The 223,208-nt window shown below is 68.2% G+C and carries 208 protein-coding genes and 2 tRNA genes (2 of these 210 cut by a window edge); 126 read left to right on the top strand and 84 right to left on the bottom strand.

The window, feature by feature from the left end:
- The 4 genes from AC1HFW_RS17975 to AC1HFW_RS17960 form a co-directional block, all read left to right on the top strand.
- Positions 1-1,000 carry the end of an MdtB/MuxB family multidrug efflux RND transporter permease subunit gene (locus tag AC1HFW_RS17975; protein WP_006392689.1) on the top strand. The gene continues 2,099 nt to the left of window position 1, outside the view, so the window shows 1,000 of its 3,099 coding nt (coding positions 2,100-3,099); the start codon falls outside the window, past its left edge; it ends in the stop codon at positions 998-1,000.
- On the top strand, positions 997-4,107 hold the full coding sequence (locus AC1HFW_RS17970; RefSeq protein WP_479284672.1) for a multidrug efflux RND transporter permease subunit: 3,111 nt from the start codon (positions 997-999) through the stop codon (positions 4,105-4,107). The genes AC1HFW_RS17975 and AC1HFW_RS17970 overlap by 4 nt, the downstream gene beginning before the upstream one ends.
- Positions 4,104-5,675, top strand: a complete 1,572-nt coding sequence (locus AC1HFW_RS17965; RefSeq protein WP_479284670.1) for an efflux transporter outer membrane subunit — start codon at positions 4,104-4,106, stop codon at positions 5,673-5,675. Before AC1HFW_RS17970 ends, AC1HFW_RS17965 begins: the two co-directional genes overlap by 4 nt.
- Positions 5,676-5,879: 204 nt before the next feature.
- Positions 5,880-6,878 carry a Bug family tripartite tricarboxylate transporter substrate binding protein gene (locus AC1HFW_RS17960; RefSeq protein ID WP_479284669.1) on the top strand — a complete coding sequence of 333 codons (999 nt, stop codon included), beginning with the start codon at positions 5,880-5,882 and terminating at the stop codon, positions 6,876-6,878.
- Positions 6,879-6,938: 60 nt separating this feature from the next.
- Here AC1HFW_RS17960 and AC1HFW_RS17955 read toward each other — a convergent pair whose 3' ends face one another.
- The 8 genes from AC1HFW_RS17955 to AC1HFW_RS17920 all read right to left on the bottom strand — a co-directional run bounded on the left by AC1HFW_RS17955 (position 6,939) and on the right by AC1HFW_RS17920 (position 15,869).
- A complete protein-coding gene (locus tag AC1HFW_RS17955) occupies positions 6,939-8,192 on the bottom strand; it encodes a D-amino acid dehydrogenase (protein WP_479284667.1) in 1,254 nt (417 codons plus the stop codon).
- 53 nt (positions 8,193-8,245) lie between these two features.
- Positions 8,246-9,745: an N-acyl-D-amino-acid deacylase family protein gene (locus AC1HFW_RS17950; protein WP_479284665.1), complete on the bottom strand. Its 1,500-nt coding sequence runs from the start codon at positions 9,743-9,745 to the stop codon at positions 8,246-8,248.
- A 9-nt stretch (positions 9,746-9,754) separates the two neighbouring features.
- Positions 9,755-10,420: a TetR/AcrR family transcriptional regulator gene (locus AC1HFW_RS17945; protein WP_006392695.1), complete on the bottom strand. Its 666-nt coding sequence runs from the start codon at positions 10,418-10,420 to the stop codon at positions 9,755-9,757.
- A 332-nt stretch (positions 10,421-10,752) separates the two neighbouring features.
- Positions 10,753-11,715, bottom strand: a complete 963-nt coding sequence (locus AC1HFW_RS17940) for a Nudix family hydrolase (RefSeq protein WP_479284663.1) — start codon at positions 11,713-11,715, stop codon at positions 10,753-10,755.
- On the bottom strand, positions 11,708-12,574 hold the full coding sequence (locus AC1HFW_RS17935; protein WP_006392697.1) for an ATP-binding protein: 867 nt from the start codon (positions 12,572-12,574) through the stop codon (positions 11,708-11,710). Before AC1HFW_RS17935 ends, AC1HFW_RS17940 begins: the two co-directional genes overlap by 8 nt.
- A gap of 294 nt (positions 12,575-12,868) precedes the next feature.
- Positions 12,869-14,095: a bifunctional glutamate N-acetyltransferase/amino-acid acetyltransferase ArgJ gene (gene argJ, locus AC1HFW_RS17930; RefSeq protein WP_241068107.1), complete on the bottom strand. Its 1,227-nt coding sequence runs from the start codon at positions 14,093-14,095 to the stop codon at positions 12,869-12,871.
- A 121-nt stretch (positions 14,096-14,216) separates the two neighbouring features.
- Positions 14,217-15,257 carry a hypothetical protein gene (locus tag AC1HFW_RS17925; RefSeq protein WP_238891179.1) on the bottom strand — a complete coding sequence of 347 codons (1,041 nt, stop codon included), beginning with the start codon at positions 15,255-15,257 and terminating at the stop codon, positions 14,217-14,219.
- Positions 15,258-15,374: 117 nt separating this feature from the next.
- The gene (locus AC1HFW_RS17920) at positions 15,375-15,869 is read right to left on the bottom strand and encodes a MarR family winged helix-turn-helix transcriptional regulator (protein WP_006392700.1); all 495 of its coding nucleotides are present in this window, start codon (positions 15,867-15,869) and stop codon (positions 15,375-15,377) included.
- A 310-nt stretch (positions 15,870-16,179) separates the two neighbouring features.
- Here AC1HFW_RS17920 and AC1HFW_RS17915 point away from each other — a divergent pair, with 310 nt between their 5' ends.
- The 17 genes from AC1HFW_RS17915 to AC1HFW_RS17835 all read left to right on the top strand — a co-directional run bounded on the left by AC1HFW_RS17915 (position 16,180) and on the right by AC1HFW_RS17835 (position 36,675).
- Entirely contained in the window at positions 16,180-17,343 is a 1,164-nt protein-coding gene (locus tag AC1HFW_RS17915; protein WP_006392701.1) for an ABC transporter substrate-binding protein, read from the top strand.
- Positions 17,344-17,494: 151 nt separating this feature from the next.
- Complete coding sequence (locus AC1HFW_RS17910; RefSeq protein ID WP_006392702.1) at positions 17,495-18,415, top strand: branched-chain amino acid ABC transporter permease; 921 nt, start codon at positions 17,495-17,497, stop codon at positions 18,413-18,415.
- 2 nt (positions 18,416-18,417) lie between these two features.
- Positions 18,418-19,386: a branched-chain amino acid ABC transporter permease gene (locus AC1HFW_RS17905; RefSeq protein ID WP_479284658.1), complete on the top strand. Its 969-nt coding sequence runs from the start codon at positions 18,418-18,420 to the stop codon at positions 19,384-19,386.
- A complete protein-coding gene (locus AC1HFW_RS17900) occupies positions 19,383-20,183 on the top strand; it encodes an ABC transporter ATP-binding protein (RefSeq protein ID WP_479284657.1) in 801 nt (266 codons plus the stop codon). The genes AC1HFW_RS17905 and AC1HFW_RS17900 overlap by 4 nt, the downstream gene beginning before the upstream one ends.
- Complete coding sequence (locus AC1HFW_RS17895) at positions 20,183-20,887, top strand: ABC transporter ATP-binding protein (protein WP_006392705.1); 705 nt, start codon at positions 20,183-20,185, stop codon at positions 20,885-20,887. The genes AC1HFW_RS17900 and AC1HFW_RS17895 overlap by 1 nt, the downstream gene beginning before the upstream one ends.
- A gap of 217 nt (positions 20,888-21,104) precedes the next feature.
- Entirely contained in the window at positions 21,105-23,090 is a 1,986-nt protein-coding gene (gene siaA / locus AC1HFW_RS17890; protein WP_209440271.1) for a biofilm regulation protein phosphatase SiaA, read from the top strand.
- Positions 23,091-23,113: 23 nt separating this feature from the next.
- On the top strand, positions 23,114-23,653 hold the full coding sequence (gene siaB, locus AC1HFW_RS17885) for a biofilm regulation protein kinase SiaB (RefSeq protein ID WP_241075554.1): 540 nt from the start codon (positions 23,114-23,116) through the stop codon (positions 23,651-23,653).
- Positions 23,654-23,692: 39 nt separating this feature from the next.
- A complete protein-coding gene (gene siaC, locus AC1HFW_RS17880) occupies positions 23,693-24,070 on the top strand; it encodes a biofilm regulation phosphoprotein SiaC (RefSeq protein WP_006392708.1) in 378 nt (125 codons plus the stop codon).
- Positions 24,067-24,864, top strand: a complete 798-nt coding sequence (gene siaD / locus AC1HFW_RS17875; protein WP_006392709.1) for a biofilm regulation diguanylate cyclase SiaD — start codon at positions 24,067-24,069, stop codon at positions 24,862-24,864. The genes siaC and siaD overlap by 4 nt, the downstream gene beginning before the upstream one ends.
- Before the next feature lie 41 nt (positions 24,865-24,905).
- Positions 24,906-27,482: a sensor domain-containing protein gene (locus tag AC1HFW_RS17870; protein ID WP_479284654.1), complete on the top strand. Its 2,577-nt coding sequence runs from the start codon at positions 24,906-24,908 to the stop codon at positions 27,480-27,482.
- A gap of 1,381 nt (positions 27,483-28,863) precedes the next feature.
- Positions 28,864-31,215 (top strand): bifunctional salicylyl-CoA 5-hydroxylase/oxidoreductase, encoded by a 2,352-nt coding sequence (locus tag AC1HFW_RS17865; protein WP_479284652.1) that lies wholly within the window; start codon positions 28,864-28,866, stop codon positions 31,213-31,215.
- On the top strand, positions 31,212-32,003 hold the full coding sequence (locus tag AC1HFW_RS17860; RefSeq protein WP_479284651.1) for an SDR family NAD(P)-dependent oxidoreductase: 792 nt from the start codon (positions 31,212-31,214) through the stop codon (positions 32,001-32,003). The genes AC1HFW_RS17865 and AC1HFW_RS17860 overlap by 4 nt, the downstream gene beginning before the upstream one ends.
- Positions 32,004-32,039: 36 nt before the next feature.
- Entirely contained in the window at positions 32,040-32,897 is an 858-nt protein-coding gene (locus AC1HFW_RS17855; protein ID WP_479284649.1) for an enoyl-CoA hydratase family protein, read from the top strand.
- A gap of 2 nt (positions 32,898-32,899) precedes the next feature.
- Positions 32,900-34,069: an acyl-CoA dehydrogenase family protein gene (locus tag AC1HFW_RS17850; RefSeq protein ID WP_479286522.1), complete on the top strand. Its 1,170-nt coding sequence runs from the start codon at positions 32,900-32,902 to the stop codon at positions 34,067-34,069.
- Between the two features lie 62 nt (positions 34,070-34,131).
- A complete protein-coding gene (locus AC1HFW_RS17845; protein WP_061072535.1) occupies positions 34,132-35,772 on the top strand; it encodes an AMP-binding protein in 1,641 nt (546 codons plus the stop codon).
- Positions 35,773-35,792: 20 nt separating this feature from the next.
- Entirely contained in the window at positions 35,793-36,218 is a 426-nt protein-coding gene (locus AC1HFW_RS17840; RefSeq protein WP_006392716.1) for an acyl-CoA thioesterase, read from the top strand.
- Positions 36,219-36,270: 52 nt separating this feature from the next.
- Positions 36,271-36,675 (top strand): RidA family protein, encoded by a 405-nt coding sequence (locus tag AC1HFW_RS17835; RefSeq protein WP_006388562.1) that lies wholly within the window; start codon positions 36,271-36,273, stop codon positions 36,673-36,675.
- A 482-nt stretch (positions 36,676-37,157) separates the two neighbouring features.
- Here AC1HFW_RS17835 and AC1HFW_RS17830 read toward each other — a convergent pair whose 3' ends face one another.
- On the bottom strand, positions 37,158-38,144 hold the full coding sequence (locus AC1HFW_RS17830; RefSeq protein ID WP_006392717.1) for an AraC family transcriptional regulator: 987 nt from the start codon (positions 38,142-38,144) through the stop codon (positions 37,158-37,160).
- Positions 38,145-38,407: 263 nt separating this feature from the next.
- On the opposite strand from AC1HFW_RS17830, the gene AC1HFW_RS17825 reads away from it, so the two are divergent.
- Genes AC1HFW_RS17825 through AC1HFW_RS17800 form a run of 6 tightly spaced genes read left to right on the top strand, consistent with a single transcriptional unit; the run spans position 38,408 to position 44,176 of the window.
- Positions 38,408-39,595: an ABC transporter substrate-binding protein gene (locus AC1HFW_RS17825; RefSeq protein ID WP_116522996.1), complete on the top strand. Its 1,188-nt coding sequence runs from the start codon at positions 38,408-38,410 to the stop codon at positions 39,593-39,595.
- Positions 39,596-39,626: 31 nt separating this feature from the next.
- Entirely contained in the window at positions 39,627-40,871 is a 1,245-nt protein-coding gene (locus AC1HFW_RS17820; RefSeq protein ID WP_006392719.1) for a dienelactone hydrolase family protein, read from the top strand.
- A 9-nt stretch (positions 40,872-40,880) separates the two neighbouring features.
- Entirely contained in the window at positions 40,881-42,224 is a 1,344-nt protein-coding gene (locus AC1HFW_RS17815) for an aromatic ring-hydroxylating dioxygenase subunit alpha (protein ID WP_006392720.1), read from the top strand.
- A complete protein-coding gene (locus AC1HFW_RS17810) occupies positions 42,215-42,748 on the top strand; it encodes an aromatic-ring-hydroxylating dioxygenase subunit beta (protein WP_006392721.1) in 534 nt (177 codons plus the stop codon). The genes AC1HFW_RS17815 and AC1HFW_RS17810 overlap by 10 nt, the downstream gene beginning before the upstream one ends.
- On the top strand, positions 42,745-43,356 hold the full coding sequence (locus AC1HFW_RS17805) for a cysteine hydrolase family protein (RefSeq protein WP_241070204.1): 612 nt from the start codon (positions 42,745-42,747) through the stop codon (positions 43,354-43,356). Before AC1HFW_RS17810 ends, AC1HFW_RS17805 begins: the two co-directional genes overlap by 4 nt.
- Before the next feature lie 13 nt (positions 43,357-43,369).
- Positions 43,370-44,176: an SDR family oxidoreductase gene (locus AC1HFW_RS17800; RefSeq protein ID WP_479284646.1), complete on the top strand. Its 807-nt coding sequence runs from the start codon at positions 43,370-43,372 to the stop codon at positions 44,174-44,176.
- Between the two features lie 127 nt (positions 44,177-44,303).
- On the opposite strand, the gene AC1HFW_RS17795 is transcribed toward AC1HFW_RS17800, so the two are convergent.
- Positions 44,304-46,022 (bottom strand): DUF342 domain-containing protein, encoded by a 1,719-nt coding sequence (locus AC1HFW_RS17795; RefSeq protein ID WP_479284644.1) that lies wholly within the window; start codon positions 46,020-46,022, stop codon positions 44,304-44,306.
- A 323-nt stretch (positions 46,023-46,345) separates the two neighbouring features.
- Between AC1HFW_RS17795 and AC1HFW_RS17790 the strand changes: the two genes are divergently transcribed.
- On the top strand, positions 46,346-47,086 hold the full coding sequence (locus AC1HFW_RS17790; RefSeq protein WP_238892099.1) for a lytic transglycosylase domain-containing protein: 741 nt from the start codon (positions 46,346-46,348) through the stop codon (positions 47,084-47,086).
- A 99-nt stretch (positions 47,087-47,185) separates the two neighbouring features.
- Here AC1HFW_RS17790 and hemL read toward each other — a convergent pair whose 3' ends face one another.
- Genes hemL through AC1HFW_RS17775 form a run of 3 tightly spaced genes read right to left on the bottom strand, consistent with a single transcriptional unit; the run spans position 47,186 to position 49,940 of the window.
- Positions 47,186-48,463 carry a glutamate-1-semialdehyde 2,1-aminomutase gene (gene hemL / locus AC1HFW_RS17785; protein ID WP_006392726.1) on the bottom strand — a complete coding sequence of 426 codons (1,278 nt, stop codon included), beginning with the start codon at positions 48,461-48,463 and terminating at the stop codon, positions 47,186-47,188.
- Between the two features lie 5 nt (positions 48,464-48,468).
- Positions 48,469-49,134, bottom strand: a complete 666-nt coding sequence (thiE, locus tag AC1HFW_RS17780; protein ID WP_006392727.1) for a thiamine phosphate synthase — start codon at positions 49,132-49,134, stop codon at positions 48,469-48,471.
- Positions 49,131-49,940 (bottom strand): bifunctional hydroxymethylpyrimidine kinase/phosphomethylpyrimidine kinase, encoded by an 810-nt coding sequence (locus tag AC1HFW_RS17775; protein WP_085943734.1) that lies wholly within the window; start codon positions 49,938-49,940, stop codon positions 49,131-49,133. The genes thiE and AC1HFW_RS17775 overlap by 4 nt, the downstream gene beginning before the upstream one ends.
- A 155-nt stretch (positions 49,941-50,095) precedes the next feature.
- Between AC1HFW_RS17775 and AC1HFW_RS17770 the strand changes: the two genes are divergently transcribed.
- From AC1HFW_RS17770 to AC1HFW_RS17745, 6 genes are all read left to right on the top strand, one after another.
- Positions 50,096-50,260: a rubredoxin gene (locus AC1HFW_RS17770; RefSeq protein ID WP_003814980.1), complete on the top strand. Its 165-nt coding sequence runs from the start codon at positions 50,096-50,098 to the stop codon at positions 50,258-50,260.
- Between the two features lie 61 nt (positions 50,261-50,321).
- Complete coding sequence (locus AC1HFW_RS17765; RefSeq protein WP_006392729.1) at positions 50,322-50,912, top strand: YqgE/AlgH family protein; 591 nt, start codon at positions 50,322-50,324, stop codon at positions 50,910-50,912.
- Complete coding sequence (ruvX, locus tag AC1HFW_RS17760) at positions 50,905-51,306, top strand: Holliday junction resolvase RuvX (RefSeq protein ID WP_006392730.1); 402 nt, start codon at positions 50,905-50,907, stop codon at positions 51,304-51,306. The genes AC1HFW_RS17765 and ruvX overlap by 8 nt, the downstream gene beginning before the upstream one ends.
- 19 nt (positions 51,307-51,325) lie before the next feature.
- Entirely contained in the window at positions 51,326-52,309 is a 984-nt protein-coding gene (locus AC1HFW_RS17755) for an aspartate carbamoyltransferase (protein ID WP_479284642.1), read from the top strand.
- On the top strand, positions 52,306-53,610 hold the full coding sequence (locus AC1HFW_RS17750; RefSeq protein WP_479284640.1) for a dihydroorotase: 1,305 nt from the start codon (positions 52,306-52,308) through the stop codon (positions 53,608-53,610). The genes AC1HFW_RS17755 and AC1HFW_RS17750 overlap by 4 nt, the downstream gene beginning before the upstream one ends.
- Complete coding sequence (locus AC1HFW_RS17745) at positions 53,607-54,347, top strand: lysophospholipid acyltransferase family protein (protein ID WP_006396228.1); 741 nt, start codon at positions 53,607-53,609, stop codon at positions 54,345-54,347. Before AC1HFW_RS17750 ends, AC1HFW_RS17745 begins: the two co-directional genes overlap by 4 nt.
- A gap of 1,126 nt (positions 54,348-55,473) precedes the next feature.
- Here the strand turns inward: AC1HFW_RS17745 and AC1HFW_RS17740 are convergent.
- On the bottom strand, positions 55,474-56,370 hold the full coding sequence (locus AC1HFW_RS17740; protein WP_479284639.1) for a LysR family transcriptional regulator: 897 nt from the start codon (positions 56,368-56,370) through the stop codon (positions 55,474-55,476).
- Positions 56,371-56,536: 166 nt separating this feature from the next.
- Here AC1HFW_RS17740 and AC1HFW_RS17735 point away from each other — a divergent pair, with 166 nt between their 5' ends.
- The 6 genes from AC1HFW_RS17735 (at position 56,537) to AC1HFW_RS17710 (ending at position 61,488) form a co-directional block, all read left to right on the top strand.
- Positions 56,537-57,211 carry an RraA family protein gene (locus tag AC1HFW_RS17735; RefSeq protein ID WP_479284638.1) on the top strand — a complete coding sequence of 225 codons (675 nt, stop codon included), beginning with the start codon at positions 56,537-56,539 and terminating at the stop codon, positions 57,209-57,211.
- The gene (locus tag AC1HFW_RS17730) at positions 57,208-58,425 is read left to right on the top strand and encodes an aminotransferase class I/II-fold pyridoxal phosphate-dependent enzyme (protein ID WP_241074505.1); all 1,218 of its coding nucleotides are present in this window, start codon (positions 57,208-57,210) and stop codon (positions 58,423-58,425) included. The genes AC1HFW_RS17735 and AC1HFW_RS17730 overlap by 4 nt, the downstream gene beginning before the upstream one ends.
- 68 nt (positions 58,426-58,493) lie before the next feature.
- The gene (locus AC1HFW_RS17725) at positions 58,494-59,321 is read left to right on the top strand and encodes an ABC transporter substrate-binding protein (protein ID WP_116523137.1); all 828 of its coding nucleotides are present in this window, start codon (positions 58,494-58,496) and stop codon (positions 59,319-59,321) included.
- Positions 59,322-59,347: 26 nt separating this feature from the next.
- The gene (locus AC1HFW_RS17720; protein ID WP_006392736.1) at positions 59,348-60,049 is read left to right on the top strand and encodes an amino acid ABC transporter permease; all 702 of its coding nucleotides are present in this window, start codon (positions 59,348-59,350) and stop codon (positions 60,047-60,049) included.
- Entirely contained in the window at positions 60,050-60,766 is a 717-nt protein-coding gene (locus AC1HFW_RS17715; protein WP_006392737.1) for an amino acid ABC transporter permease, read from the top strand.
- The gene (locus tag AC1HFW_RS17710) at positions 60,763-61,488 is read left to right on the top strand and encodes an amino acid ABC transporter ATP-binding protein (RefSeq protein WP_006392738.1); all 726 of its coding nucleotides are present in this window, start codon (positions 60,763-60,765) and stop codon (positions 61,486-61,488) included. The genes AC1HFW_RS17715 and AC1HFW_RS17710 overlap by 4 nt, the downstream gene beginning before the upstream one ends.
- Before the next feature lie 1,249 nt (positions 61,489-62,737).
- Here the strand turns inward: AC1HFW_RS17710 and AC1HFW_RS17705 are convergent.
- The 13 genes from AC1HFW_RS17705 to mpl all read right to left on the bottom strand — a co-directional run bounded on the left by AC1HFW_RS17705 (position 62,738) and on the right by mpl (position 79,790).
- Positions 62,738-63,571 (bottom strand): symmetrical bis(5'-nucleosyl)-tetraphosphatase, encoded by an 834-nt coding sequence (locus tag AC1HFW_RS17705; protein WP_006392740.1) that lies wholly within the window; start codon positions 63,569-63,571, stop codon positions 62,738-62,740.
- Positions 63,568-64,746 carry an LPS export ABC transporter permease LptG gene (gene lptG, locus AC1HFW_RS17700; RefSeq protein WP_035359956.1) on the bottom strand — a complete coding sequence of 393 codons (1,179 nt, stop codon included), beginning with the start codon at positions 64,744-64,746 and terminating at the stop codon, positions 63,568-63,570. Before lptG ends, AC1HFW_RS17705 begins: the two co-directional genes overlap by 4 nt.
- A 98-nt stretch (positions 64,747-64,844) precedes the next feature.
- Positions 64,845-65,579 (bottom strand): monofunctional biosynthetic peptidoglycan transglycosylase, encoded by a 735-nt coding sequence (gene mtgA / locus AC1HFW_RS17695; RefSeq protein WP_006392742.1) that lies wholly within the window; start codon positions 65,577-65,579, stop codon positions 64,845-64,847.
- Between the two features lie 4 nt (positions 65,580-65,583).
- On the bottom strand, positions 65,584-66,447 hold the full coding sequence (gene aroE / locus AC1HFW_RS17690; protein WP_116522520.1) for a shikimate dehydrogenase: 864 nt from the start codon (positions 66,445-66,447) through the stop codon (positions 65,584-65,586).
- Positions 66,444-67,343 carry a TonB family protein gene (locus AC1HFW_RS17685; protein ID WP_238892017.1) on the bottom strand — a complete coding sequence of 300 codons (900 nt, stop codon included), beginning with the start codon at positions 67,341-67,343 and terminating at the stop codon, positions 66,444-66,446. The genes aroE and AC1HFW_RS17685 overlap by 4 nt, the downstream gene beginning before the upstream one ends.
- Before the next feature lie 38 nt (positions 67,344-67,381).
- Positions 67,382-68,470, bottom strand: coding sequence for an ABC transporter ATP-binding protein (locus AC1HFW_RS17680; protein WP_006392745.1), 1,089 nt, complete (start codon positions 68,468-68,470; stop codon positions 67,382-67,384).
- Positions 68,463-70,241: an ABC transporter permease gene (locus AC1HFW_RS17675; protein WP_006392746.1), complete on the bottom strand. Its 1,779-nt coding sequence runs from the start codon at positions 70,239-70,241 to the stop codon at positions 68,463-68,465. The genes AC1HFW_RS17680 and AC1HFW_RS17675 overlap by 8 nt, the downstream gene beginning before the upstream one ends.
- A gap of 148 nt (positions 70,242-70,389) precedes the next feature.
- Complete coding sequence (locus AC1HFW_RS17670; RefSeq protein WP_006392747.1) at positions 70,390-71,487, bottom strand: ABC transporter substrate-binding protein; 1,098 nt, start codon at positions 71,485-71,487, stop codon at positions 70,390-70,392.
- A gap of 131 nt (positions 71,488-71,618) precedes the next feature.
- A complete protein-coding gene (locus AC1HFW_RS17665) occupies positions 71,619-74,105 on the bottom strand; it encodes a sensor histidine kinase (protein ID WP_479284635.1) in 2,487 nt (828 codons plus the stop codon).
- A complete protein-coding gene (locus tag AC1HFW_RS17660) occupies positions 74,092-74,763 on the bottom strand; it encodes a response regulator transcription factor (RefSeq protein WP_006392749.1) in 672 nt (223 codons plus the stop codon). Before AC1HFW_RS17660 ends, AC1HFW_RS17665 begins: the two co-directional genes overlap by 14 nt.
- A gap of 1,032 nt (positions 74,764-75,795) precedes the next feature.
- Positions 75,796-77,703, bottom strand: a complete 1,908-nt coding sequence (locus AC1HFW_RS17655; protein WP_241074351.1) for a ribonuclease catalytic domain-containing protein — start codon at positions 77,701-77,703, stop codon at positions 75,796-75,798.
- 66 nt (positions 77,704-77,769) lie between these two features.
- Positions 77,770-78,372 (bottom strand): YqiA/YcfP family alpha/beta fold hydrolase, encoded by a 603-nt coding sequence (locus AC1HFW_RS17650; protein ID WP_006392751.1) that lies wholly within the window; start codon positions 78,370-78,372, stop codon positions 77,770-77,772.
- A gap of 47 nt (positions 78,373-78,419) precedes the next feature.
- Positions 78,420-79,790: a UDP-N-acetylmuramate:L-alanyl-gamma-D-glutamyl-meso-diaminopimelate ligase gene (mpl, locus tag AC1HFW_RS17645; protein WP_006392752.1), complete on the bottom strand. Its 1,371-nt coding sequence runs from the start codon at positions 79,788-79,790 to the stop codon at positions 78,420-78,422.
- A gap of 98 nt (positions 79,791-79,888) precedes the next feature.
- Between mpl and AC1HFW_RS17640 the strand changes: the two genes are divergently transcribed.
- From AC1HFW_RS17640 to AC1HFW_RS17580, 13 genes are all read left to right on the top strand, one after another.
- On the top strand, positions 79,889-80,425 hold the full coding sequence (locus AC1HFW_RS17640; protein WP_006392753.1) for a TlpA family protein disulfide reductase: 537 nt from the start codon (positions 79,889-79,891) through the stop codon (positions 80,423-80,425).
- Between the two features lie 89 nt (positions 80,426-80,514).
- Positions 80,515-80,949, top strand: a complete 435-nt coding sequence (gene aroQ / locus AC1HFW_RS17635) for a type II 3-dehydroquinate dehydratase (RefSeq protein ID WP_006392754.1) — start codon at positions 80,515-80,517, stop codon at positions 80,947-80,949.
- Between the two features lie 88 nt (positions 80,950-81,037).
- Positions 81,038-81,493, top strand: a complete 456-nt coding sequence (gene accB, locus AC1HFW_RS17630; protein ID WP_006392755.1) for an acetyl-CoA carboxylase biotin carboxyl carrier protein — start codon at positions 81,038-81,040, stop codon at positions 81,491-81,493.
- A gap of 9 nt (positions 81,494-81,502) precedes the next feature.
- The gene (gene accC, locus AC1HFW_RS17625; RefSeq protein ID WP_006392756.1) at positions 81,503-82,849 is read left to right on the top strand and encodes an acetyl-CoA carboxylase biotin carboxylase subunit; all 1,347 of its coding nucleotides are present in this window, start codon (positions 81,503-81,505) and stop codon (positions 82,847-82,849) included.
- 99 nt (positions 82,850-82,948) lie between these two features.
- On the top strand, positions 82,949-83,875 hold the full coding sequence (prmA, locus tag AC1HFW_RS17620) for a 50S ribosomal protein L11 methyltransferase (protein WP_006392757.1): 927 nt from the start codon (positions 82,949-82,951) through the stop codon (positions 83,873-83,875).
- A gap of 23 nt (positions 83,876-83,898) precedes the next feature.
- Positions 83,899-85,467: a DUF3426 domain-containing protein gene (locus tag AC1HFW_RS17615; RefSeq protein WP_479284631.1), complete on the top strand. Its 1,569-nt coding sequence runs from the start codon at positions 83,899-83,901 to the stop codon at positions 85,465-85,467.
- 12 nt (positions 85,468-85,479) lie between these two features.
- Positions 85,480-86,421, top strand: a complete 942-nt coding sequence (locus AC1HFW_RS17610) for a carbohydrate kinase family protein (protein WP_061072514.1) — start codon at positions 85,480-85,482, stop codon at positions 86,419-86,421.
- 220 nt (positions 86,422-86,641) lie between these two features.
- Positions 86,642-87,145 (top strand): outer membrane lipoprotein, encoded by a 504-nt coding sequence (locus tag AC1HFW_RS17605; RefSeq protein ID WP_006388608.1) that lies wholly within the window; start codon positions 86,642-86,644, stop codon positions 87,143-87,145.
- 422 nt (positions 87,146-87,567) lie between these two features.
- Complete coding sequence (locus AC1HFW_RS17600) at positions 87,568-87,804, top strand: acyl carrier protein (protein WP_006392761.1); 237 nt, start codon at positions 87,568-87,570, stop codon at positions 87,802-87,804.
- On the top strand, positions 87,785-88,963 hold the full coding sequence (locus AC1HFW_RS17595) for a D-alanyl-lipoteichoic acid biosynthesis protein DltD (protein WP_035359959.1): 1,179 nt from the start codon (positions 87,785-87,787) through the stop codon (positions 88,961-88,963). Before AC1HFW_RS17600 ends, AC1HFW_RS17595 begins: the two co-directional genes overlap by 20 nt.
- Positions 88,960-89,166 (top strand): hypothetical protein, encoded by a 207-nt coding sequence (locus AC1HFW_RS17590; RefSeq protein ID WP_006392763.1) that lies wholly within the window; start codon positions 88,960-88,962, stop codon positions 89,164-89,166. The genes AC1HFW_RS17595 and AC1HFW_RS17590 overlap by 4 nt, the downstream gene beginning before the upstream one ends.
- A gap of 7 nt (positions 89,167-89,173) precedes the next feature.
- A complete protein-coding gene (locus AC1HFW_RS17585) occupies positions 89,174-90,301 on the top strand; it encodes an MBOAT family O-acyltransferase (RefSeq protein WP_035359960.1) in 1,128 nt (375 codons plus the stop codon).
- 16 nt (positions 90,302-90,317) lie between these two features.
- Positions 90,318-91,766, top strand: a complete 1,449-nt coding sequence (locus AC1HFW_RS17580) for a D-alanine--poly(phosphoribitol) ligase (protein WP_479284629.1) — start codon at positions 90,318-90,320, stop codon at positions 91,764-91,766.
- 59 nt (positions 91,767-91,825) lie between these two features.
- Here the strand turns inward: AC1HFW_RS17580 and AC1HFW_RS17575 are convergent, their stop codons facing one another.
- From AC1HFW_RS17575 to AC1HFW_RS17555, 5 genes are all read right to left on the bottom strand, one after another.
- A complete protein-coding gene (locus tag AC1HFW_RS17575; protein ID WP_006392766.1) occupies positions 91,826-92,386 on the bottom strand; it encodes a YggT family protein in 561 nt (186 codons plus the stop codon).
- Positions 92,387-92,553: 167 nt separating this feature from the next.
- Positions 92,554-93,195 carry a histone H1-like DNA-binding protein gene (locus tag AC1HFW_RS17570; RefSeq protein ID WP_104021831.1) on the bottom strand — a complete coding sequence of 214 codons (642 nt, stop codon included), beginning with the start codon at positions 93,193-93,195 and terminating at the stop codon, positions 92,554-92,556.
- 345 nt (positions 93,196-93,540) lie between these two features.
- Positions 93,541-94,740 carry a ribonucleotide-diphosphate reductase subunit beta gene (locus AC1HFW_RS17565; protein ID WP_035359961.1) on the bottom strand — a complete coding sequence of 400 codons (1,200 nt, stop codon included), beginning with the start codon at positions 94,738-94,740 and terminating at the stop codon, positions 93,541-93,543.
- A gap of 21 nt (positions 94,741-94,761) precedes the next feature.
- Complete coding sequence (locus tag AC1HFW_RS17560; RefSeq protein WP_006392769.1) at positions 94,762-97,692, bottom strand: ribonucleoside-diphosphate reductase subunit alpha; 2,931 nt, start codon at positions 97,690-97,692, stop codon at positions 94,762-94,764.
- A 303-nt stretch (positions 97,693-97,995) separates the two neighbouring features.
- Positions 97,996-101,502, bottom strand: a complete 3,507-nt coding sequence (locus tag AC1HFW_RS17555) for an indolepyruvate ferredoxin oxidoreductase family protein (RefSeq protein WP_479286521.1) — start codon at positions 101,500-101,502, stop codon at positions 97,996-97,998.
- A 138-nt stretch (positions 101,503-101,640) separates the two neighbouring features.
- Between AC1HFW_RS17555 and AC1HFW_RS17550 the strand changes: the two genes are divergently transcribed.
- Positions 101,641-102,090, top strand: a complete 450-nt coding sequence (locus AC1HFW_RS17550) for an Lrp/AsnC family transcriptional regulator (RefSeq protein WP_006388620.1) — start codon at positions 101,641-101,643, stop codon at positions 102,088-102,090.
- Positions 102,091-102,602: 512 nt separating this feature from the next.
- On the opposite strand, the gene AC1HFW_RS17545 is transcribed toward AC1HFW_RS17550, so the two are convergent.
- Both AC1HFW_RS17545 and AC1HFW_RS17540 read right to left on the bottom strand, forming a co-directional pair.
- Positions 102,603-103,583 (bottom strand): Bug family tripartite tricarboxylate transporter substrate binding protein, encoded by a 981-nt coding sequence (locus tag AC1HFW_RS17545; protein ID WP_104021629.1) that lies wholly within the window; start codon positions 103,581-103,583, stop codon positions 102,603-102,605.
- A 153-nt stretch (positions 103,584-103,736) separates the two neighbouring features.
- Positions 103,737-104,588, bottom strand: coding sequence for an alpha/beta hydrolase (locus AC1HFW_RS17540; protein WP_479284625.1), 852 nt, complete (start codon positions 104,586-104,588; stop codon positions 103,737-103,739).
- A 74-nt stretch (positions 104,589-104,662) separates the two neighbouring features.
- Between AC1HFW_RS17540 and AC1HFW_RS17535 the strand changes: the two genes are divergently transcribed.
- The 3 genes from AC1HFW_RS17535 (at position 104,663) to AC1HFW_RS17525 (ending at position 107,575) form a co-directional block, all read left to right on the top strand.
- Complete coding sequence (locus tag AC1HFW_RS17535) at positions 104,663-105,562, top strand: LysR family transcriptional regulator (protein ID WP_241074315.1); 900 nt, start codon at positions 104,663-104,665, stop codon at positions 105,560-105,562.
- Between the two features lie 189 nt (positions 105,563-105,751).
- Positions 105,752-106,258, top strand: coding sequence for a hypothetical protein (locus AC1HFW_RS17530; protein ID WP_006392774.1), 507 nt, complete (start codon positions 105,752-105,754; stop codon positions 106,256-106,258).
- A 123-nt stretch (positions 106,259-106,381) separates the two neighbouring features.
- Entirely contained in the window at positions 106,382-107,575 is a 1,194-nt protein-coding gene (locus AC1HFW_RS17525; protein ID WP_479284619.1) for an MFS transporter, read from the top strand.
- Between the two features lie 105 nt (positions 107,576-107,680).
- Here AC1HFW_RS17525 and gltX read toward each other — a convergent pair whose 3' ends face one another.
- Positions 107,681-109,087, bottom strand: a complete 1,407-nt coding sequence (gene gltX, locus AC1HFW_RS17520) for a glutamate--tRNA ligase (RefSeq protein ID WP_479284617.1) — start codon at positions 109,085-109,087, stop codon at positions 107,681-107,683.
- A 120-nt stretch (positions 109,088-109,207) separates the two neighbouring features.
- On the opposite strand from gltX, the gene AC1HFW_RS17515 reads away from it, so the two are divergent.
- On the top strand, positions 109,208-111,649 hold the full coding sequence (locus AC1HFW_RS17515; RefSeq protein ID WP_479284614.1) for a bifunctional acetate--CoA ligase family protein/GNAT family N-acetyltransferase: 2,442 nt from the start codon (positions 109,208-109,210) through the stop codon (positions 111,647-111,649).
- 42 nt (positions 111,650-111,691) lie between these two features.
- Here the strand turns inward: AC1HFW_RS17515 and AC1HFW_RS17510 are convergent, their stop codons facing one another.
- The 6 genes from AC1HFW_RS17510 to yjgA all read right to left on the bottom strand — a co-directional run bounded on the left by AC1HFW_RS17510 (position 111,692) and on the right by yjgA (position 116,615).
- On the bottom strand, positions 111,692-112,384 hold the full coding sequence (locus AC1HFW_RS17510; RefSeq protein WP_479284613.1) for an isochorismatase family protein: 693 nt from the start codon (positions 112,382-112,384) through the stop codon (positions 111,692-111,694).
- A 9-nt stretch (positions 112,385-112,393) separates the two neighbouring features.
- Positions 112,394-113,230: an ABC transporter permease gene (locus AC1HFW_RS17505; RefSeq protein WP_479284611.1), complete on the bottom strand. Its 837-nt coding sequence runs from the start codon at positions 113,228-113,230 to the stop codon at positions 112,394-112,396.
- A 3-nt stretch (positions 113,231-113,233) separates the two neighbouring features.
- Positions 113,234-114,046 carry an ABC transporter ATP-binding protein gene (locus AC1HFW_RS17500; RefSeq protein ID WP_006388630.1) on the bottom strand — a complete coding sequence of 271 codons (813 nt, stop codon included), beginning with the start codon at positions 114,044-114,046 and terminating at the stop codon, positions 113,234-113,236.
- On the bottom strand, positions 114,046-115,059 hold the full coding sequence (locus AC1HFW_RS17495; RefSeq protein WP_006392781.1) for an ABC transporter substrate-binding protein: 1,014 nt from the start codon (positions 115,057-115,059) through the stop codon (positions 114,046-114,048). The genes AC1HFW_RS17500 and AC1HFW_RS17495 overlap by 1 nt, the downstream gene beginning before the upstream one ends.
- Positions 115,060-115,373: 314 nt before the next feature.
- Positions 115,374-116,051 (bottom strand): alpha/beta hydrolase, encoded by a 678-nt coding sequence (locus AC1HFW_RS17490; protein ID WP_061072505.1) that lies wholly within the window; start codon positions 116,049-116,051, stop codon positions 115,374-115,376.
- 15 nt (positions 116,052-116,066) lie between these two features.
- Positions 116,067-116,615: a ribosome biogenesis factor YjgA gene (gene yjgA / locus AC1HFW_RS17485; RefSeq protein ID WP_116520526.1), complete on the bottom strand. Its 549-nt coding sequence runs from the start codon at positions 116,613-116,615 to the stop codon at positions 116,067-116,069.
- A gap of 58 nt (positions 116,616-116,673) precedes the next feature.
- On the opposite strand from yjgA, the gene pmbA reads away from it, so the two are divergent.
- The 12 genes from pmbA to erpA all read left to right on the top strand — a co-directional run bounded on the left by pmbA (position 116,674) and on the right by erpA (position 128,095).
- Positions 116,674-118,038 carry a metalloprotease PmbA gene (pmbA, locus tag AC1HFW_RS17480; RefSeq protein WP_006392784.1) on the top strand — a complete coding sequence of 455 codons (1,365 nt, stop codon included), beginning with the start codon at positions 116,674-116,676 and terminating at the stop codon, positions 118,036-118,038.
- A 186-nt stretch (positions 118,039-118,224) separates the two neighbouring features.
- Positions 118,225-119,502 (top strand): TRAP transporter substrate-binding protein, encoded by a 1,278-nt coding sequence (locus AC1HFW_RS17475; protein ID WP_479284608.1) that lies wholly within the window; start codon positions 118,225-118,227, stop codon positions 119,500-119,502.
- A 257-nt stretch (positions 119,503-119,759) separates the two neighbouring features.
- Positions 119,760-120,914: an ABC transporter substrate-binding protein gene (locus AC1HFW_RS17470; RefSeq protein WP_006392786.1), complete on the top strand. Its 1,155-nt coding sequence runs from the start codon at positions 119,760-119,762 to the stop codon at positions 120,912-120,914.
- A 249-nt stretch (positions 120,915-121,163) separates the two neighbouring features.
- Positions 121,164-122,045: a branched-chain amino acid ABC transporter permease gene (locus AC1HFW_RS17465; protein WP_006388637.1), complete on the top strand. Its 882-nt coding sequence runs from the start codon at positions 121,164-121,166 to the stop codon at positions 122,043-122,045.
- Positions 122,046-122,047: 2 nt separating this feature from the next.
- On the top strand, positions 122,048-122,914 hold the full coding sequence (locus AC1HFW_RS17460) for a branched-chain amino acid ABC transporter permease (protein WP_006392787.1): 867 nt from the start codon (positions 122,048-122,050) through the stop codon (positions 122,912-122,914).
- Positions 122,907-123,695, top strand: coding sequence for an ABC transporter ATP-binding protein (locus AC1HFW_RS17455; RefSeq protein ID WP_006392788.1), 789 nt, complete (start codon positions 122,907-122,909; stop codon positions 123,693-123,695). Before AC1HFW_RS17460 ends, AC1HFW_RS17455 begins: the two co-directional genes overlap by 8 nt.
- The gene (locus AC1HFW_RS17450; RefSeq protein ID WP_006392789.1) at positions 123,692-124,402 is read left to right on the top strand and encodes an ABC transporter ATP-binding protein; all 711 of its coding nucleotides are present in this window, start codon (positions 123,692-123,694) and stop codon (positions 124,400-124,402) included. Before AC1HFW_RS17455 ends, AC1HFW_RS17450 begins: the two co-directional genes overlap by 4 nt.
- A 362-nt stretch (positions 124,403-124,764) precedes the next feature.
- On the top strand, positions 124,765-125,193 hold the full coding sequence (gene rplM, locus AC1HFW_RS17445) for a 50S ribosomal protein L13 (protein ID WP_006217309.1): 429 nt from the start codon (positions 124,765-124,767) through the stop codon (positions 125,191-125,193).
- A 9-nt stretch (positions 125,194-125,202) separates the two neighbouring features.
- Complete coding sequence (gene rpsI / locus AC1HFW_RS17440) at positions 125,203-125,595, top strand: 30S ribosomal protein S9 (RefSeq protein ID WP_006388641.1); 393 nt, start codon at positions 125,203-125,205, stop codon at positions 125,593-125,595.
- Between the two features lie 189 nt (positions 125,596-125,784).
- The gene (gene argC, locus AC1HFW_RS17435) at positions 125,785-126,849 is read left to right on the top strand and encodes an N-acetyl-gamma-glutamyl-phosphate reductase (protein ID WP_006392790.1); all 1,065 of its coding nucleotides are present in this window, start codon (positions 125,785-125,787) and stop codon (positions 126,847-126,849) included.
- Positions 126,850-126,890: 41 nt separating this feature from the next.
- Entirely contained in the window at positions 126,891-127,637 is a 747-nt protein-coding gene (locus AC1HFW_RS17430) for a DUF6776 family protein (protein ID WP_061074417.1), read from the top strand.
- Positions 127,638-127,723: 86 nt separating this feature from the next.
- The gene (gene erpA / locus AC1HFW_RS17425) at positions 127,724-128,095 is read left to right on the top strand and encodes an iron-sulfur cluster insertion protein ErpA (protein ID WP_006388644.1); all 372 of its coding nucleotides are present in this window, start codon (positions 127,724-127,726) and stop codon (positions 128,093-128,095) included.
- Between the two features lie 106 nt (positions 128,096-128,201).
- On the opposite strand, the gene AC1HFW_RS17420 is transcribed toward erpA, so the two are convergent.
- Positions 128,202-129,311 carry an anhydro-N-acetylmuramic acid kinase gene (locus AC1HFW_RS17420; protein ID WP_479284603.1) on the bottom strand — a complete coding sequence of 370 codons (1,110 nt, stop codon included), beginning with the start codon at positions 129,309-129,311 and terminating at the stop codon, positions 128,202-128,204.
- A gap of 78 nt (positions 129,312-129,389) precedes the next feature.
- Positions 129,390-130,799, bottom strand: a complete 1,410-nt coding sequence (locus tag AC1HFW_RS17415; RefSeq protein WP_035359964.1) for a M23 family metallopeptidase — start codon at positions 130,797-130,799, stop codon at positions 129,390-129,392.
- A gap of 258 nt (positions 130,800-131,057) precedes the next feature.
- Between AC1HFW_RS17415 and tyrS the strand changes: the two genes are divergently transcribed.
- Positions 131,058-132,287 (top strand): tyrosine--tRNA ligase, encoded by a 1,230-nt coding sequence (tyrS, locus tag AC1HFW_RS17410; RefSeq protein WP_479284601.1) that lies wholly within the window; start codon positions 131,058-131,060, stop codon positions 132,285-132,287.
- A 72-nt stretch (positions 132,288-132,359) separates the two neighbouring features.
- Positions 132,360-133,016, top strand: coding sequence for a YbhB/YbcL family Raf kinase inhibitor-like protein (locus AC1HFW_RS17405; protein WP_006392795.1), 657 nt, complete (start codon positions 132,360-132,362; stop codon positions 133,014-133,016).
- A 78-nt stretch (positions 133,017-133,094) separates the two neighbouring features.
- Here the strand turns inward: AC1HFW_RS17405 and AC1HFW_RS17400 are convergent, their stop codons facing one another.
- Positions 133,095-133,733: a LysE family translocator gene (locus AC1HFW_RS17400; RefSeq protein ID WP_006392796.1), complete on the bottom strand. Its 639-nt coding sequence runs from the start codon at positions 133,731-133,733 to the stop codon at positions 133,095-133,097.
- A 205-nt stretch (positions 133,734-133,938) separates the two neighbouring features.
- Here AC1HFW_RS17400 and glyA point away from each other — a divergent pair, with 205 nt between their 5' ends.
- Together glyA and nrdR are read left to right on the top strand one after the other, a co-directional pair.
- Positions 133,939-135,189: a serine hydroxymethyltransferase gene (glyA, locus tag AC1HFW_RS17395; RefSeq protein WP_006392797.1), complete on the top strand. Its 1,251-nt coding sequence runs from the start codon at positions 133,939-133,941 to the stop codon at positions 135,187-135,189.
- A 206-nt stretch (positions 135,190-135,395) separates the two neighbouring features.
- Complete coding sequence (gene nrdR, locus AC1HFW_RS17390; RefSeq protein WP_006392798.1) at positions 135,396-135,875, top strand: transcriptional regulator NrdR; 480 nt, start codon at positions 135,396-135,398, stop codon at positions 135,873-135,875.
- A 95-nt stretch (positions 135,876-135,970) separates the two neighbouring features.
- Here nrdR and AC1HFW_RS17385 read toward each other — a convergent pair whose 3' ends face one another.
- Positions 135,971-136,930, bottom strand: coding sequence for a GlxA family transcriptional regulator (locus AC1HFW_RS17385; RefSeq protein ID WP_116520521.1), 960 nt, complete (start codon positions 136,928-136,930; stop codon positions 135,971-135,973).
- A gap of 11 nt (positions 136,931-136,941) precedes the next feature.
- Positions 136,942-137,511 (bottom strand): cysteine hydrolase family protein, encoded by a 570-nt coding sequence (locus AC1HFW_RS17380; RefSeq protein WP_241067962.1) that lies wholly within the window; start codon positions 137,509-137,511, stop codon positions 136,942-136,944.
- Between the two features lie 202 nt (positions 137,512-137,713).
- Between AC1HFW_RS17380 and ribD the strand changes: the two genes are divergently transcribed.
- Positions 137,714-138,883, top strand: coding sequence for a bifunctional diaminohydroxyphosphoribosylaminopyrimidine deaminase/5-amino-6-(5-phosphoribosylamino)uracil reductase RibD (ribD, locus tag AC1HFW_RS17375; RefSeq protein WP_479286519.1), 1,170 nt, complete (start codon positions 137,714-137,716; stop codon positions 138,881-138,883).
- On the opposite strand, the gene AC1HFW_RS17370 is transcribed toward ribD, so the two are convergent.
- A complete protein-coding gene (locus AC1HFW_RS17370; protein ID WP_479284597.1) occupies positions 138,880-141,363 on the bottom strand; it encodes a hypothetical protein in 2,484 nt (827 codons plus the stop codon). The genes ribD and AC1HFW_RS17370 overlap by 4 nt on opposite strands.
- Positions 141,350-142,573 (bottom strand): DUF3142 domain-containing protein, encoded by a 1,224-nt coding sequence (locus tag AC1HFW_RS17365; protein ID WP_479284596.1) that lies wholly within the window; start codon positions 142,571-142,573, stop codon positions 141,350-141,352. The genes AC1HFW_RS17370 and AC1HFW_RS17365 overlap by 14 nt, the downstream gene beginning before the upstream one ends.
- 843 nt (positions 142,574-143,416) lie before the next feature.
- On the opposite strand from AC1HFW_RS17365, the gene AC1HFW_RS17360 reads away from it, so the two are divergent.
- The 4 genes from AC1HFW_RS17360 (at position 143,417) to AC1HFW_RS17345 (ending at position 148,406) form a co-directional block, all read left to right on the top strand.
- A complete protein-coding gene (locus AC1HFW_RS17360) occupies positions 143,417-145,333 on the top strand; it encodes a PrkA family serine protein kinase (protein ID WP_420094580.1) in 1,917 nt (638 codons plus the stop codon).
- 12 nt (positions 145,334-145,345) lie between these two features.
- Complete coding sequence (locus tag AC1HFW_RS17355; RefSeq protein ID WP_479284594.1) at positions 145,346-146,605, top strand: YeaH/YhbH family protein; 1,260 nt, start codon at positions 145,346-145,348, stop codon at positions 146,603-146,605.
- Positions 146,602-148,152 carry a SpoVR family protein gene (locus AC1HFW_RS17350; RefSeq protein WP_479284593.1) on the top strand — a complete coding sequence of 517 codons (1,551 nt, stop codon included), beginning with the start codon at positions 146,602-146,604 and terminating at the stop codon, positions 148,150-148,152. Before AC1HFW_RS17355 ends, AC1HFW_RS17350 begins: the two co-directional genes overlap by 4 nt.
- A 163-nt stretch (positions 148,153-148,315) precedes the next feature.
- Positions 148,316-148,406, top strand: a tRNA-Ser gene (locus AC1HFW_RS17345).
- 175 nt (positions 148,407-148,581) lie between these two features.
- On the opposite strand, the gene AC1HFW_RS17340 is transcribed toward AC1HFW_RS17345, so the two are convergent.
- Positions 148,582-149,439: a LysR substrate-binding domain-containing protein gene (locus AC1HFW_RS17340; RefSeq protein WP_479284591.1), complete on the bottom strand. Its 858-nt coding sequence runs from the start codon at positions 149,437-149,439 to the stop codon at positions 148,582-148,584.
- Positions 149,440-149,523: 84 nt separating this feature from the next.
- Here AC1HFW_RS17340 and AC1HFW_RS17335 point away from each other — a divergent pair, with 84 nt between their 5' ends.
- Together AC1HFW_RS17335 and AC1HFW_RS17330 are read left to right on the top strand one after the other, a co-directional pair.
- Positions 149,524-149,904, top strand: a complete 381-nt coding sequence (locus AC1HFW_RS17335) for a tautomerase family protein (RefSeq protein ID WP_061072492.1) — start codon at positions 149,524-149,526, stop codon at positions 149,902-149,904.
- A gap of 405 nt (positions 149,905-150,309) precedes the next feature.
- On the top strand, positions 150,310-151,089 hold the full coding sequence (locus AC1HFW_RS17330) for a putative nucleotide-diphospho-sugar transferase (RefSeq protein ID WP_479284589.1): 780 nt from the start codon (positions 150,310-150,312) through the stop codon (positions 151,087-151,089).
- Between the two features lie 51 nt (positions 151,090-151,140).
- Here AC1HFW_RS17330 and AC1HFW_RS17325 read toward each other — a convergent pair whose 3' ends face one another.
- The 6 genes from AC1HFW_RS17325 to AC1HFW_RS17300 form a co-directional block, all read right to left on the bottom strand.
- Complete coding sequence (locus AC1HFW_RS17325) at positions 151,141-152,055, bottom strand: SMP-30/gluconolactonase/LRE family protein (protein ID WP_479284587.1); 915 nt, start codon at positions 152,053-152,055, stop codon at positions 151,141-151,143.
- A gap of 35 nt (positions 152,056-152,090) precedes the next feature.
- Positions 152,091-152,924, bottom strand: coding sequence for an NAD-dependent epimerase/dehydratase family protein (locus tag AC1HFW_RS17320; protein WP_479284585.1), 834 nt, complete (start codon positions 152,922-152,924; stop codon positions 152,091-152,093).
- A 29-nt stretch (positions 152,925-152,953) separates the two neighbouring features.
- The gene (locus tag AC1HFW_RS17315) at positions 152,954-153,952 is read right to left on the bottom strand and encodes a TRAP transporter substrate-binding protein (RefSeq protein ID WP_479284583.1); all 999 of its coding nucleotides are present in this window, start codon (positions 153,950-153,952) and stop codon (positions 152,954-152,956) included.
- Between the two features lie 72 nt (positions 153,953-154,024).
- Entirely contained in the window at positions 154,025-155,296 is a 1,272-nt protein-coding gene (locus tag AC1HFW_RS17310; RefSeq protein ID WP_238891473.1) for a TRAP transporter large permease, read from the bottom strand.
- Positions 155,293-155,832, bottom strand: coding sequence for a TRAP transporter small permease (locus tag AC1HFW_RS17305; RefSeq protein ID WP_238891472.1), 540 nt, complete (start codon positions 155,830-155,832; stop codon positions 155,293-155,295). Before AC1HFW_RS17305 ends, AC1HFW_RS17310 begins: the two co-directional genes overlap by 4 nt.
- A 159-nt stretch (positions 155,833-155,991) precedes the next feature.
- On the bottom strand, positions 155,992-156,927 hold the full coding sequence (locus AC1HFW_RS17300; RefSeq protein ID WP_479284581.1) for a 3-hydroxyacyl-CoA dehydrogenase family protein: 936 nt from the start codon (positions 156,925-156,927) through the stop codon (positions 155,992-155,994).
- Positions 156,928-157,072: 145 nt separating this feature from the next.
- Here AC1HFW_RS17300 and AC1HFW_RS17295 point away from each other — a divergent pair, with 145 nt between their 5' ends.
- Positions 157,073-157,966 carry a LysR family transcriptional regulator gene (locus tag AC1HFW_RS17295; protein ID WP_479284580.1) on the top strand — a complete coding sequence of 298 codons (894 nt, stop codon included), beginning with the start codon at positions 157,073-157,075 and terminating at the stop codon, positions 157,964-157,966.
- 125 nt (positions 157,967-158,091) lie between these two features.
- Positions 158,092-158,742 (top strand): DsbA family oxidoreductase, encoded by a 651-nt coding sequence (locus AC1HFW_RS17290; protein ID WP_006392817.1) that lies wholly within the window; start codon positions 158,092-158,094, stop codon positions 158,740-158,742.
- 6 nt (positions 158,743-158,748) lie between these two features.
- Here the strand turns inward: AC1HFW_RS17290 and AC1HFW_RS17285 are convergent, their stop codons facing one another.
- Complete coding sequence (locus tag AC1HFW_RS17285) at positions 158,749-160,014, bottom strand: hypothetical protein (protein ID WP_420534868.1); 1,266 nt, start codon at positions 160,012-160,014, stop codon at positions 158,749-158,751.
- A gap of 28 nt (positions 160,015-160,042) precedes the next feature.
- On the bottom strand, positions 160,043-161,035 hold the full coding sequence (locus tag AC1HFW_RS17280; protein WP_061072489.1) for a Bug family tripartite tricarboxylate transporter substrate binding protein: 993 nt from the start codon (positions 161,033-161,035) through the stop codon (positions 160,043-160,045).
- A gap of 143 nt (positions 161,036-161,178) precedes the next feature.
- On the opposite strand from AC1HFW_RS17280, the gene AC1HFW_RS17275 reads away from it, so the two are divergent.
- The 3 genes from AC1HFW_RS17275 (at position 161,179) to AC1HFW_RS17265 (ending at position 164,337) form a co-directional block, all read left to right on the top strand.
- Entirely contained in the window at positions 161,179-162,084 is a 906-nt protein-coding gene (locus AC1HFW_RS17275; RefSeq protein WP_061072488.1) for a LysR substrate-binding domain-containing protein, read from the top strand.
- Between the two features lie 158 nt (positions 162,085-162,242).
- On the top strand, positions 162,243-163,721 hold the full coding sequence (locus tag AC1HFW_RS17270) for a glutamate-cysteine ligase family protein (RefSeq protein WP_479284576.1): 1,479 nt from the start codon (positions 162,243-162,245) through the stop codon (positions 163,719-163,721).
- Positions 163,722-163,893: 172 nt separating this feature from the next.
- The gene (locus tag AC1HFW_RS17265; RefSeq protein WP_104021627.1) at positions 163,894-164,337 is read left to right on the top strand and encodes a CesT family type III secretion system chaperone; all 444 of its coding nucleotides are present in this window, start codon (positions 163,894-163,896) and stop codon (positions 164,335-164,337) included.
- A 27-nt stretch (positions 164,338-164,364) separates the two neighbouring features.
- On the opposite strand, the gene AC1HFW_RS17260 is transcribed toward AC1HFW_RS17265, so the two are convergent.
- From AC1HFW_RS17260 to sctW, 8 genes are read right to left on the bottom strand one after another with little or no spacing between them, the layout of a single operon-like run.
- Positions 164,365-164,631 carry an EscF/YscF/HrpA family type III secretion system needle major subunit gene (locus AC1HFW_RS17260; protein WP_006392823.1) on the bottom strand — a complete coding sequence of 89 codons (267 nt, stop codon included), beginning with the start codon at positions 164,629-164,631 and terminating at the stop codon, positions 164,365-164,367.
- Between the two features lie 10 nt (positions 164,632-164,641).
- Positions 164,642-164,914: an EscE/YscE/SsaE family type III secretion system needle protein co-chaperone gene (locus AC1HFW_RS17255; protein ID WP_006392824.1), complete on the bottom strand. Its 273-nt coding sequence runs from the start codon at positions 164,912-164,914 to the stop codon at positions 164,642-164,644.
- Positions 164,915-164,939: 25 nt separating this feature from the next.
- Complete coding sequence (sctD, locus tag AC1HFW_RS17250) at positions 164,940-166,286, bottom strand: type III secretion system inner membrane ring subunit SctD (protein WP_241074286.1); 1,347 nt, start codon at positions 166,284-166,286, stop codon at positions 164,940-164,942.
- 25 nt (positions 166,287-166,311) lie between these two features.
- On the bottom strand, positions 166,312-168,405 hold the full coding sequence (sctV, locus tag AC1HFW_RS17245; RefSeq protein ID WP_006392826.1) for a type III secretion system export apparatus subunit SctV: 2,094 nt from the start codon (positions 168,403-168,405) through the stop codon (positions 166,312-166,314).
- An 8-nt stretch (positions 168,406-168,413) separates the two neighbouring features.
- Entirely contained in the window at positions 168,414-168,773 is a 360-nt protein-coding gene (gene sctY / locus AC1HFW_RS17240) for a type III secretion apparatus assembly chaperone SctY (RefSeq protein ID WP_006392827.1), read from the bottom strand.
- Positions 168,774-168,781: 8 nt separating this feature from the next.
- On the bottom strand, positions 168,782-169,189 hold the full coding sequence (gene sctX / locus AC1HFW_RS17235) for a type III secretion apparatus assembly protein SctX (protein WP_006392828.1): 408 nt from the start codon (positions 169,187-169,189) through the stop codon (positions 168,782-168,784).
- A gap of 22 nt (positions 169,190-169,211) precedes the next feature.
- Entirely contained in the window at positions 169,212-169,592 is a 381-nt protein-coding gene (locus AC1HFW_RS17230) for a type III secretion system chaperone family protein (RefSeq protein WP_006392829.1), read from the bottom strand.
- Entirely contained in the window at positions 169,589-170,689 is a 1,101-nt protein-coding gene (gene sctW, locus AC1HFW_RS17225; RefSeq protein WP_116520507.1) for a type III secretion system gatekeeper subunit SctW, read from the bottom strand. Before sctW ends, AC1HFW_RS17230 begins: the two co-directional genes overlap by 4 nt.
- Positions 170,690-170,916: 227 nt before the next feature.
- Between sctW and AC1HFW_RS17220 the strand changes: the two genes are divergently transcribed.
- The 23 genes from AC1HFW_RS17220 (at position 170,917) to sctC (ending at position 188,279) form a co-directional block, all read left to right on the top strand.
- Positions 170,917-171,642 carry a hypothetical protein gene (locus AC1HFW_RS17220; protein WP_035359970.1) on the top strand — a complete coding sequence of 242 codons (726 nt, stop codon included), beginning with the start codon at positions 170,917-170,919 and terminating at the stop codon, positions 171,640-171,642.
- Positions 171,643-171,660: 18 nt separating this feature from the next.
- Positions 171,661-172,464: a hypothetical protein gene (locus AC1HFW_RS17215; protein WP_479284571.1), complete on the top strand. Its 804-nt coding sequence runs from the start codon at positions 171,661-171,663 to the stop codon at positions 172,462-172,464.
- Between the two features lie 88 nt (positions 172,465-172,552).
- Positions 172,553-173,143 (top strand): hypothetical protein, encoded by a 591-nt coding sequence (locus AC1HFW_RS17210; protein ID WP_241074318.1) that lies wholly within the window; start codon positions 172,553-172,555, stop codon positions 173,141-173,143.
- 41 nt (positions 173,144-173,184) lie between these two features.
- Entirely contained in the window at positions 173,185-173,496 is a 312-nt protein-coding gene (locus AC1HFW_RS17205) for a hypothetical protein (protein ID WP_006392834.1), read from the top strand.
- A gap of 23 nt (positions 173,497-173,519) precedes the next feature.
- Entirely contained in the window at positions 173,520-174,023 is a 504-nt protein-coding gene (locus AC1HFW_RS17200) for a SycD/LcrH family type III secretion system chaperone (protein ID WP_006392835.1), read from the top strand.
- A 1-nt stretch (position 174,024) separates the two neighbouring features.
- Positions 174,025-174,846 carry a type III secretion system translocon subunit SctB gene (sctB, locus tag AC1HFW_RS17195; RefSeq protein ID WP_479284570.1) on the top strand — a complete coding sequence of 274 codons (822 nt, stop codon included), beginning with the start codon at positions 174,025-174,027 and terminating at the stop codon, positions 174,844-174,846.
- Positions 174,847-174,868: 22 nt separating this feature from the next.
- Positions 174,869-176,152: a type III secretion system translocon subunit SseC family protein gene (gene sctE, locus AC1HFW_RS17190; protein ID WP_006392837.1), complete on the top strand. Its 1,284-nt coding sequence runs from the start codon at positions 174,869-174,871 to the stop codon at positions 176,150-176,152.
- Positions 176,153-176,179: 27 nt separating this feature from the next.
- Positions 176,180-176,659, top strand: coding sequence for a SycD/LcrH family type III secretion system chaperone (locus AC1HFW_RS17185; RefSeq protein WP_050813120.1), 480 nt, complete (start codon positions 176,180-176,182; stop codon positions 176,657-176,659).
- Between the two features lie 12 nt (positions 176,660-176,671).
- A complete protein-coding gene (locus AC1HFW_RS17180) occupies positions 176,672-177,121 on the top strand; it encodes a tetratricopeptide repeat protein (protein WP_035359971.1) in 450 nt (149 codons plus the stop codon).
- 7 nt (positions 177,122-177,128) lie between these two features.
- Positions 177,129-177,545, top strand: coding sequence for a type III secretion system inner rod subunit SctI (sctI, locus tag AC1HFW_RS17175; RefSeq protein ID WP_006392840.1), 417 nt, complete (start codon positions 177,129-177,131; stop codon positions 177,543-177,545).
- Positions 177,545-178,390 carry a type III secretion system inner membrane ring lipoprotein SctJ gene (gene sctJ, locus AC1HFW_RS17170; RefSeq protein WP_479284567.1) on the top strand — a complete coding sequence of 282 codons (846 nt, stop codon included), beginning with the start codon at positions 177,545-177,547 and terminating at the stop codon, positions 178,388-178,390. Before sctI ends, sctJ begins: the two co-directional genes overlap by 1 nt.
- 2 nt (positions 178,391-178,392) lie before the next feature.
- Positions 178,393-179,049 carry a SctK family type III secretion system sorting platform protein gene (locus AC1HFW_RS17165; RefSeq protein ID WP_479284565.1) on the top strand — a complete coding sequence of 219 codons (657 nt, stop codon included), beginning with the start codon at positions 178,393-178,395 and terminating at the stop codon, positions 179,047-179,049.
- The gene (locus AC1HFW_RS17160) at positions 179,019-179,657 is read left to right on the top strand and encodes an HrpE/YscL family type III secretion apparatus protein (protein ID WP_061072476.1); all 639 of its coding nucleotides are present in this window, start codon (positions 179,019-179,021) and stop codon (positions 179,655-179,657) included. Before AC1HFW_RS17165 ends, AC1HFW_RS17160 begins: the two co-directional genes overlap by 31 nt.
- 2 nt (positions 179,658-179,659) lie before the next feature.
- Positions 179,660-180,991, top strand: coding sequence for a type III secretion system ATPase SctN (gene sctN / locus AC1HFW_RS17155; protein WP_061072475.1), 1,332 nt, complete (start codon positions 179,660-179,662; stop codon positions 180,989-180,991).
- A complete protein-coding gene (locus AC1HFW_RS17150) occupies positions 180,988-181,494 on the top strand; it encodes a type III secretion protein (protein WP_479284562.1) in 507 nt (168 codons plus the stop codon). Before sctN ends, AC1HFW_RS17150 begins: the two co-directional genes overlap by 4 nt.
- On the top strand, positions 181,491-182,051 hold the full coding sequence (locus AC1HFW_RS17145) for a hypothetical protein (protein WP_479284560.1): 561 nt from the start codon (positions 181,491-181,493) through the stop codon (positions 182,049-182,051). Before AC1HFW_RS17150 ends, AC1HFW_RS17145 begins: the two co-directional genes overlap by 4 nt.
- Before the next feature lie 12 nt (positions 182,052-182,063).
- Positions 182,064-183,143 (top strand): type III secretion system cytoplasmic ring protein SctQ, encoded by a 1,080-nt coding sequence (sctQ, locus tag AC1HFW_RS17140; RefSeq protein ID WP_479284559.1) that lies wholly within the window; start codon positions 182,064-182,066, stop codon positions 183,141-183,143.
- The gene (gene sctR / locus AC1HFW_RS17135; RefSeq protein WP_479284558.1) at positions 183,140-183,808 is read left to right on the top strand and encodes a type III secretion system export apparatus subunit SctR; all 669 of its coding nucleotides are present in this window, start codon (positions 183,140-183,142) and stop codon (positions 183,806-183,808) included. The genes sctQ and sctR overlap by 4 nt, the downstream gene beginning before the upstream one ends.
- A 7-nt stretch (positions 183,809-183,815) precedes the next feature.
- Positions 183,816-184,082, top strand: a complete 267-nt coding sequence (sctS, locus tag AC1HFW_RS17130) for a type III secretion system export apparatus subunit SctS (protein WP_006392849.1) — start codon at positions 183,816-183,818, stop codon at positions 184,080-184,082.
- 15 nt (positions 184,083-184,097) lie between these two features.
- Positions 184,098-184,898, top strand: a complete 801-nt coding sequence (gene sctT, locus AC1HFW_RS17125; RefSeq protein WP_479284556.1) for a type III secretion system export apparatus subunit SctT — start codon at positions 184,098-184,100, stop codon at positions 184,896-184,898.
- Positions 184,895-185,953, top strand: coding sequence for a type III secretion system export apparatus subunit SctU (gene sctU, locus AC1HFW_RS17120; protein WP_035361226.1), 1,059 nt, complete (start codon positions 184,895-184,897; stop codon positions 185,951-185,953). Before sctT ends, sctU begins: the two co-directional genes overlap by 4 nt.
- Positions 185,950-186,348, top strand: coding sequence for a CesT family type III secretion system chaperone (locus AC1HFW_RS17115; protein WP_061072470.1), 399 nt, complete (start codon positions 185,950-185,952; stop codon positions 186,346-186,348). Before sctU ends, AC1HFW_RS17115 begins: the two co-directional genes overlap by 4 nt.
- A 47-nt stretch (positions 186,349-186,395) precedes the next feature.
- A complete protein-coding gene (gene sctC / locus AC1HFW_RS17110; protein ID WP_061072469.1) occupies positions 186,396-188,279 on the top strand; it encodes a type III secretion system outer membrane ring subunit SctC in 1,884 nt (627 codons plus the stop codon).
- 11 nt (positions 188,280-188,290) lie between these two features.
- On the opposite strand, the gene AC1HFW_RS17105 is transcribed toward sctC, so the two are convergent.
- From AC1HFW_RS17105 to AC1HFW_RS17090, 4 genes are all read right to left on the bottom strand, one after another.
- The gene (locus tag AC1HFW_RS17105; protein WP_006392854.1) at positions 188,291-188,854 is read right to left on the bottom strand and encodes an RNA polymerase sigma factor; all 564 of its coding nucleotides are present in this window, start codon (positions 188,852-188,854) and stop codon (positions 188,291-188,293) included.
- 251 nt (positions 188,855-189,105) lie between these two features.
- Positions 189,106-189,678 (bottom strand): BspR family type III secretion system anti-sigma factor, encoded by a 573-nt coding sequence (locus tag AC1HFW_RS17100; RefSeq protein WP_479284554.1) that lies wholly within the window; start codon positions 189,676-189,678, stop codon positions 189,106-189,108.
- Positions 189,679-189,836: 158 nt separating this feature from the next.
- Positions 189,837-191,027 carry an ABC transporter substrate-binding protein gene (locus AC1HFW_RS17095; protein WP_006392856.1) on the bottom strand — a complete coding sequence of 397 codons (1,191 nt, stop codon included), beginning with the start codon at positions 191,025-191,027 and terminating at the stop codon, positions 189,837-189,839.
- The gene (locus tag AC1HFW_RS17090) at positions 191,024-192,952 is read right to left on the bottom strand and encodes a SpoIIE family protein phosphatase (protein WP_479284552.1); all 1,929 of its coding nucleotides are present in this window, start codon (positions 192,950-192,952) and stop codon (positions 191,024-191,026) included. The genes AC1HFW_RS17095 and AC1HFW_RS17090 overlap by 4 nt, the downstream gene beginning before the upstream one ends.
- Positions 192,953-193,136: 184 nt before the next feature.
- On the opposite strand from AC1HFW_RS17090, the gene AC1HFW_RS17085 reads away from it, so the two are divergent.
- A complete protein-coding gene (locus AC1HFW_RS17085) occupies positions 193,137-195,605 on the top strand; it encodes an MFS transporter (protein ID WP_479284551.1) in 2,469 nt (822 codons plus the stop codon).
- Between the two features lie 60 nt (positions 195,606-195,665).
- On the opposite strand, the gene alr is transcribed toward AC1HFW_RS17085, so the two are convergent.
- A complete protein-coding gene (alr, locus tag AC1HFW_RS17080; protein WP_479284550.1) occupies positions 195,666-196,832 on the bottom strand; it encodes an alanine racemase in 1,167 nt (388 codons plus the stop codon).
- A gap of 132 nt (positions 196,833-196,964) precedes the next feature.
- A complete protein-coding gene (locus AC1HFW_RS17075; RefSeq protein ID WP_061072464.1) occupies positions 196,965-197,396 on the bottom strand; it encodes an ATP-binding protein in 432 nt (143 codons plus the stop codon).
- 198 nt (positions 197,397-197,594) lie between these two features.
- Here AC1HFW_RS17075 and AC1HFW_RS17070 point away from each other — a divergent pair, with 198 nt between their 5' ends.
- Positions 197,595-197,930, top strand: coding sequence for an STAS domain-containing protein (locus AC1HFW_RS17070; protein WP_006392861.1), 336 nt, complete (start codon positions 197,595-197,597; stop codon positions 197,928-197,930).
- 31 nt (positions 197,931-197,961) lie between these two features.
- On the opposite strand, the gene AC1HFW_RS17065 is transcribed toward AC1HFW_RS17070, so the two are convergent.
- On the bottom strand, positions 197,962-198,198 hold the full coding sequence (locus AC1HFW_RS17065; protein WP_006392862.1) for a hypothetical protein: 237 nt from the start codon (positions 198,196-198,198) through the stop codon (positions 197,962-197,964).
- Positions 198,199-198,397: 199 nt separating this feature from the next.
- Here AC1HFW_RS17065 and AC1HFW_RS17060 point away from each other — a divergent pair, with 199 nt between their 5' ends.
- From AC1HFW_RS17060 to AC1HFW_RS17050, 3 genes are all read left to right on the top strand, one after another.
- Positions 198,398-199,333: an NUDIX hydrolase gene (locus tag AC1HFW_RS17060; protein ID WP_479284547.1), complete on the top strand. Its 936-nt coding sequence runs from the start codon at positions 198,398-198,400 to the stop codon at positions 199,331-199,333.
- 84 nt (positions 199,334-199,417) lie between these two features.
- Entirely contained in the window at positions 199,418-200,296 is an 879-nt protein-coding gene (gene nadC / locus AC1HFW_RS17055) for a carboxylating nicotinate-nucleotide diphosphorylase (protein ID WP_061072461.1), read from the top strand.
- Positions 200,297-200,324: 28 nt separating this feature from the next.
- The gene (locus AC1HFW_RS17050) at positions 200,325-201,311 is read left to right on the top strand and encodes a tripartite tricarboxylate transporter substrate binding protein (RefSeq protein ID WP_479284544.1); all 987 of its coding nucleotides are present in this window, start codon (positions 200,325-200,327) and stop codon (positions 201,309-201,311) included.
- Positions 201,312-201,393: 82 nt separating this feature from the next.
- On the opposite strand, the gene AC1HFW_RS17045 is transcribed toward AC1HFW_RS17050, so the two are convergent.
- Positions 201,394-202,071 carry a tellurite resistance TerB family protein gene (locus AC1HFW_RS17045; protein WP_006392866.1) on the bottom strand — a complete coding sequence of 226 codons (678 nt, stop codon included), beginning with the start codon at positions 202,069-202,071 and terminating at the stop codon, positions 201,394-201,396.
- 180 nt (positions 202,072-202,251) lie between these two features.
- Here AC1HFW_RS17045 and AC1HFW_RS17040 point away from each other — a divergent pair, with 180 nt between their 5' ends.
- Positions 202,252-202,650, top strand: a complete 399-nt coding sequence (locus AC1HFW_RS17040; protein WP_006392867.1) for an OsmC family protein — start codon at positions 202,252-202,254, stop codon at positions 202,648-202,650.
- 76 nt (positions 202,651-202,726) lie between these two features.
- On the opposite strand, the gene fabI is transcribed toward AC1HFW_RS17040, so the two are convergent.
- The 3 genes from fabI to gloB all read right to left on the bottom strand — a co-directional run bounded on the left by fabI (position 202,727) and on the right by gloB (position 205,881).
- On the bottom strand, positions 202,727-203,512 hold the full coding sequence (gene fabI, locus AC1HFW_RS17035; protein WP_006392868.1) for an enoyl-ACP reductase FabI: 786 nt from the start codon (positions 203,510-203,512) through the stop codon (positions 202,727-202,729).
- Between the two features lie 121 nt (positions 203,513-203,633).
- Positions 203,634-205,052 carry a transglycosylase SLT domain-containing protein gene (locus tag AC1HFW_RS17030; RefSeq protein ID WP_006392869.1) on the bottom strand — a complete coding sequence of 473 codons (1,419 nt, stop codon included), beginning with the start codon at positions 205,050-205,052 and terminating at the stop codon, positions 203,634-203,636.
- A gap of 7 nt (positions 205,053-205,059) precedes the next feature.
- Positions 205,060-205,881: a hydroxyacylglutathione hydrolase gene (gene gloB, locus AC1HFW_RS17025; RefSeq protein ID WP_479284540.1), complete on the bottom strand. Its 822-nt coding sequence runs from the start codon at positions 205,879-205,881 to the stop codon at positions 205,060-205,062.
- Between the two features lie 21 nt (positions 205,882-205,902).
- Between gloB and AC1HFW_RS17020 the strand changes: the two genes are divergently transcribed.
- The 7 genes from AC1HFW_RS17020 (at position 205,903) to AC1HFW_RS16990 (ending at position 213,172) form a co-directional block, all read left to right on the top strand.
- Complete coding sequence (locus AC1HFW_RS17020) at positions 205,903-206,682, top strand: class I SAM-dependent methyltransferase (protein WP_054476586.1); 780 nt, start codon at positions 205,903-205,905, stop codon at positions 206,680-206,682.
- Between the two features lie 49 nt (positions 206,683-206,731).
- Positions 206,732-207,193 carry a ribonuclease HI gene (rnhA, locus tag AC1HFW_RS17015; protein ID WP_061072457.1) on the top strand — a complete coding sequence of 154 codons (462 nt, stop codon included), beginning with the start codon at positions 206,732-206,734 and terminating at the stop codon, positions 207,191-207,193.
- A 251-nt stretch (positions 207,194-207,444) separates the two neighbouring features.
- Positions 207,445-208,530, top strand: coding sequence for an efflux RND transporter periplasmic adaptor subunit (locus tag AC1HFW_RS17010; RefSeq protein ID WP_241074273.1), 1,086 nt, complete (start codon positions 207,445-207,447; stop codon positions 208,528-208,530).
- Between the two features lie 30 nt (positions 208,531-208,560).
- A complete protein-coding gene (locus AC1HFW_RS17005; RefSeq protein ID WP_479284535.1) occupies positions 208,561-211,677 on the top strand; it encodes an efflux RND transporter permease subunit in 3,117 nt (1,038 codons plus the stop codon).
- Positions 211,678-211,681: 4 nt separating this feature from the next.
- Complete coding sequence (gene dnaQ, locus AC1HFW_RS17000) at positions 211,682-212,404, top strand: DNA polymerase III subunit epsilon (RefSeq protein ID WP_006392876.1); 723 nt, start codon at positions 211,682-211,684, stop codon at positions 212,402-212,404.
- Positions 212,405-212,464: 60 nt separating this feature from the next.
- Positions 212,465-212,539, top strand: a tRNA-Val gene (locus tag AC1HFW_RS16995).
- A gap of 465 nt (positions 212,540-213,004) precedes the next feature.
- Positions 213,005-213,172: a hypothetical protein gene (locus AC1HFW_RS16990; protein WP_006392877.1), complete on the top strand. Its 168-nt coding sequence runs from the start codon at positions 213,005-213,007 to the stop codon at positions 213,170-213,172.
- Positions 213,173-213,203: 31 nt separating this feature from the next.
- On the opposite strand, the gene AC1HFW_RS16985 is transcribed toward AC1HFW_RS16990, so the two are convergent.
- The 5 genes from AC1HFW_RS16985 to AC1HFW_RS16965 form a co-directional block, all read right to left on the bottom strand.
- A complete protein-coding gene (locus tag AC1HFW_RS16985; RefSeq protein WP_006392878.1) occupies positions 213,204-213,671 on the bottom strand; it encodes a YaiI/YqxD family protein in 468 nt (155 codons plus the stop codon).
- Positions 213,671-213,934 carry a ribbon-helix-helix protein, CopG family gene (locus AC1HFW_RS16980; protein ID WP_006392879.1) on the bottom strand — a complete coding sequence of 88 codons (264 nt, stop codon included), beginning with the start codon at positions 213,932-213,934 and terminating at the stop codon, positions 213,671-213,673. Before AC1HFW_RS16980 ends, AC1HFW_RS16985 begins: the two co-directional genes overlap by 1 nt.
- Before the next feature lie 42 nt (positions 213,935-213,976).
- Positions 213,977-215,479: a TAXI family TRAP transporter solute-binding subunit gene (locus tag AC1HFW_RS16975; protein ID WP_479284530.1), complete on the bottom strand. Its 1,503-nt coding sequence runs from the start codon at positions 215,477-215,479 to the stop codon at positions 213,977-213,979.
- A complete protein-coding gene (gene gltS / locus AC1HFW_RS16970) occupies positions 215,476-216,684 on the bottom strand; it encodes a sodium/glutamate symporter (RefSeq protein ID WP_006392881.1) in 1,209 nt (402 codons plus the stop codon). The genes AC1HFW_RS16975 and gltS overlap by 4 nt, the downstream gene beginning before the upstream one ends.
- Before the next feature lie 157 nt (positions 216,685-216,841).
- A complete protein-coding gene (locus tag AC1HFW_RS16965) occupies positions 216,842-217,339 on the bottom strand; it encodes a GNAT family N-acetyltransferase (protein WP_479286517.1) in 498 nt (165 codons plus the stop codon).
- Between the two features lie 256 nt (positions 217,340-217,595).
- Between AC1HFW_RS16965 and AC1HFW_RS16960 the strand changes: the two genes are divergently transcribed.
- Together AC1HFW_RS16960 and AC1HFW_RS16955 are read left to right on the top strand one after the other, a co-directional pair.
- The gene (locus AC1HFW_RS16960; protein WP_241074270.1) at positions 217,596-218,648 is read left to right on the top strand and encodes a glycosyltransferase family 2 protein; all 1,053 of its coding nucleotides are present in this window, start codon (positions 217,596-217,598) and stop codon (positions 218,646-218,648) included.
- Positions 218,648-220,237, top strand: coding sequence for an ArnT family glycosyltransferase (locus AC1HFW_RS16955; RefSeq protein ID WP_479284527.1), 1,590 nt, complete (start codon positions 218,648-218,650; stop codon positions 220,235-220,237). Before AC1HFW_RS16960 ends, AC1HFW_RS16955 begins: the two co-directional genes overlap by 1 nt.
- Here the strand turns inward: AC1HFW_RS16955 and AC1HFW_RS16950 are convergent.
- The gene (locus AC1HFW_RS16950) at positions 220,194-220,589 is read right to left on the bottom strand and encodes a GtrA family protein (RefSeq protein ID WP_479284525.1); all 396 of its coding nucleotides are present in this window, start codon (positions 220,587-220,589) and stop codon (positions 220,194-220,196) included. The genes AC1HFW_RS16955 and AC1HFW_RS16950 overlap by 44 nt on opposite strands.
- Positions 220,590-220,625: 36 nt before the next feature.
- Between AC1HFW_RS16950 and AC1HFW_RS16945 the strand changes: the two genes are divergently transcribed.
- A complete protein-coding gene (locus tag AC1HFW_RS16945) occupies positions 220,626-221,444 on the top strand; it encodes a ChbG/HpnK family deacetylase (RefSeq protein WP_479284523.1) in 819 nt (272 codons plus the stop codon).
- A gap of 62 nt (positions 221,445-221,506) precedes the next feature.
- On the opposite strand, the gene AC1HFW_RS16940 is transcribed toward AC1HFW_RS16945, so the two are convergent.
- A complete protein-coding gene (locus AC1HFW_RS16940) occupies positions 221,507-222,370 on the bottom strand; it encodes a LysR family transcriptional regulator (RefSeq protein WP_006392887.1) in 864 nt (287 codons plus the stop codon).
- 110 nt (positions 222,371-222,480) lie between these two features.
- On the opposite strand from AC1HFW_RS16940, the gene AC1HFW_RS16935 reads away from it, so the two are divergent.
- Positions 222,481-222,966: a multidrug/biocide efflux PACE transporter gene (locus tag AC1HFW_RS16935; protein ID WP_006392888.1), complete on the top strand. Its 486-nt coding sequence runs from the start codon at positions 222,481-222,483 to the stop codon at positions 222,964-222,966.
- On the opposite strand, the gene AC1HFW_RS16930 is transcribed toward AC1HFW_RS16935, so the two are convergent.
- Positions 222,941-223,208 carry the end of a GntR family transcriptional regulator gene (locus AC1HFW_RS16930; RefSeq protein WP_006392889.1) on the bottom strand. 383 nt of this gene lie beyond the right edge of the window, so 268 of the gene's 651 nt are visible here — the last part of the coding sequence; the start codon falls outside the window, past its right edge — the gene reads right to left on this strand; the stop codon is at positions 222,941-222,943. The two genes, AC1HFW_RS16935 and AC1HFW_RS16930, sit on opposite strands and share 26 nt — an antisense overlap.

The following is a 223,208-nucleotide window of genomic DNA, read 5'->3' as shown; positions in this document are numbered from 1 at the left end:
CGACCTGCAGGACGACGGCCTGCAGACCTGGGTCGAGATCGACCGCGACGCGGCCTCGCGCCTGGGCATCACGGCGGCGGTGGTGGACGAGGCGCTGTACGACGCCTTCGGCCAGCGCCTGATCTCGACCATCTTCACCCAGTCCAACCAGTACCGGGTGGTGCTGGAGGTGCAGCCGCAGTTCCAGATGAACCCGGCCTCGCTCGGGCAGATCCACGTGCCGACCTCGGCCGGCGCGCAGGTGCCGCTGTCGTCCATCGCCCGCATCACCGAGGGCAAGACGGTGCTGGCGGTGAACCGGCTGGACCAGTTCCCGATGGTCACGGTGTCGTTCAACCTGGCGCATGGCGCATCGCTGTCGGCCGCGGTCGAGGCGATCACCGCGGCCGAGGCCGAGATCGGCATGCCGGCCAGCGTCGAGACGCGCTTCCAGGGCGCGGCGCTGGCGTTCCAGAATTCGCTGTCGAGCACGCTGTGGCTGATCCTGGCGGCCATCGTCACCATGTACATCGTGCTGGGCGTGCTGTACGAAAGCTACATCCATCCCATCACCATCCTGTCGACGCTGCCGTCGGCCGGGGTGGGCGCGCTGCTGGCGCTGCTGATCAGCGGCACCGAGCTCGACATGATCGGCATCATCGGCATCATCCTGCTGATCGGCATCGTCAAGAAGAACGCCATCATGATGATCGACTTCGCGCTCGACGCCGAGCGCAAGCGCGGCCTGTCGCCGCGCGCGGCGATCCATGAGGCCGCGCTGCTGCGCTTCAGGCCGATCCTGATGACCACGCTGGCGGCGCTGTTCGGCGCGCTGCCGCTGATGCTGTCGACCGGCACCGGCGCCGAGCTGCGCCAGCCGCTGGGCCTGGTGATGGTGGGCGGCCTGCTGCTGAGCCAGGTGCTGACGCTGTTCACCACGCCGGTGATCTACCTGATGTTCGACCGCATGTCGCGGCGCTGGCGCGGCATGCGCCAGGCGCGCGCCGGAGACGCGACGTGATCCTGTCGGCGCCCTTCATCGTCCGGCCGGTGGCGACCACGCTGCTGTCGCTGGCGATCGTGCTGGCGGGCATGCTGTCGTTCTTCTTGTTGCCGGTGGCGCCGCTGCCGCAGGTGGACATCCCCACCATTTCGGTGTCGGCCAGCCTGCCGGGCGCGAGCCCCGAGACCATGGCCTCCAGCGTCGCCACGCCGCTGGAACGCTCGCTGGGCAGCATCGCCGGCGTGACCGAGATGACCTCCAGCAGCACCCAGGGTTCGACCCGCGTGACGCTGCAGTTCGACCTGTCGCGCGACATCAACGGCGCGGCACGCGACGTGCAGGCGGCCATCAATGCCGCCCGCTCGCTGCTGCCGACCAGCCTGCGCAGCAATCCCACCTACCACAAGTCCAATCCGTCGGACGCGCCCATCATGACGCTGGCGATGACGTCCGACACGCTCAGCCAGGGCCAGATGTACGACCTGGCCTCGACCATCGTGGCGCAGAAGCTGTCGCAGGTGGACGGGGTGGGCGAAGTGACGGTGGGCGGCAGTTCGCTGCCGGCGGTGCGCGTGACGGTGCTGCCGGGCGCGCTGGCCAACCGCGGCGTCTCGCTCGACGACGTGCGCACGGCGCTGGCCAACGCCAACGCCAACCGCCCCAAGGGCGTGCTCGAAAACGACCAGTACCACTGGCAGGTGATGGTCAACGACCAGCTCAGCCGCGCCGAGCAGTACCGGCCGCTGATCGTGGCCTGGCGTGACGGCGCGCCGGTGCGCGTGTCGGATGTGGCCAAGGTCGAGGACTCGGTCGAGGACTTGTACCAGACCGGTTTCTACAACCAGCGCAACGCGATCCTGATGATCGTGCGGCGCCAGGCCGACGCCAACATCATCGAGACCGTGGACGCGGTGCGGGCCCAGCTGCCGGTGCTGCTGGCGCTGATGCCGGCCGACGTGCAGCTGACCGTGGCGCAGGACCGCACGCCCAGCATCCGCGCCTCGCTGCACGAGGCCGAGCTGACGCTGGTCATCGCGGTGGGCCTGGTGGTGCTGGTGGTGCTGCTGTTCCTGCGGCGCTGGCGCGCGGCCATCATTCCCAGCGTCGCGGTGCCGGTGTCGCTGATCGGCACCTTCTGCATCATGTATCTGTGCGGCTTCACGCTCAACACCATCTCGCTGATGGCGCTGATCGTGGCCACCGGCTTCGTGGTGGACGATGCCATCGTGGTGCTCGAGAACATCATGCGCCACGTCGAGAACGGCATGTCGCCGATGCGGGCGGCGCTGCGCGGCTCGCGCGAAGTCGGCTTCACGGTGCTGTCGATGAGCCTGTCGCTGGTGGCGGTGTTCATCCCGATCCTGCTGATGGGCGGGGTGGTGGGGCGCCTGTTCCGTGAATTCGCGGTGACGCTGTCGGCGTCCATCATGGTGTCGCTGGTGGTGTCGCTGACCCTGACGCCGATGATGTGCGCGCGCCTGCTCAAGGCCGAACCCAAGGAGCCCAGGCCGCCGGGCCGCCTGGCGCGCTGGGCCGAGGGCGGCTTCGCCTGGATGCAGGACGGCTACCGCCGCAGCCTGGCCTGGGCGCTGGCGCACAGCCGCCTGATGATGCTGATCCTGGCGGCGGCGGTGGGGCTGAACGTATACCTGTACACGGCCGTGCCCAAGGGCTTCTTCCCGCAGCAGGACACCGGCCAGCTGCTGGGCTTCTTCCGGGTCGACCAGGGCACCTCGTTCCAGGCCACGGTGCCCAAGCTGGAGGCGCTGCGCAAGGTGGTGCTGGCCGATCCGGCGGTGCAGAGCATGACCGGCTTCGCCGGCGGGCGCGGCGGCAGCAACAGCAGCTTCATGCAGATCCAGCTCAAGCCGCTGGCCGAGCGCGGCGTGTCCGCGGACCAGGTCATCAACCGCCTGCGGGCGCGGCTGCAGAACATGCCGGGCGCGCGCATGTTCCTGGTGTCGCAACAGGACATCCGCATCGGCGGCCGCCAGAGCCAGGGCTCTTACGACTACACCCTGATGTCCGGCGACCTGCAATTGCTGCGCACCTGGATGCCCAAGGTGCAGCAGGCCATGTCGAAGATTCCGGAGATCACCGACGTCGACACCGACGTCGAGGACAAGGGTCGCGAGATCAGCCTGGTGATCGACCGCGACGCCGCCACGCGGCTGGGCGTGAGCATGTCGACCATCTCCACGGTGCTGAACAATTCCTTCAGCCAGCGCCAGGTGTCGGTGATGTACGGGCCGCTGAACCAATATCACGTGGTGCTGGGGGTGGACCAGAAGTTCGCCCAGGACATCGAGTCGCTCAAGCAGGTCGAGGTCATCACCTCGAGCGGGGCGCGGGTGCCGATGGCGGCCTTCGCCCGCTTCGAGAACGCCAACGCGCCGCTGAGCGTGCAGCACCAGGGGCTGTTCGTGGCCGACACGGTGTCGTTCAGCCTGGCGCCGGGCGTGTCGCTGGGCCAGGCCACCGCCGCCATCGACGCCGCGGTGGCGCGCATCGGCCTGCCGTCGGATCAGATCCAGGCCGGCTTCCAGGGCACCGCGGCGGCGCTGCAGCAGACGCTGGCGCAGCAGCCGTGGCTGATCCTGGCGGCGCTGGTCACCATGTATATCGTGCTGGGCATCCTGTACGAGAGCTTCGTGCATCCGCTGACGATCCTGTCGACGCTGCCGTCCGCCGGGCTGGGCGCGCTGCTGGCCCTGCTGCTGGTGCGCACCGACTTCACGCTGATCGCGCTGATCGGGGTGTTCCTGCTGATCGGCATCGTCAAGAAAAATGCCATCATGATGGTGGACTTCGCGCTGGACGCCGAGCGCAGCCAGGGCATGGCGCCCAAGGAAGCCATCTTCCAGGCCTGCCTGACGCGCTTCCGGCCGATCATGATGACGACCATGGCCGCCATCTTCGGCGCGCTGCCGCTGGTGGTGGCCACCGGCGCCGGCGTCGAGATGCGCCAGCCGCTGGGCATTACCATCGTGGGCGGGCTGGTGCTGAGCCAGATCCTGACGCTGTACACCACTCCGGTGGTCTATCTCTACCTTGACCGTTTCCGCCTCTGGGCCGCGCGCGGGCGCGCCCGGCGTGGCGGGGCCGCTTCGATAGAACAACTATGATCCGTAACGCCAAGCCTTTCCCTTCCGCATTCCTGCCGCGCGCCGGCATCACGCTGGCGCTGTGCGCCGCGCTGGCCGCCTGCGCCGTCGGCCCCGACTACCAGCGGCCGGCCCTGGACGTGGGCGCGGCCTACAAGGAAGGCCAGGGCGAGGTGCCGGGCTGGAAGCGGGCGCAGCCGCGCGACGACGCCGATCGCGGGCAATGGTGGCGGGTCTATGACGACGCCACGCTCAACGGCCTGGTGGATGCGCTCAATACGTCGAACCAGACCATCGCCCAGGCCGAGGCCAATTACCGCCAGGCGCTGGGCCTGGTGCGCGGCGCGCGCGCCGGCTTCTTCCCGACCGTGGGCGCGGGCGCCGGCCTGACCCGCTCGGGCAACGGCGGCGGCAGTGGCGGCGGTTCGTCGTCCTCGTCGTCGGGCGGCGGCAACGTGTCCAACCAGTATTCGCTGACGGGCAATGTCAGCTGGGAGCTGGACGTGTGGGGCCGCGTGCGCCGCAGCGTCGAGGCTTCCGAAGCCAGCGCGTCGGCCAGCCTGGCCGACCTGTCCGCGACCCGCCTGAGCGCGCAGGCCGCATTGGTGCAGGCGTATCTGCAGTTGCGCGTGCTGGACGAGCAGAAGCGCCTGCTGGACGCCACCGTGGCGGCCTACGAGAAGTCGCTGCAGCTGACGCAGAACCGCTATAGCGTGGGCGTCGTCGGCCAGGCCGACGTCGCCGTGGCGCGCACCCAGGTCGAGAGCACGCGCGCCCAGTCGATCGACCTGGATTGGCAGCGCGGCCAGTACGAACACGCCATCGCCGTGTTGATGGGCCAGGCGCCGTCGCACTTCAGCCTGCCGCCGGCGGCATTCTCCGTGCAGCTGCCGCAGATCCCGGTGGGCCTGCCGTCCGAACTGCTGGAGCGCCGCCCCGACGTGGCCGCCGCCGAGCGTCGCGCCGCCGCCGCCAACGCGCAGATCGGCGTGGCCCAGGCCGCCTGGTTCCCCAGCCTGACCCTGTCGGCCGACGGCGGTTTCCGCAACGGCCAGTTCGCCGAGCTGTTGACGGCGCCGGCGCGCTTCTGGTCGCTGGGGCCGGCGCTGGCCTTGACCATTTTTGACGGCGGCGCGCGCCAGGCGCAAGTCGAGCAGGCGCGGGCGTCGTACGACGCGCAGGCCGCGGCCTACCGGCAGGCCGCGCTGACCGGACTGCGCGAAGTCGAGGACTACCTGATCCAGCTGCGCGTGATGGAGAACGAGCAGACCGTGCAGCGCCGCGCGCTCGAGGCCGCGCGCGAATCGCTGCGGCTGATGCAGAACCAGTACAAGGCGGGGCTGGTGGATTACCTGAGCGTCGCCGTGGTGGACGCCACCGCGCTCAGCAACGAGCGCAGCGCCCTGACGCTGTACGGCAATCGCCTGGTGGCCAGCGTCAACCTGATCGTCGCGTTGGGCGGCGGCTGGAATGGCCTGCCCACGCCGCAAGCGGCCAATACCGCCGCTGCGCCGGCTACCGGCGGCACGCCGGATGCCGCGCCTGCCAGCGCACCACCCCCCGTGCCAACCCCCGCTTCCACCAGGTAGGGATAACGCCTGAATCCTCCTCTGCCCGATTGACAAGCCAGGGGCCCGGGTTCCTAATGCGACAAAAGTGACCGTATGGTCACGTCGGGCCCAGGCCCGGGTCGCGGTCCCTGCCCACGGCAGGCCGGCCGCGCCGAATCGCGAAGCACCGATGCACCGGATTCCGTTTGATCAATCGAACACTTCTGACGAAGGGGAAAGAGGATGGGCAGGTTTTTTCGTGCAGGAAAGGGCGCCGTCGCGACCCTGGCGGGCGGCATTGCGCTGGCGGCGGCGTTGACCGCCCCGGCGGCCGGCGCCACGTGGCCGGAACGTCCCATCACCCTGATCGTGCCGTTCCCGCCGGGCGGCACCACCGACATCTTCGCGCGCACCATCGCCGAACACATGCGGCCGGCGCTGGGCCAGTCGATCGTGGTCGAGAACAAGCCGGGCGCCGCTGGCAACCTGGGCGTGGCGGCGGCCGCGCGCGCCCAGCCCGACGGCTACACCATCGTGCTGGGCTCGGTGGGCACGCAGAGCGTCAATCAGTTCCTCTACAACAACATCGGCTTCAATCCCGCCACCGACCTGGTGCCGCTGGGCATGATCGCGTCCACGCCGAACGTGATGGCGGTGGCGGCCGGCTCGCCATGGCGCACGCTGCAGGACGTCATGCAGGTGGTGAAGAAGGATCCGGGCAAGTATTCCTATGCCTCGCCCGGCATCGGCTCGTCGGTGCACCTGACCGGCGCCTACTTCGAGTCGATGGCGGGCCTGCAGATGCTGCACGTGCCGTTCAAGGGCTCGTCGGTCGCCATCCCGGCGGTGATCGGCGGGCAGGTCGACATCCTGATGGACAACCTGCCGAGCTCGATGGCGGCGCTCAAGGCCGGCGACCGGCTGCGCGGCATCGCCGTCACGTCGGCCGAGCGCAGTCCGGCCGCGCCGGACCTGCCGACCATGGCCGAGGCCGGTTTGCCGGGTTTCGAGGTGACGGCCTGGTCCGGCCTGTATGCGCCGCGCGGCACGCCCGCGCCGGTGGTGGACAAGCTGATCGCGGCGATGAAGCAGGCGTTGCAATCACCGGCCCTGCGGCAGTCGCTGGCGCAGGGCGGCGCCACGCCCGGCAACCTGTTCGGCGCCGACCTGGCCGCCTTCGAGGTGAAGGAGCGCGACAAGTGGGGCAAGCTGATCCAGAGCCGCGGCATCAAGGCGGAATGAGGCCGGGCCGGCGCGTGGCCGGCCGTCGCTGAAACCCGCGCGCGGCCCGGCGCCGCGCTCTTAAGCGGCGAACGCGAAGCCCGCCGCTTCCACGGCGGGACGCTGCCCGCGCATCAGGTCGACCAGCATGCGCGCGCTGCCGGCGGCCAGCGTGAAGCCCAGGCCGCCATGGCCGGCATTGAGCCACAGGTTGCGCCATGGCGTGGCGCCGATCAACGGTTTGCCGTCGGGCCGCGCCGGCCGCAGGCCGGCCCAGGGCTGCGGCGCGCTGGCCGCGTTCAGGCGCGGGAACAGGCGCGCCACGTCGCGCTCCAGGCTGCGCGTGCGGCGCGGGTCGATGGCGCCGTTCGCGGCGCCGATGTCGACCATGCCCGCCACCCGCAGGCGTTGCCCCAGCCGCGCATAGACCACCTTGCGGCCGATGTCGCTGATGCTGGCGCGTGGCGCGATGCTGTCGGGCGTCAGGTCGTAGGTCAGGCTGTAGCCCTTGAGCGGATAGATGCGCAGGTCGAGCCCGATGCGGCGCGCCAGCGCCTGCGCGCCGATGCCGCCGGCCAGCACGTACTGATCGGCCTGCAGGTCGCCGGCGGGCGTGGCCAGCGCCACGATGCGGCCGCCTTCGGTGCGCAGCGCCGATACCGGCGTGTCGAAGTGAAATTGCACCGCGCCTGGCGCGGCCCGCAGGATGCGCTCCAGTTCCGTGCACAGGCGCAGGCAGTCGCCGGCGTCCTCGGTCGGCGTGTGGATGGCGCCGGCGATGCTGGCGCCGATGTCGGCCAGCGCCGGCTCCAGCGCCAGGCAGGCCTGGCGGTCCAGGGCGCGTTGCTCGCAACCCAGCGAGGCCTGGTAGTCCATCTGCGCCAGCGCCCGGCCATAGGCCGCCGCGTCCTGGTAGACCAGCAGCTTGCCGTCCGAACTGAAGTCGAACGCCGGCCGCTCGTGGCCGACCAGCTGGTGCATGCAATGGCGGCTGTACAGCCCCAGCGCCAACAGTTCACGGGTGGTGGCGCGGCTGCGGCCGCGGGTGCAGGCCTGCAGGAAGTCCAGGCACCAGCGCCATTGCGCCGGGTCCAGCCTGGGCCGCCAGCGCAGCGGCGTGTCGCGCCCCAGCAGCCACGCGGGCAGCTTGGGTAGCACCGCGGGGTCGGCCAGCGGCGCGACGAAGCTGTAGCTGAGCTGGGCGCCGTTGGCGCGGCTGGTGGCCAGGCCCGGGCCGGGGCCGGCCTCCACCACGCTGACGCGGTGGCCTTCGCGATGCAGGTAGTAGGCGGTGGCCATGCCGACCACGCCCGCGCCGATGACGATTGTGTGCATGATGCTCCGGGAGCGGGGGCGCCGCCCGCGGGACGGCGCCGGGTGACGGGGATTCAGGCGGCCCAGGCCGGCGTTTCGAAACCGGGCGCGGCGCGCTCGGCGCCACGCAGCAGGCGGCCGGGGCGGGCGCCGGTGGCCACGCCATGCGCTTCCACCAGCTCGCCGTTGACCAGCACCGCCTGGATGCCGGCGGACGGCTGCAGCGGTTCGGCGAAGGTGGCCTGGTCGGCCACCACGGCCGGGTCGAACACCACCACGTCGGCATAGCAGCCGGCGCGCAGCACGCCGCGGTCGCGCAGGCCGAACTGGGCCGCGGTCAGGCTGGTCATGCGGCGGATCGCCTCTTCCATGCCGAGCACGCGCATCTCGCGCACGTAGCGGCCCAGCACCCGCGAGAACGCGCCCCACAGGCGCGGATGCGGCCGCTGGTCGTGCGGCAGGCCGTCGGAGCCGATCATCACGCTGCCGTGGCCGATGACGCGCTTGACGTCGTCTTCGTCCATCGAGAAATAGATGGCGCCGCCGGGCGACAGTTCCTCGGCCAGGCGCTGCGGGTCCTTGCCCTCGCGCGCCGCCAGTTCGCGCAGGTCCACGCCCTGGATCTCGGGGCGGGTCTGCGACCAGGTGACGATGATCCTTTCGCCGGCCGGCACGCGGCGCGGCTCCAGGATGGTGGACGAAGCGGCGTAGGGATAGACGTCCATGCCCAGCGGCTGGTCGGCGCGGGCGCGGTCGAACAGCGCCAGCGTTTCGGCGGTGCGGCCGTGGTTGTGCTTGCCGGTGACCTTGTGGTGCGACAGGATCGCCGGCACGTCGGCGGCGCGGCCGATCAGGAAGGCTTCCTCCATGGCGTCGCAGACGTGGTCGGCCTCGTCACGCAGGTGGGTGGTGTAGAGGCCCTGCCACGACGACAGCGGCTCGGCCACGCCGATCACCTCCTCGGTGCTGGCGTGCATGGCGGTGGGGTAGTACAGGCCGGTCGAGAGGCCCGCGGCGCCGGCCGCCATGGCCTGGTCGAGCGCGTGGCGCATGACCGCGATTTCCTTCTTGTCGGCGGGCCGGTCCAGGCGGTCCATCGCCGACACCCGCAGGCTCGAATGGCCCACCAGCGCCAGGCTGTTGACCGCGGCCGGGCTGGCCTCGAGCGCGGCGGCGTAATCCTGCATGCGCGCATACAGTTCGCCGGTGTGCTGCGCCAGCAGGTTCAGCGGCGGCGGCACGGTGTCGCCGGGCGCATGCACGGGCGCCAGGCTGATGCCGCAGTTGCCGGTCACCACCGTGGTGACGCCCTGGCTGACCTTGGGCCGCATCAGCGGCGCGGCCAGCAGCGCGCGGTCGTCATGGGTATGGCAGTCGATGAAGCCCGGCGCCACCACCTTGCCGCTGGCGTCGATGCGATGCCGGGCATGCCAGGCCGCGCCGTCGCCGATGGCCGCGATGCGCTGGCCGGAGATGGCCAGGTCGGCGCGGCGGGCGGGCGCGCCCAGGCCGTCGGCGATCAGGCCGCCGGTGATGATGAGGTCGTATTCCTGCGGAGCGGGTTGCGCGGGCATGGGATGGGATCAGGGTTCGGGGTCGGCGGGCGGCCGCGCTTTCTTGCGGCGCGCCTCCAGGTGGGCCAGGGATTGCTGGTTGAGCGCGTCCGGGAAACCCTGTTTCACCAGGTGCTCCAGCGCGTCGTTGATGCGCGCCCAGCCTTCCGGCGTGCGCAGCGGCACGCCGAGGAAATGGCTTTCGGTCTTGGCGCGCAGCATCAGGTACAGCACGCCCGCCAGCATCACGCTGACGACGGCGGGCACGTCCATGTCGGGGGTCAGGCCGTCGACGCGGTCGATGAAACCGCGCGCGGCGCGCTCGCGGCGATCGGCCAGCGGGGCGGACACCTCGTTGCGTTCGATCAGTTCCCAGCGCCGCACTTCGCGCAGCGTCTCGTTGCCGGACAGAGCGTCGATCTGCGCGCGCAGCATCGACAGCACCAGGTCGCCGGGACTGCGCTGGCTGGATTCGTCGGCCGCCAGCAGGTCGGGATTGCGGGTCCAGAAATCCTGTTCCTGCATCCAGGCCAGCATCAGGCCGGGCATGCCGTCGAAATAGCGGTAGATGAGTTCCTTGCTGACGCCGGCGCGCTTGGCGATGGCGTTGATGCCTACGCCTCCCATGCCGGTTTCCTTGATCTGGTCTTCGAGGGCCTGCAGGATCTGGCGCTCGGTATTCTCACGTCGGGACATTGGCCGGTTCCTTCTTGGTGAGGAGGGAGTGTCATCTTGCCAGACTTCCCCGTCTGGGTAGACGGCCGTGGCGCGTCGGCGGTGCCTGGGCGGCCATCGAAGTGGGGCATGCGGGCTTCCTCGTGTGAAGGCGGCGGCCGGGAGGCGGGGCCGCGCGGCAGCGCGCCGGCCCGATGGCATCCCTTGATGTGACTGCGTGGTCACAATGATGGTCAAGATAGGGCGCGGGCGCCCGGCGCGGCAAGGGGGGAGTTTCCCTAGGCGAGAACGAGAGTGGCCGGCGCGGCGGGCCGGCGCGACCGCGCGGGTCGGCCGGTTCCGCGTCCGCGGCGTCAGATCAGGCCGCGGATGCCGGCGATGCCGTGCGCGCCATGGCGCAGGGCCTGCGAGACGGTCTGGGTGGATTGCCCGCCCAGCGCGAACACCGGAATGCCGGCGTCGCGGTTGCCTTCGACGAAGCCGTCCCAGCCCAGCGTCGGCGCGCCGGGATGGCTGGGGGTGTCCAGCACCGGGCCGAGCACGGCGAAGTCCGCGCCCAGTTCGCGCGCATGCACCACCTGGGTGTTGTCGTGCGCCGAGACGCCCACCAGCGCACCCGCCGGCAATTCGGGGCGGGCGGCCAGGCGCGCGGCGTCGGCGCCGCGCAGGTGCACTCCGTCGGCCTCGCGCCACCAGGCGGCCGGATGGGCGCTGTTGACCAGCACCCGCGCGCCGGCGGCGTGGCAGCGCTTGACGATCTGCTGCAGCGCCTCGTGCAGCGAGGCCGAGGCCGGGCCGTCGGGCCATTGCGGTTCACGCAGCTGCACCAGCCTGACGCCGCGCGCCAGCGCCGCGTCCAGCCGGGCCAGGAACGCCGACAGGCCGGCGCGCGAGCCGATGGCGCTGATGCCGTAGGCGGTCGGCAGCTGCAGCCAGCGCAGCGGCGGCAGGGTGGCCGGCAACAGGTCGCCGACCGAGGCGGCGTTGGCCGGGTCGACCCATTCCAGGCGCTGGTTCTCCAGGCTGCGCGGCTCGCCTTCCCAGCCGGTGACGTGGCAGAACGCCAGGCGCACCGTGGTGTGGGGGTAGGCGTGCACGTAGGTTACCCACGGCCGCGACTGCGTCACGCGGATGCCGATCTCTTCCTGCAGCTCGCGCGCCAGCGCCTGCAGCACGGTCTCGCCGGGTTCGAGCTTGCCGCCGGGCAGCTCCCACCAGCCCGACCAGGGCTTGCCTTCGGGACGCTGGCCCAGCAACAGCATGCCGTCCGGACGCAGGATCAGGCCGGCGGCGACATCGATGATCTTGTCAGACATGGCGGGCGGCCCAGTCACGGGCGAATTGGTAGGCGACGCGCCCCGAGCGCGAACCGCGCTCGATGGTCCACTGCAGCGCCTCGGTGCGCGACGGCTCGATGTGCGCCTCGGGGCAGCCCAGCTCGCGCAGCCAGTGGTAGACGATGTCGAGGTAGTCGTCCTGCTTGAAGGGATAGAACGACAGCCACAGGCCGAAGCGCTCGGACAGCGAGATCTTTTCCTCGACGGTTTCGCCGGGGTGGATCTCGCCGTCGGGCTGGTGCTTGGCCTGCAGGTTCTCGCTCATGTATTCCGGCATCAGGTGGCGCCGGTTGGAAGTGGCGTAGATCAGCACGTTGTCGCCCGAGGCCGCGACCGAGCCATCCAGCACGGACTTGAGCGCCTTGTAGCCGGCCTCGCCTTCCTCGAACGACAGGTCGTCGCAGAACACGATGAAGCGTTCGGGGCGCGAGGCCACCAGTTCGACGATGTCGGCCAGGTCGCCCAGGTCGGACTTGTCGACTTCGATCAGGCGCAGGCCGCGGTCGCCGTGGGCGGCCAGCATGGCCTTGACCAGCGAGCTCTTGCCGGTGCCGCGGGCGCCGGTCATGAGGACGTTGTTGGCGGGCTTCTTGTCGATGAACTGCTGCGTGTTGCGCTCGATGATGCCTTTCTGGCGTTCGATGTGCTGCAGGTCCTCGAGCTCGATGCGGGCCACGTGGCGCACGGCATCGAGCCAGCCGCGCGAACCGCGCTTGCGCCAGCGGAACGCGTGGGCGTTCCAGTCGATGTCGGGGGGAGCGGGCGGCAGCCAGGCTTCAAGCTGGGCCAGGACGCGCTCGGCGCGCTGGATGAGGGTGGTGAATTCGGTCGCGGTCACGGTGTGATCCTGGAAGAGCGAACGGGCGGGCCCGGCACCGGGCCCGCATCGCATTCGCGGGCATCGTCGGAAGAAGAGGGCGCGTATCCCGCCGCAAGGCGTCGTGGGGACGCGCACCGCTCAACGGTTGTCACCTGCCGGGGACCGCGGTGATGCCACGGATTCCCCGGGGGCAGTGACCGGCGATGGGTAAGGCGCAGCCACTGGATTTCATTGCTGCCGCCATCCCGCGGGGCCCGGCGGCAATGCCGGAGTCCCGCGCCCGGGGTCAGCCGGGCGGATGGCGGGTCTTGATCAGGAACGGTAATCGGCGTTGATCGACACGTACTCGTGCGAGAAATCGCAGGTGTAGACGGTGTCGTTGACCTGGCCGCGGCCGAGCGCGATGCGCACGGTGATCTCGGCCTGCTTCATCACGCGCTGGCCGTCGGCTTCCTGGTAGGCCGGGTTGCGGCCGCCGTCCTTGGCCACCAGCACGTCGTCGAGCCACAGGCGGATGTTGGACACGTCCAGGTCGTCGATGCCGGCGTAGCCAACGGCGGCCAGGATGCGGCCCAGGTTGGGGTCCGAGGCGAAGAAGGCGGTCTTGACCAGCGGCGAGTGGGCCACGGCGTAGGCCACCTTGAGGGCTTCCTCGGTGGTGCCGGCTTCTTCCACGCGGATGGTCATGAACTTGGTGGCGCCTTCGGCGTCGCGCACGATCTTCTGCGCCAGTTCCAGCGCGGCGGCGGTCAGGGCCTCGCGCACGGCGGCGTAGGCGGCGTCGGACTCGGCATTGACTTCGACGCCCGACTTGCCGGTGGCGACGATGATGAACGAGTCATTGGTGGAGGTGTCGCCGTCCACCGTGATGCGGTTGAACGAGGCGTCGGCGATTTCGACCGCCAGCTTGCGCAAGAGCGGCTGGGCGATGCCGGCGTCGGTGGCCAGGAAGCTCAGCATGGTCGCCATGTTGGGGCGGATCATGCCGGCGCCCTTGCTGATGCCGGTGAAGGTGACGGTCTTGCCATCGATCTGGGCGCGGCGCGACGAGATCTTGGGGAGCGTGTCGGTGGTCATGATGCCGTGCGCGGCGCTGGACCAGTGGTCGGCGCCGAGGTTGGCGATGGCGCCCGGCAGGCCGGCGAACAGGCGGTCCAGCGGCAGCGGCTCCAGGATCACGCCGGTCGAGAACGGCAGCACCTGCGCGGCGGGCACGCCCAGCAGGCGGCCGAGCTCGGCGCAGGTGTCCTGGGCTTTCTTCAGGCCCTCGGCGCCGGTGCCGGCGTTGGCGTTGCCGGTGTTGATGACCAGCGCGCGGATCGGGCCGCCGTCGGCCAGGTGGGCCTGGCAGACCTGCACCGGCGCGGCGCAGAAGCGGTTGCGGGTGAACACGCCGGCCACGCTGCTGCCTTCGGCCAGGCGGAATACCGTCAGGTCGCGTCGGTTGGCTTTGCGGATGCCGGCCTCGGTGACGCCGATTTCAACGCCGGCAACAGGAAAAATTTCGGACTCGGAGGGGATCTGCAGGTTAACGGCCATGACTTCGTCTCATGAATGAGCAGGACGGAATCGCCGCCAGGGCAAGGCGGCGCGCGGGGGAAAGCTTCGTATTATCCCACTGCTTTGCGACAGCCGGCGGCGGCCGCCTGAAAGCCGGCTGTCAGGGGGCGGTGCGCATGGCGGCCACGTCCAGCACGCCGGCCTCGCGGTTGGACAGCACGCGGCGCACGGTGCCGTCCGGCGCCTGCAGCACCGACATGCCGGCGGCGACTTCCTTGCCGTCGGCCTGCCGCGCCGCGCGTCCGCGCGAGGGCGAGAACAGCAGGTCGCCGGGCTGCATGCCGGGCACGCGCGGGCCGGCCGTCAGCATGCGGGTGCCGGTGGGGTAGGTGATGCCGCCGAAGGCGCTTTCGCGCCCCAGCAGGCCCTCGAACGCCAGCAGGCGGCGCTGGGCGTCCAGCGTCATGTCCACCTTCAGCAGCGGCAGGCCGTCCACGGACAGCGGCTCGCTGCCTTCGGCGCGCAGCAGCCAGCGCGGCGCCGGGCTGGCCGGGTCGGGGGCGCCGGCGCGGGCCGCGTCGTCGACCTTGAGCCAGGCGCCGGGCGGGATGGGCTGCTGGTTGAGGGTGTTGCCGATCGCCAGGTGGCAGCTGGCGAAACGCGGCTGGCCGCCCAGCATGACGAATTCGACCCGGTGGCCGTGGGCGCAGAGCCAGCCGTCCAGGGCCTGGTCGCGGGCGATCTCGGCCGACAGCGTCTCGGGCTGCCGGCTGCTGGCCGGGTAATGGAACAGGCGGGTGGCGCTGATGCCCTGCACGGTGGCCGGATGGCCCTCCGGGAAGGTGGCGCGGTCGAACGAGGCCGGATCGCCGGCGGCGGTCAGGCGCAGCACCGTGCCGGCCGGCATGTCGACCCCGGCCAGCCGGGTGGGCTGGTCCAGCACCCGGTCGAGGCTGGCGCCCAGGCGGGCGTCGCGCTGGGCGACCAGCCATTGGCTCAGCTGCTGGTAGGGAAAGATGCCGCCGACCAGGGCCAGCAGCGCCATCAGGAGGGTGCCGCGGCGGCGATGGTCGCCCAGCCACAGCCGGGCGCCGCGGCTGGTGGCCAGGACGGCCAGCCAGGTCAGCAGCGTCGACAGGCAGGCCAGCGAGACGGCCATCAGCACGTAGTAATTACCGCCAGGAAGAGATACCGGAATCATGGCGGCAATTATGCGCCAAACCGTTGTCGTTTTTTGTCGGCCGGAGGGGGCGGCAGGGGTGAAAACGCATCGGCGCGCGCCGGTGGCGGACCGGCCGGGCGGCGCGCCGGATACGGCTCAGTCGCCGGCGGCGGCCGAGCGGGTGGCGATCACCTGCAGTTTCAGTTCGCCCAGCGCCTGGAACAGCGCGTTGCGGCTGGCCTCGGGCAGCTCGCCGAACATCGACTTGACCCACGACTCGTGGGCCCGCGCCATCTTGGCGAAGCTCTTGCGGCCTTGCGGCGTCAGCTTGATGAGCGAGCTGCGGCGGTCGGACTCGACCTTGGTGCGCACCACCAGGCCTTCTTTTTCGAGCTGGTCGGTGATGCCGGTGATATTGCCGTTGGTCACCATCATGTGGCGCGACAGCTCGCCCATCTTCATGCCCTTGGGCGCGCGCTGCAATTGCGCCATCAGGTCGAAGCGCGGCAGGGTGGTGTCGAACTCGTTGCGCAGCCGGCTGCGGATCTCGCCTTCGATGAGATTGGCGCAGGTCAGCATGCGCAGCCACAGGCGCAGCGCATGGTGATCGTCGGGGGCGGCGCGGGATTCCAGGTCGGGAGCGTCTGTCATGGTCGGGAAGGTTACCGGGAATGCGTGGAGAGGTCTGTATTCTTGAGTATCGGGCCGATGTCGGGTAATGTCCGCGCGGGCGGGCCCGCGCCGTGGATCATTGGTAAAAACCCTAGACTTGTTTTGCCGAATACTTTAAACCTAAACTATGAACCACGCCAGTTCTCCCCATGCCGCACCCCGGGATCGGCTGCTGCGGGCGCCGGTCTGACGGCCGTCTGATCGGGCCGGCAGGCCGGGCATAGAAGTCCTTCGAATCGCAATCTCAGAAAAACACCCTCGGCGCGGCTCGCGCACGGAGCACACCACCATGCGTTTCATCACTTCCCTCGTTGCCGCCGCCGCGTTGATCCCGGCACTGGCCCACGCCGATCCGGTCAAGGTCGGCATCGCGAATGACATTTCCGGCCCGTTCTCGGCCCTGGGCGCCGAAGCCCGCGACGGCTTCAACCTGGCGATCAAGCAGCTGGGCAGCAAGCTGGGCGGCCAGCCCGCCGAATTCCTGCAGACCGACATGGGCGGCAACCCGGACCAGGCCCGCCAGCTGGTCACGCGCTACATCCAGCGCGACAAGGTCGATTTCTTCACCGGCCCGATCGGCTCGAACGTGGCGCTGGCCGTCGGCCCCGCGCTGTTCGCCGCCAAGGTGCCGTACCTGTCGAACAACCCGGGCCCCAGCCAGTTCGCCGGCGCCCAGTGCAACAACTACTGGTTCGGTTCGTCCTACCAGAACGACGCCTTCCACGAAGCCGCCGGCAAGGTCGCGGCCGACCGCGGCTTCAAGAAGATGTTCATCATGGCCCCCGACTACCCGGCGGGCAAGGACGCCCTGACCGGCTTCAAGCGCGGCTACAAGACCGCCCCGGGCGACGAGGTCTACACCAAGCTCGGCCAGATCGACTACGCCGCCGAAATCGCCCAGATCCGCGCCGCCAAGCCGGACGCGGTCTACATCTTCCTGCCGGGCGGCATGGGCATCAACTTCGTCAAGCAATTCGTGTCGGCCGGCCTGTCGCAGAGCGTCAAGCTGATCGGCCCGGGCTTCTCGGCCGACGAGGACGTGATCCAGGCCGTGGGCGAGCCGATGCTGGGCATGTACAACACCGCGCAGTGGGCGCATGACCTGGACGTGCCGCAGAACAAGGCCTTCGTCGAGGCCTTCCGCAAGGAATACAACGGCCGCTACCCGTCGGTGTACGCCGCCCAGGCCTATGACGTCATCATGGCCATGGACGCCGCCGTCAAGCAGGCCGGCGGCAAGGCCTCCGACCGCGAGGCCATCGTCCAGGCGCTGGCCAAGGCCGACTACCCCTCGGTGCGCGGCAGCTACACCTACGGCAAGAACCACTACCCGATCCAGGCCTACTACCTGCGCGTGGTCGACAAGGACGCCAGCGGCCGCATCACCAACAAGCTGGTGGGCAAGGTCTTCGACAAGTACCAGGACGTCTACGTCGGCGACTGCAAACTATAAAAGGCGGCGGGACGCGTAAAGCGTCGCGGCTACACGATGTAGCCTGGCCCCGCGGGGTCGCGCGGATCCGGCTTCGCCGGTCCGTCGCGACGCCCCCTTGAGGGGGGAAGCGCGCAGCGCTCCGGGGGTGGGCCCACCAGGGGATTTATTCATGACGTTCACGCTCATCATCGAGCAATTGCTGAACGGTCTGCAGTTTGGGTTGATGTTGTTTCTGATCGCGGCCGGGCTGACCCTGGTGTTCGGCATCATGGACATCATGAATCTGGCGCACGGCTCGCTCTATATGGCAGGCGCCTATGTCGCCGCCGAAACCATGCAGCGCACGGGGTCCTTCACCGCCGCCGTCCTGGTGGCCGCCGTCGCCACCGGGCTGGTCGGGGTGGCGCTGGAACTGACGCTGATCCGCCGCCTGGCGCTGCGCGACCACCTGGCCCAGGTGCTGGGCACCTACGCGGTCATCCTCATCGCCAATGACCTGGTCAAGATGATCTGGGGCCCGGCCCCGGTCATGCTGAACATGCCGGCGCTGCTGTCCGGGCCGGTGCGCCTCTTGCCCGACCTGCTGTATCCGGCCTACCGCCTGATGATCATCGTGTTCGGCGTGGCCTCGGCCGTGGGGCTGTACTGGTTCGTGACGCGCACCCGCGCCGGCGTGCTGGTGCGGGCCGGCGCCTCGAACCGCCAGATGGCCACCCTGATGGGCGTGCGCGTGCCGCTGCTGTTCCTGGGCGTGTTCGTGCTGGGCGCCATGCTGGCGGCCGTGGCCGGCGCGCTGCTGGGTCCGATCACCTCGGTGCAGGTCGGCATGGGCGAGGAAATCCTGATCCTGGTGCTGGTGTGCATCGTCATCGGCGGCATCGGCTCGATCCGCGGCGCCTTCGTCGGCGCGCTGCTGGTAGGCATGGTCGACACGGCCGGGCGGGCCTTCCTGCCGATGCTGCTGCGCCAGGTGTTCTCGCCCGCGGTCGCGTCCAGCGTCGGCCCGACGCTGGCGGCCATCGCCATCTACGTGCTGATGGCGGCGGTCCTGGTGTTCCGGCCTTCCGGCCTGTTTCCGGCGCGAGGCTGAGCATGCGGACCTCTTCGATCCTCTGGACCCTGGCCCTGCTGGCCGCGCTGGCGGTGTTCCCGCTGGTGGCGCCGGCCCTGGGCCTGGATTTCTACATCTCCTTCGTGCGGCGCGTGCTGATCTACGCGCTGGCCGCCACCAGCCTGAACCTGATCCTGGGCTACGGCGGCATGGTGGCGCTGGGCCACGCGGCCTTCTTCGGCGCCGGCGCCTACGCGGTCGGCATCCTGGCGATGTCGGGCGTGACCTCGGCGCTGGTGTCGTGGCCGGTGGCGATGCTGCTGGCGGCGCTGCTGGCCTTCATCACCGGCGCGATCTCGCTGCGCACCCGCGGCGTGTACTTCATCATGATCACGCTGGCGTTCGCGCAGATGCTGTTCTACATCTTCATCTCGCTGCGCCAGTACGGCGGCGAGGACGGCCTGAACCTGCCGGGCTACTCGTCGCTGCCGGACATCGACCTGGCCAACGACGTGGCGTTCTATTACCTGGTGCTGGTGATCTTCGCCGTGATGATGTGGCTGTTCGGGCGGGTGACGCTGTCGCGCTTCGGCACCGCGCTGCAGGGCATCCGTGAAAACGAGTCGCGCATGGAATCCATGGGCTACCCGGTCTACCGCATCAAGCTCACCGCCTTCACGCTCAGCGGCGCCGTGGCCGGGCTGGCGGGCGCGCTGCTGGCCAACCACAACCTGTTCATCTCGCCCAGCCTGATGCACTGGACCCAGTCGGCCAACCTGCTGATCATGGTGCTGGTGGGCGGCATCGGCCTGCGCTACGGCGGCGTGGCCGGCGCGGTGGTGATGCTGGTGCTGGAGGAAGTGCTGCGCCAGTGGACCGAATACTGGCACCTGCCCCTGGGCGTGCTGCTGCTGTGCGTGGTGTTCGGCGCGCCGCGCGGCCTGGTGGGCCTGTTCGGCCCGCTGTTCGGCGGCCGCGCCGCAGCCCAAACCGGCAAGGCGGGATCATGAACCAGACCCCTACCTCGACGCACGCGCCCGCGCTGCAGGCCAGCAACCTGGTGCGCCGTTTCGGCGCGCTGGTGGCCACCGACAACGTCTCGATCGCGCTGAACCCGGGCGAAATCCACGCCCTGATCGGCCCCAACGGCGCCGGCAAGTCGACCCTGATCCACCTGCTGTCCGGCACGCTGGCGGCCGATTCCGGCAGCCTGGCCGTGGACGGCCGCGACGTCACCGCCATGAACGCGCACCAGCGCGTGGCGGCGGGCCTGTCGCGCTCGTACCAGATCACCAACATCTTCAAGCAGTCGAGCGTGCTCGACAACCTGGTGCTGGCGGTGCAGGCCCACGCCGGCAGCAGTTTCCGCTTCTGGAAGCCGCGCGCCGCCGAGTCGGCCCTGTACGAGCAGGCCCGCGAGCTGGCGCGCGAATGCGCCATCGATCCCGCCCTGCTGGAGCGCGCCGCCGGCACCCTGCCGCACGGCGAGCAGCGCAAGGTGGAGTTCGCGCTGGCCCTGGCCGCGCGGCCGCGCGTGCTGCTGCTGGACGAACCCATGGCCGGCATGGGGCCCGACGAGACCCTGCGCCTGACCGACCTGATCGAATCCCTGCGCGGCCGCGCCGCCATGCTGCTGGTCGAGCACGACATGCAGGCGGTGTTCCGGCTGGCCGACCGCATCTCGGTGCTGGTCTATGGCCGCGTGATCGCCACCGGCACGCCGGACGAGATCCGCGCCAATCCGGAGGTGCGCCAGGCCTACCTCGGCGATGATGAAACGGCGCCCGCGCGCCAGGAGGTTGCCTGATGCTCAGCATTGAATCGGCCCAGAGCGGCTACGGCGCCAGCCAGGTGCTGTTCGGGGTGGACCTGCAGATCGGCGCGGGCCAGGTGGTGACGCTGCTGGGCCGCAACGGCATGGGCAAGACCACGCTGCTGCGCACGCTGTTCGGCCAGCTGCCGCTGCGCGGCGGCAAGATCCGCTTCGCCGACCAGGACATCAGCGGCTGGAGCCCGGACCGCATCGCCCGCACCGGCATGGCCATCGTGCCGGAAGGGCGCCAGTGCTTTCCCAACCTGACGGTGCGCGAGCACCTGACGGCCTTCGTGGCGGCGCGCAATCCCGCCATCGGCGAACCCTGGACGCCCGAGCGCGTGTTCGAGCTGTTCCCGCGGCTGGGCGAGCGCGCCCGCAACATGGGCAACCAGCTGTCGGGCGGCGAGCAGCAGATGCTGGCGATCGGCCGCGCGCTGGTCACCAACCCGCGCCTGTTGATCCTGGACGAGGCCACCGAGGGTCTGGCGCCCAAGATCCGCGAGGAGATCTGGAACTGCCTGGCGCGCCTGCGCCAGGCCGGCCAGACCATCCTGGTGATCGACAAGTACGTCGAGCGCCTGCTGAGCCTGGCCGACCGCCACGTCATCCTGGAGCGCGGCAAGGTGGTCTGGACCGGCGACTCCGCCGCGCTCGATGCCGACCGCGGGTTGTGGGAACGCTACCTGGGCGTGTAGCGTGAAAGCCGCAATCCCGACGCGGAGCGCGGCCTTTCTTTCGATATAAAACGCAATAAAGACGCGGTTTGCGGGGCAGGGCCTGAAATAGGCTGACCTTTGGCAAATCCGCGTGTTTACGCCTGTTTCAATTCATCTCGTGGTTCTCTACACTTAGCGCGCCGTGCGTACCGCGTGGATGCGTCACGTCTTATCAAGCTGTCAGGGAAGACTTCGCATGGCGAAATGGGGTTTGCGCAAAAAATCATTGATGGCGCTGTTGCTGGCGTGCCTGGTCGCGTTGGCGCCGGCGGCGCTGATCGGCTGGCAGGTGCTGGACGGGGTCCGCGACCACTTCGGGCGCGCCTTCGCCGACAACTTCACCCAGCTGAACCGCCAGCGCATCCTGGCGCCGGTGTCGCGCGAGCTGGCGCTGTCGCAGCGGCTGGCCGACAGCGAGGTGACGCGCCGCTGGCTGCGCAATGAAGGCGACCCGGCCGCCCGCGAGCTGTTCTTCCGCGAGGCCGATGGCTACCGCCGCGACCTGCTGGGCCGCGCCTATTTTATCGCCAGCGCCGCCACCGGCCACTATTACTTCAACGACGACCAGCCGCTGTCGGAAACGCCGCGCTACACGCTCAGCCGCGAGGCGGCCGACGATGGCTGGTTCTACAACTCGCTCAAGGCCAGCGCGCGTTACAACATCAACGTCAATCCGGACCTCAAGCTCAAGACCACGCGGGTCTGGATCAACGTGCAGGTGCGCGACGGCGACAAGGTCATCGGCCTGACCGGCGCCGGCCTGGACGTGGGCGGCTTCCTGCGCGACTTCGTCAACAGCGGCCAGCCGGGCGTCACTCCCATCATCGTCGACGAGGAAGGGGCGATCCAGGCGCACATGGACCCGACGCTGATCGCCTACAACTCGGGGGCCAGCGGCGCCAACGGCCGCGGCATGGTGTTCAACCTGCTCGACCCCGGCAGCGGCCGCGACGAGCTGCGCTCGGCGCTGCACGCCGCCCAGGCCGACCCGCAATCGGTGCAGACCGCCTGGGTCGCGATCGACGGCGTGCGCCAGCTGGTGTCGGTGGCCTACATGCCCGAACTGCACTGGCACGTGCTGACGGTGGTGGACCTGGGCGCCGCCCGGGTGCTGGACACCGACTGGCTGTGGCCGGCCGCGATCGGCCTGGTGCTGCTGTTCGCGGCCCTGCTGCTGTGCTTCGGCTACGCCATCGAGCGCCTGATGCTGCGGCCGCTGCGCCGCCTGCAGCAGTCGGCCCGCGCCATCGCCAATGGCAGCTACGACGTGCGCCTGCCGCCGGGCGGCCAGGACGAGATCGGCGACCTCAGCCGCGCCTTCGGCGTCATGGCCGACAAGGTGCGCCAGCACACCGCCGAACTCGAAAGCAAGGTGCGCGAGCGCACCTCCGCGCTGGAGGACGCCAACCGCGCCATGGCGGCGGCGCACAAGAAGATCGGCGACTCGATCGACTACGCCAGCCTGATCCAGCGCGCCATCCTGCCGGACCGCCAGCTGACCCAGTCGCTCGGCGCCCATCACTTCGTGCTGTGGAAGCCGCGCGACGTGGTCGGCGGCGATTTCTACGTGTTCCGCTCGGACGGCGCCAACTGCCTGCTGGGCATCATGGACTGCGCCGGCCACGGCGTGCCCGGCGCCCTGATGACCATGCTGGCGCGCGCCGCCATCGACCTGGCCATCACCGAGGCCGGCCCGGCCGACCCCGCCGGCATCCTGACGCGCACCGACGGCGCCATCCGCGCCATGCTTGCCGATGCGCAACTGCCGCGGGCCCTCGCGACAAACACGGACGCGGGGCTGGTATATATTGACCGCCAATCCGGCATGTTGCGGTATGCCGGGGCCAAGATCAGCCTGTACGCCAGCGACGGCGAAACCCTGCGCGAAGTGCCCGGGGGCAAGCGCGCGCTGGGCGACAAGCGGACCGGGGCCTACCAGAACATCGACTTGCGCATGGAGCCGGGCTGGACCTACTACCTGGCGACCGACGGCTTCCTGGACCAGGCCGGCGGCGAGCATGGTTTCGGCTTTGGCAACACGCGTTTCGCCGAAATGCTCAAGAGACACGCGCGGCAGCCGTTAACTGACCAGGCGGCCGCGTTTACCGAGGCCCTGGCTCGCTACCAGGGCGAACGGCCGCAGCGCGACGACATTACCTTGCTGTCTTTCCGTTTCGAATAATCGTTATCAGGGCGGTAACTCCCATGAATGCCTCCGATCTCTACGCATTGGGCGAGCGGTTCGACCAGAATCGCACGCTGTTGTGCTTCAACGGGCCGATCTCCCGCAGCCTGATCGAGGAAATCGGCAATGCGCTGAAGAATTACCTGAATGCCGAGCATGCCCGGCCGGCGGAGGCCATGGACGTGTTCTCGGTCTACATCGAGATGATCCAGAACATCCGCCAATACGCCGCGCAGAACGGCGACACGGACGCCGCCGCCACCGTGGTCATCGGGCGCCGCGACGAGAGCCGCTACGTGGTGTCGGCCGGCAACCTGGTCAAGGCCGAGGATGGCCGCAGCCTGGTGGCCCGCATCCAGCGGCTGGCCGAGCTGGACAAGGCCGCCCTGAAGGCGGAGTACAAGACCCAGCTGCACAAGCCGCGCACCCCGGGCGTGGCCTCGGGCGCCGGCCTGGGCCTGATCGATATCGCGCGTCGGGCCGGCGCGCCGCTGGAGGCCAGCCTGACGCCCGCCGCGGGCGAGGGCCGGGCGTTCTTCAGCCTGAGCGTCGTGATCTGACCGCCGCCCCTGAGCCTTAGACCCTTTTCGGAGTTACTGATGAAAGACCTGAATATCGCGGGGACCCAGTCCACGCCCGCCATCACCGCGGACGCCGCCGCCGGCGTGCTGGCGATGCGCGGCGACTCCTACCCCGAGAATTCGTTCGAGCTGTTCGGCCCGGTGATCGAGTGGGTCGAGGCCTACCTGCTCAGCAGCGCCGCGCCGCTGAACCTGGAACTCGAACTGCTGTACCTGAACACCAGCAGCATCAAGTCCGTCATGGACATCTTCGACGTGCTGGAGGCCGCCCACGGCAAGGGCCGCAGCGTCAGCGTCACCTGGTTCTACGACATGCGCAACGAGCGCGTCGGCGAGCTGGCCGAGGAATTCAAGGAAGACTGCACCTTCCCGTTCTCCGTCGTCGGCCGCCAATGAAGGCCGGCAACGCCGAGCTGGATGACCGCATCGCCGGCTTGCTGGCGGATCCGGCGTATGCCGGGCATCCGTTGCGCGAGGCGTTGCAGGACCTGTGGCGGCACACCGCGGAACAGATGGCGCGGATCGAACGCGTCACGCACTTGTCGGATGCCTACCAGACCATGGCGCACCAGCGCGAAATGGGCCTGTGCGAGCAGTTCGACCGGCAGTTGCGGCGGCTGGCGCGCATCGCGCGCATCTCCGACCACTACCAGAGCATGATGCGCGACCTGAACGCCACGCTGGAGGAAACCTCGCGCCGCGATCCCCTGACGGGCCTGCTCAACCGCCGCGCCCTGATGGAAATGATCAAGCAGGAAGTCCAGCGCGCCGCCCGCGGCGGCCAGGCCTTCGTGGTGGCCATGCTCGACGTCGACCATTTCAAGTCCGTCAACGACCGCTACGGCCACGAGATCGGCGACCGCGCCCTGGTCGAGCTGGCCGGCGCCATGCGCCGCAGCGTGCGCGAATACGACCTGTGCGGCCGCTGGGGCGGCGAGGAATTCCTGGTGCTGCTGCCCGCGACCCCGCCGGAAACGGCGCAGGGCGTGATGGACCGGCTGGTCGGCGCGGTGCGCGGCCTGGCCCTCGATGTCGGCGCCGACGTGTTGCGCCTGACCGTCAGCATCGGCATGGCCTGTCACCAGCTCGGAGAAACCTTTTCAGAAACGCTCAGCCGGGCGGACCAGGCGTTGTACCTGGCCAAACAGGATGGACGCGACCGCGTCGCACTTGGCTTCCCCCGGCCCTGAAATGAACCCGGAATCGCTGTTCTTCCGGTATGGAGCCCCTTATGCTTGATTCTCATCCAGGCGGTTCGAGCGCGGCCCCACAGGGCGCCGCGTGGCAGGTGAGCAACTATCTGGCGTCGATGGACCGGGCACTGCTGCTGTTCGACTTCGACGCCGCCGGCTCCCTGCTCAACGCCAACGACAACTTCCTGGCCGCGTTGAACTACACCCGCGCCGACGTCGCCGGGCTGCGCCACGACCTGCTGTGCGACAGCATGGACGAAGGCAAGGGCATCGCCAGCGCCGAGAATATCTGGGCGCGGCTGCGCCGCGGCGATTTCTTTTCCGGCACCTGCCGCTACCGCAAGCAGAGCGGCGCGTCCGTATGGATCGAGGCGACCTACCTGCCGATGCGCGACGAAAGCGGCGAAGTGCGCCGCATCGCGGTCATCTCGCGCAAGTCGATCGCCGACGCCGAGCGCCAGGAGGAAATCCGCCTGCTGCTGCTGGGCATCAACGAAACCGGCAATGCCGTGGCCGTGTCCGGCCGCGACGGTCGCATCGTCTACGTCAACGACGGTTTCCAGCGCATGCTGGGCTTCTCGCGCGCCGACGCGCTGGAGCAGGAACTGGGCGAGCTGCTGGCCGGCACCCGCCATGACGGCGGCACCCGCGAGGAGCTGGACCGCCGCATCGCCTGCCGCGAGGGCTACCACAAGGACGTGCTGGTCTACGACCGCAGCGGCAAGCCGCTGTGGGTGTCGGTCATGGCCAACTCGGTGTTCGACGAGCGCGGTTCGCTGGTCAACATCGTCGACGTGCTGACCGACATCACCCCCACCAAGGTGCACGAGGTGCTGCAGCGCCGCGTGCTGCAGGCCATGGTCAACGAGGCCTCGGTGGTGGAAGTGATGAACATGGTGTGCCGCGAGGTCGAGCGCCTGGCGCCCGAGGTCGCGGCCACGGTGCTGCGGGTGGACGAGGCCGGCAAGCTGCGGCCCCTGGCCGCGCCGAGCATGCCCTCGGCCTACACCGACGCGCTGGACGGCGAATCCATCGGCCCGCAGTCGGGCGCCTGCGGCACCGCCGCCTTCCTGGGGCGTCCGGTGATCGTGCCGGACATCGCCACCGATCCGCTGTGGGACGACTACCGCCACCTGCCGCTGCCGGACGACGTCAAGGCCTGCTGGTCCTCGCCGATCAAGTCGAGCGACGGCCGCGTCATCGGCACCTTCGGCTTCTATTTCCGCGAACGCCGCCTGCCGGACGATTTCCACCATCGCCTGGTCGACGTCTGCGTCTACCTGTGCGCGCTGGCGCTGGAACGCGAAGAGGCCCGCGCCCGCATCCGCCAGCTGGCGTTCTACGACGAGCTGACCGGCCTGCCGAACCGCAACCTGCTGCTGGCCCAGGCCGAGCAGGCCATCGCCCGCGCCGAGCCCGAGCGCAAGCGCGTGGCGGTGCTGTTCCTGGATCTGGACCGTTTCAAGCAGGTCAACGACACGCTCGGCCATCCGATCGGCGACGCGCTGCTGCGCGACATCGCCCAGCGCCTGCGGCGCCTGGCGCGCGCCACCGACATCGTCGGCCGCCTGTCGGGCGACGAGTTCGTGATGCTGATGCCCGATTTCGAGCACGGCCGCCTGACCGCCGCCGCCGAACACATCCTGGTGGCGCTGGCGCAGCCGTTCGTGGTGGGCGGCATCACGCTCAACCCGTCGGTGAGTATCGGCATCAGCGTGTTCCCCGAGAACGGCCGCGACATGGACACGCTGCTGCGCCACGCCGACATGGCCATGTACCAGGCCAAGACGGCGGGCCGCAACCGCATCTCGTTCTTCAGCGCCGAGATGAACCGCCAGGCCCAGGAACGCCTGGCGCTGGAAGCGGCGCTGCGCGATGCCCTGGAGGGCCGCGCGCTGCGGCTGCACTACCAGCCGCAGGTGGGCCTGAAGAACGGCAGCCTGTACGGGGTCGAGGCGCTGGCGCGCTGGCGCCACCCGACGCTGGGCGACATCTCGCCGGCGCGCTTCGTGCCGCTGGCCGAGGAATGCGGCCTGATCGGCGACCTGGGCGACTGGGCGGTGCGCGAGGCCTGCTCGCAGCTTGCCATCTGGCGCAACAACGGCCTGCGCGTGCCGTCGGTGTCGGTGAACCTGTCGGCCACCAATTTCCACAACCTGAACCTGCCGCGCATGATCGCCGCGACGCTGGCCGAGTTCGGCCTGGCGGCGTCGGACCTGATGCTGGAGATCACCGAGGGCGTGGTGCTGGACGCCACGGCGGGCACGCTGCGCACGATCGCGGAACTGCACCGCCTGGGCGTGCGCCTGTCGATGGACGATTTCGGCACGGGCTATTCGAGCCTGGGCCACTTGCGCCGCCTGATCGTGGACGAACTGAAGCTGGACCGCAGTTTCGTCCAGGGCCTGGAGAACGACGACGCGGCGCGGGCCCTGACCAGCGCCGTGATCCGCATCGGGGAGAGTCTCAGCCTGCCGGTGGTGGCCGAGGGGATCGAGAATGAGGAACAGCGGCGCTTCTTGATCGAGCAGGGGTGTGCGGCGGGGCAGGGGTTTTTGTTTTCGCCTCCGTTGCCGGCTAATGATCTGGAAGATTGGTTGAGGGCGCGGGGGTGAACGGGGGGGTTTGGCTTGCTTGTTGCGTCTTTGGAGAAGTGGGTTCTTGAGCCGCGCGTGGCGGGGTGGATGGGGGATGGCGGGGCTACGATTGCGGTCCGGAGCGTTCGCTCCGGACTTCCCCGTCCTCATCTTCGTCCAGGCCTTCGGCCTTCCCTTCAGATTCCGTCGGGCGCATCTACACGCCCCGCCATCCCCCATCCACCCCGCCACGCGCTCGCGATGAGACTTAGCCTCGGGCGTCGGGGCGAGCTGTGTGCTTGGCATGCTGGTGCCCGTCACGGCGTGGGGGAGAGGGTCTTGCGGGGCCCGCCCCAAGGCGGCCGCGCGGGCGGCCTTTTGGGGCTTACGCGGGGTCTTGCGTCGGGGTGATGGCGCTCTCGCGTGTGGGTGACGGTGCGGGTGTTTTTATGCGGCGTGGTTTTTGGTTGGAAGATCTTGCGTCGGTCGCCCTTCCTCGGCCGCGCGGGCGGCCATCGGAGGCATCCGTAATGTCTTGCGATTGAGGATGCCGCTTCGCGCTTGCGGGGAATGGTGGGGCGGGGCCCGCCTCAAGCCGGCCGCGCGGGCGGCCTTTTGAGGCTTACGTGGTGTCTTGCGGCAAGTGATGACGCTCTCGCGTGTGCGCAGGCTGTCTGCGTGGGGCGGCGACACTACAGGCTCGGCGCCTGCCCGGGGGAACGGCACATGCGCAATTAACCCAACCACGTAGGCACGTCGCAATCCTGCGCCAACAAACCACCGCCCGCGCCTCAACTGTTTGTGGTCGGCGCAAGAGGCTCGTCACGCGCAACACGCTTTGTGCTGCGCCGACCACCACCGCCCCACCTCCCGACGTGCGGAACCATTAGAAAACCGCTCCAAACCCGCGCGCAGCGCACCCGCATCACTTGCAGATACACCAACGCCAATTGCGGCCGCCCGCGCGGCCACAATTGGCGTCCAGATAGTTCCCTTCCCTGACCACAGGTCTAGCAGCGCGACAAGCCAAGACGCACGTAGCCCCTCGGGCAGGCGGCCCCCGTGGCGGGCAACCTTGATGCGCCCGAGGGAATCCGTAGGGAGCCGAAGGCGTACGAGGATGACGACGGGGAAGTCCGGAGCGAACGCTCCGGACCGCAATCGTGGGCGCCCGCCACGGGGGCCGCCTGCCCGAGGGGCGACCTACGAAGCCCACCCCCGCAACGCTCCAAAACCCGTCCCCCCCAAGGAACCCACCTAAGCCAATCCAAGCCCGTCCCCAGAATTCGACACCCCCCACGTTTCCCCCATTTGCGATCCCCCCTTTCCAGGTATATATTTCAAGCCTAAACTATCAAGGCCTAAAAATAGCAGCGACCCACCCCCGCGTCCGGGCCGCACTTCATGGAGCGTTACGGCAATGAAAATCGTATGCATTGGTGGTGGTCCCGCCGGTCTGTATTTCGGGCTCCTCATGAAGCTGCAAGACCCGGCCAACGAAGTCACCGTCATCGAACGCAACCGGCCCTACGACACCTTCGGCTGGGGCGTCGTGTTCTCGGATGCCACCATGCAGAACCTGCGCGAAGCCGATCCGGTTTCCGCCCAGACCATCGGTGACGCCTTCAACCACTGGGACGACATCGACATCCACTTCAAGGGCCGCAGCATCCGCAGCGGCGGCCATGGCTTCATCGGCATCGGCCGCAAGAAGCTGCTCAACATCCTGCAGGCGCGTTGCGAAGACGTCGGCGTCAAGCTGGTGTTCGAGAACTTCGTCCAGGACGACCAGGCCATCGCCCGCGAATACGACGCCGACCTCGTCATCGCCTCCGACGGCATCAACAGCCAGATCCGCACCCGCTACACCGACACCTTCCACCCCGACATCGACCAGCGCCGCTGCCGCTTCGTCTGGCTCGGCACCAAGAAGGTGTTCGACGCCTTCACCTTCGCCTTCGTCCAGACCGAGCACGGCTGGTTCCAGGCCCACGCCTACCGCTACGAAGACGGCATGTCGACCTTCATCGTGGAGACGCCCGAAGAGACCTGGCAGGCCGCCGGCATCGAGCAGATGAGCCAGGAAGAGGGCATCGCCTACTGCGAAAAGCTGTTCGCGCCGTGGCTCGATGGCAATGCGCTCATCAGCAACGCCTCGCACCTGCGCGGCTCGGCCATCTGGATCCGCTTCCCGCGCGTCATCTGCAACACCTGGGTCCACTGGAACCAGCTCGAAACCAGCCGCGGCAAGCGCGCCGTGCCGGTGGTGCTGATGGGCGACGCGGCGCACACCGCGCACTTCTCCATCGGCTCCGGCACCAAGCTGGCGCTGGAAGACGCCATCGAACTGGCGCGCTGCCTCAGCGGCGCCGAAGGCAGCGTCGAGCGCGGCCTCAAGCACTACGAGGAAGTGCGCAGCGTCGAAGTGCTGAAGATCCAGAACGCCGCCCGCAACTCCACCGAGTGGTTCGAGAACGTGGCGCGCTACGCCGAACTCGAGCCCGAGCAATTCGCCTATTCGCTGCTGACCCGCTCGCAGCGCATCTCGCACGAAAACCTGCGGCTGCGCGATCCGGCCTGGCTGGAAGGCTTCGAGCGCTGGATCGCCGAACATGCCGGCGCGCCGGCGCCGGCCGGCCAGCGGCCCGCGCTGCCGATGCTGACGCCGTACCGGGCGCGCGGCGTGACGCTGAAGAACCGCATCCTGGTGTCGCCGATGGCCATGTACTCCTGCACCGACGGCGTGCCGGGCGACTTCCACCTGGTGCACCTGGGCGCGCGCGCCATGGGCGGCGCCGGGCTGGTGATGGTGGAAATGACCTGCGTCTCGCCCGACGGCCGCATCACTCCGGGGTGCCCCGGCCTGTGGAACGACGAGCAGCAGCAGGCCTTTGCCCGCATCGTCGGCTTCGTCCACGGCAACAGCGATGCCCGCATCGGCGTGCAGATCGGCCATGCCGGCCGCAAGGGCTCGACCCAGCTGGGCTGGCAGAAGATCGACCATCCGCTGGCCGAAGGCAACTGGCCGCTGCTGTCGGCTTCGGCGCTGCCGTACATCGAGGGCGTGTCGCAGACGCCGCGCGCCATGACGCGCGCCGACATGGACGACGTGCGCGACAACTTCGTGGCCGCGGCCCGCCGCGCCCAGGCCGCCGGCTTCGACTGGCTCGAACTGCACTGCGCCCACGGCTACCTGCTGTCCAGCTTCATCTCGCCGCTGACCAACCGGCGCGACGACGAATACGGCGGCAGCCTGGAAAACCGCCTGCGCTTCCCGCTGGAAGTGTTCCGCGCGGTGCGCGCCGTGTGGCCCGAGGACAAGCCGATGTCGGTGCGGATCTCGGCCAGCGACTGGGTCGAGGGCGGCATCACCCCCGATGACGCCGTCGAGATCGCGCGCCACTTCAAGGCCGCCGGCGCCGACATGATCGACTGCTCGTCGGGCCAGGTCAGCAAGGAAGAAAAGCCGGTCTACGGCCGCATGTTCCAGACCCCGTTCGCCGATCGCGTGCGCAACGAGGCCGGCATCCCCACCATCGCGGTGGGCGCCATCTTCGAGGCCGACCACGCCAACGGCATCATCGCCTCGGGCCGCGCCGACCTGTGCGCGCTGGCCCGTCCCCATCTGGCGGACGCCTCCTGGACGCTGCGCGAAGCGGCCCGCGTGGGCTATCGTGATGTGGCCTGGCCGAGCCAGTACTTCGCCGGCAAGCGCCAGCTGGAAACCAATTTCGAACGCGCCGCCGCCATGGCGCAACTGGACATCAAATGAGCCCGTCCTCCCATCCCCTGGCCGGACGCCACGCGCTGGTGACGGGCGGCGCCCGCGGCATCGGCCTGGCCAGCGCCCGCGCGCTGCTGCAGCGCGGCGCCCGCGTCACGCTGCTGGGCCGCGACGGCGGCGCGCTGGAGGCGGCCGTCGACAGCCTGGCCAGCCTGGGCCAGGTGCAGGCGGTCAGCGCCGACATCGCCGACGAGGCCTCGGTGCGCCAGGCCTTCGCCCAGGCCGAGGCCGAGCTCGGCCCGGTGCTGGTGCTGGTGAACAACGCCGGCCAGGCCGTCAGCCAGCGCTTTGACCGCACCGACGCGGCGCTGTGGCAGTCGATGCTCGCGGTCAACCTGACCGGCACCTTCCACTGCATTCAGGCGGCCCTGCCCGGCATGCTGGCGGCCAAGTGGGGCCGCGTGATCAACGTGGCCAGCACCGCCGGCCTGATCGGCTACGCCTACGTCAGCGCCTACTGCGCGGCCAAGCACGGCGTGATCGGCCTGACCCGCTCGCTGGCGCTGGAAACCGCGCAGAAGGGCGTCACCGTCAACGCCGTCTGCCCCGGCTACACCGAGACCGACATCGTGCGCGGCGCGGTCACCAATATCGTCGAGAAGACCGGCATGACGCCGGAAGCCGCCCGCGCCAAGCTGGCCGAGCGCAATCCGCAGGGCCGCCTGGTGCAGCCCGAGGAAGTGGCCGAGACGGTCGCCTGGCTGGCGCTGCCGGCCTCGTCGTCCATCAACGGCCAGGCCATCGCCGTCGACGGCGGCGAAGTGATGACCGGCTGAGCCGGCCCCACCCCACGATTCAAGAATGGAGACAGCATGAGCACGCAGCCCGAAGAGCACACCATGAAGCACCACAAGCGCCCCTTGGCCGGCTACCAGGCGCGCACGTTCCTGTGGCAGGTGTCGGCCGACGGCAAGGTCGCGACCATCACGCTCAATCGCCCCGAGCGCAAGAACCCGCTGACCTTCGATTCCTATGCCGAGCTGCGCGACCTGTTCCGCGCGCTGGTGTACGCGACCGACATCAAAGTGGTGGTGGTGGCCGGCGCCGGCGGCAACTTCTGCTCAGGCGGCGACGTGCATGAAATCATCGGGCCGCTGACCAAGATGAGCATGCCCGAGCTGCTGGACTTCACCCGCATGACGGGCGACCTGGTCAAGGCCATGCGCGCCTGCCCGCAGCCCATCTTGGCGGCGGTGGACGGCGTCTGCGCCGGCGCCGGCGCGATGGTGGCGCTGGCCTCCGACATGCGCCTGGGCACGCCGGCCGCGCGTACCGCCTTCCTGTTCACGCGGGTGGGCCTGGCGGGCGCCGACATGGGCGCCTGCACGCTGCTGCCGCGCATGATCGGCCAGGGCCGCGCCTCCGAATTGCTGTACACCGGCCGCGCCATGACGGCCGACGAAGGCGCCAGCTGGGGCTTCTTCAACGCGCTGCACGAGTCCGGCGCGCTGATGGAGGCCGCCGCCAAGCTGGCCGCGCAACTGGCCGCGGGCCCGACCTTCGCCCACGGCGTGACCAAGAAGCTGCTGCACCAGGAATGGAACATGGGCGTGGACGAGGCCATCGAGGCCGAAGCCGAGGCCCAGGCCATCTGCATGCAGACGCGCGATTTCCACCGCGCCTACGAGGCGTTCGTCGCCAAGCAAAAACCCGTCTTCGAGGGGAACTGATGATGCGTGACGCAAGCTGGCTCGACTGGCCCTTTTTCGACGACGCCCACCGCAAGCTGGCGCACGAGGTCGACGGCTGGTGCGAAGGCGCCCTGGCCGACGTCGACCATCACGACGCCGATGCCGCCTGCCGCAAGCTGGTCAAGGCCATGGGCCAGGCCGGCTGGCTGCGCTACGCGGTCGCCGGCGGCCCCGGCGGCGCCTGGGGCGGCGCACTGCCTGAGGTCGACTCGCGTTCGGTCTGCATCCTGCGCGAGACCCTCGCGCGCCACGAAGGCCTGGCGGACTTCGCCTTCGCCATGCAGGGCCTGGGCAGCGGCGCGATCTCGCTGATGGGCTCGGACGCGCTGCGCCAGCGCTACCTGCCGCGCGTGGCCAGCGGCGAGGCGATCGCCGCGTTCGCGCTGTCGGAGCCGGACGCCGGCTCGGACGTGGCGGCGCTGGCCTGCGAGGCCCGGCTGGACGGCGACCATTACGTGCTCAACGGCGCCAAGACCTGGATTTCCAACGGCGGCATCGCCGACTTCTATTGCGTGTTCGCCCGCACCGGCGAGGCGCCGGGCGCGCGCGGCATCAGCGCCTTCGTGGTGGATGCCGACACCCCGGGCTTCGAGGTGGCCGAGCGCATCGACCTGATCGCGCCGCATCCGCTGGCCACCATCACCTTCGACAACTGCCGCATCCCGGTGTCGCAGCGGCTGGGCGAGGCGGGGCAGGGCTTCAAGCTGGCCATGATGACGCTGGACATCTTCCGAGCCTCGGTGGCCGCGGCCGCGCTGGGCTTTGCCCGCCGCGCGCTGGACGAAGGCCTGGCGCGCGCCAAGTCGCGCCGCATGTTCGGCCAGACGCTGGCCGACCTGCAACTGACGCAGGCCGCGCTGGGCGACATGGCCACGGCCATCGACGCCTCGGCGCTGCTGACCTACCGCGCCGCGTGGATGCGCGACGTGCTGAAACAACGCACCACGCGCGAGGCGGCCATGGCCAAGATGACGGCCACCGAATCGGCGCAGAGCGTGATCGACCGCGCGCTGCAGATGTTCGGCGGCGCGGGCGTGGTGTCGGGGATGCCGGTGGAGAAGCTTTACAGGGAAATCAGAGCGCTGCGTATCTACGAAGGCGCCACCGAAGTGCAGAAGTTGATCATCGCCCGCGAACTGCTGAAAGCCTGAAGAAGCCATCGAGCTTCCGCTTTCGGCACAGTCAACCACACCGCAGCAGCAAGGGGAATTCCATGGAAGTATCCGCCCACATCGACACCTTCACCCGGGACAATCTGCCCCCGGGCGAACAATGGCCAGAATTCCTGCTGGACGGCCCCGACGTGGCCTATCCCAAGCGCTTCAATTGCGCGGTGGAGCTGGTGGACGCGATGGTCGAGCGCGGCCACGGCGAGCGCGTCGCGCTGCGCTGGGCGCAGGACGGCAAGCCGGCCGCCATGACCTACCGCGAACTGGCCGCGCTGACCAACCGCATCGCCCGCGTGCTGGTCGAGGACATGAAGCTGGTGCCGGGCAACCGCCTGCTGCTGCGCGGCCCCAACAACCCGATGATGGCCGCCTCGTGGCTGGCCGCCATCAAGGCCGGCCTGGTGACGGTGCCGACCATGCCGCTGCTGCGCGCCAAGGAACTCAAGCAGATCATCGACAAGGCGCAGATCCAGGCGGTGCTGTGCGACGTGCGCCTGAAGGACGAGGCGCGGTTCTGCGCCCAGCCGGACCACGAGCATCATTGCCCGGGCCTGGCGCAGATCATGTATTTCAATGACACCGCGCCCGATGCACTGGATGCGTTGGCCGCGGGCAAGCCGGATGACTTCACCGCCTGCGACACCGCGGCCGACGACGTCTGCCTGATCGCCTTCACCAGCGGCACCACCGGCGCGCCCAAGGGCTGCATGCACTTCCATCGCGACGTGCTGGCGATGTGCGACCTGTTCCCCAAGCACGTCATCAAGCCGGGCCCGGACGACATCTTCTGCGGCACGCCGCCGCTGGCGTTCACCTTCGGCCTGGGCGGCCTGCTGTGCTTCCCGCTGCGGGTCGGCGCCAGCACCGTGCTGGCCGAGCGCCTGACGCCGGAAAGCCTGTTGCAGCTGATCCAGGACTTCCGCGCCACCATCGTCTTCACGGCGCCCACGTTCTACCGCCAGATGGCGGCGCTGGTGGGCAAGTTCGACCTGTCCTCGCTCAAGAAGAGCGTGTCGGCCGGCGAGGCGCTGCCCGACGCGACGCGCCAGCTGTGGAAGGAAGCCAGCGGCATCGAGATGATCGACGGCATCGGCGGCACGGAGATGATCCACGTGTTCGTCTCCAGCCCGCCCGAGTCGGTGCGCCGCGGCGCCATCGGCCGCGTGGTGCCGGGCTATATCGCGCAGATCGTCGATGACGACATGAATCCGGTGCCCAATGGCACGGTGGGCCGCCTGGCCATCAAGGGTCCGACGGGCTGCCGCTACCTGGCCGACGAGCGCCAGCTGCGTTTCGTGCAGAAGGGCTGGAACCTGCCCGGCGACACGTTCATGCAGGACGACGACGGCTATCTGTTCTACCAGGCGCGCAACGACGACATGATCGTCTCGGCCGGCTACAACATCGCCGGCCCGGAGGTCGAGGACGCGCTGCTGCGCCACGAGGCGGTGGCCGAGTGCGGCGTGGTCGGCGCGCCCGATGACGAGCGCGGCCAGCTGGTCAAGGCCTTCGTGGTGCTCAAGCCAGGCTTCGAGCCGAGCGAGGCGCTGGTGGCCGCGATGCAGCAGTTCGTCAAGGCCAACATCGCGCCCTACAAGTATCCCCGCGCCATCGAGTTCGTCGCCGCGCTGCCGCGCACCGAGACGGGCAAGCTGCAGCGTTTCGCGCTGCGCAAGATGGCCTGATTTTGCATCAAGGAAATTCCATGGCAGCTCCATTCGTCAGCCAGGTTGAAGTCCGCTTCCGTCATTGCGACCCGGCGGGCATCGTTTTCTATCCTCGCTATTTCGAGATGATCAATGACTTTGTCGAGGAGTGGTTCGACAAGGGCATGGGGTTGCCATTCCACGCGCTGCACGTGGATCGCCACATCGGCACGCCGATGGCGTCGGTGACGTGCGACTTCAGCGCGCCGAGCCGCTGGCACGAGAAGCTGCGGCAGACGCTGCAGGTGCAGCGCATTGGCGGCGCGTCGTTCAAGGCGCTGGTGCGGTTCGAAGGCCCGGACGGGCAATTGCGCTTGTCGGCGACGTTGACGATCGTGACGGTGGATCTGCGGACGATGAAGTCGATGCCGCTGCCGGCGGATCTGCGCGAGCGCATGCAGGATTATCTGGTCGCCGCCGAGTGAGTTCGGCGGTGGTCGCCCTGGTGTTTGTTTTTTGATAATAGGATGAGACGTTATGAAGATTCTGCAACCGCCGGATTGGATGGCGCCGCGGGGCTATTCGAATGGGATCCTGACCGAGATGACGGTGGGGAGCAAGCTGGTGTTCGTGGGCGGGCAGGTGGGCTGGAACGGGCAGCAGCAGTTCGAGTCGGATGACCTGGCCGATCAGGTGCGGCAGACGTTGGCGAACATCGTGGCGATTCTTGCCGAGGGTGGGGCCAGGCCGGAGCATATCGTTCGGATGACGTGGTATGTGACGGACAAGGATGCGTATGTGGCGGCTTATCCGGAGATCGGGAAGCATTACCGGGAGTTGATCGGAAGGCATTTTCCGGCGATGACGGCGGTGGAGGTGGCGGATCTGGTGGAGGATCGGGCGAAGGTGGAGATTGAAGTTACGGCGGTGGTGCCGGCTTGAATGGGGGCCGGCCTGGCGTGTTGATGCGCTGGGTTGGGTTCTTGAGCCGCGGGTGACGGGGCAGGCGGGGGATGGCGGGGCTACGATTGCGGTCCGGAGCCTTCGCTCCGGACTGCCCCTTCCTCATCTTCGTCACAGCCTTCGGCTGTTCCTTCAGATTCCCTCGGGCGCATCTACACGCCCCGCCATCCCCCACCTGCCCCGTCACCCGCTCACGATGAGAATTAATGGCGGATGCCGGGGCGGGTGGGGTTCTTGGCGTTCTTGCCGGCGGTGATTCTGGTTCAGAGCGGTTTGCGGGGGCCGCTTCAAGGCGGCCGCGCGGGCGGCCTTTTGAAGCTTACTTGGGGTCTTGCGGGGGCGGATGACGCTGCGCGCTGGCGGTGGTTGCGTTATCACGTATGTGTGGGTTCAACTACTTTAGTGGTTATGGGCCTGTGGCTGCGGGGGTTGGCGCATGGCGCCAGAATTGTCCGGTCTATCTATTTGGCGGACTGGAACGTTTCTCGGGGGAGTTCGCCGAAGCGGTCGCGGTAGTACTCGGAGAAGCGGCCCAGGTGGCTGATGCCTACGGAGACGGCGACCTCGGTCACGCTTTCGCAGGCGCCTTGTTGCAGCTTTTCGCGGGCGGCGTCCAGGCGCAGGACGCGTAGCGCCTGCATGGGGGTGGTTTCGCGGTGTTGTTGGAACAGGCGCGTCAGCGCGCTGGGGCTGGCGCCGGCGCCGCGGGCGATGTCGGTGAGGGTCAGGGGGGCCGACAGGTGGGCGCGCATGTAGGCTTCGGCCTGGGTGATGCGGCGGGGCAGGGCGGGGGCCAGGCCGGCGTGGCGTTGCCAGGTGTTGGGCTGGTTGTAGAGCAGGTGCAGAAGCAGCGTGTCTTCCAGGTGTTCCAGCCAGGCGGCGGGTGGGCGGGGGGCGCCGTCGTCCAGGGTGGGCAGCAGGTGGATCAGGCTGGTCATCATGCTGCGCCAGGCGGCGCCGACGGGGGTGTCCAGGCGCAGGGCGGGGCTGAAGTCCAGGGGGCGGGCGGCGGCGTCGCCGAAGATGCGGTGGCCGATGGCCTCGAGCTTGCCGCGCGGGATCTTCAGCAGCAGTTGCTCGCAGCCGGCTTCCCAGTGCAGCTTCAGGGCGCGGTTGGGGGCGATGACGGCGGCGCAGTCGGGGTGGGCGTCGACGCAGTCGGTGCCGCATTCGATGCGGGCGCGGCCGCGTAGCGGCACCTGCACCAGCATGAAGTCCTGCAGGCGGTCGGGTTCGATGTGGACTTCGGCGCCGTAGCGCAGCGTACAGACGCTCAGGGTGCCGAAGCGGGCGCGGTTCAGCTCGGCGTCGACGCGGCCGCCCTTCCAGGTCAGGCGGTGGTCCTTGAGCGCTTCGGAGACGCGCTCGCGGGTTTCGGCCGGCTGGGTGGAACTGAAGACGCGTCGTTTGAGCAATGGCGCCAGCTCGATGCGGGACCAGCCGTGCATGGATGCCTCCGGGACGGGAACGCTCCCGTATCGCCATCGAGCGTAATGCAATCGTCAAGCGTTGGGAATTAAGTGAATCCCGGATAGGCGTGGGCCGATTCGGATAGAGCCGCGCGCCCGGCCGCCCTAAGCTGGGGGTTGTTGGAAGGCGGCGCCGTGGCGCGTAAGCTGGCAGTTTTCATCGGTGGCTGGGTGTACCGACGGCAGACGGATTCTGTCAGCATCGCGCCGGCGGCGCCGGCGGACACGAAACGGGGTGGCTCATGAATGGAAAGCGATGGGGCCGGCGCGCGCTGGCGACGCTGGTTTCGGTGGCCTGTATGACGGCCGCGGCCGGCGCATCGGCCGCGGACAAGATCAAGGTCGGCCTATTGACCACGCTGTCGGGGCCGGGCGCCGCGCTGGGCAACGAGATCCGCGACGGCTTCAATCTCGCGCTGCAGCATACCGGCGGCAAGCTGGGCGGCCTGCCGGCCGAGGTGGTGGTGGCCGATGACCAGCAGAAGGCCGATGCCGGACGCCAGGCGGTCGAGCGCCTGCTCAAGCGCGACAAGGTCGACGTCATGACGGGCATCGTGTTTTCCAACGTGCTGCTGCCGGTGATGCCGGCCATCCTGCAGTCGGGCACGATCTACCTGAGCACCAATACCGGCCCCGAAAACTATGCCGGCGCCGGCTGCAATCCGAATTTCTTCGCGGTCGCCTGGCAGAACGAGGACATCCCCGCGGCCATGGGCAAGTACGCCGCCGACCAGGGCTTCAAGCGGGTGGCGCTGATCGCGCCGGACTATCCGGGCGGACGCGAATCGCTCAACGGCTTCAAGCGCCTGTACAAGGGCGGCTTGTCGGAAGAGATCTACACCCAGCTGGGCCAGCTCGACTATGGCGTCGAGATCACGCGGCTGCGCGCCAGCAAGCCGGACGCCGTGTTCTTCTTCCTGCCCGGCGGCATGGGCGTGAATTTCATCAAGCAGTTCAACGGCGCCGGCCTGGGCAAGGAGATCGCGCTGCTGGCGCCGGGCTTCTCGGGCGACGAGGACACCATCGCCGCGGTGGGGGCGCCGATCGAGGGCCTGCACAACTCGTCGCAATGGGCCGCCGACCTGGACAACGCCGCCAACCGCAAGTTCGTCGAGGACTTCAGGAAGACCTACAACCGCACCCCCACGCTGTACGCCTCGCAGGGCTACGACGCCGCCATGCTGCTGGACAGCGCGGTCAGGCAGACCGGCGGCAAGCTGGGCGCCGACGCGCTGCGTCCGGCCCTGCGCCGCGCCGATTTCAAGTCGGTGCGCGGCGACTTCACCTTCAATCGCAACCAGTACCCGATCCAGAACTACTACCTGCGCACCATCGTCAAGGGCGCGGACGGCAAGCTGGCCAACAAGCTGTCGGGCACGGTGCTGACGCAGTACCACGACCCTTTCGCCGCCGCCTGCCAGATGAAGTAGGCATGGCGACGCACGCATCAAGGAGAGACGCATGACCGCAACCATCACGACGCGCGAGGTGACCATCGCCTCGCACGACGGCAAATCATTCAGCGCTTACCTGGCCGTGCCCGCCTCGGGCCACGGACCCGGGCTGGTGCTGTGCCAGGAAATCTTCGGCATCAACGACTTCATGCGCCGCACCGCGCAGTCGCTGGCCGAGGAAGGCTACGTGGTGCTGGCGCCGGACCTGTTCTGGCGCCAGCAGCCCGGCATCCAGCTGACCGACGGCCCGGCCGACATGCCGCGCGCCTTCGAGCTGTACCAGCGCTTCGACGTCGAGCAGGGCGTCAAGGACATCGCCTCGACCCTGGCCGCGCTGCGCGCGCTGCCCGAGCAGCAGGGCGGCGCCGGCGTGCTGGGCTATTGCCTGGGCGGCAAGCTGGCCTACCTGGCCGCCTGCCGCACGGATGCCGACGTGGCCATCGGCTACTACGGCGTGGGCATCGAGGACAGCCTGGAAGAGGCCGCCAACCTGCGCGGCCGGCTGGTGCTGCACATCGCCGAGCAGGACGGCTTCTGTCCGCCGCCGGCGCGCCAGCGCATCCTGGAAGCGCTGGGCGGCAAGGCCAACGTCGAGCTGTACGTCTATCCCGGCATGGACCACGCCTTTGCCCGCACCGGCGGCGCGCACTACGACAAGCCGTCGGCGCTGATGGCGCACCAGCGCAGCATGGCCGCGCTGCAACGCGTGATCGGCCCGCAGTTCGATTATTCGTATCTGTGGGACAAGCACTGCGAATACGAATTCGGCACTCGCGACGTGGCCGCGACCATGGCCACCATGGTGGCCGAGCCCTACGTCAACCACATTCCCACCATGACGGGCGGGGTCGGCTATCGCGAGCTGTCGCGCTTCTACCAGCACCACTTCGTCAACAGCAACCCGCCCGACACCAAGCTGGTGCCGCTGTCGCGCACGGTGGGCGCGACGCAGATCGTCGACGAGCTGCTGTTCTGCTTCACCCACACCACCGAGATCGACTGGCTGCTGCCTGGCGTCGCGCCGACCGGCAAGTACGTCGAGATTCCGCTGGTGGCCATCGTCAAGTTCCGCGGCGACAAGCTCTGCCACGAACATATCTATTGGGACCAGGCCAGCGTGTTGGTGCAGATCGGCGTGCTCGATCCCAAGGGCCTGCCGGTGGCCGGGCGCGAGACCGCGCAGAAGCTGCTGGACGAGACCCTGCCTTCCAACACCCTGATGGCGCGCTGGAAAGACAGCGAGAACAAGTAGGAGACCGCCATGCCGTATAGCGATCAACAATTGGGCCAGATGGTGCGCGGCGACAGCGTGCACCGCGCCCTGTACACCGACCCGGCGATCTTCGAGCTGGAGATGCAGCGCATCTACGGCCGCGCCTGGGTCTACGTCGGCCACGAAAGCCAGGTGCCCAAGACCGGCGACTATCACACCACGCGCCTGGGCGACCAGGACGTGCTGATGGTGCGCGCCAGCGACGGCCGCGTGCACGTGCTGTACAACCGCTGCCCGCACAAGGGTGCCAAGGTGGTGGCGGACGGCGACGGCTGCGTCGGCAAGTTCTTCCGTTGCCCGTACCACGCCTGGACCTTCAAGCTCGACGGCAGCCATCTCGGCGTGCCGCTCAAGCAGGGGCTGGAAGGCACCTCCTACGATCCCACCGATCCCAGCTTCTCCATGCGCCGCCTGCCGCGCGTGGAAAGCTACCGCGGCTTCGTCTTCGCCAGCCAGGCCCGCGACGGCCAGGGCCTGGAGGAATTCCTGGGCGGCGTGCGCTCGTCGATCGACAACCTGTGCGACCGTTCGCCGGTGGGCGAGGTGGAAGTGGCCGGCGGCATCTTCCGCGTGATGCAACGTTCGAACTGGAAGGTGTTCTACGAGAACCTGCACGACACCATGCATGCCCGCGTGACGCACGAATCGTCCTTTGCCGCCGCCCGCGACGAGGCCAAGGAAATCGGCGAGATGCCGTTCGAGCTGCACATCATGGACGGCAACGGCGAGCCCTACGAGTTCTGGGAAAAGCTGGAGCTGCGCGCCTACGACAACGGCCACGGCTACATGGAAGGCATCTTCAACCCCGGCGCGGCCGAGCGCGACCCGGTGTCGCGCGCCCACTTCGAGGCGCTGACCACGGCCTACGGCGCCGACCGCGCCCGCGAGATCCTCGGCATGAACCGCCACAACACCGTCATCTACGGCAGCGGCTCGCCCCACACCGTGTTCCAGCAGTTCCGCGTGATCCGCCCGATCGCCGTCGACCGCACCCTGATCGAGATCCAGACGTTCCGCTGCAAGGGCGCGCCGGACGGCGTGTTCAAGCGCGCCATGCTGTACGCCAACGTGATCAATTCGCCGTCGTCCAACGTCATGCCGGACGACATCGAGCTCTACAACCGCTGCCAGGAAGGCAACGCCACCCGTGGCGGCGAATGGGTCAGCATGCACCGCTACCACGGCACCGACCGCAGCGATGCCGACGGCATGGTGTCGGTCAACGGCACTAGCGAGCTGCCGATGCGCAACCAGTTCCGCGCCTGGAAGCACTACATGGAGGCCGGCCCCGTGGCGCCCGCCCACGGCCAAGGAGAAGGCGCATGCTGCTAGACCTGGAATTCGACGTATCCACCGCCAACCTGGCGCCGGCCGACGTGCCGGCCGAGGCCTACCACCGCATCGCCCAGTTCCTGTACCGCGAGGCGCGGCTGCTGGACGAGCGCCGCTACGACGACTGGCAGTCGCTGTGGACCGATGACGGCATGTACTGGATGCCGCGCGAGCCGGGCCAGGCCAGCCCCTACGACCATATCTCGCTGTTCTGGGAAGACCGCATGCTGCGCGACGTGCGCATCCGCCGGCTGGAACACCCGCGCAACTGGTCGCAGCAGCCGCCCACGCGCAGCGTGCGGCTGGTGGGCGGGGTGCAGGTCGAGGGCGTGGACGCCAGCGGCAACCTGGTGGTGCACTCGGCGTTCCAGATGACCGAATGGCGCAAGCGCCAGCCGCGCCAGCTGGCCGGCCGCTACACCCACAAGCTGGCGGCCGACGGCGACGGCTGGCGCATCCGCATGAAGCGCGTGGACCTGGTGAACTGCGACGACGCCCACGATGTGTTCGAGGTGTTCGTGTGAACGCGCCCGACGCCGCGGTGCTGGCGCTGCACTACCAGAACGACGTGCTGCATCCCGAGGGCAAGATCCGCGTCGGGCTGGACGCCGACGGCGCGGTGCGCCAGCGCCTGCTGCACGGCGCGGCGGCGCTGCTCGACGGCGCCCGCGGCCACGGCCTGCCGATCGTGCACGTGCGCATCGCCTTCCGCCCGGACTATGCCGACCTGCTGCCCAACTGCGACATCTTCCGCAACGTCGCCAGCATCGGCGCCGTGGCCGAGGGGCAGTGGGGCAGCGCCTTCTACGAAGGCCTGCAACCGCTGGCCGGCAGTCCGCGCGAGTTCGTCGTCAAGCACACCCGCATCAGCGCCTTCTACGGCACGCCGCTGGAAGAGACGCTGCGGCTGCTGGGCGCGCGCCGGCTGGTGGTGGCGGGCGTGGCGACGCATTCGGTGGTCGAGGGCACCGTGCGGCACGCCGCCGATATCGGTTTCAATGTCATGGTGGCCGAAGACGCGTGCGCCTCGGCGGACCCGGCGGTGCACGACGCCTCGCTGGCCAGCATGCGGCTGATCGCGCAGACCGGCTCGGTGGCGCAGGCCATGCACTGGGCCGCCGCGCCTCATTGATCAAGGACAGTTCATGGATTTCTCAGGCTTTCCCGGCTTGGCCGGCAAGACCGCCATCGTCACCGGCAGTACCCAGGGGCTGGGCGCAGACATCGCGCGCGGCCTGGCCGCGGCCGGCGCCAATGTGGTGCTGGTGGGACGCAATGCCGCGGCGGGCCAGGCGCTGGCCGACGCCATCGGCGCCGCGGCGCTGTTCCAGGAAACCGACATCGGCCAGGACGACCAGATCCGGCAATGCCTGGACGCCGCGCAGGCGCGCTTCGGACGGGTCGACATCCTGGTGAACAACGCCTGCCAGTACAACGACCGCGGGCTGGCCTCGAGCCGCGAGGAATGGCACGGCACGCTCGATACCAACCTGGTGTCGGCCGCGATCTTCACGCAGATGGCGGCGCCGCTGCTGCCGCGCGGCGGCGTGGTGGTCAACCTGGGCAGCACCGGCGGCAAGTTCGGCGCGGCCGGACGCGCGCTGTATCCGGCCTCCAAGGCCGCCTTGCTGCAGATCACCAAGAACTTCGCGGTGGAACTGGCGCCGGCCGGCATCCGCGTGCTGGCGGTGTCGCCGGCCTGGACCTGGTCGCCGTCGGTGGAGCAGCTGGCGGGCGGCTCGCGCGAGGCCGCCGATGCGGTGGGCGCGCACTTCCATCCGCTGGGCCGGGTCGGCTCGGGCGAGGAGATCGCCGCGGCGGTGTGCTTCGCCTGCTCGGACGCGGCGTCATGGATGACGGGCGTGGATATCCCGGTGGACGGCGGATTCTCGATCCTGGGGCCGGACCGCGGCATTTCGCCGCGCGCCTGGTTCAAGCAGCTGGCGCCCTGAGGCGGGTCGCCGGCCGGGGCGGCCGCGGATCTTCCGGATGGCCGGGCAGGCCCGGCATCGCGGCGTGATGGCGGCGCGGGGCGTGATGCCTGGGCAAGGGGGCGCGTTGGCCCCCCGTGGCGCCGGCTCAGCGGATGACGATCTCGCCTTCTTCCAGGCCGGCCTTGCCGCCCACCTGGTCTTCCAGGAACTCCTGCATCCGGTTGCCCACCTGGATCTTGGTGCCGCCGCAGAAGCGCCGCGCCGCGATGATGGTGGCGTTGTGCAGCGGTTGCAGGTCGCGGATCAGCTGGGCCTCTTCCTCGTCCAGCTCGATCAGGTCGCGGCCCAGCTTGGTGTGGGTGTTGCGGGCGCGCTCGACCACGTCGCCAGCGGCCCGGCCGGGGTTGGCGTGCAGGAACAGCAGCAGTTGTTCCAGCTTGGCCTTTTCCTCGTTCATCTTCAGGCGCTTGCGCGTCAGCGCCGAACGCTTGATGTCGGCATGCGGATCGAGCCCGGCCTGCACCAGCGTGGGCACGCCGGCCGGCGAACCGATGGTGCCGGCGCGCACCGATTGCAGGGCGCGGGTCTGGCCGCCGGTGATGGCGGTCTGCTGGGTGTTGGGCGCGCCGACGTTGACGCTGCCGCCCGCCGCGATGCTGCTCTGGCGGATCTCGCGTTCCACTTCCACGTTCTGCCCGGCGCTGATGATGGCGTTGGCGATGAAGCGGGCCCGCACTTCGCCGCCACAGACGATGTGGGCGGTGCGCGCGGCGGCGTCGCTGGCGCTGTCCTGCATCGCCTCGGCCATGCCGATGATGCCGCCCTTGACCGTGACGTTGCCGCCGGCCTCGACCAGCGCGGCTTCCATGGTGCCGTTGACGACCACGTCGCCGGTCACGCGCACTTCCATGGTGGCGCTGATGTCGCCGCGCACCTGCAGCGAGCCCTGGAAGTTGATGTTGCCGGTGGACAGGTCGACCGCGTCGACCTCGACCACCGGATTGACCTGCGCGCCCTGGTGGATCAGCTTGGGCGAGCCGGCGATGGCGGCGCGCAGCAGGTTGGGGTCTTCCGGGTCGATCTCGACGCCGGACATCTCGGCGTTGAACGGCGTGTCCGGCAGTTCATCGGGCAGCACCGGCTGGCCCAGCACGTTGCAACCGTCGATGCCGGGCAGCGGCGGGATGCGGCGCATCAGCGGCATGCCGGGCGTCACCAGCAGCAGGCTGCCCAGGTCGCGGTAGTCGATCTGCGCCAGTTCGTCGATTTCCTGGGCGCGCGGCTTCAGGCGGTCCAGCAGGCTTTCGAAACGGGTGGGGGTGCCGCGCGTGGGCGGCGTGCCCTGCGCGATCAGCACGGTCTGCGCGCCGCCGCGTTCGAGGGCCTCGGCCAGTTCCTTTTCCAACACGCCGTGGACGATGCCCTGGTCGGCGATGGCCTGGCGCAGCACGGGCAGGCTCACCGGCTTGCCGCCCTTGGGCGGATGCAGGGTGACCAGGGCCGACATGCAGGCGGCGTCCACTTCCAGGTCGAACGAGCCGTCGATCAGCTTGCCTACCGGCACCTGCACGGGCTCGGTGGCCTGGCGGCACAGGTCGATGAAGGCGATGACGGCGTGGTTGTCCAGCGCCTCGGTCGACCAGCCCTGGGCGGTGGCCATGGCGGCGAGGCTGTCCCAGCTGGGCAGGTCGGCGGCCGGCGTGGCGGGGGCTTCGGCCTGCGGGGAATCGGCCGGCGGGGCGCCGTCGGCCGCAGCGTCGACCGGGGCGGCATCGGTCTGCGGCGCAGGTGGCGGCGAGTAAATCGCCGTCAGGACGTTGGTAGTGGCATCCAGCACCAGCTGGAGCGTGTTGTCTGCGCCCATCTCCGCCTCCCGCCCGGCAGTTGGCGCCGGGTTCCATTCATTTAGTAATTAAACGAAATATTGCGACATATGTTAACCCAGGAACCCCGAGCTACTGCGTAGTAGTACGGGGAGGATGGAGATAAAAGATGTAGATCAGACCTAGATCAGACCCTTATTACAGCGACACATCTGCCAGGCCACGCGGGCGGCAATGGACCGGGGCACCGATGGCGTCCCGCCGGGCCGGGTACTAGGGCATAGGCACGAGCGACAAAGCCGGCGCGCCGGCTCAGCATAGGCGTTCGATTCCCCGTCCCTGGACGCGCCGGAGCGCCTTTCCCATGTTCCGACTCCTTTCCCATCCGCCCGCCCGGCCGCGCGCCGCGCGGACGCTCCTGGCCGGCCTGGCGGTGGCGGCGATGCTGGCCGCCGGCGCGCTGCTGCCCACGGACGCCGCGCGGGCCACCGAGGTCTACCGTTACAAAGACCCGTTCGGCGTCTGGCGCGCCATGAAGGTGCCCAACGGCTACGCCAAGTATTACAAGCGCGCCCAGGTCCGCACCGCGCTGCGCGGCTCGCGCATCAAGGTCTGCCTGGATTGCGAGCCGCGCGCGGGTGACGGCGCCAGCCTGCTGACCCTGGGCGACCGCGCCGCGCGCTGGGGCTCGGCGCCGCCGTCCACCGCGCATGACGAACTGATCGCGCAGGCGGCCAGGGACTCAGGGGTGGACCGGGCCTTGCTGACCGCGGTCATCGCGGTGGAATCGGGCTTTCGCAGCGACGCGCGCTCGCCCAAGGGGGCGCTGGGCCTGATGCAGCTGATGCCGGCGACGGCGGCGACCCTGCTGGTCGCGGACGACATCGAGCGGGCGCTGGTGGACCCGGCCACCAACGTCAAGGCCGGTTCGAGCCTGCTGCGCCGCCTGATCGACCAGTACCCCAACCGCCTGGACCTGGCGCTGGCCGCCTACAACGCGGGCGAGGGCGCGGTGCGCAAGTACGACGCGGTGCCGCCCTATGCCGAGACCCAGCAGTACGTGCGCAACGTCACGGCGCTGTACCAGCAATACAAGACCCCCTAGGGGCAGACGCAAAAACGCCCTGGGAGCCGCTTTCGGGCCGCCAGGGCGCATGGACTTGGGCGACGGGGTCAGCGGTCTGGCGGCCGCCCCGCGCGGCGCTCAGATCGTCGCGAAGACTTTCTCGGCGATATCCAGCGTGGCCTGGATGACGGCGTCGTCGTGGGTGGCCGAGACGAAGCCGGCTTCGAAGGCCGACGGCGCGAAATGCACGCCGTGGTCCAGCATGGCGTGGAAGAAGCGGTTGAAGCGCGCCGTGTCGCAGGCCGAGACCTCGGCGAACGTGGCCGGCACCTTGTCGCTGAAGTAAAGGCCGAACATGCCGCCGACCGAGTCGGCCGAGAACGGCAGGCCGGCGGCGCGGGCGCGTTCCTGCAGGCCCTGTGCCAGCTTGGCGGTCTGCGCCGCCAGCTTGTCGTAGAAGCCGGGGGCGGCGATCAGGCGCAGCGTGGCCAGGCCGGCGGCTACGGCCACCGGGTTGCCCGACAGCGTGCCCGCCTGGTAGACGCCGCCCAGCGGCGCGATGTGTTTCATGATCTCGGCGCTGCCGCCGAAGGCGCCCACCGGCATGCCGCCGCCGATCACCTTGGCCAGCGTGGTTAGGTCGGGCTTGACGCCCGACAGGCCCTGCACGCCCTGTGGGCCGACGCGGAAACCGGTCATGACCTCGTCGAAGATCAGCAGCGCGCCGTGCTGCGTGCAGACCTCGCGCAGCCCTTCCAGGAAGCCGGCGGCCGGCTTGATCAGGTTCATGTTGCCGGCGATCGGCTCGACGATGATGCAGGCGATGTCGGCGCCGTGCTGGGCGAAGGCCTCGCGCACCGCGTCCAGGTTGTTGTATTCCAGGGTCAGCGTGTGCGAGACGAACTCGGGCGGCACGCCGGCCGAGCTGGGGTTGCCGAAGGTCAGCAGGCCCGAGCCGGCCTTGACCAGCAGGCTGTCGGAGTGGCCGTGGTAGCAGCCCTCGAACTTGACGATCTTGTTGCGGCCGGTGGCGCCGCGCGCCAGGCGGATGGCCGTCATGGTGGCCTCGGTGCCGGAGCTGACCAGGCGCACCTGTTCCAGCGACGGCAGGCGCGCGATCAGCGTTTCGGCCAGTTCGATCTCGGCCTCGGTGGGGGCGCCGAACGACAGGCCGTTGACGGCCGCTTCCTGCACCGCGCGCACCACTTCGGGATGCGAGTGGCCCAGGATGGCCGGGCCCCAGGAGCCGACGTAGTCGATGTACTGCTTGTCTTCGGCGTCCCAGACGTACGGGCCCTGCGCGCGCTTGATGAAGCGCGGCGTGCCGCCCACGGAGCGGAAGGCGCGCACGGGCGAGTTGACGCCGCCGGGGATGCTGCGGCTGGCGCGTTCGAAAAGCTGAGCGTTACGGGACATGGCGATCAAGGCTTCAGGTTGCGGTTGATGGAGTAGGGCGCGGCGCAGGCCGCGGCGGCGGCGCGGATCGCGGGCGCCTCGAACAGGCCGGTGATGACGGCGATCGAGTCGGCGCCGGCGGCGGCCACCAGGGCCGCGTTCTCGGGCGTGATGCCGCCGATGGCGACCACCGCGGGTCGCGGCGCGTCGCGTTCCTCGACCAGGGCGCGGGCCTCGGTCAGCACCGACAGCGGCGCGCGCACGGTGTCCGGCTTGACGCGCGAGGGGAACATGGCGCCGAAGGCGATGTAGTCGGCGCCGGCGTCGAGCAGCTCGCGGGCGCGGGCTAGGTCGTCGTAGCTGGAGCCGCCCAGGATCAGGTCGGGGCCGGCCTCGGCGCGGATGCGGGCCAGGCTGTCGTCGTCGCGGCCGACGTGGGCGCCGTCGGCGCCGACCTCGAGCGCCAGGCGCCAGTCGTCATTGATGAGGAACACCACGCCCAGTTCGCGGCACAGCGGCGCCAGGGCGCGCGCCTGCTCGGCGCGCACCGCGTCGGGCACGTCCTTGCGGCGCAACTGCAGCGCGCGCATGCCGCCGTCGGCGGCCTGGCGCACCGCGCGCACCAGGCGCTCGGTGTCGTCCCATTCGGGGGTCACGCCGTACAGGCCGGCGGGGAATCGCAAGGCTTTCATTGCGGCTGGATCCGGTTGGGGATGCGCCGGCCCATGCCCGGCAGGAAACTGGCGGCGACCGCCGCATCGGCGTGGGCCAGGCCCTGGCGCACGGCCTCGGGCATGTCCAGTCCGCGCGCCAGCAGGGCGGTGATGGCGGTGGCGGCCAGGCCGCCGGCGTCGCCGTTGCGGTCCGGGGGCGCCTGCCAGGGCAGGGTGGTGGTCTGGCCGTTGGGCCCCAGCAGCACGTTGGCGTGGTGGCCGGGCCGCTGCGGGCTGCCTAGCACCAGCACCCATTCGGCGCCGGCGGCGACCAGGGCGTGCATCGGCGACGGTGCGTCCCCGATATCAATGTCGCCATCGGCGTGCCATTGCGCCAGCCGCAGGTGCTCGACGATCAGCAGGTCGGTCTGCGGCAGCACCAGTTCGAGGATGGCGGCCAGCAGGTCGTCGGCGTCGTCCTCGTCGGCGGCGTCGGCCGGCACCTGGGCGCGCTGGCCCAGGTGCAGCACCAGCGGCACCTGGCTGTAATCCGCCGCAACTTGCGCGGCGACGCTTGCCGTTTCGGCGGTGTATAGTCCGCCCACCTTGATTGCCTGTACGGACATGTCCTCGAGCAGGCAGCGTGCCTGGTCGTCCAGCAGGTCGGGTGAAACGGGATGGATTTCTTCGATGCCGGCGGTATCCTGCACGGTCAGCGCCGTGACGGCCGCCAAGCCATGACAGCCCAGGCGGGCGCAGGTCACGGCGTCCGCGGGCAAACCGTCTGCGCCCGAGGGATCGAGCGGACCGAAGACCAAAACGAGAGGGGGAGTAACGGGGGCCACGTGGACAGCGCTAGAGTAAGGGTGCCCGGACTCATTTGCGGAGAATCAGGGGAACCCCTATTGGGTTTCGGTAAGATTGTCCCCATTCTAATGGATGCCTCCCGCCTTTGCCCCGTCGCGGGGACAACGGCAGGGAATTGATGTAAGAGAGAACTATGCGTACTTGGATGTGTCTGATTTGTGGCTGGGTCTACGACGAAGAGGCTGGCCTGCCCGACGAAGGCATCGCGCCCGGCACCCGCTGGGAAGATGTGCCGCCGAACTGGGTCTGTCCTGAATGCGGCGCCCGCAAAGAGGACTTCGAACTGATGGAAATCTGACGCGCAGCGCCGTCGTCTTCCGCCAAGGCGGTTCTATCCGACTACCCACAGAGGGGTTGCCATGACGGAAAAACACCACGAAGAGGCCTCCACGCAGCAGGCCGCCAACTTCGCCAACCAGTTCCTGATCGCCATGCCGGGCATGGTCGAAGGCAGCCTGGCCGGCTCGGTGATCTACATCTGCGAGCACACCGAGCGTGGCGCATTGGGCCTGGTCATCAACCGGCCCACCGACCTGACCCTGGGCACGCTGTTCGAGCGCATCGACCTGACGCTCGAGATCGGCCCGGTCAAGGACACGCTGGTGTTCTTCGGCGGTCCGGTGCAGACCGACCGCGGCTTCGTGCTGCACGCGCCCGCCGGCGACTACAGCTCCAGCATCAAGCTCGGCGCCATGGCCCTGACCACCTCGCGCGACGTGCTGCAAGCGGTGGCCGACGGCAACGGGCCCGCCCGCATGCTGGTCACGCTGGGCTACGCCGGCTGGGGCGCCGGCCAGCTCGAAAGCGAAATGGGCCAGAACGCCTGGCTGTCGGTCGGCGCCGACGACCACATCATCTTCGACGTGCCGCCCGAGGATCGCTACCCCGCCGCGCTCAAGCTGCTGGGCATCGATCCCGTGATGCTGGCCGGCGACGCGGGCCATGCCTGAAGAGACCCTGCTGGCATTCGATTTCGGCGAGAAGAAAATCGGCGTGGCCATCGGCAACACGCTGACCGGCCACGCGCGGCCGCTGGAAATCATCTTCAGCGAGGTGCGCGACGTGCGCTTCGCGCGTATCGAGGCGCTGCTGCGGGAATGGCAGCCGCATCGCGTGGTGGTCGGCCTGGCGCTCGACGCCGACGGCGGCGAGCAGCCCGCCACGGCGCGCTGCCGCCGCTTCGCCAACCAGCTGCACGGCCGCTTCGGCATCGCGGTGGAGCTGGTCGACGAGCGCGGCTCCAGCATGGAGGCCCAGCGCCTGCTGGGCACGCACGCGGCCGACGACGCGATGGCGGCCGCCGTCATCCTGCAACGCTACCTGGACAAGCCGCCGGCGCCCTGACGCCGACGCCGGCCCGCCCATGCTCAATCCGCAACTCGACCGCCGTGGCGAACTGCTGCATCTGCTGACGACGGAAGGGCTGCCGCGCCGCCATGTCGAACGGCTGTTGGACACGGCGGCCGCATTCGCCGCCGACGCCGCGCCTGCCGTCGCCGACGCCGACCTGCCCATGTTCCTGAGCCTGCCCGCCGGCGATGCCGGCCTGCGCCATGGCTTCGAGGCCGCCGCCGCGCGCCTGGGCCTGCGGCCCGTGGCGCTGCAGGCCAATGGCCCGGGCGCCGACGCCGGGGTGGACCGCGGCCATGGCGTGGGCGCCGGCGATCTTGCCGCCGACGCCGCGTTGTCTCCCGCCGCGGTCGCCGCCGGCCTGCCGGCCGGCATCCTGGTGCTGCGGCATCCGGCCAGCGGCGCCGCCGTCAGCGCCGCCGGCGCCCGCGCGCCGGGCCTGCGCATCCTCAACGCCGGCGACGGCGCGCACGCCGATCCACTGCCGGCGCTGGCCCGCGTGCAGGCGATGCTGCAGGCCAGGCACGACCTGACCAACCTGGCCGTGGCGCTGGTGGGCGACATCCGCCACAGCGCCGTGGCCCGCAGCCTGATCCATGCCATGACTACCCTGGGCGTGCCCGAAGTGCGCGCCGCCGCGCCGCGCACCCTGTTGCCCGACGGCCTGCCGCAGCTGGGCGTGCGGGCCTGCGCCACGCTGCACGAATGCCTGGCCGAAGCCGACGTCGTGATCGTGCTGCCCCTGCGCGCCGAGCGCATGAGCGGCGCGCTGCTGCCGTCGGCGCGCGAATACGCCGCCGCCTATGGCCTGACGCCGACCCGCCTGGCGCTGGCCCGGCCCGATGCCCTGCTGCTGCCCGCCGCCGCGCTGACGCCGGGCATCGAGGTCGATGGCGACGTCGCCGCCGGCCTGGGCGACATCGAGGCCGGCCTGGCCCGGTCCGAAGGCCATTTGCGCCTGGCCGCGCTGAGCGTGCTGGCGGGAGTCGCCGCATGAGGCTGCACATCGCCAATGGCCGCCTGATCGACCCGGCCCACGACCGCGACGGCCTGCAGGACCTGTTCATCGCCGACGGCCGCGTGGCGGCGGTCGGCCAGTCGCCCGACGGCTTCCAGGCCGACCACCGCATCGACGCCGCCGGCCTGGCCGTGCTGCCGGGCCTGGTGGACCTGTCGGCGCGCGTGCTGCGCCCGGAGCCGGGCACGGCGGCCGAGGCCCGCCTGTCCGCCGCCGAACTGCGCGCCGCGCTGGCGGGCGGCGTGACCACGCTGGCCCTGCCGCCGGACGCCGCCACGCCGCTGGACGAACCGGCCAAGGTCGAGGCGCTGCTGCGCGAGGCGCCGGCCGGGCACGGCCGGGTGCTGCCGCTTGGCGCGCTGACGGTCGGCCTGCGCGGCGAGACCCTGGCCGAAATGGGCCTGCTGGCGCAGGCCGGCTGCGTGGCGTTCTCGCAGGGCGAGTCCGGCATCGTCGACACCCGGGTGCTATGGGGCGCCATGCGCTATGCCGCCGGGCAGGGCCTGGCGCTGTGGCTGCGGCCGCAGGACCCCTGGCTGGCGCAGGGCGCGGTGGTCGCCGCTGGCGCCTACGCCGACCGCCTGGGCCTGGAAGGCCTGCCGCCGCAGGCCGAGGCGCTGGCCCTGCAGACGATTTTCGAGTTGCAACGCGCCACCGGCGCCCGCGTGCACCTGTCGCGCCTGTCCACCGCCCGCGGCCTGGACCTGCTGCGCGCCGCGCGCCGCGAAGGGCTGCCGGTCAGCGCCGACGTCTCGGCCAACAGCCTGCACCTGACGGACGTGGACATCGGTTATTTCAATACGGATTTCCACCTGCGCCCGCCGCTGGGAGGCCAACGCGACCGCGACGCGATCCAGGCGGCGCTGCGCGAGGGGCTGGTGGACGCCCTGTGTTCGGACCATGCGGTGGTGGACGATGGCGGCAAGTCCGTCCCGTTCCCGCACTCGCAGCCCGGCGCCACGGGCCTGGAATTGCTGCTGTCGCTGGCGCTGAAATGGGCCCGCGACGCCCGCCTGCCGCTGCCGCGAGCGCTGGCCCGGGTGACGTCGGGGCCGGCGGCGGTGCTGCGCGGCCTGTCGCCGGCGCTGGCGGGCCTGGGGCAGCTGGGCGTGGGGGCGCCGGCCGACCTGTGCCTGGTGGACCTGGAGGCCGAATGGCTGGTGACGCCCGGCGCGCTGCAAAGCCACAGCCGTCATACGCCGTTCGCGGGTATGATGCTGCCCGGTCGTGTCCGCGCCACCCTGGTGAGTGGCCGCCCGGCCTGGGAGACCCCTGTTTGAAGCTGCTGCGCTTTGTCCTTCGCCTGATGCTGGTGGTGCCGTTGATTGTCTTCGGCCTGCTGTGCGTGGGCCTGGTGTATCCGCTGCTGCGCCCGAAGTCGCGGGCCTGGCTGAACCGTACCTGGTCGCGCTGCCTGATGGCGGCCTGTGGCCTGCGGGTCGTCTTCAAGGGCGAGCCGCGCATGACGGGGCCGGTGCTGCTGGTGGCGAACCACGTGTCGTGGATCGATATCTTCGTGCTGAATTCGGCGCGCGCCACGTCGTTCGTGGCCAAGAGCGAGATCCGCAGCTGGCCGGTGATCGGCTGGCTGGTGGCGGGCGCGGGCACGCTGTTCATCGAACGCGGCCAGCGCCACGCGGTGCACGCGATGGGCGAGTCGATGCAGGCGCGCTTCAAGCAGGGCGACGCGGTGGGCCTGTTCCCGGAAGGCACGACGAGCGAAGGTTTCACGCTGCGCCCGTTCCACGCAAGCCTGTTCGAGCCGGCCCGCTCGGCCGCGGTCGAGATCCAGCCGGTGGCCCTGCGCTTCCTGCAACACGGCGAACGCAGCGGTTTCGCGGCTTTCGTGGGCGAGGAAACGCTGGTGGCGAATCTCTGGCGCGTGATGGGGACGACAGGGCTGTCGGTGGAAGTGCTGTTCTTGCCGGTGTTGGCGACGACGCATGCGGATGGGACGTTGCCGACGCGGTTGGAACTGTCGCATCAGGCTCGGGATGCGATTCAGGCGGTGCTTTGAGGGTGCTGCTTTGGGCTTGAACGTTCGGTTCTAGCTTTTTTTCTTGGCGTCGTGGATCTTCGTAGGTCGCCCCTCGGGCAGTCGGCCCCCGTGGCGGGCGCCCACGATTGCGGTCCGGAGCGTTCGCTCCGGACTTCCCCTTCGTCATCCTCGTTGCCGCCTGCCGGCGGCTGCCTTCGGATTCCCTCGGGCGCATCAAGGTTGCCCGCCACGGGGGCCGCCTGCCCGAGGGGCTACGTGCGTCTTGGCCTGTCGCGCTGCTAGACCTGTGGTCGGGGAAGGGAACTATCTGGACGCCAATTGTGGCCGCGCGGGCGGCCGCAATTGGCGTTGGTATATCTGCAAGTGATGCGGGTGCGCTGCGCGCTGGTTTAGAGCGGTTTTCTAATGTTCCTCACGTCGGGGGGTGGGGCGGTGGTGGTCGGCGCGGCAGAAAAATGTGTTGCGCGTGACGAGCCGCTCGCGCCGCCCACAAACAGTCGTGGTGCCGACAGGCTTTCAATAGCAAACGATTCCGTGGCTCCCCACTCGCGAAGCGTCATCACCTGACGCAAGACCCCGCGTAAGCCTCAAAAGGCCGCCCGCGCGGCCGGTTTGAGGCGGGCCCCGCCCCACCATTCTTCACATGCGCGCAGCGGCATCCTCAATCGCAAGACATTGCGGATGCCCCCGATGGCCGCCTGCGCGGCCGAGGAAGGGCGACCGACGCAAGATCTTCCACTCCCAAGCCACCGCAGCGCAAGAACACCAACACCCCCACCCACACGCGAGAGCGTCATCGCTCAGACGCAAGACCCCGCGTAAGCCCCAAACGGCCGCCCGCGCGGCCGCCTTGGGGCGGGCCCCGCAAGATCCTCTCCCCCCAGCTCCGATGTGCACCAACACGCCAAGCACACAGACCGTCCCAACGCCCGAGGCTAAGTCTCATCGCGAGCGCGTGTCGGGGTCGGTGGGGGAGGGCGGGGCGTGTAGATGCGCCCGAGGGAATCTGAAGGAACAGCCGAAGGCTGTGACGAAGATGACGAAGGGGAAGTCCGGAGCGAACGCTCCGGACCGCAATCGTAGCCCCGCCCTCCCCCACCGACCCCGACACGCGCGTCTTAAGAACCAACTTCACCCCCCCGTTCTAGTGCCGCCCATTAGAAGAAAAATCACAACAACTCCGCGCCAACTCAGCAACACTCTCACAAAACGCATCATCAGCCCCCTTCCGGTACATCGCGCAGTACACCGACTGTGGCGCCGCCGTGCTGGTCCGCGCAATCACCAGCTGCTTGGCGCTCACCATCTCCGCGAAATAATCCCGCGGCAGGCAACTCACCCCGAAGCCGGCCGCGGTCAGGCCCGCCATGGCGATCAGGCTGTTGATGGTGAACATGTTGCTGGCCGGCGTATGCGGCTTGAGCCAGCCGTCGTAGATCATGTTCAGGCCCGACTCCCGGCTCTGCCGCAATAGCGGCAGGGTGGCGATGTCCGCCGGCGTGTAGACGCGGCTCGGGTCGATCATGTCGGGGCTGCCCATCCAGGCGAACTCCAGGCGCTGTAGCGCCACCACCTCCAGGCCCGGCTCGGCGAACTCGCCATGCAGGAACGCCATGTCCAGCTGGCCCGCCTGCAACCGCTTCTGCAGGTCCGCGCCCAGGTCGATGTGCGGCTCCAGCGTGATGCGCGGATAGTGCGCGCGCAGCAGGCGGATCAGGGCCGGCAGCCAGGTCATCGCGGTGATCTCGGTGATGCCGAAGCGGAACGTGCCGGTCAGCGTGTGCTGGCCCTTCAGGCGCACCAGCAGGCGGTCGCGGTGGCCCAGCATTTCCTCGGCCAGGGCATACACCTCGTGGCCGCGCGCGGTCAGTTCGGCGCGGTGGCCGGAGCGGTCGAACAGGGCCACGTCGAAGTCCGCTTCCAGTTCCTGGATGCGCTTGGTGATGGCCGACTGGGTGGTGTGCAGTTTTTGCGCCGAAGCCGAGAACGTGCCCAGGCGCACGGTCCAGTAGAGCGCCTCGATCTGCTTGAAAGTCAGCATCGGGCGCTCCCGAGGAAGGTCTGATTCATTCCAAAATTTCCGCTAAGTGATAACCCTTATATTCCTAAAAGGGATGAATTTCGTGGAAATTTAATCCCTTTTTCGGATCGCCGAAAGCGCCGACCATGCGGTCTGACTCATTCGTTTCAGGACTACGCAGACCGCCATGGCCACCCTCATCACCGGCACGCGCATATTGCCGGCCGCACCCGTTGCCCCCGATTCCATCCTGCAGGCGCTGGCCGGCATCGTCACGCCGCACCTCAGCGACAACCTGGCGCGCCGCGAAGGCATCGCCGGGCTGCATCGCTACAACCGCGCCGGCAAGCTGGTCGGCACCGCGCTCACCGTCAAGACCCGCCCCGGCGACAACCTGATGATCTACAAGGCCATGATGCAGGTGCAGCCTGGCCACGTGCTGGTGGTGGACGCCGGCGGCGACCTGTCCAACGCGGTGCTGGGCGAGATCATGAAGCGCTACCTGCAGGCGCACGGCTGCGCCGGCGTGGTGGTGGACGGCGCCATCCGCGACGTCGGCGCATTCGAGGCCGACGCGTTTCCCTGCTATGCGCGCGGCCACATCCATCGCGGCCCCTACAAGGACGGTCCGGGCGAGGTCAACGTGCCCGTGTCCATCGGCGGCCAGGTGATCCATCCGGGCGACATCGTGGTGGGCGACGAGGACGGCCTGGTGAGCTTCGCGGCCGACGAGGCGCCGGCGCTGATCGCCGCGGCGCACGCGCATGCCGACAAGGAAGCGCGCATCATGGCCGAGATCGACGGCGGCGACCGCACGCAGAGCTGGATGCAGGCGGCATTCGCCGCCAAGGGCCTGGCATGAGCGGCGCCGACACCTTGTTGCTGGCGGCGCGCGCCCGCGCCATCAAGCCCTCGCCCAGCATGGCGGCCAAGACCCGCGTCGACCAGCTGCGCGCGCAGGGGCGCGACATCATCGACTTCACCGTGGGCGAGCCCGACCTGCCGACGCCGGCGCACATCGTGCAGGCGGGCATCGACGCGCTCAACAGCGGCGACATCCGCTACACGGCGTCGACCGGCTCGCGGCCGCTGCTGGAAGCGGTGCGCGCCAAGTTCCAGCGCGAGAACGGGCTGGACTACGGGCTGGACGAACTGATCGTCGGCGTGGGCGCCAAGCAACTGCTCCACACCGCGCTGGCCGCCACCGTGCAGGCCGGCGACGAGGTCATCATTCCCGCGCCGTACTGGGTGTCGTATCCGGACATGGTGCTGGTCAACGATGGCACGCCGGTGGTGGTGGCATGCCCGGAGGCCGACGGCTTCAAGCTCACGCCCGAGGCGCTGGAACGCGCCATCACGCCGCGCACCCGGTGGCTGGTGCTGAACACGCCGTCCAATCCCACCGGCGCCATGTACAGCGCGCAGGAATTGGGCGCGCTGGCGCAGGTGCTGGCGCGGCATCCCCAGGTCTGGCTGATGACCGACGAAATCTACGAGCACCTGGCCTATGGCGACGAGCGCCATGCCTCGCCGGCCGCCGTCGCGCCGGAACTGGCCGGCCGCACGCTCACCATCAACGGCGTCTCCAAGGCCTATGCCATGACCGGCTGGCGCCTGGGCTACGCCGGCGGCCCCAGGGCGCTGATCAAGGCCATGGCCACGCTGATCTCGCAAAGCACCAGCTGCGTCAGCGCCATCAGCCAGGCCGCCGCGCGGGTCGCGTTGAGCGCCGACCAGGCCTGCGTCGGCGAGGCGGCCGCCGTATTCCACGCGCGCCGCGACCGCATCGTGGCGCTGCTGGACGCGGTGCCGGGCATCCGCTGCCCGCGGCCGCAGGGCGCGTTCTATGTCTATCCCAACGTCTCTGGCCTGCTGGGACGGCGCACGCCGGCAGGCAGTCTGCTGCAGACCGACCTGGACGTGGTCATGTTCCTGCTGGACGAGGCCGGCGTGGCGGTGCTGGACGGCGCGGCCTACGGCCTGTCGCCCTACCTGCGCTTGAGTTTCGCGACTTCGATGGACAACATCGAGGAAGGCGGCCGCCGCATCGCCGAGGCCTGCGGCCGGCTGGCTTGAATCCGGCGGCCCCGCGCAGGGGCCGCCATCGTTGGCAGTACCCATACCTATATTTCAAGGGAATCGACATGAAGCACTGGATCATCACCTGCGCGGCCGCCATCGGCCTGGCCGCCACCCTGGCGCCCGCGGCCCACGCCGACACGCTGCAGGACATCAAGGCGCGCGGCAAGTTCATCTGCGGCACCATGGGCACGGCCGAGCCGTTCAGCTTCCAGGACCCGAAGACCCGCGCCATCGTCGGCTACGAGGTCGACATGTGCCAGGCCGTGGCCGAGAGCCTGGGCGTGCCGCTCGAACTCAAGCTCATCGCGGTCGAGGCCCGCATCCCCGAACTGATCGCCGGCCGCGTCGACGTGGTCGCCGCCAACCTGGGCTGGAGCCCCGAGCGGGCGCAACAGATCGACTATTCGCACCAGCATTTCGTGAGCCTGCAGAAGGTGCTGGCGCGTGAATCGGACAAGGACCTGAAGGCACCCGCCGACCTGGCCGGCAAGCGCGTCAGCGCGGTGCGCGGCTCGTCGTCGGAACAGGGCGCGCGCAAGTTCATCCCCAATGTCGAGCCGGTCACCTTCAAGGACCCCAGCGGCGCCTTCCTCGCGTTGCAGCAGGGCAAGGTCAGCGGCTTCGTCGGCTCCGAGCTGATGCTGGTCAAGCTCAAGCAGCAGGCCGCGACCAGCGCGGTGCCGGCCAAGATCCTCGAACCCGCGCTGTTCGTGGAGCCGTGGGGCATGGGCGTGCGCCGCGGCGATACCGCGATGCTGAACCAGGTGAACACGGTGCTGGACGGACTGGAAGCCTCGGGCAAGGCCGCGCAGATCTTCGACAAATGGTTCGGCGCCGGCACCCAGTTCAACATGAAGCGCGACTTCCGCATCGAAGCGATCAAGGGTTGAGGCGCGTCGCGCTGGAGCCTTAGCCGATGCATTACGTCTTCGACTTCTCCGCCATCTTCCAGGGGGAATACCCGGCCTGGCTGCTCAGGGGGCTCGTCACCACCCTGGCGCTGGCCGGGCTGGCCTGGATCCTGGCGTTCCTGGTGGGCAGCCTGCTGGCGGTCATCCGCCTGACGGGCTCGCCCGTGGCCAACGCGCTGATCGCGCTGTACGTGGCCTTCCATCGCAACGTGCCCATGCTGGTGCACATCCTGTTCTGGTACTTCGGCGTGCCGGCCCTGCTGCCGCAGGCGGCGACCGACTGGCTCAATGCCCACGGCAGCGAGTTCATCCTGTCGTGCATCGCCATCGGCCTGGTGATGTCGGCCTACATCTGCGAAGACCTGCGCAGCGCCGTGCGCGCCATCCCGGCCGGGCAGGTCGAGGCGGCGCGCGCGCTGGGCCTGGGCTTTCTGCGCACCATGCGCTGCGTGGTGCTGCCGCAGGCCTTCCGCATCGCCATCCCGCCGCTGCTGAACCAGACCCTGCTGCTGGTCAAGAACACCAGCCTGGCCATGGCCATCGGCGTGGCCGAACTGACCGCCGCCGGCCGCGAAATCGAGAACTACACGTTCCGCACCTTCGAGGCCTACGCGGTGGTGACGGCGATCTACCTGCTGCTGTCGTTCCTGATCATGGGCGGCGGCGCATTGCTGCAACGGCGCTATCGCCCGCTGGGAGGCCATTGAATGTGGGACATCCTCAAAGACAACTGGCTGCTGCTGCTCATCGGCCAGTACCCGCACGGCCCGGTCGGCGGCCTGGTCGCCACGCTGGGGCTGGCCGCCATCAGCCTGGCGCTGGCGCTGCCCTGCGGCGTGCTGCTGGCGCTGGGCCGCATCAGCCCGTACCGCGCGCTGCGCTGGCCGGCCTCGGCCATGGTGTACCTGGTGCGCGGCCTGCCGCTGCTGATGTTCATCTTCTGGGCCTACTTCTTCGTGCCGCTCATCATCGGCCGGCCGGTGGCGGGCACCACGACGATGGTGGTGGCGCTGGTGTGCTACGAAAGCGCCTATCTGGCCGAGATCATCCGCGCCGGCATCCAGGCGCTGCCCCCCGGCCAGCAGGAAGCCGGCCGAGCGCTCGGCCTGTCGTACATGCAGACCATGCGCCGGGTGATCCTGCCGCAGGCGCTCTACAACATGCTGCCCAGCATGCTGAGCCAGTTCGTCTCCACCGTGAAGGAAACCTCGCTGGCCTACGTGATCAGCGTGCAGGAACTGACGTACGCCGCCAACCAGATCAACAGCGTGCTGCTGACCAAGCCGTTCGAAGTGTTCGCGCTGCTGGCGCTGACCTATTTCATCCTGAATTTCGGCTTGAGCGCGCTGGTGCACCTGACCGAAAAACGCATCGGCAGCCGCCGCGCCGGCCGCGCGCCTGCCCCCAAGGTGGTTCCGACATGATCCGATTTTCCGAAGTGCAGAAGTGGTACGGCGACTATCAGGCGCTGACCGACGTGACCGCGCAGGTCCAGCGCGGCGAGGTGGTGGTGGTGTGCGGCCCGTCCGGGTCGGGCAAGTCGACCCTGATCCGCACCGTGAACCGGCTGGAGCCGATCCAGAAGGGCGTGATCGAGGTCGACGGCCAGGACATCTACGGCGGCAAGGTGCACCTGGACACGCTGCGCAGCCACATCGGTTTCGTGTTCCAGCAGTTCAACCTGTTCCCGCACCTGTCGGTGCTGGAGAACCTGATGCTGGCCCCGCTGCAACTGAAGCGCGCCCGCCGCCCCGAGGCGCGCGACCGCGCGATGCAATTGCTGGAACGCGTGGGCCTGTCCCATAAGGCCGAGGCCTATCCCGCGCAGCTGTCCGGCGGCCAGCAGCAGCGCGTGGCGATCGCGCGGGCGCTGGCGATGAATCCGCCGGTGATGCTGTTCGACGAACCGACCAGCGCCCTGGACCCCGAGATGGTGGGCGAGGTGCTGCAGGTGATGAAGGGCCTGGCCAAGGACGGCATGACCATGGTGTGCGTGACGCACGAGATGGGGTTTGCGCGGGAGGTGGCCGATACGGTGTGGTTTATGGATGCGGGGCGGATTGTGGAGGTGGGGGGGCCGGAGGAGTTCTTTGGGCGGCCGGGGACTGAGCGGGCTCGGAGGTTTTTGGCGGAGATTCGGAGGTGACGTTCTGGGTGTGCCGAGGGGAGTGGTTCTTAAGGCGCGCGCGGCGGGGTCGGTGGGGGATGGCGGGGCTACGATTGCGGTCCGGAGCGTTCGCTCCGGACTTCCCCTTCGTCATCTTCGTCACAGCCTTCGGCTGTTCCTTCAGATTCCCTCGGGCGCATCTACACGCCCCGCCATCCCCCACCGACCCCACCACGCGCTCGCGATGAGACTTAGCCCCGGGCTTTGGGGCGAGATGTGTGCTTGGGGTGTTGGTGCACATCGGAGCTGGGGGGAGAGGGTCTTGCGGGGCCCGCCCCAAAAGGCCGCGCGGGCGGCCGTTTGGGGCTTACGCGGTGTGTTGCGTCGGGGGTACGGCGCTCTCGCGTGTGGGTGATGGTGGTGGTTGTTTTTATGCGGCGGGGTTTTGGGAATGGAAGATCTTGCGTTGGTCGCCCTTCCTCGGCCGCGCTGGCGGCCATCGGGGGCATCCGCAATGTCTTGCGATTGAGGGTGCCGCTGCGCGCTTGCGGGGAATGGTGGGGCGGGGCCTGCCTCAAGCCGGCCGCGCGGGCGGCCTTTTGAGGCTTACGCGGGGTCTTGCGATCTGTGATGCCGCTCTCGCGGGTTCGGCGTGGGGTTGATATTTTGCGGTTGGTAGGTGCACGTGCCGTCCCGTACTCGTCCGTCCGCGGGCTAATAGCTTTCACGCGCCGCGCACGGCCATCCGCAAGTAAAGCGCCGTCCAATCCTCGATTGTTTGTGGTCGGCGCGAGCGGCTCGTTACGCGCAACCTGCTTTCCGCCGCGCCGACCACCACCGCCCCACCTCCCAACGTGCGGAGCCAGTAGAAAACCGCCCGTCACCCGCGCGCAGCGCACCCGCATCAATTGCAGACACACCAACGCCAATTGCGGCCGCCCGCGCGGCCACAATTGGCGTCCAGAAAATTCCCTTCCCTGACCACAGGTCTAGCAGCGCGACAAGCCAAGACGCACGTAGCCCCTCGGGCAGGCGGCCCCCGTGGCGGGCAACCTTGATGCGCCCGAGGGAATCCGAAGGAGTCGCCGAAGGCGAGGACGAGGATGACGAAGGGGAAGTCCGGAGCGAACGCTCCGGACCGCAATCGTGGGCGCCCGCCACGGGGGCCGCCTGCCCGAGGGGCGACCTACGAAGATCTACACCCCAAACAACCCACAACAGAAAACCACCGAGAAACCAAAACCCACACAGCAGCGCTCAACACCCGGACCGCCAGAAAAGAACGCAATCACTCAGACAACGGATCCTGAAACTGCGAACACTTCACCTGCACCAGCTTCCGATCCTGCAACCGCAACGCCGTCAACGCCCCGCCCCATACGCATCCCGTATCCAGGCAGATCACGTCCGGACGCATCATCAGGCCCAGCGTCGACCAGTGGCCGAACACCGTCGTCACGTCGCGCGTGGCGCGGTTCGGCACGTCGAACCAGGGCACCAGGCCAGGCGGCCAGGCGCCCGGCGTCACCTTCGTCGCGAACTCCATGTGGCCGTTCGGCGTGCACAGGCGGATGCGCGTCAGCGCATTGATGATCACCCGCATCCGCTTGCCGCCCTTGTGGTCTTCCTTCCACGTCGACGGCTCGTTGCCGTACATCTTCTGCAGCGCCTTCTGCCAGTTCGGGCCGCGCAGCGCGTCCTGCACCTCGGCCGCCAGCGACAGCGTCTTGGCCACGTCCCATTTGGCCAGCGTGCCCGCGTGCACCATCAGGTGATTTTGCTCGAAATGCGCCAGCGGGCGCGAGCGCAGCCAGTCGATCAGGTCGGCTGAATCCGGCGCGCGCAGGATGTCGTCCAGCGTGTCCGACTTGGACGGCTTGCGCACGCCCGCGGCGGCGGCCAGCAAGTGCAGGTCGTGATTGCCCAGCACCACCGTGGCGCGGTCGCCCAGGTCGATGATGCGGCGCAGCGTCGCAAGCGACTGCGGGCCGCGGTTGACCAGATCCCCCGCGAACCAGAAGCGCGACTTCGGATCGCCGACCAGTTCGGAATGGGACAGCAAGCGATCCAGCGGCGAGCAGCAACCTTGCACGTCGCCGATCATCCAGATACTGCCGTTCATGCGGGACTCTTGCTCCAGGGCCAACGTTGTTGGACGATACGGGTGATGGTGTGGCGGTACTCCATGTAGCTCATGGCGCCCAGCGCCAGGGCCATGGCGCCGATGTTCGGCCCCAGGGCGGTGAGCCAGGGCGGCCACTTGCCCAGCATGCCGACGTTCAACGCCAGCTGGTTGAGCATGAAGAAGCCCACGCCCAGCAGGATGCCGATGAACACCTTGGCGCCCACGCCGCCGCGGCGCGTCTGCATCAGGCCGATGGGGGCGGCGATGGTGATCATCACCAGCAGCGTGAACGGATACGCCAGTTTGCGCCACAAGGCGACGACCTGTCGACCATATTGCAGCTGGTTGTTGCGCAAATAATCCACATAGTCGAGCAGCGTCGCGATCGACATCCGCTCAGGCGTCAGGATCCGGGCCAGCAGGCGCTCGGCGCTCAGGGTGGTGTCGACGGTGCGTTCCGGCACCTTCACCACCACCGCGGGGGGATTCTTCGGCGGGCGGGCGTCGGCCAGCGTTTCCGAGGCGTTGTCGTCCAGGCGGGTCTCTGAGACGTCTTTCAGCACCAGGTCGCCGTGGGCGAAGAGGCCGCTCGGGGCGGTGGACAGCACCGACAGCGTCAGGTCCTTCTTGAATTCGTACAGGGTGATGCCGGTGACCTGGCCGTCGCCCTTGAGCTCGCCGATGTTGATGATGCGGGTGCCGCCGTTGGCCATGGGTTCCTTGAACCAGTAGCCGCTGTTCAGCCGGTCGCCGCCGGCCTTGCCGCGGAACACCAGGTTGGCCTCGCCCGATTTCATCTCGGCCCAGGGGGTGACGTACTCGGACAGCAGGGCGGCGCCGATCATCAGCGGGATGGTGACGATCCAGAGCATGCGCAGCAGCCGCATGCCGCTGACGCCGGAGACCCGCAGGATCACCAGCTCATTGCGCTGCGCCAGCCCGGCCAGCGCCAGGATGGCGCCGATCAGCAGGCCGATGGGCAGGAGATCGTACAGGCGGGTGGGGATGGCCAGCGCCTGCATGTACAGCAGGGCCATCATCGAGAACTTGTCGCCGACGTTGTCCAGGTCGTCCACCAGCGCGAAGAACGTGAAGAGGCCCAGCAGGGCCATGAGGACCACTGCGCAGGAGCGATAGATCTCGCGGGCCAGGTAACGACGTGCGGTGCGCATGAATGAGGCGGAAAAGACGAATTGGCGTAAACATGAAAGCTTAACAAATCCCGCCGCCCAAGGTGGGCGGGAACCTGTCGAAGCAGCCGGTTTTCGTATCAGGGAATATCGACCATCTGCATCCGCCGGGTCAGGGTGTAGACGCGGGAGTTCAGGTAGTTCGAGTTGCGGTGGCTGTCATAGAAGCGCGGATTGGGCAGCATGGCCGCCAGCCGGGCCGACTGGGCGGCCCCCAGGCTGGCCGCCGGCACGTTGAAATAGTGCTTGGCCGCCGCCTGGGCGCCGAACACGCCGACGCCCCATTCCGCCACATTCAGGTACAGCTCCAGGATGCGCTCCTTGCTCATGACGTGTTCGATCATGTAGGTCAGCACCAGTTCCTGGCCCTTGCGCAGGTAGCTGCGGGAACTGGACAGGAACAGGTTCTTGGCCAATTGTTGCGTGATGGTCGAGCCGCCGCGCATCTTGCTGCGCCCGGCCGCCTCCTGCTTCTGGTTGTATTCCCAGGCCTTGCGGATGGCGTCCCACTCGACGCCGTCATGCTCGGTGAAGTTGGAATCCTCGGACGCCACCACCGCCAGCTTCAGGCTGCGGTTGATCTTGTCATAGGGCACCCACTCGTATTTCAGGCGGAAATCCGGGTTGCCGTCCTGCAGGCGGGACAGTTCCTCGCGCATCACGGCGCTGCTGCCCGGGTTCTGGTAGTTGTACCAGACCACCAGCCCGAACAGCCAGAACTGGTACAGCAGCACGGCGCACACCAGCGCCATCAGCGTGCCGGTGATGATCCGGAACCAGGAGCGGCGCTTGCCGCTCTTGCCGCGGGCGGCCATCGCCTCAGTTTCCGGCCATGAGCGCCTCGCGCAGCGCGGCCAGCACCGGGGCGGGGTCGGGCCGCACGCCGTGCCAGATGAAGAAGCTCTCGGCCGCCTGGCCCACCAGCATGCCCAGGCCGTCGGCGGTGAGGGCGGCGCCGTCTGCCCGGGCCTGGCGCATGAATGCCGTCGGCTGGGCGCCGTACATCATGTCGTAGGCGGCCGCGCCCTCGGCGTACAGGCCGGCGGGCAGGTCGGGGGCGGCGTCCTGCAGCCCGCTGGCGGTGGCGTTGACCACCAGGTTCCAGCCGCCGGGCAGGGCGGCGTCGGCCAGGCCGCCGGCGGTGACCCGGGTCTGCGGCTCGGCGCCGGTCTCGCGCCAGCCCTCGGCCAGCTCGAGCGCGCGGGCGGCGGTGCGGTTGACGATATGGATGCGGGCGCAACCGGCCTGCGCCAGGGGCTGCAGCACGCCGCGGGCGGCGCCGCCGGCGCCCACCAGCAGCACCGAGGCGCCGGTCAGGCGCACGCCCAGGCGCAGCAGGTCGGACACCAGGCCGACGCCGTCGGTATTGCAGCCGTGCCAGGCGCCGTCGCGCCACGACAGGGTGTTGACCGCGCCGGCCAGGCGGGCGCGGCTGGACAGGCGGCCCGCGGCCAGCGCGTAGGCGTCCTGCTTGAACGGCACCGTCACGTTCAGGCCCAGGCCGCCCTCGGCGGCGAAGGCGGCCACCGCCGCCGTGAAGCCGTCCACCGGCGCCAGCAGGCGCTCGTAGCTGAGCGGCTTGCCGGTCTGGCGGGAGAACAGGGCGTGGATCTGCGGCGAGCGGCTGTGCGCGATGGGGTTGCCGATCACGGCATAGCGGGCAAGAGGGGACGCCTCGGTCATGGGGCTTGGGTTTCCAGGGTGTCGTTGACGAAATGCCAGGTGCGGGTGATGACCAGCACGTCGGTGTCGCGCGCGATCTCGGGCGGGAACGGCGGGAACGGCGCCGCCAGCTGCACGATGCGGCGGGCGGCCTGGTTCAGCACCGCGTGCGGCGACGGCTGGTCGATCTCGACGTCGGCGATGCTGCCGTCGGCGCGCACCGACACGGTGATGCGCAGCGAGCCGTAGATGCGGCCGCGCGCCTCGTCCGGGTAATGCTGGGTGCCGACGGTCTCGATGCGCGCGCGCCAGGCGTCCAGGTAGGCGGCGTAGCGCGAGGCCTCGGCCGAGGGTGCCACGAATTGCTTGCGCGGCTCGGCGCTGTATTGCTGCACCTTGGCCGCCAGCGCGGCGACCTGGGCGTTCTGGATGACGCTGGCCTGGTCCTCGGCGTCCTTGCCGCGTTCGTTGCCGTCGGGCCAGGGGTTGACGGCCTGGCGCTCGGCGCCGGCCTTGTCGGCGGCGCGCAGCTGGGTCATCAGGCGGGTCTGTTCGGCCTCGAGCTGCACCTGGCGGCGGCGCATGGCTTCGAGCACGATGGTCTCGGCCGAGGCCCCGGTCTGGGGCAGCGGGGTGGTGGACAGGCCGCGTTCGGCGTTGCCGCCGCCGCTCATCTGGTTCTGCGCCTGGGCGCGGGGGGTATCGGGGGGCGTCTCGCTGCGGGCGTTGAGCAGCACCACTTCCAGGCTGGTCGCGGGCGGCCGCGACAGGGCGGGCGCGCCAAAGCGCCACGCCAGGGCGCCGGCGTGCACCAACAGCGAAATCGCGAGGCCGATGCGCAGGTAGTGCTGGGCGGGCGCGCCCAGCCACCGCAGCGGACGGCTCAGCGGGGGAGGGGAGTCAGCGACGTGTTGCACGCACGCATTGTAGAGCCACTCCGCCCGCCGCCGTCACCTTACTTGGACGGGCGCGGGAACACCCAGACCTTGCTGGCCGGCAGCGCCAGGCGGCAGGGGCCCGGCTCGCGGCCCTCGGGACCGTAGGCGCGCAGCGCCAGGGTGTTGGCCGGATCCGCGTCGGGGGTGCGGAACAGGTATTCCCAGCGGTCGCCCAGGTACATGCTGGTCAGCAGCGGCATGTCGATGTGGTTGCCGTCGGGATCGTCCGCCAGGCGGACCTGTTCGACCCGGATCACGGCGGTGGCGTCCTGGCCCGCGGCCACGCCCTCGCCGGCCTTGCCCCACAGCGCCCAGCCGCGGCCCTCGATGCGGGCGCGGCCATCGCGCACTTCGGTGACCTTGCCGTCCAGGCGGTTGTTGCTGCCCATGAATTCGGCGGTGAACAGCGTCGACGGCGCGCCGTACATCTCCTGCGGCGTGCCCTGCTGTTCGATCTTGCCGTTGTTCAGCAGCAGGATGCGGTCCGAAATGGCCATGGCTTCGCTCTGGTCATGCGTCACCATCAACGCCGACAGGCCCAGGCGGATGATCAGCTCGCGCAGGAAGGCGCGGGCCTCCTCGCGCAGCTTGGCGTCCAGGTTGGACAGCGGCTCGTCCAGCAGGATCACGGGCGGGCTGTACACCAAGGCGCGGCCGATGGCCACGCGCTGCTGCTGGCCGCCGGACAGCGCGTGCGGATGGCGCTGGCCGAGCTTGCCCAGGCCGAGCTGGTCCAGCACCGCCTGCACGCGTTCGCGCACTTCGTTCGACGGCACCTTGCGCAGCTTGAGCGGATAGGCCACGTTGTCGAACACGGTCTTGTGCGGCCACAGCGCGTACGACTGGAACACCAGGCCCAGGTTGCGCTCTTCGGCCGGGATCTCCTGGCGCGCGGCGCCGTCGTAGACGGTGCGCTCGCCGATGGTGATACGGCCGCGCTTGGGGCCTTCCAGGCCCGCCACGGCGCGCAGCAGGGTGGTCTTGCCGCTGCCCGAAGGGCCCAGCAGCGAAACCACTTCGCCCTGGCGCAGCTGCATCGACACGCCCTTGAGCACCGGGTTGTCGCCGTAATCCAGGTGCAGGTCTTCTACAGAAAGCTCAATCATGAAGTTTGACTCCGAATCGCAGGGCGATGCCCAGGCCGATCACGACCAGAACGATATTGATGAAGGAAAGCGCGGCCACGATGTCGATGGCGCCCGAGGCCCACAGCGACACCAGCATGGAGCCGATGGTCTCGGTGCCGGGCGACAGCAGGTAGACGCCGGTGGAGTATTCACGCTCGAAAATCAGGAACATCAGCAGCCACGAACCGATCAGGCCGTACTTGGCCAGCGGCACGGTGACGTGGCGGGTGACCTGGCCGCGGCGCGCGCCGGCGCTGCGGGCGGCCTCTTCCAACTCGGGGCCGACCTGCAGCAGCGTCGACGAGATCAGCCGCAGGCCGTAGGCCATCCAGACCACCGTGTAGGCCAGCCACACGCTGAAGATGGTGCTGCGGATGGCACGCAGCCATTCGACGAAGTTCTCGCGCAGCCATTCCGCGAACGGCAGGCCCGACAGCCAGCCGCCCAGGTCCGGATCGAGCGCGTTGTCCAGCCACATCGGCACGAACAGGAACACCCACAGGAACGCCAGGCCCGCCAGCAGGCCGGGCACGGCGCGCGGCACCAGCACGCTGTAGTCCATGAAACGCGTGACGTTGTCCGGCTTGCGGTGCATCGCCAGGCCGACGAAGGTGTAGCAGAACACCGCCAGCGCGCCGCCGAAGACGCCGATGGCCACCGAGTTGACGATCGCGCGCATCAGGTTGGGTTGCGAGAACACGGTGCGGAACGCGTCCAGCGACAGCACGTCGAACAGCGACACGCCCATGCCCCAGTTGGACACGAATGCGCGCAGCAGCACGCCCAGCAGCGGCACCACGATGGTGACCAGCAGCCAGAACGTCACCACGCCGCCGGCCACCCAGCGCCACTTGCCCAGTGGCAGCGGACGGGCGCGCGAGGCCTTGCCCTTGACGGTGACGAAGCGGTTGGCGGTGCGCATCAGGCGGCGCTGCAGCATGACCAGCGGAATCGTCATGCAGATCAGCACCACGGCCACCGCGGCCATCAGGTGGTACGACGGGATGCCGAGCTTGTTGGTCAGCTTGTACAGGTACGTCGCCAGCACCAGGTTGCCTTCGGGGTCGCCCAGCACCAGCACCAGGCCGAACACTTCCAGGCCCAGGAAGAACAGCAGCACGGTGGCGTACAGCATGGCGGGGCGCACCATCGGCAGGCTCACCGAGACCATCACGCGCAGCGGCGAGGCGCCGCTGACGCGCGCCGCTTCCTCGACGTCCGAGCCCATGCTGCGCAGCGCCGACGAGATGTACAGGTAGGCGTGCGGCACGTGCGTCAGGCCGGCGATGATGACGATGCTGGTCAGCGAATACACGTTCCAGGGCACGAAGCCCAGGATGTTCTGCACCCAGGTCGAGAAGAAGCCGACCGGGCCCGCCGCCACCACGTAGCCGAAGCCCAGCACCATCGGCGACACGAAGATCGGCACCAGGATCAGCGGTTCGATCCAGCGCCGGCCCGGCAGGTCGGTGCGGATCATCAGGAACGCCAGCATGCCGCCCAGCGGGATGGCGATGATGGCCAGCCCGAACGCCAGGATGAAGCCGCTTTTCAGCGCCTTGTAGAAATCGGGGTCCGCGAAGATGAAGCGGAATGCGTCCAGGCTGAAGACCTTGGACGGCGAAAAGAAGGGCGCGGATAGAAAGCTCTGGATGATGATGAACGACAGCGGCACGTAGATGGCCAAGGCTGTGATCAGCACCACCACGCCGCGTGGCAGGGACTGCCATTTTCTGCGCAATGACTGCATGGGGAAATCCTGTTATCTCGATAGACGCGGGTCGCGCCCGTTGGCCATGAACACCCGGCCTGCGGGCGGCCTGGCGGGCGGCGGTGCTACGCCCTCCCGCGTGCTTGCGGCCGGGGGCGCGCGGCCCCCGGCTGTACCGGCGACAGCCTTACTTGCCTGCGGCGGCGCGCCAGTCCTTGATGAACTGCAGGCGCTTGTTCTGCTCGAGGTAGTCGAGCAGCGTTTCGTTGACCGGGATCGGCTTGAGCGAGGCGCCCAGCTTCTTGGTCATGCCGTCGACGTCGTTGTCGCCTTCGATGTCGTCACGGACCGAGGCCAGGTCGGCCTGGTTGGCCATGATTTCCTGGCCCTTCTGCGACAGCAGGTAGTCCATCCACAGCTTGGCGGCGTTGCGGTTCTTGGCCTTCTTGCTGATGAACGCCACGCGCGACAGCACCAGCGCGTAGTCGGTCGGGTAGGCCACGCCCAGCGACGGGTCGGTCTTGGCGCGGGTCTCGGCGTACGAGCCCAGGATGTTGTAGCCGACCAGGTTCTCGCCCGACGACACGCGTTCCATCATGGTGCCGGTGGACGATTGCACGATCAGGCCGCCCTTGGCGATGTCCTTGAGCGTCTCGAAGTACTTGGGATCGTTGGCCTTGTCCTGCACGGCCAGCATGAAGCCCACGGCCGACTTCTCGATGTCGTAGGTGGTGACCTTGTTCTTGAACTTGTCCGGCTGGCTGGCGATCAGCTTGGCCAGGGCGCCGTGCGTGGTCGGCACTTCGTTGGCCGGGATCAGGCGCTTGTTGTAGATGAACACCGCCGGTTCATAGGTGGTGCCGTAGGCCGAATCCTTCCACACCGCCCAGGCCGGCAGCTTGCCGATCTCGGGCGACTTGTACTGCAGCGCGTAGTCGGTGGCCAGCTTGAGCGCCGAGTCCATCGACGAGCTCCAGACGATGTCGCCGCTGCTGCCGCCTGCCGCCTGTTCGCTGATGTAGCGGTTGTACAGCTCGGTGCTGTTCATGTCGTTGTATTCGACCTTGACACCCGGATACAGCGCTTCGAAGCCCTTGATGATGGGGCCGGCGGCCTTGGTGTCGGTGGTCGAATAGATCACGACCTTGCCTTCCTTCTTGGCGCCGTCGAGGATCTTCTGATAATCGGCCGGGTAGCCGGCGGGAACCTGTTGGGCGTAGGCGCTGCCGGCGGCGATGGCGAATGCAGCGGCGCAGGCGGCCGCCAGTCTGGACTTGGCAAGCATGTCTTGTCTCCGTTTGGAATTGGTATCGACAGGCGCAAGGGCCTGCTTGGCGCCCATCTTAGGATTCGGCGTCTGTCGTCGTCCTGTCATGGCGCGACAGCCGGGATAGGGGTAATCCCGGTATCGCCGCGCTAGGGCCGCTCGGGCGTGTCGGTGACCAGCCGGATCCAGTTCTGCACGAAGCGCGAATGGCGCCGCTGGTCCAGCCCCACCAGCAGCGCCGGCGACAGCACCACCGGCTGCACGATGCCCTGCGAGCGCGCCAGCACCGCTTCCGAGGTCCAGCGGCCCGGCGTGTCTTCCATAATCGACCCCAGCGCCGCGTGGCTGGAGGCCACCTGCTGGCCGGCGGGCGACAGCAGCCAGTCCACCAGCGCGCGGCCGAGGTCCGGATTGGGCGCGCGCCGCGCGATCAGCACCGAGCGCGCCAGCACCAGTACGTAGTCCTGCGGGAACACCACGCCGATCTTGCTGCCCGCCGCCTGGCGCGACAGGGCGTAGGAGCCGAGGATGTTGTAGCCCAGGTCCATCTCGTCGTTCTCGATGGCGTCGAGCAGTTCGGCGCTGGTGGCCGACAGCCGCACGCCGACCTGGCCGAAGGCGTTGGCCAGGCCCCAGAAGTTCGACGACACCAGCTCGTCCTGCTCGGCAATCAGGTAGCCCACGCTGCTGCGCGAGATGTCGTAGGTGCCGACGCGGCCGTGCAGCCGCGCGCGGTCGTGCTCCAGCGTGCGCAGCAGGTCCTGGCGCGAGCGCGGCACGGTGGCCTCGGTGTAGCGCTTGGGGTTGTAGACGATCACGGCCGGCTCGAAGGTGAAGCCGTAGACCTCGTTGCGCCACACCGCCCAGGACGGCAGCTTGGCGGCGTAGGGCGAGGTGTAGCGCTGCGCGTAGCCGTCGTTGGCCAGGCGGATCTGCAGGTCCGAGGCCGAGCTCATCAGCACGTCCACCTCCTTGAGCCGGTCCTCGATGGCGGCCTCGTACAGCTCGCGGCTGCCCATCTCGCGGTACACCACGGTGACGTCGGGCCGCTGCGCCTGGAAGCCGAGGATCAGCGGCGCCACCACCGGCGTGTCGGTGGGGCCGGCGATGGTCAGCACGCGCGAGGACGGCTGCGGCGCCGGGTAGCGCGTGACGATCTCGGGGATGTCGGCGGCGCGCACCTCGGCGGGCGCGGCGGCCAGCAGCAGCACGGCCGCGCCGACGGCGCCGAGCCAATTGGCCACGTTGCGGCCGGCGCGCTGCCGCGCCAGCGGCAGGATGACGCGCGCCGACAGGCCGCCGCCGGGGCGGTCCTGCAGCCACAGCGAACCGCCGTGCGCCATCGCCACCGAGCGCACGATGGCCAGTCCCAGTCCCGAGCCGGGCAGCGATTCGCCAGTGCGGCCGCGGGTGAAGCGCTGCTGCACGGCGTCCTTCTCGTCATCGGCGATGCCCGGTCCGCGATCCGACACGGTCAGCGCCACCCGGTAGCCGGCCACCGGCGTGGCCTGGATGTCGACGGCGCCCTCGGGCGCATAGCGCAAGGCGTTGTCCACCAGATTGCGCAGCATTTCCCGCAGCGCCACGCGGTCGCCGGCGATGCGGGCGCGCCGCACCTGCGGCGCGATCTCGATGCGCAGCCGCTGCGCCTCCAGCGGCCCGATGCGGCGGCGGGTCTCGTTGATGGTCTCGGCCACGCCAACGGGCGCGCGCGCGCCCTTGCCCAGCCGGTGCGTGATGGTGGCGTCCATCAGCAGCTGGTTGATGAGCTGGCTGGCGTGCATGGCGTTCAGGTGGATGCGGCCAAGGCGCTCGTGCAGCCGCTTGGGATCGGTCTCGTCCAGCGCCACTTCGGCCTGCGCCCGCAGCGAGGCCAGGGGCGTGCGCACCTGGTGGGCGGCATCGGCGACCAGGGTGTTGAGGGTGTCCATGATGCCCGACAGGCGTTGCATGAAGGCGTTCAGGGCTTCGACCAGGCGCCGCACTTCGGTCGGCACCGGCGTGACCAGCGGCGCTAGGTCGTCCGGCGCCCGCCGCCGCAATTCGCGCTCCACGACGGCCAGCGGCGCGAAGGCGCGCTGCACGCCGAACCACAGCAGGCCCAGCGCCACCAGCGACACGACGACCAGCGGCAGCACGCTGCGCCCCAGGATCTCGTCGGCCAGCTCCTCGCGCGATCCGAGCGTTTCCGCCACCCGCACGGTGACCCAGCCGGCATGCTGGCTGGCCGACACCAGCCGGCCCACCGTGGCCACGCGCACCGGCTCGTCGTGGTAGCTGAGGTAGGTGAAGACTGGCGTGGCCGATTGCGCCAGCGGCAGGCCCGGCGCCAGATCGGCGTAGCCGGTGATGAGGCGGCCGTTGGAGGCGCGGGCCTCGTAGAACACGCGCTCGCTGCCCGACAGCATGGCCAGGGACGACACCGGCGGCTCGACGGTGACGCCGTTGTCCTCGATCTGGACCGAGCCGGCGATGGTCAGCGCCGAGGCCGCCAGCAGCCGGTCGAAGGCCTGCTCGGCGGCGCGCTGGGCATAGTCGCGCAGGAAGAACACCAGCCCGATCAGCGCGCACGCCAGCAGCACCGCGCCCAGCGTGAAGACGCGGCGGCGGATGGAAAAGCTGTCAGGAAGGCTCATGGCTGCGGGCCTGGTAGCCGACGCCGCGCACGGTGACGATATCGATCGAGGCGCCCGCCAGCTTCTTGCGCAGGCGCGAGATCAGCAGCTCCAGCGCGTTGAGCGAGCCGTCGTCCAGGTCGAACAGCTGGTTCATCAGCCGTTCCTTGGCCACGGTCTGGCCGAGCTTGCCGACCAGGATCTCCAGCAGCCGGAATTCGCGCCGCCCCAGTTCCAGCGGCGCGCCGGCCAGCACGACGTGGCGGTTGGCCAGGTCGAGGCTCAGGTTGCCATAGGCGGTGACGCTGCTGGTCTGCCCGGCGGGCCGGCGCAGCAGGGCGCGCAACCGCGCTTCCAGTTCGCGCAGGTCGAAAGGCTTGACGAGGTAGTCGTCGGCGCCGAGGTCGAGCATGTCGATCTTGTCTTCGATCTCGGAACGCGCGGTTACGACGAGCACGGGCGCTTCGAGCCCGGCGGCGCGCAGTTCGCGAATGACGCTGAAGCCGTCCTTGCCAGGCAGATTGATGTCGAGCACCAGGGCATCCCAGGTCTCGTCCAGGCCCCAGCGCAGCGCGGCGACGCCATCACGCACCCATTGGACGCTATGGCCGGCCGAACGCAGTTTGCTCTCCACGGCATCGCCCAGGTCGAGGTTGTCCTCGACCAGCAGAATGCGCATGTCCGTCCTCCGAAATTTGATTTGTGATTTTTTTTCGGCAGTTTAACGGGAGGCACGATTGGTGTCGCGGCGGTTGTGGTGTTCTGTTGGCCGCCCGTGGCGTCGGCGGCCGGTGGGGTGCGGGGCTACGATTGCGGTCCGGAGCGTTCGCTCCGAACTTCCCCGTTGTCATCTTCGTCCAGGCCTTCGGCCTTCCCTTCAGATTCCCTCGGGCGCATCTACACGCCCCGCGCCCCACCGGCCGCCGACGCCACGAGCTACAGCGTGATCACTTCACCGGCGTGGGGGGCGAATCGTGTGCTTGGCGTTTTGGCGAAAGATCGGGAGGGACGGAAGATTTTGCGGGGCCGCCAAAACCGGCCGCGCGGGCGGCCTTCTTTGGCATTTGGGGGGAGGTCGGGCGAGATGCGGAAAGAGTCCGTGAGCATTGCGGGAGGTGTTCTGCGTGGAGGGGGCCGGGATGCATTGGGCGTTCTCCCACGGAAGAATCCGGGATGGGGGCGACTCCCCGCGGAAGAATCAGCGAGGCATCACCATGTCTTCCCCATCACCCATTCTTCCCAAGTATCAGGCGGCGCGCGAAGTCCATCACGCGCACGCTACTCTCCACCGCGCGCCGCCCACTCTCCACCCCCCCGACTGGACGGCACCCCAGCAAACAACCCGCCACCCGCGCGCAGCGCCAACACGTCAAGCCAAGACACCGCGTAAGTTGCGGGTGGCCGCCCGCGCGGCCACCCGCAACGGGCATCAGCAATCTCGTGAAGTTTCCCCGCCCCAGCAGCGCGACAGGCCAAGAAAAACGTAGCCCGTCTGGCAGGCGGCCCTGGCGGCGGGCAACCTCGATGCGCCCGACGGAATCCGAAGGCAGCCGCCGCCAGGCGGCAACGAGGATGAGGCAGGGGCAGTCCGGAGCGAACGCTCCGGACCGCAATCGTGGGCGCCCGCCGCCAGGGCCGCCTGCCAGACGGGCGACCTAAGAAAGCCCCCCGCAGCCAGCAGAAACACCCCAACGACAAGCCAATTGCCGTCCTAGGCAGCGGCCTCTTCAGCCGCCGGCCCCACCTGCCCCACATACCGGCAATCCAACTCCAGCGACAACTCATCCATCCCCAGAATCTCCACCTCCACCGCCGTCCCCCGCTCCAGCTCCGGCATCCCACCGATGCGGGTGACGAGGGGGCAGTTGGCGAAGCGGACCAGGTCTTCGCGCAGCACGTGGGCCACCGTGCGGGTGATGTGGTGCTGCTTCAGCCAGCGCAGGCACCAGTAGCGCTCCATCGCGCTCTGGAACTCGGCCCAGGCCGCGTACTGCGCGTCGAACGCGCCGATGATCGCGAACAGGTCCGCGTCGCGCGGCTTGAAGGGGGCCACCAGGCGCGCCGAGACGCCGTGTTCCACCGCGGCGATCAGCTGCCACTGGTTCACCAGGTCGACGTAGCGGCGCAGCGGCGACGTGCTCCAGGCGTATTGCGGCACGCCGATGGCTTCATGCGGCAGCGCCTGCGTGCTCATGCGCACGCGGCCCGCCTGTTGCGAGCGGTAGATGCCGGGCACGCCGTGCTGGTTGAGCAGGCCGCCCCACAGATTGTTGGCCAGGATCATGTACTCGGCCACCATCCGGTCCAGCGGCGCGTTGCGCTGGCGCGGCACCAGGCGCACCGGGGTGTCGGGATCGTCGGGGTTGCCGTCCAGGTAGAAGCTGTACTCCACCCGCGAATTGTTCTCGGGCTTGCCGCGCACGTTCTCGCGTTGCGCCGACAGCGCCTGCGCCAGCTTCCACAGCGGGCGCAGCCAGTGGCCGTAGGGCATGTCGGTGGACGTGTCGTTCAGGCTGTCTTCCGTGACCTGGGCGTCGAGCATGTTGTGGCGCAGGTTCTCGCGCACCACCACGCGCTCCAGGCGCGTGTCGGATTCGATGACCTCGCCGGTTTCCGGGTTGGCCACCACGTACAGCGACAGCACCGGCACCTCGCGGCCCGCGTCCAGCGAGAACGCCTTGATGACATTGTCGGGCTGCATCGGGATCTTGTCGCCCGGCATGTAGACGGTCGACAGGCGCGCGCGCGCCAGCTTGTCGAATTCGCTGTCGCGCGTCACGGTCAGGCCGGGGGCGGCCACGTGGATGCCGACCCGCAGGTTGCCGTCGGGCAGGGTGGAGACCGACAGGGCATCGTCGATCTCGGTGGTGGTGACGTCGTCGACCGAGTAGATCTCGGCGTCCGACAGCGGCAGTTCGCGGTCGATCGGCGGCAGTTCCAGCTCGGGGAAGGCCAGGCCGCGCGGGAAGTTCACCGCCAGGAAGCGGCGCTTGTGCAGGGCCAGCGCGTGCGGCCAGGCGCCCAGTTCCAGCAGCAGGCGGTCGGGGCCCTTGCCGAGCTTGGCGCAGGCGGCGTCCAGCGCCTTCCATTGCTGTGAATTCTTGTCGGGCCGGATCAGCAGCGATTCGGCGGCCTGGGCGATGGGCTCGGGCAGGCGGCCGGCGGCCATTTCATCGACCCATTCCTGCTGCTGCTCGGCCTGGCGCTGCTTCTTTTCCAGCGCGGCCAGGGCGGCGGCCAGGATATCGGGCGGGGCGGGGCGGTAGCTGCCCTTGCCGCGGCGGTGGAAATAGGCGGGCGCGCCGTGCAGGCGCATCAGCAGCGCGGCCTGTTCGACCGGGGTGGGGGCGTGGCCAAAGTAGTCGGCCGCCAGCGCGGGCGAATCGAATTCCTCCTGGGGTGCGCATTCCCACAGGAATTGCAGGTCCAGGGTCTCGGCCAGCGCGGTCGCCTGGGCCATCAGCGCGGCCGGTTCGGGCGCGGCGAAATTGAACAGGGTATTGGCGCGCTTGATCTTGCTGCGCTTGCCCGATTCCGACTCCACCTGCAGGCTGGCGTCGGTTTCGGACAGGATATGGCCGGCCTTGAAGCTGCCGTCGTCTTCGTAAAACACATACATGGTGAGGGTCGTCCTGGGCGGCGCGCATGCGTCGCCTTGCGCAGCTATCTATCGTTGATGTCAGTGTTATTTGGGGCCATTCGGCGCGGAGCCAAGGGCGAATTCGAGCACCTCGGGCATCCAGTCGGCGAAATCGGACAGGCCGTGGTCGCTGCCCTGCACGATGCGCTGGCGGCAGCCCGCGTAGCGATCGCGCATTTCGCGCCAGTCCAGCACCTCGTCGCCCGTCGCCGCCACCAGGAAATACCGCTCTGGCTGGGTGATCCGGCTGACGTGCAGGGCGGCCAGTTCCTGCACATACTCCGGCAGGAACATGAATGGCGCGTCGGAATGATACATGCGGTGCTCGCCCACCTGGGTCGCCAGGTCGCGCGCGGCCTCGACCGCGGGGTTGAGCAGCACTGCCTTGCAACCGAGCTGTTCAGCCAGCCAGGTGGCGTAGAAGCCGCCCAGCGACGAACCGACCACGGTCAGCGCGCGCGGGTCGGCGGCGCCGGCCAATTGTTCGCGGGCGATGCCCAGCGCCAGCTCGGCGGCCTCGCGCGGGCTGGCCGGCAGTTGCGGGCAGGCCCACGCGCCAGCCAGCCCGCGGGCGGCCATGGCGTCGGCCATCAGGCGGGCCTTGAACGAGGTCGGCGAGGAACGGAAGCCATGCAGGTAAAGAATCATCTCGTGCCTTTCCGGTGGAGCGGGATCGCGGATGGCGGCGCCTGGCCTCAGCCGCGCGCCTCCAGGGCGGCCAGCAGCTTGCCGTGGATGCCGCCGAAGCCGCCGTTGCTCATCACCAGCACCTGGTCGCCGGGTCGCGCGGCGCGCGTCACGGCGGCCACCAGGGCGTCGATATCATCGTAACTGGAAGCGCGCTCGCCCAGGGGCGCCAGCACCTCGGCCGGATTCCAGCCCAGGGCGTGCTTGCCCGCCCGGGCGCCGAAGCAGAACACCAGGTCCGCGTCGCGCAGGGAGTCGGGCAGGCGCGCCGCCATGGCGCCCAGCTTCATGGTGTTGGAGCGCGGCTCCAGCACCGCCAGGATGCGCGCCGGCCCGACCTGTCGGCGCAGGCCTTCCAGGGTGGTGGCGATGGCGGTGGGGTGGTGGGCGAAATCGTCGTAGACCTTGACGCCGTTGACGGTGCCGCGCAGTTCCATGCGGCGCTTGACCCCGCCGAACCGGCTCAGGGCGTCGACGCCCTCGGCCGCCGGCACGCCGGCGTGCTCGGCGGCGGCCAGCGCGGCCAGCGCGTTCATGCGGTTGTGCTCGCCGCCCAGGGTCCAGCGCACGGTGCCCATGCCGACGCCGTCGCGCCGCACGTCGAAGGCGCCGCTATCGTCGGGCGTGCCCGCCTGCCAGGCGCCATCGGCGCCGAACGTGACGGTTTCCGACCAGCATCCGCGCGCAATCACGCGGTCCAGCGCCTCCGAATGCGTCGGGCGGATGATGCGGCCGGACGCGGGAATGGTGCGAACCAGGTGATGGAATTGGGTCTCGATGGCCGCCAGATCGGGGAAAATGTCGGCGTGATCGTATTCCAGGTTGTTCAGCACCGCGGTGCGCGGGCGATAGTGGACGAACTTGGAACGCTTGTCGAAGAATGCCGTGTCGTACTCGTCTGCCTCGATCACGAAGGGGCGGCGCGCCGGGTCGTAGCGCGCCGACACCTGCAGGTCGGTGGCCACGCCGCCGATCAGGAAGTTGGGCGCCAGCCCCGCGGCTTCCAGGATCCAGGCCAGCATCGAGCTGGTGGTGGTCTTGCCATGGGTGCCGGCCACCGCCAGCACGTGGGCGCCCGGCAGGATGTTGTCGCCCAGCCATTGCGGGCCGGACACATAGCGGGCGCCGGATTCCAGAATGGCTTCCATCAAGGGATTGCCGCGGCTGACGACGTTGCCGATCACGTACAGGTCCGGCTTGAGGGCCATCTGTTCGGGGCCGAAGCCCTCGATCAGCTCGATCCCCTGTTCGGACAGCTGGGTGCTCATGGGCGGGTAGACGCCGGCGTCGCAACCGGTGACCTTGTGGCCGGCGGCGCGCGCGATCAGCGCCAGGCCGCCCATGAACGTACCGCAGATGCCAAGAATGTGCAGGTGCATTGAAAACTCTCCTGTCCTGCATTGTATATATAGGCGCAGGTCAAGCCGGCGCCGCGGGCGATGCGGCGCAAACCGGCCGCAGCGGTTATGATCGCGCCATGAATCGACGCCTACTCCTTTCCGCCGCCGTGGCCGTGGCCGCCACGGTCGCGGGTGGCTTCACCCTGCTGGGGCGCAACAAGTCCCAGCCGGCACCCGCGGCGCCCGCCGCCGAGGATCCCGTCGCCGCCCTCATGCAGTTGCAGCTGCCCGACCTGAACGGCGCGACCCAGTCGCTGGCCGCCTGGAAAGGCCAGCCCATCGTGGTGAATTTCTGGGCCACCTGGTGCGCGCCTTGCGTCAAGGAAATGCCCGAACTCGACGCGTTGCAGAAAAAATACCCGCAAATCAAGTTTGTCGGCATCGGCGTGGATTCTGCCGCCAACATGCAAAAATTTGTCGAGAAAGTACAGGTTTCCTACCCGTTGTGGGTCATTGGCGCCGGTGCCATCGACACCCTGCGCAAGCTCGGAAATCCCAGCGGCGGCCTGCCGTTTACTATCGTTTTCAATGCAGATGGCAGCATTAACCGGAAGATATTGGGTGAAATCCAGCCCGATGATCTCAACCAGACGCTATCCGGTTTGAAGGCGTAAGTCTGTTGGACAAATAGTAGGAATTGGCGTAAAAAGCTGGTTTATCGGCTGTTTTGCCAACAATTGGCAATCCACTCTTTGGCAAGCGCATGGCGCAAAACATACTGGTATTGCATGGCCCGAATCTGAACCTGCTCGGCACCCGGGAACCTCATATCTACGGCAGCCTCACGCTGTCCCAGATCAACGAGGGCCTGGAGCGGCTGGCCGGTGACTTGGGCGCCACGCTGACGGCGTGGCAAGGCAATCATGAAGGCGCGCTGGTTGACCGCATTCAGGCGGCCCGGCAAGACGGCACCGATTTCATCATCATCAACGCGGCGGCATATACGCACACCAGCGTCGCGATCCGCGATGCGCTGGCCGGGGTCGCGATCCCATTTATTGAAGTACATTTGTCCAACCTGTATAAGCGAGAGCCCTTCAGGCATCACTCATATCTGTCCGATTTGGCGGTAGGCCTCATCAGTGGTCTGGGCGCGGACGGCTACGAAGCGGCTCTGCGTTACGCAGTGCGGCACTGATCTCGCACCAACTCTCAGCTTTTACATCTTATATGGCGCGGCCCCGACGACCGGGACGTTGCCCACACTATCTCGGGAAGCAGCTTCTATGGACCTTCGAAAACTCAAAACCCTGATCGACCTGGTGGCTGAATCGGGCATCGCCGAGCTGGAAATCACCGAAGGCGAAGGCAAGGTTCGCATCGTCAAGTTCTCGCAGACCCTGCAGCCGGTGGCCTACCACCAGCCGGAAGCCGGCGTCGCCGCCGCCCCGGTGGCCGCCGCGCCCGCCGCTGCCCCCGCCGCGGCCGAAGCCGCCCCGGTGATCCAGGGCCACGTGGTCAAGGCGCCGATGGTCGGCACCTTCTACCGTTCGCCGAACCCGGGCGCCGCGCCGTTCATCGACGTCGGCCAATCGGTCAAGGAAGGCGATCCGCTGTGCATCATTGAAGCCATGAAGCTGCTCAATGAAATCGAAGCCGACAAGTCCGGCGTCATCAAAGAAATCCTGGTCGAAAACGGCGAGCCCGTCGAGTACGGTCAACCCCTGTTCGTCATTGGCTGATAGCTGAAAATGTTCGAAAAAATCCTGATCGCCAACCGGGGCGAAATCGCCCTGCGCATTCAGCGCGCCTGCCGCGAGCTGGGCATCAAGACCGTGGTGGTGCACTCCGAGGCGGACCGCGAAGCCAAGTACGTGCGCCTGGCCGATGAATCGGTGTGCATCGGGCCCGCGCCGTCGCGTGAAAGCTACCTCAACATGCCGGCCATCATTTCGGCGGCCGAAGTCACGGATTCCGAGGCAATCCACCCGGGTTACGGGTTCTTGTCCGAAAATGCCGACTTCGCTGATCGCGTCGAAAAGAGCGGTTTCGTCTTCATCGGCCCGCGCCCCGACACCATTCGCCTGATGGGCGACAAGGTCAGCGCCAAGCGCGCCATGATCGAAGCCGGCGTGCCGGTGGTGCCCGGTTCCGAAGGCGCGTTGCCCGACGATCCGCAGGAAATCATCCGCGTTGCGCGCGAAGTCGGTTATCCGGTCATCATCAAGGCCGCTGGCGGCGGTGGTGGCCGCGGCATGCGCGTGGTGTACACCGAGGCCGCGCTGCTGAACGCCGTCACCATGACGCGTTCGGAAGCGGGCGCCGCGTTCAACAACCCGGAAGTCTATATGGAGAAGTTCCTCGAGAACCCGCGCCATGTGGAAATCCAGGTGCTGGCCGACGGCGGTCGCAACGCCGTGTGGCTGGGCGAACGCGACTGCTCCATGCAGCGCCGCCACCAGAAGGTCATCGAGGAAGCGCCGGCCCCCGGCATCGCGCGCCGCCTGATCGAGCGCATCGGCGACCGCTGCGCCGACGCCTGCCGCAAGATGGGCTACCGTGGCGCCGGCACGTTCGAGTTCCTGTATGAGAACGGCGAGTTCTATTTCATCGAAATGAACACCCGCATCCAGGTCGAACACCCGGTCACCGAGCTGATCACCGGCATCGACCTGGTGCAGCAGCAGATCCTGATCGCCGCCGGCGAGAAGTTCACGCTGCGCCAGCGCGACATCACCTTCAAGGGTCATGCGCTCGAGTGCCGCATCAACGCCGAGGATCCGTTCCGCTTCGTGCCCAGCCCTGGCCGCATCACCAACTGGCATACGCCGGGCGGCCCGGGCGTGCGCATCGATTCGCACGCGTTCAACGGCTACTTCGTGCCGCCGAACTATGATTCGATGATCGCCAAGGTCATCACCTACGGCGACACGCGCGACCAGGCCCTGGCGCGCATGCGCACCGCGCTGTCGGAAATGGTGGTGGAAGGCATTTCCACCAACATCCCGCTGCACCGTGAACTGCTGCAGGACGCCCGCTTCATCGAAGGCGGCACCAGCATCCACTATCTGGAAAACAAGCTGGCCCAGCGCCCCTGACCAGCACAATAGGGGCCCTTGGCCCCTTTTTTACTGCCTTAACCGGCTGATCGGGCCGCGGCGTTTGCCGCGGCCCGTTGGCCAGATGGAAGAATCATCATGCGTGAACTCGTGCTCCATTGCCAGGAGGCGCAAGCCGAGGCCCTGTCCGACGCCCTGCTGGAAGCCGGCGTGCTGTCGGTGTCCGTCGAGGACGCCGACCTGGGCACCGACGACGAGCGTCCGCTGTTTGGCGAACCGGGCACCGAGCCCGACGTGCAGGCCTGGGAACGCAATCGCGTCGTGGCCCTGCTGCCGGACGGAGCCGATCCCGCGCAGATCATGGAAGAAGCCGCCGCCGCGGGCGAACTGGACCCGGCGCTGTTCGCCGGCTGGAGCCTGCGCGACGTGCCGGACGCCGACTGGGTGCGCCTGACGCAATCGCAGTTCGGCCCCATCCACATCGCCGAGCGCCTCTGGATCGTGCCCAGCTGGCACCGCGACAGCCCGGACGTGCCGGGCCTGGAAGCGGCCGAGGCCGAGGACGGCGCCATCCATATCGAACTCGATCCGGGCCTGGCCTTCGGCACCGGCAGCCATCCGACCACGCACCTGTGCCTGGCCTGGCTGGAAGCCGAGCTGCCCAAGGGCGCGACCCTGCTGGACTACGGCTGCGGCTCGGGCATCCTGGCCATCGCCGCCCGCAAGCTGGGCGCCGGCCCGACCCAGGCGGTCGATATCGACGCGCAGGCGGTGCAGAGCACGGTCTTCAACGCCGAGGTCAACCACGTCGACCTGCAGGCCATGTTGCCCGACGGCCTGGCCGACGGCACCTTCGAAGTGGTGGTGGCCAACATCCTGTCCAACCCGCTGAAGGTGCTGGCGCCCATGCTCGCCGGCCGCGTCGCCGCGGGCGGCCACCTGGTGCTGTCCGGCGTGCTGGAACGGCAGGCCGAGGAAGTCGCCGCCGCCTACGCGCCCTGGATCGCCATGTCGGTCTGGCGCGCCCGTGACGGCTGGGTCTGCCTGCACGGCCAGAAGGCCTGAGTCCGTTTTCGCCGGATCACGCCATGGCCCTGACCACCCGCTGCCCGCAATGCGGCACGTCATTCAAGGTGGTGCCCGACCAGTTCCGGGTCCGCAACGGCCTGGTGCGTTGCGGCGCCTGCGCCACCGTGTTCGACGGCCGCGCCTGCCTGCTGCCTGAGGCGGGCATACCGGCTGCGGGCATACCGGCTGCGGGCGTACCGGCAGCGGGCGTACCGGCTGCGGGCATCCCGGTTGCTGACACGCCGCCCGCTCATGTCCCGGTTCCCGCTACTGCGCCCGCCGGCCTGCCGGCCACGAGCGCCCCGGCGGTCGTCCCGCCGCCGACCGTCACCCGGCCCGTTCCTCCCATCGCTTCCTCGGTGATCGCCGCGCCGGTCCTGGCGCCACCCGCGCCGCCGCCCGCCGACGAGCCGCCGCCCTTGGTGCGACGGCCGTCCGCCGAGCCGAGCGCCGTGGCGCCCTGGGACGACCTGCCCGACGAGCCTTTCCTGGCGCCGGCTGCGCGCGAGGATGCGGCCTGGCCCGTCACACCGCCCGCCATCGCGCCGGCGGCTGCCGCCGCCAGCCACTCGCCGCGCGTCGAGCCCCCCGCGATGCCGCCGGCGGTGCTGCGCGGCCGCGACGACATCCGCCGCCGCATCGAACCCGATGCCGCGCTGGCGGAAGAGGGCGATGACGACGAAGACGAAAACGAAAACGAAGACCTCGACCGCTACGACGACGAGCCGCGCCTGGCCCAGGCGCCGCGCTGGCAGGAACCCGTCGCGCCGCGCGACGAGCCCATCGTGGCGGTGCGCGACAGCGCGCGCTGGGACGCGCCGCGCGCCACCCGGCCGGCCGAGCCGGTCTTCGTGGTGCGTGACGACGACGCCGATTCGCGCCACGACGATGACGAGGATGAGCGCGACAGGGATCTCGACGACGATCGCGACAGGCATCACGACGACCCTCGCGAGGGCATCGATGCCGATCCCGAGCGCGACGAGGATTCGCCGGAACCGATCCTGGGCGACACGCGCACGCGCTACTCCAGCGCCACCGACGTCGGCCGCGCGCCGCCCGAATTCCTCGACCAGGACCGCCAGGAGCGCCGCGGCCTGCTGCGCAAGCTGTGGGGCTACGCCTGCCTGCTCGGCCTGATCGCATTGGGATTGCAGCTGCTGTACGTGTACCGCATCGATATCGCCAACTCCGTGCCAGTCCTGCGGCCCGCGCTCGAGACCGTCTGCAAGCCGCTCGGCTGCACGGTCGGCTACGCGCGCCGCCTCGAGCGGATCGCGATTTCCTCGTCGTCGCTGCAGCCGCCCACGGGCGCCGCCGCCATCGACGACGGCCGCACCCGGCTGGTGTTGAACCTGGTCCTGCGCAACCGCTACGACAAGCCGCAGCACTGGCCCGCGCTGGTGCTGGACCTGACTGATTTGTCGGACACCGTGGTGGTGCGCCGGGTGCTGATGCCCGAGAATTACCTGACGCCCGAGCAGTTGCGCGGTCCTTTCGGACCGGCGGGCGAACTGAAGATTTCCGTGCCGATTGAAGTGACCGGTGTCCAGGTCAACGGCTACCAACTCGACAAGTTCTTTCCCTGAAGGATGACATTCATGGCAACCCCTGTTCTGGTCTGCGGTTCGATGGCGTTCGACACCATCGCGGTGTTCGAAGGCCGCTTCAAGGAACACATCCTGGCCGACCGCATCCAATCCCTGAGCGTGTCGTTCCTGGTTCCCAGCATGCGCAAGGAATACGGCGGCTGCTCCGGCAACATCGCCTACAACATGAACCTGCTGGGCGGCAAGCCGGTGCCGGTGGCCACCGTGGGCGAAGACGCTGGTGAATACCTCGAGCGCCTGGACGGCCTCGGTATCGACACCAGCCGGGTCAAGGTCGTGCCCGGCACCTTCACCGCGCAGTGCTTCATCACCACCGACCTGGACGACAACCAGATCACCGCGTTCCACCCGGGCGCCATGTCCTTCTCCGCCAGCAACGACCTGAGCGACGCCAAGGCCACCTGGGGCATCGTCGCCCCGGACGCCAAGGAAGGCATGTTCGCCCACGCCGAGCGCCTGCATAAGCAGGGCATCCCGTTCATCTTCGACCTGGGCCAGGCCATGCCGCTGTTCGACGGCGCCGACCTGGAACGCATGCTCGGCCTGGCGCAGGCCCTGACGGTCAACGACTATGAAGCCGGCGTGGTGGAACAACGCACCGGCCGCAGCATGGCCGACATCGCCACCAAGCTGCAGGCCGTGGTCGTGACCCGCGGCGCCGAAGGCGCCACGTTGCTGACCGAAGGCAAGACCATCCAGATCGCCCCGGTGCGCGCCACCCAGGTGGTCGACCCCACCGGTTGCGGCGACGCGCAGCGCGGCGGCCTGCTCTACGGCCTGACCAGCGGCTGGAGCTGGGAAGACAGCTGCCGCCTGGGCAACGTCATGGGCGCCATCAAGATCGCCTCGCGCGGTCCGCAGAACCACGCGCCGTCGCGCGCCGAGATCGACGCCGTGCTGCACGCCACCTACGGCATCCATCTGCCGGGCTGAGCGCCCCGCTGACCCGTCCGGGCCGCTTCGGGAACCTGAAGCCGCCGGGATGGTCGAACGGCAATCAAGAAAACCGGCCGCGGCGTGAGAACACCGCGGCCGGTTTGCAAATCGGTTTTCCGCCCATGGCGGTGAGTTTCAGTGTGTTGCACGTTAGGCTGCCGTCCTGTCTGGGCAGAGTATGATCAGAGCGTCGGCAGTGCCCGATCAAGGAGTCCAAATGAACCAAAGCAAAACCTTTTCCTTGTTGACGCCGCGTACCGGCCGCTGGCTGGCCGTGGCTGCCGTCGTGACCTCGATGGCTGTCCTGGGCGGTTGCGCCAATCGCAGCGCGTCCAGCGGTGTGTATAGCTATGATCAGGCCCAGCGCGAGCAGATCGTTCGCACGGGCACGGTAACGGGCGTGCGCCCCATCGTCATCCAGAACGACAAGTCCAGCGGCGTCGGCATGCTGGCCGGCGGCGCGCTGGGCGGCGTGGCGGGTAACGCCATCGGTGGCGGCACGGGCCGCACCATCGCCACCGTCGGCGGCGCCATCCTGGGCGCCCTGGCAGGCAACGCGGTGGAAAACCAGGTCGGCAAGAATTCCGGCTACGAAATCACGGTCCGCCTGGATAACGGCGAAACCCGCGTCGTGGCCCAGGAAGCCGATGTGCCGATCAGCGTCGGCCAGCGCGTCCAGGTCATCAGCGGCGCCGGTCCCACGCGCGTCACGCCGATGTAAAAGGTTGGCGTCGGCCAATGGAAAAGCCCGCGAAAGCGGGCTTTTCTGTTTTGGGCGGCCGCGATGGCGGGCCTTGGGGGGGCCGCCAAAAGGGCCGCCTGGGGGGCAGGGGACGGATGCCGCGCGGAAATCTGTCGTTCCGCTGCAACGCAGCACCCGGTATTTACCCGCAAGCGTTACGTTTACGCGCTTTTTATAGCGATTTGGTCTGTAAGTTTCATGGCGATTCGACGTTTGTAGTGCCATGATTGCATCCGTGAGCGATCTCGCCGCCTGACTTTGATGTAACCAAGTGCATCGGCGGGGCGCTCCAGGATGCTGTAAATGTCAGTCGATTTTCAGCGATTTTTTGTATACTCGCCGTCCTGTATCTCGGGGCGGGGAATATTTTGCCGACGAGGCAATGTAACGCCGCACTCTCTATGCATACCGAGCAAGAACTCCACACCAAGATCGGCTCTATCGTTGAGTCGATCGTCATGAAGAAAGTCACTCCCGATACGCAACTGATTGCCACTGGCCTGGTCGACTCGCTCGCCGCCGTGGATATCACGCTGGCGGTCGAGGCGGAGTACGGCTGCAGCATTCCGGCTCCCGAGATCGCGGAGCATCTGCAGTCGGTCCGCACGCTCGCCGGCTATGTCGCTGCCAATATTTAGCAATACCCGCCTGTTGTCCCACGTTGCAGCAGCCACCACGGCGGTGGCGCTGGCGTATGGGGCCTTTTGTGGCGCGGACGACGTGCTGTCCAGCATCGTCAATCCGGTTTCCACGGTGGCGGCGTCCAAGAGCAACTACCTGCCCAATCTGGGGCCGGATTGGGGCACGCAGCACGTCAACCTGAACCGGCTGGGCAATGCGCTCAGCGACGGGACGCTGGTGGTGCTGGGTTCCTCCGAATTGTCCAGCCATGACCTGCGTTTCGTGCCTTACCGTTTCTTCCCTGAAGAACTGAAGGTGCCGACGCTGGCCTACGGCCACGCCATGTTCCAGTCGTACGGCATTGTCAGCGTGCTCGAGTCGGTGGCCGATTCGCTGACGCCGAACACGCGGCTGGTGATCATGGTGTCGCCGGCCTGGTTTGCTTCGGGCGGCCAGCTGCCGCGCAGCGCGTTCGCCGAACACGTGACCGGCCCGGTCTGGGAACGCCTCTGGGACAAGCCCAGCACGCGCGAGCAGATGCAGACCTGGATCAGCGACAACGCCAACTGGGGCCTGCTGTGGCTGATCGCCAATGGCCAGGTCGCCGAGCTCAAGGACAAGCTGTCGCTGTGGTGGAACGCGCGCAAGGAACCCGCGCCCGACCGTCCGCGCAGCAAGCTGTCGGTGCCCGCGCACCGCTTCGTCTCGTGGCCCTCGTCGGCCAAGCTCAATTCCGGCCAGTGGTCGCGCCTGACCCACGAGGCGCGCGAAGTCGAGCACCAGCTGGGCAGCAACAACCCCTACGACGTGCGCGACGACTACTACAAGCAGTACCTGGCGCCGCTGTATTCGCCGGCGCGCAATGAGTTCGCCAACGTCGATCCGCTCACCCGCACCGAGCTGGGTGATCTGTCGCGTGTCATGGCCTTGCTGCAACGGCGCAAGGTCAAGGCCTACTTCGTGATCCAGCCGTTCAATCCCAAGCTCATCCTGGACGTCGAGCGCTTCGACCCGGTGGTGGCCGCCATCACCGGCATGTGCCAGCGCTACCAGATGGGTTGCCTCGATATGTACAGCATTCCCTTCGAACCGGGCATGGTGCGTGATGACATGCATCTGGCCGAGCTCGGTTGGGCGATGGCGGACCAAGGCATTGCGGAGTACTTTTCCCGATGAACCCCTCTCAGAAAACCGATGCGACGCCGGACGGCGCCGCCCAGGGGCCGGACGCCCGCAAGGCGGCCAAGGCCTGGGGGCGCCGCTTCTTCTGGCATCTCTGCCTGTATATCGGGGTGATCCTGGTGTTCGTGCTGCAGGCGCAGCCCACCACGGGTAGCGGCGGACCTATCAAGGTCGAATTCCAATATCAACAGTTCTGACCGCAGCATGGAATTGTTCGCAAGCTTGAGCTTCTTCGGCGGCGCCCTGTTCGGCGGGCTGGGTCTGTTGGCGTACCGTTCGTTCGGCATGCCCCTGCGCATCGGTTATCGCCACATCATCGGCGTGATCTGCCTGGGCGTGTGGATGGCGGTGTTCTGGGCGCGCCCCTATCAGCCGATCGCGCTGCTGGCCATTTCGGGCAGCGCGCTGTGGGCCATGCGCCGCAACTACATCCCGACCTGGCTGGCCGTCATCATCACCATGACGCCGCTGCTGCTGGTGAAGACCGGCGTCTCGCACCTGGGCGCGATGCTGGGCCTGTCGTTCGCCACCTTCCGCGCCATCGACGTGCTGCTGTTCGCGCCGCGCAACGAGCGCGTGTCGCCGCTGGATTACTTCATCTACCTGTTCTTCCCGCTGACGCTGCTGGCCGGTCCGATGTACCGCTGGCGCAGCTTCCAGGCCGACCTCAAGCGCGGCTACGAAGGCGTGAACCTGAACACCTGGCTGGCGGGCCTGGAACTGATCATGCTGGGCGTGATCCAGAAGTTCGGCCTGGCCGAGCTGATCTGGCGCTACGGCCTGTCGACCCTGGACGCGCACGACTACTCGTTCACCGGCGTGGCGCTGAACGCCTCGCTCTACAGCGCCTACCTGTTCTTCGATTTCGCCGGCTATTCCACCATGGCCATCGGTATCGGCATGTTGTTCGGCTTCACCCTGCCGATCAACTTCCGCAACCCGCTGGCGACGCTCAATCCGCAGGACTTCTGGCGCCGTTGGCACATCAGCCTGTCCGAGTGGTTGCGCGACGTGGTGTTCATGCCGATCTACAAGGCGCTGAGCAAGACCTCGTTCTTCTCGCGCCACCGGATGGCGGCGCAGAATATCGGCATCTTCGCCACGCTGCTGGCGATGGGCGTGTGGAACGGCCTGTCGGTGCACTACATCGTCAGCGGCCTGATGTTCGGCGCGTACTCGGTGGGCCACAACCTGCTGATCAACGCGGCGCGCACCCGCCCGGCCCTGCAGGCCACGCTGGCGCGGCCCGTCATGCGTTTCCTCGGGCGCGTCCTCACTTTGATTCTGGCTGCCCTGGCGCTTTACGTGTTCAGCGGTCGCAGTCCCATCTGATGCCCGGAGTTTCGGCATGCGTTTCGACCTGAAGACCTTCCAGTTCGTTGACTCCGCGCGCGCGCCCGACGCGCTCGCGGTGGTCGGCGCCGACCGCAGCCTGACCTGGGCGCAGCTGCGCGACGAGGCCACGGCCTGGGCCGACGAAGCGCGCGCGCATGGCGCGGCGCCGGATGTGCCGGTCGCCATCTATGGCCACAAGGAAGCTTCGTTCTTCGTCGCCATGGTGGGGGCGCTGCTGGTCGGCGCGCCGTTCGTGCCGGTCGACACCATCTATCCGCCCGAGCGCCTGCGCCGCATCGTCGAGATCGTGCGCGCTGCCGCCGTCTACGACGCGGCCGCGCGCGGCTTCGAGCCGGGCGAGGGCGCCGAGCTGGCCGAGCGCGGCCTGGCCTATGTCATGTTCACGTCCGGCAGCACCGGCGACCCCAAGGGCGTGCAGATCGGCCGCGAAAGCGTCGGCCTGCTGGGCGACTGGATGCTCGGCAGCTTCGATCTGGGCGAGGCGCCGGTGTTCATGAACCAGGCGCCGTTCAGCTTCGACCTGTCGATGTACGAGGTGTTCGCCACGCTGGCCGCTGGCGGCACCTGCGTGCTGAATTCGCGCGAGCAGATCGGCTCGGCCGCGACCTGGATGAGCCGGCTGGCGCAGCAGGGCGTGACCGTGTGGGTCTCGACGCCGTCATTCGCCCACCAGCAGCTGGCCAACCGCGATTTCTCGCCGGCCACGCTGCCGACGCTGCGCACCTTCCTGTTCTGCGGCGAGCCGTTGCCGGCGGCGCTGGCGAAGAAACTGCGCCAGCGTTTCCCGGACGCCGTCATCCTGAATACCTACGGTCCGACCGAGGCCACCGTGGCCACGACCTGGATCGCCATCACCGACGCGGTGCTGGCGGCGCACGATCCGCTGCCCGTCGGCCATGCCAAGCCCGATTGCGAACTGCGCATCGAGGACGGCGAGATCTGCATCATCGGCGACCACGTCATGCGCGGCTACCTGAACCGCCAGGACCTGAACGAGGTCAAGCTGTTCGTGGCCGAGGATGGCCGCCGCGGCTTTCGCACCGGCGACCTGGGGCAGCTGGACGCGGACGGCCTGCTGTTCTGCCGCGGCCGCATGGACGACCAGATCAAGCTGAACGGCTATCGCATCGAGCTGGCCGAGATCGACGAGGCCTTGCATGGCCTGCCGGGCGTGGAGGGCGGCGCCTGCGCGGTGCTGCGGCGGCCGGACGGCACCGCGGTGCGCCTGATCGGCTTCGTCGCCGGCGTGGCGGCCGAGCAGGCCGAAGCCAGCCTGCTGGCCCAGGATGCGTTGACGGGGTGGAAGGATAGGCTGGGGCAGCGCCTGCCGCCCTATATGGTGCCGTCCGAGCTGGTGGCCTGCGCGTCGCTGCCTATGTCGAACAACCACAAGATCGATCGCAAGAGGCTGATCGATATCTACGCCGCGATTCCGGCGTAACGCGCCGCCCGCGGCGTGCGCCAGAGACGGCCCGGGCAGTTCGCCGGGCCGTTGTCGTTTCAGACGCCCATCATGCTGTAGCTCAGGCGCGCCAGCACCATCAGCAGGACCTGCGCCACGATCAGCAGCACCAGCGGCGAGAAGTCGATCGAGGTGCGCGGCAGCAGCCGGCGGATGGGATCCAGCATCGGCGCGGTCAGCGCCTGCAGCATCGGCATCATGGGCGCCATCGGGTTGACCCACGACAGCACCGCCTGGATCAGCGTCAGCCACACCACCAGGTTCAGCGCCCACTTGAGCGCCATCAGCAGCGCCGACAGCATGGCCGAGGGCAGCAGCGCGGCCGGGATCAGCGCGCCGATGGCGATCAGCCAGATCAGCAGCAGGTAGACCAGCGCCGCCAGCCAGGTGGCGACCAGGCTGGTCCAGTCGATCTTGTTGCCGGCGGGAATGATCTTGCGCAGCGGCAGCACCAGCCAGTTGGTGGCCTGATAGATGACGCGCGCCAGCGGATTGAAGGGATGCAGCCGTATCGCGTGCATCCAGGCGCGGGCGATGAGTGCGGCGCCGAACAGCGTGAACGCGATTTCGAGCAGGAAGCGAAGGATTTCACCGAGCATGGACGCTATCTACCTAATGATGACGGCTTTTATTGTCTCACGGCATCGTCGCAACGGTAGCGCCCAAGGCGCGGGGACACGCTTCTTTCTTCGGGGAAGGGGCAAATAAAAACCGCCTGGCCGGGGCCAGGCGGTTTGAGGTACTGCTACCGTTGTGACCGGTCCGATTACGGACGGCCACCCGTCGGGAACGGCCACGACGCGGCGGGGTTCAGCGCGGTCTTCGCGCCCGGGGCAGCAGCCGTGGACGGCGGCGTGGCGGGCTTCTTCGGAGCGGCTTTCTTCGCAGCGGGCTTCTTGGCAGCGGCAGGCTTTGCAGCAGGCTTGGCGGCCGGCTTGGCAGCAGGCTTCGCGGCAGGCTTCTTGGCAGCCGGGGCCTTCTTGGCTACGGCTTTCTTGGCAACCGCCTTCTTGGCGGGGGCCTTCTTGGCAACCGCCTTCTTGGCGACGGCCTTCTTGGCTACCGCTTTCTTGGCGACGACCTTCTTGGCAACCGCTTTCTTGGCGACGGCCTTCTTGGCAACCGCCTTCTTGGCGACGACCTTCTTGGCCGCTGCCTTCTTGGCTACCGGCTTCTTGGCCGCGACTTTCTTGGCGACGGCCTTCTTGGCTACCGCTTTCTTCGCGACCTTCTTGGCGGCCGGCTTCTTGGCGGCAACCTTCTTCACCGCCGGCTTCTTGGCGGCGACCTTCTTGACGGCTACCTTCTTGACGGCAGCTTTCTTGGCCGGGGCGGCCTTCTTCGCTACTGCCTTCTTGGCGGCGGGCTTCTTCACCGCTTTCTTTACGGCTTTCTTGGCTGTTGCCATGGTCATGCTCCTTAGGTTCAGGGGTCCCAGAACTTAAACCCGTGCCCCGATCCGCCAACAAGGCGAACCGTGCCCGGGCTATTCATCGGCGCATGCCGCTGTTCTGTGCGAGCAACAGCTACTACGGTTTGCGCTAATGAATTCGGCACAGCCATTTGATATGGCCCCCGCTCCTTTGGCGCGAGCCATTTCAAATGGCGCCGGTGGGCAGTCTGATCACAGACCGCCTACCGCTTGTTCTACGTGTTCGAAAACACCCTGACCTGGGAGATCGTCCTCGAGCCTGGCGCGAACGCGACGCTCTTTGCAAGAGCGTGCCCGCGCCGGGCCCGAAGGCGAACTACGTTACTCCCAGCTCAGCGTGCCACCGGTTTGGTATTCGATCACGCGAGTTTCAAAAAAGTTGCGTTCCTTCTTAAGATCGATCATCTCCGCCATCCACGGGAAGGGATTCTCTTCCTGCGGGTACAGCGGTTCGATACCGATTTGCTGGCAACGACGGTTGGCGATGAAGCGCAGGTAGGATTTGAACATGGGAGCGTTCAAGCCCAACACACCACGCGGCATCGTGTCTTCGGCGTAAGCGTATTCGAGTTCGACCGCTTTGCGGAAGAGTTCTCGAATTTCTTCGCGGAATTCCGGCGTCCACAGATGCGGATTTTCCAGTTTGACGGTGTTGATCAGGTCGATGCCGAAATTGCAGTGCATGGATTCATCGCGCAGGATGTACATGTACTGCTCGGCCGCGCCGGTCATCTTGTTCTGGCGACCGAGCGCCAGGATCTGCGTGAAGCCAACGTAGAAGAACAGGCCTTCCATCAGGCAAGCGAAGACGATCAGGGACTTCAGCAGCGTCTGGTCGGCTTCGGGCGTGCCCGTCTTGAAGTTGGGGTCCGCGATCGCGTCGATGAACGGGATCAGGAACTCGTCCTTGGCGCGGATGGACGGCACTTCGTTGTAAGCGTTGAAGATCTCCGCTTCGTCCAGGTCCAGGCTTTCGACGATGTATTGATAGGCGTGCGTGTGGATGGCTTCTTCGAAGGCCTGGCGCAGCAGGAACTGGCGGCATTCGGGGGCCGTGATGTGGCGGTAGGTGCCCAGCACGATGTTGTTCGCGGCCAGCGAGTCGGCCGTGACGAAGAAACCCAGGTTGCGCTTGACGATGCGGCGCTCGTCCTCGGTGAGCCCGTTCGGGTTCTTCCAGAGGGCGATGTCGCGCGACATGTTGATTTCTTGCGGCATCCAGTGGTTCGCGCACGTGGCCAGGTATTTCTCCCATGCCCACTTGTACTTGAACGGCACTAGCTGGTTGACGTCGGTCTCGCCATTGATGATGCGCTTGTCCGCAACCTTCACGCGTTGTGAGGTGGCGCTGCCGCTGGCCGTCAGGCCGGCCGCATGCTGCGGCGCGGCCGGGGTCGGCATGGCGGTGTCGCCGAACACGCCGGTCGCCGCCCGGACTTCGGGCGCAGCCTGCCCGCCCGCCGCGGGCGCGGGGGCTTGTGCAGGTTGCTTGGCGAGGGTGTCGTCTTCCCAATTAATCATGATTCATTCTCCGGAGGCGGTTTATTGGCAGGCTTCGCACTCTTCGAAGCCGGGGTCGCCCGGCCGCATGGTGCAAACCGCCCCGAGAACTTCGGGTTCCGGCAAAACAGGTGCAGCGGACACGGGGGCGGCGGTGGACTGGCCACCGGCGCTGACGGCGTTCAGTTCGCCGCCGCGTCCCGTCGACTTCTCGGCGCTGGTGGCGCCAAGGGTACGCAGGTAATAGGTCGTCTTCAGGCCACGCTTCCAAGCCAGCTTGTAGGTGTCGTCCAGCTTCTTGCCGGAGGCGCCGGCCATGTAGATGTTCAGCGACTGGGCTTGATCGATCCACTTCTGGCGACGCGAGGCGCATTCCACCAGCCAGCTCGGTTCGACTTCGAACGCGGTGGCGTAGAGTTCGCGGAGTTCGGAAGGTACGCGATCGATGCGGGACAGGCTGCCGTCGAAGTACTTGAGGTCGGCGACCATGACTTCGTCCCAGAGACCGAGTTTCTTCAGGTCACGCACGAGGTAATCGTTAACGACCGTGAACTCGCCGGAGAGATTCGATTTGACGTACAAGTTCTGGAAAGTGGGTTCGATGCACGCAGATACACCAATGATATTGGAAATAGTCGCGGTTGGGGCGATTGCGATGCAATTGGAGTTGCGCATGCCGTGTTGATTGATGCGCGCGCGCAACGCATCCCAATCGAGCGTGCTCGATTCATCGACCTCGACATGACCACCGCGTTCGTCACGCAGCATCTTCAACGTGTCTTGCGGCAGGATGCCACGCGACCACAGCGAGCCTTCGTACGATTGATAGCGACCACGTTCTTCAGCCAGCAGGCTCGAGGCCCAGTAGGCGTGATAGCACACGGCTTCCATCGAGGTGTCGGCGAATTCGACGGCGGCGTGCGACGCGTACGGCACGCGCATCATCTGCAGGCAGTCCTGGAAACCCATGATGCCCATGCCCACCGGACGATGGCGCGCATTGGAGTTGCGGGCCTTCTCGACGGCGTAGTAGTTGATGTCGATGACGTTGTCGAGCATGCGCATGGCGATGCTGACGGTGCGCTTGATCTTGTCGTGGTCGAGTTCGAAACCGCCGCCGGCGGCGGGCTTCATGTGCGCGACCAGGTTCACCGAACCCAGGTTGCAAACCGCGATTTCCGATTCGTTGGTGTTCAGCGTGATCTCGGTGCACAGGTTCGAGCTGTGGACCACACCGACGTGCTGCTGCGGCGAACGGATGTTGCACGGATCCTTGAACGTGATCCACGGGTGGCCGGTTTCGAACAGCATCGACAGCATCTTGCGCCACAGCGTCAGCGCCGGCATCTTCTTGAACAGCTTCAGGTCGCCGCTGGCGACGCGCGCCTCATAGCCGACGTAGGCTTCTTCGAAGGCCTTGCCGTACTTGTCGTGCAGGTCGGGGCAGTCGGACGGCGAGAACAGGGTCCATTCGCCGCCTTCCATGACGCGCTTCATGAACAGGTCGGGAATCCAGTTCGCCGTGTTCATGTCGTGGGTGCGACGACGCTCGTCGCCGGTGTTCTTGCGCAGTTCGAGGAATTCCTCGATGTCCAGGTGCCACGATTCCAGGTAGGTGCAGACCGCGCCCTTGCGCTTGCCGCCCTGGTTCACCGCCACGGCGGTGTCGTTGACGACCTTCAGGAACGGGACCACGCCCTGGCTTTCGCCGTTGGTGCCCTTGATGTGGCTGCGCAGCGCGCGCACCGGGGTCCAGTCGTTGCCCAGGCCGCCGGCGTACTTGGCCAGCAGCGCGTTTTCCTTGATGGCGTCGTAGATGCCTTCCAGGTCGTCGGAGACGGTGGTCAGGTAGCACGACGACAGCTGCGAGTGCAGGGTGCCCGAGTTGAACAGCGTCGGGGTCGAGCTCATGAAGTCGAACGACGACAGGATCTCGTAGAACTCGATGGCGCGGGCTTCGCGATCGGTCTCGCGCAGCGCCAGGCCCATGGCCACGCGCATGAAGAACACCTGCGGCAGTTCGATGCGGGTGCCGCGGATGTGCAGGAAGTAGCGGTCGTACAGGGTCTGCAGGCCGAGGTAGCCGAACTGCAGGTCGCGCTTGGCGTTCAGGGCCTTGCCCAGCTTGGTCAGGTCATAGCCGGCCAGGTCGGGCGACAGCAGGCCGCCTTCGATGCCGCGGGCGATGAAGGTGGGGAAGTACTCGGCGTAGCGGGCGGCCATGCCGTCCTGCGAGACTTCCTCGCCCAGCACTTCCTTGCGGATCGTGTGCAGCAGCAGGCGGGCGGTGACCTGGCTGTAGGCCGGGTCCTTCTCGACCAGCGCGCGCGCCGACAGGATGGCGGACTTGAACACTTCGTCGACGGGGATGCCGTCGTACAGGTTCTTGACCGTTTCCTTCAGGATGGTTTCGGAGTCGATGAATTCGGCCAGGCCTTCGCCGGCGGCGACGATGGTGGCGCGCAGTTCGGCGATGTCCAGCGGACGGCGGACACCCGCGTCCGTGACGTGCAGCACGTTTTCCTGCGGCACGGCGTCGGTCTTCTGCTGGCCTTCGGCGGCCGCGGCGGCGGCGCGTTCCTGGGTGCGCTTTTCGCGGTAGAGCACGTAGGCGCGGGCGACGTCATGCTGGCCCGAGCGCATCAGGGCCAGTTCGACCTGGTCCTGGATGTCTTCGATGTGGAAGGTGCCGCCACCGGGGCGGTTGCGCACCAGCGCGTTGACGGCCTGGGTCGTCAGCTGTTCAACCAGCTCGCGCACGCGGGCCGAGGCCGCGCCCTGGCCGCCGTTGACGGCCAGGAACGCCTTGGTCATGGCGATGGCGATCTTGCCGGGTTCGAACCCGACCACCGAGCCATTGCGGCGAATGATGTTGTAGCTGGCCCATTGCCCGCCATTGGCGTCGGCAGGGGAATCGGTTTGAGAGGGCGGCACGGCCGAGGGCCGGGTCACAGAGGCGATCGTAGTCTGCATGGAAGCTCCTGTGCGAAAAGCGCGTAGATAGCGACATGACGACGTCATGTCAGGTACGAAATTGGATCTTATTGAGGGGGTCGCAACGCTTGGACGGACGAATCCGTATGGCGTGGCCGACGAGTATCAGCGGTTAGGCGACCACAACATGTAGTGTAGCACCCCTCGTTGGACACTAATTCTAGTGATCGAGTACGACAGCTACAAGAAGAAGATAGGATCAGGTTCCCAAAACATTGTTACTAAATGCACTGGGCGCGCCTAGCAAGGCGCGCCCAGGAGATTGCTGCTCAGCGCGAGTGTTTATGCGGTTTTCCGCAGGGGCACTTCGCGCGGGGCAGGCGCCGTATAGCTTTGCATCAAGCGGGCCAGCTCCGTCCTGTACTTCTCGACGTTCGCAGCCTTCACGTGGCCGAAGCCGCGGATGGTTTCTGCAAGGGCGGCGATTGTAGCTGCTTGCGCCAGGTTGTCGCGATTCAACCCTGCGAGCAACTGGTCTATGGTCTGGCGGTACTCGCCCACCAGTGCCCGCTCCATCTTGCGCTCGGCGGTGTGGCCGAACGGGTCGAACCAGGTGCCGCGCAGGCGCTTGAAGCGGGTCAGCAGCTTGAGCGCGGTCATGGTGCGCGGGCCCAGCGTCACCTTGCGCGGCACGCCGGTGCGCGGGTCCTTGCGCGCGAAGATCGGCGGCGCCATGTGGAAGCGCAGGCTGTAGTCGCCTTCGAACAGGCCCTTGAGCTGGGCCTGGAAGGCCTCGCCGGTGTAGAGGCGGGCGACTTCGTATTCGTCCTTGTAGGCCATCAGCTTGAACAGGCCGCGCGCCACCGCCATGGCCAGGCGCGGACTCCTGGCGTCGGGCGCCAGCTCGCGTTCGCGCGCGGCGACGCGCTCGACCATGTCGCGGTAGGCCTGCGCGTAGGCGGCGTCCTGGTAGGCGGTCAGGTCGTCGACGCGGCGCGCCACGGCGCGCTCGAAGGTCTCCGGCACATGCAGTTGCACCACCTGGGCGCGCGGGCGCAGCGCGCCTTCCAGCGCGTCGGGCTGGTGCGCGGCCAGACGGCCGCTGTCGAACGCGGCGCGGTTGGCGGCCACGGCGACGCCGTTCAGTTCGATGGCGCGGTTGATGGCGGCTTGCGACAGCGGCACGCCGCCGCGCTGCCAGGCGTAGCCCAGCATGAACATGTTCGACAGGATGCTGTCGCCGAACAGGGCCAACGCGGCTTCGTGCGCGTCGATGGCGGCGGTGTGCTCGTCGCCGGCGGCGTGGCGGATCTTGGCCAGCAGCGCTTCCGGCCGCATGGCGGCGTCCGGATTGCGGGTGAAATCGGACACCGGCGCGACGTAGGTATTGACGGTGACCTGGGTGTGGCCGCGGCGCAGCGCGCCGAGCGAGTCGGGCGCGACGGCGGCGACCGGATCGCACAGGATGGCGGCGTCGGCCTGCTGCCAGTCCAGGCGCACCGGGCCGGCGGCGGCGCCGGCGGGCGCCAGGCGGATGTGGCTGACCACCGTGCCGCCCTTCTGCGCCAGGCCGGTCAGGTCCAGCACCGCGGCAGAGAGGCCTTCCAGGTGCGCCGCCATCGACACGATGGCGCCGATGGTGATGACGCCGGTGCCGCCCATGCCCGCCACCAGCAAGCGGTAGGGGCGTTCGAGCGACGGCGGCACCGGCAGCGGCAGTTGCTGGATCAGCTGCTGCAGGCGTTCCTGGTCGGCCTTGGGCGCGGCGCTCTTCCTGGGCTTGCCGCCCATGACCGAGACGAAGCTGGGGCAGAAGCCCTCGGCGCAGGAGTAGTCCTTGTTGCAGCTGGACTGGTCGATGGCGCGCTTGCGGCCGTAGGGCGTTTCCAGCGGCACCACCGACAGGCAGTTCGATTTCACGCCGCAGTCGCCGCAGCCTTCGCACACCGCGCTGTTGATCAGCATGCGGCGGGCCGGGTCGGGGAACTGGTTCTTCTTGCGGCGGCGGCGCTTTTCGGCGGCGCAGGTCTGGTCGTGGATCAGCACGGTGACGCCGGGGATCTCGCGCAGCTCGCGCTGCAGGGCGTCGAGTTCACGGCGATGGTGCACCTTGATGCCGGCGCCCAGGTCCACACCCTGGTATTTTTCCGGCTCGTCGCTGGTGACGACGATGCGGGCGACGTTTTCACCGCGCAGCTGCTGGCAGATCTGCGGCACCGAGATCGGGCCGTCCACCGGCTGGCCGCCGGTCATGGCGACGGCGTCGTTGAACAGGATCTTGTAGGTGATGTTGGCCTTGGCGGCCACGGCCTGGCGGATCGCCAGGTAGCCGGAGTGGTAGTAGGTGCCTTCTCCCATGTTCTGGAAGATGTGCGGCATCTTGGTGTAGCGCGACAGGCCGATCCAGTCGACCCCTTCGCCGCCCATCTGGGTCAGGCCGCCAGTGTCGCGGTCCATCCAGGCGGCCATGTAGTGGCAGCCCACGCCCGACAGCGCCTGGCTGCCCTCGGGCACCTTGGTCGAGGTGCTGTGCGGACAGCCGGAACAGAAGTAGGGACGGCGGCGCATGCCGTCGGCGTCGTTGGACAGCATGTCCTGGCAGTCGAAGGCGGCCAGGTCGATGCCGGGCTGCAGGCCGGCGCTGCGCGACAGCCACATGGCCAGCGGCCGCGCCAGCAGCGACGGGCGCAACTGGCCGGCGGACGGCACCAGCGCTTCGCCGTCGAAGCCCTTCTTGCCGACCACGGTGGCGCGCTCGGGCAGGTTGAACAGCAGGTCCTTGAGCTGGGTCTCGACGACGGCGCCTTTTTCCTCGATCACGAGGATGTGCGACAGGCCGCGCGCGAAGTCGAGCATGCGTTCGGCGTCCAGCGGCCAGGTCAGGCCGGGCTTGTAGATGCGTACCGGCGCGTTGGCGGTGACGGTGTCCACGCCCAGGCGCGACAGCGCTTCCATGGTGTCCAGGTGGGCTTTGCCGACGGTGACGATGCCGACCGTGGCCTTGGGCGCCGGACAGGTGAGGCGGTCGATGCTGTGGCGGCGGGCGAAGGCGGCGACCGCCTTCATGCGCAGGTTCATGCGCGTTTCGACCGCCAGCGACAGGAAGTCGCGCGCGGAATATTCCAGCGCTTCGGGCGGCAGGTCCGGATCGGCCGGCATGTCATAGGCGCGCACCGGCGCGGGGGTGAACGAGTGGCCGCTCTCGATGGTCTCGGACACGGCCTTGAAGGCGACCCAGGTGCCGGAATGGCGCGACAGGGCCCAGCCCCACAGGGCGAAGGTTTCGTATTCGTCGATCGAGGCCGGGTGCACGATGGGCATCTGCCAGCCGATCAGCGAGGCCTCGCTGGCGTGCGGGATCGAGGAGGAGACGGCGGTGTGGTCATCGCCCACCACCACCAGCACGCCGCCGTGGCGCGAGGCGCCGGCCGCGTTGCCATGGTGCAGGGCGTCGCCGGCGCGGTCCACGCCGGGGCCCTTGCCGTACCACATGGCGAAGACGCCATCGACGTTGCGGTCGGCGCGCACGCCGGCCTGCTGCGTGCCCATGACGGCGGTGGCGGCCATGTCCTCGTTGATGCCGGGCAGGAACGAGATCTGGTTGGCGTCGAGCGCCTTCTGCGCTTTCCACATCGCCATGTCGACGCCGCCCAGGGGCGAGCCGCGGTAGCCGGAGACGAAGCCGGCGGTGTTGAGCCCGCGCTCGCGGTCGACGCGGCGCTGGGTCAGCATGATGCGCACCAGGGCCTGGGTGCCGGTGAGGAAGATGCGGCCGGTCTCGCGGGTGAGGTTGTCGGCGAGCTGGTAATCGAGGTCCAGCGTGGGCTCGGCGGCGGGGGTACCGTCCATCATGAATGCTCCTGTAGTCGGCACCATGATAGGTTCGCGCGGCATCGGGTTTATTGCGTTTTCGGATCGTGATATCCCTATAATTCGCAATGAACATTTCGTATTCGCGGAATTTCGACCCAAACAGGAGACAAAACGATGGACAAGACCGATATCGGCATCCTCAAGGCCCTGCAGGAGGATGGCCGGGCCTCGGCGCAGCAGCTTTCGGACAAGGTGGGGCTATCGGCGGCGCCGGTGTGGCGGCGGGTGAAGGCGCTGGAGGCCAGCGGCGTGATCCAGGGCTACAGCGCGCAGGTGGATCGCAGCAAGGTGGGGTTGGGCTGTATGTTCGCGCAGATCAGCCTGGAGCGGCATTCGGCGAATACGGTGGAGAACTTCGAGCGGTCGGTGCGGGATGCGCCGGAGATCCTCGAATGCTATGCCGTTACGGGGGATTCGGATTTTCTGCTCAAGATTTTGGTGGAGAGTCCGGAGGCTTATGACCGGTTCTTGCATCGGTTCTTGTTCAACATGCCTGGGATTCGGCAGACGCGGACGATTGTGGCGTTGCGGGAGATTAAGCATGAGTTGAAGTTGCCTTTGTAGGGGGGCTTCTTTGGTTGCTTGCGGGGGGTGGGGTTCTTTAGGCGCGGGTGACGGGGCAGGCGGGGGATGGCGGGGCTACGATTGCGGTCCGGAGCGTTCGCTCCGGACTGCCCCTGCGTCAACCTCGTCCGCCTGCGGCTCCCTTCGGTTTCCCTTGGGCGCATCTACACGCCCCGCCATCCCCCGCCTGCCCCGTCACCCGCTTGCGATGAGACTTAACGGCCGTCGTTGGGGCGAGCTGTTTGCTTGGCGTTTTTGCCATCAATCGAGGTGGGGGGAGGAGGTTGCGGGGTTGCCTAAGGCGGCCGCGCGGGCGGCCTTCTTTGGCGTTTGGGGGGCTTGCGTCGGGACGGATGGCGCTGCGCGCCGTTGGGGAGGGCGGAGCGTGGTCGCGGTGGGTGGGGCGGCTCTCTGTGCGGCACCACTTTGATGTGTGGGCGCAATCTTGTGATGGTCTCTGTATTGCGACGCCCTCTATATATAGAGGGCGTTTCTTTATTTGCGGTGGGGGGTTACTGGGGCTGGATGCCGGAGATCTTGATCCATTCCTTCCAGCGGGCGGTGTCTTCCTTGACGAAGGCGTCGAAGCGGGGGGCGTCCATGGCTTCGGGGGTGAGGCCCAGGGCGCGGAGTTTGTCGGCGGTGGCGGGGTCGTTGACGGCGGCCTGGGTGGCGGCGTTCATCTTGGCGACGACGTCGGGCGGGGTGCCGGCGGGGGCGGAGATGCCGAGCCAGCCGGCGACGATGAAGTCGGGGTAGTAGGTCGACATGGTGGGGACGTCGGGCCAGGCGGGGTGGCGCTGGGCGGCGGTGACGGCGAGGGGGGCGAGGCCCTTGCCGTCGATCTGGCCCATGGCGGTCAGGTAGTCGACGAAGGCGAAGCCGATCTGCTTGCCGCGCAGGTCGGTGATGATCTGGGTGATGTTCTTGTAGCCGGCGGCGCCGATGTTGATGCCGGCGCGTTGCTTGAAGAGTTCGGATGGCACTTGCGAGGACGAGCTGTAGTAGCCGAAGAAGACTTCGCCGGGGTGCTTCTTGGCGTATTCGACCAGTTCGGGCACGGTGCGGTAGGGACTGTCGGGGGCGACGATGCCGACGGTGCCGAAGGTGCCGAGCATGCCGATCTGCACGAAGTCCTTCTGGGCGTCGTAGGGCAGGCGCTTGTAGAGGAACTGGTTGGCGGCGTGGGTCGAGTTGGTGGACAGCAGGAAGGTGTAGCCGTCGGCGGGGGCGTTCTTGGCGGCGTTGGTGCCGACGATGCCGCCGGCGCCGGGGCGGTCTTCGACGATGATGGTCTGGCCGATCTGCTTGCCCAGGAACTGGGCGAAGGTGCGGGCGGTGAGGTCGGCGGCGCCGCCGGCGGCGGACGGGACGATCAGCGTGATGGGTTTCTCGGGCCAGCCGGCGGCGTGGGACGCGCCGGCCAGCAGCAGGCTGGCGGCGGCGAGCGCGTGGCGCAGGAACGTGCGGGGCGCGAAGGCGGTAGGGGTCATGCTTGTCTCCTGGGGCGGCGGTGGCGCCGTCATGTTTTGTGGCTTGCGGTGTGCTTCGTGGCGCGCGGGACGCGGGCCGGGCGGATCGGTCTTGGGGTTTGTTGGCGGCTGTCGATGGCTGGGGAAGTGTCTGGCGTGGGTGGGCGTCGTGGCTCAGCCGAACTGCTGGCGATACCAGTCGAGGATGGCGTTCGCGCCGACCTGCCATTGGTCGCCGTACATCATGCAGTGCGGCTGTCCGGCGAGGACGGCGTGCGAAAAGCCGAACAGGCGCGCGATGGCGTGGTCCTGGCCGGGCGGATGGCGGTCGTGGGTATCCAGGCCGGCCTCCAGGCACAGGCCGGGGGCGGTGATGGCGGCGGGGTCGACGGGCACGCGCAGCAGGTAGCGGTCGTTGAGCACGCGCGGGCTTTCGGGGTTGAGGCGTTGCGTGACGGCGCTGACGTCGCGGGTCGGCGAGGTGGCCAGGAAACGGGCGCGGATCTCGCTGGCGGCCGGCGCGGCGCGCACGGCGTCGGCCGGCACCGGCGGCAGGCCCAGCGCGCCAGGCAGGTTGGCGGGCGGCGACGGCGCCATCAGCACGACGCCAGCGACGGCGCGCTGGCTGGCCGCCAGCAGCGCGGGCAGGGCGCCCATGCTGTGGCCCACCACCACGGTGGGGGCGTCCAGCAGGTCGAGCGCGCTGACGACGTCGGCGGCCAGGTCGGCGATGCCGGCATCGATGAAGCCTTCATCCTGCGGCAAGGCGCCGTGGCCGCGCACGTCAAGGGCGGCGCAGGCCAGGCCGGCGCGGGCGAAATGGTCCAGGTAGTGCGCGTAGCACCAGGCGCCGTGATAGGCCCCGGGCACCAGCAGCAGGCCGGGCCTGCCGTTGGGCGCGGCGGCGGTCAGCAGCCGGCCCTGGCCGGCGGGGCGGGCGGTCAGCCGGTCAGCCAGGCTGAAGTCGAGCGGATCGACGGCGTCGGCGGCGGCGGGAGAGAGAGTCGCGGTAGTCATTGCGGCCATGTTAAGTGCCGCCCTATGATGAGAAAACTTTATTTTTCCTATGATTTGATAAGTTCATCAAATCAGATGCCACGATGCCCGCCTTGCCCGAACTCTCCATTGCGCACTACCGGCACTTCCTGCTGGTGGCCGAATTGCGCAGCTTCCGCGCCGCCGCCGCGCGCGCGTTCCGCTCACAGCCGGCCCTGTCGCTGTCGATCCGTGAAATGGAGCAGCGCCTGGGCCAGCCGCTGTTCGAGCGCGGCAACGGCAACGCGCTGACGCGCTTCGGCCAGGACTGCCTGCCGCTGGCGCGCGAGCTGGTCGAGCACCATGACCGCGTGGCCGGGACGCTGGCGGGGCTGGCCAGCAACGAGGCCGGCACCCTGACCATGGCCTCGGTGGCGACGGTCGCGACGCATTGGCTGCCCGAGCTGGTGGCGGCCTACCGAGAGCGGTTTCCGGCGGTGTCGCTGCGCCTGTTCGACGACAACTCGGAGGGCGTGGAGCGCATGGTGCTGGCGGGCGAGGTCGAGCTGGGGGTGTGCAGCCCGGTGCTGCGCGACCGGCGGCTGGCGTTCGAGCCGCTGCTGCGCGACGCTTTCGGACTGGTCTGCCATCGCGGCCATCCGCTGGCGGGGCGCAAGTCGGTGACCTGGCGCGAGATCGCCGGACTGCCGCTGGTGGGCACGGTGGCGCATCGGCAGCTGGCGGACTATCCGCAGGCCGCGTTCATGATGGAGCGCCAGGTGTTCGTGTCCAACATGATGTCGCTGCTGGCGATGCTCGAACGCGGCGTGGGCGTGACGGTGCTGGCGCGGCTGGGCGTGCCGCCGGATTCGCCCGGTCTGGTTTTCGTGCCGCTGGCCCGGCCGCGCATCGAGCGCGAGCTGGGCATCACGCGGCTGGCCGGCCGCAGCCTGTCGCCGGCCGCCGCGCGCATGGAGGAAATGCTGCGCGCCAAGGCCGCCCGCGGCGGTCGCAGTGTCGCTTGAAACCAACGCATTTTTGCGTGTTGGGGCCTTAAAACACGGGCTTTTCGGCGGGGACTGTTGCGCAATTGCACACGGCGCGGATCGTCGTTGATTCTTCCGTGGCGCGTCTTTAGAGTGCGTGGTGTTTGCTGCGCGAAGGGCGTGCCGATCTGAGCGGCGCGGCGCGTCGACAGACGTGTTGAGGAAGTCATGAGCAGTGTGTATTTGCGTTCGGCGGGCGTGGCTTGCGCCCTTCTGATCCTGGCCGGTTGCGTCACCCGCAAGCCCGCCGCCATTACCGAGGCCCAGCCGGAAGGGCCGCCCAAGCCGATCGCGTGCGTACCCGCCAAGAGCGGCGATCCCATGGTCGGCACCTGGTATTCGAATTCCAAGCCGAAGGGCGTCAGCGGCGACCTCCAGGCGCTCACGGTGCTGTATCCCGACGGCCGCATGGCCTATGAGACGCAGCTGAAGATCGGCCGCAAGACGCGTCCGGCGCTGCGCGAGACCGGCTGCTGGAGCGTGGTGGACGGCGTCTATACGATGCAGACCACGCAATCGAACGGCGAACTCGTCGATGCCGGCGATCCGATCTACGTCAACCGCTACCGCGTCGAGAAGGTCGAGCAGGCCAAGCTGACGCTGCGCGAGCTCAAGAGCGGCGGCCAGCTCGTGACCGCGCGCCGCATGCCGCAGGGCTACCGCCTGCCGTATTGATCCCCGCGGCCGTCCGGCCGCCGGCCGTTACGCCGGGCGGACGCCATCGCGCCGCCGGCGTCGCCAAGCGGCCCGGGCTGCGGTAAGGTGCGGACTTCGTCCTCCATCCGCCGCCGGCCCTCCATGCCCGCCCTCTCTTCCGAAGCACGCGCCATCGCGTTGCTCGCCCTGGCCGCTTTCGTCAGCGCCAGCGCCTTCCGTATCTGTGATCCCATGCTGCCGCAGCTGGCCGCCGAGTTCGGCGCCTCCACCGGCCAGGCCGCGCGCGCGGTGACCGCGTTCGCGGTGGCCTATGGCGTGCTGCAGATGTTCTTCGGCCCGGTCGGCGACCGCTACGGCAAGTACCGCGTCGTCAGCGTGGCGACGTTCGCCTGCGCGCTGGGCAGCGCCGGCGCCTTCGTGGCCGAGACGCTGGATGTGCTGGTGTTGTGCCGCGCGCTGTCTGGCGCCGCGGGCGCGGGCATCGTGCCGCTGTCGATGGCCTGGATCGGCGACACCGTGCCCTATGAACGCCGCCAGGCGACGCTGGCGCGCTTCCTGACCGGGACCATCCTGGGCATGGCGGCCGGCCAGCTGGCCGGCGGCCTGTTCGCCGACACGCTGGGCTGGCGCTGGGCCTTCGCGGCGCTGGTGTGCGGCTATCTGGTGGTGGGCACGCTGCTGCACCTGGAAGTGCGGCGCCAGCGCGCCCTGGGGCTGGGCGTGGTCGATCCGAACGCGCCGCGCCAGGGCTTCGTGGCGCAGGCGCGGCTGGTGCTGGGCACGCCGTGGGCGCGCGTGGTGCTGGCCACGGTGTTCATCGAGGGCCTGCTGGTGTTCGGCGCCCTGGCGTTCGCGCCGTCCTACCTGCATGAACGCTTCGATATCTCGCTGACCGCGGCCGGCGCGCTGGTGGCGGTGTACGCGGTGGGCGGACTGTTTTACACGGTGGTGGCGGGCCGCATCCTCAAGCGGCTGGGCGAACGCGGCCTGGCGGTGGCGGGCGGGCTGGTGCTGGGCGTGGCCTTCCTGTCGTACCTGCTGGGGCCGGTGTGGCTGTGGAGCCTGCTGGCCAGCGTGCTGGCCGGTTTCGGCTACTACCTGCTGCATGCCACGCTGCAGACCAACGCCACCCAGATGGTGCCGTCGGCGCGCGGCACGGCGGTGGCCTGGTTCGCGTCCTGCCTGTTCATGGGGCAGGCGGCGGGCGTGGCGCTGGCCGGCTCGGTGGTGGACGAGGCCGGCGCCGCGGTGCTGTTCGGTGGCTCGGCCGTGCTGCTGCCGCTGCTGGGCGCATTCTTCTCGCGGGCCTTGAAGACGCGGCCCAAGGCCGCCTAGGACGCGTCGCGCCGTGCGGCGCTGGCGCATGGGCCGGTCGCGAGGCCGAAAAAAAAGCCCCGTCCGGCCTGGCCGTTCGGGGCTTTTTCGTGGGCGCGAGCCCGATCAGATCGCGGCCAGGCGCTTGATCACGACGTCCTTGCCCAGCAGGGCCAGCACCGCGTCGACCGCGGGCGTCTGGGTCTGGCCGGTGACGGCCACGCGCAGCGGGATCGCCAGTTGCGGCATCTTCAGGCCGCGGTCGGCCAGCACCGCCTTGATCAGCGCCGAGATGGCCTCGCGGGTCCAGTCGGTGCCCTGGGCGCGCTGGGCGAAGTCGGCCAGCGCCTCGCGGGCGGCGGCGGTCAGGTGCTGTTCGACCAGCTCCGGCGCGGCCGGCTTGAATTCACCGCAGAACAACATGGCGCCGTCGGCCAGCTGTTCCAGGGTCTCGGCGCGGTCCTTGAGCAGGCCCATCACGCCCGGCAGGTCGATCTTTTCCGGGTAGCCGCCGCGATGGGCGACGCGCGGCGCCACGCGCTCGGCCAGTTCGGCGTTGTCCATCTGCTTGATGTAGTGGGCGTTGACCCAGTTCAGCTTCTTGGGGTCCCACTGCGAGGCCGACTTGGACAGGTGGCGGGTGTCGAACCATTCCACCAGCTGGTCGCGGCTGAAGAGTTCGTCGTCGCCGTGGCTCCAGCCCAGGCGCGCCAGGTAGTTGATCATGGCCTCGGGCAGGTAGCCCTCGTTGTCGTATTCCATGACGTTGACCGCGCCGTGGCGCTTGGACAGCTTTTCGCCGTCCGGGCCGAGGATCATGGGCACGTGGCCGTATTCGGGCAGGGTGGCGCCCAGCGCGCGCAGGATGTTGATCTGGCGCGGGGTGTTGTTGACGTGGTCATCGCCGCGCAGCACGTGGGTGATGCCCATGTCCCAGTCGTCCACCACCACGCAGAAGTTGTAGGTGGGGGTGCCGTCAGGGCGCGCGATGATCAGGTCGTCCAGCTCGGTGTTGTCGAAGCTGATGGGGCCCTTGACCATGTCGTTCCAGGCGGTGGCGCCGTCCTGGGGGTTCTTGAAGCGCACCACCGGCTTGCGGCCTTCGGGCACCGGCGGCAGGGTCTTGCCGGGCTCGGGGCGCCAGGTGCCGTCGTAGCGCGGCTTGTCGCCGCGGGCGCGGGCCGCCTCGCGCATGGCCTCGACTTCCTCGGGCGAGCTGTAGCAGTGGTAGGCGGTGCCGGCGGCCAGCATCTGGGCGACCACTTCGCGGTAGCGGTCCATGCGCTGCATCTGGTAGAACGGGCCTTCGTCCGGCTGCATGCCGAGCCAGTCCATGCTGTCCAGGATGGCCTGCACCGCTTCCGGCGTCGAGCGTTCGACGTCCGTGTCTTCGATGCGCAGCACGAAAGTGCCCTTGTGGTGGCGCGCGAAGGCCCAGGAGAACAGCGCGGTGCGGGCGCCGCCCAGGTGCAGGAAGCCCGTGGGCGAAGGCGCGAAGCGGGTACGGATGGGGGAGGAGGCGTTGGAAGTCATAGGAAGCAATGATAGCGGCTGCGGCGCCACGAAGCGGCGGCGGCCTGGGCCTGGATCAAGCGGACGTGGGGGTTGTCTTGTTACGATGAACGCTATTTTAGATTAGTGCCTGTTCCCGCCATGCTGCGACACGCTCTTGCCCCGATGTTCGAACCCGGTTCGCTGGTGATCGTCGCCGATCGGCCGCTGCCGGCGGCGGGCTCCCTGTCGCCCGCGCTCAAGGCGAAAACCACGGTGGTGGCCTGCGACGCCGGCGCCGCGCCCGACCTGCCGGACGCGCTCCAGGGCCTGGCCGCCGGCGAGCGGCCCGATCTGGCCCTGGTTTGCGTCTCGCCCGCCGTGCTGCCCGAGACCCTGCGCCGGCTGGCGCCGCTGGCGCCGCGCGCGGTCATCCTGCTGCCGCACGAACTGCCCGATCCGTATCCGCGCGGCACGCTGGCGCTGTGCCGCGCCTGGGCCGAGGAAAACCGCTGCGAACTGCTGGGACCGCGCTCGTTCGGCGCCCAGCGGCCGCATGCCGGGCTGAACCTGAGCCAGCACCCGGTGCTGGCGCGCGCCGGCCGCGTGGCGCTGCTGGCGCAGTCGCGCTCCATCATGGCCGCCGTCATGGACTGGGCCGAGGACGTGCACATCGGCTTTTCCACCGCCGTGTCGCTGGGCGACGAGGCGGTGGTGGGCCTGTCCAAGGTGCTGGACTATCTGGCCAGCGACCCGCGCACCGACAGCATCGTGCTGTACCTGGAAGACGTCGGCCCGGCGCGCGAATTCATGAGCACGCTGCGGGCCGCGGCCAGCGTCAAGCCGGTCATCGTGCTCAAGGCCGGCCGCGCCGACACCGACAGCGCCGACGCCATCTTCGACGCGGCCCTGCGGCGCGCCGGCGCGGTGCGGGTGCGCTACTTCGTGCAGCTGTTCTCGGCGGTCAAGGTGCTGGGTTACACGCGCCGTCCCAAGGGCCGGCGCGTGGCGCTGATCTCCAACGGCAGCGGCCCGCCCCAGCTGGCCATGGACCTGATCGGCCCCGACGCCGCGGTGCTGCGCGCCGACCTGGCGCCGGCCACGCAGCGCGCGCTGGCGGCGATGCTGGAGCCGGACGCGGCCAGCACCAACCCGGTCATCACCTACGTGCCGCTGACGCCCGAACGCATCCGCGCCATCCTCGACGTGGTGCTGGACGACACCGGCGTGGACGGCGTGCTGGTGCTGCTGGCGCCCGACGCGCTGGCCGACATGCCGGCGGTGGCGCGCGAACTGGCGCTGATCGCGCCCAAGGCCAGGAAGCCGGTGGTCACCTGCTTCATGGGCGACGCCGGCATGCGGCCGTTGCGGCGCATGCTGGACGACGCCGGCACCTCGGCGTTCCGCACGCCCGAATCCGCGGCCGACGCCTTCGGCGTGCTGGCCACGCACCACTACAACCAGCAACTGCTGCTGCAGACCCAGCCGCCCGAGCCGGCCACCCACGTGCCCGACCTGGCCGCCGCGCGCGAGATCCTGGCGCGGGTGCGGGCCGATTGCCGGCGCGAATTGAATACCGCGGAGATCCGCGCGCTGCTGGCGCTGTTCTACGTGCCGCTGCGCGACATGCCGGTGGACGTGGCCGCGGCCGAGCCGGAATCCCGCCCCATGGCGATCCGGGTGCGGCGCGACCCGCAGTTCGGACCGGTCATCCGCTTCGGCGCCGGCGGCCCGGACGCGGTGCTGTCGCAATCCGACCGCGGCATCGACCTGCCGCCGCTCAACGGCTTCCTGGCGCGCCAGATGATCGAGCGCAGCCGCCTGTGGCGCCGGGTGCTGGCGCCGCGCGTCGGCCACCTGGCCGCCGAGGCGCTGCAGCAGGCGCTGGTGCTGGTCTCGGAGATGGTGTCGGAACTGCCTGACATCGAGACGCTCGACATCGATCCGCTCTATGCCGGCGAAACCCATCTGCGCGCCGGCGGCCTGCGCATGATGCTGGCCGAGACGCCGGGCTGCGAAACGCCGCAGACCGCCGGCTACCCGCACATGGCGATCCACCCGTACCCGGCGCGCCTGGTGCAGGTGCGCCGCTTCGCCGACGGCATCCCGTGGGTGCTGCGGCCGATCCGCCCCGAGGACGGCCAGCCGCTGCAGGACTTCATCCGCGGCCTGTCGGAACGCTCGCGCTACATGCGCTTCGTGTCGATGATGCGCGAGCTGACGCCGCGCATGGTGTCGCGCTACACCCAGGTGGACTACCACCGCGAGCTGGCGCTGGTGGCCGCCACCCAGGTGCCCAACCCGGCCAACCGCGGCCACCCGCACGAAGTGCTGGTCGGTTTTGCGCACTATCTGCGCAACCCCGACGGGCGCGGCGCGGAATACGCGCTGGTGATCGGCGACGACTGGCAGCGGCGCGGCCTGGGCCGCCAGCTGATGACGGCGCTGATCGACGCGGCGCGCGAGCAGGGGCTGGAATACATCGATGGCCTGGTGCTGTCGACCAACCGGCCGATGCTGTCGCTGATGACCAGCCTGGGGTTCACCAACGATCCGGATCCGGAAGACCCGACCATGCGGCGGGTCTGGCTGGACCTGGACTGACGCGGCGCCGGCCGGCGCCGCGCCGATCGCCGCGGCGCGCGTTCAGGCCGTCTTGCGGGCGGCCTGCGCCGGCCGCAGCCGCGTCGACACCTCGTCCACCGACAGCACGTCGCCGAAGAACAGCAGCCAGCCATGCAGGGCGTTTTCGTGCTCGGCCGGCGTCACCGCGGCCAGCGCGTCGTCCACCATGATGGTGCGGAAGTCGCGCATCATCGCGTCGCGCGCGGTCGATTCGCAGCAGACGTTGGTGACCGTGCCGGCGATCAGCAGCGTGTCCACGCCGCGTCCGCGCAGCAGCGGTTCCAGTTCCGACGAGCCCGTGGCCATGGCGCTGTAGAAGCGCTTGGTCACGCGCAGGTCGCTGTCGGCCGGCCGCAGGTCCGGATGCAGGGCGTAGCCCGGCGCGTCGCGGCGCAGCGTTTCCAGGCGCCGCGCGCTGCGCTCCGGCGTCAGCATCACGCCGTGGTGGTGCGACCAGAAGGCGTCGGCGTTGTCGGAGGCGGTCTGCACCCAGACCACCGTGCCGCCGGCCGCGCGCACCGCGTCGCACAGGCGGTTGACCGGCGCGATGATGTCGCGCGCCGCGGCGCATTCGCCCTGGTAGCCGGGCAGCGTGAAATACTGCTGCATGTCGATCACCACCACCGCGGTGCGGGCGCCGGGCAGGTTGTCGTAGGGATGCAGGCAGCCCTGGCGGGCGATGACGCGGTCCTGGACCCATTGCGGAATCTGCATGGCGGCTCCTTATCCGTAGCGCCGCGCCACGGCGGCTTCGATGCGGTACACCACCAGATACATCACGCTGGAGATCAGCGCCAGCATGGTGATCGCGGTCATGACGATGTTCAGCTTGAAGACCTGGCTGCCGTTCATGATGAGAAAGCCCAGGCCCGAGTCGGCCGACTGGAATTCGCCGACGATGACGCCCACCAGCGCCAGGCCGATGTTCATCTTGACCGCGGCGATCAGGGTCGGCACGCTGCCCGGCAGCACCACCTTGGTCAGCACCTGCCAGCGGCTGGCGCCGAAGGTGCGGGCCAGCTTGACCTTGTTCAGGTCGATGGCGCGAAAGCCGGCATACACCACCATGATGGTCACGAACACGGCGATGGCCACGGCCATGCCATAGACCGCGTAGTCCGACCCCAGCCACAGGTAGAAGATCGGCACGAAGGCGATCTTGGGCATGGCGTTGGCCACCACCAGGAACGGGTCCAGCACCTTGTACAGGAAGTCCGACCACCACAGCGCGGCGGCGACGACGATGCCGATCACCATGCTGAGCGTGAAGCCGACCAGCGTGGCCGACAGCGTGGTGGCGATGTGTTGGGCCAGGTTGCCGTGGCTCCACAGCTCCAGGAAGGTCGGCCACAGCGCGCTCGGATAGCTGGTCAGCAGCGGGTTCAGGATGTGCATGCGCGGCAGGATTTCCCAGGCGCACAGGAACACCACCAGCAGCAGCGCCTGGGCGATGCGGATGTTGCGGCGGCGGGCGCGGTCGCGCCGCAGGTAGTCCAGGTACTTCTGGCTGGGCGCGGGCACGGCGCGCAGCGGCACGGTGTTGGCAATCGGTGCGTTCACGGCTCAACCCTCCACATGGACGTCCAGCTCGTCCCAGAGCTGTTTGAAGTAGGCATTGAATTCCGGCCGCGAGCGGGCCTGGAACGGCGTCGGGCGGGCGCCGTCGCCGTAGTGGATGCGGTATTGGCTCTTGAGCCGGCCGGGCCGGCGCGACAGCACGATGACGCGGTCGGTCATGGCGATGGCCTCGCCGATGTCGTGGGTCACCAGCACCACCGTCTTGCCCTCGCGCCGCAGGATGTCGACGACCTCGTCGGAGATCGCCAGCCGGGTCTGCGAGTCGAGCGCCGAGAACGGTTCATCCAGCAGGATCACGTCGGGCTCGGTGACCAGCGTGCGCGCCAGCGCCGCGCGCTGGCGCATGCCGCCCGACAGCTGGCGCGGCGTGTGCGACAGGAACGCGCCCAGCCCGCACTTTTCCAGCAGGTGCACGGCCCGCGCCTCGCTGCGCGCATCGCGCCGGCCCTGGATCTCGGCGCCCAGCATGACGTTGTCGAGGATGGTGCGCCACTCGAACAGATAGTCCTGCTGCAGCATGTAGCCGATGCGCGGATTGGGTTCGGTGACCGCCTGGCCGTCGATCATCACCGTGCCCGAGGTCGGCGCGTGCAGGCCGGCGATCAGCGACAGCAGCGTGCTCTTGCCACAGCCGCTCTGGCCGATCAGGCTGACGAATTCGCCCGGCGCCAGCGCGAACGACACCTGCGACAGCGCTTCGGTCTCGCCTTCCGGCGTGAAATAGCTCAAACAGACATCGCGCAGTTCGATCTTGGCCGTGGCGGGGTCCGGCTTGAGGTTGTGGACGACGGCGCTCATCACGGCACCTTCCTGGCGAAGTCGGCCACCACCACGTCCTCGTATTTGACGCGGGCGCCGTCCTTCATCACCGCGCTGGCGATCAGCATGTCCTGCAGCTGGTTCATGGCCTCGGCCGTCACCAGCGGCGTGGTCTTCCAGATCTGGTACTGCTTGTAGCGCTCGATGGCGTCGGTCACCGCGGCCGCGTCCATGCCGGGGAAGTAGCTCATGATCTGCGGCGCCAGCGTGGCCGCCGGCGTGTCCTTCACGTACTTCTCCGCGCGCGCCACCACGTTGGTCCAGGCCTGGATCACCTTGGGGTTGTCGCGGATGTACTTGTCGGTGGCGGTGAAGACCGTGTAGTCCACCTGGCCGACCTCGTGGCCGACCGAGGCCACGATGTAGCCCTTGCCGTTGCGCACCAGCTCGCCGGCCTCGGGTTCCAGGAAGATGCCGTACTCGCCCTGGCCGGCCATCCAGGCGCCGGCGCGCGCGGGGATGCCGATGTTGTTGAGCAGCTTGACGTCCTTCTGCGGGTCCAGGCCGTGCTTGCGCAGCGCGGTCTCCAGGAACACGATGGGGTTGGAGCCGGGCCGGAAGCCGATCACCTCCTTGCCCTTGAGCATGCTCCAGTCGAATTTCTCGACCGGCTTGCGCGCCAGCAGGAAGAAGCCGTCGGTGGCGGTCAGCCCGGCGAAGATCTTCGGCTTGACCGGCGATTCGCTGTTCTGCACGTAGATCGAGGCCTCGGGGCCGATCAGCACGATGTCGGCGCTGCCCGAGAGCAGGGCGGTCATGCCCTTGTCGGTGCCCTGCGAGGTCTTCATGGACACGTCCAGCCCGGCGTCCTTGAAGTAGCCCTGCGACAAGGCAACGTACTTGGGCACGTACAGAATCGAGCGCACCACCTCTTCGTAGCGCACCTTCACGGGGGGATTCAGGGTTTCGCCGTGGCTGGCGAAGGGGACGACGGCGGCGAGCGCGGCAAGCAGCGCCACGGCTGCCCGGCGGGGCAATGGCAAGGGCTTCACGGGACTTTCTCCTGCGTCTGAATGCCTCGCCGAAACCCGGCGCGACACGGCCAATGGGATGGATCGACTGCAACAACAGGGAAGCCCGAACGCTTTTTTTGCCCGGGCCGATACGGCGTGATTGAATACTATATTCAACAATCACGGCCCACAAGCGTTTTGATATTGGCGTTTTCTCTAGGGGCGAGCGTCAGCCGGCACCGGAAAATCCGGCGCTGGAATACCACTTGGTATACAAGGCAGGGGAATCCCCCGTTTGAATGGCCCGGAGAGTCCGAGCCCGGGGGGCAGCGGCGCGGCGCGCGCCGCCCGCGTCAGGCCAGGACCTGGTTCAGGAAGCGCGAGATGTCGGCCACTTCCTCGGCGCAGACCGAGTGCGGCATGGGGTAGGTGTGCCAGCGCACGTCGTAGCCCAGGCGCTCCAGCTCGGCCCGCGAGGCCTCGGCGCGCGGCAGCGACACCACCGGGTCGTACAGGCCGTGGGCCATGAAGATCGGGGTGCGCTGGTTGGCCGGGGCGCGCTCGGCCTCGGCGCTGTCCAGCAGCGGCAGGTAGCCCGACAGGCCCATCATGCCGGCCAGCTTGTCCTGCAGGCGCAGGCCCGTGTGCAGGGTCATGGCGCAGCCTTGCGAGAAGCCCGCCAGCACGATGTTCGAGGTCGGGATGCCGCGCGCGTTCTCGCGCGCGATCAGCTTGTGGATCGCGGCTTCCGAGGCGCGGATACCCTTGGCGTCTTCCACCCGTACCAGGTCCATCACCAGGATGTCGTACCAGGAACGCATCGCCATGCCGTTGTTGATGGTGACGCGCTGCACCGGGGCATTGGGGAAAACGAAGCGCACGCCCAGGCCGGCCGGCAGGTCGAGTTCCGGCACGATGGGCGCGAAGTCGTTGCCGTCGGCGCCCAGGCCGTGCAGCCAGATCACGGCGTGCGTGGGGTTGGGGGCGGTTTCGATCTCGATGCAATCGAGCAGGTCGGTCGGGGCGTTCATGGACGGCGGGCGCAATCAGTGGGTGAGGGTCTTGAGGGTCTGGAACAGCGCGCGATAGTGCTTTTTCTGCGGTTCCTGGCCTTGCAGCAGGGCGGCGTTGGCCGCCTTTTCCTTGCGGGCGGCGCGAATCACCGCGCGCAGCTGCTGCACATCCGCCTGCGGATTGTCGTTCAGCAGCTTGGTCAGGGCCTCGTCGTCGTCGAGCAGGCGGTCGCGCAGGGTTTCCAGGCGGTGCATGGCCGCGGTTTCCTCGCGCGAGCCGTTTTCCCAGACGTCGAGCTGGGCGCGGATCTCGTCGGCGGGCGCGTCGCGCATCAGCTTGCCCACGAAGTGGGTCTGGCGGCGCCGGCCTTCGCGGCTGGTGGTGCGCTGCGCCTCGCGGATCGCCTCGTAGAGGCGTTCGGCCAGGGGCAACTGCTTGAGGCGATCGGGGGACAGTTCGATCAGCTGCTTGCCCAGGTCCAGCAGCGCGTGCATGTCGCGCTTGACCTGGGACTTGCTGGGACGATCGTAGCCGTTCTCGTCGTAGCCGTCGGTGGATTCTTCTTCGATATGGGAATTCATGGAAAACTGCGCAATGACAGACTTGGCTATGATAACCGTCTCTGCAAATTGGACAGCAATGGTCAAATCCTCCTCCTCCTTGCCGCTGGCGGCCAATCACGCGCGTTTTTCCGAACTCGTCGAGCAAACGCTGGCCTACGCGCGCCAGATCGGCGCCTCGGACGCCGCGGCCGAAGTTTCCGAAAGCCTGGGCCTGTCGGTATCGGTGCGCAAGAACGACATCGAGACCGTCGAACAGACCCGTGACCGCTCGCTCGACCTGACGGTCTACGCCGGCCAGAGCCGCGGCTCCGCCTCGACCTCCGACTTCTCCGAAGCCGCGCTGCGCCAGACGGTCGAAGCCGCCTGGCACATCGCCCGCCATACCGCCGCCGACCCGGCCGCCGGCCTGCCCGACGCCGACCAGCTGGCCACCGAATTCCCCGACCTCGACCTGCATCGCGCCTGGACGGTGTCCACCGAGGAAGCCGCCGAGCTGGCGCTGCGCGCCGAACGCGCCGCGCGCGAGGTCGATGCGCGCATCACCAATACCGATGGCGCCACGGTCGGCACCTACGAAGGCCAGTTCGTCATGGGCAACACCCGTGGCTTCCTGGGCGGCTACCCGTATTCGCGCCACAGCCTGTCGGTGGCGCCCATCGCCGGGCGCGGCAACGGCATGCAGCGCGACTACTGGTACACCTCCGAGCGCGATCCGGCCAAGCTGGCCACGCCCGAGGCCGTCGGCCGCTACGCCGCCGAGCGCACCCTGTCGCGCCTGTCGGCCCGCCGCATCCGCACCGGCAAGTTCCCGGTCCTGTTCGAGGCGCCGCTGGCGCTCGGCCTGGTCGGCGCCCTGACGCAGGCCGCCAACGGCGGCGCGCTGTACCGCAAGGCCAGCTTCCTGCTCGACGCCCTGGGCAAGCCGATCTTCCCCGAACACATCAATCTGACCGAAGACCCGCACATCCGCGGCGCCATGGGCAGCTCGCCGTTCGACGACGAGGGCGTGCGCACCCGCAAGCGCAGCGTGGTGTCGGCCGGCGTGCTGGAAGGCTATTTCCTGTCTTCCTACACCGCGCGCAAGCTCGGCATGCAGACCACCGGCAACGCCGGCGGCTCGCACAACCTGGTCTTCAGCTCCACGCTGACGCGCCGCGGCGACGACTTCGAAGCCATGCTCAAGAAGATGGGCACCGGCTTCCTGGTCACCGAGCTGATCGGGCAGGGCGTGAACTACGTCACCGGCGACTACTCGCGCGGCGCGTTCGGCTACTGGGTCGAGAACGGCCAGATCCAGCACGCGGTGCAGGAAATCACCATCGCCGGCAACCTGTCGGACATGTTCCGCCAGATCGTCGCGGTGGGCGCCGACACGATCTCGCGCGGCACCAAGACCACCGGCTCGATCCTGATCGAGCAGATGGCGATCGCGGGCACCTGATTCCGCGTCGCCCTGGCAACGCCCGCCTGCGCGGGGCCCGCGGGCTCCGACAGGCGGGCGTTGTCGTTTGCGCGCGCTTTGCAATCCTTGACCGCTCGGGAATTCCTCTAGCCGTCAGGCACGATTGCAACGTGTAATATCCGGCGGGTATTGCTCAAACTGGTATCGCTGTAGAGGAGCAAAGAGATGCAACGACGTTCATTCTTGAAGCAGGCCGGCCTGGGCGCCGTGGCGACGGGGGCGGCGATCAGCGCTCCCGCCCTGGCGCAGGATTCCCCCTCGATCAGCTGGCGCCTGGCGTCCGGCTTCCCGGCCGCGCTGGACCTGCGCTTCGGCGCCGGCGAGATCTTCCGCAAATTCGTCTCCGACGCCACCGGCGGCAAGTTCAGCATCCGCCAGCTGGCCGACGGCGAGATCGCGCCCGCGGCGGAACTGATGGACGCGGTCGGCGCCGCCAAGGTCGAGTGCGCCCACGTCTCGTCAGGCATCTACTTCGCCAAAAACCCCGCCTTCTGCTTCGATTCGGCGGTGCCGTTCGGGCTCGACGCGGGCCAGATGAACGCCTGGATGCTCGAAGGCGACGGCCTGCGCCTGACGCGCGAGCTGTTCAAGGCGCAGAAGATCATCAACTTCCCGCTCGGCAACACCGGTTCGCAGATGGGCCTGTGGTCCAACCGCGAGATCAAGCGCGCGACCGACCTGAAAGACCTGAGAATGCGCGTCGACGGCCTGGCGGCGCAGGTGCTGGCGCACCTGGGCGTGGCGACGCAGCAGGCCGGAGCGGCCGGGCAGGCCGATGAGGGGAAGGGCGCCGAGGCCGCCAAGGAGGCCAAGCCGGCCGAAGCGACCAAGGAGGCCAAGCCGGCTGAGGCGATCAAGGACGCCAAGCCGGCTGAGGCGACCAAGGACGCGAAACCGGCCGAGGGCGCAAAGCCGGCCGATGCCGCCAAGCCCGCCGACAATGCCAAGCCGGCCGATGGCGCAGCCAGGACGGGCCCGGATGCCGTGGCCGGCGCCGGCGCCTACGACGATGGCAAGCTGGGCCTGAACAAGACCGCCAGGTTCTATTACGGCCCCAGCTGGTGGGCCGCCAGCGAACAGCTGTCGCTCTATATCAATGAAGAGGCCTGGGCCAAGCTGCCCAAGCACTACCAGGCCGTGCTCGAGGCCGCCGCCCTGGCCGCGCACACCCGCACCACGGCGGCCTACGCCGCCCGCAATCCCGCCGCGCTGGCCCAACTGGTCGCGGCCGGCGCGCAGGTGCGCGCCTTGCCGCGCTCGGTCATGGACGCGGCGTTCGAGGCGTCCCTGCAGGTCTACAAGGACTTGAGCGAGAAAGACCCGAAGTTCAAGGCGATCCACGACAACTACATGGGCTTTCGCGACAGCGCGATGCCCTGGTTCCGCCTGACCCGCGGCGCCTACGACCAGTACCTGGGCGTGGCGCTGTCGGCGCGCAGCTGATGGCAGGTCCGGATGCCGAATGGCATTCGGTTGGAGGTGGGGTTTTCGCTGATAACCCCGGTTTTTTTACAAAAAAATGGGCGGTTTTGCTCCTTTTGTTGAACGGCATTCGAGTTTCGGCCTGATACAAAGGAGTAATATCCCGGGTCTTGACGCGCAAACGTGACGCCTTCAGGCGCCATTCGACGTCAATCCGGCGGGAACATCCCGGCCTGGATAACCAACATTCCGAGACAGACTTTAAGGTGGTATCAACCATGCAATCGAAGACCAAGAAGCTGCTGGCCGCGCTGATCGCCGCCGGTATCGTCCCGGCTGCCCATGCGGCCGACATCAAGCTGGGCGTGGCCGAGGCCCTGTCGGGCGGCGCCGCCCAGTACGGCGTGTCGATCCGCAACGGTTTCCAACTGGCGGCTGACGAGATCAACGCCGCGGGCGGGATCAACGGCAACAAGATCGTGCTGGTGGTCGAGGACGAGCAAGGCAAGAAAGAAGAAGCCATCAACGTCTTCAAGAAGCTGATCTTCAAGGACAACGTCCTGATGGTCTTCGGCCCGACGCTGTCGAACTCGGCCCAGGCCGCCGATCCGGTCGCCCAGGCCGCCAAGACGGTCGCCTTCGGCACCTCCAACACCGCCGACGGTATCACCTCGATCGGCAACTACGTGTTCCGCAACTCGGTCACCGAAGCCGACGTGCTGCCGGCCACCATCTCCACCGTGAAGGCCAAGACCGGCCTGAAGAACGTGGCCGTGCTGTACGGCAACGACGACGTCTTCACCAAGAGCGGCTACGACAACTTCAAGAAGGCCCTGGAAGACCAGAAGATCCCGGTCACCACGACCGAAACGTTCGCCAAGGGCGACGTCGACTTCAAGGCCCAGCTGACCAAGATCAAGGGCACCAACCCCGACGCCATCGTGCTGTCGGCGCTGCTGGCCGAAGGCGCCCCGATCATGGTGCAGGCCCGCCAACTGGGCCTGAACGTGCCCGTCATCGGCGGCAACGGCATGAACTCGGTCAAGATCTTCGACCTGGCCCCCGGCGGCGCGTCGAACAACCTGTGGATCGGCAGCCCGTGGTCGATCGAGAACAAGGCCCCCGAGAACGTCAAGTTCATCGACGCCTACAAGGCCAAGTTCAACGGCGCGCCCGACCAGTTCGCCGCGCAGTCGTACGACGCCATGTACATCGTCGCCCAGGCCCTGAAGAACACCAAGATCTCCGGCGAACTGGCCAAGGATCGCGCCGCCCTGCGTGACGCGCTGCCGTCGGTCCAATGGACCGGCGCCACCGGTGCCTTCAAGTTCCGCCAGGCCACCGACCGCGCCGGCAAGCCCGCCGGCTACGACGCCGACCAGGCGCCGATCGTCAGCGTGACCAAGGACGGCAAGTACGTCATCGAGAAGTAAGCAGTCCGCATCCCCGCGCGGGGGGATGCGCCTTGCGGACGGCGGCTGGCCGCGGTCCGCAAGGCGCTTTTTATCGTAGGACTCCCCAGGAATAGAACGGCTCTCTCAGGGCGGCAGGTCCACGCAATGCGCGGCGTGGAAGGCCTTACACAGGCCTGCCCCGGGTCCCGAAGCCGAGCCTGGCGAGCGGCAAGTCCACGCAGGGGGCGCAGCGTGGAGGCTCTTTTTTGATTTGGAATATGTCCCATCATGTTGGAACAACAATTCGTTAACGCCTTGTCGCTGGGCTGTGTGTACGCACTGTTCGCGCTGGGCTTCACGCTGGTATTCGGCGTGCTCGGGGTGATCAACCTCGCGCATGGCGCCGTCTTCATGGTGGGGGCCTACGCGGCGCTCTCCGTGGTGCAGCATTTCGGCCTGCCCCTGTGGGCGGCGCTGATGGTGGCATTTTTCGTTGCCGGCTTCACCGGGGTCATCATCGACTACCTGGTGCTCAAGCCGCTGCGTAAACGCAACGCACCCCACTTGATCCCCATGATCGCCACGATCGGCGTGGGCATCATCCTGAACAATGGCGCGCAAGGCATCTTCGGCGCCAGCAACCTGCGCTTCCCGCACGGCACCGTGCCCGAGGAAGTCATCGAGATCGCCGGCCTGCACCTGACCGTGATCGAACTGGGCATCATCTTCCTGTCGTTCGCGCTGATGGCCCTGCTGATGTTCGTGATGCGTCGCACGCAGTTCGGCCGCGCCCTGCGCGCCATTGCCGAATCGCCCAAGGCCGCCTGGCTGCTGGGCATCAACGTCGAAAAGCTCTTCATCACCACCTCGTTCGCCGCCGCCGCATTGGGCGGGGTCGCGGGCGTGCTGATCGGCCTGTACTCGAATGCGCTGTTCCCGCTGATGGGCCAGCCGATGCTGCACAAGGGCATCGCGGTCATCATCCTCGGCGGCATGGGCGACATTCGTGGCGCCATGCTGGGCGGGCTGTTCCTGGGCTTCGCTGAAGTGCTGTCGGTGGCCTACATCGGCTCCACCATGCGCGACGCGGTGGCATTCGGCCTGCTGTTCCTGATCCTGCTGGTGCGCCCGCAAGGTCTGTTCGGCAAAGTGGTTCAACGCAAGGCGTGAGTATGAGCGGATTCGAAAACTTCTGGGCCATCTATGGCAACCTGGTGCTGACGCTCGGCACCAACGCCCTGCTGGCCCTCTCCATCTGGCTGACGCTTGCCTGCGGCATGCTGGCCATGGCCAATGCGGCCTTCATGGGCATCGGCGCCTACGCGGCGGCGTTGCTCACCATGAACTACGACGTCTCGTTCCCGGTCGCGCTGGCCGGCGGCATGGCGGCGCCAGCCCTGGTGGCGGCGCTGATCGGGTTGCCGACCTTGCGGCTGTCAGGGGTCTACCTCGCCATGGCCACGCTGGGCTTCGGCGAAGTGGTGCGGGTGACGGTGCTGAACACCGAGTCGATCACCGGCGGCGCGCTGGGCCTGAACGGCATTCCGCAGCTGACGCAGTGGTGGCACGTCATCCTGGCGGTCGTCATCGTGCTGTTCGTGCTGTGGCGCGTGCGCGCCTCCAAGATCGGACGCGCCTTCGAGGCCATCCGCGGCGACGAGACCGCGGCGGGCCTGATGGGCATCGACGTGCGCGCCAACAAGATGCTGGCCTTCGTGGCGGGCGCGATGATCGCCGGCCTGGCCGGCGCCCTCAACGCGCACCTGACCTTCTTCATCGGCCCCAACGAATACGGCTTCGACCGTGGCGTTGAAATCCTGACGATGGCCATCCTGGGCGGTATCGGCGGCCTGGCCGGTCCCGTGCTCGGCAGCTTCATCATTACCGTGCTGCCCGAGATGCTGCGCGGTTTCGCGGATTTCCGCCTGGTCATCAACGGAGTGATCCTGGTGGTGATTGTGCTGTTCCTGCCGCAAGGCATCTGGGATCCGGCGCGCTTCAAGCGCTGGATGCGTCAAGGAGGCAAGCGCCATGCTTGAGCTGACCTCCGTTTCCAAGAGCTTCGGCGGCCTGCACGTGCTGCATGACGTCAGCCTGTCGGTGCCCGAGGGCGCGATCTTCGGCCTGATCGGCCCCAACGGCGCCGGCAAGACCACGGTGTTCAACCTGATCACCGGCCTGCTGCCGCCCAGCGGCGGCGGCATCGCCTTCAAGGGTGAAAGCCTGCTGCGCCGCAAGCCGCACGCCATCACCCGCATGGGCATCGCCCGCACTTTCCAGAACATCCGTCTCTTCAAGGAGATGACGCTGCTGGAGAACGTGGTGGTGGGCGCCTATCGCCACATGAACTACGGCTTCCCCAGCCTGCTGCTGGGCCTGCCGGGCTACCGCGAGCACGAGAAGCGCGCCCGCGAGCGCGCCCACGAGCTGCTGACGTGGATGCGCCTGGACCACAAGGCCAACGACCTGGCCGACAACCTGTCGTACGGCGAACAGCGCCGCCTGGAGCTGGCGCGCGCGCTGGCCACCGAGCCCAAGCTGCTGCTGCTGGACGAGCCGGTGGCCGGCATGAACACCGGCGAGCGCGCCGAGTTGATGCGCGAGATCCTGGCGATCCGCGACCGCGGCTACACCATCCTCATGATCGAGCACGACATGCGCTTCGTGATGGGGCTGTGCGAACGCATCGCGGTGCTGAACTTCGGCAAGATCATCGCTTGCGGCGGACCCGAAGAGATCCGCAACAACGAGCAGGTCATCGAGGCCTACCTGGGTCGCGAGGACGACGACGACATCGACAACGCGGAGGCCGCACAATGAGCGCAATGCTGGAAGTCCGCGGACTCGAGGTCAACTACGGCCACATCGAGGCCGTCCGCGGCATCGACCTGGACCTGGAAGCCAAGGAAATCACCGCCCTGGTCGGCGCCAACGGCGCCGGCAAGTCGACCACGCTGCTGGCCCTGTCGGGCCTGCTGCCCAAGGCGCGCGGCAAGATCCTGTTCGAAGGCGAGGACGTCACCAACCTGGCGCCGCACCAACTGGTGGCGCGCGGCATCGTCCAGGTGCCGGAAGGCCGGGCCATCCTCACCACCATGACCGTGTTGGAAAACCTCGAGCTGGGCGCCTACCGCCGCGGCCTGAAGAACGTCGACTCGGACCTGGAATACGTCTTCAACCTGTTCCCGCGCCTGAAAGAGCGGATCACCGGCATCGCCGGCAACCTCTCCGGCGGCGAACAGCAGATGCTGGCGATCGGCCGCGCCCTGATGGCCAAGCCGCGCCTGTTGCTGCTGGACGAGCCGTCGATGGGCCTGGCGCCGATCGTGGTGCAGGAAATCTTCCGCTCGCTGCGGGCGATCAACGCCGACGGCCTGACCCTGTTCCTGGTGGAGCAGAACGTGCGCCAGGCGCTCAAGATCGCCCAGCACGGCTACGTGCTGGAGAACGGCGCCATGGCGCTGTCGGGCACCGGCCGCGGGCTGCTGGGCCATCCGCGGGTGCTGGAAGCCTACCTGGGCGCCTGATCCGCGCCGCGCGGCGGGGCACGGGGCGGGGCCGAAACGGCTGCACTTGTGTCCCTTTTTAAGAATGCGACAGCCGCTCCCCAGGGAGCGGCTGTTCATTTGCCTGGATCCGACCACGATTGCCCATTTTTTGAGCATCCGTGGTAGAATTTCAGGCTTTCCCTCATTTTGACCATTGCACGGGCGGGTAATAACGCTTAGGCGGGACGTCGATAGGGACAATGGAACGGCTGAAAAGCGATCGGTTGACCCCGGCACTGAAACCCAGTTGCTGGAAAGACGCCGGTTCCATCGTCTAGTTGAGGGAAAAAGCCTGGCTGGATCGTCCAGTCAGAGACCATTTTTCATATCTAGGAACCATCATGAAGACCTTTGTGGCCAAGCCGCATGAAGTCCAACGTGACTGGTTTGTGATCGACGCCAAGGGCAAAGTCCTCGGTCGTGTGGCCAGCGAAGTCGCACGTCGTCTGCGTGGCAAGCACAAACCTGAATTCACGCCGCACGTTGATACTGGCGATTACATCGTCATCATCAACGCTTCCGATATCGTCGTTACCGGTACCAAGGCGAAGGACAAGAAGTACTTCCGCCACACCACGTACCCGGGCGGTATCCGCGAAACGAACTTCGAGAAGATGCAAGAGCGTTTTCCCGGTCGCGCCATCCAGAAGGCTGTCAAGGGCATGCTGCCCAAGGGTCCTCTGGGCTACGCCATGATCAAGAAGCTGAAGGTCTATGCCGGTGCCGAGCACCCGCACACCGCCCAGCAGCCCAAGACGCTGGATATCTAAGGAAACGCCATGATCGGTAACTGGAACTACGGAACCGGCCGTCGCAAAACTTCGGTGGCTCGCGTTTTCATCAAGAAGGGCACCGGCAAGATCGTCGTCAACGGCAAGCCCGTCGACGAGTTCTTCGCTCGTGAAACCGGCCGCATGGTCGTGCGCCAGCCGCTGGAACTGACCGGCCACCTGGAATCGTTCGACATCAAGGTCAACGTGCACGGCGGCGGTGAAACCGGCCAGGCCGGCGCAGTCCGTCACGGCATCACGCGTGCCCTGATCGACTACGACGCGACCCTGAAGCCCGCGCTGTCGCAAGCTGGTTTCGTGACCCGCGATGCCCGCGAAGTCGAACGCAAGAAGGTCGGCTTCCGCAAGGCGCGCCGTCGCAAGCAGTTCAGCAAGCGTTAATCGCTGCGAAAAAAGCCCGCCTCGTGCGGGCTTTTTTTTACATCCCGGGGCCCAGGCCCCGATCCAGGCCCGCGGAACTCCGCGGGCTTCGTCCGGTCGGACACCGGTCGCCGCGCGCTTTCAGGCGTGGCGGCAAGGCCGGTTGTCCGAGCGATACAATCGAGCCTCGTTCTACGAAGAGCACACATCATGGCCCAAGCATCGAACTCCCGCATCAAGGTTGGTATCGTCGGCGGCACCGGTTACACCGGCGTCGAACTGCTGCGCTTGCTGTCGCAGCATCCCCATGTGGAATTGACCGCCATCACGTCCCGCAAGGAAGACGGGCTGCCGGTGGCCGACATGTACCCGAACCTGCGCGGCCGCGTGCAGATCGCCTTTTCCTCGCCGGAAAAGGCCACGCTGACCGACTGCGACGTGGTGTTCTTCGCCACGCCCCATGGCGTGGCCATGGCCCAGGCCCAGGAACTGATCGCCGCCGGCACCAAGGTCATCGACCTGGCCGCGGACTTCCGCCTGCAGGACGTGCCCACCTTCGAACGCTGGTACAAGATTCCCCATACGTGCCCGGACATCCTGGCTGAATCTCAGTACGGCCTGGTCGAGCTGAACCGCGAAGCCATCTCCAAGGCGCGCGTGATCGGCAACCCGGGCTGCTACCCGACCACCGTGCTGCTGGGCCTGGCCCCGCTGCTCGAAGGCGGCAAGCAGCTGGTTGATGCGCAGACCCTGATCGCCGACTGCAAGTCGGGCGTGTCGGGCGCCGGCCGCAAGGCCGAAGTCGGTTCGCTGTTCTCCGAGGCCTCGGACAACTTCAAGGCCTACGGCGTGGCCGGCCACCGCCACCATCCCGAAATCGTCGCCCAGCTCGAGAAGATCGCCGGCGGCAAGGTCGGCCTGACCTTCGTGCCGCACCTGGTGCCGATGATCCGCGGCATGTACTCGACCATCTACGCCCGCATCAAGCCCGAGGCGCGCGACACCGACTTCCAGGCCCTGTTCGAGCAGCGCTACGCCGACGAGGCGTTCGTCGACGTCATGCCCGCCGGGAGCCTGCCCGAGACGCGCTCGGTGCGCGCTTCCAACAACCTGCGCATCGCGTTGTCGCGTCCGGGCGGCGGCGACCAGCTCATCATCATGGTGGTGCAGGACAACCTGGTGAAGGGCGCGGCCGGCCAGGCCGTGCAGAACATGAACCTGATGTTCGGCTTCCCCGAGACCGTCGGTCTCGACCAGGTCGCGATCCTGCCCTGATGCCGCGCCGGGCCGGCGGCAAGCCCGCCGGCCCGCTTTCCATGTCCAACGATTCTTCCGCCACACCTCGAACCTCCCGCCCCGGCCTTGGCCTGCGGGTTGCCGCCGGCGTGCTGGCGGGCGTGCTGGTGGGGGCCGCGGCCGGCTATTACTACGCCCGTGGCGTCTACCAGCCCAAGGACGCGGTGGTGCTCAGCGCCGACCAGGCCGAGGCGCGCGACGAAGCCATGCGCCAGCAGGCGGTCCAGCTGCGCTACACCCGCGGCCAGCTCGACACCGCCGACGGCGAGCTCGTGATCGAGCGCTCGGCGCGCCAGGAACTCGAAACCCAGCTGCACGCGGCGCAGGCCGAAGTCGGCCGGGTGCGCGATCAGCTGGCGTTCTATGAACAATTGCTGCCGCCGGGGCCGGAAGGCACCGTGGATATTCGCGGCGCCCAGATCGACCGCGACGGCGGCGGCTTGCGCTACAAAGTGCTGCTGATGCGCAGCGGCCGCAATGGCGCGGCCCCGTTCGCCGGCACGCTGCGGTTCCAGGCCACCGGCACGCTCAAGGGCGAAACCGTCACCGTCGACCTGGCGCCGATGCTGGTCAAGGCCGAAAGCGGGCCGGTGCCCGCCACCGGCGAAACCACGACGGCCGCCTCCCTGGCATTGCAGTTCGACCAGTACCAGCGCAGCCAGGGCGTCCTGGCGGTGCCCGAGGGATTTGTCCCCGAAAGCGTGACCATCAGTGTCCTGGAGGGCGATGTGGTCCGCGCCTCCCGCAGTGTCAAGCTCGAACTTTGAGTCCGGGCGGCGCCTGCGCTATAGTGACTACATGCGAGTGGCGCAGCCGCTCATCGGAATACGGCCCCAGCGGCCAGGAGTGAATCATGAATGCAGTGACCGAAACCGTCGACCTGCAGGCCGCCCCGCCTGCTCCCCTGGTGTTCACCGACTCGGCAGCCGCCAAGGTCAAGGACCTGCTGGCCGAGGAAGGCAATCCCGAGCTGAAGCTGCGCGTGTTCGTGCAGGGTGGCGGCTGTTCGGGTTTCCAGTACGGTTTCACGTTCGATGAAGTCGTCAACGAAGACGACACCGTGCTGGACAAGGCTGGCGTGCAACTGCTGGTCGACCCTATGAGCTTCCAGTACCTGGTCGGCGCCGAGATCGACTACAAGGAAGACCTGGAAGGCGCCCAGTTCGTCATCCGCAATCCCAACGCCAGCACCACCTGCGGCTGCGGTTCGTCGTTCTCGGTGTAATTCCGCGCGCGGCGTGTCGCCGCCATGACGGCCGGCGCCGTCCGTGCGGCCAATAAAAAAGCCCTTCGGTTTGCCGAGGGGCTTTTTGCTGGGCGCGAGCGGCGCGTCAGGCCGGGTAGAGCGCGCCCAGGATGCGCGGGCCGCGGGCGCCGGTGACGCTGGGCAGGCCGGCGGGCCGTCGTGCCAGGAAGGCCTGCGCCAGCCAGGCGAAGGCCAGCGCCTCGACCTGCTGCGCCGGGACGCCCAGCGCATCGGTGGCATGCACCGGACGCTGCAGGCAATACGCCAACTCGCGCATCAGCCCCGGATTGTGGGCGCCGCCGCCGCACACATAGAGCTCGCGCACGTCGTCGCCGGCGGCGTCGATGGCGTTGGCCACGGTGCGGGCCGTCAGGCGCTGCAGGGTGGCCTGCACGTCCTGAGGCGCCGGCGTGGGGCCGTCATAGGCGGCCAGCCGGTCGTCCAGCCAGCGCATGTTGAAGAGGTCGCGGCCGGTCGATTTGGGCGGCGGCAGCGCGAACCAGGGTTCGCTCGCGACCAGTTGTTCCAGCAGCGGCGCCAGCACCTGGCCAGTGGCCGCCCAGCGGCCGTCGGCATCGTAGGACTGGCCCAGATGCCGCTGGCACCAGCCGTCCAGGAAGACGTTGGCCGGGCCGGTGTCGAAGCCGCGCGGGGCCTGTCCCGGCGCCAGCAGCGTGACGTTGGCGATGCCGCCCAGGTTGAGCACGGCGCGGCCTTGCGGCGCGCCGAACACGGCCGCATGGAACGGCGGCACCAGCGGCGCGCCCTGGCCGCCGGCGGCCACGTCGCGGCTGCGGAAGTCCGCCACCACGTCGATGCCGGTCAGCTCGGCCAGCAGGGCGGGCGCGTTCAACTGCACGGTGTAGCCGCTGTCGGGGCGGTGGCGCACGGTCTGGCCGTGGGCGCCGATGGCGGCGACGTCCTGCGCCCGCAGCCCGGCGCCGGCCAGCAGGTCGGCCACCGCCTGCGCATACAGGCGCGCCAGCGCATTGGCGGCCAGCGCGCCGCGCGCCAGTTCGTCGTCGCCGGCCAGGTTCAGCGCCAGGAATTCGGCGCGCAGCGCGGCCGGCATGGGCAGGCTGGCGCTGGCCAGCACCTGCGGCGGCTGGCCGTCGCGCAGGCGCGCCAGGACGCCGTCGACGCCGTCCACGCTGGTGCCGGACATCAGGCCGATGAAATGCTGGGGTGTCGTCATGTCGGATGCCGCCTGAAAAAAAGCGGCCCGGCATCGAGATGCGCGGGCCGCCTTGCGGGTGCGTCATGCAGGTCCGGCTTAGCGGCTGGCCACGTTGGTCAGCGCGTCGGGCAGGGTCTGCTGGAATTCGGTGAGCAGCTGGATCTGCTGCTTGTACGGCGCCACGGCCTGGTTGAAGGCGCGGATCTCGGCCGGTTCCAGGGCGCGGGCGACGGGCAGGTCGACCGACAGCGGGTCGATCGGCTGGTTGTCCACGCGGAACTCGTAGTGCAGGTGCGGACCGGTGGCCCAGCCGGTGGCGCCGACGTAGCCGATCAGTTGGCCCTGCGAGATCTTGCTGCCCTTGGTGATGCCTTCGGCGATGCGGCTCTGGTGAGCGTACAGCGTCGAGTACTTGCCGTGGTGCTTGATGATGACCACGTTGCCGTAGCCGTTCTGCCAGCCCGAGAACTCCACCGTGCCGTCGGCCGTGGAGTGGATCGGCGTGCCCGAGGGCGCGGCGTAGTCCACGCCCTTGTGGCCCGTCCAGGTCTTGTGGATCGGATGCATGCGCATGCCGAACGTCGAGCTGATGCGGCTGAACTTCAGGGCGGTGCGCAGGAACGCGCCGCGCAGGCTGGTGCCGTCGAAGTCGTAGTACGAGCCGGTCTTGTTGTCGGCGCTGAACCAGACGGCGGAGTAGGTCTTGCCGCCGTTGATGAATTCCAGGGCCAGCACGCGGCCGGCGCCAGCGTAGCGGCCGTCGTGCGAGCGCACTTCGTAGACCACGCGGAACTGGTCGCCCTGGCGCAGGTCGCGCAGGAAGTCGATCTTGGCGCTGAGGATGTCGGCCATTTGCATGGTGACCGAATCCGGGATGCCGGCGGCATCGGTGGCGCCGAACAGCGAGGAGCGGATCGTGCCCACGGCGACGCGGGTCTGGCGATCGGTGCTCTCGGTGATTTCCTCGGCCTTGTAGCCGTTGTCGGTGCGCGCCACGTGCAGCATGCGGGTGACGACCTGGCCGTCGGTCTCGTTGCCGGGGGTGTGGATGTAGCGCAGCCAGATCAGGTTGCCTTCCGCGTCGGTCGCGGCCTGCACCGAACGACCCGGGTACAGCTTGTAGATGCTGCGCGCGCTGGCGTCGTGGGTGAGGAAGGTCTGCAGATCCGGCGAATCCAGTTCCAGGCGCTGCAGCACGGCGGCCAGCGTGTCGCCCGCGCGGATGCGGGTTTCGCTGATATACGGCGCGGCGCTGGGCGTGCTGACTTCGACCTGTTCGGTGGTCAGCGGCAGGATGCTCTGGATGACGCGGGTGGGGGGGATTTCGCTGCGGTCGGGTTGCTGCACCATGCCCAAGGCGGCGGCGCCGGCAAACAGACCCATTGCGGTGACGAGAAGAGTGCGGCGGAGAAGTCCCGAGCGATGGGGCTTGGGCTCGACGGGCGCAAACACGGCAGCAACTTTGCGCTTGATGCTACTCGCCATGTCGTGGAGGCCACGATTCATCGTGAAGATACCCTCTCAGGTGGCTTGAGCTCGCAGGGTGCGTGACACGAACGGCCCCCGCGCGCCACGTTTTCCGGGGCAAGGGCTGGCGCGGGGCGCAACTTGTGAACAGCGGGTGGTAGACCGGTGCGCAACTGCGTATATATGACAGTTGCGTATGATTAGGGCGGTATCCTAGCTGATTCGGCTAGAATTTTCGATAGTTTTCGTCACTTTTTACACCTTTTTATCGGCTGAAGCCGTCGCGGCCCCCCATACATGTCACCCTCAGAAGCCCCCATCACTCCCGAAGTCGAAGCCGATCTGCGTATTGCCAAGCGCGGATGCGATGAACTGCTGGTCGAAGCCGAATTCGCCCGCAAGCTGGCCCGCAGCCGCGCCACCGGCGTGCCGCTGCGGATCAAGCTGGGGCTGGATCCGACCGCGCCGGACATCCACCTGGGCCACACCGTCGTGCTCAACAAGATGCGCCAGTTGCAGGACCTGGGCCACGAGGTCATCTTCCTGATCGGCGACTTCACCTCGACCATCGGCGACCCCAGCGGCCGCAACAGCACCCGTCCGCCGCTGACGCGCGAGCAGATCGAGGCCAACGCCAAGACCTACTATGCGCAGGCCAGCCTGGTGCTGGATCCGGCCCGCACCGAGATCCGTTACAACTCCGAGTGGTGTGACCCGCTGGGCGCCCGCGGCATGATCCAGCTGGCGTCGCGCTATACCGTGGCGCGCATGATGGAACGCGAGGATTTCACCAAGCGCTTCAAGGGCGGCATCCCGATCTCGGTGCATGAATTCCTGTACCCGCTGATGCAGGGTTACGACTCGGTGGCGCTGAAGTCCGATCTGGAGCTGGGGGGCACCGATCAGAAGTTCAACTTGCTGGTCGGCCGCGAGCTGCAGAAGGAGTATGGCCAGGAGCCGCAGTGCATCCTGACGATGCCGCTGCTGGTCGGCACCGACGGTGTCGAGAAGATGTCCAAGTCCAAGGGCAACTACATCGGCATTTCGGAGTCGCCCGATTCGATGTTCGGCAAGCTGATGTCGATTTCCGACACGCTGATGTGGCGTTACTTCGAGCTGCTGTCGTTCCGCTCGCTGGAAGACATCGCCGCGCTGCGCCAGGAGATCGAGGGCGGCCGCAATCCGCGCGACGCCAAGGTCATGCTGGCCCAGGAAATCATCGCCCGCTTCCATTCCGCCAAGGCGGCCGAGGACGCGCTGGCCACGTTCGAGGCGCGTTTCCGCGACGGCGCGATTCCGGAAGACATGCCCGAGGTCAGCATCGGCGGCGCGCCGGTCGGCATCCTCAAGCTGCTGCGCGAAGCCGGCCTGGTGGCGTCGGGTTCCGAGGCGCAGCGCAACGTCGAGCAGGGCGGGGTGCGCGTCAATGGCGACCGGGTGGAAGACAAATCGTTGCAACTGCCCGCAGGGACTTACGTCGTCCAGGTGGGCAAGCGCAAGTTCGCGCGTGTTAAGTTGAACCCATAATCGCGAAGATTTTGATACGCTGGAGGGACGTTCAAGGCTGGAATGCCTTCGCAGCACTTCAAGGAGCACGACATGAAACTTTCGAGTTTGTCTTTTTCCGATCACGAGTCGATTCCGGAGCGCTACGCCTTCGGCAAGATCGATGCGCAATCGCACGTCGCGCTGGCTGACAACTTCAACCCGCAGTTTTCCTGGGACGACGTCCCGGCGGGCACGCAGTCGTTCGCCTTGATCTGCCACGACCCGGACGTTCCCTCCAAGCCCGACGACGTCAACCAGGAAGGCCGCGAGGTGCCGGCCGACCTGCCGCGGGTGGATTTCTTCCACTGGGTGCTGGTGGACCTGGCCGCCGACATGCGCGACATCGACGAAGGCGCCTTTTCCAGCGGCATCACGCCGCGCGGCAAGGGCGGCCCGCTGGCGCCGCTGGATGCCCGCCAGGGCATCAACTCGTATTCGTCCTGGTTCGCCAACGACCACGACATGAGCGGCGACTACTTCGGCTATGACGGCCCATGCCCGCCCTGGAACGACGCGCTGGTGCATCGCTACGTGTTCACGCTGTACGCGCTGGACGTGCACACGCTGAACCTGCAGGGGGCGTTCACCGGCGAGGACGCGTTGCGCGCCATCCAGAAGCACGTGCTGGCGCAGGCGTCGCTGACCGGCACCTATACGCTCAATCCGAAGCTGGCGCCCAAGCAGATCGGCGCGACCTCGGCGTCCTGATCGCCGCGATCAGCAAAAAGGGCCGCATCAATGCGGCCCTTTTTTATTTCCGGCACATTCGCCGGACGCGCCGCGCCCTCAGGCGCCGGCGCGCTTCAGGCGCAGCAATGCCACGCCGAAGGCGACGAATACCGAGCCCACCGCCCGGTTGATCCAGCGCACCGCGCGCGGTTGCTGGAACAGGCGGCGGGCGCGGCGCGCCAGCAGGCCGTAGGCCAGCAGCGAGGGCAGCGACAGGCCCATGAAGATGCCGGTCAGGATGAAGAACTGCGGCAGCAGCGGTTCGGCCGCGTTCAGGAACTGCGGGAACAGCGCGGTGAAGAACAGGATGGGCTTGGGATTCAGGCCGGCCACGAAGGCGGCTTCGAGGTACAGGGCCAGCGCGCCGCGCGGCGGGCGGCCCTGGCTGTCCGGCGGCGTCGCGGCCACGCTGCTGCGGCCCAGCAGGTGGCGCAGGCCCAGGTAGATCAGGTAGGCGGCGCCGGCGATCTTGAGGGCGGCGAACAGCAGGGCGGACGATTGCAGCACCACGCCCAGGCCCAGCATGGCGGCGGCGGACAGCAGGAACAGGCCGGTGACGTTGCCCAGCGACGACGGCAGCACCGCGCGCAGGCCGCCGGCGGCGCCGTTGCGCATGGCCAGGATGCTGGCCGGGCCGGGGGTGACGACGCTGACGGCGGCGACCAGGGTGTACGCAAGCAAGGTCTGGGTTTGCATGAAAGTTTCTCAAGTCGGATTGAGCGCGTTTTCCGGCGTCGGGCGGATGTCAGGACTTTCGCGTCCTTGACGGGAATTTTGCCGCCATTCGGGGCATTTTGGCGACAGGGGAAGCGGCGGTACGCGGTAAACTATTCGTCATTATCCGGGTTTACCCACCCGGGCGCAGTTTCCTCCTCTCTTACCGCCTCAGGAACCCCCCGTCATGTTTGACCGCAACCTCACCCTCTCCAAGGCTGACCCGGACGTCTGGGCCGCCATCCAGAAGGAAGACGTTCGCCAAGAGCAGCACATCGAGCTGATCGCTTCGGAGAACTATGCCAGCCCGGCCGTCATGGAAGCCCAGGGCACGCAGCTCACGAACAAGTACGCCGAAGGCTACCCGGGCAAGCGCTACTACGGTGGTTGCGAATACGTCGACGTGGTCGAGCAACTGGCCATCGACCGCCTGAAGCAGATCTTCGGCGCCGAAGCCGCCAACGTGCAGCCCAACTCGGGCTCGCAGGCCAACCAGGGCGTGTACATGGCCGTCCTGAAGCCGGGCGACACCGTGCTGGGCATGAGCCTGGCCGAAGGCGGCCACCTGACGCACGGCGCGTCGGTCAACGCCTCCGGCAAGCTGTACAACTTCATCTCGTACGGCCTGGACGAAAACGAAGTCCTGAACTACGCCCAGGTCGAACAGCTGGCCAAGGAACACAAGCCCAAGCTGATCGTCGCCGGCGCCTCGGCCTACGCCCTGCATATCGACTTCGAGCGCATGGCCCGCATCGCCCACGACAACGGCGCGCTGTTCATGGTCGACATCGCCCACTACGCCGGCCTGGTCGCCGGCGGCGCGTACCCCAACCCGGTGCCGCACGCCGACTTCGTCACCTCGACCACGCACAAGTCGCTGCGCGGCCCGCGCGGCGGCGTCATCATGATGAAGGCCGAGTACGAGAAGATCATCAACTCGGCCATCTTCCCCGGCATCCAGGGCGGTCCGCTGATGCACGTCATCGCCGGCAAGGCGGTGGCCTTCAAGGAAGCGCTGGAACCCGAATTCAAGACCTACGCGCAGCAAGTGGTCAAGAACGCCAAGGTGCTGGCCGACACGCTGGTCAAGCGTGGCCTGCGCATCGTCTCGGGCCGCACCGAAAGCCACGTCATGCTGGTGGACCTGCGTTCCAAGGGCATCACGGGCAAGGAAGCCGAAGCCGTGCTGGGCCAGGCCCACATCACGGTCAACAAGAACGCGATCCCGAACGATCCGGAAAAGCCCTTCGTGACCAGCGGCATCCGCCTGGGCACGCCGGCCATGACGACCCGCGGCTTCACCGAAGCCGAGGCCGAACTGACCGCCAACCTGATCGCCGACGTGCTGGACAACCCGCGCGACGAAGCCAACATCGCCGCCGTGCGCGCCAAGGTCAACGAACTGACCGCGCGCCTGCCGGTGTACGGCAAGAAGTGATGCGGCGGCGGATCTTTCCCGCCGGCACATGACAAGGACGGCTCCGCGAGGGGCCGTCCTTTTGTTTTCAGGCCAATGGCGCTTGCGCGCCGGCGGTCATCGTGGCAAAAATAATAGGGACGAATTTGTCATAGTCGACGCGGACCGACAGTCGCATCGTTACAATATCGGCGAATTATTGCTTTCCGTGTTTTCAGGGATCACACATGCGGTGTCCATTTTGCGGCAATTCCGAAACGCAGGTCGTCGACAGCCGTGTCTCGGAAGAGGGCGATGCGATCCGCCGCCGGCGTCGCTGCCAATCCTGTGACAAGCGCTTCACCACCTACGAGCGGGTGGAGCTGGCGCTGCCTTCCGTGGTCAAGCGCAACGGCAGCCGCAGCGACTACGATCCCGCCAAGCTGCGCGCCAGCCTGAGCCTGGCGCTGCGCAAGCGTCCGGTCAGCACCGAGGACGTGGACGCGGCCGTGGCCCGCATCGAGGAACAACTGCTGGCCAGCGGCCTGCGCGAAGTGGCCTCTGGGCACATCGGCGAACTGGTCATGAACGAGCTGCGCAAGCTCGACAAGGTGGCCTACGTGCGCTTCGCCTCGGTCTACAAGAGCTTCGAGGACATCGGCGAATTCGTCGAGGCGATCCGCGAGATGCAGGGACCGGTACTGCCCGGCAAGCTGCGCAAGGAATGACGCCGTCGCGCGGCCCGGCCTGTCGCGGCCCGGCCGATCGCGGCCCGGCCGATCGCGGCCGCCGCTACGCTAGCGGCGAGCAGCCGCCCGGCGCGCTACAGCGCCACCGTCCGCGCCATGCTGGGCGTCTGCGGCTGGAACCGGCGCCACACGCGGCGCAGGTGCTGGGCCGAGCCGAAGCCGGATTTCTCCGCCACCAACTCCAGGTTCAAGCGGGTCTCGCGCAGCATGTCGCGCGCCAGCGCCACGCGTATCTGATACAGGTAATCCATCGGCGTGCAGCCGGCATGCTCGCGGAACAGCCGCGTCAGGTGGCGCGCGCTGGTGTGGGCCTGTTCGGCCAGCGTTTGCGCCGACCAGGGCGCAGCGGGGTTGCGCACCACCGCGTCCTGCACCCGGTGCACGCCTGGATGCATGTGGTTGCGGTGCTCCAGCCAGGGCGAGAGCGCCGAGTCGGTGCCGGCGCGGCGCTGGTACACCACCATGTCGCGCGCCACCTCGCTGGCCACGCGCGGGCCGCAATGGCGCGCCACCATGTGCAGCGCCAGGTCGATGCCGGCGGTGATGCCGGCGCTGCTGACCAGGTTGCCGTCTTCCACGAAGATGCGGTTGTCGTGCAGCCGGGCGCTGGGATCCAGGTCGGCCAGCTGCGCCAGGCAGCTGTGGTGCGTGGTGCAGTCGCGCTGGCGCGTCAGGCCGGCCGCGGCGGCGAACAGGGCGCCGGCGCAAACGGTCATCAGCGTGAAGCCGTCGGCCGGATGGCGCGCCGCCAGCCAGTCGATGATGAGGCGGGCCTCGGGTTCATCCAGGCGGATGTGCTTGCCCACCACGCCCGACACGATCACCAGCGCCTCGGGCGGCAGTTTTTCCGGCAGCGGCTGGATCCGGGCCAGGTGCAGGCCGGGAATGCCGCTTTCGACTTCGGTCGAAGGGCCGCAAAAATGCTGCGAGAAGGCGTCCGGGCACAGCTTGTTGGCGACCCGGAACGCCTCGGCCGGCCCGGCCACGTCGAGCAGCACGATTCCTCGGGGCAACACGAAGTGCACGGGAATCATGGCCGGTTGCCTTATTGCGCGTCGGCGAAGACGTCGGCCGCGCGGGCGATGCGGGCGAAGCGGCCCTGCAGGACCAGTTCGGTGGCATCGCGGATCTCGGCCGGCGTGTAGTGCTTGCCGGACGGGCTCTGCATCGCGAAGGTCAGCGTGGCGTCGGTCGGGAACACCACCTTGAAGCCGTCGTCGCTGGCGTGGCGGGTGGTGGTCTCGCAGCACTGTTCGGTGCGGATGCCGCTGACGATGACGCCCTCGATGCCGTGCTTGCGCAGCCAGTCCTGCAGCGTGGCGCCGTCGGCGTCCTTGGCGTAGAGCGAGGAATGCACGGTCTTGTGGAACACCGCGTCGGGAGCGATGCGCAGTTCCTTCAGCGTCTTGACGTGGCCGGAGGCCAGCGAGAACGGGTTGGCCGGGTCGTTGGCGGCGCTGATGTGGAACACCTGCAGCACCGGGATGTCGCGGGCGCGGGCGGCGTCGATCAGGCCCTGCAGTTGCGAGACGAATGCCGGGTATTCCGATTCGTCCCAAAACGGACGCTGGCGGAAGGAATCCTGGACGTCGATGACGATCAATGCTTGTTTCATGGCGGCGGGCTCCGTGCCGTGGGATTTCAGGAGGTACGAAGCGTATTGTGGGCCTGCCCCGGCTCCCGGGCGAGGCCGTCTCCAGACCTGCATCGGCCTGAAACGGACATGCATTTCGGGCTATGGCGGCCATCATAGCGCCTCCGCCCGCCGGCGGGCGCGGCGTGCCGCGGGCCCGTCGCGGACATACAATTTGGCCATGATGACGAATTCCAGCCCGACCCCCGGCGAAGCCGATGACCTGTCCTGGATGCGGCGCGCCCTGGCCCTGGCGCAGACCGTGATGTATTCGACCGCGCCTAACCCCCGGGTGGGCTGCGTGATCGTGCGCGATGGCCGCGTGCTGGGCGAGGGCGCGACCCAGCCGCCGGGCGGCCCGCACGCCGAAGTCTGCGCGTTGCGCGATGCGCAGGCGCGCGGCGAATCGGTGGCGGGCGCCACCGTCTACGTCACGCTGGAGCCCTGCAGCCATTTTGGCCGCACGCCGCCCTGCGTGGATGCGCTGCTGGCGGCCGCGCCGGCGCGCGTGGTGGTGGCCATCGGCGATCCCAATCCGCTGGTCAACGGCAAGGGCCTGGCGCGGCTGTGCGAGGCCGGCATCGCCGTCACCACCGGCATCTGCCGCGAAGAGGCGCTGGCGCTGAACGCCGGCTTCATCTCGCGCATGAGCCGCGGGCTGCCCTGGACCTGGCTCAAGATGGCGGCGTCGCTGGACGGCCGCAGCGCGTTGCACAACGGCCTGTCGCAATGGATCACCGGCCCCGAGGCGCGCGCCGACGGCCATCATTGGCGCGCCCGCAGCTGCGTGGTGCTGACCGGCATCGGCACCGTGCTCAAGGACGATCCGCAATTGACCGTGCGCAGCGTCCAGACGCCGCGCCAGCCGCGCCGGGCGGTGGTCGACGGCCGCTTCGAGATTCCCGAGGACGCGCGCCTGTTCGACGGCGGCGAGGTGATCGTGTTCACGGCCCGCGCCGACGCCGCCAAGCAGGCGCGGCTGGAGGCCAGGAACGTGCGCGTGGTGGCGTTGCCGGCCGAGACGCCCGACCGGGTCGACCTGCCGGCGATGATGCGCTGGTTCGCCGCGCAGCAGTTCAACGAAGTCCACGTCGAGGCCGGCGCGGGCCTGAGCGGCGCGCTGGTCGCGGCCGGCTGCATCGACGAACTGCTTATCTATATGGCGCCGATGCTGCTGGGCGATGCCGCCGGCGTGGTCAAGCTGCCCATGCTGGAACGGCTGGATGCCGCCCCGCGCTACGAATTCATCGAGGCGGAGCGGGTGGCGGCCGACCTGCGCGTGCGCGCCCGCGTGCCGGAGCACTGGCGCGGCCTGTTGCGGCGGGTGGAATTGCCCGCCGCCGATACGCCCTAGCGCTTCGTGTCCTTGCCGGCCGGCGCGCCATTGCGCCAGGCCCACAGGCCGGCGCCGAGCGCCGCCAGCGCCAGCAGGCCGGCGGCCAGCAATATGCCCGGGTGCTGCTTGCGCGCCCGTTCCCAGGCCTTCCATGCCTGGATGTAGTGAAAGCGCGAGGCCGACTGGAAATCCGGTTCCGGGCATTCGCGGCCGAAGCTGCCGCTGAAGGGCACCTGGGCCCCCTGGTCCACGTAACGCAGATAGATGGCGGTGGCCCGTTCCGGCGTGTCGTCGATGACGTAGCGGGCGCCGCGGCAGAGCGTGGCCGCGAATGCCTGCGAGCGGGCTGGCAGTTCGTCGGCCGCCTTCATCGCGTAGTCGGCGGCGATCTGGCGGTAGTGATAGCGCACGTTGGGGCGCGCCTCGCTGGCCGCGTAGCGCACGCGCTCTTCCTGCGTCACGAAGGGGCCGGGCAGGTCCGCCTCGGCGCGCTGCTGCGGGGTGTCCATCGGCACGCCGGCATCGGCGCGGGCCTCGCGCCACCAGGGGTTGGCGTCGCGGCCGGCGCCGCCCGAATAGTTGCCCTCGTAGACGGCGTAGTCCGGTCCCTGTTCGTAGCCCATGATGCGCATGCCGTCGCGGCGCGCGAGCTTGGCGGCGGCGTACCAGGCCTCGGCGCGCGTAGTGCGGCCCCAGGCGTTGCCGGCGGCCTGCAGCGCGTCGCCATACTGCGCGGCGCGCTGGCGGAGATCGGACTCCCGGATCGTCCAGTTGCCGTCGTCGTAGTCGAGCGTGGCGAAGCGCGGATCGGAATCCGCGGGGAAGTACGGCAAGGCCTCGGCCACCCGGTTTTCCCGCACCAGCCGGCGCGCCAGCAGCTGGCGCAGGCGGTCATGGACGGGCGGCTGGTTCAGGCGGCTCCATTCATAGAACTGGTCGGTCGTGTAGCGGCTGAAGCCCGGCGGCCGCGACGGCGCGGGCGGGGGCGGCGGCAGCCGGTCGACATAGGCTTTGAGTTCTTCGGTCGTCAGCACGCGTTCGGCCACGTAGGCCGCGTCGTTCCAATAGGGCGAGAGCGGCCAGCCTTCTTCGGGCGGGGGCGCGCCGTCGCCCGCCACGGCGGCCCGGTACAACTGGTCGAGGGCTTCGACGTATTGGCCGCGCGACAGCGACAGCACGCCCTGTTCGCCTTTGAGCAGCGCGCCGGCTTGCGCCTCGACGCTGCCGTCACCGCGCGGGAACGCGTCCACCGCGCGGGCGTAGGCCTGGGCGGCCAGTTCGTTGTCGCCGCGGCGGATCGCCAGCTTGGCGCGTACCCACCAGGCCAGCGCCGTGTCGAGCCGGTCGGCCAGTCCTTGCGCCAGGTCGTAGCGGCCGACGCGGTAGGCCAGCGCCGCGACCCGGTCGGCATCCACGATCCGCCGCGGATCCTGCGTTTGCAGCGCGGCCACCAGCGATTGCAGCGCGGGGTTGGGCGTGATGTTGGGCGTGCCATCGGCCGCATCGGCCAGGCTCAGCCGGCCGGTGGCCTCGAAGTTGGCGAAGGGGTCGCGCGCGCTATCGGGCTTGCCATCGACGATGTCGCCCAGCCGGGCCAGGCCGTACGCCACCAGCAGGCGCTGGCTGACCGGGTCGTCGATCAGGCGGATGGCGCGCGTCGGCGACGCCAATGCCCAGTCGGCCATCAGGCGCAAGGATTCGCGGCCGCTGATCGAATCGCGCGCGGCCTGGGCGGCATACAGGCGCACGGCCCGCTGCAAATCGGCCGGCGCGATCGCATCCATGCAGGGCGTGGCGTTGAACAGGTCTTCATAGGCGCACTGGCCAAGGCTGCCGGACAACGACAGGCGCGCTTCCTGGCCGTAGCTGGCGACGGCCAGGCCCAAGGGGTCGGGCGCGCCTTGCCGCGCCAGTTCGCGCACGCGGGCATAGGCCTGCGCCGGGCTGCCGGGCGCGGGCGTGGCGCCGATGTCCCCGATTTCGGCCAGCAGGTAGGCGGCCCAGACGCTGCGCGTCGCGGCCTGCTCCGCCGGCAGCGCCAGGATGGCCAGCAGGCGCTGGCGCGCGCGTTCCAGGCGCGGTTCGTCCGGGGCCTGGGCGGCGCTGCGGTAGTCGACCGCGGCGGCGGCATAGAGGCGCGCGGCTTCCGGCAGGCCGGCGCCCGCGGCATAGGCCTGGTCGCCGTCGGGACGGGCGCGCATCGTCCGCGCCTGTTCCCGTTGCGCCGGCGTCAGCGCCGTGTCGAACGCTTCGGGGATGGCGTCGGAGCGGTAGCTGCCGTCCGGTAGCAGCGGCGATTCGTTGGCGCGCAGCGTGTCCGTGGCCGGCATCAGCCGCGCCGCCTCGTAGGCGAACGAGTTGGCGGGCGTGCCTTGCAGCGTGCCGGCGCGGTCGTCCAGCAATTGGGGCGGGAAGTCCGGGCCGCAGGCGATGACGATGCCGGCGCCAGCGGCGCAGGCCAGCACCAGCGCGGCGGCAAGCGATTTACGGTTGTACATGGAAGCTCGGGGTTGCGGAGTCACAGCGGATCCATCCAATGGCGCGTTCGGCGCCGGCGCGCAGCAAGCCATCCTGCGCGCGGCGAAGATACCTGCCCTCGCGATCGTATTCAAGGGTGTAGCCGTTGATGCCGTCGGCGGCGCTGCAAGTGGCGTCGAGCCGCACGGTGAACGGGAGCGCGGTGTCGGCGTTGCCGCGGTTGGCCAGCCGCACGTCGCGCGCGCCGCCGGCGCCGGGCGCGGCGGCGGTCACCGCCAGCCGCGGCGTCAGCGGCTGGCGCGCCAGCACGGCGCGCCAGGTCGGCAGGCTCCAGGCGCGCGTGTCGGCCTGGGTCGGCAGGCGGAACCAGACGATGCCGCTCAACCCCGGCGGGCGATCACGGTCGAGCGCCGCGACAAAGGCCGCCATGGCATCGGGCGTGACCAGCAGCTCGGCCGAGCTGCCGCCCGGCATCAGCGCCGGACGTTCGCTTTCGACCGCGGCGATGCGGCCGTGCTCGTCCCACGCGACACGGCTGCCATATGAAGGCAGCGCCACGCGCCAGGGTTTGGCGGCATGGCGCGCGTAGGCATCGAGCCAGGCGCGGGCCCGCTTGGCGTCGAACAGGCCCTGCGTGGGATTCTGCACGGCGTGGACCTGCAGCACGGTTTCGTCCGGCACCGCCAGCAACGCGGGCAGCGCGGGGCTGTCGAGCCAGGTGGGCAGGGCGGTGATCGACAACGGCAGGCTGGCGCCGAGGCGGGTCTTCAGCGTCGCCAGCAAGGCGGCATAGGCCGGCAGCTTCGAGGTGGCGCAGTCGTAATCGATTTCCAGGCCGGCCAGCGTGACGCCGGCCTGGCGCCAGGCCGCCAGCGCGGCGGCGGCGCGATCGGCGATGTCGGTGTCGCGCAGGTCGTTGACGCGGCCATCCAGCCGCAACACCAGCACCACGGGCCGTTGCGATGCGGCCAGCGCGGCCAGGTCGGGCGCCGCGTCGAACCAGGCGCCGTCGGCGCGCAGTTCGGCCGCCAGAACCCGCCATGAGCGCACGGCATCCGCGCCCTCGGCCAGCGCGCTGACCAGCGCGGGCGTCCATTGCCGCTGCCACACATAGGCGTCGTTGGGCAGGGGCGGCGAGGCGCGTTCGCACGCGGCCAGCAACAGCACGCCGCACACGGCCGCCAGACGCCGCCAACGCATCGGCGCGCGGGCAATGCGGAGCCCTTGCATGATGGGGCGCGGGCGGGTCGGCATGAGGGGCGGACGGTGTTTGAAAGCGGTGGCGTGCGCGGTGTCGCGGGATGCGTGATTCTATCCTTGACGCCGCAAGGGGTATTAGCACTCTCGATGCCTGGCTGCCAACAATCCGCGCGATAGCCGTGGACCATCGCCCGCATAGCGTTTGCCCGCGCGGCTCGCGGCGTGATGGCAGCAAGTTTGGGAGCGATTCTTGCGGGACCACGTCGAAGCATCCGACAGCTTTTTTTTACCGCGTGTGCACAAATGAATTGCCACAAAACCGTCAATTGGGCTTAAGCTAGGTCATGACTTGGCGCTACGCGCGCATGGCTTGCTCCACGACCCGCCACGCGCCCTCGTCACCACGGATTCCAGTGTCGCGTACCGGCGCTTTTCACAAACCGAACCGACACGTTGCTGAACGCAGTCGCCTTGCGCCGTTCAGACCGTTCGCTGCCATCGCATAGCGAACGCACCGGACTTGCGTCCGGATCATAAGAATCCACCGGGATATCTCATCCCTTCAAATCATTGCTGACCATTTCGTGCGTGGCTGCGTCATGCGCCCGTTCTACAGCGATATGCTGAAGGCGAACGAGTGAACTTATTCACGTTGGTTGCAATCCCTGACGGAACTTGTGTCTGCAGGGTGCAGCCTAAACGGAAAGGGCCCGATCGTGCTCTTGGTTGATGTGTGGCGAAAGCAACATACGACCGTGCCGAGATTGCTAATAGCGAGATTGACTAGTCACGCTGAAGCACTGAGGCACACAATGGGGACACGTAGGGACGTCATGGCTTTTTCGCGTGTTGTAGGAGGTTTCCGTGCAAAACATCGTCGAAGGCTTCAAGTCGCAGTATGCAAGAGAACAGGAATCAGAGCTTTCCCTAGAGGAATATCTGGACCTCGCCAAACGCGACCCGATGGCGTACGCCAGCCCCGCTGAGCGCATGCTGGCGGCGATTGGCGAACCTGAAATCGTGGATACGCGCAACGACCCACGTCTTTCCCGTTTGTTTTCCAACCGGACCATCCGGCGCTATCCGGCGTTCCAGGAGTTCTACGGCATGGAGGACGTCATCGGGCAGATCGTGGCGTTCTTCAAGCACGCCGCGCAGGGGCTGGAAGAGCGCAAGCAAATCCTCTATCTGCTGGGGCCCGTCGGCGGCGGCAAGTCGTCCATCGCCGAACGCCTCAAAGTGCTGATGGAGAGCTTCCCCATCTACGCGCTCAAGGGCTCGCCGGTGAATGAGTCGCCGCTTGGCCTGTTCCATCCGGAACGCTTCGGCGACACGCTCGAAAAGGAATACGGCATTCCGCGCCGCTATCTCACGGGCATCATGTCACCGTGGGCGGTCAAGCGGCTGAAAGAGTTCGACGGCGACATCTCGCAGTTCCGCGTGGTGCGCCTGAACCCGTCGGTGCTGCGCCAGGTGGCGATCGCCAAGACCGAACCGGGCGACGAGAACAACCAGGACATCTCGTCGCTGGTCGGCAAGGTCGACATCCGCAAGCTCGACCGCCATTCGCAGGACGACCCGGACGCCTACAGCTATTCCGGCGGCCTGTGCCTGGCCAACCAGGGCCTGCTCGAGTTCGTGGAAATGTTCAAGGCGCCGATCAAGATGCTGCATCCGCTCCTGACGGCGACGCAGGAAGGCAACTTCAAGGGCACCGAGGGCTTCTCGGCGATCCCCTTCAATGGTTGCATCCTGGCGCACTCGAACGAGTCGGAATGGCAGACCTTCCGCAACAACAAGCACAACGAGGCGTTCCTCGACCGTATCTATATCGTCAAGGTGCCTTACTGCCTGCAGGTGTCGGAAGAAGTCCGCATCTACGAAAAGCTGCTGCATCACAGCTCGCTGTCGACGGCGCCGTGCGCGCCGGGAACGCTGGACATGATGGCGCAGTTCTCGGTGCTGACCCGGCTGAAGGAGCCGGAGAATTCCAGCATCTATTCGAAGCTGCGCGTCTATGACGGCGAAAGCCTGAAGGACGTCGACCCGAAGGCTAAGGCGCTGCAGGAATACAAGGACTACGCCGGCACCGACGAAGGCATGAACGGGGTCTCGACGCGCTTCGCGTACAAGATCCTGTCCAGCGTCTTCAACTACGACCAGACCGAGGTGGCGGCCAATCCGGTGCACCTGATGTATGTGCTCGAGCAGCGCATCGGGCGCGAGGACTACCCGGAGGAAATCCGCCGGCGCTACCTGGAGTTCATCAAGGGCTTCCTGGCGCCGCGCTATGCCGAGTTCATCGGCAAGGAGATCCAGACCGCCTACCTCGAGTCGTACTCGGAGTATGGCCAGAACATCTTCGACCGCTACGTCACGTTCGCCGACTGCTGGATCCAGGACGAGGAATTCCGCGACCCTGAAACCGGCGAGAGCTTCGATCGCAGCGCCTTGAACGACGAACTGGAGAAGATCGAGAAGCCGGCCGGCATCGCCAATCCGAAGGACTTCCGCAACGAGATCGTGAACTTCGTGCTGCGGGCGCGCGCCAACAACAACGGCCGCAACCCGACCTGGACCAGCTATGAAAAGCTGCGCGAAGTGATCGAGAAGAAGATGTTCTCGAACACGGAAGACCTGTTGCCGGTGATCTCGTTCAACGCCAAGGCGTCGGCCGAGGACAAGTCGAAGCACCAGAGCTTCGTCGACCGGATGGTGGAAAAGGGCTACACGGAAAAGCAGGTCAGGCTGCTGTGCGAGTGGTACCTCCGTGTGAGGAAGTCTTCCTGAGCGAGGTGAATCATGAATTCACTGATCGATCGCCGTCTTAACGGGCGCAACAAGAGCGCCGTTAACCGGGAGCGCTTTCTGCGGCGTTACAAGGACCAGATCCGCAAGGCGGTCCACGGGATGATCCGCGACCGCTCGATCCAGGACATGGATCAGGGCGGCGAGATCAACCTGCCCGCCCGCGATATTTCCGAGCCGACGTTCCGGCACGGCGCGGGCGGCGACCGGGAAATGGTGCATCCGGGCAATCGCGAGTTCGCCAAGGGCGACACGTTCGACCGGCCTCAGGGGGGAGAAGGCCAAGGCGGGTCCGAGCCCGGCGAGGGCGAGGCGGTCGATCAGTTCACCTTCAGCCTGTCGCGGGCCGAATTCCTGAACCTGTTTTTCGAGGACCTGGAACTGCCTCACCTGGCGCGCACCCAGCTGGGCGAGGTCAGCCAGAAGAAATGGCAGCGCGCCGGCTACACCACCACCGGCTCGCCCAGCATGCTCAGCATCAGCCGCACGCTGAAGTCGTCGCTGGCGCGGCGGGTGGCGCTGAGTGTGAAGGCGCGCGCCGATCTCGAGGACGCGGAAGAGCGCCTGGCCATGGCCAAGGCGGCGGGCGCGCCCGCCGACCAGATCAAGGCCCTGGAGCAGGATGTCGAGGACTGCCGCGAGCGCCTGGCGCGCGTGCCGTTCCTGGACGACCTGGACTTGCGCTACCGCAACCGCGTGTCGGTAGCGATCCCGATGGCGCGCGCGGTCATGTTCTGCCTGATGGACGTGTCCGGCTCGATGGACGAGGGCAAGAAGGACCTGGCCAAGCGCTTCTTCACGCTGCTGTACCTGTTCCTGTCGCGCAAGTACGAGCACGTCGACCTGGTCTTCATCCGCCACACGGACAATGCCGAGGAAGTGGACGAGCAGACCTTCTTCTACGATCCCAAGAGCGGCGGCACCATCGTGCTGTCGGCGCTGGAGCTGATGCGCGAGATCGTCGAGAAGCGCTATCCGCCCACGGCCTGGAACGTCTACGCGGCGCAGGCCAGCGACGGCGACTCGTTCGGCGCCGACGCGGGCAAGAGCGCGCGCTTCCTGGCCGAGCACCTGCTGCCGGCCACGCGCTACTTCGCCTATATCGAGGTTCCCGACTCGCAGGAGGCGCGCAAGAGCAGCCTGTGGGCGGAATATGAACAGAAGCTGGCGCCGCATTTCGTGATGCGGCGGATTTGCGATCGCGGGGAAATCTATCCCGTGTTCCATGACCTGTTCAAGAAGGAAACCGCATGAATGCCATCCTGGGCGCACTCGTGGAGCCGGAGTCGGCCGGCAGCCCCCGGCCGCTGTCGCAAGGTTCCGAATGGACGTTCGAACTGATCCAGTCCTATGACGAGGCGATCTCGCAGGTCGCGCGCGAATACGGGCTGGACACCTATCCGAACCAGATCGAGGTCATCACCTCGGAGCAGATGCTGGACGCCTATGCGTCGGCGGGCCTGCCCATCGGCTATCCGCACTGGTCGTACGGCAAGGAGTTCATCCGCAACGAGCAGTTCTATCGGCGCGGCATGCAGGGCCTGGCCTACGAGATCGTGATCAACTCCAACCCCTGCATCGCGTATCTCATGGAAGAGAATTCCATGACGATGCAGGCGCTGGTGATCGCGCACGCCTGCTACGGCCACAACTCGTTCTTCAAGGGCAATTACCTGTTCCGCCAGTGGACCGACGCCGATGGCGTGCTGGACTACCTGGTGTTCGCCCGCAAGTACGTGATGGACTGCGAGGACCGCTACGGCATCGACGCGGTCGAAGCGCTGCTGGATTCCTGCCACGCGCTGTCGCACCATGGGGTCGACCGCTACAAGCGGCCCACGCCGATCTCGTACAAGGAAGAGGCCGCGCGGCAGGCCGAGCGCCAGGAGCACGCGCGCCTGCAGTACAACGACCTGTGGCGCACGCTGCCGCGGCTGGAGTCCGACAAGGACGAACGGGTCGCCGCGTCGGTGTTCCCGCCCGAGCCGGAAGAGAACCTGCTGTACTTCATCGAGAAGTACTCGCCCAAGCTGGCGCCGTGGCAGAAGGAGCTGGTGCGCATCGTGCGCAAGGTCGCCCAGTATTTCTATCCGCAGACCCAGACCAAGGTGATGAACGAAGGTTGGGCCACGTTCTGGCACTACACCATCCTGAACCGGCTGCACGAGAAGGGGCTGGTCAACGACGGCTTCATGATGGAGTTCCTGCAGAGCCATACCAACGTCGTCAGCCAGCGCGGCTTCGACGAGCGCGGCTACGGCGGCATCAACCCGTATGCGCTGGGCTTCGCGATGATGTCGGACATCCGCCGCATCTGCGAAAAGCCCACCGACGAGGACCGCCGCTGGTTCCCCGACATCGCCGGCAGCGACTGGCTGAAGACGCTGGACTTCGCCATGCGCAACTTCAAGGACGAGTCCTTCATCTCGCAGTACCTGTCGCCGCGCCTGATCCGCGAGTTCCGCTTCTTCGCGATCTCCGACCACCAGGCCAATCCCAAGCTGGAAGTCGCCGCCATCCATGACGACGACGGCTACCGCGACATCCGCCGCCTGCTGGCCGCGCAGCACAACCGCGACAACCAGGTGCCGGACATCCAGGTAGTCCGTTTCAACCGCGACACCGACCGTTCGCTGGTGCTGCGCCACCTGAAGAGCCGCGGCCGGCCGCTGGCGGCCGAGGATGCGGAGCAGGTGATGAAGCACCTGGCGCGCCTGTGGGGGTTCCGCGTGCGGCTGGAGGAAACCGAGCCGGACGGCACGGTCGGCTCGTACCGCGAGCAGGATCCGCCGAACGCCTGAGCGATGGAGGCCCGGAGCCGCCATGGCCTGGCGGGCATGGGCACCCGTGGCAAAAAGGGGACGCAATAACGTCCCCTTTTTCTTTTGCCGTACCGCCAATGCAGCTTTCTTGCCGATCTGCTAGAATCGCGGATTCGCATTTTTCGCAATGCGTACCGGATCAGGACAGGTGGCCGAGTGGTTGAAGGCGCACGCCTGGAAAGCGTGTATACGTCAAAAGCGTATCGGGGGTTCGAATCCCCCTCTGTCCGCCAAGAATTTCGCAAGCGTTGCCGCGCGGTCATCCGCCAGCTGCTTGCCCCAAAAACCCGCATGAACATTGGTTCTGCGGGTTTTTTGTTGCCCGGCGAGAACGCGCTGCAAGCAGCGTTCGCCTTCCTTGAGTGCTCAAGCCGGCCGCTGCTCCGCGCGAACGACCGGCTTCGACGATCAGCTTCGCACCGCGCCGCGAAAGGCCGCCGAGAGCGCGGCCAGTGCATCCCGCGAGCGGCTGTCCCTGACCCGGGTATGCACCAGGATGGGCAGCCGCGGCAGATCCGGCAGCCCCAGCCTGGGGCCGACGTCGAGCGCACCGAACGGCACCATGCGCGGGGCAAGCGCGGCAACCCCGAGCCCGGCCATGACGGCGGCGGCGACCGTCATCACGCCGCCACCGACGAACACTTCGGTCCAGGGTATGCCGGCCTCGTCGAGCAGTTGCTCGGCCAGGGCCCGTACGCCACAGGGCTCGGCCATCGTGGCCAGCGGCAGCGGCTCACCGGCCCGATGTTGCCAGCCGGGCATGGCGAACCAGCCGAACTGTTCTTCGGCGAGGATTTCCCCATCGCCGCGGCCGGCCTGGAAGCGGACGATCACGGTATCGAGTTCCCTGTGGTCGAAACGTTGCAGCAGCTCGGCCGACGAGCCGATCCGGATTTCGATCAGCAGCCGGGGATCCTGCGCGTTCATGCGTGCGATCAGCGCCGGCAGTTCCGGACCCGCGACATGGTCGCTGATGCCGATGGCGAGACGCTGCCGCGTTCCCGCGACGACCGAGAGCGCCCGGTCGTGCGCCTCGATGAGCTTGCGCGCATGCTCGAGAAAGGTCGCGCCATGGGCCGAAAGCTCCACGCGCCGGGGCGTGCGTTCGACGAGCCTGGAATCCAGCCGTTCTTCGAGCCGCTTGAGCTTCAGGCTGATCGCCGCCTGGGTGGTCTGCAGCGATTCGGCGGCGCGAGTGAAACTGCCCAGCTCGGCAATGCGGATGAAGGCTCTGACCGCCTCCAGGTCGAGGGCGCGCTTGGTCATTTCAAAACTTTATCGTTGAAATAAGAACGCATACGTTATCAGAATGGATAATGGGCAGCGGGACCACCAAGGAGGAAATTTCCCATGCCGTTCGCTCATATCTCGTTGCGCTCCGGAAAGCCGGAGGCCTATAGGCAAGCCATCTTCGACAGCGTTTATCGGGCGCTGCGCGAGACATTCAATGTTCCCGAAGATGACCAGTTCATGGTCATGACCGAGCATGAGGCCGCGAATTTCCGCTACGGGGCGACCTATCTCGATATCGCTCGAAGCGACGATCTGGTGTTCATCCAGATCACCGCGAACAACACGCGTACGCTGGAACAGAAGAAGGCGCTGTTCCGGCGGATCGCGGAGTTGCTTGGCGAAGATCCCGGCCTGCGGCCCGAAGACGTGTTCGTGAACCTCGTCGAGGTGCTGAAGGAAAACTGGTCGCTGGGAGGCGGCCTTGCGCAGTACGCCTGATCCGGCCGACCACAGGGCCGACAACAGGGCCGACGACAGGGCCGACGACAGGGCCGACCACAGGGCCGACCACAGGGCCGACGCCGCCGGGATTTTCCCGGCGCGCGGCGAGCCTTGTCCGGAAAGCAGGTTGAAAGTTGTGTTGGGCCTGAAAAGGCCTTTCAGAGGGAGGCCGCGCGAAGAATTATTTCAGCGCGGCGATTTGAATTTCTACTGATTGCAATCGCGTCGACGCGTATGGCGTCGATTCATAAACTCAGCCTGCGCTTCTATCCCGCGCCTGTGCCGCCCGCACCCTCGTGTGCCGCGTTGCGGCGGGAGCAGCGTTGTGCGAGCCTGCCCCCGCTGTCGACATGACGTCGCCGGTACGCCCGTTTTACCTGATCTTGAAAAGCGTGGCGCATCATGTTCGATTGGTTTCGACGCAGGTGGTTCGGCTGGTCCGCGGAGCAGGCGCGAGGGGTTCCGAGCTTTCCCGGACCCGACAAGGTGGCGCCGGGCGGGCGACGAGGCAGCGCCACGGGCATGGTGGTGGCGTTCTTCACCCGCGACAGCATTTACGAGACGGAAAGGAATCGCCTGCTGCGTTCTGCGGAACGATTGGGGCTTGCCGTCGACGCCGAGCCGATCGAATCCACCGGGTCCTGGGTGCGCAACGCATCCATGAAGCCATCGGTGCTGGTCGCCATGCGCAAGAAGCACACCGGGCCGCTGCTGTATGTCGACGTGGACGCGGTGTTTCATCGCGATCCGTGGCCGACGCTGGCCGCGTTGGACTGCGACATCGCCGCCTACCATGAACCCGGCGGCCAGTTGCTGAGCGGCACGCTGTTCATCAACCATACGGCGGGCGCCGCCGCGCTGTTGCAAGCATGGGCGCAGGCCTGCGCGGAGAATCCCGACGAGTGGGACCAGCGGGTGCTGGAGCGCCTGCTGGCCGACGACGCCTCGTCCGCCGAGCCGCGTTATCGGCAGGCGCGGCTGCCGGTTGCCTATTGCTGGATTTTCGACAAGACCGACAATGCGCCATGCGACGAGGTGTTCATCGAGCATCTGCAGGCCAGCCGCGAGGCCAGGCAGCGCAAGCGCGTTTTCGGCAGGCCGGTGCGCGCGCTCAGGCGGCGCCGCGACCGCGTGCGCGCGATCGAGCGGATCCTGTTCGACGGGAGGACGCGCCATGGATGATGGCGTGTCGCCGGTCTTCGCCAAAAGCCATCGCTGAATTCACTGCGGGAATCAGCACCCGGAATACATGACACGCCCCGCAACCGGCATCGGCGCCCGCAGGATCGAACCCGATTCGGATTCAGTGATATAGAGCGTGCGACGGTCCGGGCCGCCGAAGGCGACGTTGGTCGTCAATGCGCCCAAGGGCGAATTGATGCGCAGCATGGGTTCGCCGCGGTGGCTGAACAGCCAGACCGCGCCCAACCCTACGTGCGCCACCGCCAGGTTGCCCGCCTCGTCTATAGCCAGGCCGTCGGGGCCGCCGCCGCCGGACATCTGGATGAAGGTGCCGACCTTGGTCACCTTGCCCTCCCGGGTCAGCGGCACGCGCCAGATGGCGTTGGCGCGCGTGACCGCCACGTACAAGATCGACTCGCTGGGATCCAGCACCAGGCCGTTGGGGCTGGGGATGTTGTCCAGCAGGCAGTCGACCTGCCCATCCGCCCGCCGCCGGAAGACCCGGCCGGTCTGGTCATGCCAGCCGGTCAGGCCCTGGTCGGTGAAATACAGGTCGCCATTGGAAGCGAAGACCAGGTCGTTGACCGCCTTGAGGCGTTCGAGGTGGACCCGCTCGAGCACCGGTTTGACCGAGCCGGTCCGTGGATCGAGCAACATGATGCCGCGGGCGTAGTCCGCGATGAAGATGCGGCCGTCCTGATGGATCTTCAGGCCGTTGGGTTCGCCATCGTATTCGGCAATCAGCTCGAACCGGCCCTGCGTGTCGACCCGGAACACGCGGCCCCAGGGCACGTCCACGCAATACAGGCGGCCGTCGGCATCGAAGGAGGGGCCCTCCAGGAGCGAGTGCGGTGGCTGGTTGCCAGGTTGGTAGCGATGCCATTCCGAGGTTCCTTCCGGTTTGCGGAAGGCGTCGGGCAGGCGAGCAAAGACTTCGGCTTGAATGGCTGGCGGAGCGGCGTACATGGTTTCCCTGTGGCAACGGATGAAGGGGCTGGGTTTCAGGAGATCCGTTCGGTGGTGCCGACGAATTCCAGCGGGCAGTAGAAGCCGCCATGGAACTGGGCGGCGATCGGGTCCTCGGGAATATCCTTGGCCAGGATTTCCGCGGCGAATACCTCGGAGTCGTCTTGCGGTTGGTAGCCGAGGAATTTCACGTCGCTGTTGTCCCAGCGGTTGCGCAGGTTGTTCGACACGCCATACACCACCACGAAGTGATACGACGCGTGTTCGATGCAGCGTCGCGCCAATTGGGCCATGTCGCGGTGGCTCAGCCAGGTCAGCAGTTGGCGGGCTTCGCTCGGACGGTCGGGCGTGCGGAACGTGCCGATGCGCAGGCAGGCGACCGACATGCCGTACTTGTCGGCATACATCCTGCCCAGCGCTTCGCCGAACACCTTCGAAACGCCATAGAGCGAGTCGGGCCTGGGCTCCACGGCATTGTCGAGAAAGCGTTCGCGCCGATGGTAGCCGACGGCATGGTTCGAGCTGGCGAAAATGACGCGGGGCACGCGCTGCCGGCGGGCGGCCTCGAACACGTTGTAGCACCCGTCGATGTTCATCGGCAGAATCTTGTCCCAGGTGTCCACGCCCGGGATGCCGGCCAGGTGGATGACGCAGTCGATGCCTTCCATGCAGCGCTCGACGGATGCCATGTCGCGCACGTCGAGCGTGCGGATTTCCTCGCCCGCCTGGGCGGGTTCCTGCTCGGCAATGTCGGCCAGGCGCAGCAAGGCGTAGCGGCCGCGCAGCTGGTCGCGCAGGCATTTGCCGATGTTGCCGGCCGCGCCGGTGATCAATACCCGCAGGTTCTCTGGTTCGGTGAAGCTGGTCATCGCCATTCCTGTGTCGGTTCCGGGGAGGTTCACTGATTGGCCTTGGCTTTGGCCTTGGCGGCTATCACGGCGTCATAGAGCGCCTGCCCGTTCGGGGCCTGCCCGACGAGTTTTTGTACCACCGGACGGGTGGCTTGCACCAGCGAATCGAGATCGCTCGGGTAGACCACGGTCACGCCTTTTTCCGCCATGGTCCTCATGCCTGCGTCATAGACTTTCTTGTAGTAGTCGCGGGCGTAGGCCATGGCTTCGTCGGCGGCCGCCTTGACCATTTTCTGTTCGTCGGGGGACAGCGAGTCCCAGCGGGTCTTGGACATGACCAACAACGCAGGGTGGATGTTGATGTGCGTCATGTTGAAGTACTTGGATACCTCGATGAACTTGTCGGACACGAATTGATCAGGCGTGGTTTCGCCGCCATCGATGACTTTCTGCTGCAAGGCCAGGTACAGCTCGGAATAGGCCATCGGGGTGGCTTGCGCGCCCAACGTCTTGTAGCTCTCGACATAGCCGGGCGACTGGATGACGCGGATCTTCATGCCCTTGAGGTCGCCGGCCGCGTTGATGGCGCGGTCGCCGAAGACGTTGCGTTCGATAGCCGAGAACCAGCCCAGGCCGACCAGGCCGTACTTGGGCAGGACGTCCATGAACTTGTCGCCGACCGGCCCGGCCAGGATTTCGTTGGCTTGCTGGACGTTGTCGAACAGGAAGGGGGCGTCGAAGACCAGGAATTCCTTCACCACGTTGTTCAGCGCCGGCTGGCCGGTCACGAACAGGTCGGTGGCGCCGGCCACGGCGCCCTGGATCATGGTGATTTCACCACCCAGCTGCGAATGCGGGAACACCGTGATGGTGATCTTGCCGTTGGACTTCTCTTTCAGGATGTCGGCGAATTTCTGCGTGCCGACGTGAAACGGGCTGTCCGTGGTGAGCGTGTGGCCCACGTCCATGTTCAGGGCGTGCGACGGGGAGGACAGCAGCAACAGGCTGGCGGCACCCATGCCGAGGATTTTCTTGATCAGACGCATGTCTTGTCTCCTGGATGATTCTGGTTTTGTAATTTCAATTCGGACTGGGCGCGGCGCGCCCGGCGCCGCAACCTACAGAAACGCCGTACTGAGGGCGGGTACGTAAGAGATGATGAGAATGTCGATGATCAGGACCGCGAGAAACACGACCAGGTAGCGGGCCAGTTGGTGCATCTTCAGTTGCGCGACCTCGCACACCACGAACAGGTTCACGCCCACCGGCGGGGTCACCATGCCCACGGCGAGGTTGGTGATGACGATCATGCCGAAGTGGATGGGGTCGATGCCGAAGCTCACGCTGATGGGCGCAAGGATCGGAACGATGATGAGGATCGCGGCCAGCGCCTCGATGAACATGCCGACGATGAACAGCATGCCGTTCACCAGCAGCAGGAAGACGATGGGGCTGGTGGTGACCGAACCGAGCATGGCGGCGACGCGTTGCGGCACCTGATTGATCGTCAGCAGATAGGCGAACACCGCGGCAAAGGCGACGATCAGCAGGATGATCGCGGACATCACGGCGGCCCGGCCAAAGATGCCCAGGAGGTTGCCTAGCGTGATTTCCTTGTAGACGAACATGCCCAGCGCCAGGCCATACAGCACCGCTACGCAAGAGGCTTCGGTTGGCGTGAACAGTCCGCCATAGATGCCACCCAGGATGATGACGGGCATCATCAGCGCCAGAGTTGCGTCGCGCAGCGCCACCAGCACGCCTTTGGTCCAATCCTTCAGGCTGACCGCGCGCACCTCGTCGCAGCCTTTGATGCTGGCAATGACGCAGACTGTCAGGATCAGCGACAACGCGATCAGCAAGCCGGGAAGAATGCCGGCGATGAACAGCGCCCCGACCGAGACGTTGGCCGTCAGCGCATACACCACCATCGGAATCGATGGCGGAATGATGGCGCCCAATTCACCCGACGACGCGGCGATGGAGGCCGCGAACGAGCGGGGATAGCCCTTTTTTTCCATCTCGGGGATCAGCACGGAACCGATGGCGGCGGTGGTGGCCGACGACGACCCGGACACCGTGGCGAACAACAGGGACGTCAGCACCGCAACGGCGCCCAGGCCGCCGCGGATCCAGCCGACAAAGGCGTTGGCCAGTTGCACCAGCCGGCGGGCGACGCCGCCGGACTGCATCAGGTGGCCCGCGAGAATGAAGAACGGCACCGCCATCAGGCTGAACGAATCCAGCGACTGGAACGCCATCTGTGCCACGATCAACAGCGACTTGTCGCCCGACTGCAGGGCCATCGCCGCCGACAGCCCCAAGGCCGTCATGATGGGCGCGCCGATCAGCATGATCGCGAAAAACGAGACTCCGAGTACCAGGATCATAATGCCCCCTCGACACTGTTCTTGATTTCCATCGCTTCTTCCATTTCGGCCGACTCGCGCTGCGGCGACGGCGCATCCAGCAGTTCCCTTGCGGCATTGGTAAGCGTGTTGGCGCACATGAGCAGGCAGCCGATCGCCATCAGCGCATAGACATAGGCCATGGGCATTTCCATGGCGGGAGACCATTGCTTCAGCCCGAGTTCGATCAGCCGGACGGATTTCCAGACCAGCAGCACGGCCAGCGCCAGGGTCAACAGATGTGACAGGAGCCGCAGCCAGCGGGCCAGTCGCTCGGGGACCAGGCCGACAAAGACGTCGACGCCGATCAGCCGCAGGTGGTAGGCGGCAACCGCGCCGCCGATGAAGACGCTGCCGACCATCAGGTAGCGCGCCAGCTCTTCCGCCCATGGTGCCGACAGCGGAATGCCGGTGTAGGTGTAGAGCAGCCGCGCGAAAACGGATACCGAGATGGCGATGATCATGCCCAGCAGGAACAGGCCGGCGCACTTTTCCGCCATGTTGTTGATGGCGTGCATGGCGCGCTGCAGCGCCAGGAATCTTTCGTGGGAGGCGCGGCGTTCGCTCATAGGGCCTCCCCGGTCTGGTGGTTTCGCTTCATCAATTCTCCCCTTGGTGGTAATCGGTATTGCCAACGTTTGTTTTTTTTGAGATTGGCGCTGCGGTCTTGCGCGATGTCAGCGATGGCTCTCCTCGTCGGCAAGGATGCGGGCGGCCTTGCGCAGCGCGGTTTCGTAGCGCTGCTGCTCGATGGCGACCTGCTCGGGCGTCCATTGGTAGAACCCGCGCAGGTTGGCCGATTTGACGCCGATGTCGCCCTCGTCCACCAGCTTGCGCATGTAGGCGCTGGGCGCCTGGTCGGTGCGCAGGTAGGGGTACATCGTGGCGGCGGCGGCGCAATGAATGTCGATGCCGGCCAGGTCTTTTTGCAGCAACGGGCCGGCGGCGATGTAGCGAAAGCCGAAGCCATAGCGGACCGCGGCGTCGACGTCCTCGGCCGAGGCGAAATCCTCTTCCACCAAAGCGATGGCTTCGCGCATCAGCGCATGCTGGATCCGGTTGGCCAGGAAGCCCGGAATGTCGCGCTTGACGCGGATGGGCTTCTTACCGACGGCGCGCATGATATCGCTGACCTGCTGGGCGATCGCGGCATCGGAAACGGCGCTGCACACCACTTCGACCGCGGGAACCAGGTGCGCGGGCATGAAGAAGTGCAGCCCCAGCATCCGGCGCTGCGTGGAAAGGCCCGCGCCGATCTGGCTGATGGGGAAGCTGGAGGAATTGCTGGTGAGCGGCGTCGGGGCCGGGCACAGGGCTTCGAGTTCGGCGAAGACGGTCTGCTTGAGCGCAAGGTCCTCGAAGACGCATTCAATGACGATGTCGACGCCATTCCAGTCGATTTCGGCCAGCGCGCCGTGCACCACAAGCGATTCCGCGTCGCCTTCGGCGCCTAGCGCCTGCCGGGCCGCCCGCACTTTCGCGGGGATGGCGCCGCGGGCCTGCGCCGCCGATTCGGCCACGTGGACACGCCACCCCGCCACGTCGAACATGGCGGCGATCGCGCATCCCATGGTGCCACCGCCCACCACAACCACCTTGCTGATCTCGGACATCTTTTTCCCCGTGTAAAGGCTTGGTCAAGTGCTGGAGCACAATTTACCGAGGTGGTTGTGATTGGTAAAATTCAAATAAACGAATAGAGTTTTCAAAAAAACAAATAGCTCACCGGCTGCGATATCAAATGGGGAGATTTCGATAATGCTGGGTGATCTCAAGCAGTTGCGTGCCTTTCTTGCCATTGCGCGCCTGGGCAATTTCACGCGCGCCGCGTACGAACTGAACATCTCTCAGTCGGCGCTGACGATCCAGATCCAGCAGCTCGAGACGCACCTGCGTACGCAGTTGTTCGACCGCAACCGCAGAAGCGTCAATCTCACGCCCCAGGGCCAGGAGCTTTTCTCCCGCATCGAACGCCTGGTCGTGGAGATCGAAGACCTGGTCACCTACGCCCGGGATGCGAATGATCCGGATCGCGGCACGGTGACGGTCGCGGCCCTGCCGTCGGTGGCCGCCGGCCTGTTGCCTCGCGCGATTCATCGGCTGAACCGTGAATACCCGCGCATCACGGTGCGCATACGCGACACCGTCGCGGCCCGCCTGACCTACCTGATCCGCAACGGCGAGGTGGATTTTGGCGTGGGCAGCCCGGTCAAGCGCGACCAGGAGCTGGTGTGGGAAAAGTTGATGACCGACCGTTTCTGCGCCTTTGTCGCGCCCGACTATCCGTGGACCACGCGCGACAGCGTGACGCTCAGGGAACTGGCGGGGCCGCCGCTGATTCTGCCGGTCAGGGAAAGCAGCATCCGCATGCACATCGAAGCCGCGGCCGACAAGAACCGGATCTCGCTGCCAGCGGCCTACGAGGCCGTCTACAACTCGACCATCATGGCGATGGCGGCGCAGGGGCTGGGGGTGGCGGTGCTGTCGGAACTGGTGGTGCGAAGCGGCGATGCCAACCGCCTGCGCCGCATTTCGATCGAGGATCCGCCGCTGTACCGGTTCATCGGCATCCTGCGGCGGTCGGGCCGCTCGCTGTCGCGGCCGGCGGAGCTGCTGATCGATGCGTTGCGGGCGGTTGCCGGCGGGGATTGACCCGGTGCGGCCGGCGTGCGAGACGCCCGCTGCCCGTTTCTTCCTGAATCCCTGGCGGGCCCAGGGCTTTTGCCAGGCGCCGCGCCGCAATGTTCTACGCTGACCGTCTGTTCCCGGAGAGTTCCATGTCCAAGATCACTGTTGATTTCGTGTCCGATGTCGCCTGCCCCTGGTGCGCGGTCGGCCTGGGCGGCCTGCTGGCCGCGATCGAGCGGGTGGGCGACGAGGCCGAGGTCGAGTTGCATTTCCGGCCGTTCGAGCTCAATCCCGACATGCCCAAGGGCGGGCAGAACACCATCGAGCGCCTGATGGCCAAGTATGGCTACAGCCGCGAGCAGGTGCAGGCCAATCGCAAGGTGATCAGCGAGCGCGCCGCGGCGGTCGGGATGCGCATGCGCATGGGCGACGACAACCGCTCGTTCAATACCTTCGATGCCCACCGCCTGCTGCATTGGGCCGGCCTGGAGGGCCAGGGCAGCCAGACGGCGCTGAAAAAGCGCCTGCTGGAGACCTATCACTTCGACAACCAGGACACCAGCGACGTCGAGGTGCTGGTGCAGGCGGCGGCCGACGCCGGCCTGGACGCGGCCGAGGCGCGCGCGGTGCTGGCCTCGGGCCGCTACAGCGAAGAGGTGCGCAAGGAAGAAGCCGAATGGCGCGACCGCGGCATCACCTCGGTGCCGTCGGTGATCCTGAACGGCAAGTACCTGGTGTCCGGCGGCCAGCCGGCGGACGTGTTCGAGCAGGCGCTGCGCCAGGTCGCGCGCGAAGGCTGAGCGGCGTCAGGCCTTCACGATCGGCGCGACGTCCAGCACGTACATCTGGCGTTCGCCTTCGTGCACCGAGTCCACGCACACCTGCGTGCCGTCGCGGCTCCAGCGCGGGTGCAGGTCGCAGCGGTTTTCCTTGGACAGGCCCGGGTCGGCGTAGAAGCTGCCGAGGTCATGGCGCTGCCCGGTGCGCATGTCGTAGAGGAACAGGATGCGTTCGTGGGTGACGGGATCGGGATAGGTGTCGCTCAGCAGCCAGCGGCTGTCCACCGGTGAAAACGTCATGTGGCCGTTCTCGGTGAGGACGCCGTCGCCCACCACCTGCACCTGTCCGCCGTCGGCGTCTTCGTACAGGTGGTAGTGGATGCTGCCGGCATGCGGTCCCCAGACAATGATCGAGCGGTCGTCGCGCCACAGCGGATGCGAGATCTGGTATTCCGATTTCTCGTAGTCGAAGGTGCCGACCGCGTCCGGATCGAAATCGTCGGCCAGCTGCGGCAGCGGATGGTCGGAGCATTCCAGCAGGCGCATGTCGCTGCCGTCCGGGTTCATGGTGATGAGGCGGTGCAGGAAGCAGGTTTCGTCCTCGACCCGTTCGGTCCAGCGGTGCAGGAACAGGATGCGCGTCGACGACGGGTTGACCTCGATGTGGCTGACCCAGTGGATCGCGCGCGCCATGGACGCGCGCGGGTGGAAGTCGCGCAGGTCGGCGTAGCTGACCAGCAGGCGGTGCGCGCCGTTGTCCAGGTCGAGCGTGTGGATGCCGTCGTCCGCCGGCGCGTTGGCCACCGGCGCCGGCGCGTGTTCGCTGTAGCCGATGGTCTGGTGCGTGATGTAGAGCCGGCGGTAGTCCACGCACAGCGCGTAGCGGCTGTTGGGGGCGGCGACGTAGATCGGCAGCGGCAGGTAGCGCGTCTGGCCGGTGACGAGGTTGTAGACCGCCGAACGGAACCCGGGATAGAAGCCGCCATCGTCGTCGCGCCGGCAGTTGTAGATCAGCTGCGGCTCGGCCTTGCCGTCCAGCCACTGCAATTGGCAGCCCATCTGCCAGTTCCAGGCGGTGGTGGCGCCGACGGCGTGGTAGCGGTCGCCGTCCTGCAGGTCGAAGTAGCCGACCTCGGCGCGCAGCTCGGGCGTGAGGACGGCGTCCTTGACCGGCGTGCGGTTGGCCAGCAGGTAGCGGCCGCCGCGGTGCCAGACGGTCTTGTTGTAGTAGCCGAAGAAGTGATGCCACGGCGCGTCTTGCAGGCGGCGGCAGGCGATGGCGGGAGTGGTCATGCGACTCATCAAATGAAGAATGGGAAGGTCAGCCGGCGCTGATGTGTTCGGTCTCGATGACCTTGTTCCAGCGGGCGCGCTCGCGCTCGACGAAGTCGCGCGCCTCGGCCGGGCTGTTGCCCACCGGCGTCATGCCCAGCCGCTCGAGGCCGGCGCGGAACGACGGATCGGCATAGACGCGGCGCAGGTCGGCGCTGATCTTCTCGATCAGCGCGTCGGGCACGTCCTTGCTGGCGGCCAGGGTGGTCCAGGATGTCACGGTCAGGCCCGGCAGGCCGGCCTCGGCGGCGGTGGGCACGTTCGGCAGCGCGGCCGAGCGGGTGGCGCCGGTAATCGCCAGCGCCTTGAGCTTGCCGCTCTGGATGTAGCCGATGGTGGTGGGCACGTTCTCGAACAGCAGCTGGATCTGGCCGCCGAGCAGGTCGTTGATGGCGGCCGAACTGCCGCGGTAGGGAATGTGCACGATCGGGGCCTGCGAGGCCATTTTGTAGAGTTCGCCTACCATATGCACCGAAGAGCCGACGCCGGCCGAGCCGAAGTGCAGGCTGTCGGGCTTGGCCTTGGCCTGGGCGGTCAGCTCGGCCAGGGTGCTGGCTTCGAGGGTGGGGCTGGCCACGACCACGTGCGGCATTTCGGCGACGACGGTGATGACCTTGAGGTCGTCGGCGGGACGGTAGTTCAGGTTCTTATAGACGCCATAGGTGGCATGCAGGCCGATGGAGCCGAGCAGCAGGGTGTAGCCGTCGGGGCCGGAGTCGGCGACGTATTTGCCGCCGATATGGCCGCCCGCGCCGGGACGGTTCTCGACCACGACCGGCTGGCCGTAGAGCTTGCCCAGGTGTTCGGCCAGCAGGCGTCCCTGGATGTCGGAGCTGCCGCCCGCGGTGAACGGCACGATGATCCGTAACGGATGTTCCGGATAATTGGCTTGGGCCTGGGCGGCGAACGGCAGGGCCGCGCTCGCCAGGGTCAGGCAAAGGGCTTGCAGGACGCGGCGGCGCCAGGGACGGCTTGAACGCATGGTATTTCCCCTACAGCGGTTGGTTTTTCGTTGAGGCGCGCAACAGGAGCACCCGAAGAGCCACGAGTGTAGGAGTGGCTAAGTATTTGAAAAAATTCTTTTTTCGGCATAGTCTATGCAAGTTTGCTATACCCTGTGACCCCATGAGCCGACCGCTGAATTTCCGTCAGATCGAAGCCTTCCACGCGGTAATGCTGGCCGGCACCACCACCGGCGCGGCGCAGATGCTGCGCACTACGCAACCGTCGGTGAGCCGCCTGCTGGCGCAGGCGCAACAGGCCAGCGGCCTGAAATTGTTCGACATGGAGCGCGGCCGCCTGCGGCCGACGCGCGAGGCCAAGGACCTGTTCGATACGGTCAAGCGTCACTTCGTCGGCCTGGAGCGCATCGAGGACCGCGTGGCCGCCATGCGGCGCAGCGGCAGCGGGGTATTGCGGCTGGCCTGCACGCCGGCGCTGGGCCTGGGCATGCTGCCTGGCGCGGTCGAGGAATTCGCGCAGCGCTATCCCGACGTGCACATCAACATGCAGACCGTGGGCAGCCAGTATCTGCGCGAGGGGCTGCTGCATGGCACCTATGACGTGGTGGTGACGACGGTGCCGCTGGATGGCGCGCACCTGGCGCTGCAAAGCCTGCACGAAAGCGCGGCGGTCTGCGTGATGCGGCCGGACCATCCGCTGGCGGCGCTGCCGGCCATCGGCATCGCCGACCTGAACGAACGCCGGCTGCTGGTGCTGAACGCCGACGACGACGTGTACCTGCAGTTGCGCGGCGCGATGCTGGCGCACCAGGTGCAGCCGGTGTCGGAAATCGAGACCACGTATTCATCGACGATCTGCGCGCTGGCCGCGGCCGGCACCGGCCTGGGAATCGTCAATCCGTATATCGCCGACGTCTTCGCGCAGCAGCTGGCGATACGCCCGTTCACGCCCAAGCTGCCGGTGCGGGTCTGCATGGCCTATCCCGCGCAGACCGCGCCGTCGGTGGTGACGGAGGCCTTCGTCGACATCCTGACGCGGCGCTTCCAGGACATGGCCGAGCCCGACTGAGGCGATCTCGCCGGCCGCCGGGGAACGGCGGCGCCATCGGTGTTACTCAGCTTGCGGCGCGCCCTGCGCCAACAGAACAAGGAGACAGTCTTGATGCACGCCGCCACCCCTTCCGTTCCGGACCGCCGGACCTGCTCGCGCGCCGCCGGAGCGGCGCGATGACGCCGCGCGCGGGACGCACGCTGGGGCTGGAAATGGAGATGGCGGTGGCGCGGCGCGATACCGGCGCCAGCCATCCGGTGGGCGGCTACTTCGAGGCGCTGGCCGCGATCAAGGCGGCACGTGGCGAGGCGCCTGGCCTGACGCGCATCGGCGAGCGCATCGTCGGCGTGTCGGTGGCGGCCGGCGAGAGCGGCCTGGACAACGGCTTCAACCTGCTCGAGACCGCGTTCGCGCCGGTGTCCGAAGACGACGGCGGACTGGCCGAGCTGGCGCGGCGCGCCACGCGGGAACTGCACGATGCCAGCCGCGCGCTGGAAGCGGAAGGCGCGGTGCTGCTGAATGCGTCGGAACATCCGGACTGCACGCTGGACCCGTCGTGGTACGCGACGGTGCACGTGCCGCGGCCGATCTACCGCGAGCTGGTGGGCCATCGTGAATGGCTGCATCGCGTGGGCATCGATGCCAAGGCACAGAACAGCCCGTGCACATCGGTGGACGTGGCGCAGGCGGCGCGCGCGCTCAACGTGGTGCTGGCGCTGGCGCCGGCCAGCATCGCGATCTTCGCCAACAGCCCGCTGGAGAACGGCCGCGCGACCGGCCTGAAGGAAAACCGGCTGACGGTGTGGGACCGCATGTTCCGCCACTCGCGCTATGCCGGCGACTACCACTTGCAGCGCCTGCCCGAACGGCCGTTCGTGGACCTGGGCGATTATTTCCGCTGGATGTTCGCGCCCGGCACCGCCAGCCGCTGCCTGCCGCTGGCGGCGGACGATGGCTACAAGTCGGCCACTGGCGTATACCTGCGCGGGTCGCCCTGCCTGTCGGCGTTCCTGGCGTCGGACGGCTGGCCGGGCCGGCGCTCGGACACGGGGGAAGGCGTCACCATCGCGCCGCAGGGCGCGCATTTCGAGTATTCGCAGTTCGCGCATTTCCTCGATGCGCGCTGGCGCTACCGGCTGGCGACGCCGCCGTCGCTGGAGGCGCTGCGCGAGGCCTGGCGGCGGCCGGGCGGCATCGAGGAGCTGTATGCCCAGTTGGGCGCGAGCGGCTACATCGAAGGCCGCGCGCCCGGCGCCGGTTTCGCCGACGCGCAATTGCTGCGCGAGGCGGGGCGCGAGGTCGCGGCGACGCTGGTGATGGCGCCGTCCGCGTTGCAGCTGGGGCTGATGCGCAACCTGCCGCAAGCCGAGGACCTGCTGCGGTCGTGGGGCTGGCTGCGGCTGCGGGCCATGCGCGCCGACGCCATGCGCGACGCGCTGCACGATCCCGCGGTGCATGCCCTGGCCGGCGAGGTGCTGGCGGTGGCCGAAGGCGGGCTGGCGCCGCAGGAACGTCATTGGCTCGGCTATGCGCGTTACGCGCTGGATGCGCGCAGCTGCGGCGCGGACCGGCTGCTGCGCCTGTGGCGCGAGCTCGACGGCGATGCGCGCCGCCTGGCCAAGGTGTGCGAGGCCAGGGCGGCGGTGCCGCTCTGAATCGTTCGCTGTTCTTTTGTCCATGCTCGAAGTCCGGCAGCCGCCGCAAGCGGCCCGGGCGCTCGAGCTGCCGAGGCTTGGGATTCGCGCGGCGCGGGTGCCATAATGGCGGTTCGTCCATCTCGCGCTTCGAGCGGCCGCGCCCGTCGCGCCCGCATCGCCACTCGTCACCGTGTCAGACCCTCAATTCGCCCAGGTGCTTTCCGAACTCGGCCAGGCCCTGGGCATTCCCGCGCTGGCGCCCGCCGAGGGCGGCCTGTGCCAGCTGGCATTCGATGGCCGTCACCTGGTGCAGCTGATGGCGCATGGCGCGCGCGGCCAGATCCTGCTGTCGTGCGCGGTGGGCGGGGGCAAGATGGACGGCGCGCTGGCCCTGCTGGCCGCGCAGGGCAACTTCCTGCAGGCGGGCGGCGGCGTGGTGGCGTGCGCGGCCCCGGATGGCCGCATGCACCTGCAGCTGGGCGTGGCGCGCGAACAATGCGGCGCGGACGCGCTGCTGGCCGCGATCGATGCGCTGCTCAACCAGGTTGAGGCCTGGGAGAAGCGCGCCGCGCGCGCCGAGCCGGGCGCGGACGCGCCGTGGCGCAATCCCGCCTTCATGATGCAGTCGGTGTGAACCCGCGCGGCGGGCGCCGGAGCCGGTTCAGCTGGCTTTCTGGATCACGCCCTTGAGCGAGTCCGCGATCTGCTTGGTGATCGTGCTCTGGATCTCGATCAGCATGGTCCATTGCTGCACCTGTTGCTGCATCTTCAACATGTCTGCCTGCGACACGCTGCCGTCGGCGTTGGTGCGCAGGTTGGACAGCGTCGTTTGCAGGTTGCTTTCCTGCGAACGGATGCTGTCGTAGATCGTGTTGTTCACGCTGTTGAAATTCAGGCCGGACGAGCCGGTCAAACCGTTCAAAGCCATGATGCGTCTCCTAGCGATTCAGGGGAGAAAAAGCGGCGGGCGGCGCGTCGGCGCCTTCGCGGGGGTCGAGCGGCAGCGCGGCCAGCACCGCGCGCGCGGCGGCGGCGGCCTGCGCCACCGCCTGGTATTGCTGGAACGCGACCGGCACCAGGCCAGAATCCAGGCGCTGGCCGGCAGCGTGTTCCAGTTCGGCGAGCCGTTGCGACAGGGCGGCGCGCAAGGCGCCGCCGCCGGGGGCGGCCAGGCGTTGTTCCAGTTCGGTCAGGGCAGTCGGATCGGTCATGGTGTCGGGGGCGGCGGTTGGGAGTTCAGCGCGTCACGATGGCGGCGCGCGGGCCTTCGAAAATGATGCGGGTGTTTTCCACGGCGACCAGGCGGTACTTGCGGTAGACGCCGCCCACCAGCAGCTTGCTGCCGTCTTCCAGCACGATGAAGGGCTGCGGCCCGCCGACCACGCTGCGGATCACGAATGGCACGCTGTCGGCCGCCGGCGAGGCGCTGGCCGCGGCCAGCCTGGCGACGCCGAGGTGGTTCTGGTTGAACTCGTTCAACACGTCCTGCAGGCGCGCCTGCTGGTCGTCGTCGAGCGCGCCGGCGGCGATTTCCAGGTGGTCGGGCTTCCATGCGAGCGTGACGCCGGACAGGCCCGCGTCCACCAACTGGCTGGATAGCGTGTCGCTCAGTTGCTGCGTCAGCGCGATGTTGTTGCCCAGCACCGTCATGCCGGGCAGTTGCGCGCGCAGCGCATCCAGCGCCGAGGCGCGTTCGCGCGCGCTGCTGGCGATGCCGGCGACGTTCAGGCGGCCATCGCCCTCGTAGCGCGGCTCGTAGCGCACGTTGAAGGCGCGCAGCGCGGTGCGGGCGGTGCGCACCACCTCGTCTTCGTTGCTGATGCGCATGGCGGGCATCGGCCAGATCTGCGACAGCGCCGAGGCCACGGCATCCTGTTCGGCGGCGTTGCGCACCCAGCCGGACACCGTGACCACGCCGTCGCGCGCCATCGAGACGTGCAGGCGCGAGGCCAGGCCCATGCGCTCGAAGACCGCGGAGATCTGCCCCACGGATTTTTCCGCGGCCGCCAGGCGCGGGTCGACCTGCGGCGCGCGGCTGGCGGTGGATTGCGGCATCAGGGTCAGGACGATGGCGACGACGATGGTCAGCACCACCGCGGCCAGGCCCAGCACCATGGGCCAGGAGTCACGCTTGCGGCGCCGGCCTTGCGCGGGCGGCAGCGGCAGGCGCCGCTCCAGCTGGCGGTCTTCGTCGCTGACCGGCGGCGTGGCCGCCGGCGCGATCGGGGGCACCGTTTCGGGCGCGGCGTCCGGTTCGGCCGCCACGCGCGCCAGCGCGTCGTTGGCGGCGTCGGGCGCGTTGGCCCAGGGGTCGCCGCGGCGGGCCACGGTGATCCAGACCGGACCCAGCGGCACCGGCCGGTTGAACGGCGTGCCGGGCTGCTGGCTGGGCGCGCCATCGTCCAGCGCCAGGTCCCAGCCGCCTTCGCCGATGCGCACGCGCGCGGCGCGCGGACCCATGCCGTCGTCGGCCAGCACGATGTCGCAGGCCGGGTCGGCGCCCAGCACCGCGCCGTCCGCGACCAGGCAGCGCGCATCGCGATGCAGGCCGGACAGCACGCGCAGTTCCAGCGCTTCGCTCATGAGGGGGCTCCGGTTGCGGGCGGGTTCACAGGTCCACCCTGGCCAGCGGCTGCACGTTGATTTCCTGGGTCAGTTCCTGGTAGGACAGCACCGGCAGCTCATACAGGTCCTGCTCGATCATCTTGCGCAGGTAGCGGCGGATGTCCATCGAGGTCAGCAGCACCGGCTTCTGCGCCGCCGCGCTCAGGTCGCCGGTGGCGCGCTTGATGTTGTCCACCAGCTTGCGCGAGGCGTTGGGGTCGAGCGCCAGGTAGCTGCCCGCCGAGGTCTGGCGGATGGCGCCGCGCACCGTCTCTTCGACGTTGGGCGCCAGCAGGTAGGCGGGCAGGATGTTCTGGCCGCTGGAATACTTGTAGCTGATGTGACGCTTGAGCGAGACCCGCACGTACTCGGTCAGCAGCACCGAGTCCTTTTCCTTCTGGCCCCACTCGATCAGCGCTTCCAGCACCGCGCGCAGGTTGCGCACCGAGATGTCCTCGGACACCAGCCGCTGCAGGATCTCGGCGATCTTCTGCACCGGCATCACGCGCAGCGCTTCCTTGACCAGGTCGGGGAAGCGGTCTTCCATGGCCGTCAGCAGGAAGCGGGTTTCCTGGATGCCGATGAAATCCGACGAATATTTCTTCAGCACGAAGGCCAGGTGCCAGGTCAGCACCTGGTGCGGATCCAGGAACGGGATGCCGGCGGCCGAGAGGGTCGGCGCCAGGCGCGCCTCGACCCACAGCGTGGGAATGTTGGGCAGGAAGCGCTTGTCGGTTTCGTAGGGAACCTGCAGCGCCTGCAGGTTCTGTTCCGTGTCGCGCACCAGCACCGCGCCCGGCCGCAGCTTGCCCTGCGACACCGGCACTTCGGACAGCAGGATGTTGTAGGTGTCCGCCGCCAGCGCGTCGTTGAAGCGCAGCTGGATGCCGGGGAAGGGCACGCCCAGGTCGAAGTACAGGGCGCGGCGGATCTTCAGCAGTTCCTCGTTGAGTTCGTCGGCGTCGAAACTGCGCTGCAGCGCGGCGGCCACGTCGATCATCAGCGGCAGCGTGGGCGCGAACTCGGCGCTGCCGTCGGCGCGCGGCTTGGCCTGCGGCTTCTGGCCGTCGGCCGCCAGCGCCGGGATCTCGGTGATCTCGCCGGTCTTCTCGTCCACCACCTTGCGCGTGCCGCGCAGCAGCACGAAGCCGATGGTGCCGACCACCGCGGCCAGCGCCAGGAAGGTCAGTGTGGGCATCCCGGGGATCAGGCCCATGCCGACCGCGATGGCGGCGGCGATCAGCAGCGCGCGCGGCTGCGCCAGCACCTGGGCGCCGATGTCCTTGCCGACGTTGGAGGGGCCGTCTCCGGTCTGCACCCGGGTCACGATGATGCCGGCGCAGATGGCGATGAAGAGCGCCGGGATCTGCGCGATCAGGCCGTCGCCGATGGTCAGGATCGAATACACCTGCACCGCCTCGCCCGCGGTCAGGCCGCGCTGCATGGTGCCGATGAGGATGCCGCCGAGCAGGTTGACCGCGACGATGATGAGGCCGGCGATGGCGTCGCCCTTGACGAACTTCATGGCGCCGTCCATGGCGCCGTAGAGCTGGCTTTCCTTCTCGACCACCGAGCGGCGCTTGCGCGCCTCGTCCATGTCGATGGTGCCGGCGCGCAGGTCGGCGTCGATCGACATCTGCTTGCCGGGCATGGCGTCCAGCGAGAAGCGCGCCGCCACTTCTGCCACGCGCTCGGCGCCCTTGGTGATGACCACGAACTGCACGATGGTGAGGATCAGGAACACCACCAGGCCGACGATCAGGTTGCCGCCGACCACGAAATTGCCGAAGGTCTCGATGATGTGGCCGGCGTCGCCCTGCAGCAGGATCAGGCGGGTGGTGGCGATCGAGATGCCCAGGCGGAACAGCGTGGTGACCAGCAGCACCGACGGGAACGACGAGAACGCCAGCGGCGATGGCAGGTACATGGCCACCATCAGCAGGATGGCGGACAGCGTCATGTTGGCGCCGATCAGCACGTCGACCAGCGTCGTCGGCAGCGGCAGGATCATCATGAAGATGATCGAGACGATCAGGACCGCCAGGACGATATCGTTGCGGCTGGTGGCGGCGGCGACGACGCGGTTCAGGGCTTGCATGGGGCGGCTCAAGTCGTTTCTGCTTCGGTGGGGGCGACCGCCACGGCGGGGCGCAGGGCAACGTAGGCGCGCATGGCCGCGGCGGCCTCGTCGCGCCGCTCCAGGGCCAACAGGGCCTGCGAGCGGATCAGGTGGAAGGGCGCGTCGACGCCGCCCTGCATGGCCAGCTGGTCGAGCGTCGACAGGGCCGCGTCGGGCTTGCCGGCGCGCAGTTGCGCCAGCGCCAGCGTGGCCAGCTGGCGGCTGTCGGCCAGCCCCAGCGTGCGCAGCGCGTTCAGCACCACGGCGGTCTTTTCGGGGCGGTTGTTTTCCAGGTAGACATAGGCCAGCAGGCTGAGCAGCTCGCGGGCGTCGGGCGTCAGAGGCATGGAGGCGTTCATCCCTGGTACAGCGCGCTGCGGTACATGGCGACCAGGTCGCGCAGGCCGGCCTCGTCCTTGAGCAGCCGCACCGCGCGGTTCAGCGCGCGGGCGTCCTCGGGATTGCGGTCCTGGCTTTGTTCGGCCGCGGCGGACAGGCCTTCCAGCGTCGCCTGCAGGGCCTGGGCGAACTTGCCGGGCAGCAGCAGGTCGCGGTTGGCGACCGTGGGGCGCAGCTGGCCGTCGAGGTAGCGGTCGATGTTCGGGGTGTCGAGCAGTTGCGCCAGCTGCGCCTTGACGCCATCGGCCGGCGGCGCCAGCTCCTGGCGTTCCGGCAGGTGCTGGCCGGTGGTTTCGCGGCCGGCGTAGCTGATGCCGTCCAGTCCCCGGTCGAAGGCGAAGCCGCTGATGCGCATATCGGACATGGTGTGGGTCTCCGTTCCGGGGTCAGTCGGCGCGCGCGTCGTCGAGCCAGCGCGCCAGCGTGTCCACCGCGCGCCGCAGCGCGGGGGCGTCGGTCTGGTCGGCCGGCAGGCGGGTCAGCGCCAGCAGCCGGGGAATGCCGTCCTGGTCGCGCAGGGCCGCCTGGACCGGGTAGCCCGCCAGATGCGAATGGTGGGCCCGGCGCCAGGCTTGCAGCAGGCGCGGCGCGGCGTCGTAGGGCACCGGCTCGGAGACGTAGACCAGCACTTCGTCGCCGGCCGTCTCGATCGCGACGCGGCGGCCCGAATCCAGTTGCAGCGCCAGGTTGCCGCGCGGCCCCAGGCCCAGCCGGTCCAGGCCGATGGTCTCGCCGAAGGCGCCCAGGGCGCGATCCAGGCTGTTCATTCGTATTCCTCGTCGATGGCCGCGTCCAGGGCCAGTTGCGTCGCGCTCAGGACCGATTGGCGGGCGTCCAGGTCGGGGAACATCGGCAGCGGCAGATCCTTGAGCACCGCGCGGATGCCGCCCAGGAAGGTGATGCGGGCGGCGACGCTGTCGGCGCCATGGGTGGCCGCCAGCGCCGCGAAACGCGATTCGGACAGCCATTTCTCGTTGCTGACGTTGACCAGGTCCAGCATCAGCTTGTCGGCCGCCAGGGGTTTGCCGTGCTCGCGCGCCATTTTCTCGCCCAGCTCGCCGCAGCCGTCGAGCACCGTGACCGCCACGCCCAGCTGATAGAGATCCTGCATCAGCGCCTGCAGCCGGTCCTGGCTGGTGGAGGGGCGGGCCGCGGCCAGGTCCTGGCCGAGCGCCTGGATCAGCTGCTGCAGGCCGCGCGCCACGTCCTTGCCGCCGAAGCGTTCCAGCGCCAGGGACAGGGTCTTGGCCAGCGAGGCCTCGCCCAGCACCACGTCCTGGTAGGTGCGCTGGAAGTCGGCCACGCCGCGGGCGTCATCGGCATAGCCGGCGGCGGCGCCGACGGTGTTCAGGCTGGCGCGTATCTGCGGACCGCTTTCCAGTTCCAGGTCGGCCAGCGCCTCGCGCAGGCCGTCCAGCACGTCCTCGGGGGCGCCTTCGCGCTCCCCCTGCCGCAGCGCGTATTGCAGGCCGAGGTACTGGCGGGTGGCGTCACCGAACGCGCGGGCGGCGGCCTGGCGCGGATCGGCGCCGCCGGCCAGCAGGTGGCGCGCCAGCTCGATCAGTTTTTCCTGGGCGTCGGCGTCGTGCGATTCGGCCAGGTAGGCCACGATGGCCTCGGCGCTGAGCAGCTGCAGCGGGGCGTCGCGGCCGATCTTGCGTTCGGCGTGGTGCTTGTCCTCGGTCTTCTCGGCCATGTGCAGGCTGAGTTCCTCGGCCGAATCCGCCAGCGAGATCTCGCCGTCCACCGTCATGGCGGCCTGGCCCAGCATCGTGCCGACCTGCTGCTGGCCGTTCTGGAGGTCGGCGTGCGAGGTCGTGGACGAGAAAGCGGAAGCGGGCAGGCCGGCGTCGATACGGTTCATGAAGGCGCGAGAAACGGCGGACGAAGGCCGCGCACAGTCAGGGGTAGTAACGGTTGGGCGGGGAAAGTTCCATCGTTCTTTCATGGAACCAAGGCGCGGCGCCGGTTACGTACACCAGCAGGCCACGGATTCGACAGAACCCATTTCCGCCGCGCCGAATTCTAGGGTTAACCCGTGTCGTCCAGACGCCCGCCAGGCGGCGCGGACGGTCAATCAAGGAGAAAGGAATGTCTACGGTTTCCGGAGTGGGAGTGGGGGGCGTGGCGAGCATGGATCTGTCCAGCATGGACATCGAGACCGCGCTGATGACGGTCCAGACCCAGCGTTCGCAGCTGCTGGAGGACGCCCTGCGCCAGCAACTGGACTCGGTCAATGGCCGCAACGCGCAGATGGCGGGCCTGAACGAGGCCATGAACGCCAAGACGGCCGACAGCCTGAAACTGGAGTCGTCCAATGTGACGCTGCAGGGGCAGATCGACCAGCTCAAGGATCTGCAGGGCCGGCTTGCGGCCAGCAAGTGCCCCAATCCCGAGGGCTGGTATGGGCTGTCCTGGGGCCAGGGGGACGACAAGGCGCTCTCGCACGCCACGCTCGACCAGATCAAGGCGGCCGGGCTGACCATTCCGACGGGTGACGACGCGCCCCGCGATGTCGATCGCAACGGCACCATGGATGCCAAGGGCCGGGTGGTGCAGGGGTTCGTCGATCAGCTTGGCGGCAAGATCGCGGCGCTCGAGGCCCAGATCGCCAGCAACGGCCGGGCGATCGATGCCAACACGCAGGCGGTCAACGAGATCAAGAGCTCGCTCGACAACCTCGGCAACACCCAGCAGATGGAAATGCTGCGGTTGCAGGGCCTGACCGGCAAGCGCAACGAGGCGTTCGACGTGATGACCAACTTCATCAAGAAGATGCAGGAAAGCCGGTCGTCGATCATCGGCAACATGCGTTGACCGGATAAGGGGCAAGCGATGGTCGGACCTGTCAATGGCAGCCAGCCCAGCCTGGGCGGGGTGGGCCTGGAGAGCTCCAGCGGCGTGCGCGGCGCCGACCTGGTGGGCGCGGACCAGGAAACCGCGATGCTCAGCGTGCAGGGCGAGCGCGGACGCCTGCTGGATAAGCAGATCGAGGCCCAGATCCAGGAGTTGCGCGCGCTCAACCGGCGCCTGGAACTGCTCAACACGGTCCAGGCCGGCCTGAAGGCGGTGCAGGCGCAGTTCAATGCCGGGGCCAAGTACGACAAGGAATGGGACGACGCCCATGGCGGCTGGAGTTTCCGCCAGGCCGACAGCATCAACCGGGCGGCGGCCGAGGCCGGCATCAACCTGGGATTCTCTTCCGACAGCAATACCTGGCGCCTGTTCGGCCACATGGGCGACATGAAGGAATTCGCCCGCGCCTACCTGCCGCCCGAGCAGGCCGAGCTGCTGGCCCAGTGGCGCGACAAGGGCGATCTGCGCGGTCATTTCCTGGCCGTGGACCTGGTCAAGAAAATGGCCGGCGGTGAAGGCTTCATGACGCCCGACTACCCCGGGCAAACCCTTAATCGCTGCCCGGGCGGCATTCGCTACGACTCGGAATACGGCGAACTGCGCAAGGCGGTGACCCGGGTGCAGGGCGCCATCGACGAGGCCTCCAACCTGCAACAGGACCAGATGCTGCGCCTGCAGGCCCTGATGAACCGCCGCAATGAGTCGGCGGACATGCTGACCAACTACGTCAAGAAGATGCAGGACAGCAAGATGGCGATTTCCGAGAAGATTCGTGGAACCTGACGCCGGGTTCCGTTACTCAAGCTGCATAGTCGGTCAACCGAAACATCGAAGCCAGGCGATCCGCCCGGACCAGGAGCTTATCTTGAACATGAACGTGAGCAACGCCGGCGTCGGCGGCATCAACCTGAGCAACATTTCCGGCATGGACATCGAGACCGCCTTGATGATGGTCCAGTCCGAGCGCACCAAGCTGCTGGACAGCCAGCTCAAGAGCCAGATCGAGGAAGTGCAGAAGCGCAACGAAGTGACCGGCGCCCTGAACGACATGCAGGCCAAGCTCAACGGCATGAAGGGCACGCTGGACTCCAAGGACGCCAAGCCGGGCGACCAGGTCAAGGAAGGCGCCGGCACGCCGACCAACAAGGCGCTGGCCACGGACTACGCCACCCAGGCGTTCAAGCTGGGCATGGACCCCGCGCCGGTCAAGGCCACGCCGATCAAGGACGCCGCCGGCAACGTCATCGGCGCCAACGTGACCGGCATGCCCACTCGCGAGGGGCTGGAAAAGGCCATTCCCGACATCAAGAGCAAGCTCGACGCCGCCAGCAACAGCCAGCAGATGGACATGCTGCGCCTGCAGAGCCTGTCGAACAAGCGTAACGAGGCCTTCGACACGATGACCAACTTCATCAAGAAAATGCAGGACAGCCGCTCGTCGATCATCGGCAACATGCGCTGATCCCCACCCCTTCCTTCCCGCCCGCAATCCGGAGACCGGCAATGGCCGACACCCAAGACCAGAACATCCAGGACATCATCGAGCGCGCCGAAGCCGCCGTGCGCGATGCCCGCCAGTCCATCGAAGCGTCCGACGACAACCTGCGCAAGCTCGGCCTGGACCCGGACAAGGTCCGTGCCACGCTGCAGGCGCAGCCGATGGACGAGCGCCAGCGCGAGGAGGCCGAGGCCCTGTTCCGCCAGGACATGGAGGCGGTCGACCGCGAAGTCGAGCAGGAAGCGGCCTATGCCCGCCAGCGCAGCACGCCGCGCGCCGCGGGCGCCCCGGTCAAGCGTCCGCGCACGATGGTCTGACCCTGCCGATCCTGGAGCCCGCCATGACCACCACCGCCCAGGCGCCGATGACCGGCGCGGAGTACGCAGCGCTGCATGACCAGATCGTCGAGCAGATGGCCAGGGGCGGCAGCCTGGGCCAGCTCAAGGGCGTGACCGCCGACGAGTGCGAGGCGCTCTATGGCCTGGGCTACGGCCTGTATGAAAAAGGGCGCTATGCCGATGCGCTCAAGGTGCTGGCCTACCTGGTGACCCTGGATCACACCGAGCATCGCTACCTGGTGGCCCTGGGCGCCACCGCCCAGGCCATGGGCAAGCACGCCGACGCGCTGCAGCAGTACATGGCCGCCGCGCTGCTCGACCCGCTGGAGCCGGCGCCGGTGTTCCATGCCGCCCAATGCCTGCTGGAAATGGGCCAGCCGGCGGCCGCCCTGCAGTCGTGCGAGCTGGCGCTGGCCATGTGCAAACCGGATCGCCACGCCGTGCTGGCCGAACGCGCGCAGGGACTGCGCGACCTGCTGGCGGCGCGTGGCGCCAAGGAGAATTGAGATGATCAACATCAACAACCCGGGCGCCATCAATCCGGCGCTGCTCGATCCGCTGGCCGGCGCCGACGCCGCGCCGGCGCCCCCGCCCGGCTTCACCCAGCTGGACGCCACGCAGTTCGTGGGCAAGGGCGGCGCGGCCGACAAGCTGGCGGCCCTGGGCCTGCCGCCGCCGCCGAAAGGCGACGCCGCCGGGGTGGCCGAAGCGCTGAACAAGCTGATGGCGAGCGCCGATACCGACATGTACGCGGTGATGGCGCTGTTGCAGAAGATCTCGCAGGAGCAGCGCAATGCCGCCCGCGCCGACCGCGCGGCGTCGATGGATGCGCAGACGCAGGCCTTGATGGGAGCGGCCGACAAGATCAAGGAAGCCGCCGAAGAGCGCTTCAAGGGGGCGCTGGCGCAGGGCATCAGCCAGATCGTCGGCGGCGTCATCCAGGCCGGCGTCGGCGCCGGCGGCGTGGCGGCGATGGGAGCCTCGGCCCGCATGACCACCACGTCCAGCCCGCTGACCGCGCAGCAGACCGTGACGCAGGCCAAGCTCGACGGCTTCGCCAACAATGCCTCCGGCATCGGCCAGGGCCTGAGCGGCATGGCGGGCGGCGTCGGCGGCATCGTGCAGGCCGCCTATGACCGCAAGGCCGGCGCGGCCGACGCCGACCGCGCGCGGTTGGAAGCCGACGCCAAGGTGTTCGAGTCGGGCGCGCAGCAGGCCAATGACGTGATGCAGCAGATGATGGACGTCATCCGCGACGTGCGCGACAAGCTCGGCGCGATCGAGCAGAGCCGCAGCGAAACCAACCGCGGCATCGCCCGCAATCTCTGAGTCCGCCAGGGGAGCCACGATCATGGATATCCGCCCTTCGACCGGCAATGCCGGGCTGACGCCCGCGCTGGATCCGTCCGGCGCCGGCGCCGCCACGGGCGCGGCGGCCGAGGCCGCCCTGCGCGCCGCCAGCGGCCTGGACCTGGCCGCGCTGGCCTCGCAATGGGCATCGAGCGTGGCGCAGGCGCGCAACAGTGGCGGCGATGGCGTCACCAACGCCAATGGCAAGCCCGCCATCGCCCCGCCCGCCCGTGAATTCTCGGCGTCCGAGATGGTGGACCTGCTGCGCGCCCTGCAAGGCAAGACGCAGGACGCGCAATTGCGCTCCGCCAAGGAAAACATCGAGAACAACCGCATCGAACAGGCCAAGAACAACGAAGAGCAGGCGCGCAAGGTCGATGAGTGGATCCAGAAGAGCAAGGAGGCCGACAAGGGCGGCATCCTGGGCAAGATCTTCGGCTGGATCGGCGCCATCGTGGCGGCGATCGCGGCGGCCCTGATGGTGGTGGCGGCCGTGGCGGCCACGGCCGTGACGGGCGGCGCGGCCGGGCCGGTCATGGTGACGCTGGCGGCCATCGCGGTGGCCGGCGCGGTCAGCCTGCTGGCGAACCAGATATCCGCCGAGTGCGGCGGCCCCGAAATCAGCATCAGCAATCTCATCACCCAGGCCGTGAGCAAGTTGCTGCAGGCCTTCGGGGTGGAACCGGAGCTGGCCGAGAAGATCGGCAATATCGTTGCCGGCGCGGCCATGTTGATGACCGGCGCTGTCCTCATCGAACCGGGCGCGCTGGGCAAGATGGCCGGCGCCATCGCGGTGGTGGCGGGCGCCGATCCGCAGACCGCCGGCTACATCGCGATGGCGGTCGGACTGGCCGCGACCATCACGGTGGGCGTGGTGATGGCGGTGGCCTCGTTTGGCGCGGGCGCGGTGTCCGCGGGGGCCAATGCGGCGGCCAATGTCGGCTCGCAGACCGCGCGCACGGTGGCCGATACCGCCAAGACGGCCGGCCAGGTGGCGTCGGGCGCGGCCGCGGTGGCCAAGGGCGCGGGCCAGGTCATCACCGGGGCCGAGACCATCAAGTCGGCGCAGGCGCAGGAGGCGGCCGACAAGGTGCTGGCCGACAAGAAGGCGCTCGAGGCCCTGCTGGTCAAGCTGCAGGCCTCGATGGAAGAAGACCGCGAAAAGATCAAGAGCGTGATGCAGGCCATGGACGAGTCGATGCAGATGGTCAGCAAGATGATCAATGCGACGGCCGAAAGCATGAGCCAGGTCACCGCCAACATCGGCAAGCGCGCCATGGTCTGACTGGCATCAATATCGGAGCGAACCAAAGTGTCCCTATCCCCATCCGCGACCCCGCGCAGCGCCTTCGGGCAGCAACTGTATGACGGCCTGGCGGCGTTGCCGGGCAGCCAGCGGCTCACCGCCGACCAGCTCGAGGTGATCTATGCCATGGCGTATGCCCATGTGGCGCAAGCCCAGTACGCCCAGGCGTTGCCGCTGTTCGCCTTCCTGTCGCAATACGGGCCCACGCGCAAGCATTACCTGGCCGGGCTGGCCTTGTGCCTGCAGATGCAGGCGCGCTACGAAGAGGCGATCCGGATCCAGTCGCTGATCGGCGTGCTGTATCCGTTGGCGCCGGAAGCCACGCTGCGCGTGGCCGAATGCCAGCTGGCCCTGGCGCAGCCCGAGGCGGCGCGCGAGTCGTTGCGGTTGGTGGTGGCCGCGGCCGAGGCCGACAGCGCCTACGCCCCGTTGGGCGCGCGCGCCGCGAGCCTGCTGGCGCTGACGGCAAAAGAGGGCCATTCGTGAACTGGAAACGCCATGATCGATAGGGTGGATGCAGGCTCGGCAACAGCCGTCTCGGGTGAGACGGCTTTTGTACTTGATGCGGACGACGCGCGCATCCTCGCCGAAGTGGGATTCCTGGCGGCCGGCCGCGGCGACGTGGCCCATGCCGACGCCATCTTCCAGGCGCTGCGCGCCTTGCGTCCGGGGCGGGCCTATCCCTGGCTGGGGTTGGCGGTGGCCCGCCTGAACGCCGGCCGCGCCGACGAGGCCGTGCGGCTGCTGGAGCAGGGCGAGGCCAGCGCGGCCGCCGAACGCGGCGTGCTGGCGCCCTGGCGCGGACTGGCCTTACAGCTGGCCGGCCGCAACGCCGAGAGCACGCGACTGCTGCAGACCTGCGCGCAAGGCCGCGAGGGTGACGAAGGCGTCGCGCTGGCGCGCTCGCTGCTGGGATTGGAAACCGAAACGAAGGGCGACACGCCCTAGGGGAATCATGGAGATCACCGCACTTTCCGCCGCCTTGGCGCCCGTGCTGGAAACGGCAAAGGCCGCGCCGTCCGAGTTGGTCACCGAACGCTTCGCGCAGTTGATGGCCGCGCCGCAGGCCGACGCGCCCGCGCTGACCGGCCTGCAGGCCGCGCTGCAATCGGCCTTCACGCCCGCCACCGACGCGGCCCCGGCCACGCTCGGCAACCAGATCCTGGCCAGCCTGCGCAACACCACCACCGAATACTCGGAGAAGTGGCAGAACATCTCGGGCCGCCTGGACGCCATGTCGTCCCAGCCGGCCATCGCCGACATGCTGCGGCTGCAGGCCGACCTGGTGCAGGTGTCGGTGCAGTACGAGCTGGTCGGCAAGGCCGTCTCGCGCACCACGCAGAACATCGATTCGCTCGTCAGGATGTCCTAATGCAAGCCGTTTCATCCCTGTCTTTCCCCGTCGCGTCCGGCCGCGGCCCGGCCTCGGCGCTGCTGCGGCTGCGCTGGCTGGTGCTGGGCCTGGCGTTGCTGCTGGCGGCCTGCGGATCGCGCGTGGAGCTGTTCTCGGCCGCCAACGAGAGCGAGGCCAACGAGGTGCTGTCGGTGCTGCTGGACGCCGGCATCTCCGCGCAGAAGGCCACCACCAAGACCGGCGTGGCCGTGTCGGTGGACGGCCAGCAGGTGGCGCGCGCGCTCGACATCCTGCGCGCCCGCGGCCTGCCGCGCGAGCGCTTCGACGGCATGGGGCAGATCTTCCGCAAGGAAGGCCTGGTGTCGTCGCCGCTGGAAGAGCGCGCCCGGTATATCTACGCGCTGTCGCAGGAGCTCACCAACACCCTGTCGCAGATGGACGGCGTGCTGGCCGCGCGGGTGCACGTGGTGCTGCCCGAGCGCGGCGGCGTGGGCGAGAACACTACGCCGTCGACCGCGGCGGTGTTCATCAAGCACCAGGCGGGCTACAACCTGGACGCGTTGCAGCCGCAGATCCGCAAGCTGGTCACGCACGCGATTCCCGGGCTGACCGAAGACCGCGTGTCGATCGCGCTGGTATCGGCGCAGCCCGCTGCCGCGGCCTCGGCCGCCGGCCACGCCACGCGCCAGGTGCTGGGCATCGAGGTGGGCGAGGGCTCGTCGGTCACGCTGCTGGCGTGGCTGGCGCTGCTGATCCTGCTGGTGCTGGCCCTGGCCGGCGCGCTGGCCTACGTACTGTGGCGCTACGGCGTGCCGGGCCGTGCCCGGCCCGAGTGCCGCGAACCCGTGTCCGAGGCCCGCTGACGATGATGCCCGCATCGGCGGTGCTGGACCGCAGGCTGGTTGAATTCAACCAGCTGCCCAGCCGCACGCTGCACCCGAGCCGCCACGCGGCCTATGCGCCGCCGGCCGCGCTGGCAGCGATCGCCGCCGCGCCCGCGCTGGCGCCGGCGTGGCACCGGCATTGGTCGCGCGAGATACTGGACGCGCTGGGCCTGTGGCAACGCCCCGTGACCGATCCCGCCCGCCCCGAACTGGCGCTGGCGCTGCTGGCGCCGGAGGCGCTGGCGCAGTGCGCCCGCCGGCTGGGCGCGGTGCTGTGCGGGCCGCGGTTGCGCCGCGCCATCGCCGGCGATGAGGTGCGGGCGCTGATCGCGCACCTGGGCGCGGACCTGCTGGATTTCACCCGGCGCACGGCCGCGGGGCTGCATGACGGCCTGGCCGACAGCGCCGCCTGGACCCTGGCCGAGACCACCGCCGCGGTGGACACGCTGGGCCTGGGCGCGTTGCGCGCGGCCCTGAGCGGCGCCGGCCCCGAGCTGGCGCAACGCGCCGAACTGAAACTGCCCGACCTGCCCGCGCCGCCCGCGCCCCTGCCCGCGCCGCAGGCGCTGGCGCTGGGCCTGTCGCTACTGAAGAAAACGGAGCCCGCATGGCTTTCCTCATTCCCCGCGATCCGCTGACGCCGCGCGCCTCGGCCGGCCGCGTCGACCCCGCCGCGCGCGTGCTGCGCGGCGCCGAACTGGCGGCATGGGCCGATGCCGAGCAGCTGCTGGCGCAGGCGCGGGCGCGGGCCGATGAAATCATCGGCGGCGCCCAGGCGGCGTTCGAGGCCGAGCGCCAGCGCGGCTACGAAGAGGGCCGCGAGGCGGCGTTGCTGGACCAGGCCGAGAAGATGATCGAGACCGTCGGCCGCACGGTCGAGTACTTCGCCGGCGTCGAGAACGAAATGGTCGAGCTGGTGATGTCGGCCGTGCGCAAGGTGGTGGACGGCTTCGACGACCGCGAGAAGGTCATGGTGGTGGTGCGCAACGCCCTGGCGGTGGTGCGCAACCAGAAGCAGATGACCTTGCGGCTGAATCCGGCCGAAGTCGACACGGTGCGCGAACAGATCAACGACCTGCTGGCGGCCTATCCCGGCGTGGGCTACCTCGACATCCTGGCCGATGGCCGCCTGGCACGCGGCGCCTGCATCCTCGAAAGCGAGATCGGCATGGTCGAGGCCAGCCTGGAAGGGCAGATCCAGGCGCTGCGCCAGGCCTTCCAGCGCACCCTGGGCAGCCGCGTCTAGCCATGCGCCAGTTCGACTACATCTCCGAAATGATGGAGCTGGCGCTGCAGGACACGCCGACGCTGCGCATCAAGGGCCGCGTCACCCAGGTGATCGGCACCATCATCAAGGCGGTGGTGCCGTCGGTGAAGGTGGGCGAGGTCTGCATCCTGCGCAACCCGGGCGAGAACTTCGAGATGAAGGGCGAGGTGGTGGGCTTCGCGCGCGACGCCGCGCTGCTCACGCCGATCGGCGACATGTACGGCATCTCCACCGCCACCGAGGTCATCCCCACCGGCCGCGCCCACATGGTGCCCGTGGGCCCGGGGCTGCTGGGCCGGGTGCTGGACGGCCTGGGCCGGCCGCTGGACGAGGCCGAGCTGGGCCCGCTGGAAGCCAGCAAGTTCTACCCCGTGTTCGCCGAGGCGCCGGATCCGCTCAAGCGCCGCATCATCTCGCAGCCGCTGGAGCTGGGCGTGCGCGCGCTGGACAGCGTGCTGACCTGCGGCGAAGGCCAGCGCATGGGCATCTTCGCCGCCGCGGGCGGCGGCAAGTCGACCCTGATGGGCATGCTGGTCAAGGGCGCGGCGGTGGACGTGACGGTGGTGGCGTTGATCGGCGAGCGCGGCCGCGAGGTGCGCGAATTCCTGGAACACGAACTGGGCCGCGAGGGTCGCCGCAAGAGCGTGATCGTCTGCGCCACCAGCGACAAGTCGTCGATGGAACGCGCCAAGGCCGCCTATGTGGCCACGGCCATCGCCGAATATTTCCGCGACCAGGGCAAGCGCGTGCTGTTCCTGATGGACTCGGTGACGCGCTTTGCCCGCGCCCAGCGCGAGATCGGCCTGGCCGCGGGCGAACCGCCGACCCGCCGCGGCTATCCGCCGTCGGTGTTCGCCACGCTGCCCAAGCTGATGGAGCGCGCCGGCATGAACGAGCACGGTTCGATCACCGCGCTGTACACGGTGCTGGTGGAAGGCGACGACATGACCGAGCCCATCGCCGACGAGACCCGCTCCATCCTCGACGGCCACATCGTGCTGTCGCGCAAACTCGGCGCGGCCAACCACTATCCGGCCATCGACGTGCTGGCCTCGGCCAGCCGCGTCATGAACGCGGTCATCACGCCCGAACACAAGCGCGCCGCCGGCCGCCTGCGCGAGCTGATGGCCAAGTACCAGGAAGTCGAGCTGCTGGTGAAGATCGGCGAGTACAAGCGCGGCGGCGACGCAGTCACCGACGAAGCCATCGACAAGATCGCGGCGATCAACCAGTTCCTGCGGCAGCGCACGGACGAGCGCGCCACGCTGTCCGATGCCCTGGCGCAGATGACCGCCATCGTGGGGACGGCATGAGCGTCTTTGACGAACTGCTCGCTATCAAGCGCTTTCGCGAAGGCCAGGCCGAGATCGCGGTGTCGCGCCAGCGGCTGCGCCACGCCGAGGCCGATGCCGCGCGCGAGGCCTCCGAGCGGGCGCTGGCGGACTTCCGCGATGAGTCCGAGCGGCGCGAACGGGCCATGTACAGCGATCTGTGCAGCCGCGTGGTGCGGGTGCGCGAGATCGAAGACGTGCTGCAGGGCGTGGCCGGCCTGCGCGAAGGCGAACGCCAGCGCGAGCAGGCCGTGGAGCAGGCCGCCGAGCGCCTGCGCGAGGAAAACCAGGCGCTGGCCGAGCGCCGCGCCCAGCACCAGCAGGCGGTGCGCCTGACCGGCAAGTTCGTGGAACTGGCCAGCATCCACCTGGCCGAGCACCTGAAGGCGCTGGAGCACAAGGAAGACATGGAAATGGAAGAGGCCGCCTCGCTGTCGCGCGACCGCGAAGACTGGGAGCAGCACGAGGAGTTCGAGCCGGCATGAGCATCGACCGCCGCATCGGCCTGGATACCGCGATCGCCCAGGGCTCGGGACTGGCCCAATCGGATGCGCAGACGTCCGGCCGCCAGGCCAGCGACGCCGACAAGCGCGCCTTCGAGCAGGCCATGGCGCGCGGCAAGGACGAGCCGCCCGTCGCGCCGCCGGCCGCGCCCTCGCCGTTCTCGCTGTTCGGCGCGGCCCGGGCCGATGCGCCCGCGCCTGCCGACGCCACATCGCAGGCCCTGGCGCAGGCGCTGCAAGGCAGCGCCGAACAGCTGCTGGTGGCCGATGGCAGCCAGGGCCGGCGCCAGGTGCGGGTCGAATTGAAGGACGACGTGCTGCCCGGCGTCAGCGTGTCGGTCTATGAAGACGGCGGCCGTGTCATCGCCGACTTCGTCTGCGCCAACGAAACGTCGCGTGAACGCCTGGCCGCCATGGCGCGGCCGCTGGCCGAGCAATTGGCCGACAGCCTGGCGCGGCCGACGCGCGTGCGCGTCGGCACCGATGACCCGGAAGACCCCTGCCTGGCGGAAACCGACGCCGATGCGCCGATCCGTTGATCCCTGGAACCCATGACAGCCAGTACGCTTCTTTCCTCCTCCCCGCCGTCGTTGCCGCGCCTGTCCGGCAACGAGGCCCGCGCCCGCACGCTGATCGCGCGCCACGGCGCCGACCTGGCGGTCACGCTCGCGCCGCTGGCCGGCGCCGACGCCGAGCCCGCGCAATGGCGCCTGGGTTTCACGCCCGGCGTGGCCGAGGCCCTGCGCCAGTCGGCCACGCTGTCGGCCGACCTGGAATGGGCCGGCGCGCGCTTGCGGCTGGGCCTGCCGGCCAGCGCGGCCGACGCCTGGCTGGCCGCGCGCCTGCCTGACGTCGATGCCGGCGCGCTGCCGCCGGCGCTGGTGTCGACCGCCATCGAGACGTTGTTGGCCGAAGTGGTGGCGGGCCTGGCCGAGGTATCGCCGGGCGGTCCCCTGCGCGTGGTCGGCCGCGATGGCCCGGCGCCGGTCCTGGCGCACGGCTGGACCGTCGCGGCGCGCCATCCCGTCAATGGCGCCTCGATCTACGCCACGCTGTATACCGATGGCCTCGGCCTGATGCTGCTGGCCGGCCTGGTCGGCCGCGCCGCGCCGGCGGCCAACGAGATCGACCTCGATGCCGTGCCGGTGCGCATCCGCGTCTGCCTGGGCTGGACCCACCTGGCCGCGGCCGAACTGCGCGGCCTGGCGCCGCGCGACACCCTTTTCCTGGACCACTGCCTGGTCTCGCCCGACGGCGAACTGTGGCTGGGCGCCGACGGCCAGGGGCTGCGCGTGCGCCGCCAGGGCTCCTCATACCTCGTTACCCAAGGCTGGACTTCCCTCATGACCGAGACGCCGCAACCGCCGTTGGACGCCGAAGCGGGCGCCCAGACGCCGCTCGATATCGACGCCATCCCCGTCCGACTGACTTTCGAGCTGGGCGAGCGCCAGATCACGCTGGGCGAGCTGCGGCAGCTGCAGCCCGGCGAGACCTTCGACCTGGAGCGGCCGCTGGCCGACGGCCCGGTGCTGGTGCGCGCCAACGGCGCACTGGTGGGCAGCGGCGAGCTGGTCGAGATCGACGGCCGCATTGGCGTGACGCTGCACCGGCTGGGCAAGGCGGGCGCATGAACGGCGCGGATCCGATCAGCCTGGCGGTCGTCCTGGCGCTCTTGGCGCTGGTGCCGCTGGCCGCGGTCATGACCACCTCGTTCCTGAAGATCGCGGTGGTGCTGACGCTGGTTCGCAATGCCCTGGGCGTGCAGCAGGTGCCGCCCAACATGGCGTTGTACGGGCTGGCGCTGATCCTGTCCGCCTACGTCATGGGGCCGGTGGTGATGCAGATCGGCGACGAACTGCGCGCGCCGCCCGCGGTGGTGGCGCCGGGCGCGTCGCAGTCGGATCGGCTCGAAGGCATCCTCGACGCGGTCGCGCGCGGCGCCGAGCCGATGCGCGGCTTCATGCTCAAGAACAGCCGACCCGAGCAGCGCGATTTCTTCCTGCGCACCGCGCGCGGGCTGTGGGGCGAGCAGCAGGCCCGCAACCTCAAGGAAGACGACCTGCTGGTGCTGATTCCGTCGTTCCTGCTGTCGGAGCTGACCGCCGCGTTCCAGATCGGCTTCCTGCTGTACCTGCCGTTCGTCATCATCGACCTGATCGTCTCCAACATCCTGCTGGCGATGGGCATGATGATGGTGTCGCCGGTCACGATCTCCATGCCCCTGAAGCTGTTCCTGTTCGTCATGGTCGACGGCTGGACGCGGCTGATCCAGGGCCTGGTGCTGTCCTACACCTGAGGCCGCCATGGGAACCGTCGACCTCGTCTCTTACATGACCCAGGCGCTCTACCTGGTGCTGTGGCTGTCGCTGCCGCCGATCGCCGTCGCCGCGATCGTGGGCACGCTGTTTTCATTGTTCCAGGCGCTGACGCAGATCCAGGAGCAGACGCTGTCGTTCGCCGTCAAGCTGATCGCGGTGTTCGCCACGATCCTGCTAACGGCGCGCTGGCTCAGCGCCGAGCTGTACAACTTCACGATCTCCGTGTTCGACCTCTTCTACAAGATCCACTAGGAGCGGCCGGCCACCATGATCTCGGGCATCACCTACGTCGAAGCGAAAGTTTTCCTGGGCACGCTGGCGCTGACGCAGCCGCGGATCCTGGCGCTGTGCGCGATGCTGCCCCTGTTCAACCGCCAGCTGCTGCCCGGCATGCTGCGCTACGCCATCTGCGCCGCCATCGGCCTGGTGCTGGTGCCGGCGCTGGCGCCGCGCTATGCCGTGACCGACCTGGGCGCGATCGAACTGGTGCTGCTGGTGGCCAAGGAAGTCTTCATCGGCCTGGTGATGGGCTTCCTGGTGGCGATCCCGTTCTGGATCTTCGAGGCCGTGGGCTTCGTGGTCGACAACCAGCGCGGCGCCAGCCTGGGCGCGACCATCAATCCGGCCACCGGCAACGACTCGTCGCCGCTGGGCATCCTGTTCAACCAGGCCTTCATGGTGTTCTTCCTGGTGGGCGGCGGCTTCATGCTGATGCTGACCATGCTGTACGACAGCTTCAGGCTGTGGGATCTTTGGGATTGGACGCCGACGCTGCGCCATGAAAGCGTGCCGCTGATGCTGGACCAGCTGGGCCGCTTCCTGCGGCTGACGCTGCTGTTCGCCGCGCCCGCCATCATCTCGATGTTCCTGGCCGAGGTCGGACTGGCGCTGGTGAGCCGTTTCGCGCCGCAGTTGCAGGTGTTCTTCCTGGCGATGCCGATCAAGAGCGCGCTGGCGCTGCTGGTGATGGTGCTCTACATGAACACGCTGTTCGAGTACGCGGCCGAGGCCACGGGACAGATCAGCTCGGCCTTGCCCTTCCTCGACAACCAGTGGCGGGCGCCATGAGCGGCGAAAAGACCGAACAGCCAACCCACAAGAAGCTGCGCGACGCGCGCCAGAAGGGCGACGTCGCGCACAGCAAGGACTTCACGCAGACGCTGCTGGTGCTGGCGCTGTTCGGCTACATGCTGGGCAACGCCCACGGCATCATCGAGTCGCTGGGGCGGCTGGTGCTGATCCCGTCGACGCTGGTGGGGCAGCCGTTCGAGCAGGCGCTGCCGGTGGCGCTGGATGCGGCGCTGCGCGAAGCCGTCTACCTGGTGCTGCCGTTCGTGCTGATCGTGCTGATCGTGGGCATGTTCGCCGAATTCCTGCAGGTGGGCGTGGTGCTGGCGTTCGAGAAGCTCAAGCCCTCGGCCAAGAAGCTCAACGTCATGAGCAACCTGAAGAACATCTTCTCGAAGAAGAACCTGGTCGAGCTGCTCAAGTCCGTCATCAAGATCGCCTTCCTGTCGGTGCTGGTGACACTGGTGGTGCGCGACGCGCTGCCCGAGCTGATGGCGGTGCCGCACAGCGGCCTGGCCGGCCTGGAGGCGGGCGTGGGCGGCATGATGCGCACGCTGATCGTGAATATCGCGGTGGCCTACGTGGTGATTTCCCTGGCCGATTTCGTCTGGCAGCGCATGCAGTACCGCAAGGGGCTGATGATGAGCAAGGAAGACATCAAGCAGGAATTCAAGGAGATGGAGGGCGACCCCCACATCAAGCACAAGCGCAAGCACCTGCACCAGGAAATGGTGATGCACGGCGCCGTCGCCAGCACGCGCAAGGCGTCGGTGCTGGTGACCAACCCGACCCACCTGGCGGTGGCGATCTACTACGAGCCCGACGAGACCCCGCTGCCGGTGGTGCTGGCCAAGGGCGAGGGCGCGCTGGCCGAGCAGATGATGGCGGCGGCGCGCGAGGCCGGCGTGCCGGTGATGCAGAACATTCCCCTGGCGCGCGCGCTGATGGCGTCCGCGCAGCCCGACCAATACATTCCCAGCGAACTGATCGAGCCTGTCGCCGAAGTCCTGCGGCTCGTCAGGAAGCTGGCCGGCACTCCGGACGATCCGACATGAACGCACCCCAGCATCCCCTGATTTCCGCCTACGCGGCGCGGCACGGCCTGCCGCCATCGACCCGCGCGGATGGCCGCCTGACCGTGGTGGTCGACCAGACCTACCGCGTGCATCTGCAACCGGCGCGCGACGGCTGGCTGGCGATGAGCGCGCGCCTGTGCGCGCTGCCGGCCAACGACGCCGACCGCGACCGGCTGGTGACGGAAATCGGCAAACTGGCCGCGGGCATGCTGGCGCGGCACGCGGCCACCTGCGTGGTCGATCCGCAGGACCGCGCGCTGTGGCTGCAGCAATCGCTGCAGCCTGGCAGCGGCGAACTGGCGCTGGACGAAGCCATGGGCGCGTTCGCCAATGCGTTGTCTTTTTGGGCCGGCGCCGTGCGGCGGCTGGCATGAATACGCGTGACGGGCATGTCGCCCGAGGAGAGAGAGTGTTGAAGCGGATGATTCTGGCGACCGCGTTGTCGCTGGGCCTGGCGGCCGGCGCGCAAGCCGCGCCGAACTGGCCGAACGTGCCCTACAGCTACTATGCCCGCGACGAGAACCTGCAGACGCTGCTGCGCGAATTCGCCGGCGGCTTCAGCCTGTCATTGCAGCTCGGGCCCAACGTCTCGGGCACGGTCAACGGCAAGTTCAATGCCAATACGCCGACTGAGTTCATGGACCGGCTGGGCGGCGTTTACGGCTTCAACTGGTTCGTGTACGCCGGCACGCTGTTCGTGAGCCGCACCAACGACATGAAGACGCGCTCGGTCAGCGCCATGGGCAGCTCGATCAGCGCGCTGCGCCAGGCGCTGCAGCAGCTGGGCGTGCTGGACCCGCGCTTCGGTTGGGGCGAGCTGCCCGACCAGGGCATCGCGCTGGTGTCGGGCCCGCCCGGCTACGTCGACCTGGTGGAGCGCACCGTGGCGGCCTTGCCGATGGGCGCCGGCGGCCAGCAGGTGGCGGTGTTCCGGCTCAAGCACGCCTCGGTCAACGACCGCACCATCAGCTACCGCGACCAGAAGGTGGTGACGCCGGGCCTGTCCACGGTGCTGCGCAACCTGATCACGGGCGGCGGCGGCGGGGCCAACAATGAAACGCTGGCGGCCATCGCGGCGCCGCTGCGTGACAATCCGCCGGCCTTTCCGCAAGGCGGCGGCGAGGCCGGCGCGGCCGCGGGGCAGGGCGGCGGCCAGGCGCCGGCGCCCGTTGCCGGCAAGTCCGGCCTGCGGCTGCGCGAACCCACGGTGCAGGCCGATGCGCGCCTGAATGCCATCATCGTGCAGGACATCCCGGACCGCATCCCCATTTACCGCAGCCTGATCGAGCAGCTCGACCTGCCCAGCACGCTGGTCGAGATCGAGGCGATGATCGTGGACGTCAACTCCGACCTGGTCAGCGAACTGGGCGTGACCTGGGGCGCGCGCGCCGGCTCCACCACCTTCGGCTACGGCAACCTGGGCCTGAGCCCCAGCGGCGGCCTGCCGCTGGAAAGCGGCGCCGCGCTGTCGCCCGGCACCATCGGCGTGAGCATCGGCAACACGCTGGCGGCGCGCCTGCGCGCGTTGCAGACCAAGGGCCAGGCCAACATCCTGTCGCAGCCGTCGATCCTGACGGCCGACAACCTGGGCGCCATGATCGACCTGTCCGACACGTTCTACATCCAGACGCGCGGCGAGCGCGTGGCCACCGTGACGCCGGTGACCGTCGGCACCTCGCTGCGCGTGACGCCGCGCCATATCGAATCGAAGAACGGCGCGCGCGTCGAACTGACGGTGGACATCGAGGACGGCCGCATCCAGGAAGAGCGCCAGATCGACAACCTGCCCACGGTGCGTAAGAGCAACATCAGCACGCTGGCCATCGTCGGCAACGACCAGACGCTGCTGATCGGCGGCTACAACAGCAGCCAGAATTCCGAACAGGTCGACAAGGTGCCGATCCTGGGCGACATCCCGGGCCTGGGGCTGCTGTTCTCCAACAAGTCCAAGACCGTGCAGCGGCGCGAGCGCCTGTTCCTGATCCGGCCCAAGGTGGTCGCGATCAACGGCGAAGTGGTGGCCACGCCCGGCGCGGCCGGCACTGGCCCGATGCTCAACGCCACCTGGGGCGGCGACCGCATGACGGCGGGCCAATACCTCGACCTGGCGCAGAGCCAGCGCACCCGCATCGTGTTCGGGCCGAACGTCGAGCTGCGCCGCAGCAGCGGCCCGGTGCGTCCCTCGGAATGGCTGGATGGCACGCCGACGGCCACGCCGGTGCTGGAAGGCAAGTCGAACGCGCAGCAGGGGCCGGTGATCCAGGTCGAGCCGGTGGCGGCGCCGGGAACGGGCAGGGCGCCGTAGTGGCGGGCGGCTCAGTCGTCGAGCCGCAGGCCCTTCTGGGCCAGCTTGTCGCGCAGCGCCGCGCGCGCCCGCGACAGGCGGCTGCGCACGGTGCCGACCGGTACCGTCAGCAGGGCGGCGGCGTCTTCGTACGAGATTTCGTCGATGCCGACCATGAGCAGGATGTCGCGCATGTTCTCGGGCAGCTCGTCCAGCGATTCCTGCAGCAGCGTCAGGGTCTGGCGCTGCTCGAGCGCTCGATCGGGGGACAGGTCGCCGCTGGCGTGTTCGGCCAGCACGCTGTCGCTGACGAAATCGTGGCGCCGTTCCGGCGCGCGCGACAGGTAATTGCGCACCAGGTTGAGCGCGATGCCGTAGAGCCAGGAGGACAGTTGCGATTCGCCGCGAAAGCTGCGGTACGAGCGGGCCGCTTCGACAAAGGCCTGTTGGGCCAGGTCTTCGGCCTCGGTGGTGTTGCCGATGTGCTTGATGATGAAGCGTTGCAGCCGGGTGGAGTGCTCCCGCACCAGGTCGCGCAGCAGGTATTCCTCGCCCGTGTCCCAACCCTGCCCTTCGTCAGCGCGAATGGGCGGCAAATCCGCTTCCGGGGAAGCGGCTGTGCAATCGCTGGGGTTGGTCATGGGAGGCGAAAAGAAACGTGTATGAAGCTACAAGTTACTACCGGCATGCCGCGAATTATCGCAGCTTACACGTGTCACAATATTTCGAAAATCGAAATATTGAGGCAAAAATCACGTTTTCAGCGTCAGAAATGTAAAAACAAGTAAACCGTGGGAGGCGTGATTCCGCGGACCGGAATCCGTCGGCGGCGGCCTGGGCGCCGGGCTTAGCCGGCCTTGAGCAGGTCGCGCAGCCAGGCGGCGGCGGTGCCCAGGGAGACCGGGCTCTGGCCGGACTGGGCGGCCTGGTCGAAGCGGGCCTGCATGGCCTGGTCCAGCGCGCCGCGGCGGGCGGCATCGAGGCTGGCGGGCGCCACGCCGGCATCGCTACAGGCTTGCTGGAAGGCGGGCGCGCCGGTGGTGGCGGACAGCGCCAGGCGCGTCAGGAAGTCGACGCCGGAAAGCGCGTCGCGCGAGGTCTGCGCCATGTCGAGCGCCTGCGCGACGGTGCGCGCGGACAGCGGCTTGCCGGGGTTGGGTTCCAGGCCGAGTTCGCGCGACACGGCGCTGGCGATGCCCTGGCCATAACTGCGGGCCAGCGCCTGCGCGAACATTGCGGTCGTGTCGACATTGGGCGCCACCCATGCCACGCTGCGGCCGCCGGGCGTGGTGCCCATGCCCAGGACCTGCAGTTTTTCGCCCGCGACGTCGACATAGACGTCCTGCCCGCTCTCCGCCGCCTTGGCGAAGGCTTCGAGAGAGACGAACGGCGATGAAGGGGTAACCGATGAAATTGTCATGCAGCCAATAAATCCGGCGTGTCCGAGATCGGGCCCATAGGAGATTCAACAGCCCCTGTGATTGAGTAACCCGGTTGGCGCTTTAGTTCCATCGCCATGACACGTGAGCCGATTTTATGCCATTGCGCAATTTCGGGCCGCGCCAAGGAAACAGGGGGTTACCGGGCCTCGTAGACTTCGTCGGCCGCCAGCAGGATATCCACGGGCGGATCGAAGCCGATGACGCGGGCGGTCTGCAGGTTCAGCGCGATCTTGGCCGGGTCGATCCAGACCTGGCTCAGCTCGCGCGCCTTGGCGCCGTTGAAGATGCGCGCCATGGTCTCGGCGTAGAACAGGCCGACGTACGAATAGTCGGCCTGGGCCAGGCTCAGCAGCAGTCCGTGCTTGACCTCTTCCGAGCCCAGCATCGAGAAGCTGGGCACGCGCGCCTGCCGCAGGATCTCGGCCACCGTGTCGATCGACACCGGCGTCACGCCGCGGTGCACCGTGACGTAGGCCGCGTCGATCTTCGGCGCCAGCTTGGCATAGCATTCGAGCGCGTTGCGGGTGGCGGCCTCGGGCGCGATGCCGTTGGACGGCGCGTTGCAGGTCAGCACCTCGAAGCCCTGCTCGCGCGCCACCTGCTCGACCGCGTCGACCGCGCTGTAGGTGCGGCCTTCGGGGCTGTCTTCGTAGACCAGGCCGAGCCGCTTGAACGGCACGATTTCGTGGAACAGGCGGACCTGCCGCTGATAGCGTTCGGGCTGCACGCGCGCGTGCAGGTTGTCCAGGCCGCTGTCCTGCGCCGAGCGGGTGATGCGGGCGCCGACGGCGTCGCTGGTCGAGGCGACGATGGTCGGGACGGGCGCGCCCATGCCCGCCATGTCCTGGCCGGCCCAGGTGCCCATGGCGATGATCAGGTCGATGTCCTTCTTTTCCTCCAGCCGCTGCTTGATCGCGGCGCGCACCGCCGGCCGCTGCGCGGCGTCGAAGTTGCCCGGCTGCCACCAGGCGTCGCGCACGAATTCGAGCGTGTCGCTGCGCGCGTTGTCGGCCAGGTATTCCCACATCTGCCTGCCGTTCAGGCCGTCGGGAATGGCCGGCACGGTGATCCAGCCCAGCTTCTGCAGGCCGTCCACGGTGACGCGCAGCGTGCGCGGGTATTCGCTGTAGTCGCCGCTCTCGAAATAACCGATGCGCCATTTCTTGCCGTCGGGGCGCGGCACCGGCTTGGTGGGAAAGACCTGGGGCGCGGCGGCGGCCGTCGCCGTGGCGGGGGCGCCGGCCGCGGGCGACGCCGCCTGGGCCAGGCATGCGGCGGGCGCCAGCAGGGCCAGGCTCAGCAATAGGGTGGGCAACGAGGTCTTCATGGGCGGCGGATCACGATCAATGTGATGTCATCGGATTGTTCCGCGCCGTCGGCAAAGGCCTGCACGTCTTCCAGCAGACGCTTGGCCAGGTTGGCCGCCGGCACGGGAGGGTTGGACAGCACGGCCAGCAGGCGCGGATCGCCATACTGCGCATTCTGCGGATTGACGGCCTCGGTGATGCCGTCGGTATAGCCCACCAGCATTTCGCCGGGCGCCAGCACCGTCGACAGGCAGCGGTAGGTCAGGTCTTCCTGCACGCCGCAGGCCGGGCCGCTGCGGCCTTCCAGCAGCCGCACCACGCCGTCGGCGCCCACCACCGCGGGCGGCAGGTGGCCGGCGTTGGCCCACTTCAGTTCACCCGTGGTCATGTCCAGCACGCCGATCAGCAGCGTGACGAACATCATGTTCGGGTTGTTCTCGGACAGGCGGTTGTTGATCTTCTGCATGATCAACGCCGGGTCGGTCTCGTCCTCGGCGGTGGCGCGGATCAGGGTGCGCGTGACCGCCATGAACAGCGCCGCCGGCACGCCCTTGTCCGACACGTCGCCGATGGCCAGGCACAGCCGGCCGTCGGGCAGCGTGAAATAGTCGTAGAGGTCGCCGCCCACTTCCTTGGCCGGCAGCATCACCGCGTTCAGGTCGATCTGCTCTCGGGTGATGGGCGACAGCGGCACCGGCAGCAGGCCGAGCTGGATCGCGCGGGCGATGTTCAGCTCGCTCTCGAAGCGTTCGCGCGCGGTGGTCTCGCGCATCAGGCGGGCGACGTTCTCGCGCAGCTTGCGGTCCATGAACAGGAACGACGCCGCCAGCCGGCCCACTTCGTCCTTGTGCCTGTCGGGCAGGGCGGCGATGTGGGCGGGCACGGCCGATTCCGCGGTCAGGTCCTGTTCGGGCAGCAGGCGGGCGTAGTGGGTCAGCGTTTCCAGCGGCCGCACGATGCGCGCGGCCACCAGCCAGGCGCACACCAGCGCCACCAGCATCATGCCGACGAAGATCAGCGCCTGGCGGTTGAGCAGCTCGCGCGCCGGCGCGGTCAGGTCGCTTTCGGGCACCACCGCCACCACGGTCCAGCCCAGCGGCGCGAAGCGCGCGCTTTCGATCTGCCAGGGGCCGTCGCCGCCCTCGAAGCGCAGGCTCTGCAGCTTGCCGCCGCCATCCTGGCGCGCCAGCAGCGCGCGCAGCGTCTCGCCGCCGCCGTCCTTGGCGTCCAGCAGGCCGGCGCGCGCCTCGGGCGGCGGCACGATCATGCGGCCGTCGTCGGCGGCGATGAAGATGAAGCCGGACTGCGCCAGGGTCAGTTTCGACAGCGTGTCGCGCACCGAATTCTCCAGCTGCGCGCGGCGCGTCTCGATCTGCTCGATCACGTCCTGGGCGCTGTCGGAAATGGCGAACACCCAGTTCCACGGGCGGAAATAGCCGAAATAGGCGTAGCGCGTCTCGCCGTCGCCGCGCTGCGCCGACGGCGGCCAGCGGTAGATCGCGAAACCGTAGCCGGACGTGCGGCTCTCTTCCAGCAGCGCCTGCGCCAGCGGCCGGTTCTTGAAGTCGGACAGCGACGACAGGTCGCGGTCGATCATGTCGGGATTGCCGCTGGCCAGCACCTGGAAGTCGGCGTCGTAGACGAAGGCGTAGCGGCGGTCGTCGAGCTTGAGGTGGTTGATCCAGGCGCGCGCCATGCCCTTGGCGGCGCCGGGCGTCATGATGCCGCGCTCGGCCAGGTCGGCATAGGCGCCGAGCGCCGCGGCCACCACGGTGCCGCTCTGCATCAGCTGGCGCCGGCCGCTGCGCACCGTGGAGATCTTGTCGGCCAGCAGCGCGCCCCAGCGGGCCTCGGCGTCGCGCAGCACCAGTTCCATGACGTTGCTGACGGCGTGGCGCTCGCTGTTCATCACCGTGCGGGTGACGTTGCGCTGCGAGGTCAGCATCACGAATGCCGCGACCGCCAGGAGCAGCGCTACGACCAGTAGAAAAATCTTGCTACGGAGCGAGCGCAACGACATGGGGGCGATAGGCGGCGGATGAGGTGAAGGCGTGAAATAGGATGCAATTTGCATTAATTGTAAATACCATTAGTGCCCGTGTGTAAATACTTTGCGACGGCGTGGCCCCATGCGTAGCGAACCAATACAAGTAGTGCTCGATGGGTTGCGTCGTCGCCCGGTACTGGAAGTCACTCTGGCCTGTCTGGCCGTGTTGCTGCTGGCGCAGGCGCTGATCGGCGCGCTCAGCCTGTCGGCGTTGAACCGGCTGGTGGTGGACACCACCGCCGACCGCGTCGAAGTGGTGGCGCGTCGCGTCGCCGGCAATATCGAGAACGGCCTGCGCCTGGGCAAGCCGCTGGAACAGTATTTCGGCCTGCGCGACACCTTGCATGACGGCGTCGCGCGCTCGCGCGGCGTGCAGGGCGCGGCGGTGCTGATGGCCGACGGGCAGGCCGTGGCCACCGAGGGCGAGCTGCCCGAGGACGCCACGGAACTGGCGCGCACGCTCGACGCGGGCGGGCCGTTGGCCGCGGGCCTGGCGCGCCGCGGCTCCGGCGCGCTGGTCGCGGTGCACGACGACCGCGTGACGGTGGCCGTGCCGCTGGCCGCCGCCGGCGGCAAGAGCGTCGGCGCCGTGGTGCTGTCGGCCGCCAAGGACGGCGAGGCCAGCCGCCGGCTCATCATCGACAACCTGCAGGTGCTGCTGGCCGTCACGGTGCTGGTCGGGCTGGGCCTGGCCGCGGTCTTCAAGTACATCGTGCCGCTGACCTCGCTGGCCGCGGGCGGCCGAGCGCGCTTCGTGGTGCCGCTGCTGGCGCTGGTGCTGGCGCAGGGCGTGTACGCCGCCTACACCATTTCCACGTTTCGCAGCGGCTGGGTGGAAGTCACGCGCAACAACGTCGGGCTGCTGGCCGAAGGCCTGCAGCGCGACCTGAACCGGGTGCTCGGCTACGGCCTCGAGGTGGACCGGCTGCGCGGCGTGGAGGCGCCGTTCGCGCGCCTGGCCGGCACGTTCCCGGCGGTCGCGCAGATCGAACTGGCCGATCGCGACGGCCGCGTGCTGTATGGCGCCGACGCGCGCGGCGCGCTCGACGTGTCGGCGTTGCCGGCGACCCGGCCGCAGGCCGATGACCTGACGCTGGTGCTGCCGCTGGGCGCGGCGCTGGCCGATCCCAAGGCCCACGGCGACCTGGTGCTGCGCCTGTCGAGCGACGTCATCGCGGCGGGCGTGCGCAGCCGCGCGCTCGATGCCGTCACCGTGGTGGCGGTGGCGCTGGTGGCCGCGATCGAGATGCTGTTGCTGCTGGCGCTGCTGATGAACCGCGCCTTCGCCGCGCGCGCCACGCTGCCCGATGGCAGCCGCGTCGGCCCGGACGACGCTTCCGAGGTGGGCCGCATCGCGCGGCCGGTGATGTTCGGCTTCCTGTTCGCGTGGGCCTTGCCGCTGGGCTTCCTGCCGCTGTATGCGCGCAGCCTGTCCGCGGGCGGGCTCGAGCTGCCGGCCAATCTGCTGCTGGCGTTGCCGATCTCCGTGGAAATGGGCTGCGGCCTGCTGACCTCGCTGCTGGCCGGCCGCCTGACCGACCGCAAGGGTTGGCAGGTGCCGGTGCTGGCCGGGCTGGGCGTGTCCGCCGCCTGCATGCTGGCGTGCGCGGCCGCCACCAACCTGCTGATGTTCAGCGCCGCGCGCGGCCTGGTGGGCCTGGGCTACGGCCTGACCTGGATGGGCCTGCAGGGCTTCATCGTCACGCGCAGCCCGGCGCAATATCGCGGCCGCAACATGACCGGCGTGATCGCCGGCCTGTTCGCCGGCCACCTGTCTGGCGCCGCGGTGGGCGCGATGCTGATGGAGCAGGTGGGTTTTCGCGCGGTGTTCGCGGTTGGCGCCGTGATGCTGGTGATGCCGCTGGCCGGCGTGCTGATCCTGATGCGCCCCTACATGGACCGCGGCCGCCAGCTGGCCGCGCAGGCCGCCGGGCGCGCCCGCGCGCATCTGTCCGATACCCTGAAGCTGCTGTTCACCCGAGACTTCGGCCTGCTGCTGGTGGGCAGCGTGATCCCGTTCTCGATCGCGCAGGTCGGCCTGCTGTCGTTCGCGCTGCCGCTGTACCTGGAGGCCGAGGGCGTGGCCGCGTCCAGCATCGGCCGGGTGCTGATGATCTACGGCCTGTGCGTCATCTACGTCGGGCCGCTGATGGGCCGGGTGGTGGACCGCAGCCGCATCAAGAAAAGCTGGATCGTGCTGGGCGGCCTGGTCGGCAGCCTCGGCATGCTCGGGCTGTACTTCAACAGCGGCCTGCTGGCCGCGGCGGCGGCGGTGCTGTTGCTGGCATTGGCCAGCTGCTTCGCCGGCGCGTCGCAGTCGCCCTACATGCTGGCGCTGCCGGACGTGCAGCGCTACGGCGCCGCGGGCGCCACCAGCGTCATGCGGGCTGCCGACAAGCTCGGCCAGATGGCCGGGCCGCTGGTGGTCGGCGCCATGTTCGGCGCCGCCGGCATGGGCGCGGGCCTGGCCGCGACCGGCGTGATCTACCTGGTCGCGACCTTGCTGTTCCTGTTGTTCGCGCCGGCCCGGCCGCGCGAAGAGGCCGCCTGAGCGCGGCGGTGGGGCCGCGGTTCGCGCCGGATCGTCAGCGTGGCGCGCGGGCCGCGCCATTCAGCGCGCCGCGCCGGCGCCGGCCAGCGCCACCGGCACGCGCGCGCTCAAGCCCGTCAATAACTGGGCGGCGATGGTGCCCGCCGCCGCAGCGACTTCCTCCACCGGCAGGCCATCCGCGCCCCACAGGGTCACGGGCGAGCCGATCGCGGCGTGCGGCACGGGGCCCAGGTCCACCGCCATCATGTCCATGGAAACGCGGCCCAGCAGCCGCGTGCGGATGCCGGCCACCACCACCGGCGTGCCGGTCGGCGCGTGGCGCGGGTAGCCGTCGGCATAGCCGCAGGTGACGATGCCCACGTCCATCGCCGTGGGCGCGAGGAACGCGCCGCTGTAGCCGACGCCAGCGCCGGCCGGCACGCGCTGGATGCCCACCACCTGCGAGTGCAGCGACATCGCCGGCCGCAGGTCCAGTTGCGCGGCGCTGCGGTGCGCGAACGGGCTGGCGCCGTACAGCGCCAGGCCCGGCCGTACCCATTGCGTGGCGGCGGCGCGCGCCGCGTGGCCGAGCATGGCGGCGGAATTGCTGGTGGAGACCGGCCCGGGCAAGTCGCGGATGACTTCGCGAAAGCGCGCGTCGGCATCGTCCACGCCATCGGTTTCGTCGGCGCGGGCGTAGTGGTTCAGGTGGCCGACCTCGCCGACCAGGCCGCGCGCGGCCAGGCTGCCGGCATGCGCGAACGCGGCGCGGTAGTCGTCGGCGTTGAAGCCGGTGTGATGGATGTCGCCGGCAAAGCGCAGCCAGACCGACGGCCGCTCGGCCGCAGGGGACTGTGCCAGCCAGTCCAGTTGCGCGGTATGCGTGATGACCAGGTGCAGGCCCGGCGTGTCCAGCAGCAGCGTGTCGGCCTGTGAATAGAGGCCGCCGTAGACCAGCACCGGGCCGTCCCAGCCCAGCCGGCGGCAGGCGCGCGCCTCGTCCAGGTGCAGCACCGCCAGTCCGTCGGCGCCGCGCAACGCGGGCAGCACGCGCGCCAGGCCGTGGCCGTAGGCGTCGGCCTTGACGGTGGCCCACAGGCGCGGCGCGGCGGCGCCCGACGTGTGGGTGCGGGGCAGGGCGGCGCGCAGACGCGCGAGATTGTGGGCCACGGCGCTCGCGTCGATGCGAGCGTACAAGGGGCGGGCAAGCAATCCTTCTGGACGATAGGGAGCGTTCACGGGCGGCATCTGGGCGAGGTCCGCGCGCGACCGGCGCACGGGCTATGCATGAGTGACAGATGACCGGGTTTTGTTCGGTACTTTCTGTCTATGCACTGCTAGTTGTCGATAGCGCGCCTTGATCGGACGCGCCAGTGAGGGTCACGCGGCGCGCATCACGAGCGTCAGGCGGTTCTCGTTGCCGTTGCGGGTGTAGCGCAGGTCGTGCAGATAGTGCTGCATCAGCCGCACGCCGTGGCCGCCGATTTCGGCGTCATCGAGCGTCGCGGCCAATGGGGGCGGCGGGGTCTTGGTGGGATCGTACGGACGGCCATTGTCGATTATCTCCAGCGAGATCCATTCGTCATCCTGGCGGCAGGCCAGGCTGACGTGGGCGGGATCGGGGGCGAGCAAGGGATCGTCGAAGGCGTACGAAACGATGTTCGTCAGCGCTTCGTCCAGACTCAAGGACAGACCGAAACTCAGCTTGGGAGACCAGGCGTCGCGCTCGGCGATGGCCTCGAGCCATTCAATGGCGGAGGCGACGGCGCGGGCGTCGGGAACGAGGTCAAGCGTATCGGGCTGAGGGGGCATGGTCGCCTTGCGTTCAGTGGTACACGTGCAGGTGGAAGTATGCCCGATTGCGGCCCGCTGGCGTAACGGGCCCGCCTCTTGCGGCTGTCGTTCGACGTTTGCGTTTGGCTGCGCGGGCGCCTCGCGTATCATCTCGGCATCGCGCCGCCGCCCGCAAGCGCCGGGATCCGGGGCGTCGGTCATTTACCGGGAACCACTATGAATCTCGCAATCGAGAAGGTCGGGGAAGTGCTGGTTGTCTCGCCCGAAGGCCAGATCAACAGCGGCAACGCCGCCGGCATCGAAGCCGACCTGCTGTCGCACGTCGAGAAAGGCGAACGCCGTTTCGTGCTCGACATGTCGAACCTGAACTACATCTCCAGCGCCGGCCTGCGCGTGGTGCTGGTGCTGGCCAAGCGCCTGAAGCAGGGCTCGGGCGCCCTGGCGCTGTGCGCGATGCAGCCGCACGTGCGCGAGGTGTTCGACATCAGCGGCTTCCTGGCCATCCTGACGGTGGTCGACACGCGCCAGGACGCGGTGGCCAAGGTCGCCTGATTGCCGCGCGCCGCGACGCGGTGCGCGTGGTTCAGTTCTTGCGGTTTTCGTATGACGTGTCCAGCACGTCGTCCTCGGGCGTGATGATGCCGGGGTCGCCGGGCGCCTCGATGGCGCGGCCGCGGCGCGGCATGCCGGCGACCACGGCGCTCTGGTCCGGCATCGGCAGGATGCCCGTGCCCTTGCGGGGATCGACGGGCGGCTTGGGCTCCGCGGCCGTGTCCGGTTTGTTGTCGGCGGCGGAGGAATCAATGACGGTTTTCAGCATGATGATGGCTCCGGTTGCGGGCGTCCCAGGATGGCGGCGCGCCGGGGATTCGTCTTCATCTTAGGGCCGCGCACGGCCCTTGCGGCGGGTTGCGCTGTCACGTTTGCAAGGGGCTGTTGCAGGGCCCGGACCTTATAATGCCGAGCGCCTCGCGGCGTCGCGTCACCGCGCCCGGTTTCTCTCATTTTCATCCGCCACCTTGACCGAATCCGTCGAACGCTCCGTCCACGCCGAACTCGTCGCCGTCCTGGTCGCCGTCACCAACGGCGAGCCGCGCGTGCTGACCACCGATGACGCGCGGGCCCTGCCGGCGGGGCCGTTCGAACTGTCGCACCGTTCGCTGCAGGCGGGCCTGCGGGCCTGGGTCGAGACGCAGACGCATCATCCGCTCGGCTACGTCGAGCAGCTCTACACCTTCGCCGACGGCGACCGTTCCGACGAGTCGGGCGCGCGCGTCATGTCGGTCAGCTACCTGGGCCTGACGCGCGAGGCCGGCGAGACCGGCGTGGCGCAAGTCGGCTGGCAGGACTGGTACCGCTACTTTCCGTGGGAAGACCGCCGCGCGGGCACGCCGGCGCTGGTGGACGAGGTGATCGTGCCGCGCCTGCAGGCCTGGTGCGACGACACGGACAACGACGCCGCGCGCCAGCGCCGCCGCCAGCGCGCCGCCATCACCTTCGGCCTGGACGGCGCCGCCTGGAACGAGGACATGGTGCTGCAGCGCTACGAATTGCTGTTCGAGGCCGGCCTGGTGCCCGAAGCGGCGCGCCGCCATCCCGACACGGCCGCGGCGCCGCTGCCGGGCGAACCGATGCGCCATGACCACCGCCGCATCCTGGCCACCGGCATCGCGCGGCTGCGCGCCAAGATCAAGTACCGGCCGGTGGTGTTCGAACTGATGCCGGCGCAGTTCACGCTGCTGCAATTGCAGTTGGCGGTCGAGGCCCTGGCCGGACGCGGCCTGCACAAGCAGAATTTCCGCCGCCTGATCGAGCAGCAGGCCCTGGTGGAGGAAACCGGCGAAATGGCCACCGGCACGGCGGGACGCCCCGCCAAATTGTTCCGCTTCCGCCGCGACGTGCTGCTCGAACGCGCCATCGCCGGCAGCAAGCTGCCGCTGTCGCGCGCCATGTGACGCTTGACAACGCCATATACTCATCTTTAGCATAAGTGCATGCGCATTCTTTGCGCGCCTTTTTTTAACTACAAAATACTCAAAATGAGCATTAATGCTGAAGCGCCCGCCGCCCGTTTGGCCATTCCCTCCCTGCCGGATGTCATGCTGGAGCCGCTGGTGCGCGCGGCCCTGCTCGAGGACCTGGGACGGGCCGGAGACCTGACCACCGACGCCATCGTGCCGGCCGACGCCGTGGCGCAGACGCGCCTGGTGGCGCGCCAGGAAGGCGTGCTGGCCGGATTGGACCTGGCGCGGCTGGCCTTCCGCGCGCTCGATCCCGCCATCGAATTCGACGTCGCCCACCGAGACGGCGCCGACCTGGCGCCGGGCACGGAGATCGCGCGCATTCGCGGCAACGCCCGCGCCATGCTGACCGCCGAGCGGGTCGCGCTGAACTTCCTGTGCCACCTGAGCGGCGTGGCCACGGCCACGGCGTCGATCGCGCGCGCCATCGCCGGCCACGGCGCCCGCGTCACCTGCACCCGCAAGACCATGCCGGGCTTGCGCGCGGTGCAGAAATACGCCGTGCGCGTGGGTGGCGGCAGCAATCACCGCTACGGGCTCGACGACGCCGTGCTCATCAAGGACAACCACATCGCGCTGGCCGGCGGCATCGAGGCCGCGGTGGCGCGCGCCCGCGCCGGCGTCGGCCACATGGTCAAGATCGAGCTGGAAGTGGACACGCTGGAACAGCTGGAAACGGCCCTGGCGCTGGGCGTGGACGTGGTGCTGCTGGACAACATGAGCCTGGACCAATTGCGCCAGGCCGTCGCCATGGCGCGCGGCCGCGCCATCACCGAGGCCTCCGGCCGCATCACGCCCGAGACCGCGGCGGCGGTGGCGGCCACCGGCGTCGACCAGATCGCCGTGGGTTGGCTGACCCACAGCGCCAAAGTGCTGGACATCGGGCTGGACGCCTGAGGCCGGCGCATCACGACAGGCAAGCATCATGAAACGCGCGCTTCGATCCCCCCTGCTGTTGCTGACCCTGGCGCTCGGCGCCTGCGGCAATCCGCCCTCCGGCGACACCCCCGGGGACGCCACCTATCCCTCGCACCCCATCACCATCGTGGTGACCTTTCCGCCGGGCGGCGGCACCGACCTGCTGGCGCGGCGCCTGGGCGCGAGCCTGCAGGAACAGTTCGGCCAGTCGGTGGTGGTCGAGAACCGTCCCGGCGCCAGCGGCAACATCGGCGCCCGCGCCGTGGCAGAGTCGGCGCCGGACGGCTACACGCTGCTGATGGTCAACAGCTCGTTCGCCATCAACCCCGGCGTCTACCGCAACCTGGGCTTCGCGCCCAAGCGCGACTTCGCGGCGGTGATCAATGTGGCCTTCGTGCCGTCCGTGTTCGTGGTGCCGGCGGCCTCGCCGCTGCGCACGCTGGACGACGCGCGCAACGCCGCGCGGCCGGAGCGGCCGCTGCCGTTCGCCTCGTGCGGCAACGGCACGCCGCAGCACCTGGCCGGCGAGATGCTGACGCGCGCCACCGGCGCGCCGTTGCAGCACGTGCCCTACAAGGGCTGCGGGCCGGCCCTGACCGACGTGGTGTCGGGACAGGTCGGCATGGGCATCGTCACCGCGTCCAGCGCCGCGCCGCTGATCGCGGCGGGCCGCTTGCGGGCCTTGGCCGTCACGTCGCCGCAACGCTCGCCGCTCCTGCCCGAGGTGCCCACGGTGGCGGAGCAGGGCGTGGCGGGCTACGCGCTCGACCAATGGCACGGCCTGCTGGCGCCGGCGGCCACGCCGCCGGCGGTGGTGGCCAAGCTGAATACGACGCTGGCCCGCATCATGCTGCGCCCGGATGTGCAGTCCGCGCTGCGCGAGCAGGGCTTCACGCCGACCACGAGCTCGCCACGCGCCTTCCAGGACATGATCAATGCGGATATCGACCGCTATACGGCGCTGACCGACGCAATCGGGCTGCGCGCCGATTGACGCGCATGACGGGACGGCGCGCCGTCCCGTTCGACCTCGTCGCGGATCCGCCGCGCGCGGGGGCGTGGACGGCCGGCGCCGCTCAGGCGGCGGCGCGGGCGTGTTGCTCCAGCTGTTCCTTCAGCCCCGGCTGCAGCTTGAGCTGGCGCGCCAGCTCGTCCAGGTAGGCGCGCTCCATGTAGCTTTCCTCGTCCACCACCAGCAGGCTGGCCAGGTACATCTCGGCCGCCATCTCCGGCGTCCGGGCCGATTGCGCGATCTGGGCGGGGTCGAGCGGGCGCGACAGCTCGGTCTCCAGCCAGCGGCGGTCCTGCGCGTCGCTGGACAGCTTGGCCAGCTCGGTTTCGAGCAGGGTGCGTTCCTCCGGGCCGATGTGGCCGTCGGCCTTGGCCGCGCCGATCATGGCGGTGAGCACCGCGGTGCTGTGTTGTTCGGCTTCCGGGGCCGGCAGGCGGTCCAGCGTCTGCGGCGGGGCGGCTGGCGCGCCAGCCTGATTGCGCTGCCAGTCGCCATAGGCGCGGTAGGCCAGGGCGCCAAGCGCCGCCATGCCGCCGTACATGGCGACCTTGCCGCCGATCTTGCGGGCCTTCTTGCTGCCCAGCAGCAGGCCGAGCGCGCCCGCGCCGAGGGCGCCGCCGCCCAGGCCGGTCAGGAACGAGCCGCCCTTGCCGCCGGTGGCGGTCTGCACCTTGGAGCCGGCGTCGGCCAGCAGGCCCTGGCCGGATTGCAGCAGTTGGTCGAGAAGTTGTCTGGCGCTCATGCGGATTTCCTGGTGAATGCAATCGATCTTGCGGACAGGAATATCCGACCGCGGCCCTGCCCGGAAGTTCAGCTTACAGTCAGAAATGGATGTTGCGCCAGGCCGGGGCGCGGGCGCCGGATGCTACAACCGGGGTTGGGGCGGCCATGCGCGCCGCCCGCAACGCGAGGAATTCCGCCCATGACTATCCACGTGCGCCAGAACGCGCCCAAGACCCTGCAATTCACTGCCACGGCCGAAGGCCACGACCTGCCGCTGGACATGCCGCAGCCGCAAGGCGCCGGCCCGGATCCGCATGATTACTTCGATACGGCGCTGGGCGGCTGCAAGGCCATGACGCTGATGGTCTACGCGCAGCGCAAGGGGCTGCCGCTGGAATCGGTGGGGGTGGACGTGGTGCGCGACGCCGGCGAGGAACGCAAGGGCATCTATCGCCTGACCGCCAAGCTGACGCTGCATGGCGAACTGTCGGACGCGCAGATCGACGAATTGCTGGCCGTGGCCGAGAAATGCCCGATCCACAAGCTGATGACGGCGGTGGACGTGCAGGTGTCCACGCTGATCGTGCGGCCGGCCTGAGAGCCGGCGCTCGCAGCCCCGCGGCAGGCGCCGCCGGGCTGGAGCAGGCCGGGCGCGGTGCCCGGCCAGGCAGGACTTACTCTTCCATGCCCGGGACGATGGTCGAGAAACCGGCGTCCACGTGGGTGATTTCGCCGGTGACGCCGGCGGCCAGGTCCGACAGCATGAACGCGGCGACGTTGCCGACGTCATCGATGGTGACGTTGCGGCGCAGCGGCGCCTGGGCCTCGACGAACTTCAGGATGGCCGAGAAGTCCTTGATGCCGCTGGCGGCCAGCGTCTTGATCGGGCCGGCCGAAATGCCGTTGGCGCGGATGCCGCGCGGGCCCAGCGCCGTAGCCAGGTAGCGCACGCTGGCTTCGAGCGAGGCCTTGGCCAGGCCCATGGTGTTGTAGTTGGGCACCACGCGTTCGGCGCCCAGGTAGGTCAGCGTCAGGACCGAGCCGTTGCGGCCTTCCATCAGCGGCAGCGCGGCCTTGGCCATGGCGGCGAAGCTGTAGGCGGAGATGTCGTGGGCGATGCGGAAGCCTTCGCGCGACAGGCCGTCCAGGAAGTTGCCGGCGATGGCTTCGCGCGGCGCGAAGCCGATCGAGTGAACCAGGCCGTCCAGGCCGTCCCAGCGCTTGGCCAGGTCGGTGAAGGTAGCTTCGATCTGGCTGTCTTCGGCGACGTCGCAGGGCAGCACGATGTCGCTGCCGAATTCGGCGGCGAATTCGGCCACGCGGTCCTTGAAGCGGTCACCGACGTAGGTGAAGGCCAGTTCGGCGCCCTGCTGGTGGCAGGCGCGCGCGATGCCGTAGGCGATGGAGCGGTTGGAAAGCACCCCGGTGACCAGGATGCGTTTGCCGGCGAGAAAGCCCATGTGTGGTTCCTTTGATTTTTTTCCTGCTGGAGACCGCCTATTTTAAGGAGTTTGGCGGCCTCGCGGACAAAACAGCGCGGCGCCCGGGTGGGCGCCGCTGCGAAAGACGGATCGGCGGGGATCAGCCGCGGGCGTTGGTGCCCGGCACGCGCAGCTGGGCGCCGATCTTGAGCGCGTTGCCCTTGAGGTTGTTCAGGGCGCGCAGCGCGTCGACCGAGGTGCCGTATTGCTTGGCCAGCGAGAACAGCGTGTCGCCCTGGCGCACCTTGTGGGTGCGCACGTTGGGACGGGCGGCGGCGCCGCGCGCGGCGGGGGCCGCGGCCTTGCCGCGCGGCGCCGGCGCCTTGCTGGTGTTGGCGGGGGCCGAATCGAGCGCGCCGACCGGCGCGGCCAGCGAGGCCAGCTGCACGCCGCCGGCGCCCGGGTCGCCCGGCACCAGCAGCGACTGGCCGGAAGCGACCTTCTGGCGCGAGCCGATGTCGTTGGTTTCGCGCAGCTTGGCCTCGGTGACGCCGAAACGCTTGGCGATCGAGGCGTAGGATTCGCCGCGGCGCGAATGGTAGACCTTCCAGGCGCTCAGGTCGCCCTTGTAGTTGGTCAGGTTGGCGTTGAAGATCTCGACGCGGTCGGCCGGCAGCAGCAGCGTGGGGGCGTGGTCGCCGCGGATCACGGGCCGGTTGAACGACGGGTTCAGGGCCTTGAATTCGTCCAGCGGCATCTCGGCCAGCTTGGCGGCGATTTCCAGGTCGATGTCGCTGTTCTTCTGCACCGTGACGAAGTACGGCGTGTTGCCGACCGGCGGCAGCGCCACCGCGTAGCGCTGCGGGTCGGCGATGATGTTCTTGATGGCCTGCAGCTTGGGAACGTAGTTGCGGGTCTCGTCCGGCATGTTCAGGGACAGGTAGTCCGTGGGCTGGCCGGCGGCCTCGTTCTTGGCCATGGCGCGCTGCACCGAGCCTTCGCCCCAGTTGTACGAGGCCAGCGCCAGATACCAGTCGCCCTGCATCTCGAACAGCTTTTCCAGGTAGTCCAGCGCCGCGTTGGTCGAGGCGATGGGGTCGCGGCGCTCGTCGCGCCACCAGTCCTGCTTCAGGTTGAAGTGCTGGCCGGTGGCGGGCACGAACTGCCACAGGCCCGAGGCCTGGGCGCGCGACAGCGCGGTGGGGTTGTAGGCGCTTTCAACGAACGGCAGCAGCGCCAGCTCGGTCGGCAGGCCGCGGCGGTTGATCTCGTCGACGATGAAATACAGGTACTTGCCGGCGCGCTCGGCCATGCGCTGCACCGCCTCGGGGTGGGACGCGTAATAGTCGGTCCACTGCTGCGAGAGGTCGGTGTTCAGGTTGGGGATGGCGAAGCCGCGGCGGATGCGGTCCCAGGCGTCGGCCGGCGGATTGGTCAGGTCGACCGTGCGGGACGTGTCGCGGGCGATGTAGCGCCCTTGGGAGTTGGTGGTGAGGTTCTTGCTGTCGTGGGATTTGGTTCCTGCGCAACCGGCGAGGACTGCCAGCAGAAGCGGCAGAAGGAGTCGGGATAGATTCATCGGGCGGTCACTTGAAATCGTTCTTCCATTCACGAAGGGAGGCAAAAACCTCTACCGGCGTCGGGTGGTCGTGGCCGGCCCAGTTGTCTGCGGCGCGGACGACGTCAGCTTGCTGCGTACGCAAAAACGGGTTGGTCGCGCGTTCCTGACCGATGGTCGACGGAAGCGTGGGGAGACCTTCTGCGCGTAATTGCCGGGCCCGCTGATACCACTGTTGCAGGGTGCGGTTGGCGGGTTCGACCGCCATGGCCCAGCGCAAGTTCGCTAGAGTGTACTCGTGTGCGCAAAAAACCTGTGTATCCGGCGGTAAAACAGAAAATTTTTCCAAGGAATCAGACATTTGCGCGGGAGTGCCCTCGAAAAGCCGGCCACAGCCCCCGGCAAACAGGGTGTCTCCACAGAACAGCACAGGCTGTTTTCCCGCCGCCCGGCCGGTGTACGCGATATGGCCCGCGGTGTGTCCCGGCACGTCCAGGACGGTCAGGTCCAGGTCCAGCTCCGGCAGCACCACGCGGTCGCCCTCGACCAGCGGCACGTCGCAGCGCGGCAGCTTTTCGCGCGCGGGACCATATACCGTGATGTCGCCGATGCGGGACAATTCAAGCACGCCGCCCACATGGTCGCCGTGGTGGTGCGTGAGTAGAATGGCGCGCAGCTCCAGGCCTTCGCGGGCCAGCCATTGCAGCACCGGGCCGGCTTCGCCGGGGTCGACCACGGCGGCCCGGCCGTCGCGGACGATGGCCCAGATATAGTTGTCGGTGAAGGCGGGCAGGGGCAAGACCGCGGCATTGCGCTCGCGGCCGCCTGCGGGGGCGGTCAAGGCTTGCATGGGATTCGAAGGGATAAAAACGTGGCAGAAGAAACTCCGCCGATTGTAGAACTGGCCGAATGGTTCCAGACCCCGCCAGGGCAATACGCCCTGGCCTGGGAGCGCGCGCAGTTCGACGCGGCCGTGGCGGACGTCTTCGGATATTACGCCTGGCAGGTCGGCCTGGCCGACCTGAACCTGCTGCGCGCCAACCGCATGCCGTTCAAGGGCTATGTGGGCACCGAGACGCCATCGCCCGAGAGCATCGCCGGCTGGCAGTCGCGGGTGGTGCTGGCCCAGCCCGAGGCCCTGCCGTTCGAATCGCAGAGCGTGGACCTGCTGATCCTGCCGCATGCCTTCGAATGCGCCGAGGAACCGCACAACGTGCTGCGCGAGGTCGAGCGCGTGCTGGTGCCGGAAGGGCGGGTGGTGATCTCCGGCTTCAACCCCTGGAGCATGTGGGGCGCGCGCACCCGCATGCCGGGCATGGAGCCCTGGCTGCCGCAGCCGCCGGCCTCGCAGGTCTCGCTGCCGCGCCTGAAAGACTGGTTCAAGCTGCTGTCGCTGGAAGTCGAGCAAAGCCATTTCGGCTGCTACGCGCCGGCCTGCCGCAGCGAGAAATGGCTGCAGCGCTGGGGCTTCCTGGAGTCGGCCGGCGCGCGCTGGTGGAGCCTGGGCGGCGCGGTCTACCTGGTGTCGGCCGTCAAGCGCGTGGCCAGCATGCGTATCATCGGCCCGGCCTGGAAGACCAAGCCCAAGCGCGCCCGCGCGGCCTCGGTGGTGGTCAACCGCCAGGCGGACGACGGCTTCGACCGCTCCTGAGCGGCGGGCCGCATTTACATTGAAAGAACAAGGACATACAAGCAGCACCATGCAGGACGACAACGCGAACGACCAGAAAGTGGAAATGTGGACCGACGGCGCCTGCAAGGGCAATCCCGGTCCGGGCGGTTGGGGCGTGTTGATGCGCGCCGGCGCGCACGAAAAGACCATGCACGGCGGCGAGGCCCAGACCACCAACAACCGCATGGAACTGCTGGCCGTGATCGAGGGCCTGCGCGCGCTCAAGCGCCCGTGCGCCGTCACCATCCACACCGACTCCCAGTACGTCATGAAAGGTATGACTGAATGGCTCGCCAACTGGAAGCGGCGCGGCTGGATGACGGCCGACAAGAAGCCGGTCAAGAACGCCGAGCTGTGGCAGGCGCTGGATGACCAGGTGCGCCGCCACACCGTGTCGTGGCGCTGGGTCCGCGGCCATGCCGGCGATCCCGGCAACGAACGCGCCGACCAGCTCGCCAACCAGGGCGTCGAGTCGGTTCGCCGGGGCTGAACGGCCCGCCGGGCGGCATCGGGCGCCGCCTGGCATCAGCGAAAGCATGCGTGTTTTCACCGATGCGGACGCGCGGCCGCGGCCGCCCGCATCGGGAAATACCCTGGGTCGGCCGGTTTAGTGCTTTCAGCGCGCTTCAGGATTGTTCCAGGTTGTAAATCCGGTGCTAAAGTGCCAACCCTTGATCCTGTTCCTGCGGCGCCGTCCCAGCGGGGGATGCCTGGCACGCGCCGCGATACCGCCACACTCGCATGAAAAAAGCTGCATTGCTGGCCGCCATCGCGGCAGGAGTGGCCGCGGGGGCCGCTCTGGGCGTATTCGTGCCGCGCTGGCTCGCGCCGGCCGCCACGCCGGTGGCCGCCGCCGCGCCCGCCAAACCCGTCTCCAAGCCGGCCCCGGTGCGGGTCGAGGTCTCCGCCGTCGCGGAAATTCCGTTCGCCCGTGGCCTGTCCGCCGTGGGCAGCCTGCGCTCGGACGAAGCCGTGATGCTGCGGCCCGAAGTGGCCGGCCGCATCCAGTCGATCGATTTCAAGGAAGGCCAGCCGGTCAAGCGCGGCCAGGCGCTGATCCGCCTGGATGATTCCGTGCCGCGCGCCGAACTGGCGCAGGCGCGCGCCAACCTGGCGCTGGCGCAGAGCCACTATCGCCGCGCCGTGGCGCTGCAGGCCAAGGGCTTCGTCAGCCAGCAGGCGCGCGACGAGTCGGCCAGCACGCTCAAGGTGCAGGAAGCCGCGGTGGCGCTGGCCCAGGCGCGCCTGGACAAGATGACCATCAGCGCGCCGTTCGCCGGTTTCGCCGGCCTGCGCAGCGTGTCGGTGGGCGACTACGTGAACCAGGGCCAGGACCTGGCGCCGCTGGAAGCGATCGACCCGCTCAAGGTGGATTTCCGCGTGCCCGAGATGTATCTCAGCAAGGTCGGCGTGGGCCAGCAGCTGACGTTGCGGCTGGACGCCTTGCCCGGCCAGGAACGGCCGGGCCTGGTGTATGCCGTCAGCCCGCTGGTCGACGCGGGCGGGCGTTCCATCCTGTTGCGCGCCACCGTGGCCAACGCCGATTCGCTGCTGCGCCCCGGCATGTTCGCCCGGGTGCAACTGCTGTTCAACCAGGACAAGGCGCTGGTCGCGCCCGAGGCCGCGCTGTCGCCGTCCGGCGAAACGCAGTACGTGTACCGCGTCAAGGACGGCGTGGCCGAGCGCCGCGAAGTCACCATCGGCGAGCGCCGCGAGGGCAAGGTCGAGATCCTGACGGGCGTGGCGGCCGGCGACCAGCTGGTGGTGTCGGGCCTGCAGCGCGTCACCGACGGCGGCCCGGTGCAGGTCGTCAAAAACGGCGCCTGACGCCATCTTTCCAGCGAACGGCGGCCCCTCATGCGTATCTCGGAAACCTGTATCAAGCGGCCGGTGTTTGCGTCGGTGCTGTCGCTGGTCATCGTGCTGATCGGCCTGATCTCGTATTCGCGCCTGACGGTGCGCGAATATCCCAAGATCGACGAACCCATCGTCTCGGTCGACACCACCTACAAGGGCGCCTCGCCCGAGGTGATCGAGTCGCAGGTGACCAAGCCGCTGGAAGACCAGCTGGCCGGCATCGAGGGCGTGGACGTGATGACCTCGCGCAGCCGCTCCGAGCGCAGCCTGATCAACATCAAGTTCAACCTGTCGCGCAATCCGGACGCCGCGGCGGCCGAGGTGCGCGACAAGGTCTCGCGCGCGCGCCGCTTCCTGCCCGACGAAATCGACGAGCCCATCATCGGCAAGGTCGAGGCCGATTCGCAGCCCATCATCTACATCGCGGTCGAGTCCGGCTCGTACTCGGCGATCCAGACCTCCGACTACATCAACCGCTACATCAAGACGCGCCTGTCGGTGCTGCCCGGCGCGGCCGAGGTGCGGGTGTTTGGCGAACGCCTGCCGTCCATGCGCATCTACGTGGACCGCGACAAGCTGGCCGCCTACGGCCTGACGGTGCAGGACGTGGAATCGGCGCTGCGCAGCCAGAACGTGGAGATCCCGGCCGGCCGCATCGAGTCGCGGGCGCGCGAATTCTCGGTGGTGTCGTCCACCGACCTGCAGACGCCGGCGCAGTTCGAGAACGTCATCGTCGCCAACGTGAAGGGCTATCCGGTGCGGCTGCGCGACGTCTCCAAGGTCGAGATCGGCGCCGCCAACGACCGCATCCTGTCGCGCTTCAATGGCAAGCCGGCCATCAACATCGGCGTGACGCGCCAGTCCACCGCCAACCCGCTGGAGCTGTCCAAGGCCGCGCGCGAGGAAGTGGCGCGGCTGAACGAGAACCTGCCCGCGGGCATGAAGCTGACCATCGCCTACGACTCGTCGGTGTTCATCGAGCGTTCCATCGACTCGGTGTTCCACACCATCGGCGAGGCCATCATCCTGGTGGTGCTGGTGATCTTCTTCTTCCTGCGCAACCTGCGCGCCAGCATCATTCCCATCGTCACCATCCCGGTGTCGCTGGTGGGCGCCTGCGCGCTGATGTATTTCTTCGGCTTTTCCATCAATACGCTGACGCTGCTGGCCATGGTGCTGGCCATCGGCCTGGTGGTGGACGACGCCATCGTGGTGCTGGAGAACATCTACCGCCACATCGAGGACGGCATGCCGCGCAGGGAAGCGGCGCTGCGCGGCTCGCGCGAGATCGGCTTCGCCGTGGTGGCCATGACCATGACCCTGGTGACGGTGTATGCGCCGCTGGCGTTCGCCACCGGCCGCACCGGACGCCTGTTCATCGAGTTCGCGCTGGCGCTGGCCGGCGCGGTGCTGGTGTCCGGCTTCGTGGCGCTGACCCTGACGCCGATGATGTGCTCGGTGCTGCTGCGCCACCAGAGCAGCCACAGCCGCTGGTACAACCTGATCGAAGGCTGGCTCAACGCGCTGAGCAATGGCTACCGCAGGAGCCTGGCACTGTCGCTGCGGCATCGCTGGGTGGTGGTGGCGATCGGCATCGCGGTGGCCGCCGGCAGCGGCGTGCTGTTCAAGGTGGTCAAGAGCGAACTGGCGCCGATCGAGGATCGCGGCGTGGTGTTCGGCATCGTCAGCTCGCCGGAAGGCGCCACGCTGAACTACACGCTCGACAGCATGCTCGGCATCGAGCAGTTCTATGCCGCCATTCCGGAAGCCAGCGGCAGCCAGGTCACGGTGGGCTTTCCCACGGTGACCGACGGCACCGCGATCCTGCGCCTGAAGCCCTGGGAAGAGCGGGGCCGCCGCCAGCAGGCCATCACGCAGGAACTGCAGCCGCTGTTCTCGTCGCTGCCGGGGGTGCGGGCGTTCCCGACCAACCCGCCGTCGCTGGGCCAGTCGGCGCGTTCCAAGCCGGTCGAGTTCATCATCATGAGCCAGGCCTCGTACGAGGAGTTGTCGCGCCTGACTGAAGTGTTCCTGACGGAGCTGCGCAAGTATCCTGGCCTGCTCAACCTGGACACCGACCTGCGTTTGAACACGCCCGAGCTGCGGGTGCGGGTGGACCGCGACAAGATGGCCGACGTCGGCACCAGCGTCGACACCGTGGGCCGCACCCTCGAATCGATGCTGGGCGGGCGCCAGGTGACCCGCTACAAGGACCAGGGCGAGCAGTACGACGTGATCGTGCAGGTCACGCCGCGCGACCGCGCCACGCCCACCGACATCTCCGGCATCCACGTGCGGGCGCGCGACGGCAGCATGGTGCAGCTGGACAACCTGGTGGCCGTGCACGAGGGCGTGTCGCCGCAGTCGCTGAACCACTTCAACCGCCTGCGCGCCGTCAAGATCGACGCCGCGGTGGCGCCGGGCTACGCGCTGGGCGAGGTGCTGGCGCACATGCACCAGGTCGCCCGCGAGGTGCTGCCCAACACGGTGGTGACCGACCTGGACGGCCAGTCGCGCGAATTCCGTGACTCGTCCGGCAGCATCTACCTGGTGTTCGCCATGGCGCTGGCCTTCATCTACCTGGTGCTGGCCGCCCAGTTCGAGAGCTGGCGCAACCCCTTCATCATCATGCTGTCGGTGCCGCTGTCCATGACCGGCGCGCTGCTGGCGCTGTGGCTGACCGGCGGCACGCTGTCGATCTACAGCCAGATCGGCCTGATCACGCTGGTCGGCCTGATCACCAAGCACGGCATCCTGATCGTCGAATTCACCAACCAGCTGCGCGACGAAGGCAAGGCCCTGTTCGAGGCCGTGACCGAGGCCAGCGTGCTGCGCCTGCGGCCGATCCTGATGACCACCGGCGCCATGGTGCTGGGCACCGTGCCGCTGGCGCTGTCCTCGGGCGCGGGCGCCGAATCGCGCCAGCAGATCGGCTGGGTCCTGGTGGGCGGGCTGATGCTGGGTACACTATTGACCTTGTTCGTCGTGCCGGTGGCCTACACCCTGATCGCCACCGCACGCAGGAAACCCGGCCCGGCCGGCAGCGCAGCGCACTCTTCGGCCGAACCGCCGGAGGGGCACGCGCCGTCGGCGTCCGCGGCCCAAGCGTCGGAATAGCTTTATGCGCCAGATCATCTTTGACACTGAAACCACCGGGCTGGATCCCGCCCAGGGACACCGCATCGTCGAAATCGGTTGCGTCGAACTGGTCAACCGGATGTCCACCGGAAGGAACCTGCACATCTACCTGAACCCGGACCGCGACAGCGACCCCGAGGCGCTGGCGGTGCACGGCCTGACCACCGAATTCCTGTCCGACAAGCCGCGCTTCGGCGAGGTGGTCGATGAATTCGTCCAGTTCGTCCAGGGCGCCGAGCTGATCGCGCACAACGCCGCGTTCGACGTCAAGTTCTTCAACGCCGAGCTGGCCAAGACCGGCCGCGGCCCGATCACCGAGTACTGCGAGACGATCACCGACTCGCTGCTGCACGCGCGCTCGCTGTTCCCCGGCAAGCGCAACTCGCTGGATGCGCTGTGCGACCGCTTCGGCATCTCCAATGCGCACCGCACGCTGCACGGCGCATTGCTCGACTCGCAGCTGCTGGCGGAAGTCTGGCTGGCCATGACCCGCGGCCAGGACGCGCTGCTGATCGACGTCGACGACAACGACGCGGGCGCGGGCGGCGGCGTGGTGCTGGCGAAGTTCGACGCCTCGGGCCTGCCGGTGGTCAAGGCTAGCGAGGCCGAGCTGGCCGAGCACGAAACCTATCTGGCGGCGCTCGACAAGTCGGTGGGCGGCGAGTGCGTCTGGCGCAAGATGGACGCGCCGGCGGCGGTCAGCTGAAGTTTTTTCGAGGCGACTTGCACACATCCAAAAAAGCGTGCTAATATTTCGCCTCTTTCGGGGTGGTTAGCTCAGTGGTAGAGCACTGCCTTCACACGGCAGGGGTCACAAGTTCGAAACTTGTACCACCCACCAAAGACCCTCGAAGAGCATCGCCAGGCTGCAAAGCGGGCAATCGCGATTCGAGACGGGGTGAAAGGTAAGCCTGACAAGGTGACGTCAATAGGCAACCCCAACAGGCAACCCCAACAGGCAACCCAACGGCACTGCCAGTCCTTTCAAGCAATGAAGCCAACCGCCCGCGGTTGGCTTTTTTGTTTTCCGCGCACGGTTTGTCGCGTGGGGGGGGCAGTGAGCGTGGGCAGTAGGATGGGAGCAGTAGGGCGGCCATTCGCGCCGCCCTTGATATGCCGCAAGCGCCGGCGCCGGGCTTGCGCGCAATCGTGCCCAGGGTTGTCTATGATGAAAGCTGAAGTCGCAGTCCTGGCCGGCAAGGCTGGGTCGCGGCGACCGGATGTGGATGCAACGGCAGAGGCCAACGCAAAAGCCAACGCAAACACAGGCTGAGACGAGAAACGCGTCGTTTACCGGGAGACCTCTATGCACCCCAGCACCAACACCATGTTGATCATCATCTGCACGGGCGTCGCGCTCATGCTGCTCGGGTTTGGACTGCGGGATCGCAACATCGGCATGGGATTGATGGGCATCGGCCTCATCACCGCCATCGGCACCATCATCTACAAGGCGTACATCACGTTCTATTGACGGCCCGCGGGCGCAGGCCGCCCGCGCGGGGTCAGGCCTTGGGCGCGGCCAGCCGCGCCGCGCGCGCCAGCAGCGTGTCGAGCTGGTTGGCGAAGGCCTTGCGGTCGGCCTGGCTGAACGAGGGCGGTCCGCCCGTGTCCACGCCGCTGGCCCGCAATTCCTCCATCATGTCCCGCACCGCCAGCCGTTCGCGGATGGTCTCCGGCGAATAGCGCTCGCCGCGCGGGTTCAGCGCCATCGCGCCTTTTTCCAGCACCTGCGCGGCCAGCGGGATGTCGCCCGTGATCACCAGGTCGCCCGCCACCGCGCGTTCGGCGATATGGGCGTCGGCCACGTCGAAGCCGCGCGGCACCTGCACCGCGCGGATCAGCGGCGACGGCGGCGTGTGCAGCGCCTGGTTCGCCACCAGCGTCAGGGGCACCTGCCAGCGCTGCGCGGCGCGGAACAGGATGTCCTTGATGACGCCCGGGCAGGCGTCCGCGTCGACCCAGATATGCATCAGCCCAGGGCCTTCTGCAGCGCCTCGGCGACGATGTCGTTGGTGCTCACGCCGCGTTCGGCGGCGGCGGCGCGCAACTGGTCCGCCTGGGCCTGCGACAGCTTCACGGGAAACGGCACCAGGCCGGCGGCCTGGTCCAGCTTGCGCTGTTCGCGGCGGTCGGGGGCCTGGGAGGCGGTGCCGAAGCGGTCGGGCGTGGCGGCTTGCTTGAGTTGGCCGGCCAGTTTCAGCGCCTGGTTCTTTTGCAGATCGAATTTGTTCATGAAGATTCCTGATTGGGAGCGCCATCATAAGCGCAAGCGCCGTCAGCGCGGTTTGGCATTCTCGAGCGCGGCCAGTCCTTCCTCGGCGCCGTCGTGCAGCGGCACGGTCAGTCCGCGCCGGGCATTGGCGACGTTGACCTGGGCGCCCTGGGGCGAACCCGCGGCCAGCAGGTCCTGTCCGGTCTGGTAGACCGCCCGCACCACCTGCAGGGCTTCGTCGCGGGTCAGGTCCGAGGTGGTCAGCAGCAGCGCCGCGGTGCCGATGGTGGCGACCGGTTCGGGTTGGTTCGGGTAGGTGCCCGCCGGTATCCCCAGCGGCATCAGCGCGTTGTCCTGCGCGGCCAGCGTCCTGACCGCGGCCGGATCGAGCGGCAGCAGCTTCAGGTGCGCCTGGGTCAGCGCGTCGCGCAAGGGCGTGGCGGGAATGCCGATGACCTGCGCGGCGGCGTCGATCGTGCCGGCGTTCAACGCCGGCAGCGAGGCGGTAAAGGGGGTGGGAACCGCCTCGTAGTCGCGTCCGGCCTGCAGGCCATGCGCCGCCAGCACGGTTTCCAGCGTGGCGCGCACCGCCGAGCCTTCCGCGCCGAGCGCGATCTTCTTGCCCTTCAGGTCACGCACGCCGCGCAGCCTGGCGTCGTCGCGCACGACGATGTGCACCATTTCGGGATAGAGGCTGCCCAGCGCCCGCAGGCCGGCGAACGGCCCCTGCGACGCGAACGGACCACGGCCTTCGTACGCCAGCTTGGCGGTGTCGGCCTGCGCCAGCCCGACCACCGCGTCGCCGCTGCGCAGCAGGGCGATGTTCTCGGCCCCGCCACCGGTGATCAGCGGCGTGACGCGGATCTGGCGGGCCTGGCCCACGGCGCCCAGGGCGCGCGCGAAGGTGACGTATTCCCCGCGATCCGGGCCGCCCGCCAGCGGATAGCCCTGCTGCATCCGCGCCAGCCGGCCGTTGATGCGCGCGACGGAGCGTTCCAGCTCCTGCTGCACCACGTGCTGCGCCGTGCTGGAGGCGCTGTAGGCGACCGAATGGGTGATCTGGTCCAGCGTGTCGAGCAGCCGTTGCGTCACGGGCGGGGGCGCGCCGGTGTCCAGCGACGGCGCCTCGGCGGCCTTGAAGCCGGCCGGGGTCACCAGCGTCCAGGCGTCGCCGTCCTTGCGGTAGATGGCGCTGGCGTGGGCGACGATTTCGTCGCCGGCCTGGTTGCCGCTGGATTTCACGCCGCTGATGCTGCGCGGGCCGGCGCCCAGCAGGGTCACCAGCGCGGCGGCGCCGGGCTGGTCCCAGGCGCCCAGCGCGATATCGCGCGTCACCGCCAGCCGCAGGTCGTAATAGACCACGCGGCGGGTTTCCCCGGCTGGCGCGCTGCTGTCGGCGGCCGACCCCATGCGCTGGAGCTGGTCGATGCGGAACAGGTCCGCGCCATAGGTGGCGGCCAGGCCGCGCTCGACGTCGGCGCGCAGCGCGTCGGCGTCGGGGGCGCGGCCGCAGGCGGCCAGCAGGAGGCACAGGGCCAGCAGCAGGAATCGCTTCAGCATGATCACATCCCTCCCACGAACGGCAGGGAGATCAACGAGGTCAGGACGATCACGTTGAGGATGTCGACCAGGAAAGCGCCCGTCACCGGCACCACGATGAAGGCCTGCGGCGCCGGGCCGTGGCGCCGCGTCAGCGCCTGCATGTTGGCGATGGCGGTGGCCGTGGCGCCCAGCGAGAAGCCGCAGAAGGCGGCCGACATGATGGCGGCCTCGTAGTCGCTCTTGAGCAACCGGAACACCACCCAGGCCGAATACAGCGCGCAGAACAGCGTCTGCACCGCCAGGATCAGCGCCAGCGGCCCGGCCAGCCGAGCCACGCTGGTCAGGTCCAGCGTCATCATCGTCATGGCCAGGAACAGCGACAGCGTGATGGTGCCGATGATCTCGGTGGCGCGGTCGTCCAGCTTCAGGCCCAGGTGCTCGCCGCCGTTGCGGATCAGCACCCCCGTCGCCAGGCACCAGAGGAAGTTGGGCAGGCTCACCGGCGCGCCTTCCACCAGCGTGGCGAGGTAGCCGCCCGCCACCAGGCAGACGAAGGCGGCGGTCATGGAGGTGATGAACGAGGCCGGCGTGGATGGGGGTTGCGCCGCCGCCAGATCGGGCGCCTCGTGGCCCGCCGCCGACTGGCGGTCCAGGCTGCCGGCCAGCTTGTGGCGGCGCATCAGCCATTCGGCGACCGGTCCGCCGACCACGCCGCCCAGCACCAGGCCGATGGTCGCCGCCGTCATGGCCAGCGCCATCACGTCCTGGATGTTGTTGACGTCGGCGAAGCGGGTGGCGTAGGCCGCGCCCGTGCCGTGGCCGCCGACCAGCGTGATGGTGCCGCCCAGCAGCCCCATCAGGGGATGCATGTCCAGCAGCCAGGCCATGCCCAGCCCCACGGCGTTCTGCAGCACCAGGAACGGAATCAGCGCCAGGAGGAAGGCGATCAGTCGCGGGCCGCCCTTGGCCAGCAGTTTCAGGTTCGCCGTCAGGCCGATGCAGCCGAAGAACAGCAGCAACAGGGTCGGCTTGATGCTGGTCTCCAGGGATACGGCATGGCCGCCCCAGGTCGACAGCGCGTAGGCGCCGATCGCGAACAGCAGGCCGCCGACGATCGGGTCGGGGATGCTGTAGCGCGCCAGTACGCCGATGCGGGTGGTCAGGACGCGGCCGATGGCCAGCACCAGGCAGCAGGCCAGCAGGGATTGGACGGGCGAGAGTGAAATCATGGAAACCTTCGCGCCCCGCGGGACGCAGCGAAGTCGGGCTGTCGGAATCGTTGCCGCCATGTCTTTCAGGGACTGCGGTCCCATCTTAACGGGGCGCCGGCGGCGCGGCACGCGCGGCAACGGACGAAAGGGGCGGGGGCACGTGGCCCCCGGGAGGTCAGAGCGGAAAGGCGCGCGCCATGTAACTGGCCTGCGGGCCGTAGCCCTCGAGCTTGGCGGCCAAGTCGCGGCCGCCGGCGGCTACCGGCGCATAGCCGTGGCGCAGCCAGTAACCCACGGCCGAGCCCAGCGACACCAGGCTGGCGCGTCGCAGGCCCGCCTGCGTGGCGTGGCCCGCCGCCGTGCGCAGCAGGGCCTGGCCCACGCCCAGGCCCTGGGCCGAGGGCGCCACGGCGCAGTCGTGCAGGAACCAGTGGTCGGCGGGCTCCGGCAGCGTGGTCAGCGGCGCGTCCAGGGTCGGCGGCAGGCCGGCGTCCCACGGGTACGAAACCAGGTAGCCCAGCAGCCCGTCGCCGGGCGCGGCGGCCTGCGCCACCCAGCAGTGCGCCGGCGCCAGCGCCAGCCGGTTGAGGAAGAAATCAGCGCTTTCCAGCAGGAAGCCCGGATAGGCGACGGCCTGGACTTCGAGGATGGCGTCCACGTCGCCGGCCAGCATGGGGCGGACTCGATATTGCATAACACCTTGTGAAAACAAGAACTTCGCGCATTTTACCGATGCCCGCGGGGATGCCCTTTCACGTCTCTTAACAAATCGGGGACAGAGGTTCACGCGACTTTATATCTCTGGCGGCCGCGCTGCCTAGAATCCCCGGAATGCGACCAGTCCTATAGCCGGGGCATTTGATGAAAATTCGACGATGGCTTGCGCATACTGCCCGGCATAACGTCCCGCATTCCAATTTCAGAGCACCATGCATATCCAATTCCGGTCCGAGTCCCAGGGGCAGCAAGTCCTGACCAAAGCGTTTCCCGTGGAAGCGATCTGGGGAACGGCGGCCGCCAACGTGCCTTACGACGCCTGCGTCACCTGCGTCATTCCGTGCCTGAACGAATGCGAGAACCTGCGCGTGCTGCTGCCGCTGCTGCGCAGCCGGTTGTCGGCGTTGTGCACCGGCTGGGAGATCATCGTCGCCGATGACGGCAGCACCGACGGCACCGAGGCGCTGATGGCCGAATGGTCCCAGTACGATGGCTTCCGCTACGTGCAGCTGTCGCGCAATTTCGGCAAGGAAGCCGCGCTCAGCGCCGGGCTCGAAAGCGCCACCGGCGACGTCGTGATCTGCCTGGACGCCGACATGCAGCATCCGCCCGCGCTGATCGAGCAGATGCTGGCCCGCTGGGCCGCCGGTGCTGAAATGGTCTACGCCGTGCGCGAAACCCGCAGCGACGAGTCCTGGATCAAGCGCACCGGCGCCCGCTGGTTCTACAAGCTGCTGAGCGGCGCCCGCGGCGTCGATGTACCGGCCCACGCCGGCGACTTCCGCCTGATGAGCCGCAACGTGGTGGACGCGCTGAACGCGCTGCCCGAGCGCACCCGCTTCATGAAGGGCCTGTACGCCTGGGTCGGTTTCAAGGGCGAGGCGCTGCCCTACACCCCCGACGAACGCATGCACGGCGACAGCCGCTTCGGCGGCATGCGCCTGGCGCGGCTGGCGCTGGATGGCCTGACCGCCTTCACCACCTGGCCGCTGCGCCTGGTCAGCCTGGTCGGCGTGCTGTTCGCCGTGCTGGCGATGGCCTACGCGGCCTACCTGGTGATCGAGTTCCTCGTGTCCGGCAACCCGGTATCGGGCTGGACCACCATCGTGACGGCGGTGCTGTTCTTCGCCGGCGTCAATCTGATCTCGCTGGGCGTGGTGGGCGAATACGTCGCCCGCATCTTCGACGAGGTCAAGGGGCGCCCGCTGTTCGTCGTGCGCCGCCGCCAGGGGCAGGCTGCCCGTCCCGGCAAGGTCGCGCACTGATGGCCGCCACGATGCAACAGCCGGCGCGTTCCGATTGGACCCCGCCGGCGGGCAGGTTCCTGCTCGCGATCGGCTTCTGGCTGGCCTTCCTGGCCTGGGTGCGGCCCCTGACGCTGCCCGACGAGGGCCGCTACGCGGGCGTCGCCTGGGACATGCTGCGCAGCGGTTCGCACATGGTGCCGCTGCTGGACGGCATGCCTTATTTCCACAAGCCGCCGCTGTACTACTGGCTGACCGAGCTGTCCTTCACCGTGTTCGGCGTGCACCCATGGGCCGCGCGCCTGCCGTCGCTGCTGGCCTCGTGGGCCGCGATCGCCGCGTTGTACGCCTTCGTGCGGCGCTACCGCGACGCCGCCACCGCCACGCTGACCGTGCTGGTGCTGGCCACCGTGCCGTTCTTCTACGGCGGTTCGCAGTTCGCCAACCTGGATATGCTGGTCGCCGGCATGATTACGCTGTGCGTGCTGGCCGCGGCCGACACCGTGCTGCGCGTCGAGCGCGGCGAGGCCTATCGCTGGATGTCGCTGGCCGCTGCCGCGCTGGCCGGCCTGGCGGTCCTGGCCAAGGGCCTGATCGGCCTGGTGCTGCCGGGCGCCATCCTGTTCGTCTGGCTGGTCTGGGGCCGCCGCTGGCGCGGCCTGGGCGCGCTGGTCTGGCCGCCCGCGCTGCTGGTGTTCGCGGTGGTCGCGGTGCCGTGGTTCGCGCTGATGCAGATCCGCTACCCCGGCTTCTACGACTACTTCTTCGTCTACCAGCATTTCCAGCGCTTCGCCGCCACCGGTTTCAACAACGCCCAGCCGTTCTGGTTCTACCTGCCCGTGGTGGTCGGACTGAGCCTGCCGTGGTCCCTGTGGGGCGGCGGCATCCTGCGCAAGGCGTTCTGGGCCGAGGGCCCGCAGCGCGATCTGCGGCGCCTGGCGCTGGTCTGGTTCGTGGTGGTGGTGGGCTTCTTCTCGCTGCCCAACTCCAAGCTGGTCGGCTACGTGCTGCCGGCGCTGCCGCCGCTGGCCTTCCTGCTGGCGGAGGTGGTCGTCGCCGCGGCCCGCCAGAAGAACGATGTCCTGACGCCGCGCTTGGTGCGCATCTGCGCCGCCGTCGGCGCCGGCATCTGCGTGCTGGCCATCGGCATCGCGGCCCACTCCGCCCGCGGTAGCGCCGGCCCGCTGGCCGCGCAGATCCGCTCGCTGCAGCAGCCCGGCGATACCTTCGTATCGCTGCATACCTATCCGTTCGATCTGGCGCTGTACGCCAAGGCCCCCAACCCCATCTGGGTGGTGGATGACTGGCTCAATCCGGAAGTGCCGGTGCGCGACAACTGGCGCAAGGAACTCTACGACGCCGCCAAGTTCGAGCCCCAGGTCGGCAAGCAGGTGCTGATCAGCGCCGCCGAATTCCAGGCCCGCCTGTGCGCGGCGCCCGACGGGGCGCGCTTCTGGGTCTGGGGCACGGCGTCGGATGCCGGCAACTACGCGGCGCTGGCCGGCCGGGAGCCGACCGCGACCAGCGTGAAATACCTGCTCTGGAAGGTGGTAGCGGACGTGGCTTTCAAGCAGCGGGTTTGTGGCGGAACGCCCAAAGCCGGCTCGTGATGAAGGTGGCGACCGCCAGGCCGATCAGGATGAGCGCCAGCAGGATGTCGTAGCGAACAGCGGTTACCCGTAGCAACCAGGCGTAAGCCGATTCATTGATGACGAAGCCGATGGCTGAAATGAAGAAGAAACGGCGAACTGCTATGGTCCAGGGGGTTGTCGAATGCCTGAACGTGAGCCGGTAATGCCCGCTGAAGGACACAATGAACGCCACCAGCCAGCCGATCAGGTTGGCCAGGAGTGGCGCGGCGCCGAAGGCTTCCACGCTGGCGACGGCGATGCCCCAGTGGGTGGCGGCCGCTGCGCATCCGACGGCGATGAACAGGCTGACTTGTTGAAGCAGGGCGCGCATGCGGGGCGTGTCGAGGAAAAAAGGCGGGGTGAGAGCTTGACCAAGCGCATTGTGGTCTGCGGTGATGATTTTGGCATGAATGCCGACATTGATGAAGGCATGATCGTGCTGGCGGGCATGGGCCGGCTGAGCGCGGTCAGCTGCCTGTCGCTGGGACCGACCTTCGTCGCCAACGCCCCGCGCCTGGCGGCGCTGGATGCCGATCTCGGCCTGCACGTGAACTTCACCGAGCCGCTCGGCTCGGGCGCCGACGCGGACCTGCCGTCGCTGTCGCGCCTGATCCTGCGCGCCTATGCCGGGCGCCTGGACGCGGACTGGGTCGACCAGCACCTGACGCGCCAGTTCGATGCGTTCGAGGCCGCTTTCGGCCGCGCGCCCGATTACGTGGACGGACACCAGCACGTGCACCAGCTGCCGATCATCCGCGATCGCCTGCTGCGCCTGCTCAAGCAGCGCTACGGCGCCCGCATGCCGTGGCTGCGCCAGACCGCGCCGGGCCTGCTGTGCGGCATTCCGCTCAAGGAATCCTTCAAGGCTCGCGTCATCGGCGCGCTGGGCGCGGCCGCGCTGAGCCGCCAGGCCCGCGACGAAGGCCTGCGCACCAACCGCCGGCTGCTGGGCGTCTACGGTTTCGAAGGCGGCAAGCGGCGCTACGCCGACCTGCTGCAGAACTGGCTGTTCAATGCCCGTGATGGCGATCTGCTGATGTGCCATCCGGCCAAGGACAGCCGCGGCGACAGCGCCATGGCGCGTCAGCGCCGCGCCGAATTCGACGTGCTGGCCTGCCCCAAGCTGGGCGACTGGCTGGCCGCCAACGGCGTGCGCATCTCGCGCCTGCCGCTCAGCGCGCGCTAGCCATTCTTCCAGGATTGCCAGGCGCGTCGGGCTGCATGGCCGGCGCCTGATTCATCCAGTCATCAAGCCCGCGTCAGGCTCTGCAGCAGCCAGGCGCCGGCGGGCCCCAGCGGTCGGCGGGTCGACCACACCGCGTCCACCCGGATCTGGCGCGGCCAGCCCGGCACCGCCAGTTCCACCAGTTGTCCGCGGCCGAAGCGTTGCAGCATCCAGCGCGGCAGCTCGGTCCAGCCGAATCCCAGCATGGCCATTTCCAGCAGCATCAGGTAGCCCGGCGCCGACCAGGTCGACTGCGACGGCGCCGGGTCCTTGTCGTCCAGCTCGTAGGTGCTCAGGCGCAGTTCGCGTTCGGTCTTCAGGTGATCCTGCGTGACGCCGGACAGCGTCGCCAGCGGATGGCCGCGGCCCACGCACAGCACGATCTCCGAGGCCTCGCGCAGCGTCGCGTGGGCCATGTCGGGCGGATAGCTTTCCTGCGCCGCCATCAGCCCCAGGTGGGCGCGGCCCTGCTGCACCAGCGCCACCACGTCCTCGTATTCCGCGATCAGGCATTCGAAGCGCAGCGCCGGATAGCGCTGGTCGATCTGGCTGAGCATGTTCTCAAAGGTTTCGGATTGAAACGTGTCCGACAGCACCACCGTCAGGCGCGGTTCCAGTCCGGCCGAAAGCTGGCTGGCGCTGCGGTTCAGGCGGTCATTGGCCGCCAGCACCTGCAAGGCCTGGCCCAGCAGCACCTGGCCGGCCTCGGTCAGCGCTGGCTGGCGCTGGCCGCGGTCGAACAGCGTCACGTTCAGGTCGACCTCGAGATTGGCGATGGTCTCGCTGACGGTGGACTGGCTCTTGCCCAGCTTGCGGGCCGCGGCCGAGAACGTGCCTTCAGCGGCCACCTGGGCGAAGGTGGCCAGGGATTCGAGGGAATGGCGCATGGCGGCGAGCGTCTTTGCTATCGGATTTTCCGATGGATATTATCTTTATGGTACCGGAAATATCGTCGAAAATCGTCGGGTTACTCAAGCAACCGACCTCGGAGTGGGTCATGACGCAAGCCAAGAAATCCATCAAAGAGCGTTTTTTCCACGCTTTCCTGTTCGAAATCCTCGCCATCGGCCTGTGCGCGCCGGTGGCCGCCTGGGCCATGGGCAAGTCGCTGTTCGAAATGGGCGTGCTGACCGCCGTGATCGCCTGGATCGCGCTGCTCTGGAACATGATCTACAACGCCGGCTTCGACCGCCTCGAGAACCGCCTGGGCATCACCCGCAACCTGCGCGTGCGCGTGATCCACGCGTTCGGCTTCGAGCTGGGGCTGATCCTCATCGTGATCCCGCTGGCCGCCTGGTGGCTCAGCATCAGCCTGTGGCAGGCTTTTGTGCTGGATATCGGGCTGGTGCTGTTCTACCTGCCGTACGCCTTCTTCTACAACCTGGGGTACGACCGCGCCCGTCCGCGCGTGATGGCCTGGCTGGCGCGCGGCGCCAAGGACGCCGCGCCGGCTCCCGCTACGCGTCAATCACCTTGCGCGTGAACATTTCCAGGTAATCCATCAGCGAATCCGCGCCCTGGATGGCCGCGGCTTCGTCGCCGGTGGCGATGCCGGCGGCCATGGCCATGTGGCGGCGCGCGCCCTCGGCGATGTCGCCCTCGTGCTGGTAGGCGTACCAGAAGCGCCGGCACTGGATGATCAGCGGTTCCACCGCGTTCACCGCCGACACGTTGCGGCAGGCGCTGTGGCAGACGTGGTCGAGCAACTGGTCGGCCTGCATGTAG

This window comes from Achromobacter sp. ISS7, from assembly GCF_056523125.1.
Note: the sequence above shows the minus strand (reverse complement) of the source record. Positions and strands in the feature narration are given on the sequence as shown.

What these genes read in the sequence shown, in the direction of transcription:
- AC1HFW_RS16990 (WP_006392877.1), top strand. Translation starts at nt 213,005, where the DNA reads ATGCACCCCAGCACCAACACCATGTTGATCATCATCTGCACGGGCGTC.
- AC1HFW_RS17090 (WP_479284552.1), bottom strand. Translation starts at nt 192,952, where the DNA reads ATGCTGACCTCGCAGCGCAACGTCACCCGCACGGTGATGAACAGCGAG.
- AC1HFW_RS17665 (WP_479284635.1), bottom strand. Translation starts at nt 74,105, where the DNA reads ATGAGCCTTCCTGACAGCTTTTCCATCCGCCGCCGCGTCTTCACGCTG.
- AC1HFW_RS17095 (WP_006392856.1), bottom strand. Translation starts at nt 191,027, where the DNA reads ATGAAGACCTCGTTGCCCACCCTATTGCTGAGCCTGGCCCTGCTGGCG.
- argC (WP_006392790.1), top strand. Translation starts at nt 125,785, where the DNA reads ATGGCCCAAGCATCGAACTCCCGCATCAAGGTTGGTATCGTCGGCGGC.
- AC1HFW_RS17475 (WP_479284608.1), top strand. Translation starts at nt 118,225, where the DNA reads ATGCAACGACGTTCATTCTTGAAGCAGGCCGGCCTGGGCGCCGTGGCG.
- AC1HFW_RS17825 (WP_116522996.1), top strand. Translation starts at nt 38,408, where the DNA reads ATGAATGGAAAGCGATGGGGCCGGCGCGCGCTGGCGACGCTGGTTTCG.
- AC1HFW_RS17260 (WP_006392823.1), bottom strand. Translation starts at nt 164,631, where the DNA reads ATGGCTTTGAACGGTTTGACCGGCTCGTCCGGCCTGAATTTCAACAGC.
- AC1HFW_RS17400 (WP_006392796.1), bottom strand. Translation starts at nt 133,733, where the DNA reads ATGCAAACCCAGACCTTGCTTGCGTACACCCTGGTCGCCGCCGTCAGC.
- erpA (WP_006388644.1), top strand. Translation starts at nt 127,724, where the DNA reads ATGAATGCAGTGACCGAAACCGTCGACCTGCAGGCCGCCCCGCCTGCT.
- sctC (WP_061072469.1), top strand. Translation starts at nt 186,396, where the DNA reads ATGATTCTGGCGACCGCGTTGTCGCTGGGCCTGGCGGCCGGCGCGCAA.
- AC1HFW_RS17300 (WP_479284581.1), bottom strand. Translation starts at nt 156,927, where the DNA reads ATGTCCGAGATCAGCAAGGTGGTTGTGGTGGGCGGTGGCACCATGGGA.
- accB (WP_006392755.1), top strand. Translation starts at nt 81,038, where the DNA reads ATGGACCTTCGAAAACTCAAAACCCTGATCGACCTGGTGGCTGAATCG.
- AC1HFW_RS17065 (WP_006392862.1), bottom strand. Translation starts at nt 198,198, where the DNA reads ATGCTGAAAACCGTCATTGATTCCTCCGCCGCCGACAACAAACCGGAC.
- AC1HFW_RS17270 (WP_479284576.1), top strand. Translation starts at nt 162,243, where the DNA reads ATGACGCCGCGCGCGGGACGCACGCTGGGGCTGGAAATGGAGATGGCG.
- AC1HFW_RS17290 (WP_006392817.1), top strand. Translation starts at nt 158,092, where the DNA reads ATGTCCAAGATCACTGTTGATTTCGTGTCCGATGTCGCCTGCCCCTGG.
- AC1HFW_RS17680 (WP_006392745.1), bottom strand. Translation starts at nt 68,470, where the DNA reads ATGATTGAGCTTTCTGTAGAAGACCTGCACCTGGATTACGGCGACAAC.
- AC1HFW_RS17655 (WP_241074351.1), bottom strand. Translation starts at nt 77,703, where the DNA reads ATGTATGTGTTTTACGAAGACGACGGCAGCTTCAAGGCCGGCCATATC.
- AC1HFW_RS17955 (WP_479284667.1), bottom strand. Translation starts at nt 8,192, where the DNA reads ATGCACACAATCGTCATCGGCGCGGGCGTGGTCGGCATGGCCACCGCC.
- AC1HFW_RS17610 (WP_061072514.1), top strand. Translation starts at nt 85,480, where the DNA reads ATGGCAACCCCTGTTCTGGTCTGCGGTTCGATGGCGTTCGACACCATC.
- AC1HFW_RS17150 (WP_479284562.1), top strand. Translation starts at nt 180,988, where the DNA reads ATGAGCGTCTTTGACGAACTGCTCGCTATCAAGCGCTTTCGCGAAGGC.
- AC1HFW_RS17280 (WP_061072489.1), bottom strand. Translation starts at nt 161,035, where the DNA reads ATGCGTTCAAGCCGTCCCTGGCGCCGCCGCGTCCTGCAAGCCCTTTGC.
- rnhA (WP_061072457.1), top strand. Translation starts at nt 206,732, where the DNA reads ATGCAGGACGACAACGCGAACGACCAGAAAGTGGAAATGTGGACCGAC.
- ruvX (WP_006392730.1), top strand. Translation starts at nt 50,905, where the DNA reads ATGCCTGAAGAGACCCTGCTGGCATTCGATTTCGGCGAGAAGAAAATC.
- AC1HFW_RS17230 (WP_006392829.1), bottom strand. Translation starts at nt 169,592, where the DNA reads ATGAACAGCCTGGATCGCGCCCTGGGCGCCTTCGGCGAGACCATCGGC.
- AC1HFW_RS17560 (WP_006392769.1), bottom strand. Translation starts at nt 97,692, where the DNA reads ATGCAGACTACGATCGCCTCTGTGACCCGGCCCTCGGCCGTGCCGCCC.
- AC1HFW_RS16965 (WP_479286517.1), bottom strand. Translation starts at nt 217,339, where the DNA reads ATGCTGGCCGGCGACGTGGACGCCATCCTCGAAGTCCAGGCCGTCGCC.
- AC1HFW_RS17850 (WP_479286522.1), top strand. Translation starts at nt 32,900, where the DNA reads ATGCGTGACGCAAGCTGGCTCGACTGGCCCTTTTTCGACGACGCCCAC.
- AC1HFW_RS17355 (WP_479284594.1), top strand. Translation starts at nt 145,346, where the DNA reads ATGAATTCACTGATCGATCGCCGTCTTAACGGGCGCAACAAGAGCGCC.
- AC1HFW_RS17550 (WP_006388620.1), top strand. Translation starts at nt 101,641, where the DNA reads ATGGACAAGACCGATATCGGCATCCTCAAGGCCCTGCAGGAGGATGGC.
- AC1HFW_RS17340 (WP_479284591.1), bottom strand. Translation starts at nt 149,439, where the DNA reads ATGACCAAGCGCGCCCTCGACCTGGAGGCGGTCAGAGCCTTCATCCGC.
- tyrS (WP_479284601.1), top strand. Translation starts at nt 131,058, where the DNA reads ATGTCACCCTCAGAAGCCCCCATCACTCCCGAAGTCGAAGCCGATCTG.
- AC1HFW_RS17145 (WP_479284560.1), top strand. Translation starts at nt 181,491, where the DNA reads ATGAGCATCGACCGCCGCATCGGCCTGGATACCGCGATCGCCCAGGGC.
- AC1HFW_RS17725 (WP_116523137.1), top strand. Translation starts at nt 58,494, where the DNA reads ATGAAGCACTGGATCATCACCTGCGCGGCCGCCATCGGCCTGGCCGCC.
- AC1HFW_RS17720 (WP_006392736.1), top strand. Translation starts at nt 59,348, where the DNA reads ATGCATTACGTCTTCGACTTCTCCGCCATCTTCCAGGGGGAATACCCG.
- AC1HFW_RS17365 (WP_479284596.1), bottom strand. Translation starts at nt 142,573, where the DNA reads ATGCAAGGGCTCCGCATTGCCCGCGCGCCGATGCGTTGGCGGCGTCTG.
- AC1HFW_RS17315 (WP_479284583.1), bottom strand. Translation starts at nt 153,952, where the DNA reads ATGCGTCTGATCAAGAAAATCCTCGGCATGGGTGCCGCCAGCCTGTTG.
- AC1HFW_RS17040 (WP_006392867.1), top strand. Translation starts at nt 202,252, where the DNA reads ATGACTATCCACGTGCGCCAGAACGCGCCCAAGACCCTGCAATTCACT.
- sctX (WP_006392828.1), bottom strand. Translation starts at nt 169,189, where the DNA reads ATGTCCGATATGCGCATCAGCGGCTTCGCCTTCGACCGGGGACTGGAC.
- AC1HFW_RS17795 (WP_479284644.1), bottom strand. Translation starts at nt 46,022, where the DNA reads ATGGGCGCAGACAACACGCTCCAGCTGGTGCTGGATGCCACTACCAAC.
- AC1HFW_RS17660 (WP_006392749.1), bottom strand. Translation starts at nt 74,763, where the DNA reads ATGCGCATTCTGCTGGTCGAGGACAACCTCGACCTGGGCGATGCCGTG.
- AC1HFW_RS16940 (WP_006392887.1), bottom strand. Translation starts at nt 222,370, where the DNA reads ATGCGCCATTCCCTCGAATCCCTGGCCACCTTCGCCCAGGTGGCCGCT.
- AC1HFW_RS17570 (WP_104021831.1), bottom strand. Translation starts at nt 93,195, where the DNA reads ATGGCAACAGCCAAGAAAGCCGTAAAGAAAGCGGTGAAGAAGCCCGCC.
- siaA (WP_209440271.1), top strand. Translation starts at nt 21,105, where the DNA reads ATGGCGAAATGGGGTTTGCGCAAAAAATCATTGATGGCGCTGTTGCTG.
- AC1HFW_RS17865 (WP_479284652.1), top strand. Translation starts at nt 28,864, where the DNA reads ATGAAAATCGTATGCATTGGTGGTGGTCCCGCCGGTCTGTATTTCGGG.
- AC1HFW_RS17755 (WP_479284642.1), top strand. Translation starts at nt 51,326, where the DNA reads ATGCTCAATCCGCAACTCGACCGCCGTGGCGAACTGCTGCATCTGCTG.
- AC1HFW_RS17965 (WP_479284670.1), top strand. Translation starts at nt 4,104, where the DNA reads ATGATCCGTAACGCCAAGCCTTTCCCTTCCGCATTCCTGCCGCGCGCC.
- AC1HFW_RS17210 (WP_241074318.1), top strand. Translation starts at nt 172,553, where the DNA reads ATGAACGTGAGCAACGCCGGCGTCGGCGGCATCAACCTGAGCAACATT.
- AC1HFW_RS17075 (WP_061072464.1), bottom strand. Translation starts at nt 197,396, where the DNA reads ATGCCCCCTCAGCCCGATACGCTTGACCTCGTTCCCGACGCCCGCGCC.
- AC1HFW_RS17950 (WP_479284665.1), bottom strand. Translation starts at nt 9,745, where the DNA reads ATGCCCGCGCAACCCGCTCCGCAGGAATACGACCTCATCATCACCGGC.
- AC1HFW_RS17370 (WP_479284597.1), bottom strand. Translation starts at nt 141,363, where the DNA reads ATGTACAACCGTAAATCGCTTGCCGCCGCGCTGGTGCTGGCCTGCGCC.
- AC1HFW_RS17115 (WP_061072470.1), top strand. Translation starts at nt 185,950, where the DNA reads ATGAACGCACCCCAGCATCCCCTGATTTCCGCCTACGCGGCGCGGCAC.
- AC1HFW_RS17870 (WP_479284654.1), top strand. Translation starts at nt 24,906, where the DNA reads ATGCTTGATTCTCATCCAGGCGGTTCGAGCGCGGCCCCACAGGGCGCC.
- AC1HFW_RS17710 (WP_006392738.1), top strand. Translation starts at nt 60,763, where the DNA reads ATGATCCGATTTTCCGAAGTGCAGAAGTGGTACGGCGACTATCAGGCG.
- gltS (WP_006392881.1), bottom strand. Translation starts at nt 216,684, where the DNA reads ATGATTTCACTCTCGCCCGTCCAATCCCTGCTGGCCTGCTGCCTGGTG.
- AC1HFW_RS16960 (WP_241074270.1), top strand. Translation starts at nt 217,596, where the DNA reads ATGCATATCCAATTCCGGTCCGAGTCCCAGGGGCAGCAAGTCCTGACC.
- sctU (WP_035361226.1), top strand. Translation starts at nt 184,895, where the DNA reads ATGAGCGGCGAAAAGACCGAACAGCCAACCCACAAGAAGCTGCGCGAC.
- AC1HFW_RS17715 (WP_006392737.1), top strand. Translation starts at nt 60,050, where the DNA reads ATGTGGGACATCCTCAAAGACAACTGGCTGCTGCTGCTCATCGGCCAG.
- AC1HFW_RS17165 (WP_479284565.1), top strand. Translation starts at nt 178,393, where the DNA reads ATGATGCCCGCATCGGCGGTGCTGGACCGCAGGCTGGTTGAATTCAAC.
- AC1HFW_RS17895 (WP_006392705.1), top strand. Translation starts at nt 20,183, where the DNA reads ATGCTCAGCATTGAATCGGCCCAGAGCGGCTACGGCGCCAGCCAGGTG.
- AC1HFW_RS17790 (WP_238892099.1), top strand. Translation starts at nt 46,346, where the DNA reads ATGTTCCGACTCCTTTCCCATCCGCCCGCCCGGCCGCGCGCCGCGCGG.
- AC1HFW_RS17580 (WP_479284629.1), top strand. Translation starts at nt 90,318, where the DNA reads ATGCGTTTCGACCTGAAGACCTTCCAGTTCGTTGACTCCGCGCGCGCG.
- AC1HFW_RS17675 (WP_006392746.1), bottom strand. Translation starts at nt 70,241, where the DNA reads ATGCAGTCATTGCGCAGAAAATGGCAGTCCCTGCCACGCGGCGTGGTG.
- sctJ (WP_479284567.1), top strand. Translation starts at nt 177,545, where the DNA reads ATGCAAGCCGTTTCATCCCTGTCTTTCCCCGTCGCGTCCGGCCGCGGC.
- AC1HFW_RS17800 (WP_479284646.1), top strand. Translation starts at nt 43,370, where the DNA reads ATGGATTTCTCAGGCTTTCCCGGCTTGGCCGGCAAGACCGCCATCGTC.
- sctQ (WP_479284559.1), top strand. Translation starts at nt 182,064, where the DNA reads ATGACAGCCAGTACGCTTCTTTCCTCCTCCCCGCCGTCGTTGCCGCGC.
- AC1HFW_RS17160 (WP_061072476.1), top strand. Translation starts at nt 179,019, where the DNA reads ATGGCTTTCCTCATTCCCCGCGATCCGCTGACGCCGCGCGCCTCGGCC.
- AC1HFW_RS17330 (WP_479284589.1), top strand. Translation starts at nt 150,310, where the DNA reads ATGTTCGATTGGTTTCGACGCAGGTGGTTCGGCTGGTCCGCGGAGCAG.
- AC1HFW_RS17940 (WP_479284663.1), bottom strand. Translation starts at nt 11,715, where the DNA reads ATGTCTGACAAGATCATCGATGTCGCCGCCGGCCTGATCCTGCGTCCG.
- AC1HFW_RS17420 (WP_479284603.1), bottom strand. Translation starts at nt 129,311, where the DNA reads ATGACGACACCCCAGCATTTCATCGGCCTGATGTCCGGCACCAGCGTG.
- AC1HFW_RS17840 (WP_006392716.1), top strand. Translation starts at nt 35,793, where the DNA reads ATGGCAGCTCCATTCGTCAGCCAGGTTGAAGTCCGCTTCCGTCATTGC.
- AC1HFW_RS17815 (WP_006392720.1), top strand. Translation starts at nt 40,881, where the DNA reads ATGCCGTATAGCGATCAACAATTGGGCCAGATGGTGCGCGGCGACAGC.
- AC1HFW_RS17555 (WP_479286521.1), bottom strand. Translation starts at nt 101,502, where the DNA reads ATGGACGGTACCCCCGCCGCCGAGCCCACGCTGGACCTCGATTACCAG.
- AC1HFW_RS17860 (WP_479284651.1), top strand. Translation starts at nt 31,212, where the DNA reads ATGAGCCCGTCCTCCCATCCCCTGGCCGGACGCCACGCGCTGGTGACG.
- AC1HFW_RS17920 (WP_006392700.1), bottom strand. Translation starts at nt 15,869, where the DNA reads ATGACAGACGCTCCCGACCTGGAATCCCGCGCCGCCCCCGACGATCAC.
- AC1HFW_RS17705 (WP_006392740.1), bottom strand. Translation starts at nt 63,571, where the DNA reads ATGAACGGCAGTATCTGGATGATCGGCGACGTGCAAGGTTGCTGCTCG.
- mpl (WP_006392752.1), bottom strand. Translation starts at nt 79,790, where the DNA reads ATGCACCTGCACATTCTTGGCATCTGCGGTACGTTCATGGGCGGCCTG.
- AC1HFW_RS17600 (WP_006392761.1), top strand. Translation starts at nt 87,568, where the DNA reads ATGCATACCGAGCAAGAACTCCACACCAAGATCGGCTCTATCGTTGAG.
- pmbA (WP_006392784.1), top strand. Translation starts at nt 116,674, where the DNA reads ATGGTCAAATCCTCCTCCTCCTTGCCGCTGGCGGCCAATCACGCGCGT.
- AC1HFW_RS17430 (WP_061074417.1), top strand. Translation starts at nt 126,891, where the DNA reads ATGTCCAACGATTCTTCCGCCACACCTCGAACCTCCCGCCCCGGCCTT.
- AC1HFW_RS17380 (WP_241067962.1), bottom strand. Translation starts at nt 137,511, where the DNA reads ATGAAACAAGCATTGATCGTCATCGACGTCCAGGATTCCTTCCGCCAG.
- AC1HFW_RS17900 (WP_479284657.1), top strand. Translation starts at nt 19,383, where the DNA reads ATGAACCAGACCCCTACCTCGACGCACGCGCCCGCGCTGCAGGCCAGC.
- siaB (WP_241075554.1), top strand. Translation starts at nt 23,114, where the DNA reads ATGAATGCCTCCGATCTCTACGCATTGGGCGAGCGGTTCGACCAGAAT.
- AC1HFW_RS17415 (WP_035359964.1), bottom strand. Translation starts at nt 130,799, where the DNA reads ATGAATCGTGGCCTCCACGACATGGCGAGTAGCATCAAGCGCAAAGTT.
- lptG (WP_035359956.1), bottom strand. Translation starts at nt 64,746, where the DNA reads ATGCGCACCGCACGTCGTTACCTGGCCCGCGAGATCTATCGCTCCTGC.
- AC1HFW_RS17910 (WP_006392702.1), top strand. Translation starts at nt 17,495, where the DNA reads ATGACGTTCACGCTCATCATCGAGCAATTGCTGAACGGTCTGCAGTTT.
- prmA (WP_006392757.1), top strand. Translation starts at nt 82,949, where the DNA reads ATGCGTGAACTCGTGCTCCATTGCCAGGAGGCGCAAGCCGAGGCCCTG.
- AC1HFW_RS17205 (WP_006392834.1), top strand. Translation starts at nt 173,185, where the DNA reads ATGGCCGACACCCAAGACCAGAACATCCAGGACATCATCGAGCGCGCC.
- AC1HFW_RS16980 (WP_006392879.1), bottom strand. Translation starts at nt 213,934, where the DNA reads ATGAACAAATTCGATCTGCAAAAGAACCAGGCGCTGAAACTGGCCGGC.
- AC1HFW_RS17005 (WP_479284535.1), top strand. Translation starts at nt 208,561, where the DNA reads ATGCGTATCTCGGAAACCTGTATCAAGCGGCCGGTGTTTGCGTCGGTG.
- AC1HFW_RS17335 (WP_061072492.1), top strand. Translation starts at nt 149,524, where the DNA reads ATGCCGTTCGCTCATATCTCGTTGCGCTCCGGAAAGCCGGAGGCCTAT.
- AC1HFW_RS17515 (WP_479284614.1), top strand. Translation starts at nt 109,208, where the DNA reads ATGCTGCGACACGCTCTTGCCCCGATGTTCGAACCCGGTTCGCTGGTG.
- AC1HFW_RS17510 (WP_479284613.1), bottom strand. Translation starts at nt 112,384, where the DNA reads ATGCAGATTCCGCAATGGGTCCAGGACCGCGTCATCGCCCGCCAGGGC.
- AC1HFW_RS17030 (WP_006392869.1), bottom strand. Translation starts at nt 205,052, where the DNA reads ATGAATCTATCCCGACTCCTTCTGCCGCTTCTGCTGGCAGTCCTCGCC.
- AC1HFW_RS17220 (WP_035359970.1), top strand. Translation starts at nt 170,917, where the DNA reads ATGTCTACGGTTTCCGGAGTGGGAGTGGGGGGCGTGGCGAGCATGGAT.
- AC1HFW_RS17100 (WP_479284554.1), bottom strand. Translation starts at nt 189,678, where the DNA reads ATGACAATTTCATCGGTTACCCCTTCATCGCCGTTCGTCTCTCTCGAA.
- AC1HFW_RS17835 (WP_006388562.1), top strand. Translation starts at nt 36,271, where the DNA reads ATGAAGATTCTGCAACCGCCGGATTGGATGGCGCCGCGGGGCTATTCG.
- AC1HFW_RS17200 (WP_006392835.1), top strand. Translation starts at nt 173,520, where the DNA reads ATGACCACCACCGCCCAGGCGCCGATGACCGGCGCGGAGTACGCAGCG.
- sctI (WP_006392840.1), top strand. Translation starts at nt 177,129, where the DNA reads ATGGAGATCACCGCACTTTCCGCCGCCTTGGCGCCCGTGCTGGAAACG.
- sctD (WP_241074286.1), bottom strand. Translation starts at nt 166,286, where the DNA reads ATGAGCGAAGCGCTGGAACTGCGCGTGCTGTCCGGCCTGCATCGCGAT.
- AC1HFW_RS17770 (WP_003814980.1), top strand. Translation starts at nt 50,096, where the DNA reads ATGCGTACTTGGATGTGTCTGATTTGTGGCTGGGTCTACGACGAAGAG.
- AC1HFW_RS17255 (WP_006392824.1), bottom strand. Translation starts at nt 164,914, where the DNA reads ATGACCGATCCGACTGCCCTGACCGAACTGGAACAACGCCTGGCCGCC.
- AC1HFW_RS17525 (WP_479284619.1), top strand. Translation starts at nt 106,382, where the DNA reads ATGCCCGCCCTCTCTTCCGAAGCACGCGCCATCGCGTTGCTCGCCCTG.
- sctR (WP_479284558.1), top strand. Translation starts at nt 183,140, where the DNA reads ATGAACGGCGCGGATCCGATCAGCCTGGCGGTCGTCCTGGCGCTCTTG.
- AC1HFW_RS17765 (WP_006392729.1), top strand. Translation starts at nt 50,322, where the DNA reads ATGACGGAAAAACACCACGAAGAGGCCTCCACGCAGCAGGCCGCCAAC.
- nadC (WP_061072461.1), top strand. Translation starts at nt 199,418, where the DNA reads ATGAGCATTAATGCTGAAGCGCCCGCCGCCCGTTTGGCCATTCCCTCC.
- rplM (WP_006217309.1), top strand. Translation starts at nt 124,765, where the DNA reads ATGAAGACCTTTGTGGCCAAGCCGCATGAAGTCCAACGTGACTGGTTT.
- AC1HFW_RS17750 (WP_479284640.1), top strand. Translation starts at nt 52,306, where the DNA reads ATGAGGCTGCACATCGCCAATGGCCGCCTGATCGACCCGGCCCACGAC.
- nrdR (WP_006392798.1), top strand. Translation starts at nt 135,396, where the DNA reads ATGCGGTGTCCATTTTGCGGCAATTCCGAAACGCAGGTCGTCGACAGC.
- AC1HFW_RS16985 (WP_006392878.1), bottom strand. Translation starts at nt 213,671, where the DNA reads ATGCATATCTGGGTCGACGCGGACGCCTGCCCGGGCGTCATCAAGGAC.
- AC1HFW_RS17735 (WP_479284638.1), top strand. Translation starts at nt 56,537, where the DNA reads ATGGCCACCCTCATCACCGGCACGCGCATATTGCCGGCCGCACCCGTT.
- AC1HFW_RS17470 (WP_006392786.1), top strand. Translation starts at nt 119,760, where the DNA reads ATGCAATCGAAGACCAAGAAGCTGCTGGCCGCGCTGATCGCCGCCGGT.
- AC1HFW_RS17455 (WP_006392788.1), top strand. Translation starts at nt 122,907, where the DNA reads ATGCTTGAGCTGACCTCCGTTTCCAAGAGCTTCGGCGGCCTGCACGTG.
- AC1HFW_RS16950 (WP_479284525.1), bottom strand. Translation starts at nt 220,589, where the DNA reads ATGCGCGCCCTGCTTCAACAAGTCAGCCTGTTCATCGCCGTCGGATGC.
- AC1HFW_RS17295 (WP_479284580.1), top strand. Translation starts at nt 157,073, where the DNA reads ATGCTGGGTGATCTCAAGCAGTTGCGTGCCTTTCTTGCCATTGCGCGC.
- AC1HFW_RS17275 (WP_061072488.1), top strand. Translation starts at nt 161,179, where the DNA reads ATGAGCCGACCGCTGAATTTCCGTCAGATCGAAGCCTTCCACGCGGTA.
- dnaQ (WP_006392876.1), top strand. Translation starts at nt 211,682, where the DNA reads ATGCGCCAGATCATCTTTGACACTGAAACCACCGGGCTGGATCCCGCC.
- argJ (WP_241068107.1), bottom strand. Translation starts at nt 14,095, where the DNA reads ATGGCCGTTAACCTGCAGATCCCCTCCGAGTCCGAAATTTTTCCTGTT.
- AC1HFW_RS17500 (WP_006388630.1), bottom strand. Translation starts at nt 114,046, where the DNA reads ATGAGCGCCGTCGTCCACAACCTCAAGCCGGACCCCGCCACGGCCAAG.
- AC1HFW_RS17285 (WP_420534868.1), bottom strand. Translation starts at nt 160,014, where the DNA reads ATGACCACTCCCGCCATCGCCTGCCGCCGCCTGCAAGACGCGCCGTGG.
- AC1HFW_RS17405 (WP_006392795.1), top strand. Translation starts at nt 132,360, where the DNA reads ATGAAACTTTCGAGTTTGTCTTTTTCCGATCACGAGTCGATTCCGGAG.
- AC1HFW_RS17050 (WP_479284544.1), top strand. Translation starts at nt 200,325, where the DNA reads ATGAAACGCGCGCTTCGATCCCCCCTGCTGTTGCTGACCCTGGCGCTC.
- AC1HFW_RS17855 (WP_479284649.1), top strand. Translation starts at nt 32,040, where the DNA reads ATGAGCACGCAGCCCGAAGAGCACACCATGAAGCACCACAAGCGCCCC.
- AC1HFW_RS17535 (WP_241074315.1), top strand. Translation starts at nt 104,663, where the DNA reads ATGCCCGCCTTGCCCGAACTCTCCATTGCGCACTACCGGCACTTCCTG.
- AC1HFW_RS17305 (WP_238891472.1), bottom strand. Translation starts at nt 155,832, where the DNA reads ATGCACGCCATCAACAACATGGCGGAAAAGTGCGCCGGCCTGTTCCTG.
- AC1HFW_RS17565 (WP_035359961.1), bottom strand. Translation starts at nt 94,740, where the DNA reads ATGATTAATTGGGAAGACGACACCCTCGCCAAGCAACCTGCACAAGCC.
- AC1HFW_RS17615 (WP_479284631.1), top strand. Translation starts at nt 83,899, where the DNA reads ATGGCCCTGACCACCCGCTGCCCGCAATGCGGCACGTCATTCAAGGTG.
- AC1HFW_RS17605 (WP_006388608.1), top strand. Translation starts at nt 86,642, where the DNA reads ATGAACCAAAGCAAAACCTTTTCCTTGTTGACGCCGCGTACCGGCCGC.
- AC1HFW_RS17595 (WP_035359959.1), top strand. Translation starts at nt 87,785, where the DNA reads ATGTCGCTGCCAATATTTAGCAATACCCGCCTGTTGTCCCACGTTGCA.
- AC1HFW_RS17845 (WP_061072535.1), top strand. Translation starts at nt 34,132, where the DNA reads ATGGAAGTATCCGCCCACATCGACACCTTCACCCGGGACAATCTGCCC.
- siaC (WP_006392708.1), top strand. Translation starts at nt 23,693, where the DNA reads ATGAAAGACCTGAATATCGCGGGGACCCAGTCCACGCCCGCCATCACC.
- sctW (WP_116520507.1), bottom strand. Translation starts at nt 170,689, where the DNA reads ATGAACCGTATCGACGCCGGCCTGCCCGCTTCCGCTTTCTCGTCCACG.
- AC1HFW_RS17915 (WP_006392701.1), top strand. Translation starts at nt 16,180, where the DNA reads ATGCGTTTCATCACTTCCCTCGTTGCCGCCGCCGCGTTGATCCCGGCA.
- AC1HFW_RS17385 (WP_116520521.1), bottom strand. Translation starts at nt 136,930, where the DNA reads ATGATTCCCGTGCACTTCGTGTTGCCCCGAGGAATCGTGCTGCTCGAC.
- AC1HFW_RS17670 (WP_006392747.1), bottom strand. Translation starts at nt 71,487, where the DNA reads ATGCTTGCCAAGTCCAGACTGGCGGCCGCCTGCGCCGCTGCATTCGCC.
- AC1HFW_RS17490 (WP_061072505.1), bottom strand. Translation starts at nt 116,051, where the DNA reads ATGAACGCCCCGACCGACCTGCTCGATTGCATCGAGATCGAAACCGCC.
- mtgA (WP_006392742.1), bottom strand. Translation starts at nt 65,579, where the DNA reads ATGGCCGCCCGCGGCAAGAGCGGCAAGCGCCGCTCCTGGTTCCGGATC.
- AC1HFW_RS16955 (WP_479284527.1), top strand. Translation starts at nt 218,648, where the DNA reads ATGGCCGCCACGATGCAACAGCCGGCGCGTTCCGATTGGACCCCGCCG.
- AC1HFW_RS17460 (WP_006392787.1), top strand. Translation starts at nt 122,048, where the DNA reads ATGAGCGGATTCGAAAACTTCTGGGCCATCTATGGCAACCTGGTGCTG.
- AC1HFW_RS17320 (WP_479284585.1), bottom strand. Translation starts at nt 152,924, where the DNA reads ATGACCAGCTTCACCGAACCAGAGAACCTGCGGGTATTGATCACCGGC.
- yjgA (WP_116520526.1), bottom strand. Translation starts at nt 116,615, where the DNA reads ATGAATTCCCATATCGAAGAAGAATCCACCGACGGCTACGACGAGAAC.
- AC1HFW_RS17730 (WP_241074505.1), top strand. Translation starts at nt 57,208, where the DNA reads ATGAGCGGCGCCGACACCTTGTTGCTGGCGGCGCGCGCCCGCGCCATC.
- thiE (WP_006392727.1), bottom strand. Translation starts at nt 49,134, where the DNA reads ATGAAAGCCTTGCGATTCCCCGCCGGCCTGTACGGCGTGACCCCCGAA.
- gloB (WP_479284540.1), bottom strand. Translation starts at nt 205,881, where the DNA reads ATGCAAGCCTTGACCGCCCCCGCAGGCGGCCGCGAGCGCAATGCCGCG.
- AC1HFW_RS17540 (WP_479284625.1), bottom strand. Translation starts at nt 104,588, where the DNA reads ATGGCCGCAATGACTACCGCGACTCTCTCTCCCGCCGCCGCCGACGCC.
- sctB (WP_479284570.1), top strand. Translation starts at nt 174,025, where the DNA reads ATGATCAACATCAACAACCCGGGCGCCATCAATCCGGCGCTGCTCGAT.
- AC1HFW_RS17310 (WP_238891473.1), bottom strand. Translation starts at nt 155,296, where the DNA reads ATGATCCTGGTACTCGGAGTCTCGTTTTTCGCGATCATGCTGATCGGC.
- AC1HFW_RS17905 (WP_479284658.1), top strand. Translation starts at nt 18,418, where the DNA reads ATGCGGACCTCTTCGATCCTCTGGACCCTGGCCCTGCTGGCCGCGCTG.
- alr (WP_479284550.1), bottom strand. Translation starts at nt 196,832, where the DNA reads ATGCCGCCCGTGAACGCTCCCTATCGTCCAGAAGGATTGCTTGCCCGC.
- AC1HFW_RS17820 (WP_006392719.1), top strand. Translation starts at nt 39,627, where the DNA reads ATGACCGCAACCATCACGACGCGCGAGGTGACCATCGCCTCGCACGAC.
- glyA (WP_006392797.1), top strand. Translation starts at nt 133,939, where the DNA reads ATGTTTGACCGCAACCTCACCCTCTCCAAGGCTGACCCGGACGTCTGG.
- sctS (WP_006392849.1), top strand. Translation starts at nt 183,816, where the DNA reads ATGGGAACCGTCGACCTCGTCTCTTACATGACCCAGGCGCTCTACCTG.
- sctE (WP_006392837.1), top strand. Translation starts at nt 174,869, where the DNA reads ATGGATATCCGCCCTTCGACCGGCAATGCCGGGCTGACGCCCGCGCTG.
- AC1HFW_RS17545 (WP_104021629.1), bottom strand. Translation starts at nt 103,583, where the DNA reads ATGACCCCTACCGCCTTCGCGCCCCGCACGTTCCTGCGCCACGCGCTC.
- rpsI (WP_006388641.1), top strand. Translation starts at nt 125,203, where the DNA reads ATGATCGGTAACTGGAACTACGGAACCGGCCGTCGCAAAACTTCGGTG.
- AC1HFW_RS17810 (WP_006392721.1), top strand. Translation starts at nt 42,215, where the DNA reads ATGCTGCTAGACCTGGAATTCGACGTATCCACCGCCAACCTGGCGCCG.
- AC1HFW_RS17465 (WP_006388637.1), top strand. Translation starts at nt 121,164, where the DNA reads ATGTTGGAACAACAATTCGTTAACGCCTTGTCGCTGGGCTGTGTGTAC.
- sctN (WP_061072475.1), top strand. Translation starts at nt 179,660, where the DNA reads ATGCGCCAGTTCGACTACATCTCCGAAATGATGGAGCTGGCGCTGCAG.
- AC1HFW_RS17960 (WP_479284669.1), top strand. Translation starts at nt 5,880, where the DNA reads ATGGGCAGGTTTTTTCGTGCAGGAAAGGGCGCCGTCGCGACCCTGGCG.
- siaD (WP_006392709.1), top strand. Translation starts at nt 24,067, where the DNA reads ATGAAGGCCGGCAACGCCGAGCTGGATGACCGCATCGCCGGCTTGCTG.
- AC1HFW_RS17215 (WP_479284571.1), top strand. Translation starts at nt 171,661, where the DNA reads ATGGTCGGACCTGTCAATGGCAGCCAGCCCAGCCTGGGCGGGGTGGGC.
- AC1HFW_RS17530 (WP_006392774.1), top strand. Translation starts at nt 105,752, where the DNA reads ATGAGCAGTGTGTATTTGCGTTCGGCGGGCGTGGCTTGCGCCCTTCTG.
- AC1HFW_RS17640 (WP_006392753.1), top strand. Translation starts at nt 79,889, where the DNA reads ATGAATCGACGCCTACTCCTTTCCGCCGCCGTGGCCGTGGCCGCCACG.
- AC1HFW_RS17585 (WP_035359960.1), top strand. Translation starts at nt 89,174, where the DNA reads ATGGAATTGTTCGCAAGCTTGAGCTTCTTCGGCGGCGCCCTGTTCGGC.
- AC1HFW_RS17740 (WP_479284639.1), bottom strand. Translation starts at nt 56,370, where the DNA reads ATGCTGACTTTCAAGCAGATCGAGGCGCTCTACTGGACCGTGCGCCTG.
- AC1HFW_RS17350 (WP_479284593.1), top strand. Translation starts at nt 146,602, where the DNA reads ATGAATGCCATCCTGGGCGCACTCGTGGAGCCGGAGTCGGCCGGCAGC.
- AC1HFW_RS17070 (WP_006392861.1), top strand. Translation starts at nt 197,595, where the DNA reads ATGAATCTCGCAATCGAGAAGGTCGGGGAAGTGCTGGTTGTCTCGCCC.
- sctT (WP_479284556.1), top strand. Translation starts at nt 184,098, where the DNA reads ATGATCTCGGGCATCACCTACGTCGAAGCGAAAGTTTTCCTGGGCACG.
- AC1HFW_RS17575 (WP_006392766.1), bottom strand. Translation starts at nt 92,386, where the DNA reads ATGCTCGGTGAAATCCTTCGCTTCCTGCTCGAAATCGCGTTCACGCTG.
- aroE (WP_116522520.1), bottom strand. Translation starts at nt 66,447, where the DNA reads ATGACCGAGGCGTCCCCTCTTGCCCGCTATGCCGTGATCGGCAACCCC.
- AC1HFW_RS17010 (WP_241074273.1), top strand. Translation starts at nt 207,445, where the DNA reads ATGAAAAAAGCTGCATTGCTGGCCGCCATCGCGGCAGGAGTGGCCGCG.
- fabI (WP_006392868.1), bottom strand. Translation starts at nt 203,512, where the DNA reads ATGGGCTTTCTCGCCGGCAAACGCATCCTGGTCACCGGGGTGCTTTCC.
- AC1HFW_RS17925 (WP_238891179.1), bottom strand. Translation starts at nt 15,257, where the DNA reads ATGATTCCGGTATCTCTTCCTGGCGGTAATTACTACGTGCTGATGGCC.
- ribD (WP_479286519.1), top strand. Translation starts at nt 137,714, where the DNA reads ATGACGAATTCCAGCCCGACCCCCGGCGAAGCCGATGACCTGTCCTGG.
- AC1HFW_RS17045 (WP_006392866.1), bottom strand. Translation starts at nt 202,071, where the DNA reads ATGAGCGCCAGACAACTTCTCGACCAACTGCTGCAATCCGGCCAGGGC.
- AC1HFW_RS17650 (WP_006392751.1), bottom strand. Translation starts at nt 78,372, where the DNA reads ATGATTCTTTACCTGCATGGCTTCCGTTCCTCGCCGACCTCGTTCAAG.
- AC1HFW_RS17945 (WP_006392695.1), bottom strand. Translation starts at nt 10,420, where the DNA reads ATGTCCCGACGTGAGAATACCGAGCGCCAGATCCTGCAGGCCCTCGAA.
- AC1HFW_RS17085 (WP_479284551.1), top strand. Translation starts at nt 193,137, where the DNA reads ATGCGTAGCGAACCAATACAAGTAGTGCTCGATGGGTTGCGTCGTCGC.
- sctV (WP_006392826.1), bottom strand. Translation starts at nt 168,405, where the DNA reads ATGCAAGCCCTGAACCGCGTCGTCGCCGCCGCCACCAGCCGCAACGAT.
- aroQ (WP_006392754.1), top strand. Translation starts at nt 80,515, where the DNA reads ATGGCGCAAAACATACTGGTATTGCATGGCCCGAATCTGAACCTGCTC.
- accC (WP_006392756.1), top strand. Translation starts at nt 81,503, where the DNA reads ATGTTCGAAAAAATCCTGATCGCCAACCGGGGCGAAATCGCCCTGCGC.
- AC1HFW_RS17450 (WP_006392789.1), top strand. Translation starts at nt 123,692, where the DNA reads ATGAGCGCAATGCTGGAAGTCCGCGGACTCGAGGTCAACTACGGCCAC.
- AC1HFW_RS17590 (WP_006392763.1), top strand. Translation starts at nt 88,960, where the DNA reads ATGAACCCCTCTCAGAAAACCGATGCGACGCCGGACGGCGCCGCCCAG.
- AC1HFW_RS17830 (WP_006392717.1), bottom strand. Translation starts at nt 38,144, where the DNA reads ATGCACGGCTGGTCCCGCATCGAGCTGGCGCCATTGCTCAAACGACGC.
- gltX (WP_479284617.1), bottom strand. Translation starts at nt 109,087, where the DNA reads ATGACTTCCAACGCCTCCTCCCCCATCCGTACCCGCTTCGCGCCTTCG.
- AC1HFW_RS17180 (WP_035359971.1), top strand. Translation starts at nt 176,672, where the DNA reads ATGATCGATAGGGTGGATGCAGGCTCGGCAACAGCCGTCTCGGGTGAG.
- AC1HFW_RS16935 (WP_006392888.1), top strand. Translation starts at nt 222,481, where the DNA reads ATGACGCAAGCCAAGAAATCCATCAAAGAGCGTTTTTTCCACGCTTTC.
- AC1HFW_RS17325 (WP_479284587.1), bottom strand. Translation starts at nt 152,055, where the DNA reads ATGTACGCCGCTCCGCCAGCCATTCAAGCCGAAGTCTTTGCTCGCCTG.
- sctY (WP_006392827.1), bottom strand. Translation starts at nt 168,773, where the DNA reads ATGCCTCTGACGCCCGACGCCCGCGAGCTGCTCAGCCTGCTGGCCTAT.
- hemL (WP_006392726.1), bottom strand. Translation starts at nt 48,463, where the DNA reads ATGTCCCGTAACGCTCAGCTTTTCGAACGCGCCAGCCGCAGCATCCCC.